We start from the raw sequence: 230,686 nt of genomic DNA on the forward strand, positions 1-230,686 counted from the left end.
CCCCCACCCAGCAACAACAGCTGCCGAACCAAAGCCAGCGGAAGGGGATGGACTAAGAGCAGGAAAGCTTGCCGAGATCACTGTAAAGGGAGGACATGGGACACCTCCGCAGTGTTACTAGAAATTAAAGTAAGCATCAGTAACATCACCTACTGTAAATTATTTATACCTAAAATTATAGTACCATCTACTGCTTGATCAAGAAAAGGCTTTACTATAGCTAGATTAAGGCTTGACTCTTGGTACATTTAGTTTATTCTTCAAAAGTTCTTTCTAAACCTTATTATTCACTTGATGTGTGAAGTTTGCTACGTGCTCATTATAATTTTCTACATCATCTATTATAAACTCTGAATTTCTAATTTGGTATGTCCCATATCTAACTTATTGCTTTGGATTCTAGAGCTATTTTATTTCGAACTATAGATCATATCCACCTAGCCCCATTTTCACCTTAGCTTTAAGCTATAGATGCTTTTAAAATCTACTTTTTTGTATGCCTTTTAGCGCGCTATAGTTTGTAGGATGTTCTGACACATTTATAGCAGGTAACATCATTTTTGGATGAGTGTGCGTAATAGGTTGAATACTTTGCCGTTGTTTATTTGGCTATTCCTTTCTAACTTGTTGTATGTCATTTCTGTACCCATCATTTTTGCTGGCGCTTCTGGCTACTGCTATACCTGTAATACTTCACCTTGTGCAGTTACGCAGAGCTAAAAGAGTACAGTTCAGTAATGTACGGTTTATACAAGCCTCTCAGGAAGTGACTGCAAGCCAACGGAAGTTAAAGCAACTGCTTATACTTTTGTGTCGTATTTTGTTTTTGATTTTTCTTGTGCTGGCTTTTGCTCAGCCTTTCATTCCTGGCAGTGTTACAAATCAGGCTTCAGATAATGAAGTAACTATAATTGTAGATAATTCCTATAGTATGCAAAATCTTCATGCCGATCAGGATTTGTCCTTGTTAGCTTATACTATAGATAAAGCCCGATCTGTTATAGGAATGTTCCCTCCGGCTACTGTTTACAATGTACTTGACAATAGCAGTTACACTAGTAATCGTTTTGCGTCGGCAGCAGACGCGGCAGATAATTTAAATCACCTTGATTTTAAGGCGAGTTCATCGGGAAGTCTTCGTGGTGCTGGAGCCGGTCATTTTTTCTGGTTTTCAGATTTTCAGAAAAATCAGTTCAACCCCTCCGATATTAATACGCTTCCTGAGAAAGCGCAGCTTCATCTTATACCAATAGCATCTGCAGGCACATCGAATATCTTTATAGATACTGTATACCTGGAGGATGCTTTTGTAAGGAGCGGTTCAGAGAGCGTCCTGCATGCCCAGATATACAATTCGGGCAGAGAAGTTGCTGAAGATGTACCGGTTAAATTACTGATCAATAGCCAGCAGGTTGCAGCCATGAGCCTTGACTTGCAACCACAGCAGGCTACCACAGCAACTATAAAGTTTAGAGTGGGGACAGGCGATCTTAATTTGGCAGCGTTAGTAGTAGAAGATTATCCTGTTGAGTTTGACAACACCTATTACTTTACACTTACTCCATCGCGTGGGGTAAGGATTGTAGAGATAGCGGACAAGGATGTTGTAGATTTAAAGGAACTGTATGAAAAAGAGCCCCTGTTCAAGTATACACGTTTCAATCCGGAGAATGTAGATTATGCATTAGTAGGTAATTCTGATGTGTTGTTATTGAATGGTTTGCGTGAGTTTAATTCAGGGCTGGCAACTACTGCAACAAATTTTGTAAAGGATGGCGGTACGGTTATAGTTGTACCTGCTCCCGGCACTGAGATGAATGGCTATGATATTTTCTTTAATCAGGTAACTATAGCCGCCCGAACAGTGAATCCTGCTGCCAGCAACAAAACAGAGCTGTTAGCTCCTGCTTCAGATAATCCTTTCTTTAGTGGCATTTTTGCAACATATGATAAAAAAATGCAGATGCCGTCAGCAGCCAGAACTTTACAGTGGGCTAGGGCATCTGATGATATTTTGAAGTATAGAGGTAATAGCCCTTTTTTATCCAGGTTCGAGCGCGGTAAAGGCCAGGTATATCTTATGGCCGCACCATTGCAGGAAGATTACACAACACTGGTTAATCATGCGCTTTTGTTACCCCTGATGTATAAAATGGCAATTACGGGTTATAGGCAGGAGCATCCGCTGGCGTACACGTTAACTACAGAAACGGTTCGGGTACCAGTAGCGCAAACCACAAAAGGAGAAGGAATTTATAAGCTGCAGAAAGACAGTGTAATTTATATTCCGGAGCAGCAGATCAGAGGCGGCAGCCTGTATTTCACGATTCCGCCTGATATGAGTGAAGCAGGTATCTATAGTTTAACCTTGCAGGAAAAACCTGTTAGCTCTATTGCGTTTAACTATGATAACCGAGAGTCGTACCTCGAACAATATACTCCCGAAGAGCTCAGAAGTATGATAGGGAATGACCTGCCAAATGTGCATGTGTACGACTATGGAGATGCCTTCTCGGTAAAGAATGAGTTCGAAAAAAAATATTTTGGAGTGAAGCTTTGGAAATATTGCCTAATATTGTGTCTGTTTTTCCTGATGGCCGAAATAGCCCTTATTAGATTTCTCTGACACATGAACGTTTTCCTGAGAGCCGCTACCATCTACCACCCAACATCTGAATATCATCTGCAGAAGCAGAACATCCTAATTGAGGAAGGCAGAATTTCATACATAGGTACTGATGAAAAAGAAGCCGACACAACTATAGAAGCCGACGATTTGTGGGTTTCAGCAGGTTGGCTCGATCTATTTGCTCTTGGTGGCGAGCCAGGCCTGGAGCACAAAGAAGATCTGCAAAGCTTAGCAGCCGCAGCCGCAGCAGGTGGATTCACTGAAATCGTTTGCCTGCCAAATTTAGATCCTGTAGTTCAAACAAAAAGTGCTGTAAACTATATCAGGAGCAGATCGCAACAACTCCCGGTAACCATACATCCTGCCGGGGCTATTACTACCGACACGGAAGGTAAGGAGCTGACCGAGATGATTGACCTGGAACATGCTGGTGCCGTTGCGTTTACCGATGGAATTCATCCGGTTCAGGGAGCGGAAGTGATGGTAAAAGCATTACAATACCTGCAATTGTTCGACGGGTTGTTGATGAACCGGGCTGAAAATACAAGGCTTACCGCTTTCGGGCAGATGCATGAAGGCATAGCCAGCACTATGTTGGGCATGAAGGGAATACCTGCCTTAGCTGAAGAAACTATAGTTGCCCGTGATCTGCAGCTGCTTGCTTATACAGGCGGCAAACTGCATTTCTCGCTGGTTTCTACAAAAGCTGCCATCGAAAGCATACGCAAAGCTAAAGCCGATGGCCTGCAGGTAACCTGCGATGTTGCCAGTTACCAGGCCGCTTTCACTGACGAAACGATTGCTCCTTTCGATACCAACTATAAAGTTAACCCACCTTTCCGCAGTGCTGCCGATGCCGATGCCATAAAGCAGGGCTTAGCTGATGGAACGATAGATGCGATCGTGTCCGGACATCAGCCGCACGACACCGAATCTAAGAAACTGGAATTTGACCTGGCCGAGTTTGGCATCATTAACCTGGAAACAGCATTTGCAGTAGCCAACCAGACGCTTACAGATGTGGTGCCATTAGAGACTCTTCTCGAAAAGCTAACTATAGCCCCGCGCAGAATTCTGCAATTGCCACAACCAGAGCTAACTATAGGCAAGGAAGCCAACCTTACTATTTTTGATCCGAAGCAAACCTGGATATATGAGGAGAGCACTTCGCGCTCTAAAGGTGTGAACAGTCCGTTCTTTGGGAAAGAGCTAACCGGCAAAGTGATCGGAATAATTCACAAGGGACAGCTAGTGTTACATCAATCAATTTCATAAATTTATACCTATATTCAATTTCAGAATAGCTCAGATAAATAACGAGCTATCGTACATCCATTATTCATGTTTAATCAGGCAATTACAAGAGTGGGCATACGCTACGGCGTAACAGGCGGGTTAGTATGCTTTGCTATTATGTTGCTGCTATACCTGTTGGGGCTAAACCCCTTCGGAGACTATGGCCGCTATAGTTTCATTCCTATTCCTTTTGCTATCTTCTGGGGCATCAGGTACTATAAAAAGTTTATCGATACCGAGCTTGGCTTTGCACGCGGTATGCGCGTAGGCTTATCGGTTACATTCTATACAGCGCTATCGGCCTCTATGCTGGTGTTTATATTGGCCTATTTTGCTGGCCCGGAACTGATTCAGCAACATGTGAATGAAATGAAGGCACTTCTGGAGCAAACCCGTGAGGAGCAGATAAAGATTTTAGGTGAGCGCATGTATGAGCAGGGCTACGAAGCATTGGATTCTATAACGCCATCGATGCTGGCAGCAGATGATTTTGTGAAGCGGTTTTTTGGAGGGTTAATATTTGCGCTGGTGGCAGCCGTATTTTATCGTAAGTAACACAAACCTTAACAACTATAACCATGACCGAAACACAACCTTCCGTTACATCATCCGCAATAAAGTATGGCCTGATCTCAGCCCTGATCGGTATAGTTTATATGCTAATACTTTATGTAACAGATAAAGGTGATAACATTGCCCTGAGCTCTGTCATTTATATAATCATCATTCTGGGCATTTACCTGGGCATGAAGGAATACAAGAGTATAAACAATGGCTACATGTCGTATGGGCAGGGCTTAGGAATCGGATCTATAGTTTCAGTTGTATTTGGCTTGCTGTTAGGAGCCGCTACCTGGGTTTATACCACCTTTATTGATTCAGGCTATACGCAGCGTGTATTAGAAAGACAGCGTGAGAAGTTTCTGGACAGTGGCATGACAGATGAGCAGATAGACCGTATTATGGCCTCGGCTGAAGCTGCCCAAGGACCATTAATGGCAATTTTAGGATCTGCATTACTCTATTTAATAGTAGGTTTTCTATTATCTTTGATCATCTCTGCCATAGTAAAGAATAACAGGCCGGAGTTTGAATAAAAGATGCAATACCCATATGATATTTCGGTAGTAGTTCCGCTCTTTAACGAGGAAGAATCGCTGCCAGAACTCGTGCGCTGGATCCGACGTGTGATGCATGCGCACGAGTTTTCTTATGAAATTATACTTGTTGATGACGGCAGCACAGACCGCTCCTGGGAAGTGATTCAGGATTTGAGCGCTGAAGACAACACCATTAAAGGCATCAGCTTTAACCGCAACTATGGCAAGTCGGCAGCGCTGCACATGGGCTTTCAGCGTTGCGCCGGCGAAGTGGTTATCACCATGGATGCCGACCTGCAGGACAGCCCGGATGAAATTCCAGCCCTGTACGACATGATCAAACACCAGAAATACGACCTTGTGAGCGGCTGGAAGCAAAAGCGCTTTGACCCGCTGAGCAAAACCATTCCTACCAAGCTTTTTAATGCAGCCACGCGCAAATTGTCGGGCATCAAGCTTCACGATTTTAACTGTGGTCTGAAAGCCTACCGTCAGCTGGTAGTGAAGACCATTGAAGTGCACGGCGAAATGCACCGCTATATACCTGTTATTGCTAAATGGAACGGCTTTACCCGAATTGGTGAGAAAGTAGTTAAGCACCAGGAGCGGAAGTATGGCACCACCAAATTTGGCCTGGAGCGCTTTGTATACGGTTTCCTGGATCTGCTTTCGATTACCTTTGTAAGCCGCTTTAAAAAGCGCCCGATGCACTTTTTTGGTACCCTGGGTACTTTAATGTTTACGGCGGGTTTAGGCATCACTATCTGGCTGATTGTGCAAAAGCTGTTCAGGTTATATTCTGATGGCCGTGTACGCGATATTGTAGACCAACCCTTATTCTTCCTCGCACTGGTAACTGTTATATTGGGTGTGCAGCTTTTTCTGGCGGGTTTCCTGGCCGAAATGATCTCCATGACATCCAGTAGAAAGAATGAGTACCTGGTGCGCGACCATATAGGAGCGGTTAAAGCGTAATGTCGCGCCGTGTAGTTATAGTTGGCCCGGCACATCCGCTGCGCGGAGGAGGCATGGCTACGTTTAATGAGCGGCTGGCACAGGCATTTCAGGAGAACGGCGATGATGTGGAGATCGTAACGTTCAGTTTGCAGTATCCATCATTCCTTTTTCCGGGCAAAAGCCAGTATTCTGATGAACCGGCTCCAGAGGGCCTCCGCATCAAAGTACTGATCAACTCTATCAACCCAATCAGCTGGCTAAGAGCCGGCAACTATATCCGCAGGCAAAAACCGGATCTGGTTATTTTCAGGTACTGGCTTCCGTTTATGGGGCCTGCCTTAGGAACTATAGCCCGCATTATCCGGAAAAACAACTATAGCCGCATACTGGCTATAACCGATAATGTGGTGCCGCACGAGAAGCGCCCCGGCGATGTGCCCTTTACAAAATACTTTCTGCGCGCCTGCCACGGTTTTATTACCATGTCCCGGTCAGTGCAGCAGGATTTGCAACACTTTGAGCCGGACAAGCCCAATCTGTACTTACCGCATCCGCTTTACGACAACTTCGGAACTATAGAATCCAAAGCGGAAGCCTGTGCAGCCCTGGGACTCGATCCAGACTATAACTACCTGCTGTTTTTCGGCTTCATCAGGGCATATAAAGGGTTGGATTTGCTCCTGCAGGCGATGGCTGATGCGCGGATAAAATCTGAAAGAAACTTAAAGCTTATAGTTGCCGGCGAGTTTTACGAAGATGCTGCGCCATACCAAAAACTGATACAGGAACTGCAGCTGCAGGAGCAGTTAATTCTCCGTACCGATTTTATACCTAATGCTGCAGTACGCCACTACTTCTGCGCTGCCGACCTTATTGTGCAGCCCTATAAGCACGCCACACAAAGCGGCGTAACACAGGTTGCTTATCATTTTAACAAGCCGATGGTGGTAACAAATGTAGGTGGTCTGGCTGAGCTGGTGCCCGACGGAGAGGTGGGTTTTGTAGTTCCTCCTCAACCTCAAACTATAGTTGATGCCATTGTTAACTTTTATAGTATGGGTAAAGCACCACAGTTTGAACAAAATATTCAGGAGTATAAAAAGCGCTTTAGTTGGTCTGGTTTTACAGAACAGATCTATAATTTGGCAGAAAAGAAGTAATATTTTTTTCTGTCAGTACATCTTTCTAAGTTAAGAGGCTGTTTTTCTAATGCTGAAGTGTAGGTAGATGTAAATTTTATACTACAATGAGTTGATATAATACTCAAAAAGCCTATATTTATACTTTATAATATTAATGCCACCTTTTAGCCATTTATGTTAAAGTATTCCCTGCCTATTGGTGCTATAGTAGTATTAAGTTTTCTGCCAACTATACTTAAAGCCCAATCAAAACAAACTGATGTAGATTTTCTACAACAATCAACCGCCAGTGCTATAAAGTCTTACCACGATCTGGTGAGTGTGCAGAAGCATTTATACACAGGTACAGAGTATGCTGTAGTTAAAAAGAACTACGTAAAAGGTCACCAATTCTTCCTGGACGAATTACCCCAACAAGGCAGTATTCTGTACGATGGTGCATGGTTTGAGAATGTGCCCCTGCAATTTGATTTAGCGATGGACGAAGTAGTTGCTATACAGGGCGGGAATATGTACAAAGTAAAGCTGGTTAAGCAGAAGATAAAGGCATTTAATATAGGAGGGTACGCTTTTACACATATCAAGCACGACAGCACAGGCACTATAGCACCTGGCTTTTATAATGTGCTGTTTGATGGAAAAGCCAGTTTCCTGGCCAAACGCGCCAAAGTGCTTCAGGAGAAAGCCACTACTACAGGAATGGAAGGCGAATACCGGTTTATTGATAAATATTATATCTACAAAGACGGCGCTTATCACCAGGTAAAGAGTAAGGGATCTGTACTTCGGGTTTTCCGCGAAGATAAAAAGCAGTTGAGCAAATTCCTGCGCGATAACAACATCAAATTCAGTGGAAACCGCGAGGATGCCATCCTAAGTATTGTGCAGCACTACGAGTCGCTCTAATACTAATCCTACATTAATCCCTCATCGCTTTTTTCATAAACAGTTGCCAGAGTAACCCATGCAGCACATTTATAAAAGAACCTTATTCCTTCTCCTGTTTCTAACCGGTGTTTTAACATCAGGTTTTGCTCAACAGAGCAGTGAGCCACGCATCACAGGAAACTACACTAATACAAATTTTCAGAGCTTCATTAAAAGCCTGGAATCCCAGACAAACTATAGATTTTACTTCGACCCTGCAGCGGTAGATACCCTGCTGGTGAACATGCAGGTGAACAACCAGCCACTTGGCGATGTACTGAAGCAGGCTTTGGAGGGAACCAAACTGCACGCTGCTATCAGCACACAGCAGCAGGTATTCATTACCAGCGAAAGACCAATCCTTACCAGCCTGCCGGATGCTTACTTTAATAACGAAAACACCGCAGTAGTAAAACAAACAGAGCAGCTGGCAGAAATTTACATGCCAAGCCAGGAGGAACGTAAGCCTTCGCGCTCTGAGCTTAAACTGCACGAAATTGGAGTGCCGGGCAATAACAAAACAGGTAAAGCAAACCTGGCTGGAACCATACGCGATGCCAGAACAGGAGAAGTCATTATTGGAGCCTTTGTTTACATTGAGTCGCCTTCTATCGGAACTGCCTCTGACCAGTATGGATATTATTCCTTAACGCTGCCTGCAGGGCGCCACGAACTTAAAGTGAAGGGGATAGGCCTGAAGAACGGGCGCCGCCAGATTATGCTGCACAGTGACGGACGTCTGGATATAGAGATGGAGGAAGAGGTTCGTACGCTGAAAGAAGTGGTAGTAGAGGCCGAGAAAGATCGCAATGTTTCGGGCCTGCAAATGGGTATGGAGCGCCTTGATATAAGAACGATAAGACAAGTGCCTACCCCCTTTGGTGAAACCGATATTTTACGTGTAGTACTTACTTTGCCAGGCGTTAAATCGGTAGGTGAGGGTAGCACAGGTATGAACGTACGTGGGGGCTCCACAGACCAGAACCTGATCCTTTTGAACGATGCAGTGGTATATAACCCGTCGCACTTATTTGGTTTCTTCTCAGCGTTTAACCCGGATGCCCTTAAGTCGGTGGAACTATATAAAAGTGCCGTTCCTGCCAAATATGGCGGACGCTTGTCGTCGGTGCTGGAAGTAACAACCCGCGAAGGAAACAAAAAACAGCTTGCAGGCTCAGGGGGTATCGGTCTTTTAACCAGCCGTTTTACACTGGAAGGACCAATTATTAAGGACAAAAGCTCCTTCCTAGTTGGCGGACGTACTACCTACTCCGACTGGATCCTTAAAAAGCTGCCAAGCAAATCGTTTAAAAAGAGTGAGGCGTCGTTCTATGATGTAAACGCGCATATCAGCCACGAAATCGATAGTAAAAACAACCTTTACTTTACAGGTTACCTGAGCAAAGACCGGTTTAAGTTAGCTGGCGATACGCTTTACCGTTATAACAATCAGAATGCAAGTATTAAATGGAAGCATAACTTCCATAACAAACTATACAGTGTTGTTACAGGTACTTACAGCCACTATAGTTATGATATCTCGAATGAGGAAAACGAGGTAAACGCTGCAACTATGAAGTTCGGCCTGAACCAGGCGAGCGCGCAGCTAGACTTTAACTACTTCCCTAACTCCAATCATACCCTCGACTTTGGAGTTAGCTCGATCATGTACGAGGTTAACCCAGGAACGCTTACTGGTAACAGCACCGAATCGCTTATCAAAGAAGATAAGTTACAAACAGAAAAAGCAGTAGAAACAGCATTCTTTATATCTGATAAAATAGATGTAAGCCAGCGGCTTTCGCTATCTGTGGGTCTGCGCTATTCTATATTTAATGCATTAGGGCCAAGAGAAGTATTTTCTTACACGCCAGGTGTTCCTAAAACTATAAATACCATCACCGATACACTGACACATGGCTCAGGCCCAATTGCGACGTATCATGGCCCTGAGTTCAGGTTCTCTGCAAGGTTCGGGCTAACAGATAATTCGTCGGTGAAGGCGAGCTATAACAGGCTTCGCCAGTACGTGCACATGCTGTCTAATACGGCATCTATGTCTCCAACCGATACCTGGAAACTGAGTGATGAAAACGTGAAGCCGCAGGTAGGAGACCAGGTAGCACTAGGCTATTACAGAAACCTGAGAGCCAACACTATCGAGTTTTCTGCAGAAGGTTATTATAAGTGGATGAAGGACTTCCTGGACTATAGAAGTGGGGCTTCCATCATTATGAACCACCATATTGAAACAGATGTGGCTAATGCAGAAGGAAAGGCATATGGTGTCGAACTGATGTTGAAGAAGGCATCGGGTAAACTGAATGGCTGGGTTAGTTATACCTATTCGCGGACCCTGGTACGTGTAGATGACGAAACTACATCCGAGATCATCAATAACGGCAACTGGTATCCGAGCAACTTCGATAAGCCACATGACTTTACCCTGATCGGTAACTATAGATTTAGCCAGCGCTTCAGTACATCGCTTAACTTTACTTATAACACGGGCAGGCCGATTACACTACCACTGGCGAAGTATCACGACGGCAACTCATACCGCATTATTTATTCTGACCGAAACGAATACCGCATTCCGGATTACTACCGTGTAGATATGGCCCTGAACATTGAAGGAAACCATAAAGTGAGAAAACTAGCACACAGTTCCTGGACAGTGTCCGTGTATAACCTTACCGGTAGAAAGAATCCTTACTCAGTTTATTTCAAATCAGAGAATGGTAAAATCAGAGGCTATAAGATGTCGATCTTTGGTCAGCCAATTCCAACAGTAACCTACAATTTTAAGTTCTAAGCTAATGAAACCTATCAACTGGAAAAACATACTTGGTTTCCTGATTATGCTGCTTGCCACCGGATGTGTTGAACCATATGCACCGGAAGTAATACAGTCGCCAAATAGCTATTTAGTAGTAAATGGTTTTATTAATGCTAATGGTACTACAACTATAAAACTGCAGCGCACCCAGAATCTGGATGACAATACGCCACCGCCACCAGAAAATGGTGCGATAATGATGGTAGAATCTGAAGATGGCGAAAAGTTTGGGATGGTGCAGCCGGAAAGTGGAGTTTATGTAACTGCCCCGCTTACATTAGACCCTCAGAAAAAGTATCGCCTGTTTATACGCACAAGGACAGGCAAAGAATATGCATCCGAGTTTGTAGAGGTAAAGGAGACACCTGAGATTGATGAAGTTACCTGGAAGCCAGTGGATGATGAACTACGCATCTATGTTTCATCGCACGACCCGAATAACAATACCTGGTACTACCGCTGGGAGTTCGAAAATACATGGCAGTTCCGCTCAGCTTTCTTTACAGCGGTAAAATATGAAAATAACGATGTTGTTTATCGCGAAGAGGGCGACCCGCAGATCTATATTTGCTGGAAGTCTGAGAAATCCACAACTATAGAAGTAGCAACTTCCAAGCAGCTTACGTCAGATGTGATGAGCAATTATAATGTGTATACAATCCCATATAATTCTGAGAAAATCTCTCATCGGTACAGTATACTTGTAAAACAGTTTGCTATTACCCGCGAAGCGTATGATTACCTGCAGTTACTAAAGAAAAACTCTGAAAATATAGGGACGCTTTTTGATCCGCTACCATCTCAGCTTACTGGTAACATTAAATCCCTATCTGATCCGAACGAGCCGGTTATCGGCTATATAGGAGCAACTACAGAACAAACGAAGCGCATCTTTATCGATATCAGAGAGTTGCCTAGGGAGTGGAAGCTCTTTAACGCAAGCTGCGATTTAGATACACTCTTTTTGGCAACACGAAATATCAAAGAAGCATTTGGTTCGGGAAAATTAGTGCCGGTAGACCCGCTTTATAAAGGAAGCCCTAATCCTTACGCATATACTTTCGCCCCAATACACTGCGTGGATTGCCGCGAAACAGGTACAAACGTGAAACCTGACTTTTGGAAATAGATGCTTAACCTTAACAATAGAAAAAAGGTGTTGAAGAACAAGTATATAGCTACAAAGCCTATAGTTAAAGCAGGTATCAGAATTGCTTTTGGACTTTTATTTACTGTAGGAATGGCTGAACAGGCAACCGCCCAAACCAGCTATTTCAGTAATATAAACCGCGATTTAGACCAGTACCGAAGCAAAGCTTTGCAGGAGAAAGTATTCCTGCACCTGGATCGCCCTTCTTATGCCTGTGGTGAAACAATGTGGTTTAAAGTCTACGACGTAGATGGCAGCCTGCACCGCCCGCTGTCCATGAGCAAAGTAGCGTATGTTGAGGTGTTGGATGCAGCCCGCAAACCAGTGTTACAAGCAAAAGTAGCACTGCAGAATGGGAGTGGTAATGGTTCTTTCAGCCTGCCGCTTGAGCTGAAATCAGGTACTTACACGGTGCGGGCTTATACCAACTGGATGAAGAACTATAGCCCGGACTTTTATTTTGAACAGTCTGTAACTATACTTAACACATTCCAGCAACTGCAGCCGCAGGAGGCACAGCAGCCTAAAGGTTATGCCATCCAGTTTTTTCCGGAAGGTGGTAACCTGGTAGCAGGCGTACCAAATAAAGTGGCCTTTAAAGCGATAAGCGAGCAAAATGGTAAGGGCATAACTTTTACAGCGGAACTACACGATAACCGTGGAAATAAAGTAGCAGATTTTGCTCCGCATAAGTTTGGTATGGGGCATTTTACATTTACTCCGGAGCCGGGCAATAAATATGTAGCTGTAGTAAAACTGAACGACAACCGTAGTTTCTCCACACCATTGCCTGATACAGAAGAGCAGGGATATTCATTACTGCTTGAGGATCTGGATGAGCAAAAACTGACTATTACAGTTCATCAGAAGAACTTACCTGGCGACCAGGTATATCTGTTAGGACACTCCCGCCAGATGATCACTTTTTCAGAGTCCACCTTTTTATTGCAGGGGACGGCCAAGTTTGTGATCGATAAAAAAAAACTGGCAGATGGTATTACGCATTTTACGCTATTCAGCTCCCAGCAACAACCTGTTAGCCAGCGCCTCTACTTTAAGTCGCCCGAAAACGTACTTGATCTAAAGCTTGTTACCAATCAGCATCAGTACAACACCCGCGACAAGGTAACGCTTGATATACTGGCCCAGGCTCCCGGCAACGAAGCAATGGCTAATCTGTCTATGGCAGTATACAAACTAGACTCTTTGCAGGCAGCCCCAACTATAAGTATAAACAGTTATATGTGGCTAACCTCTGACCTGAAAGGAACTATAGAAGAACCTGCGTACTATTTTTCTGCAGTTGGTGCATCAGATAAACAGGCCATGGATAACCTGATGCTAACGCATGGCTGGAGCCGCTTTACATGGAAAGACATTTTAGGTAAAGAACCTGCTCCATTAGCCTATGTACCGGAGTATAATGGGCACCTGCTTACAGGTAAAGTAACCTATAAGTCAACCGGTGAAGCTGCTCCGGGCGTACTTACCTACCTTGCTTCGCCAGGCAGTAATGTGCGTTTCTATAGTTCTACAAGTGCCGCTGATGGCTCGATCTTTTTTGAGTTAAAAGACTTTGCAGGGCCTAAAGATGTTTACGTTCAATCCGATTTTTCGAAGGACAGCGTGTATCATTTTCAGCTGTTTAATACGTTCTCCGAAAAATATTCTGACAGAAAGTTGCCGGAGTTTAACATCTTACCATCTGCCAGCCAGGATCTGACGCAACGCCATATACAATTACAGGCCCGTCACGCTTATTTTGGCAACATAATTAACAAGGTAACAGCGGTTGGCATAGATAGTATTCCTTTTTACGGGCAGGCACCAGAACAGTATAAATTAGACGATTACAAGCGTTTTCAGGTGATGGAGGAAGTGTTACGCGAATACGTGACCGGCGTACTGGTACGTAAGCGCAGAGGCAAGTTCCACTTCATGGTATTAGATCGTCCGAACAGAAGCACATTCCAGAATAACCCTATGGTGTTGCTGGATGGAGTGCCCGTATTCGACCTGGACAAGATGATGGCATTTGATCCGCTGAAAATTAAAAAAGTAGATGCATTTACCACAAAGTTCTATACCGGAGCACAGATGTATGAAGGTCTGGTAAGCTTTACAACCTATTCTGGGGATATGGCAGGCTTTGAGGTAGATCCACGTGCGTTGCTACAGTCTTACGAAGGGCTGCAATTATACCGTGAGTTTTATGCCCCAACCTACGAAACAGCAGAGCAGAAAAGCAGTACGCTCGCTGATTTTCGCAACCTGCTCCATTGGGCACCAGAACTTAAAGTACAAACAGGTAACAGATCAGAGGCCAGCTTTTACACCTCTGATGAGGCCGGCACTTACCTGGTAGTTTTACAGGGAGTAACTGAAAACGGAGCCGCTGGAAGTAAAACATATACTTTTAAGGTAACTCCACAATTGCCATAGTTACCGGGTTCGTAAGTTCAGACTTATAGAAAAGGCAGCAATAACTGCACTTTTAATGCAGCAGGTCCAACACCTGCTGCATTCCTTTTTTAATACCTGGTAGGTTTGGAAGTACGGCTTTGCTCGTTTCTATAGTTGCCTATAGTCTTTGGTATAAATGGAGGCTTTACCAGCAACCAATCTGAAGAAGTCTGTACAATTTTAGGGTTGGTGCAAACTATAGTTGCTATAATTAATAGGGATGATAGGTACTTCGCTTTTTAACACCGTGTAATGTAAACTTGTAGATGGGGCAGCAGGCCAGTAAAAGCGCTGCTGCAAGAACTACAAACAAACTATAGTTCAGAGGGATTTTGGGTCCTTGGGATAGAAGCATCAGTGCAGCAGTTACAAAGGTGTATGCCGCTGTACCTATCGCAGCCCATCTCACTTTCAGGCCGAACAAAAGCATCAGCGCCAGCATTAATTCAATCAACGTAGATACTGTCCCGGCTTTCTCAGCCAAACCCCCGGACAGATATGGTAGTAGTTTTGCAACGTAATCAATGTATGCGTCCCAATCACCCCACAATACACCTGCAGTGCCAGGTTCACCCCAATACCCCAACTTATCTGCAACAGCAGCCAGCATAGTAAATGCTAAGCTGATACGTAAAAGCAGGACTGCGTAAGGTAAATACTTTTCCATAGGCTGCACAAGAAGGAGCCGAACTATACCTGATTTATCTATTAAACGATAAACGGTTTATTTAATATAAAATCGATGCTTGATTTTGAGCTTTCCCCGGCAGGATAGCCCTCTGAAATTAAAGCGGAATTACGGTCGTTATAGTAACATTGTTGTGATTTAATATAGTAATAATATAATATAAATAAGGGCTGGGCGTTGTAGGTTTAATCTAAAATCTAAAACCAAAAAGTTATGAAAACAAAACTTTTAACCGCCACTGTGTTTGCTTTGTGTAGCATGTTCGCTTTTAGTAGCTGCGACTCAGAAGATGATGTTGATCTTGTATTAACTGACGGGAGGTTGTATTTCGAGGCTGAGATGAACGGCAAAATGTTGCTGCTGCCGGAAGGAAAAGATGGCTACGTAAGCAAAGCATTTGTGCAAACAGAAGCTACTACTGCAGGCTGCGCAGAGATACAGCAAGTGCAGCTTGCCAGGAATAATGAGGTCAGGAAATCGATACAAATAGCATTTATAGAACAGCGCACTTCCTGCAAGACAAACTGCGATAAAAGCAAAGCCATGCTGCATACAGGCAACTATAGTTTTGGCCGCCTGAAAACCTACGCTGATGTTCCAATGGCAGATGGTGTTGTGATCAGGTACACAGATATAGATGGCAAAGTATGGAGTACGGATTATGGCACCGCTGACCAGAACAACAGCAGTTTCATGGTAACGGATGTAAACGTAAATACTGCTGATAAGAAATCCCTGATGTTGGTGACTGCCGAGTTTAACTGTACACTGTACGACGAAGCAGGCAGCCAAATACAGATAACCAATGGCAAAGTTGTTAGCCGCAGTATAGTTTGCGAATAGCGTAAACTATAAAAAAGAAAGCCCCTGCAATTACAAGTGCAGGGGCTTTCTTTTTTATAGTTGCTTACTCCTTGTTATACCAGATCTACGCCGGTATACGAGTAAGGAGTAATCTGTTTCAGCTCTGCTTTTATAGTTTCGCTCACCTGCAGGCTATCTATAAAAGTGCCTATAGTTTGTGCCGTGATTTTCTCGTTCTTGCGGGTCAGTGCTTTCAGCGCTTCGTAAGGTTGCGGATAGCCTTCGCGGCGCAGCACGGTTTGTATGCCTTCGGCAACTACAGCCCAGTTCTCTTCCAGGTGGTGCGTAAGGGCCTGCTCGTTCAGTTCCAGTTTACCAATGCCACGCTCCAGCGATTTTAACGCAATAACAATATGCGCCAGTGGCACGCCTACATTGCGCAGTACGGTAGAGTCGGTGAGGTCGCGCTGCAGGCGGGAAATAGGCAGCTTAGCCGAAAGATGTTCTAAAATAGCGTTTGCTATGCCCAGGTTGCCTTCTGCATTCTCAAAGTCGATTGGGTTGACTTTATGCGGCATGGCAGACGAACCTACTTCACCAGCTTTGATCTTCTGTTTGAAATAACCCATCGATACGTATTGCCATACATCGCGTGCAAAATCGATCAGGATGGTATTCAGGCGTTTCAGGCCATCAAAGTAAGCAGCCAGGTTATCGTAGTGTTCTATCTGGGTTGTGTACTGGCTACGGCTTAGGCCAAGACTCTCCTGTACAAACTTATTTCCGAACGCAGGCCAGTCTATAGTTGGGTAAGCTACGTGGTGGGCGTTAAAGTTACCGGTGGCTCCGCCAAATTTAGCAGAGAATGGTACCTGGCGCAGCAACTCTAGCTGTCGTTCAAGGCGCTCAGCAAATACCATAATCTCTTTGCCCAGGCGTGTAGGCGATGCCGGCTGGCCATGCGTGTGAGCCAGCATCGGGATAGCTTTCCACTGTTGTGCCAGTTCCACTAAAGTATTATGCAGGTGCTGGTACATAGGTTGTAACACCAATTCATCAGCTTCTCGCATTGATAATGGGATAGCTGTGTTGTTTACATCCTGCGAAGTGAGCCCGAAATGGATAAACTCTTTATATTCACTTAAGCCCAGTACATCAAACTTATCTTTTATAAAATATTCTACCGCCTTAACATCGTGGTTAGTGGTTTTTTCAGTCTCTTTTATAGTTAGAGCGTCCTGCTCCGTAAACTGCTCGTACATGGCGCGCAGCTGCGGGAACAGGGCTTTATCTACCTGCTGCAGCTGCGGCAGTGGCAGTTCGCACAAGGCTATAAAATATTCTACTTCTACCAGTACGCGGTACCGGATCAAGCCAAATTCCGAAAAGAAACCAGCTAACTCAGCTGTGTTGCGGCGGTAACGGCCATCTACCGGCGATAGGGCAGTAAGCGATGTCAGGTTCATGGGTAGGTACAGTTTTTGTTCAAAGATAATCAGGAAAGGCGTAGCACGCCACTTGCAACACAATTAAAACCGACACTTTCTAGTTTATTAAAATGGGACTATAGAAGTATAAGGCTATAACTATATCTAAAAAAGTGCACGGCCGTATGTGTGGTTAAAACATAAACTACACAAAAAACCGTATCGTTAAGGGTAGCAGAATATCTGTGTACTTATTTTAGATACTGAATCTTATTAGCGTAATTCGCAGCGAATATTTTGGATCAGCGATTGAAGAAAAAGATACTAATTGGGGCCGGCATTTTTGTGTCGTTGCTGCTTGTGCTACTGGTGTTGCTGGTAATTTTCAGGAGCCAGCTGCTTGAAATGACGATCAGTAAAATAGAGGAAAGGATCGAACGACGTTATCCCGTAGATTTTAAGATAGAAGAAGCACGGTTTACAGACCTAAACACGGTTGTGCTGCGCGGCATATCACTGGTTCCGCTGGAGCGTGACACTTTGTTCGTAACCGATAGCGTACACGCCACGGTCAGCCTTAAGTCCATTCTTAAAGGGCGTATCGTATTTAATAAGCTCGAAGTTTCTGACGGCTATCTTACAGCCAAAAAAGACGGAGAGGTGAACAACTTCTCGTTTTTATTCAGATCAGGTGATGCAACCCCTGCAGATACTACCGGAAACAAAGGCCGCAACTATGGCGAGCTGCTGAACAGGGTACTCAAGACTGCTTTCGACAACGTGCCCGACAAAGTGGATTTCCGCAACTTAAACATGTCGTACACCTCACCACACCGCATAGTTGATGTTAAGCTGCCTTTTCTGAAGATGGATGATGGCAGAATAGAGACGCAGCTGACAGTGCAGATGGATAGCATCGAGAATAACATGCTGGTACGCGGAACTATAAACCCTGGCGACTACAACATTTCAGCCAGTATTTTTGCTACCGATACCTCTGGCATACAGGTGCCTTACCTGAAAGAAAAGTTTGGCGGAACTGCCCGGTTTGATACCCTGTACCTGAGCTTGGAAGATAAGACTTACCGTCGCGATCGCCTGACAATAAAAGGGAAGGGGCGAATGAAGAACCTGGTGGTGAACCACCCGAGAATTGCCACCGAAGATGTATATGTAAATGAAGGTGCTGTTGAATATGTGGTAACGCTTGGGCAGAACTATTTCTCGATAGATGAAGGCACGCGGGTTCGGGTAAACAAAGCCATCGCCAATGTTACAGCCAGCTACCAGCCTAAGCCATCCAAGATCATTGACCTGAAAATTGAAACAGAATCGGTACCAGCAAATGATTTCTTCGAGTCACTGCCGCCGGGACTGTTTGAGAACCTGGAAGGCATAAAAGCGCAGGGCGAACTACAGTACAAAATGAGCTTTCATGTAAATTTTGACCAACTGGATAGCCTGAAGTTCAACTCCGACCTGGATGCATCAAAAGACTTTAAGATCCTGCAGTGGGGCAAGACCAATATCGAAAAGATAAAGGGATCATTTGTGCATACAGTATACGAGTATGGCAAGCCGGTACGTACGTTCACTGTTGGGCCGTCTAACCCGTTCTTCGCACCTATCAACCAGATTTCGCCTTATCTGCGCAATGCTATTCTTACTGCCGAAGATGCAGGTTTCTATAGTCATAAAGGTTTTCATGAAGAAGCATTCCGGCAGGCAATTATCAAAAACCTGAAAGAAGGAGAATTTGTGCGTGGGGGAAGTACCATATCGATGCAGTTGGTAAAGAACGTTTTCCTGACGCGCCATAAAACAATAACCCGTAAGGTAGAAGAAGCCATTATTGTCTGGCTGATCGAGAACCTGAATCTGGTTTCGAAGAACCGGATGTTTGAAGTGTACCTCAATATAATTGAGTGGGGACCAAATGTATACGGTGCCAAGGATGCGTCACGCTTCTATTTTGGCAAGCAACCTGATGAACTGAACCTGGCCGAAGCCATCTTCCTGACAAGCATTATCCCAAGCCCGAAACGTTATCGCTCATCTTTCGATAGTTATGGAAACCTGCGCAGCCATAAAGGCTATTATTACAGGCTTATTGGTGGTATTATGCGCCGGCGCGGCCTGATAACGGAAGCAGAATACGAAAACCTGTACCCGAATGTAAAACTATACGGCCGGGCACGCGACCTGATTGTAACAGCCCCGGATACCACTCAGCTGGAAGACGATACTTCGAAGTTTGAACTGGAAACGATAGACCTGCTCGATTTTTAAAAGCAACTATAGCAAACTATAACGGCCCGCAAAACCAGCAGGGCCGTTATAGTTTGCGGCCACACCTGCTTATACTTGCACCATGAAATCACCTGAGAAAAATAACGGCACCACAGATAACGTAATGGGCCTGATACCGCGTGCCAATAAGCTGGCTAACCGCATTGGTCTCGACTGGTTTCTGCTGGCGCTGGTGCTGATGATTGTACTGGCTTACCTGTGGCCTCAGGTAGGGTTAAAGGATGGTCCGCTGGCGCTTGGTACTATTACCGATGTGGGCGTTACGATTATCTTCCTGTTTTATGGTTTGCGCCTGAGTCCCGAAAAACTGAAAGCTGGCCTGAGCAACTGGCGACTGCATACGCTTGTGCAGCTAAGCACGTTTGTGTTGTTCCCGGTGCTTATATTGCTGGTTATGCAGCTGGTTAATGCCGATAGTTCAAATCTGATCTGGTTGGGTGTGTTTTACCTGGCGGCTTTGCCTTCAACGGTTTCATCGTCAGTGGTCATGGTTTCGGTGGCGGGTGGCAACATACCGGCAGCTATTTTTAATGCCAGTATTTCGAGCCTGGTTGGGGTGTTTCTTACGCCGCTCTGGATGGGGGTGTTTTTAACAACAGGCTCGGCAACTATAGACATGCAGGATGTGATGCTGAAACTGGTGCTTCAGGTGCTGGTGCCGGTTATAGTTGGCATTGTGTTACATAAGCGCTTTGGCAGCTGGGCAGAACGTCACAAGGCCCGCGTCCGCTTTTTTGACCAGAGCATTATTCTGCTTATAGTTTACTCTTCGTTCTGCGAGTCGTATGCCCGCGATTTGTTTGGCGGTTTGAGCATGGTGAACTTGCTTGGCCTGGGAGGGGGAATGTTGGTACTGTTCTTTGCAGTATACGGCATCATTACAGGCATAGGTAAACTGCTGCACCTCAACCGCGAAGATAACATTACGGCAGTTTTCTGCGGTTCTAAAAAATCGCTGGTGCATGGCACGGTTATGAGCCAGGTACTCTTTCCGGATGCGAATGTGGTCGGGATAATTCTGTTGCCAATCATGCTTTATCATGCGCTGCAGTTGGTTGTGGCCAGCATTATTGCGCAGGCGTCGGCACGCAAGGCCACAGCGGAAAAACAGCCATCATAGCAGGTAACTTCTACACTTTAACATTTCTTTAACTATACTTTAACAAACCTTAACTATACGGTGTGCAGGTAGCTTCTATTTTTACATAAAAAAGAAGCTATGAATAAGATATTTACAATTGTAGTGGCCTGCCTGTTCTGGTCTGGCACAGTAGCACAGCAACAAGAGAGTGTCATTACCTACGAGGTAAAGCAAAACATGCACCGTGGCCTGTCAGCCGATCAGGAGAACATGAAAAATATGCTTCCTGAGTTCCGCACCTCTAAAATGCAGCTGCTCTTTAACAACCAGGAGTCACTTTACGCACCGGTGCAGGATGAGGAAGATGATATGGAAGCGGGTAGCGGTGGCGTACGCATCATGGTTCGCACACCTTACAGCGAAACTTACACCAACAGCAGCACCCAGAAAGTAGTAAGTTACCGCGAGTTCTTGGGCAAGAATTACCTCATCCAGGATTCTATCCGAATCAATCCATGGAAATTCAGCTCCGAAACCAAAACCATTCAGGGATATATCTGCAAAAAAGCCTACTATACAAACGATAACCAGCAGCTGGTTACAGCTTGGTATACCGAACAGTTGAGACCATACCTGGGGCCGGATGCTTACAACAACCTGCCTGGCACGGTTTTGCAGGTAGATGTAAACGAAGGTGAGCGTATCTTAACAGCCATTAGGGTAGAGACAAGGCCTTTAAAGAAAAATGAGCTGAAAGAACCGGTTAAGGGGCAGGCAGTAACAGCAGCAGAGTTTCGCAAGCAGGTAGAGGAGCAGCGGGAGCGCATGAATCGTGAAGGCGGCAGAACAATACGATTCAACAACTAAAGCTAACAGAACAAAACTATGAAAAAGATACTGTTGCTTCTGGTGCTACTTACCAGCCAGCTAACCTATGCGCAGAAATTTACTGTTAAAGGCCGTGTGCTCGATCAAGCTTCGGGTGCCTTGCCATCTGCCACTGTGCTGCTATTGCAACCCACCGATTCAGCACTGGTTAGCTTCGGCGCTACCAATGCCGATGGACATTTTGAAATGAAGGGCGTGAACAGGGCAAACTACCTGCTCAAGATCACCTTTATGGGCTTTGCACCTTATTTTAAACAAATTTCACCGCCTGCCGATGGCACCTTGCTGGACCTGGGAACTATAGCCCTCGAGCCAAAGTCGAATGAACTGAGCGAGGTGCTGGTAAAAGGAGAGCAGAGCCCTGTAACGATAAAGAAGGATACGATTGAGTATAACGCAAGCTCTTTTAAAACGCAACCTAACGCTGTAGTGCAGGACCTGCTGAAGCAACTGCCAGGAGTGCAGGTAGAAAGCGACGGCTCTATTAGTGTGCAGGGCGAGAAAGTACAGCGCGTAACAGTAGACGGCAAAGAGTTTTTTGGCAAAGACCCAAAGCTTGCCACCCAAAATCTTCCGGCCGATGCAGTTAAGAAAGTACAGGTGTTCGATAAAAAATCAGACCAGGCAGAATTTACGGGTATAGACGACGGCAAGCGTGAGAAAACGATAAACCTGGCATTGAAGGAGGATCGTCGTAACAGCACATTTGGTAAAATAATGGGCGGGGCCGGCACAGATGAGCGTTACGAGAGCAAGGCAAGCCTGAACCGGTTTAGCAAAGGAAACCAGTTGTCTTTCTTGGGAATGGCTAATAATGTGGGGCAGCAGGGCTTTGGTTTCCAGGACTACATGGGCTTTACAGGTGGTGGCATGCAGGGCGGCGGAGGAGCACGCCGCATCGTGATCAATTCTGATAACATGGATGGCGTACCGTTAAACTTTGGCGGCCGCTCCAACGGATTGGTAGATACGTATGCCGGTGGGCTTAATTTCAATAATCAGCTTGGCAAAAACACCGAAGCCAACGGCAGCTATTTCCTGAACCACGTTGCACAGGACATGCGTCGTAACCTGGAGCGGAACAGCATCTGGACAGACCGGGAGAATTTCCAGCTAAACGAGAACACCCTGCAGCAAAGTAGCAGAACCAATCATAGGGGCAACTTCAGCATCGATCATAAACTTGATTCTGCAAATTCTGTTAAACTAAACGGCTACCTTGCCTATAACAAAAGCTTTCAGGATGACCGCCGTACCAGCAGAACTATAGCTGCCGGCTCGGAGCAACTCCTGAACCAGGGATATAGTAATTCCATTGCCGATAACAGTGGCTATAGTTTCAATACCAACCTGTTGCTTCGCCACCGCTTTGCAAAAAAAGGCAGAACGATCTCGCTTAACACAAACTTTGCCGGCGGCGATAACGAATCGCTTGAAGACCTGGATTATAAGTTAACCTTCAGTAACGGCACAGAGGAAACCACGCGCCAGCAGAGCGAGCAGCAAAGCGATAACAACACATTAGATGCAAACCTGTCTTACACGGAGCCACTGGGTAATCGGAAGTACCTGGAAGCAACCTATAACTATAAACTGAACCTGAACAGTGTTGACCGTAAAGTATTTGACCTGCTGGATGATGCCGGACGGGAAGCAAATACAGAGCTGACCAACAAGTACAGCAGCAATTACCAGTATCATAAAGCTGGCCTTAACTTTAAGCTGAACCGCAGGGAATATAATTTAACTTTCGGTTCTGCATTACAGTACTCGGATCTGGCAGGGGAACTGCATAGCCTGAAAAGAAGGGTTGGCAAAGACTACTATAATGTGCTGCCAACGGCGCAGTTCAACTATAACTTTACTTCCAGTAAGAGCCTGAGTCTGAACTACGATACATTTGTGCAGGAGCCAACTATACAGCAGTTGCAACCTATACAGGATAACCGGAACCCGCTCAGCATTTACATCGGTAACCCGGCGCTGCAACCGGCCTACTCGCATCAGTGGCGCGCCGACTTCAACACCTTTGACCCTGTTAGGTTCATCAACTTCTTTTTGATGGCGAATGCGACGTACACAAAAGATGCCATCATAACTGCTCAATCTTTTTCAGAGCAGGGCGTGAGCACCTTGCAGCCGGTAAACGTTGATGATAACCTTTCCATGAACCTGTTTGCCAATTTTGGCTTCCCGATAAAGAAATGGAAAAGCCGTTTCAATTTCAGCACCAACCTGAACGAGCAGCAGATGATCAGCATGTTTAACGAGCAGGAGGCAGATGTTACGATCCGGTCTTTAGGTGGGAATGTGCGTTACGAGTACAGGTTGGATGATAAATTTGACCTGAGCCTGAGAACCAACTGGACATTCCAGAGCACAGTGTCGGAGCTGGGAGATGCACAGAGCCAGCGTTTCTTTAACAAAACCTATAGTGCTGAGACGAATATTTACCTGCCCAAAAGCTTTAACCTGAGCGGTAACTATAGTTATTATATCTACGACAACGAAAGACAGGACTTCCGCCAAACTATACCCTTGCTGGAAGTTGCGCTGGCCAAGCAGTTCCTGAAGAACAAAAGCGGCGAACTAAAACTATCAGCGCAAAACCTGCTGGATAAAGATACCGGCGTAACACAGACAGCTAATCTTAACTTTGTGGAGCGGGCAACTATGAACTCACTGGGGAGGTATTTTATGCTGAGCTTTACCTATTCACTTAACAAGCACATGAACCCAATGAACGGCCGTAACGGTGTCAGAATAATCAGCAACTAAGAAACCAAACTATAAAAAAAGCGCCTGCTATCTTTAACATAGCAGGCGCTTTTTTTATAGTTTAAAAGTAAAGCTTAAGCAAGTTGCTTTTCGCGTTTCTGTGCCAGTTTGGCTGCTTCTTCTTGCTTCAGCTTTTTATCCAGGTAAAATGTACCGAATGGCACCAGCGAAAGTATAAAGGCAACTATAGCTTTCAGGATTGACCATTTTTCAGTAAAAAATACCTGCGCCAGTAAAGCTACATACGCCACAAACAGCACACCGTGTGCCCAGCCTACATACTTAACCATTTCCGGAATTCCGAAGATATACTTCAGCGGCATCGCTATAAAAAGCAGTATCAGGTAAGAATAACCTTCGTAAATGGCTACTGCGCGGAAACGTGAAAGTGGAGTACTCATATCTTTTTTCTTGTTTTTCGGATGATGTTGCAACTTAACACACAACCTCCGGAAAACGTGCATTTTAGCTTATAATTAATACTTCTTCCGAGTTTAGGTAAACTATAGCTTAGGCCACCGCACTGCTATGCTCGTTACCACCCAGCCCTTGCAATGTTTTTATAGTTGGCTGCAGGAGCCCTGCCAGTTGCTCGTGCTTTTTACCCAGCAAGGTGGCCGCAGGTGCACTACCCAATCCAAAGCTGCTCATCTGGTTGGTAACTGCGGTGCGGTGCAACATCAGTTCTGCAAGCTGCTTATCCAGTGTCTCCACTTCACGGCGCATGGCATCCAGGTGCTCTACTAGTTCGGTTGTCTCGCTCAGCTTTACGCGGGTTTTCAGAGCATTTAGCAATACATCCAGTTCCTGCGGCATTAGCTGCTGTTGCTGGCTGCTTAGTGCAGTAGCCGGGCTTATGTGCGACTCTAGCAACAGGCCATCTACACCCAGGTCGAGGGCGCGCTGCCCAACCGGGTATAGCAGGCTGCGTTTGCCGGCAATATGGCTGATATCGCATAGGATAGGTAGCTCCGGCAGTTCTTTGCGCAGTTGCATCATTGTCTCCCATTCAGGCTGGTTGCGGTACAGCAGTTCTTTGTTCTTTCCTGAGAAGCCACGGTGCACCGCTCCCAGGTCGGTTAAACCAGCCTGTGCCAGCCTTTCGAAAGCGCCAACCCAAAGGGCAAGGTCCGGGTAAACCGGGTTAGTTACCAGCAAAGGTGTTGCAGTTCCGCGCAGCACTTCGGCAATTTCCTGTACTGCAAATGGGTTCACCGTTACCCGGCCGTTCAGGCAAAGGATGTCGATGCCGTGTTTCAGCGCTTCCTCTGCCTGCTGAGCATTGGCTACATCTACGGCAAGGCGCATGTTTGTCTGTTCTTTTGCTTTCTGCAGCCATGGCAAGCCAGCAGCTCCCACACCCTCAAAGCTGTTCGGGCGTGTGCGCGATTTCCAGATACCGGCCTTAAAAATCGTGACGTTCTGCAGATTTTGCAGTTGTTTGGCGGTTTCAAGGATCTGGGCTTCGCTTTCGGCGCTGCATGGGCCAGCAATCAGCACGGGCAGTCCGCTTGCATTCCTGAAGCTGGACTGCGGTGCTGCGCTGATGGTTGTTTTACTTGCTCTCATGACTGTACATAAAATAATTTAACTGTTATAAATCGGCTTGTTAGCCTTGTTTTTAATTGGTTTGCAAATGGGTATAAAACAAAAAAGCCCCGCTGCTTAGCGGGGCTCCTAATGGTCCAAATACGGTATAAGTATACTATACACAATGGTCTACCACCAGAGCCCCGCGAAGCTGGACCTTGGAAATATTGGTAAACAGATATGTACAGAATAGTGTCATTTGTTATGAATTACGCTGCAATTAAAACTATAAATCTCTTCAAAAGCAATTTTACAGGCTGATTTATTTTTTTTCGTCTTCCTTTTTCTCTTCAAAATCCTGTGGTAAAGGCACCGGTGCCTCCTTTTTAGGGAACATCAGCGAAGCAATAATAGAGATAGCCAGAATACCGCCAACCACGCCCAAGGCAATACGCATATCGATGTGGTAAATGTCGCTTAGAATTAATTTAAAGCCGATAAATGCCAGGATTACCGACAGGCCATAGTGCAGGTAATGGAACAGCTGCATGATACCTGCCAGTGCAAAATACAGGGCTCTTAAACCTAAAAGGGCAAATACGTTGGAAGTATAAACTATAAATGGATCTTTAGAGATGGCGAGAATAGCTGGAATAGAATCAGCAGCAAAAACAATGTCGGTTGTCTCTACCATGATCAATACCAGGAACAGCGGTGTAGCGTATAGTTTGCCATCAATTCTGGTAAAGAATTTACCGCCCACCGAGGTTTTGGTAAAAGGTAGCTTCTGGCTGATCCAGACTATAAACGGGTTTTGCTCAGGGTGCAGCTCGTTATCTCCTTTAGAGAAAGCCATTTTTATACCCGTAAATACCAGGAAGGCACCCAGGATATAAATAATGAAGTGGAATTTAGCGATCAGCGTGACCCCAACCAGGATGAAAATGGCACGGAAGATCAATGCCCCTAATATACCCCAGAACAGAATTTTATGCTGAAACTTGGCAGGAACCTTAAAGTAATTGAATATGAGGATAAAGACGAACAGGTTGTCTACGCTCAGCGATTTCTCGATCAGGTAGCCGGTTAAGAACTCCAGCGCAGGTCCAGAACCTTCCAAGTAGTAGATCAGTGCGTTAAAGGCCATTGCCAGTCCGATCCAGAAGGCGCTCCACCCGAGGGCTTCCTTTATTTTAACTTCGTGTGCTTTACGATGGAATACCAGCAGGTCCAAACCAAGCATGATCAGCACAAAAACGTTAAAAATGATCCAGAAATATATATTATCCATAAGTAAGTGGTCTGCACAACAATACGCAAAAGCTACCTTAGTTATAATTAACTGGCAGCTAATGATCAGGTAAAGATACTTTTTTTGCTATTAGATATAGTAGGGTAAAGCTATTTTCTGCCGAAATGCAGCCGGATACTTAATAACGGTCGAAGTGACGGAAAAAGCTGTTCACTTTCATTTTAAGAACGCCCAGCACTGCTTCTTTAAAAATGCCCGACGACATTTTAGACTGTCCCTTTGTGCGGTCAGTAAAGATGATAGGCACTTCCTTTATTTTAAAACCATACTTGTAGGTCAGGAATTTCATCTCGATCTGGAAAGCGTAGCCTACGAAGCGGATCTTATTGAGCTGTATAGTTTTGAGGACCTTGCGGCGGTAACATTTAAATCCGGCTGTGGTGTCGGCGATGGGCATGCCTGTGATCAAACGCACATACCAGCTCGCAAACCACGACATGAGCACCCGGTTCATTGGCCAGTTTACCACGTTCACACCCTGTATGTAGCGGCTGCCTATGGCCATGTCGTAACCATCTACGGCGCAGGCCTCATAAAGCCGGATCAGGTCGTCGGGGTTATGCGAAAAGTCGGCATCCATCTCAAAAATGTACTCATAACCGTTGCGCAACGCATACTTAAAACCGTGGATGTAAGCTGTGCCCAGCCCTAATTTGCCTTTGCGGGTTTCGAGGTATAAGCGGTCCGGGTATTCTGGCTGCAGTTCGCGTACGATATTGGCAGTACCGTCAGGAGAGCCATCGTCAATGATCAGGAGATGAAAGGGGTGCTCGAGCGACATCACTTTACGGATTATTGCTTCAATGTTCTCCCGTTCGTTGTAAGTAGGGACGATCACCAACGATTCTTTCATACCGCAAATATAGCTATTCAGCTATTGAAGGTGCGGGCCTTTTCAAATTAATTTTATGCGCGAGTTCTTTGGCGTGTCTGATACAACTGTGAACCGATACCCCTGCCTGCCAGTTAGCTGCAATAAATAAGCCGTCCTGTTCCAGTTGTGCTGCCATGTGGTGGGCATCTTCAATATAAAGGTCGTACTGCGGTATAGAATGCTCCATCTGGTGCACCGACTGGAACACAGGCTTATCTGTTGTTATGCCGTGGGTTAAAGCTAATTCTTTGTGCACGCATTCCAGTAGTTTATCCTTGTCGGTCAGTGCGTTAGATTCGTATTGCGCGCCCCCAACAAAACTTGTGAACAGGACTTCGTGCGGGTGGCAGCGGCCATCAAACAACGAGCTCGACCAGATAGAGCCTGCCGCAAACGGACATTCTGCAGAGGGGTGAAGCGTACCATATCCGTCCAGTTTGTGGCTGACATCGCTGCGATTGTAAACAGAGTGCACTATTGCCATGGGCGGGTAATGGATGTTCTGTAAAGCTGCCGACATGCCCGGGAAAGTAAAGTGAAGCAATTCGGCAGCAGGCAGCGCAGGCAGCGCCAGCACCAGCATATCATATTCTTCGGTGTCGTAGTCGCCGGTGGTGGCACAACTGATAATGTACTTGCCCTGGTTACGTGTGATCATCTCTACATGCAGGCCGGTATGCAACGAGATCAGTTTCTCAGCGATAGCGTTAGGCAGTGTTTGCATGCCGCTTACAAACGATATGTTGGCATAAGAAAATGGGGAGTCCTGTTGTTTCATTAACCCCTTTAGTACAGAGCCATACTGAGCTTCCATTTTCTTGAGCAGCGGAAATGCCTTGTGTACCAATAGTTTGGAAGGGTCGCCGCCGTAAATGCCTGTTACAAACGGATGCACGACATACTCGAGTACCCCGGGACCGAAGCGGCGCTCAAAAAACTGGGTTATAGTTTCGTAGTCGATGTCGGCGGGTGGTATATCCCGCTCTTGCAAAATACGCAGCCTGGTTTTCCAGGAGAACACAGAATTTGAGAGCAGGGCAAAAGGGGAGGTAGGAAGTTTCTCATAGCTGCCGTTACGCAGCACATACCTGTGGTGCCCTGCCCGGGCAGTTGGAATCACCTGCTGCTCCAGCTTCAGTTCTCTGACCAGCATCTGAAGTTCGGGGGTATATTGAAGCGAGTTGGGGCCCAGTTCCAGCAGGTAACCACTTTCCTTTATAGTCCGGATGTTACCGCCCACTTCCTCGTTTGCCTCGAAAAGATCATAAGGGATACCCAGCTTCTGAAGATAATATGCCAGCGCCAAACCCGAAATTCCCGCTCCTATAATCGCCACTCTCATACGTGCGCCTCTGTAACTCTAATAACTCCTACTGTAAATCCGGTTTTTATACTTTCTGCGGGGCCTATACTGTATTTTACGACTGGCAGGCAGAAACTATACTCCCAACCAACGCTTTATTTTCTATTTTAGCATTTAAAATCAGCTATAGTTTTATGCCACATCAGAAATGCGTGTTCCTGGACCGGGACGGCGTGCTAAACCGCGAGCGGGGTGATTATACGTTCAGACTAGAAGATTTTGAAGTGCTGCCGCGCGTGCCGGAAGCGTTGGCATTGCTGAAACAGCATGGGTACTTGCTTATAGTTGTTACCAACCAAGGCGGTATTGCCAAAGGCCTTTTTACCAAAAATGATGTAATGGCCTGCCATCAGAAACTACAACAAAGCTGCAATAACCTGATTGATGCTATCTACTACGCCCCATCGCACCCAAACTATAGCGAGTCCTTATCGCGCAAACCTGATAGCCTGATGCTGGAGCGTGCAATGGCCAGCTATTACATTGAACCAACGCAAAGCTGGATGGTCGGCGACTCGATGCGCGACCTGGAAGCTGCCGAGAAAGTAGGCGTGAAGGCAATCTTGGTAGGAGATAAGTATGCTCCGGAAACTTACCCGCTGCAGGTAAAGGATCTGTGGGAAGCAGCGCAGGTTATAGTTGGGCGAGAATAGTAGACTGGCTTACACTACTGGATATTAAGTAATAAATAGATATATTTGAATCTATATGTAACAAACTTAATATCTATAGTTGTGAAAAAACATTTACTTTCCCTTTTTGTATTGATCACGTTTTTTTCCTGTAAAGATTCTGTAAAAGAAGACCCTGCACCTAAACCACCTACACCCATAGCAGACCCAACCAGACTATTCTTGGACGCCGTTTCCGGTATACTTGATAACTCTGTCATTGTTGTTGGCAAAGCACTGGATGTGGATGAAGGTACTAAAGACTATGGCTTTGTTTATTCCAAAAAGGAAGAGTTTGATATTAACAACGGCACTAAGGTTTCTTTTGGTACAACAGTTCCGGGAATACTCTCATCAAGAGTTGAGGGCTTTGAGCCTGATACAGAGTACAACGGTAAATTTTACCTGATTAAAAAAGATAATGAGGTTGTGTATTCGGCTGCAAAGCAGTTCAAAACATTAGCCCAAGGTACCTGGGCTAGCCTAGCATCCATGCCTGTACAAGCTGACTTCAGTTCAGTATTTATCGTTGATGACCTTGTATACATTGTACCAGGTATGGTTGCCCCAAGCGACAAGAAACTATATGTTTATGATTTGAAATCTGATAAATGGAGTAGTAAAGGTGATCTGCCTTTTTCAACCAGATACCATAGTAATGCATTTTCATATAAGGGGAAGGGCTATGTTATGCTTGGCACTGATGGAGACAATCTGTACAGTGATGTATGGGAGTATAACCCTGCGGATGACAAATGGACCAAGAAGGCAAACTGCCCTGTGAAAATGAGCAGGGCTTCGGGCTTCCTGATTGATGGTACATATTACGTTCTGCGTGAGGGAAATAATGATTATCATACCTATGCATATGACATTGAGAGCGATACCTGGACGAAGAAGAATTCTATTTATAATGAATGGAGTGTAAGAGGATTCGGGAACAGCTTTGTTTACAATGGTATTGGATACATTTTTAATAGCGACGATAAGCATAAAGCTTATGAGCAGTTTGCAGCATATGATCCTAAAGCTGATTCCTGGAGTTATACCCGTTCACCAGTGCCTGGCTATGTACCCCCAAGTAACGTAACCAGTGGCAGGGCGGAAACGGTTATGATAAAAGACAAAGTGTATATTTCAGTAAATAGTACCAGCATTTTAAGCGAGGGTCAGGGTATGTACACTTATGATATGAAAACATTAACCTGGGAGAAAATTGGTACTTTCCCTAAGTATTCTTCTATTGGAAATGGTGCTGTGCTAACAAACTATAATGATAGGATTTTCCTGAACTATAGGAATTCAACATACCTTTACATTCCGGTACAGCAATAACCTTCATACATAAAATAATTTCATGAATATGATATAATTGCAGTATTACAGATAGAGTAAGAGGCAACTCGAGCGTGAAGAAATGTATTAGAGTCTTTTAACAGATAATAAAAGAGCCAGCTTATGACCGGCTCTTTTTTTATGTAATAGTTAATTTATAATTGTGTAACCTTCTACTTATAAAACTGCATTTCTATAGTTTTAAGCTCGCCAATTATTTGCTCAATCCGATTTTGCTCCCGTTCTAAAACGCGTTTGCCCAAAAAGAAATAAGCAAAGATCATCCAGCCGGTATATACCACTCCAAAAACAAGCATAAAAGTAGCGGAAGCCATAGCCATTACTTCAATAAAGTAAATTCCTAGAGCAAGGTTTAGCAATACAAAGTATAATGGACCATTCCACTTCAGCAGTTTTTTCCTGTAACTATAGTAGGTTTCCCACTGGCTGAGGTGCTGCTTCGGATTGGCTGTTTCGTCTATCCGCTTTATTTTGAGGTGGGTGTAAAACATAGAAGAGGCCTGTAACAAACAGATAACACAAACTAGGGCCATAGCGCCATAGGTGTACCAGTGCTCGAAACCAAATCCGCCCCAAATGGCTAAACCGGCAATAAAACATGCTGTAAGTACAAGGCAAATGGCGCCTTTGAGCTGTTCGTTCTGTAGTTTCTTTTTCGTCTGGCCGGAAGCTTTGCTTACGTCAGGAATAGCAGAAGAAGGTTGATCTGCAGAACCCTGTTGCCATAAATCTTTCAATTCATCAAACTCTTGCATAGCTGTTAAACATTTCTGTGAGTTGTTTCTTTATCCTGTGAATTTTTACACGTAGGTTATTTTCTGAAATACCGGCAATAGCGGCAATGTCTTCGTAGGGCAGGTCTTCCAGCACCATCGAAATGATAAGTCTCTCGGCTTCGGGTAACCTGCTGATGCATTTGTACAAGAGCAGTACCTCACTTTCGCAATCGGTCTCTTCTGCTGCAAAATTGTGTAAGAGGTCCAGGTCGGTTTTCTGTGGCGTGGTTTTCTCTTTCCGGAGGTAAAGCAGGCAGGTATTTACAGCAATGCGGTAGACCCAGGTGCTATAGTTGGCTTCGCCCCTGAACTTGTGCAGGTTGTTCCATACAGCCATAAATGTTTCCTGCAAAAGGTCATCGGCCTGAGCTGATGAACCGGTATACCCCAGGCACAGCTTGCGGATGCCCGGCGCATAATGTTTGTACAGGTGCGTAAAGGTTTCTTGCTGCGTCATACTCACTTCAAAAAAGCAACTATTTCAGCATAAAACCACTGTGGCTGGTCGTACATAATAAAATGTTTGCTGTCAGCTACGCGTATGGTTTTATTTCTGACCTTGCTGTACTGCTCATTTAATATGCGCTGGCTGTTTTCCTTGGTGTTATAAATGCTGCCCAGCACCAGCACCGGCTGTTTTATAGTTGCAATCTGTTCCCGCAGGTCTGTTGTTGAGATCTCTACCAGGCTAAGGCCAAGCGTTCTGCGGTCGCTGTTAAACTGCCATGTGGCTATCTGGCGAGCACGCAGGCTGTCTTCTACCTGGGCTTTCATAGCGAGTGCTGTCCGGTCTATAAATCCTTCGGCAGGTAAGCTTTCAAAATTTTTAACAACCTGTTTCGGGTTCATATACGGGCTGCTTTTCATGCTCTCTGCTGTTATTTTAGGGTCAGCCATTGCCGATATGAAAGGCACTCCATCCACGCATATCACTTTCCCGAAAAGGTCGGGTGCCTCACTACTCACCCAAAGGCTCATAAAGGCTCCCAAACTATGGCCTATCAGTTCAGGCTTCTTCAGCTTTTTCTGTTTTACATAACGGATTATTTCGTCTTTTACTGTTTGCAGTATGGGTGCATCTATGGCAGGAGCCCCGGCAAATCCGGCTATAGTTAGTACATGGCATTCGTACCTGTCCTTTAGCTGGTCAACCGTTTCTGCCCATACTTCGCCGCTGCAACTATAGCCCGGGATAAGCAGGATGGGTTTGCCTTTCCCAATTACCTGCACCTGAAATGCCTTCTGCTGCGCAAGGGCTGTCGTTGTTATCGCGAAAAATAAAAGCAAGAGTGTAAAAACCTTTTTCATGGGAGATGTAGTTTAGAAGTTTTATCTATTGGATACACCGGTAACCTGTTTATTACACATGCATGAAATATTTATTTTACTTATAGTTTATAGTCGTAATTCAGGAAGAAGGGAGGGGCTATTTTGTAATGATGGATATGAATCAGGTTCTTATCTGCTGCAGGTAAATTATCTATAAGAATTAGCGCAGGCTATAGTTGAGCAGCCCGAGTAAAAAGCCGGATGTGTAATTCCGCTTAAGAAGGGAAAGTTTCTTACTTCGGTATAAGGTGTTTAATATGCTAAACTATAGTTTACAAAATAAAAAAACCGGCCATAAGCCGGTTTTATATTTTTAAGGGTGGTAAGTGGCCGTATTAGCCGTTTACACGCTGAGTCGCAGTGGTAGTTTCGTTAGATGCCGATACGCTAACTTTTTCCTTAACGGTAGGATTTTCCACATTACCCAGGTTATAGTTGTAAGCCGGGCAATAGGTTTTGCAGGAAGCCAGGCCCATAACAAGGCAAAGCGTACCGAATACTAAAAACTTTTTCATGACGGTGAATATTTAACGATGGTCGATCAAAAATAAAGGAAATACAATTAAAGCAAAAACTACTCACTAAAAAAAGTAAAAATAGCGATTTGCTTATACTTCATACCCCAAGATACGTAACATTGCCTCACTTGTTTGCTCCGGCGCAAATTGCCAGGTCTTAAGTTCACCGTTTTCGTCTCTGTCTACCAGAATATGCTGTGGCGACGGAATCAGGCAGTGCTTAATGCCACCGTAGCCACTTAGTTGTTCCTGGTAAGCGCCTGTATGGAAGAAGCCAATATAAAGTGGCTGTTCCTTAGGCATTTTAGGTAAAAATACCTGGAACGAGTGCATTTCCGAGTTATAGTAGTCCTGGCTGTCGCAGGTCATGCCGCCCAATTGTATCCTGCGGTATTCCTTGTCCCAGTGGTTAATGGCAAGCAGTGGCCAGCGCTGGTTCAGGGCCCATGCGTCCGGCAGGTTCGTGATAAACGAGCCATCGATCATGTACCAAAGCTCCTTGTCGTTCTGCAGCTTTTCATCCAGTATAGAGTAGATGTTGGCAGCACTTTCGCCTACTGTAAAAATACCAAATTCGGTAAAGATGTTTGGCTCCGGCACACCTTCTTCCGTACAAATTCGCTTAATGGTACGCAGAATCTCTTCGGTCATGTAACGGTAGTCGTACTCTACCTGAATAGACGTCTTGATCGGGAAGCCACCACCAATATCAATGGTATCCAGCTCCGGGCATACTTTCTTCAGTTCGCAGTACTTGCGCACAAAACGGCTAAGCTCCGACCAGTAGTAAGAAGTATCTTTTATACCGGTGTTTATAAAGTAGTGCAGCATCTTCAGCTCAAACTTGTCGTCCGGCTTTATCTGTTGCTCATACAGGTCTATCACATCGTTGTAGCGCACACCCAAACGCGAGGTATAGAACTCGAACTTCGGTTCCTCGTCTGAGGCCAGGCGTATGCCTACTTTGGTTTTCACTTTCACGTGCTCCTTGTAGTAGTCTATCTCGCCCAGGTGGTCCAGTATCGGCATGCAATTCACGAAGCCTTCGTTAATCAGCTCCGAGATCCAGTGGCGGTAGCGCTCACGTTTAAAACCATTGCATACAATATACGTGTTCTTATTTATCTTGCCTTTGTTGTACAGCGCACGTACAATCTGCATATCATACCCCGACGACGTTTCGATGTGGATGTCGTTTTTCAGGGCTTCTTCCAGCACAAAAGAGAAGTGCGAAGCTTTGGTGCAGTAGCAATAAGTATAGGTGCCGTTATAGTCCAGTTTTTCGATACTTTCGTTAAACAGCCTCTTGGCCTTTTGTATCTGCGAACTTATCTTTGGCAGGTATGTTAATTTAAGTGGGGTGCCGTACTGTTTGATGATATCCATTAGTGGGATACCATTAAAAAGTAACTCATTGTTCTCCACCTGAAACTCGTCTGTCGGGAAGTCGAAGGTCTGGTGGATGAGGTCGGTATATTTATCCATTATAGAATGTGGTAGTATAAGAAAATATGCAATATTGATCGTTATTTACCATCTTTGCAATAAGTTTGTTCAAAAACTATGAAAAAAGTGAAACTGATAGAGGTGAGGTCGGAGTTGGGAGCCGGTACACGTGGCGCCAGCATGGGAATTGATGCGCTTCGGGTGGCCGGCTGGGACAAAGGATCTGACTACTTCAGACGTTTCAATTCAGTTTCTGTTCCGGACCTGAACTATACACTTTTCGACAAAGACCTGTTCCCGAATGCGCACCACATCGACAGCATTCTTGCCGTTCATAAAAACGTAGCAAACACAGTAGAACAAACTATAGCCATGGATATGTTTCCGTTGGTGCTCTCCGGAGATCACTCCAACGCCCACGGAACTATAGCCGGTATAAAAGCGGCTTACCCCGATAAAACCCTGGGTGTGATCTGGATCGATGCCCATGCCGATATCCATTCGCCGTACACCTCGCCATCAGGTAACGTGCACGGTATGCCAGTGGCTGCCGCGCTGAATATCGATAACCTGGAGCGCCAGATAAACGACCCTGCTCCGGAAACGATCTTTTTCTGGAATTCACTGAAAAAACTGGGAATTGATGGTCCGAAACTGGAGCCAAAGCACCTGGTGTACATTGTAGTACGCGATACCGAAGAGCCGGAAGATTATTTGCTGGCCAAACATGGCATCCGGAATTTTACCTATGCCGAGTTAAATGAAAGGGGCGTAGCGCAGATAGTAGCAGATGCCCTGGAACTCCTGCAGGACTGCGATATTATTTATGTGTCGTTTGATGTAGACAGCTTGGATTCTAAATTTTCGAAAGGAACAGGCACGCCGGTAGAAGTTGGTTTAACTGTAGAACAGGCCAAAGAGCTGAACTACCTTTTGCTGCAGGACCCGCGTATAGTGTGCTACGAAATGACCGAGATCAACCCAACCTTAGACACCGAAAACACCATGGCCGAGAATGCTTTCGATATTCTGGAAGCTGCAACCGAAGCCATCTTACACCGAGAATCTAAAAGTACAGCCATATATTAATGCAACTCCAAGCTACTATTGCCCAAAGCATAAGTCAGGCGCTTCAGGCGCTTTTTAACATTTCAGCAGACGCCAACCAAATTGCCCTGCAGCCAACCCGTAAGGAATTTGCCGGCTCTTTTACCTTCGTAACTTTCCCCTACACCAAGCAGGCTGGCAAAGGCCCTGAGCAGATAGGCCAGGCACTAGGCGAGTACCTGAAAGAGCATGCTGCGGAGATAAAAGGTTTTAACGTAGTGAAAGGCTTCCTGAACCTGGAAGTTGAGCAAACAGAGTGGCTGCGTCTGTTCCGCGACCTGATGCAGAACGGCAAATATGGTTATGGCGACAACAGTGGCAAGAAAGTGATGGTAGAGTATTCGTCGCCAAACACAAACAAGCCGCTGCACCTGGGCCACTTGCGCAATAACTTTTTAGGATACGCGGTAGCCGAGATCCTGAAAGCCAATGGCCACGAGGTAATGAAAACCAACCTGGTGAACGACCGTGGCATCCACATCTGTAAATCGATGCTGGCCTACCAGAAATTTGGTAACGGCGAAACACCGCAGAGCAGTAACATAAAAGGCGACCACCTGGCCGGTAAATATTACGTGCAGTTCGATAAAGCTTACAAAGAGCAGATCGACGAGCTGGTAGCCGGTGGCATGGACAAAGAAGAAGCTAAAAAGAAAGCTCCTTTGATGCTGGAAGCCCAGGAAATGCTGCGCAAGTGGGAGGAAGGAGACACAACAGTAGTAGACCTGTGGAAGCAGATGAACGGCTGGGTGTACGAGGGCTTTGATGCTACTTACAAGAATATCGGCGTTAATTTTGATAAATTCTACTACGAGTCGGAAACCTACATGCTGGGCAAAGAACGTGTGGAAGAAGGCCTGGAGAAAGGCGTGTTCTTTAAAAAACCAGATGGCTCTGTGTGGGTTGACCTGACAGACGAAGGCCTGGATGAGAAACTGCTTTTGAGAGCTGACGGAACATCAGTTTACATTACCCAGGACATGGGCACTGCTGAGCTGAAGTACAACGATTTCCCATACGACCAGTCTATTTACGTAGTAGCTGACGAGCAGAATTACCACTTCCAGGTACTGAAAGCAGTGCTGAAGAAGCTGGGTAAACCATACGCTGAAGGCATTTATCACTTGTCCTACGGTATGGTGGACCTGCCTTCCGGTAAAATGAAATCAAGAGAAGGTACAGTCGTGGATGCCGACGAACTGGTGCAGGAAATGATCGACACCGCACGTCAGCAAACAGAAGAGCTTGGTAAGATAGAAGGCTTTACACCAGAGCAGGCAAAAGAACTATACCATACACTTGCTATGGGTGCGCTGAAGTACTTCCTGCTGAAAGTTGACCCTAAAAAACGTATGCTGTTCAACCCGCAGGAGTCTATTGACTTCCGTGGTAATACAGGCCCGTTTATCCAGTACACGCATGCCCGTATCGCGGCTATACTTCGCAAAGCTTCTGAAATGGGGTTGAACGTGGATGTAACTGCATTTGATAACGTGACCACCATGCACGAAGCGGAGCAGGAAGTGATCACGCAGCTGGTAAACTATAGTTCTGTGGTTGAAGAGGCAGGGAGATTGTACGCGCCATCTGTTATCGCGAATTATGCCTATGAGCTGGCCAAAGCCTACAACCGTTTCTACCAGGAGATTTCGATCTTCAACGAAACCGATGAGCAAGCTCGTAATTTCCGTATCGCGTTGTCAGCCATGGTAGCCCGTTTCGTGCGCGAGAGCATGGGTCTATTAGGTATTGCCGTGCCGGAGCGTATGTAGGTTGTCTGAATCAGGATTTTAGGATTGACAGGATTGTGTTTGTTGGAATTGTCTGCCATAGTTTGCAACTATAGAACTATAGTTCAACTATAGCTATAGCTAGAAAGTCCCCCTTTGAAGGGGGACTTCTTTGCTGAAGTAATTAAAAAATATCTTTAGGTACTGATCAAACAAATAATATTAACTGCAGGTTATCAACTGGATTTGAACTTCAACTATAAAACTATATGAAAAAGCTTGTTAAACTTTTGGCGCTGGTGCCGGTATTAAGTATGATGTTGTCCTGTTCAGGAAACAGCAATACAGCTACTGCTAACAACTCAACCGATAAAACTATGGCATCAGAAACACAGACACAACAAGGCTTCTACGACTTTAAACTAAAGTCCCTGGATGGTAAGGATGTAAATCTTGCGGATTATAAAGGCAAAAAAGTGCTGCTGGTAAACACAGCATCAGAGTGTGGTTATACGCCGCAATACGCCGACCTGGAGCAGCTACACGATAAGCACGGCGACAAAGTAGTAATACTTGGTTTCCCGGCGAATAACTTTGGCGGACAGGAGCCAGGCTCTAACGAAGAGATCGCACAATTTTGCCAGAAAAACTATGGCGTAAGCTTCCAGATGATGGAGAAAATCTCAGTAAAAGGCGATGATCAGCATCCGTTATACACCTGGCTGGCGCAAAACGCGCCTAACAACGAAGAACCAAGCTGGAATTTCTGCAAATACCTTATAAACGAGCAGGGCGAAGTGGTGGCGTTTTTCCCGTCTAAAGTAAAACCGATGGGCGAGGAGATCATTACAGCGATTAATCAGTAAAGTAACTATAGTTGCGACGGTAACTAATACATTAATTTGAATACAACAGAACATACTTCCCGAAATCCAGGCCTGGTAAAGGTCTGGATTTCTGCTTTTAGGCCACGTACCTTGCCACTAGCGCTCAGCTGCATTGGTATGGGCGGTTTTATGGCCGCTGCTAATGGTGTTTTTAACGGAGCTATAGTTGCGCTTTGCGTCCTTACCACACTCTTCCTACAAATACTATCCAACCTGGCCAACGACTACGGCGACTCCAAACACGGGGCAGATAGTGTTCACCGCGAAGGGCCGTCAAGAGCAGTGCAGGCAGGACATATTACGGCGGAGCATATGAAGAAAGGAATGATCGTGTTCAGTCTGCTGTCGCTGGTATCGGGATTGGCGCTGCTTTGGGTGGCTTTTGGAAGTGAAGGGATGCTGCTGGCACTGTTGTTTTTAGGTTTAGGTCTGGCGTCTATCTGGGCCGCAATTAACTATACAGCTGGCTCTAACCCGTATGGTTATGCTGGCCTGGGCGATGTGTTTGTATTCATCTTTTTCGGGTTGGTAGGTGTGCTGGGCACGTATTTTTTGCAGGCGCAAACTATGGAAACTATCGTTATCCTTCCGGCTATAGTTTGTGGCTTCTTTGCTACGGCAGTACTCAACGTGAACAACATCCGCGATATTAACTCTGATGTGCTGGCAGGCAAATATTCTATTCCGGTCAGGCTAGGACCAAAGCGGGCACGCGTTTACCATGTGTTCTTGCTGACGGCTGGCCCACTCAGCGCATTTGCCTATGTGGCGCTTAACTTCTATAGTTGGTGGCAGTTGCTGTTTATAGTGGCGCTGCCGCTTGTTATAGTGAATGGTGTAAACGTGTGGCGCAAGCAGACATCCAAAGAACTCGACCCTTATTTAAAGCAGATGGCGATTACTACGTTGCTGTTTGTGCTGCTTTTCGGGATAGGGCAGGTGTTGTAGAAAATATAGTTGAAGAAAGAAAAAGCCCCTGTAACATTGTAGTTGCAGGGGCTTTTATAGTTAATGTGGCCGATGTTGCAGTAGCTTATTCAAAGAATTCCTTCGGATATTCAACCGTTCCGGTTACTCCATTCAACGCATTTTCAGCTAGCGGAAGAATCATGCAGTTCTCTTTCGGAGCATCAAAAGGCAGATTAATGTTATATCTCCCTGTCAGCTCGTAGCCAAATCTGGGATAATAGTTTTCGTGGCCTAACAGCACGATAGAACTATAGCTTAGCGCTTTTGCAATGCTGTGAGCTTCCCGGATCAGTTGCGAACCAATTCCTTTCCCCTGAAATTCTGGTTTTACAGAAACCGGTGCCAGCGCCAACGACGGAAACCTGTTCTCTCCGTTTACAATCGAAATCCGGGTCAGTAAAATATGACCAACGATAGCATCATCAACTACTGCAACAAGTGACAGTTCAGGTATAAAAGCATCAGATTTTCTCAGGCGTTCAACCAGAAGGTGTTCCCGGTGATCAGAATATTCTTCGTCTCTGAATGCTTCTTCAATTACCTCAGAAACGGCTGTGTAATCTTTAGGCTCTTCCTGCCTGATCGTGATTTTCATAGTTGATTAATTGCGCAGCGCACTGTTGAATAACTCTGGGTAGTTGTACGGAATTATTTGCCCAATTCTATAAACTCAATCGCTCTTTCCAGAATCTCGTCTTTGCCGTCCCGGATGCCTGCTATAGTTGGTTTCACTTCTATATCCGGTACTATGCCAATACGTTGGGTTTCGCGGCCATCGGGGTAGTACACACCCAAACCCGACATGCTGGCCCGGAATCCGCCGGGGAAGTAAATATAGGTAACGTTGCCATCGGCGCCGGCGGTCTGGCTTCCGATAACAGTCGCATTAGGTGCTAATTGAAAGATCATTGTTCCGAACTCGCCCGCGCTCATGGTGCCCTCATTAATTAGAATTATAACTTTGCCTTTGTAATGATTTTTGTTGTTGCGTTTGCCGTAATGCTGGATTGAAGTCCGGAAAACGCCCGGATATTTCAGGTCAGGGTAAGGCATCACAGCACTGGCATTTACATCTGCTAAAAGCTGTTTCGATAATGCGCTTAGCGTCGGTTTCGGATATTCGCGCATGTCCACGATCAGGGCTTTCGTGTTTTTCAGGTCCTTCATCGCGGGCTTAACTTCCTTTCTCTCGAGCTTGCCCATCTGCAGGTAGCCAATTCCGGGAGTCAGCATTTTCCAGTTGGGGCCAGCTATAGTTTCGGACTGTGGGCCAAACCTGCTGAAGGCGTATCTTCGGATCTGCCGGTCGTGCTCTTTCCCATTTTTTTCTATAGTTATAATTACCGTTGGCTCATCGCCATTCAGCAAATAATAACTGGCCCTGCTTGCCTTATAGTTATAGTTGGAGCCACTTATGTAAGGCAGCTTTTCTTCCAGCACTTCACTTACCGGTCGGCCATTTATTTTCGTGATCACATCGCCAATGTTCATGCTGTCTGCCTTTGCAAAGCCTTCGTTGTAAAAGCCTGATACCACCACTATACCGTCGATGATCTTATACTTAAAAGGTGCAAAGAAACTGCCGAAATACTGGCGGGTATAGTCTGTAGTAAAGAAGTTGTGGCCGTCGTTGATGCTATTGCTGAGCTCTAACATAGCCAGGTGATATTCCAGTGGGTTTGCTGCCTCCCGGAACTTCGGAAGCATAATGGTCAGCACACCGTCCCACGGCACATCAGTAGCATATTTGTAAGGAAAGAAATAGTTGATGATGTTCCAGTGGCGGAAGAGCCCTAGCAAACGATATTCTTCTGATGGAAGCGCTTCCAGGTGTTCGTACTTCTGCTCGGTAAATTCTGCCTGGGTTTTGAATATCTTGTAAGGATACCGCACGTAGGCATTCTTGCCCTGGTTGCGGTTTTCTCTAATGTAGTGAAGGCGCTCACTCAGCTCCAGAGAAAGAGTTGTAGAATCGTAAATCCAGTCCAGTGTGAGGTTACGGGTATAGCTTTCCGGTATATCGTTCTTACAGCTTTTGCAGGCTTTTACAGGGCCCAGTTTATCCAGCCAGTTCAGGTATAATTGGTTTAGCTCCTGTTGGTTTTTAGTAGCTTTCACTTCCGCAATTTTCTGCATCAGTTCCGTATCCCAGTCCAGTTTTCCTTTTGCTACTTCGGGGTGGTAATACTTCAGAAATCCCCACACTTTGGCCAGGCTTTCCAGTTTCTGGTTTTCGGTGAGCGAAGGAGTAGTAGCAGCGCTTGTGTAAAACGCACAAAAGAGCAGCAGAGTGAGAAAGACTGATTGTTTCATAGCAAGTAAAGGCTGTTGTATATCAGACAAAACGTAATATAGCGTTTGTTTAATATAAGCTTGCCTGAATTTATATAAAAACAAAACCCCGGATACTTTCTGAAGTGGCCGGGGTTTATAGTTTATGCTTTTGCAATAGTTTACTTACAGAACTTCTTCAAATACTGGTCGGCTTCTCTTACACCCAGTTGTTTGGCTTTGGTCCAGTCGGCGCAGGCACCGGCTTTGTCGTTGAGGTTGTATTTGGGTGCGCCGCGGTTGTAATAAGCTTCTTCGTAGCGTGTGTGCAGGGTCAGTGCTTTGTCGTAGTCGGTAATGGCGCCACTATAGTCTTTCAGGGCGTAACGTACCAACCCGCGGTTGTTGTAGGCTTTGGCATCTTTCGGATCAAGCTCAATGCCTTTGTTATAGTCCAGCAGGGCGCTGCGGTAATCTTTCAGGTTATATTTAGATAGGCCACGGCTCAGGTAAGCATCCGTATACTTCGGATTGAGAGTTATGGCCTGTGTAAAATCTTCTATGGCACCACGGTAATCCTGCAGGCGGTCTTTGGCTACGCCACGGTTCGCGAAAGTTACGGCATGTTTGGGCTCCAGCTTCAGTACTTCGTTATAGTCCTTTATGGCATCGGCGTACTTGCCGGCTTTAAATTTCTCGTTGCCGCTTATAAAGTAATCTTTCGCCGATTTCTGAGCGAGGGCAGTAAACGAGATGAGGACAGTAAGTATAAAAGGTAAAATTATTCTCATGCAATAGGGCAATAGGTTAAAAAATCAGCACAAAGAACAGCAGTAATAGCTTCTTTTAAAAGTAAATAGCCGTTTTTGTGCGTGTTTGCCGGCATCGTACAACGTGGTTCGGGCTAATGTGCCAAACTACACCCGTATAGTGGTTTTGCTAAGTAAGTATTTCCGATTAATTTTGCTCATCATTTAATAAAGAGAAACTATGGCATCAAAATACGATTTAGTAGTGCTTGGCAGTGGCCCGGGCGGTTATGTAGCAGCTATCCGTGCATCGCAACTGGGTATGAAGGTAGGCGTGATCGAGCGCGAGTCGCTGGGTGGTATCTGCCTTAACTGGGGTTGTATTCCAACAAAAGCCCTGCTAAAGAGCGCAAACGTTTTTGAATATATCAACCATGCCGCTGATTATGGTATCAACATCGGCGAAGCATCTGTAGATTTTAATGCAGTTGTAAAGCGCAGCCGCGGTGTTGCCGATGGCATGAGCAAAGGCATCCAGTTCCTGTTCCGCAAAAACAAGATCGATGCGATAATGGGTAACGGTAAAATTGTAGCCAAAGGCAAAGTAGAGGTTACTGACGCTGAAGGCAAAACATCTACTGTAGAAGCTGATAACATCATCATCGCTACAGGTGCCCGTTCACGCGAGCTGCCTAACCTGCCGATCGATGGTAAAAAGATCATCGGTTACCGCCAGGCAATGGCTCTGGATAAGAAGCCAGAGAGCATGGTAGTAGTTGGTTCCGGTGCTATCGGGGTGGAGTTTGCTTACTTCTACAACGCAATGGGTACGAAAGTAACTATCGTAGAGTACATGCCGAACATCGTTCCTGTTGAGGACGAAGAGGTATCACGTCAGCTGTCGAAATCTTTCCGCAAGTCAGGCATCAACATCATGACTGATTCTTCTGTGGAACATGTAGATACAAACGGCGATCTGTGCAAGGTAACGGTTAAAACAGCTAAAGGCGAAGAAATCCTGGAAGCAGAAGTAGTGCTTTCAGCAGTTGGTATCCAGACAAACCTGGAGAACATCGGCCTGGAAGAGCTGGGCATTAAAGTTGACCGCGGCAGAGTGATTGTGGATGAGTACTACAAAACTAACGTAGACGGTATCTACGCGATCGGTGACATAGTTCCTGGCCCGGCGCTGGCGCACGTGGCATCTGCTGAAGGTATTATCTGCGTGGAGAAAATTGCAGGTCATAACCCTGAGCCACTGAACTATGGCAACATACCAGGCTGTACGTACTGCTCTCCTGAGATCGCTTCGGTTGGTCTGACTGAGAAAGCAGCACGCGAGCAGGGCATCGAGATAAAAGTAGGTAAATTCCCGTTCTCGGCATCTGGTAAGGCAAGCGCTGCCGGCGCGAAAGATGGCTTTGTAAAAGTTATCTTCGATGCCAAGTACGGCGAGTTCCTGGGCGCGCACATTATCGGTGCTAACGTTACTGAGATGATCGCTGAAGTTGTAGTTGCCCGCAAACTGGAAACTACCGGCCACGAGATCATCAAGTCGGTACACCCGCACCCAACCATGAGCGAAGCCATTATGGAAGCTGCCGCTGCCGCATACGACGAAGTAATTCACCTGTAAGTATACATCTAGCGATATTTAAAAAGGGTTGGTCGAGTTTTCGGCCAGCCCTTTTTTATTGCTTTTATACTTGCTTACTTTGCAAACTATAGTTTAAACATCGAACTATAGTTTACACTTTCCAACCCTATAACTATGAAGAAATTACTATTATTGATGCTTTGCGGCATCATGTTCACCTCTGCGTATGCCCAGACCGACACCGTGCGGGTAACCGGCAAACACATCAACACCAAACACCTGAAGCCGGGCATACGCCAGTACCTGGTAACTATAAGCAACCCCAGAAACCCGAAGGTGCTGACCAAGAGTCTGTGGAACCGGGATATCCGTTTTGAGCAGGTACAGGGCAAAGAGCGCCTGGTGATCCGGCAGAACTGGATCGGGACCGATACGCTGAGCAACCGAACGATTGAGTCTGTGTTGGAAAAGGATTTCAGCCCGGTTTACCATACCAGCACTTCGGCAAGAGGCACGGCCGCCTTTAACTTTTACCCGGACAAAATTACGGCTGCCGATACTGCCAGAACCAACCCGTGGCGCAACTTTGCAATGCCTTTACCAGAGCCAACCTATAACTGGGAGCTGGATCTGGAATTTTTCGAGAGCCTACCGCTCAAGCCCAATACTGTTTTCCTGATTAATTTTTACCACCCGGGAAGCAAAACGGCACCGCAGTACTATGCCTATAAAGTGACCGGCTCCGAGAAACTATCAACTATAAACAACCAAACTATAGATTGCTGGCTGCTCCGGATAGATTATAGTCCTGAGAACTATGGCATATTCTGGATCACCAAAAAATCGCATGAAGTGCTGAAGATGGAGGAAAAGTTTAATGGAATTACCCGCTACAAAGTAAAGCTCGGAACTATAGCCGGAAAGTACATTTAAGCTAAAAAGGCTGGTCAGAAAATCCGATCAGCCTTTTCACTTTTAAAGCGGAGTATAAACTATAGTTTATCGCTGGTCGCTTTTCTCCTTGTCGCGGTACTGTTCGTAGCGCTTGCGGTCTTTCTTTTTGTCTTTTTTACGGCCAATGGCACCACCGGCTACCGTACCAGCAGCAGCTCCAACTACGGCTCCTTCTGTACCGCCAACTACGGCACCTGCAGCAGCACCTGTGGCACCACCTACAGCAGCACCTTTTGCTTTGCGGCTCCAGCCTTCACCAGTACAACTACCTAGTAGCAATACAGTGATCAATAATGGTATGAATCTGTGAAATAGTCTCATAGCTTTATAAATTTACTGTACCATTTTACGATGGTTGAGTTTGCTGGTTTTGTTTGCTATCGTTTATTAGTCAGTGTTTTGTAGTGAGGATTATAGATATGGTATTTGGATTACAGTACAATTATGAAGTTCAGGTTATAGTATAAACTATAGTTTGCCTTTATACTTGCAGCAAAGTGCCGTACTTTTGCTATAGTTGATGTATAGTTCTATTGTTTCTGAATGCATTTGTCTGAATCAGGATTTACAGGATTGATTTAGATTTTCGGGATTCCGGTTTTTGCTATAGTTAAGTCAAAGTTCTATAGTTAATGTTAATCATCCTCCTGCCCCCTTCAAAGGGGGACATTCTGCGGTTGCAAATGAACAGCTATAGTTCTATAGTTTACCATATTGAGCGGACAGGTCGCGACCTGTCCCTACGGAACTTCAGGCACGAGAAAGGTCGAAGCTTATCGATTCAAACTATAGACAAACAGTAGCTATCGAGTGATCACAGTCTTTGGGTTGAGCGCCTTTGACTTGTTGCGGTGCCGCAGCCAATCCGACGCAGGAGGAGAGCAAGAAGGCAGCAGCGCGATGCCCGAAGACGAGGCCTCGAGGCCGTGAGCGCACCAAAGCAAGAGATGAAACGATAGGCTGGTAGAGCTCCCAGGATAAAAGGCAACTATAGCACAAACTGCTTAGTACAGGTTGAAACTATAGTTGGCTATAGAACTAAGGCTACTTGTAGAACTATAGCCAAAGCAATTGGTATACCTGTCCTTTCAGGCCAGTTGAGTCAGAAGACTCAACCCCATAGTTAGACACGAGCGAGGACGCTCGCCAGCAAAAGTAACTATAGCCAACTATAAGATGTCTCGGCTAACGCTCGACATGACAATTAAGATACTATAAAACATATAAATACCTTCTTATGCCAACCGTCTCCATTGTACCAATAACCGTTGCCAACCTACATACCCTACAAGACATTGCCCTCAATGCTTACGGCGACCATTACCTGCATTTATGGAACGACGGCGGCGCCTGGTATATAGAGCGCTGCTTCAGCGATGCCGCACTTAAAGCGGAACTGGAAGATGCCAATGCCGCTTTTTTCCTGATTTATGCCAAGGAAGAACTGGTAGGTTTCCTGAAGCTGAACATCGACAAAGCGCTGGATAACTATAGTTCGGAAGAGGCACTGGAGCTGGAACGTATTTACCTGACCAAAGTCGCATCAGGCAAAGGAGTAGGAAAACAGGTCATGCGCTTTACCGAGCAGTTTGCAAAAGAACGAAACAAGCGTGTGATCTGGCTGAAGGCTATGGACAGCAGCCACGAGGCCATTCGGTTTTATGAGCAGAACGGCTATAACCTTTGCGGTACTTACAGGTTAGATTTTGAAGCCATGAAACCCGAATACCACGGCATGGTAGTCATGAGAAAGGAACTGAAGTAAACTATAGCTGCCCATTCCGTAAGCAGAACCATGCAACCTGAGCGCACAAAACCACGAGCACCTGAGCTACCCGAAGCCGATTTCCAGATCTGGCACCGGGAAGTGCCGGCCACCGAAGAGCCACAGGATCGGCGCGCACACCGGCATGCGTTTCAGGAGATCATTTTTATAGAGCAAGGCAGCGCCAGACATACCATCGATACGGAGCACGACGAACTACAAGGGCCGTTTGTTGCGCTTATTGCGCAGGGCAAAGTGCATCGCTTCATTCCCAAGCCCTGGACCAAACTATACGTGCTGCGCTTTACAAATGAGTTTCTGCCACGCCCCGTTGAAGGGCTTTTTAGTCAGGTAGTAGACTTTACATCGTTGGCGGTCTATACGCCGGAGCTGCACTATAAGATCAAAAGCCTGTTCGACCTGATGCACCAGGAGTACCAGCTTGCCGAACCGAACAAAGTTTACATTCGCCATCTGCTTTCTGCCTTGCTCTCTGTGCTGCGCGAAGAACAGCAGAAACGAACTTCCGGAGACACGACAGCAGGCGATACCAACTATAGCACGTTCAGCAAGTTTCTGGCTTTGTTAGATACTGAGTTTACCCGCCACCGCTCCGTAGAATATTACGCCGACCAACTTAACATCACCACCAAAAAACTAGGCGAGCTCAGCAAAGCTATCACCGGCGATACGCCATCCCGCATCATCGAAAAACGCGTGATATTGGCCGCAAAACGTTTCCTGATCTATACTACTGATTCAGTTCAGGAAATTGCCTATACCTTAGGGTACACCGATCACTCACATTTTACACGCGCTTTCAGAAGAATGGAAGGGATTACCCCGACCACTTTCCGGGCCCAGTACCGATTAGCATAAAGCGACCAGCCAAAGTCGGAAAATGGCCACCACGCTGGACCGTTACTTGCGTATCTTTGTAACGTGATCAGTTGTATACTTAAGGTAGCAACTATAAATTCAAGAACTATGAAAATAGCCATAATTGGAGCCAGCGGCAATGTTGGCAGCCGCATTACCCACGAAGCCCTGAGTCGTGGACATGAAGTGACCGCCATTGTACGCGACCCATCTAAGCTTACCTTAGAGAACGAAAGCCTGGTGGTGACGAAAGGCAATGCGCTGGATACTGATGACCTGGCTGCTAAAATAGAAGGCCATGATGCGGTGGTGGTATCTTATAGTTCGGGCTGGGGACCTGGAGTAGATTACTCGCTCCATAACAGCGTGGCAGAATCGGTGATAAAAGCTGCTAAAAAGGCCGGCGTAAAACGCGTGTTGAACGTTGGCGGTGCCGGCAGTTTGTATGTTGCCCCTGGCGTGCAGGCTGTTGATACGTCCGAGTTCCCGGCTGACTGGAAAGAGGGTGCATCGGCGCAGCGCGACTCGCTAAAGATTTACCAACAGGAAAAAGAACTGGAGTGGACTTTCTTCAGCCCGGCATTTATGATCGGGCCGGGCGAGCGCACCGGTAAGTTTCGCCTGGGCACCGACAACCCGGTAATGAACGAAAAAGGCGAAAGCAACATTTCTTACGAAGATTATGCCGTGGCTGCGATCGACGAACTCGAAAAGCCGCAGTTTATTCGTCAGCGCTTTACCATCGGGTACTAACCCATTTAAATATTTCTGAAAGCGCAGGCCTGGCCATAGTTTGCCTGGTTTGCGCTTTCCTTTATTTCCGGCTTCGGCCGTTTTATTTTTTTACATGGATAAGAAACAATACAGAAAGATTATTTTGGTACTAGGTGCTTTATCAGCACTGGGTCCGTTTGCGATAGATATGTATCTGCCGGGCTTTCCGGCCATTGCCAAAGACCTGAACACCGACATTGCCCACGTAGGTTTATCACTTACAAGTTACTTTATAGGTATAGCGGCCGGTCAGCTGATTTATGGTCCGTTGGTAGATAGATTTGGGCGTAAAAAGCCGTTGATCATTGGCCTGAGCCTGTTTGTGCTTGCTGCGTTGGGTTGTGCCTTGGTACCAACCGTAGAATGGCTGATCGGCTTACGTTTGCTACTGGCGTTGGGTGGTTGTGTGGGTATGGTAGCGAGCCGTGCCATGGTGCGCGACCTGTTTCCGCTGAAAGATATTCCGAACGTGTTTTCAACCCTGATGCTGGTTATGGGCGTGGCGCCGATCATTGCGCCAACTATAGGTGGTTACGTAACAGCGCACCTGGGCTGGCAATTCATATTTGTGGTGCTGGCGGCTATTGCGGCATCCGTGCTGTTGGCTGTAGTTAAACTATTACCCGAAAGTAAAGGACCGGATACCTCTATCTCGCTGAAGCCACAATTTATACTCCGTGATTTTGCCAACGTGCTGAAGGAGCCTACCTTCCTGACCTATGCCATTTCTGGTAGTTTGGCAGCGGCGGGTATGTTTGCCTATATTTCGGGATCGCCGTTTGTGTTTATGGAGCACTTTGGCCTGACTGACACGCAATACGGTATTGCCTTTGCTATGAACGCCGCCGGTTACATTATCGGTAGCCAGTTTAACAGATTGCTGCTTCGCCGCAATACCAGTAAGCAGATTACGCTTAAAGTTGGCTTTATACAGTTTGCGGCGGCTATGGCGCTGGTGTTCGGTGCCTACACAGGCACGTTAACCGCTTTCAGTACTTTGGCCTTGCTGTTCACGTTTATGTTCAGCTTAGGTATCATCAATCCAAATGCTTCGGCTTTGGCGCTGATGCCATTTACAAAAAATGCGGGTAGCGCTTCGGCTATCTTAGGTAGTTTGCAGATGGGTACGGGTGCATTGGCTTCGGCATTGGTAAGCTTTTTCCATAACCGCTCCATGCTGCCCATGACAGGCGTAATGGCTACACTAACTACACTTAGTTTGCTGATTCTTATAGTTGCCAGGCGCAACAAGCGCAAAGCTTTGGCTGCCGAATTATGTGAAGTAAAAGTGCGTTAACTATAGTATAAAACCCAGTGCCCGCCAAAAGGGTGCTGAACTATAAAAGGTGAGATCAGGTTATAAATCTGTAGTCAATTTGCGCTACAGTCACCGGATCTCACCTTTTATAGTTATCTTGTTGGCTATATCAGATAGTAGACTTTTCAAAATACCTACTATTCTGCTATTTTAGAGAGTACTTATATATTGTTACTCCGCAATTCACCCCTTGAGTTTCTGATTCGTTGTGTGAGTTTCGAATTCACACCCTAACAGATTACATGAAGTTAAAAGGCAAAGTAAAATTCGTAAATAAAGACAAGAACCTGTTTTTCCCGACGCTCCGCAAACGTGTAGATGCGTACTTCTCCGAAAAGAACATTCCGACTACTGCCAACACAACCATGAAAGTGAAAAGTGTGGTGATGCTGCTGCTTTATTTCTTGCCGTTCGTGGTGCTGCTCGTTTTTCAGCCGACCTACCCGCTTAGTTTACTGCTATGGTTTATGATGGGCTTGGGTATAGCGGGTATAGGCATGAGCGTGATGCACGATGCCAACCATGGGGCTTTTTCCAAAAGCAGGCGTGTAAACGACCTGATGGGCTATACCTTAAATTTTGTGGGTGGCTCCGCTTTTAACTGGAAACTACAGCACAACATTCTGCACCATACTTATACCAATGTAGTAGAGCTCGACGAAGATATACAGGACAGGCTGGTGCTGCGTTTCAACCCTCATTCCAAAGTAAAGGTCTTTCATAAAATACAGTGGGTTTACGCTTTTGTGTTTTATGGTTTACTTACACTTTACTGGGTAGTAGCAAAAGACTTTGTGCAATACGCGCTCTTCAAAAAGACCAGGGTAAACACCAATACACCTGCCGAGAATAGAACATGGTTTGCCAAACTGGTAGCTATGAAAGTGCTGTATTTTTTTATCATTCTCGGGGTGCCAACACTGTTCTTCGGGATTCCGTTTTTACAGGTGCTGCTTGGCTTTTTGCTAATGCACTTTGTAGCGGGTATCGTCCTGACAGTTGTGTTCCAGTTGGCGCACACCGTAGAAGGTACAAGCCACCCGAGGCCGGACGAGCATGGTATTATTGATAACGACTGGGCCATTCATCAAATGAACACGACGGTTAACTTCTCCCGCAACAACAAGATTTTGTCGTGGTATGTGGGTGGCCTGAACTTCCAGATTGAACACCACCTTTTTCCGCGCGTGTGCCATGTGCACTATCCGGCCATTGCTGATATTGTGAAAGAAACGGCAACCGAATTTGGAATACCTTACCTGGAAAATGAAACATTTGGACAAGCGGTGCGCTCGCATATTGCCACACTGCACCGCTTCGGAAGGTTGCCGGGTTTGAACGAGGCAATCGGCTAAAATATCAAATAAATCCTGAAAGCTTATAGTGTCCCGTTTCCACACTATATTTGCATCCCGATCGCGTAAATCTGTGCTTATAGTATCATCCGGAAGTTTCTGTTAAGAGAAGAAGTTAGGTGTATAACCAGTTTTAGCTAAGCTGTTGTAAACACGGTTACATGCTAAGTCGTAAAAACAGCTTTTTGGAGTGCGCGTAATTTTTAGATTATCAAGTAGATTAAATGAAGCTTAAAGGCAAAGTAAAATTCGTTAACAAAGACAAAAGTCTGTTTTTCCCGACGCTCCGCAAACGTGTGGACGCTTATTTTTCAGAGAATAAATTGCCTAAATACGGTAACTCCAGCATCCTGGTAAAGAGCATAATATTGCTCCTGATCTATGTGGTGCCTTTTGTGGTCCTGCTCACCTTTACGCCGCATGTGGCCATCAGCCTGGTGCTGTGGGCGGTGATGGGTTTCGGTGCGGCCGGCGTAGCCATGAGTGTGATGCATGATGCCAATCACGGTGCTTTTTCGAAGAGCAAAACCATAAACTACCTGATGGCGCACTCCGTGAATTTGTTAGGAGCTTCTGCTTTCAACTGGAGACTGCAACATAACATCCTGCACCATACTTATACCAATGTGGTGGAGATGGACGAAGATATCGACGATATGGTCGTGCTACGTTTTTCTCCTCATACAAAAGTGAAATTCATCCATAAACTACAGTGGGCCTACGCTTTGTTTTTCTACGGCTTGCTCACACTTTACTGGGTGATTCTAAAAGATTTTATACAGTTCTTTAAGTACATCAAGAGTGGGGTAAACGCCAGCTCCAAATCAGAAAATACGGTTGCCTTTGTTAAGATTGTAGCCTTTAAAGTGCTTTATTTCTTCTCGATTCTGGTAGCTCCAACGCTTATTTTCGGTATACCTTTCTGGGAGGTGTTGCTCGGCTTTTTAATGTTGCACTTCGTAGCAGGCATGATCCTGTCCACAGTGTTCCAGTTAGCGCACACCGTGGAAGGCACTACCTTTCCGTTGCCGAATGAGACGGGCATTATTGAGAATGACTGGGCAATCCATCAACTGAGCACTACCGCTAACTTTGCCCGCAAGAGCAAGTTGTTATCATGGTACGTAGGCGGGCTGAATTTCCAGATCGAGCACCATTTATTCCCGCGCATTAGTCACGTGCATTACCCGGCTCTGGCTGAGATTGTGAAGCAAACGGCTGCAGAATTTAACCTCACGTATATCGAAAGCAAAACCTTCCTACAGGCAGTGCGCTCGCATTTGAACACGCTGCACCGCTTTGGTAGATTACAACTACCAAACCTGAATGAAGTAATGGCTTAAAAATCTGAAACTATAGTTTGAAAAAACGCCCAATCTGGTAAAGCAGGTTGGGCGTTTTTTGTCCGAATCAGGATCAACTGTAGACCTCGTAGTGTGCGCAGCTCATACGAGCGTCTTTGCTACGAAGCAGCCAGACACTCACAGGTTTTGAAAACATTGTGAGGTCTTAATGTCCTTTGATTATAGTTCAGACGATTTCGAACAAATCACGAAATTTATAGTTTAGGCAGCACATACACTCCATCATCCGGAATCGTATAGTTTATATCACAACTTCATCACAAATGAGAAAAGCTACCTTACTTTTACTTGCTCTGTTATTGCTACAACTACCAACTATAGCCCAGCAACAGAATCTTAAAAACCTGGACATCAACCTGGAGAACTATAAATACCCGTACCCTGTGCAGTACCTCCCGCTGACCATACAAAAGCAGCAACTGCGGATGGCTTACATGGATGTGAAACCAACGAAGGCGAACGGTAAAACTGTTATGCTGCTGCATGGCAAAAACTTTAACGGGGCTTACTGGAAACAAACCGCTGACGCACTTTCTAAAGCGGGTTACCGTGTTATTATCCCTGATCAGATCGGATTTGGCAAGAGCTCGAAACCGGAGCATTTGCAGTATACTTTCCAGTTGCTGGCCCAGAACACAAAGGCTATATTGGATACACTCAACATTAAAAAAGTAGCAGTTCTGGGGCACTCGATGGGTGGTATGGTGGCTACGCGTTTCGCACTGATGTACCCGGACATGACGGAGAAACTGATACTGGCTAACCCGATTGGCCTGGAAGACTGGAAGCGAAAAGCACCTTACCAGAGCGTAGACCAGGCGTACAAAGGCGAACTGCAACAGACCTACGACAAGATTAAAAAGTACCAGTTGGAAAACTATTATGGCGGCAACTGGAAACCTGAGTACGACGAGTGGGCTGAACTGCTGGCCGGTTGGACCATAAATGAAAACTACCCGATTATTGCCTGGAATGCAGCGCTTACATTCGACATGATCTTTACGCAGCCGGTGCTATATGAATTCGACCAACTGAAAATGCCAACCTTGCTTATCATCGGACAGCGCGACCGTACAGCATTAGGCAAAAACCTGGCTCCGAAAGAAGTAGCTGCAACGATGGGTAATTACCCGCAACTAGGCAAAGACACCGCTAAAAAGATAAAGAACAGCACCCTGGTTGAGCTGGAGGGAGTAGGGCATATGCCGCACATCGAGGCTTTTGATAGGTTTATAAATCCGTTGTTGTCATTCCTTAAAAAATAGGCCTATGAAAAAAGCAAAAGATAATTTCTCAACCCAGGCAGGTCTGTATGCGAAGTTCCGGCCTGTGTACCCCGATGCCTTATATGATTTTATCTTTAGCCTGAAGCCACATTATGCCAATGCCTGGGATTGCGGAACCGGCAACGGTCAGGTGGCAGCCAAACTGTCTGAGCGCTGCCACCTGGTCTATGCTACAGATATCAGTCAGCAGCAACTTGACAACGCCGTAAAAAAAGGCAACATCCATTACCTGCAAACCCGCGCCGAAGCCACCAATCTGCCGGATAGCAGCATCGACCTGGTAACAGTGGCTCAGGCCATTCATTGGTTCGATTTTGATGCCTTTTACCGCGAAGTGTACCGCATTACCAAACCTAGTGCAGTGGTAGTTGTGTGGTGCTATAACCTGCCACGCATTGCTCCGGAAATAGATGCTATCCTGGATGATTTTTACAACAATACCCTTGACGGCTATTGGGATATTGAACGCAACTACATCGACGAAAACTATAGCACTATACCGTTCCCTTTTGAAGAAATAGAAAACAAGCCGGAGTTTACCATAGATACTACCTGGGCGCTGGAGCAACTGATCGGTTATCTGAATTCTTGGTCTGCAGTGCAGCATTTTATAGAGAAGAACGGTAACTCGCCGGTACCGCAATTAGCCGAAAAATTCAGGAGGGTATGGCCGGAGAATGCGACGCTTAAAGTGCAGTTCCCGATAGCTATGCGTATTGGTACCACTTAAGTTGCAACTATAGTTAGCTGTCTGCGTTCAATCACGCCAATAGGAACCTACCTGATTTAGCCGTACCTTTGCAACCTTCGTCTTTAAACCAGGCAAGAAGAACTATACTTGCGGTTTAAAGGTTAATAAAAATATGCCGGGATTGATCGCAAATGCAATGTATTCCCGGGACTGCTGAGACAGTGCGCATGGCATTGTACAGCCCAATTAAACCAAATACATGACATTTAACGAATTAAACCTGATAGAGCCTATCCTTGCCGCTCTTAAAACTGAAGGATATACCAACCCCACTCCGATACAGCAAAAAGCAATCCCTTACATACTTCAGAAACGCGACCTGCTAGGTTGTGCGCAAACCGGTACCGGTAAAACGGCTGCCTTTGCCATTCCGATTCTGCAGTTGCTGAGCGCTTTGCCACAAGATCGTAACAAGCGAACTATAAAATCGCTGATACTGACACCTACCCGTGAACTGGCTTTGCAAATTAGCGAAAGCTTTGGCGCTTATGGCCGCAACACCGGCTTAAAGCACACGGTGATTTTTGGTGGCGTATCGCAGCACCCGCAAACCGAAGCCCTGAAAAGAGGAGTGGATATACTTGTAGCAACCCCAGGCCGTTTGCTGGACCTCATGGCGCAGAAGTTTATCGACCTTAGAGATCTGCAGATATTTGTGTTGGACGAAGCAGACCGCATGCTGGACATGGGCTTTGTGCACGACGTACGCAAAGTGCTGAACGTGATTCCAGAGAAACGCCAGTCGTTGTTCTTCTCGGCTACTATGGCTCCGGAGATCATGAAGCTGGCCGATAATATACTTGTTGAACCTGCGAAAGTAGAAGTAACGCCTGTTTCGAGCACAGCGCATACTATACAGCAGAAGGTATACTATGTAAAGAAGTCGGATAAAAAGAACCTGCTGATACACCTGCTGAAAGGCGAGGAGATTGACCGCGTACTGGTATTTACCAGAACCAAGCATGGTGCCGACCGCGTTGCCCGCGACGTAACAAAAGCCGGTATTCAGGCTGAAGCCATTCACGGCAATAAGTCTCAGAATGCTCGTGTACGTGCCCTTGATAATTTTAAGAGCAGCAAAACACGCGTGCTGGTAGCCACTGATATTGCCGCCCGCGGTATTGACGTAGACGACCTGAACCACGTGATCAACTTCGAGCTGCCGAACGAACCGGAAACCTATGTGCACCGCATTGGCCGTACAGGTCGTGCCGGCGCAAGTGGTACAGCGCTTTCGTTCTGCGATGCTGAAGAAACATCGTACCTGGTAAGCATCCAGAAACTGATCTCGAAGAACGTGCCAGTAGTAGATAACCACCCGTATCCGATGACAGCCAAGGATTTTGCTGAAGCAGCCACAACGCTGAAAGAACAGAAGAAAAAGGGTAGCAACGGTGGCAGAAGCCGCTGGGGTAATAAACCTTCCGGTAACAGTGGTGGCCAGAGCCGCAGCCATAACACTGGCGGTGGGTCAGGCCAGCGTAGTGGTGGTAACAGAAACTGGGGGAATAAGCCCAGAACTGCCAGCGCATAATTTGGCTTACCTATAAAGTATAAAAACTCCTGCTGAAGTTAATTTGGCAGGAGTTTTTAGTTTATTGAATTTTAGTTATCCTGTTTTGTCATGTCGAGCGTTAGCGAGACATCTCATTTGTTCCATAGTTCCTCCTTTGTCATTTCGAACATCGTGAGAAATCTATCGCAGTCTATAGTTGAAGTTATCGATATATATCTAACTTTAATTACTACTCGACACAAACTGTTCATGTTATAGTTTCCTTTTATCCTTGGAGCTTTACCAGCCTATCGTTTCAATCCAGCTTTGGTGCGCTCACGGCCGCGGGGCCCCGTCTTCGGGCATCGCGCGGTGTACCTTTCTTTTGTTCGTTCCTCACAATGGCTACGGCACCAGAAATCTACAAGGCGCTCAACCCAAAGACTGAAATCTTTCGATAGCTAATTTATAGTTTGTTGAATGGCTATAGTTCTATCGCCTTTCCGTGGTGGTAGTTTCTTGAGGCCAGGTAAACCTGCCCAGCTCGTGGACTGTAACTATAGAACTATAGTTGAAACTATAGCTATAGCCAAAATTCCCCTCTCGGGAGGGGTAGGGGTGGGTTAAAATGCCAACTATAGAACTAAAGCTACTCAACTAAAGCAAAAGCCGGAAAGCTCCCCGCCTTAGACAAGGAGGGGGTAGGGGTGGTTGGACCAACAGCAACTATAAAACTACAGCATAATCTCATAATCCCTCAGGTCCTATATCTTAGTTCAGATAACTACTCCGCAACAGCCTGCCTTGTACGGCTCACCAGGTAAACTCCCGCAAAAATCAGCAAGGCATAAATTCCTTTTTGTAAGGTAAATACGTCCTTACCAAAACCAATAGCGATAACTATAGCCATAAGCGGCTGTAGGTAAATATAAGCACCAACCAGTGAAGGGTTTGCATAGCGAAGCGCCCAGGTATTAAACAAATAGGCAACTATTGTTACAGCCAGCACCATGAAGACAATCGCCCACCAGATCTCTGCTGGAAACAAACTATAGTTCGGGGCCATTACCTGATTAAACCCAAATGGTACTACAATAACGGCACCCACAGCAAAAATGCGACTAACGATGGTAAAGGCATTGTACTTCTGCATCAGGGGCTTTACCAGTACCAGGTATAATCCGTAACTCGCTGCGTTTAGGATGATCAGCAAATCGCCCCACAGGTTACCAGGTGTGCCTTCGCCTCGCGAACTATAGATCAACAGAAAAGCGCCGGAGCAGGCCAGCGCAATACCACCTACTTTACGCGCGCTTACCCGCTCCCGCAGCAGGATCGCCGAAAATAAAAGCACGATAATAGGCACAATCACCATCAGCAAAGCTGCATTAATGGGCGAAGTCAGGTTAAGGCCGCCGAAGAAACAAAGCTGGTTAATGGCAATGCCTGTAATGCCACAAAGTACAGACCGCATGTTATCTGCCCAGCCTACAATCTTTTCTTTCACTACCAGGCGCGAAAATATTCCGAAAAAGATAGCTGCCGACACCACGCGTATCACGATCAGCCCGTACGGACCAACGTAAAATGGCATCACTTCTTTGGCTATGCTATAGTTGCTTCCGTAAATGAGGGCAACCAGGAAAAGCGCACCATGCACCTGTACTTGTTTACTCATGCCGCAAAGGTACGCGCTTATTCATTTTAAACCGTATAAAGACGATTAACACGACCTGCAAACTATACCGAAACTATGGACGGGATCAATAAAATGCCTGTATCCGCCCGGAGGGCACTGGAGATAATGGGCCTTTTCTTTCTGGGGTGGACAATTGTACTGGCAAAAGGATTGCTGGCGCCGTTGCTGATGGCTTTTTTTATGAGCATTATGCTCTTGCCGGTATTTCAGTTCTTCAAGCGGCGCCGTTTCCCCGATGTGCTGGCTATAGTTATAAGTCTGTTGTTGCTGGCCGTTGTGTTTGGCGGGATCATCTGGTTTTTTGCCATGCAGATAGGCGACCTGATCACTGATTTCCCAACGATACAAAAGAACGTTACCAAACATCTGGGCTCCCTTAGTGCTTGGTTAGAAGGCATAACGCCGTTCTCGACAGCAGAACAACTGAAATTTATAAACGAACAAAGCACCAAACTACTAGATTATGCTGGCTCTTTGCTGGGTGGCGCTGCCGGCTCGGTAACATCATTAGTGGTTTTCCTTGGTTTGCTGCCGATCTATATTTTTCTGGTGCTGTTCTACAAAAACCTGTTGCTCCGTTTTATATTTCTTTGGTTTCCGGAGGAGAGGCACGAGAAAGTAGAAGAAACCCTGCGCGAAGTAAAGGTGATCATAAAAAGCTACCTGTTTGGGTTGCTGATACAAGTGACGTATATGACCGTTTTGCTGGGCGGTATCCTGCTGCTTGTCGGCATCAAGCATGCTTTACTGATCGGGCTGATCTTTGCTTTTCTGAACCTGATACCTTACGTAGGTGCCCTGCTGGGCAATATTATCGGGGTGCTGCTCACATTGGCATCTTCTTCAGAACTATGGCCTATCCTTACAGTACTGGGAGTTATTGCCGGGGTGCAGTTCCTGGATAATAACATCCTGATGCCGCGTATAGTTGGTTCCAAAGTAAAGATTAATGCCCTGGCAACTATAGTTGGTGTGGTAGTTGGCGGAGAGTTAGCAGGTATTGCCGGTATGTTTTTGTCGCTGCCCATTATTGCGGTACTGAAAGTGGTGTTCGACCGTACTGACAGCTTTAAACAATGGGGCGTATTGTTTGGCGATGAGAAACCCGAACACAGCCCCATGCAGGACCCCGAAATGCGAGATGACAGCGAGGAAACCCGTGAGCGCCTGGAGCGTGAGAACGAAGTGGAACCGCCGCGGGAAGATTAACCGGCTTACCAGTTTGCGCTCAAATACGTACCTTTGTATTTGCCCTTTGGCAGGTAACTTACTTAGCTCATGATTCACCCGAATATACCTCTGGCCGAACGCATGCGGCCGCATAACTTAGATCAGTATTACGGACAAAAACACCTTGTAGGCCCGGACGGAATACTACGCCGTTACATAGAAGGTGGTGTAATTCCCAGCATGATTTTGTGGGGGCCTCCGGGCGTTGGCAAAACCACGCTGGCCAATATTATTGCCAACCAGATGAAGGTGCCTTTTGTAGCTTTGAGTGCGATAAACTCCGGCGTAAAAGACATCCGCGATGTAATTGACCAGGCCAAAAAACGGCAGGGCACAGTATTGTTTATTGATGAAATTCACCGGTTTAACAAGTCGCAGCAGGATGCCTTGCTGGGTGCTGTAGAGAAAGGCATAGTTACCCTGGTGGGCGCTACTACCGAGAACCCATCTTTTGAAGTGATATCTGCCTTGCTGTCGCGTTGCCAGGTTTATATACTGAAGCACCTGAGCAAAGATGAGCTGATAGAGCTGGTAGACAAGGCACTGGAACAGGACGAGTGGATGCGCCACCGAAACGTGAAAGTACAGGAATACGAAGCCTTGCTGACCATATCAGGTGGCGATGCGCGAAAGCTGTTAAACTTGCTGGAAATTGTAGCCGAAGGCGTGCAGAACGTGGACGAAGTTATAGTTACCAACGAGCTGGTAAAGCAGGTAGCGCAGCAGAACATCGTGATGTATGACAAGTCCGGGGAGATGCATTACGACCTGGTTTCAGCCATGATCAAATCCATCCGCGGTTCTGATCCTAACGCTGCCGTATACTGGCTGGCCCGTATGATCGAAGGCGGGGAAGATCCTAAATTTATTGCCCGAAGGTTACTCATAGCTGCTTCTGAGGATATTGGTCTGGCTAACTCAAATGCACTGCTGATGGCAACATCCTGCTTCCAGGCGGTGCAGATGATTGGCTACCCCGAAGCACAGATCATTCTTTCGCAGTGCACGGTTTATCTGGCAACCTCGCCTAAGAGTAATGCGACTTACATGGCCATTAAAAATGCGCGGCAAATGGTGCAGCAGACAGGTAATCTGCCTGTGCCTTTACACATCCGCAACGCGCCAACCAAGCTGATGAAAGAGATAGGCTACGGCAACAACTATAAATACGCCCACGATTATGAAGGCAACTTTGTACAGCAGGAGTTTATGCCCGACGGCCTGAACAACACCATGTTTTACGAGCCCGGCAACAACGCCCGCGAAAACGACATGCGCAAACAACTACAAGCCCAGTGGGGGAAGAAATATAGGTATTAGCAGTTTAAGAGTTAGAGAGTTTAGGAGTTTAAGAATTAAAATCACAATGTAATATAGGGACACAATATTTTGCATTTCGTCAGAGAAGAAGCGAAACTATAGTTGAAAAGCAGAATTTTATAACCCCTAAACTCTTTAACTCCCAAACTCCTAAACTATAATCGTTTGTCTATACAATACCCAGGTTGGTCGAGAAGGGGATGATTACTTGAACTATACGCACTAAATTTGTTTATTGTAGTGTGGGGCTGCGTATAGTAGCTACATGAATCAACTATATAAATACATAACCTAAACTATGTTACAATTCCTGAAATATGTGCTGGCAACTATAGTAGGCCTGCTCTTATTCTCCTTCCTGAGCATACTCATCCTGATCGGGATTGCTGCCAGTGCCGCTTCTAACGACGAAGTACGCATAGTAAAAAACTCTGTGCTGGAGCTGAAATTCGACAGACCGATAGCAGAGCGTGAGCCAAGTAACCCGTGGCAGGAGCTGGGCTTCTCATTTGGCGGCTTCTCCAGCACCGATGGTCTGGATCAGATAAAAGCAACTATTCGCAAAGCTAAAACCGACGATAATATCAAAGGTATTTTCCTGAATATGCGCTTTGTGGATGCCGGTATGGGTAAAATGGAGGAGATCCGTAACGAGCTGATCGACTTTAAAGAATCTGGCAAGTTTATAGTTTCTTATACCGATCTGTCGCAGGAGAAAGCTTATTACCTGGCTTCAGTTGCTGATAAGATCTACATGAACCCGCTGGCTACGGTAGAGTTTAACGGCATGAGCTCTGAGGTTTACTTCTTTAAAGGCACACTTGAGAAACTGGACATTAAACCACAGATATTTAAAGTAGGTGAGTTCAAGAGCGCTGTAGAGCCTTTCTTCCTGGATAAGATGAGCGACCCGGCACGTCTGCAGATGCAGTCTTTCCTGAATTCGATCAATGATTTCCAGATGCGCAACATCGCAAAATCGCGCAACAAGACTTTTGAAGAGCTGAAGAATATTTCAGATAATTTGCTGGTGCGTAACGCCGAAGATGCCAAAAAGTACGGCTTGATCACCGATGTTGGTTACTACGATGAGGCCATCACTTACCTGAAAGAGCAGGCTGGCGTTGAGGCAAAAGATAAACTGGAGCTGGTAGCTTACAGCAAATACAAGAAAGCTGAAGGGAATAAAGAGTCTAACTCATCTAAAAACCGCATTGCCGTTATTTATGCGGAAGGCGACATTGTTGATGGCAAAGGCGATGACGACAACATTGGCAGCGACCGTTACGCCGAAGCGATCCGCAAGGCCCGCCTGGATGACAGAGTGAAAGCTGTTGTACTGCGTATTAGTTCGCCGGGCGGTAGCGCACTGGCATCAGACGTAATGTGGCGCGAAATTCAGCTTACCCGTAAGGTGAAGCCTGTTATTGCATCTATGTCCGATATGGCGGCGTCAGGTGGCTACTATCTGGCCATGGGTTGCGATACCATTGTAGCACACCCGAACACTATTACCGGTAGCATCGGTGTGTTTGGTATTATCCCGAACATCCAGGGCTTTATGAACAACAAGCTGGGCATAACTATAGATAATGTAAAGACTGGCAAGTACTCTGATATTCCTACGCTAACTCGCCCGATGACAGCTTTTGAGCAGCAAATTGTGCAGCAGCAGATTGACCAGATCTACGACGTGTTTACCAAGAAAGCAGCACAAGGCCGTGGCATGACGCAGGATAAACTGAAAGAGTATGCATCGGGCCGTGTTTGGTCTGGTGCCGAAGCCAAAGAGCGTAACCTGGTAGACGTATTTGGCGGCCTTGATAAAGCAATTGAGATTGCGGCAGCTAAAGCCAATATCACGGACGACTACCGTTTAACAGAGCTTCCGGCGCGTAAGTCGTTCCTGGAAGAGCTGGTAGGCGACACTGGCAAGCAGGTAAAAGAAAGCTACGTAAAAGCAGAACTGGGCGAACTATACCCGCTTTACAACATGTATAAAAAAGTAGAGCACCTGCAGGGCATCCAAACCCGCATGCCTTACAACCTGAGCGTGGAATAATTTTGAATGAGTGAATGAGCGATTGTGCTCTACACTATCTATACTTTAAAACCGCCGTGGCTATAGTTAGCCACGGCGGTTTTGTTTTTGAGGGAGATTTAATTTTAGAAGACCACTGTAAACTATAGTTTTGATGTTCTGTAATTTACGGCTATAGTTTCAAACCTGTGATGAAAGTCATTTATTCAGAACTATAAAATCGGCTACCTTTGCACCACTTAATTCAGTAATTTACTTCAGTCACTTAATCATACTTAAATTGCCATGATGCAGCAACTACACGAAGCCAAAGCCTATATACAGCAGCACACAGAAAACTTTGCTCCGGAATTCGGGATTATTCTGGGAACCGGCTTGGGCGCTCTTGTAAACGAGATAGAAGTACAGTACAGCCTTTCATATGCTGATATTCCACATTTTCCGGTATCAACAGTAGAGAGCCACTCTGGCAAACTGATTCTGGGTACGCTGGGTGGGCGTCGTGTGATCGTGATGCAGGGCCGCTTCCATTACTACGAAGGCTATGACATGCACCAGGTGGTGTTTCCGGTAAGGGTAATGAAATTGCTGGGCATCCGCAAGCTGTTTGTGTCTAACGCATCAGGCGGTTTAAATCCGGAGTTTAACGTAAGCGACCTGATGATCCAGACCGACCACATTAACCTGCAGCCATCTAACCCGCTTATCGGCCCGAACCTGGATGAACTCGGACCACGCTTCCCGGATATGAGCGAAGCTTATGACCGCATAATGGTACAGCAGGCATTAGAGATTGCCGCAAAAGAAGGTTTTACCGCGCGAACTGGTGTGTATGCTAGTGTGCCAGGCCCGATACTGGAAACCCTAGCCGAGTACAGCTATATCCGAACTATAGGTGCAGATGCGGTTGGCATGTCAACGGTGCCGGAAGTAATTGCTGCCCGCCACATGGGCCTTCCGGTGTTTGCAGTTTCGGTTATTACCGATATGGGTACGCCGGACAGAATCAAGAAAGTGATCCTGAGCGATATTCTGGAAGCTGCAGCTATAGCCGAACCGCGCATGACCAAGCTTATCCGTGAGCTGATTGCTGTACAGTAATAGCAGTAACTATAAAAGAAAGCGTCCCGGCTAAACTATAGCCGGGGCGCTTTCTTTTATAGTTTTAATTATCCTCTTTAATAATAACAGTCTTGCGGTCGTAAACCAGGTTTGTGAAGATGCCAATGCCGCCCTGTACAGATGATTTTATTTTAGTAGGCTGTGAGAACGGGTTGCCGTTGGCGTTTCGGGCATCGCTTACAGAGCGCAGAAAGTCATAGTATTGCTTCTCGATGTTGAACAGCGACAGAATCAATGTATCACCTACTTCATAATCGTAAGCCGAACCGTAGGTAGTTACTTTCCCGTTGGTGAGGTTATCGTCTGTAACAAAATCGCGCCGCGCATTCTTTTTCATGCTGCCTACATGGGTCATGTAGCGGTAATAATTGGTCATATCCGGGTCGTCCTGGAAAGTAGTTAAGAGCAGCGCCTTGTCTTTGTCGTTAAACTTCCACTCCAGTTCCGAGATCGGTACTTTCGGTAAAATAGTGGTGAAGCCGGTCACCACCCGGTCTTTCGTACCTATTACTTCTATACGATATGTTTCGCCGGGCTTGGCGTTCATGCGTGTGGAAGATTTATGCGTGTAGTAGCGGTTTGTACGGTTGTTGTAGCCCGGGTTATAGTTTAGCTGCACGCGCTTGTCCCGGTACATAATGTAAACTTCGGTGCTGGGTATAGCAGGTGCAGTAGGCGGATCAAAGTAAGACGAAGACTCGAGTACAGTAGCTTCGAAAGTATAACCGTTCTCTAGATAGCACTCCACAACCAGTTGCGGCTCATGTGGCGGCAACACTACTTCTATCTCTTTCTCCATATCGCAGCTCAGTAAAAACACGAGCGGCAGCAGGTATAAAATGCGTTTCATCAGAACTTAAAATTATAGGTAACCGAAGGAATAACCGGGAACAGCGAAACCTGTTTGGCCCGGAAGCCAATGGTCTGATCTTCGTCGTCGCGCATCTGCTCAAAGTACACAAAGTAAGGATTCCGGCGGTTATAAGCGTTGTAGGCACTAAAGGTAAGATCAGCTTCGCCTCGCTTAGGTTTCAGCTTCCAGACTGCGCCCAGGTCCAGGCGGTGCGATGCCTGCAGCCGGAAGCTGTTCCGGTCAGAATAGATTGGTACAATGCCTGGCTCTTTCCCCTGCACATCCTGCAACGGAAAACGGGCCACAGGCAGCGAAAAAGCATTGCCGGTGCCATACACAAAAGCGCCTGTAAGGTGGAGCCGTTTGTTTAGTTTATGCAGTAATACAAGGCTGATGTCGTGGCGGCGGTCGTATCGGGTTGGGAAGCGCCGGCCGTCATTAATCTCATCAAACTGGCGGTAAGTCCACGACAGGGTGTAGCCCAACCAGCCGGTGGTGCGTCCTTTTATTTTTTCAAGGTAAATTTCGTTTCCGTAGCTTTCTCCTTTGCCAAACAGGAATTCATTCTCCAGGCTGTCGTTCACAAAAACATTGGCCCCATCGCGGAAGTCTATCTGGCGGTGCATCCACTTATAGTATAGCTCATTTGTGATCAGGTACTTTCCGTCGCCGAATAAGTGGCTTACGCCCAAGGCTAGCTGCTGCGAGCGCTGCGGCTTTACGCGTGGTGTAGACGGAAACCAGATATCAGTAGGCAAGGAAGCGCCTGAATTAGCTACCAGGTGAATGTACTGCATCATGCTGGCGTAGCTGGCTTTTAGCGAGGTGTTGGTGCTTAAACTATAGCGGGCAGCAGCGCGTGGTTCCAAGGCAGTATAGGTCTTGCCCTGGCTGTTGAAGCCCGAAAAGCGCAGGCCATAGTTCAGCGATAGCTGTGCATTCAGCTGGAAATCATCAGAAAGATAAGCCCCGAACTCTGTTGCCTGGTAGGTATTGCCAGCACTAAAGTTCTGCAGATCATCGTCGCTGTCGAAGTTAAGGCGGCCTACCGTAAAGCCGTGTTTTATGCCTGCAGCGCCAAATTTTATAGTATGTTTCTCAGCAGGGCGCCACTCAAAATCAGTTTTAAGCGTCACATCCTGCACATCCGAACGCAGGTTAAAGCTGAATACATCTATTTTATTGTTTATGTTGTACTCGTACCCCGTGGCGGAAAGCGATGTATTCACAAACAGGCGCGGATTAAAGGTATGGCGCCAGTTAAGTGCACCCATAGTATTGCCCCAGTTAAACGAAAAGCTGAAGCCAGCATCGTTAAAAGTAAAGAAGTCGCGTCCGAAGTACCCACTCAGCGAGATCTCGTCGTAGGGGGTTGGCTTATAGTCCAGGCGGGCATTAAAGTCATAAAAATAGTAGTCGGGGATGGGGCTGTAGTCTTTTTTATCTTTGTTTACTTTGTTGATCAGGCGCGTAAAAGTATCTACGTAGGTGCGTCTGCCCGAAATCAGGAACGTAGCCTTATCCTTTTTGATCGGACCATCAATCGTAAGCCTGGATGAGATCAGGCCAATGCCGCCGTTTACGCCAATCTTCTCGTTATTGCCACGGTTCATGCGCACATCCAACACCGACGACAGCCTGCCGCCAAACTGAGCCGGAAAACCGCCTTTGTAAAGCTCCACATTCCGGATAGCATCGGGGTTAAACACACTGAAGAAACCGAACAGGTGCGAAGGGTTATAGATAACGGCATCATCAAGCAGTACCAGGTTCTGGTCGGGACCGCCACCGCGCACATACAGCCCTGAAGAACCCTCGCCACCAGACTGCACGCCCGGCTTTAACTGCAGCGTTTTAATCAGGTCCACTTCCCCGAAAAGGGCAGGCAACAGCTTTGCCTCGCGCGAGCTGAGCTGCTCTACACTCATGCGGTTGTCATTTAGTTTCTGTTCCAGGCTGTTTGTTTCTACTATTACTTCCTGTAGTTTATTTTCGGTGGGCTGCAGGGCAATGGCTATAGTTTGAGCTGAGGAATTAACCGTTATAGTTTGGCTGTAAGGTTGGTAGCCAATGTACGTAACTTGCAGCTGATAACTACCAGCAGGCAACGATAAGGTATAAAATCCGCGTGTGTCGGTGGATGCACCTGTTTTAAGTTCGGGCACAGCTACCGTAGCGCCAATCAGGGGTTGGCTATCGGTGGCAGAGCGAACAATACCACTTACAGTATAACGCTGGGCAAATCCGGCACTGGAGAGTAAAATAAAGCAAATAAAAAGTAAGTACCGGGTTAAAGGCATGTTGTAAACGGTTATTAATCAGTGCAAAACTATACAATTTATAGCCAGCAGCCGAAATTTTATTTTAGCCATAGAAACACAACATGCCAGAAATCTGATTGTTTGATGTAAATAAATTGAATCTAAACTATAGGAATGCCAATTTCTGCAAACGCTATAGTTTAGATTCTTTGCGTATTGGTTGAGAATAAAACGGATGTGTTTCACAAAGCGCTTCAAACGCCTTAGCAGCTATAGTTAAATACAGTTACTGAGCGCCTTTTCCGAGCCAGGCAGCACGAAGAGCCAGTTGCCCTGGTGTAGCATTCGGGGCGGGCTCCAGGTAATGGGGAACCATGCGCTCCTGTTGGCGCACCTTACCCTTCAGGGTTAACTCCTGCATTACGCCTGCTTTGTTCTTCCGGCCAACGGTTACAGTTATTTCCTGCCCAGGCTTCATTTCCTGTAATTCTTCTCCTATAAGTTGGCGCACATTTGCCGGCGAGATTTCAGTGCCGTTCCATTTCAACAGCTGGTCGCCGGCCTGCAGGCCTAGTTCACGACCAAAAGGGTCCAGGTTATCCGCTGATTCTACAATCAGTTTACCGGTTTCTTCATCGTAGCCGGACATAAAGCCGCCGTAAGAATTTACCAGCTGTTTCGACAGGGGCTCGTACAGGATGCCTACCTTTTTAAAGGTTTCTTCCAGTGGCAGTGGCTCGTTACCTTCTACATAACGGGTAAAAAACTGCCGTATTTCCGGGTAAGTCAGTTCTGTGATCTTATCAAACAGTTCATCGTCTTTAAAGGCTTTGTCTTTGCCATAGGTTTTGCCCAGGTCCTGCATCAGGTCGCGCAGGCCGCGTTTGCCACCCGAAAGCTCCCGCAGCCGCACATCCAGCACCATGCCTATCAGCGCTCCTTTCTGGTATACGTTTCCATATTCCTTCTCATATTTATCCAGCACAAACTTGCTCATTTCTGTAAACGGAAGGGTATCGTTATAGTATGCTTTGGATGTGGCAATGTACTCCTGCAGTTTACCTAAAAACTCTTCCATCCCGATCAGGCCTTCATACACCTGCACATGCGAGGCAAAATATTCGGTTACGCCTTCGTACATCCACAAATGCTTCGACATATCCGGGTTAATAAAATCGAAATTGCCGATCTGCTCAGAGTGTATCGTCAGCGGTGTTACAATATGGAAAAACTCGTGTGCAGCCACATCGCGCATGGTACTTGTAAACTGCTCTTCCGGCATCTCGGGCAGGAAGTAAACCGAGGAATTGGAGTGTTCCAGGGCGCCATAAGAGCCGGTCTTGCCTACGCGCTCCGGCACATAGATCAGAAAAGCATATTTATCTACAGGCAGTTTTCCGCCCAGGTAACTGCGCTGCGCTTCCAGTATATCGTTAATATTTGCTGCAATGGGTTTGGATGTGATACGGCCGCTTGGCGAGTAAACCGATACCAGCACACTGGCACTGCCTATAGTCAGTACAGTAGTGTCAGGGACATTATACATCAGCGGCGAGTCGGCCAGCGTTACGTAATCGTCAACCAGGTAGGTGTCTGTTGTGGCTGTAGATGCAGTGGCAATAAGCGGAGTAGAGCCGTAAAAGCCCTGTGGTTTGGTAATATTCAGCTCATAAGGTGCCTGTTTCAGGCCATCCAGATAACCAATAAATCCGAAAGGGTTTATCAGGAAATTTTTACCTGCTTCGATGTTTGTGCCGCCCGGTTCAAATACTGTATCGGTTTTCTTGATGGCATCAAAAGTATCGTCTACCCAGTAGGTTATTTTCTCCAGGTCTTTTGCGTTGCCGATTTTCCACCGGTTTGTGTCGAGCTGCTGTACCGGCAGCTTTGCGCCTTTTTTATCGAGTGCTGTAAACTCCGATACAAACTTCCCGAAATCAGAAACAGAGTAAGTGCCCGGCACAATTTTAGGCATGTTATAGATCACCTCATCCTGTTTAATTTCAGGAGGCATTATAGTGACCATTACCTTGTCACTTTTCACTTGGTTCAGGTCCAGGGCAACTATGTAGCGGTCAGTTGCTGGTTTGTATGCAGTGGTTTGCCCAGGCCGTGCCGACGAGCAGCCAGGTAGCGTAATGGTGCAGAGCAGGATAAAGTATCTGTTAAGGTTCATGCGTTTTTATGGTTTCAGTTTGCCGGTGTTGTGTAAACGTGTACAGGCTGTTTTTAGATGTATAACTTTTAGGCCTTAGAACTAAACTATAGCAACACTGCTTTAAGCTAAACTATAGCTATAGTTGGCAGTCGCGAAAGAGGACAGCAGTAAAGTTGAAAGGATGCATTGCCGGTATTCCAGCGCTGCATCCCTTCTAAAACAAACAACAAACAACTTCTATATATTTTACTGTGTCCGGATGGCTTTAACCGGGTCCAGCATGGCCGCTTTCAAAGCCTGGAAACTGACAGTTAGTAGCGCAATGGTCATAGCAGCTAGGCCTGCAACTGCAAAAATCCACCAGCTAAGTTCTGTTCTGTAAGCAAAGTCCTGCAGCCATTTATCCATGCTGTACCAGGCAATAGGTATGGCCAGAACTATAGCAATCAGTACCAGCAAGGCAAAATCGCGGGAGAGGAGCAGTACGATGCTGGTGGTTGAAGAACCCAGCACTTTGCGGATGCCTATTTCTTTAGTGCGCTGTTCGGCGGTAAACGATGCCAGCCCAAACAACCCAAGGCAGGCAATAAAAATGGTTAGCCCGGCAAAGTAACCAAACACGGTCAGCATCTTTTCTTCGGTACGGTACTGCTTATCAAAATGCTCGTCCATAAAAAAGTACTCCATCGGGTGTTCTGTATCGAAAGCCTGCCATTTTTCCTGGATGTAGCTTATAGTTGCCGGCATGTCCTGCGGTTTCATTTTCATTAAAAGAAAACCAGGAGATTCAGGTACAAGCGCCAGTATCATGGGCTCTACTTTGCTGTGCAACGATTTTATATGGAAATCCTTTACTACGCCAATTACTTTTGCATCCCAGTCATCCATCTGAATGCGTTTACCGATCGGATTCTTCCACAGCATTTTTTTTACAGCCGCTTCATTTACGATCAGTCCACCTTTCAGGTCTGTTTTAAACTCTCTGGAGTAGTTGCGGCCTTCTTTCAGTTCAATGCCCATTACACCCACAAAGTCATAATCCACAAACATTACGTCCATCGCATTTTGCAGGGTTTTACCGTCTTTTTCAGCAAATACAAGGATGGTGCTTGTTTCGTCTGCCGGAATACTCACCGAATTGGATACCTTCTCGATGTTGGGGTTGCGCAGTAATTCCTGTTTTATACTTGGCAGTTGTTTTACCAGCGTAGAGTCGCCGGTCGGGATATCAATGATAAGGACCTGCTCTTTGTTAAACCCAAGTTGGCGGTTCTTTAAAAACTGCATCTGGCTGAAAACTACCAGCGTACCAATGATCAGGATAAGCGAAATGGTAAACTGGATAACGACCAGCGATCTGCGTAAGGTAGCGTTTCCGCCTCTGGGTGCTTTGTCTGCTTTCAGTACATCAACAGGTTTAAACTGGGATAGGAAGATGGCAGGATAACTGCCGGCTACTGCCCCGATAAACACAATGATGGCAAATAGCGCAATAATAACTTCCTTCTGTAAAAAGAAATTAGATTCGAGGTGCTTATCTGTAAGTGAGTTGAAAGTAGGAATAAGGATCTGCGCCAACGCTAGTGCCAGAATGACTGCCAGTATGGTTATCAGAAGCGATTCGCCTATAAACTGGCCAATGATCTGGGATCGGTACGCGCCAACTACCTTTCGTAAGCCTACTTCCTTAGCTCTTTTGGCAGAGCGCGCTGTAGCCAGGTTCATGTAATTTATACTAGCAATCAGTAGCAGAAAAACTGCGACAACCGAGAAGATGTAGATGTAGCTAATGTTGCCCGGAGCGGATATATCTTCTACATATTCGGTATCGAAGTGAATGCTGCGCAATGGCTGCAACACAAATTTCATCGAAGCCTGCAGATCGTTCTCTTTAAGCCAGGGAGTAACATGAGTGGCTGCAAATGTCTTCAGCTTTTCCTGGAAAGGAGCGATCTGGGCTTCATCCTGCAGCAGCACATACGTATATCGGCTCATATGGAACCAGTGGTTATTATCCGTTAATACATCCTGCCGTTGCGTGTCGAAAGTGCTACGGGCCAGAAAAGCATTGGCGTGTATATGAGAGTTGCCTTCGTTTGCAAAAACACCTGTAACATGGTACGAGTTACGACTGAATTTAAGCACTTCGCCAATGGCTTTTTCTGCGCTTCCGAAATACTTCTGCGCCATTTGCTCGCTTACAACTATAGTTCGGGGCTCGGCTAAAGCTGTAGCGGGGTTGCCGGCCAGAAACTTATAGTCAAAGATTTCGAAGAAGGCGCTGTCAGCAAATAGCAGTTTGTCTTCGTTAAAGCTGCGGCCTTTGTACCAGATGGTTTGCTTATTGGCAGGCAGCAGTTGGGTGACATGTTCCAGCTCGGGGTAATCTTTCAGCAGGAAAGGGGCAAGCGTAGGCGCAGACAAGGCAAATTTGTTTGTCTGGCCGTCGTGCTCTATTTCGCCGGCAACGCGCACAATGCGGTCTGCCTTGCTGAACTGGTTTTCATAGCTTAGTTCGTCCTGCACATACAGAAAGATAAGGATACACGAAGCCACCCCCAGCGCTAGCCCGGCGATGTTAATAGCGGAGTATACCTTGTTGCGGTACAGGTTGCGGAGGGCGACAAGCAGGTAGTTACGAAACATAAGCTTATACAGGCTTCTATAGTTTTAATTCTCTTTTATTCAGCGCGCAAGGCTTTAACAGGATCTGTTGTGGCTGCCTTCAGGGCCTGGTAACTGACCGTCAGCAACGCAATAGCTAAAGCTCCCATACCTGCTGCTACAAACTGCCACCAGCTCAGCTCGGTACGGTAAGCAAAGTTCTGTAGCCACGTATCCATGGCATACCAGGCAACAGGCACGGCCAGCACAATGGCAATTACCACCAGTGTTGCAAAGTTTCCGGTAAGCAGGACAACAATATCTGTAACACTACCACCCAGTACCTTCCGGATACCGATTTCTTTAGTGCGCTGCTCAGCCATATAAGATGCCAGACCGAACAGACCCATACAGGCAATCACTATAGTTAGCAGCGCGAAAAAAGTAAAAATGGTCAACATCTTTTCTTCGGCCTGGTATTGCTGGTGAAAGCTCTCGTCTAGGAAACTATAGTCCATAGGGTAGCCTGGGAAGTACTTTCGCCAGATATCTTCCATATCAGAAAGTGTTGCAGCAAGAGGTGTATTGGCTTCAAGCCGCACGACGAGCTTACCAAAATGCGGGTCCAGCTGAATAACCAATGGCTCTATTTTGCTGTGCAGCGAAGTGTAGTTGAAATCTTTTACAACACCTATCACAGTACCATTGGCAGTATCAGCCCAGGTAGGTTTAATGCGTTTGTCAATGGCATCTGACCATCCTAACTCTTTTACTGCCGCTTCGTTCAGGATGTACCTGAACTGTTCGTCTGTGCGGATATCCTTTGAATAATTTCGCCCGGCACTAAGTTTCATGCCCATCAGGTCGAGGTATTCATAACCTACACTAATGGTATTGATGCTTTTCTTTACCAGTCTATTGTTCTGTTCAAGCAGGTAATCTCCTTTAACGGCGCCTTCGCCGGGCAACTGCTGTGCATTTGTGGTTAAAACAACCTGTGGCAGCCTACGGAACTCCTGTTTAATGGCGGCCAGGTTCTCCTTTTGTTTTACCCAGCCAATAGACGGAATACTGATTGCTACCACCTGCTCCTTATCGAAACCAAGATCGGTATTCCGGACGTGCATCATCTGGTCGTACACAACTATAGTTCCGGTAATAAGGACGAGTGAGATGGTAAACTGAGCAACCACCAGGCCTTTACGTAGCAGTGCATTTCCGCTTTTTGGGGTCTGGTTTGATTTAAGGACCTCTGCGGAGCTAAACCTTGAGAGGAAAAAAGCCGGATAACTGCCTGCAACTATACCAATAAACAGCACAATAACGAGCAACGCCATTCCTAGTTCAGAACTAAGGATAAGCACGCTGTCTATCGTTTTACCGGTAACGGTGTTAAAGAGCGGCAAAGTGAGCTCAACCAACATAAGCGCCAGCAACGAGGCAACTATAGCCAGCAGCACAGATTCAAGTAAAAACTGTTGAATTACCTGCGCGCGACTTGCCCCGATAGCTTTTCGCATGCCTACTTCCTTTGCCCGTTTTGCGGAGCGGGCTGTAGCCAGATTGATATAGTTAATAGATGCAATCAGCAGTAGAAAACCCGCTATTACGCCAAAGATGTAGATGTACGTAATGTTTCCTACTTCCCCTACAGGAGCTTCCTTTTCCTTATCAAGGTACGCATCTGTGATATTCTGAAGCTGGAAGGTAGCGCCTGTAATGCCTGCTAGTGATTGGCCTGGAGTTGCTTTTCTGTCATAAAGGTCCGCTATCTTTTCCTGGAGTGGGGCAGCGTGTTCTTTTTTATGCAGCTTCAGGTAAGTATAACCCCCGATTCCGTTCCAATCAGTTACATAATATTCTGTCTGGGCATCGAAGTGCAGCGGAAGAATAGCCCCGGGATTAATGTGAGATGGAGCAGTCTGGTCGATTACACCTGTAACTAAAAAAGTACTAGCAATATACTTTACCGGTTTACCAAGAGCAGCTTCCAGTGAGCCGAATAGTTTGCCAGCCAGCTCAGATGTAAGCACGATAGATGCAGGGGCTTTAAGAGCAGTGGATGGATTGCCAACTATAAACGGAAAATCCAGCACTGAGAAAATATTACTGTCGGCGTAAATGATGTTGTCGGTGTAGAAGGCTTGCTCGTCGGTGCGGATAGCGTTTTGTCCCATGTTTATCAGCACGGTTGCGCTCTCCACTTCCGGGTATTCCTGGGGCAGAAGCTGAGCCAGCGGGCCAATTGCTGCTGCTGTTTCTATAGTTTGATCACCTTTCTGTACGGTACTCGTTACCCTGTAAATTCTGTCAGCATCCTTAAAGCTCTCATCATAACTTAGTTCATGCTGCAAAAACAGGAAGATCAGCAGACAGGATGCTATGCCAACAGCTAACCCTACAAGGTTTATGGCTGTGTATACTTTGTTACGAAGCAGGTTGCGAAGTGTAATAACAAGGTAGTTTTTTAACATAGCTCAGAAAGGGATATAGTTTGAGAAGGGCAAAACAAGGATAAGTGGCGCATCCGGTAAGATGCGCCACTTATAAACTACTCATGATGTTTTTTATAACAGCTCCGCAGCATGCTTGCGCACGTTCAGGTTCTCTGTCACGATCTGGCCGTCGAACAGGTTCACAATGCGGTGTGCGTATTCGGCGTCAGAAGGAGAGTGCGTTACCATTACTACCGTAGTGCCGGCTTCATTCAGTTCAGTTAGCAAAGCCATTACTTCACGGCCATGTACAGAGTCCAGGTTACCGGTTGGTTCGTCGGCAAGTATCAGGCTTGGGCTGGAAACGGTGGCGCGGGCAATGGCGGCACGTTGCTGCTGACCACCCGATAACTGCTGCGGGAAGTGGTTGCGGCGGTGTGCAATACCCATACGTTCCATGGCTTCTGTTACGCGTTTTTCGGTTTCTGCTTTGCTAACGCCCAGGTAAGCCAGCGGCAAGCCAATATTTTCTTCCACGGTCAGCTCATCGATCAGGTTAAAGCTTTGGAACACGAAGCCCAGATTCTGCTTGCGTATTTTGGCACGCTGACGCTCACTGGCATGGGTAATATCCTGGCCCAGAAATTTAAAGCTGCCAGCAGATGGGCTATCCAGCAAACCAAGGATGTTAAGCAGGGTAGATTTTCCGCAGCCAGATGGTCCCATAATAGCTACAAATTCGCCTTTCGCGATCTGCAGATCTACACCGGCAAGGGCAGTAGTTTCAACAGTATCAGTTACATATTTCTTTTGCAGCTGCTTTGTTTCGATGAGTAGTTCCTTGTTCATGTTGTTTATTTCGTTATCCGTTGATGGTTGTCCGTTATTTGTTTCTCAATTCAGTTTTATTTTGTACTAAGGGCGCGATGTTTCTTAATTGTTATATTGTTGATGGTTAAATTGTTGACTCGTGGTGTGTTAACAATTTAACAATTCAGCCATTCAACCATTTACTTCAGTTCCAACCGGTCTATGTTGCCGTAGCTGTCGTAAGACGAAACGATAACTTTTTCGCCTGGCTGCAATCCTTCAATTACTTCATAATGATTCGGGTTCTGGCGGCCTAGTTTTATAGTTCGTTTTTCGGCGAACGTGCCCGATTTATCAACTACAAATATCCAGTTTCCGCCTGTGCTCTGGTAAAAGCCGCCGCGTGGTAGCAGTACCGCCTTGCCACCATCGTTCAGGTTCAGCTTTAGCTGCAGCGTCTGGCCACGACGAATGCCTTCCGGAGTGCCATTAGCAAACTCCATATCCACCTGAAAAGTGTTGTTTTGCACTTCAGGGAATACCTTGCTTACTTTAACCTGGTAAGTATTTCCGTTAAATTCGAAATTGCCGGTAAGGCCCGGGTAAATTCTTGATATGTAGTGCTCGTCTATGTTGGCTTTTACTTTATAGCCGTTCAGGTCATCAACCTGGCCAATGTTTTCGCCGGCTGCTTTGCTTTCGCCAACTTCTGCTTTTAGGGTAGATAACTGGCCGGTAAATGGTGCTACTACATACAGGTTATTCAGCGTATTGCGGGCCATATCAATGTTAGCTTTCATGCGGTAGATCGACTCATCCAGCTGGCGTAAACGGTCCTGCATTAGTTGGGCATCCTGCTTTACAGAGCGCTCTCCCAGTTCTTTCCGGCGCTTCAGGTATTGGTAATTGTCTTTCGATGTTTCGTACTCTTCTCTCGAGATGGCGCCTTCGGCAATCAGCATTTTGTTGCGGTTGTAAGTGCGTTCTGCTGTGGTCAGATTATATTCGATTTCAGCCAGTTCGTTCATTTTGCGGATCTGGTCCTGCTTCATCAGAATTTCAGAGTTCTGGCGCTCGTTCATCAGATCGTACAGTTGCGTTTCGCGGGTCATAAAGTCGATCTGCAGTGTGGTGTTCGAAAGCTTCAGAATAGTGTCGCCTTTCTCCACCATACGGCCATCATCGGTATAGATTCTTTCTACGCGGCCGCCTTCTGTAATATCCAGGAAAAACGTTTTAAGCGGGTCTACAGAGCCATCTACAGCTATAAATTCCTGGAACTTGCCTTCCTGCACGGTGCCCATTGTTACACGCTGTGCTTCCACATTAAGCTTAGAAGTATGCTCGGCAAAAAGCAGGTTATAAATAACCACCACCAGTACCAATGCCACTGCAGCTACGATGGCTATCTTTTTAGGTGTATACTTTTTTTTCTCGATAATGCGATCCATAGTCTGGTAAGCTTGTGTTCTGTGTATAGCCCAATGTCAATACTTGTGCCATAATTATTAATGCATTGATTATTAGTATTTTACGGTTGAATTTAGCGCTAAATGATGCTTAGGGTGTCCGCAAACGTACACTTCACTGTCTGCAACCGGACACTCGATGCGGGAGCGCATGGGGAAACTACAGAAACTTAGAGCGGAACACTGTTGCGACATAGCAAATAGATTGGGTAATTGCACAAAAAACACTTACATTAGTATTTACAAGAGCACCTTTTATACTATAAACATGAGTAAAACTGCCTGCCAGATTCTGATTGTAGACGATGAAGATGACATACTTACAGCCGGCAGGCTCCTGCTGAAACAGCATTTTACATCGGTTATAACCACCTCAGATCCTTACCAGATACCAGCTATACTTACTGAGCAGCCTATAGATGTAGTGTTGCTGGATATGAACTATAGCGCCGGCGCTACCAGCAGCAAAGAAGGGTTTTACTGGCTGAAACAGGTAAAGCAAACCAACCCCAACGTAACTGTAATCCTGATGACAGCTTACGGTGACATAGAACTTGCTGTAAGGGCGCTGAAAGAAGGAGCATCGGATTTTGTACTGAAACCCTGGAAAAACGACAAGCTGGTAGCTATTTTAAAGTCAGCTTGCCAGCAGCGGCAACAAGGTGCGTCTCCAACTATAGGGCAGACAAATCAAGGAAATACTTTTCATTACGGGGAGTTTATTGGCGTTTCGCCGGCTATGCAGCGGGTGTATCAGACAATAGAAAAAGTTGGGGCTACAGATGCCAATGTGCTTATCCTGGGAGAGAATGGAACAGGTAAAGAAGTGGCAGCACGGGCCTTGCACCAACGCTCGCACAGAGCTGGAAATGCCTTCGAGAAAGTTGATCTGGGAGCCGTAAGCGAGACACTTTTTGAAAGCGAACTTTTCGGGCATGCGAAAGGTGCCTTTACAGATGCTAAGGAAGAGCGTATAGGCCGTATGGAAGCTGCTAATGGAGGCACCCTTTTCCTGGATGAGATTGGAAATCTGTCGCTGGCATTGCAGGCCAAATTGCTTACGGTGCTGCAGAGCCGGCAGGTGGTACGTTTAGGAACCAACAAGCCACGCCCTATCGATATCCGGCTCATCTGTGCTACCAACATGCCACTATACGACATGGTACGGCAAGGTACATTCCGGCAGGACCTGCTTTACAGGATAAATACAGTAGAAATAAAATTGCCGCCCCTGCGCGAGCGCAAAGAAGATGTAAGATTGCTGGCAAACCATTTTCTTAAAGCTTATAGCCAGAAATACAACCGCCCGGATCTGGGGATGAATCCTCAGACAATGCACCGGTTAACAGAATATCATTGGCCGGGCAACGTGCGCGAGCTGGATCATGCCATGGAACGTGCCGTCATACTTTGCGATGGCAACGAGCTGCATGCCGATGACTTTTACCTGGCACCTAATCAGAGTACTGCTAACTATAGAGAGGAGGCAGCCCCGGTTCCTACAGAGGGCGACTATACCCTGGAAGCGCTGGAAAAGATGATGGTGCAGAAGGTGCTTATAAAACATGCTGGCAACATAACACACGCCGCCAAAGAACTTGGTATAACCCGAACTGCACTCTACCGCCGAATCGAGAAACATGGGCTATAGTTACTTCCGGGGCCGGTTGCTGCTACAGGTTGCCCTGGCCATGCTGAGTATGCTGGCACTGGTTGTAGTGCTGTTCCGCACTGACTGGTATGTGACCGCATTTTGCATTGCGGCATTGCTGGCCCTGCAACTATATGGGCTGGTTTATTTTGTAGAACGCACTAACCGCGACATCACCAGCTTTCTTGAGTCTATCCGCCATTCTGATTTTACGCAGCGTTTCCCGGCGCATGCCCACAATTCTACTTTTGGTCATCTGTACAAATCCTTTAACGAAATATCGGATGCGTTTCTGAAGATTAAAGCTGAGAAACAGGCGCATTACCTGTACCTGCAGGCTATAGTTGAACACATCGGCATTGGTATCCTGTCTTTTGATGATGATGGAAATGTGATCTTGGAAAATCACGTAGCCAAGCAATTACTGCATGTGCCCTACCTTACCAACATCCGGTCGCTTGAGCGGGTAAGCGAACAACTCGTGGAAGTGTTGCAAACTATAGGTAACAATGAAAAAGCACTCGTAACCCTGCAGCATCACCACGAACAATTGTTGCTCTCGGTTCATGCCACAGCGCTGGTGTCGCAGGGGAAGAACATCAAAATTGTGAGCCTGCATAACATACAGGCCGAGCTGGAAGAGCAGGAAGTACAGACCTGGCAGAAAATGATACGCGTTCTTACGCATGAGATCATGAACTCGGTAACGCCGGTTATCTCCCTGACCTCTACCGTAACGGCTATTCTGGAAGAAGAGATTACAGCCCGACAGGATGGAGAACCAATTAGCGAAGAAGCCCTGGAAGACATACAGGTTGGCCTGAAAACGATTGAGCGGCGTGCTACCGGCATGCTACACTTTGTAAAGAATTACCGCCGCCTAATGCGCCTGCCGCTGCCCGAACTACAGCCGGTAAGTGTGGCAGATTTGCTGCGCGAAGTGCACACCCTACTGAAATCTGATTTCGACAGGGAAGGAGTGGAGCTGGCAACCTACATACCCAAACCCGACATAACCTTAGAAGCAGACCCCGAACAGATGGAGCAGGTACTTATCAACCTGCTTAAAAATGCGATGGAAGCCTGCCGTTTCACCGAAAATCCACGCGTGGAAGTGATAGGCGGGAACGACGAGCAGTACAAGTATAAAGTCCGGATAGAGGTGCGCGACAATGGGCCTGGCATTCCCGATGATGTGCTGGACAGGCTGTTTATTCCCTTTTACACAACTAAAAAACAGGGCTCCGGCATTGGCCTGAGTTTATCCAAGCAGATTATGCGGCAACATGGCGGTAGTATCCGGGTAAACAGCAAACCTGGCGGACCAACTGTTTTTACGCTTCAGTTATAACTATAGGGAAGGGGCTATAGTTAGCGCTTTTCTGCCTACCGTCCCATAATATAGTATAACTTAACTTACCAATGCAACGACAGATTTTAGAACTATAGCTTATGATACAGGTACAGGATCTGAAACTGGAAGAGGATGTGCTTCCCTTTTTCAACTTCACGAACAATGTTTATGCGGAAGATAAGCTGTTGTACCTGCTACAAACTGTGCCCGCGTCAGAAATGGAAGTAACCGCACGCACAGGTATTATAAAAGGGATGATCAGCAACTGGGCTATAGTCGGGGAGCTTACTTACCGCAGGCTCGATCTGCTGGAAGTGTATGCCTTAACAGAAAACCTGGCGGGAACTGGCCTGGGTGCGCCGGAAAGCAAACTGAAAAGGTGGCTGCGGCTATGGTTTTATGAATCGGAGCGCAGCCAGGTGCAGGCAAAGCTGGTGCAGCTGATTCTACTACTGAACGGTTTGCAGCAACAGTACCTGAACCGCCTGAACAGTGCTTTTTATCCCGAGCCTTTTAAAACGGAGCTGACTAACGCCGTTGCTTTTCTGAATAAGCTTAACCTGGCATCGCGTACTAATCTTGTGCATGAGCATCGTTTCGGGATATCAGATATAGTTGATTTCTGGGATCAGCTTGCAACTATAGATTCGCAGGAAATGCGATCTTTCTGGAGCTTTTTATTCTCTTTTGAAGCGTACTGGTCAGTTGCCAAAGCTGTGCAGACACACGAATTTGCCTTTGCAACTTTTGAGGATGATACCTTTGCCATAACAGATTTTTACCACCCTATAGTTAAAAAGCCGGTAAAGAACTCTATCGCTTTAGATGACAGGCAAAATGTATTGCTGCTTACAGGGCCTAACATGTCGGGCAAATCTACTTTGCTTAAAGCGGTGAGTTTGTGTGTTTACCTTGCTAGAGTTGGTTTCCCGGTTCCGGCTGCTGCTTGTACGGTTCCTTTTTTCGGGGCAGTTGCAGTTGCTATAAACCTGAATGATAACCTGCGCGATGGTTACAGCCATTTTATGGCAGAAATAAATAACCTGAAAGCTGTGCTGCAGGCAACACAGAACGGAACCAGATGCTTTGCCGTGTTCGATGAAATTTTCAGGGGCACAAACGTAGACGATGCGCTCGAAATAACACAGGCAACTATAAACGGGCTGGCAACTATAGCAGGCTCCTATTTTCTGGTATCAACGCACTTGCTGCAACTGGAAGAGCAGCTAAACCCCGAAAACAGCGCCAGTATACAAAAGTGTTGTGTAGAATGCCATTTAGTGAACGGGCTGCCCACCTTTACCTATAAACTACACCAGGGCTGGTCGCAGCTTAAGATCGGTAAGATCCTGTTCGAGAAAGAAGGCTTAGCTGCATTACTGGAGAATAAAGTGCTGGCTTAAACTATAAAACAAAAGCTGACACATCACCTGCATCAGCTTTATTCAGTTATTCAAAATTTATATCAGCTTACATACTGGCTGATTACCTGCTTCAGTTGGTTACCTGGCAACGCACCAGACTGGCGCCATACCTGCTGGCCCTTATGGAAAAGAATAAAGGTAGGAACACCCTGCACCCGGTACTGTGATGCGGCAGCCTGGTTATTATCAACATTCACTTTTATCACCTTCAGCTTACCCGAAAACTCCGATGCTACCTGCTGTATGACCGGGTTCATGGTTTTGCAGGGGCCACACCAGTCGGCGTAAAAGTCTACCAATACCGGCATGCCCGGGCTGCTGATCAGTTCATTAAAAGATTTCTTGGCCATAGTTTATCAGGTTAATTGCATTTATAGTACGCAGTGCTACTACAAAAGTATAAGCCAAAAACGGCAGTTGCTACTCTTGTACCAGATGCTTTGTTTGTCCGTACTTAATAGGTATAGAAGGGTTATACTATAGTTTTTGATAAATATTATAACCTTTTAATATTTAATAGAAACTTTTAAAAGTAAATAAAGTATAATGACTATATAATGTTAAAATAATATTGTTTTAATGGGCCTGCTATAGTTCTATGTATTTGAAAACGGCTTTCTGTATCGTGTTACTGTTGTTGTTTACTGCGCTGGCAGGTAACAGCACTTTTGCACAGACCAAACAGAAAGGTACCCAGCCACCCAAAGAACAAACCACACAGGATACCATCAGCTACGAAGATAAAAAACAGCCCCTGGAGCGTTTTGTGAGATCCTCTGAACTGGAAGTAGATGGGTTGATAGTAGACGAAACCACCACCAAAGTTGGCCGCGATTTTTACGACATCTTTCACCGGCAGTGGGAAGCTCCGGCAGGTGCCCACAATTTCACCATCCTGATCGAAGAAAAACCTACCCGCAGCAATGGCGCTTATGTGGTGGTAAGTGTAAACGACGAACCTGTATTTGAATACAACCTGCAGCCCCGCTACGATGTGATCGAAGAAATGGCAAACTATACGGTGGCAATGGTTTACGAATACTTAGTTAATGATCAGCTGAACAAGCAGTTGGAAGCAGAGGGAAGGAAAGCACGTGAAGTTTTTTAAGACCTGTTAAGAACCAAAAACTATACAATACCTCACCCTATGAAGAAGCTTTTTTACACTTTTCTGTTTTTCGTGCTGGCCTATGCCGCAAATGTAACTACTGCATCAGCGCAGGATCTTGTGTACACTCCTAAAAACCCGGCCTTTGGCGGCGACACCTTTAACTACCAGTGGCTGCAGAACTCTGCCCAGTCTCAGGACAAGCTGAAAGACCCGACCGCAAACAGTTTGCTGGAACGCAATGCCCTGCAGGATTTTAAAGAGAGCCTGAACCGGCAGATCCTTAGCCAGTTGTCGCGGCAGTTTGTTGTGTCTCAGTTTGGCGAAGATGGATTGAAACCCGGCAGCTACTCTATTGGCGATTACCAGATTGAAGTAACCGAAGGCGGCAGTGGCATTAACATCCAGATCACAGACGTAAATACCGGAGACCGTACTACCGTAACAGTGCCCTATTATTAGAGGGTTCTTTCTTGCCTTTAGTCCGTACGCTACTATCTATCTAAAATCACGCATAAAGCACCCTTATCTATGCTGAAATATTTTACAGAAGGCAGTAAAGCCTTGTGGCTGGTCTTGTTTGTGTTTTTTCTGCCGGCCTGTTCCCCTTATTTTAACCAGCCTACCACAACATCGCGGGCTATGCTGGGCGTAGCTGCTCCCGGTAACGAAGACCTGGTAAACCTGCCGCCACCGCAGCAAAAAGTTGTAGCGGCTGTTTACAAGTTCCGCGACCAGACCGGCCAGTATAAGCCATCGGTAAACGGTGCCAACTGGTCTACGGCCGTAACACAGGGCACTACCACTATTCTTTTAAAGTCTTTGGAAGAGTCAGGTTGGTTTTCGCCAATAGAGCGCGAGAACCTGGGCAACCTGCTGAACGAGCGTAAAATTATCCGCTCTACCCGTGCCGAAGCAGAGGCCATGACAGGTAAGAAAGAACCGAATCTGCCAGGCCTGTTGTTTGCTGGTATTATACTGGAAGGCGGCATTATTTCTTACGATGCCAATGTGATAACTGGTGGAGCAGGGTTACGCTACTTTAGTGCAGGCGGCTCCAGCCAGTACCGCGAAGATAAGGTAACCGTTTACCTGCGTGCCATCTCTACCAGCACCGGCGAAATCCTGAAAACGGTTTATACTTCTAAAACTATCCTGTCGCAATCTGTTGATATTGGCGTGTTCCGCTATGTAAAGTTCAAGCGCCTGCTGGAGGCTGAAACCGGCTTTACCTACAACGAGCCTTCAGAAATGGCTGTGAAAGAAGCTATTGATAAAGCAGTACAGAGTCTGATTATAGAAGGCATACAGGCAGGCTACTGGAAACTTAAAAACAAAGAAGACTTTAGCTCAGAGGCAATTCAGGGTTATTTTAAAGAGAAAGATGAAATCCAGAATTCTGATATTCATGGGCAGCTTATGGCGAACCGCCGTGGCTTGATAGGTGCCAGCGTGGCTGGTGGCGTGATCTATTACAAAGGAGACTATAGCAAATCGGATTTTAAACCTGTTGGGGAAGCCGGTCTGCGGATAAGCACTCCCAATAACCTGGCTTTTGATCTACGCCTGGGCAGGGGAGAACTGGCTGCCACCGAAAACTTTGGTGTAACAGTAAACTATGCCGAAGCTAACCTGAACTACTTCTTCTTCCCGAAACTGCGCTATACTCCTTATCTGCAGCTTGGCGGAGGCGCGCTTACTACCGGGCGCAGCATCAGCGACTTCTTTAATAACTCTACTGCCGATGCTGTTACGCCTTTTGTAAAAGCAGGCTTAGGCATGGAATACCTTGTAACGCCGAGAATTGGCCTGGACGTAAGTGCTACCAGTACCTATATGCTCAACGACAGGCTGGACGGAGTAGAGCGCGGTCGCTTTAACGACTACTTCTGGACAGGTAAGGTTGGCTTGAATTTCTACTTCGGTTTATTTAAGTAATAACTATAGTTAAAACCCCGCTACCAACTAACCCTTTTAACCCCAATTACCCAGGAAGCCCGGCCCAACCGGGTTTTCTTGTTTCTACCAACTATAGTTGCACCACACTATAACATACCTCTCGTTATAGTTCGCAACAGCACAAGTCGTTTCTCAGGTAAAACCAAAGTCAGATTCAGTTTATAGTCCTAACTATAGCTGTAGAACTAAGTAGCCAGTTAGCATAGCGCAAAGTCATCCGGCAAGCAAGTTGCCCGATTTTAATACTCCTGCGTTACAAGCTTAGTCCGCTTAGGTGCATGTAACTATATTTTATAGTTGAGAATAGTAACCCCGTCACCATTGGAATTTTAGATTCTGACAACTGGTTCCACGGCCGGTGTATTCTGTTAAATCAAACTATAAGATTGGAGCTTTCTCGCTCAGACGAACTATAGTTTGCTAAGCTGGCCTGATTGGTTTCCAAATCTGATGTAGCAGTAAGGTATGAATCACTGATTTATGTCATCAAAGAAGCAAATGAAATGCCTCTTTCCCAGATCCAGCTCTTTCAGATAGCTGCTTATAGTTTCATCAGATCTAAACTCCCTTTCTAATCCATTTATACTCTCCTGCGCATCTGCATAGAGGATGCTATAATCTTCCTGTTAGGCTAAGATATTTGTTAAGTACTATTTATATGCAGCCTGAACTTGTTTTGCAATAGTTTTTGAAGGATTGTAAGAGAGTTTTCCGGCTGTCCTGCTTGAACTATCCGCAATCTTTAGAGCTTGTGTTGCCCGGTTGTAATGGTTATGTATAAATATGTATACTCATTTATAGGTATTTATAGTGTTTTTATTGTAAAAGTATAATTACTTAGAAAAGTAAAATCACCTCTTGGTTTTAAATAATATCAAGTGGATTTATAAATTTTCATAGTGATAATTACACTATAAAAAGTGGATTTAGGCTGTTTAAACAACGATTTAATGATTATAGTTATATGACCTAACAAAAAAGTTTAATTTTTTTATCTGAATATGCAACTATTTGTATTTATCCATGTATAAGGATAATATAAAAAATAATTTGAAAAATTTAATCATTGTTAAAACCCTAAACCATTAAAACCATTATGAAAAAATCATTTATTTACTCAGGAACTCTTGCTCTGCTTTTAGTTGGCAGCACAGCATTCGCGCAAAGCGGCCGTGGTAACACAGCAGTTACTACTCAAACTGGTTACAAGCAGGAAGCTAGAACCTTACAGATGGGCGGCAGAGCCAACGTAGCTGTTGTTGATCAGTCTGGTGCTAAAAACGAAGCATTAGTTGAGCAAATGGGTGGAAGAAGAAACGAAGCTACTGTTGTACAGGAAGACTACATGAACGATGCCCGTATCAGACAAGAGCGTGGCAGAGGCAACGAGGCTACAGTAGAGCAGGAAGGTCGTTATAACGATGCTTACATTCTGCAGGAAGGTGGCAGAGGTAACGAAGCCGAAGTTGAGCAGGAAGGTGCAGCCAACGAAGCGCTGATCTACCAGCTTGGTGGTGAAGACAACGATGCCCGTATCGACCAGGAAGATGCGCACAACGATGCTTCAATTGATCAGTTGTTTGGCGAAGACAACGATGCTGACATCGACCAGGAAGGCGATTACAACGACGCTTACATCCTGCAGCTTGGCGGCGAAGATAACGATGCTGACATCGATCAGGATGGTGACGACAACACTGCCTACATCTACCAGCTGGGTGGTGAAGACAATGATGCTGAAATTGAGCAGGACGGTGATGACAACATGGCTATCATTGTACAGCCTTACGGCGAAGATAACGATGCTGACATTGAGCAGGATGGCGATTATAACATGGCCGGAATTCTGCAGATGGGCGAAGATAACGATGCAGAGATCGATCAGGATGGCGACTATAACATTGCAGGTATAGCACAGCTTGGCGAAGACAACGAAGCAGAAATCGAGCAGGATGGTGATGGTAACATCGCACTGATTGGTCAGATGGGCGAAGACAACGACGCTACTATCGATCAGGATGGTGATGGCCACGTAGCTGCAGTGCTGCAGGTTGGCGAAGGCAACGAAGCCTCAATCGAGCAGGATGGCAGATCAAACAGCGCGCTTGTAGTACAGATGGGCCGCGGTAACGAAGCCAGCATCGAGCAGTGGGGTCGTAACGGCGAAGCCATGATCCTGCAGGAAGGTCATAGAAACGAAGCACACATCAACCAGGGTGGCTACCGTAACACAGCAGCCATCATGCAGTCTGGTGCACATCACAGAGCGGTGATCAACCAACTGTGGTAATATATTAAAAATCCACCCTGGCCGTATACAATATGGCCGGGGTGGATTTTTTTATTTTACAGTATGTGGTGTTAAACTATAAGCGCTATGAAAAAACTACTGATCATTATTTTTGTGCAGCTGCTGATTCAGGCTACGCTTTTTGCCCAGACCACCAACGAAGACCGCATCCTGATCGAAACGCTCGGTCCGGAAAGATTTTCGGAACTGGTAAGCCAGCGCTCGCTGCAATCCAAAGCGCTGATACACCAGGCAGGCAACTCACAAGAAGCTACTATAAACCAGGCTACAGGCAGTTCCAGACCTAATGTGGCAATTATCAGCCAGGTTGGAGCCATAAATCAGGCTACACTTACGCAACAGGGGCAGGGCAACAAAACTACTGTAGCGCAGCAGGGAACCAACAACACCTATAACGGCTTTATCAGTGGCTATAACAATACTACCGGCATCGTTCAGGATGGCTCAGGTAACAAAATCAATCAGGTGATAATAGGCTCGGACCTAGAGCACACCCTCGTGCAGCAAGGGCACAACAACACCATCAACCAGATCGAAAGTACGTTTAACTCCCGGTCTTACAAGGTGGTGCAGGAGGGCAACAACATGAACATTACCATTGAGCAAAGCAACTGGGGTGTTCCGGTAACCATAAGTGCTACCAAAAAATAAGATACCCAAACTTTAAGCCCTGTTTTACCATGAACTTATTACTCCTAATGTCATTTCTATCTATGTTACTGATCCATCAGCAGGAAACCGGAGTGCAGCAGGAAAAATACGATGCCCGCATCGAAACAACCATGCAGGATGGCAAACTGAAGATCAGCAACGTGTTCGAAAACAACAGCCCGGAAGAAGTGAGCTTTACATACAAGTTCCAGTGCAAGCGCAAAGGGCGTTCAGGCACATCGGTAAGTTCGCAATCCGGAAAGTTTACAGCGGCACCCGGGCAAACTGTTACCTTGTCACGCTCAGCAGTTTCTGTTTCGCCATCTGATAACTATAGTTTGACGCTGGATGTATTTGAAAACGGAAAACCTGTAGCTACGGCCAACTATAGCGCAGGGGAGGAGTAACTACAATAAGGCAGTAAGTACGACTACATAAGCCACCAACGCTCTTAAAAGGGGCGGGGGTGGCTTTGTTTTTTTATTGCCCCTCAACAACTATAGCATCTCTTCATCTCCTAACCCAGGCATTAAAATATTTTACTAAAAAGTATAACTAAGCCTATGAATATACGTATATAACTATATTTGAATCATATGGCAATTTTCGAAGTGTTGTTACGGGCTTCGCTGCTGCATTCCAGGTTAAGATTTTATTCCGATTACAAACTATAAACCCATACCTCCAAACCGCTAACCTATGTTTAAAACAACATCCACCCTTAAACTATTATTGTTGTTAGCTTTATTTATCGGGTTTGCATCGTGCAACGAAGATAATACCATTGAACCTACAGGAGAAGGCACTATAAACGGGATCGTATTAAATGCTGAAACCAGCCAGCCCATGGTAGGTGTAGCTGTAAGTACAAGCCCAGCTTCTTCTGCTGTTATTACCGACGACGAAGGCCGTTTCCGGCTGATGGAAATTGCAGGTGGTAATTACACGGTAACAGCCAAAAAAGCCGGCTTTAAGAATGAGAACATTTCGGTAGCTGTAAAAAACGAAAAGCAGACCGATGTGGTGATCACGATGACAGCTGATAACACTGCCGGTAGCGGTGTGCCTGGCTTGCCACGTAACCCTAACCCTGCTGAAAATGCTACAAACCAAGGCAATGTAGATACACTGAGATGGCAACGACCAACCTTTTCTAAAGTGGAAGATTCGGTGTTTACGTATGATGTGTACCTCTACGAATCCAGCTCAATTTACAAGCAGCTAATAAAGGAGAATACGCCTGATACTTTTGCCATTGTGAGCAACCTGAAATATAACACAACTTATTTCTGGCAGGTAATTGTGAAGAACAGCGCAGGCAAGACAACGAATGGCCCTGTCTGGAGCTTTGCTACACGGCCAATACCCGTAACCCGCTATGTATTTGCAGTCGAAGTAAATGGCAACTGGGATGTCTATGGCTCCGACGGAAACGACGGAACACGCATCCGCCTGACCGATTCCTTCAGCCGCGAATGGTGGCCGGTTATCAGCCCGAACCGCGATAAAATTGCCTATTCGTCTAACATGGGCATAGAACCGCACATTTACACCATGAACCGCGATGGCAGCGAAAAGCGGCAGCTCACAACCTTACCGATTGTGGGGTATCATAATCAGGGCATCGGGTTTGCATGGTCTCCGGATGGCGGGCAGGTGATATATGCCAACTATGACAACCTTTATCGCGTCGATCGAAACGGCACTGGCCTGCGCCTGATTGCCAAAGCACCAGCAGGCCGTCATTTCCGGATGCTGGACTGGACGGCAAGCGGAGATAAGATTGTAGCGCAAACTATAGGTTCCAACATCAACGATTCGGAGATCTACATCATGAACTCCGATGGCAGCAACATGACATTGTTGGTAGGAAACCTGCCAGGCCGTGTTGAGAGCCCATCGCTGTCAATAAACGGACAACAGTTACTTTATTCCAGAGATGTGGATGGTTTTGAGAATGCAGAAGGCCGCCAGCTCAACGCCCGTATCTTTTCGCGTAACATTGCTACCGGCGAAGAAGTGGACCTCTCTTCGGGTAAGCCGGCTGGTACCAACGACCTGTTCCCGCGCTTTTCGCCGGATGGTGCCAAAGTGATCTTCGTGAATGCTCCGAACGATAACCAGGGACCGAACACGATCTGGGTAATGGATGCCGCAGACGGCAATAACCGGCAGCAGCTTTTCAGCAACGCCACCATGCCAGACTGGAAGTAGTTATAGTTTTACTAGGTTTGATTATTAAGCTAAAAGCCACGCACACTGCGTGGCTTTTACATTTTATAGCCAGGCATAAACTATAGTTACCCAACTGCTTTCAGGTAGCGCACTACCCACACTGCAACTAAGGTCACCACGCAGGCCAGTAAACCATCCAGGTTAAAATGTTCCAGTTTTCCGCTTGCCGTTTCCTGTACAATCAACCCCGATACAAAAGCTGCCACACCCGCGCTCAATTGCTGTACTGATGAATTGATACTCATAAAACTGCCACGAAGCTTGGGCTCTACGCTGGATGTAATAAGCGCCATGGCCGGTACAAAGCGGGCACCAAATAGAATGAAAAAGATGGTAGTAACTATAAGCGCTATATAATGCTGCACCGGCGGCAGGTTTGTGATCAGCAGGATAGGCACCAGCGAGAAAACGGCTGATAAAATGAACACCCGGTGTTTGCCATGTTTGTCAGCCAGCCGCCCTGCCCACTGCGAAGTAAAGACCGTGGCAATGCCACCAAAAAGGTAAATGTAACTCAGCTCAGTTTCGCTGAAGCCTACATTGGCAACCATATACGGACTAATGAACGGCACTACCAGAAACCCCGACATTGTTAATGTTACCATCAATGCCATAGCCCATTGCAGGTTTCGCTTCTGAAGAATCTCTTTCAGCACCATAAACGGGTTTTGCGGGACAGCATTAGTAAGGTGCCCGCGCATGGTTGGCAGTAACCAGAAAGAGGCAATAAGAACCAGGAAGCTAAGGCCAGCCAGCAGGTAAAAAGGGGCATGCCAGCTGGTAACGCTGGCCAGGTACAAACCTACTGGTACGCCAGCTATAGATGCTACTGAGAAAGCAGCCATTACTTTGCCGGTTGCTGCGCCCCGCCTATGTTCAGGTATCGCATCGCCGATGACAGCAAGTATAAGTGCCCCCAGCACACCACCAAAAGCCCCTGCAACCACACGTGCAGCTAACAGCAAACTATAGGTGGGGGCCAGTGCGCAGGCCAGCGTTCCTATCGTAAAACCAAAGTATAAGCCCAGCATAGCATGTTTCCTGTCGAAGCGGTCGATGAACAGTGCACTCAGGAACCCTGCAACAGCAGCACTGAACGTGTATGCCGACACCAGGAACCCAAACTCACCGGGGGAAATATTGAAGACGCGCATCAGCTGTGGTCCAAGCGGCATCATGATCACGAAGTCCATCATGTGTGTGAACTGGATGGCTGCCAGTGTAAAAATCAGGAGACCTTCCCTGATTTCTTTTTTAGGCACCAGTTCACCTGTTGCAGCTGTATGTAAATGTGGGTTATTCTGCATTTTCATAGTTATAGTTGAGGCAAAGTGGCGGCAAATGTACAGCTATTTCATACGGATTTGGCTCCATACCAACCTTATTAATTTTACCGGGCCATATAAAACCTGCAGCTAGGGTAACTTGTTTAAACCCAGTATGGGAGCTAAAAAAGAAGAACTGCATTGCGAGCTGTGCGGACGTGAGGTGCAGCAGGTTTCTAGGCACCATTTGGTGCCGCGCGAAGAAGGTGGCCGCTATGGTGCCACTGCTGATTTGTGCCAGCCCTGCCATAGTACCCTGCACCTGACTTTTACCAACCGCGAACTTGCCGTACTTTACAACTCCATACCAGCATTGCAGCATGCCGAGCCACTGCAGAAATACCTGAAATGGGTAAAAGGAAAACGTGTGGAGCGTATCACCAACCGGCGGGGCCGCAACAAGAAGGGATAATAACCCTACCTTTGCATCTGAACCACTTGTTTCGCACCTTTATAGTATGATCAAAAAGCAGTTTATCCCTTTCTCGGAGCTAAAAAATAAAAGAGCTATAGTTGTAGACAGTACACACCCCAATGGATTTACCCTGTCGCACTGGCGCGGCGCTCCAACGCCTGATGAGATCCGGGACGATACCAGCGCCGGCATTGTGCTGCATGCGCTGCGCACTAAGCTGCTTGATATGGAACTGCCTTATGTAACTGCCAACCATTTTGATATTGATGGTTTTGTAGGTGTCTGGAGCCTGCTTAACCCCGAACTGGCTTTGGAGAACGAGGAACTGTTACGCCAAATGGCCCTTATCGGCGATTTCCGAGAACTGGATCTGAACCACCCGCTAGCTGGCGAAGCGCTAAAACTGGTTTGCTGGATAAATGCCCGTGAGCGGGAAATCTTCTATAAACCTTTCGGAGCCGACGAGATGGAGGAGAAGGAAGTAGTGCAGTGCGTTAAGAAGTTCGAATATTTTCTGCCCCGCTTTAAGCAGGTGCTTAAAGATCCGGACTGGGAACGTGGCGCCTGGGAAGATGAAGTAGGAGATGTATTGCTGGGCTACCGCACACTGTATCATCCCAACACGAAACTGACCCGGCACCCTGAAATCGGTTTGATCATTATTGAAACACCGGAGCCGGTGCATTATTATGCGCTCTTTAGTCGCACAGTTGGCTTTGATATAGTGCTAACCTGTTACAGCAACAACCGCTATGAGCTGGAGTACAAGTATACCACCTGGGTTGACATTGCATCGAGGCCTACGTTGCCCCGCCTGCCGATGGAGCCGCTTGTTACTAAACTAAATGCACTGGAGCAAAGTAACCGCACCTGGACCTACGACTCTGTAACCGAGACCGGGCCACTACTGCGCCTGCAGGGCGATGGACTTAAACGGGAGGATGCCTATGATAATCCGACAGAGCGGGAGATATATCCATCGAGCATTCCGGTAGATGTACTCAAACAAACTATAGTGCAGCATTACACAGAAGCCTACCAGGGGATTCAGCCAAAGTTTAACTGGACCTGGAAAGAGGTGAAAGCGTTAGGGCAGTAACTATAGCAATGGTACGGTTGTGGTGGCAAATTAGAGGCGGATGATGATTGTTATCATTTTCAGGTTTTTTCCGTTCATATGATTTGGTAGCCTGCTTATAGATAGCAATATTGACATATAATTGATCCTCAAGCACAATCGGAACTCATGAAAAAAATACTCTGCCCTACTGACTTCTCCCAGACAGCCAGCAAAGCATTAGACTATGCCATTTATATTGCCAAACAAGCCGGTGGTCATCTCTCGGTGCTTCACGTGGTACATCTGCCTATTGTTGATACATCAGAAACCGCCCTGGTGGCCAGCGAGCTGCTTGGCGAACAGATACGCGATGCAGGTGAGCGGCTGAAAGCCATGGTGATGCAGATAGAAGAAAAGCACGGAGCTAACCGCGGTGGCGGATTTACCTGCGACTATATCATAAAAGAGGCGCTTCTTACCGACCTGGTAGAGCACTTGTCTAAAAAAGAAGGCTATGACATGGTGGTGATGGGTACCACCGGAGGCGGAAATGCATTGGAAGAACTGCTTATCGGTAGTAATACCGAAGCTGTGCTGGAAGAAGTTAAATGTACGTTACTGGCAGTGCCGGCAAAAGCTGCTGACCCAGCCTTCCATAAAATAATTTATGCTACAGACTACTGTCCGGAGGATGTAGAAGCCATGCGAGAAGTAGTAGCATTTGGCAGCCTTTTCAATGCCCGTATCGATATGGTGCACGTTGCAAAAGAAGCAGGTACCGAAGAAGACCGTAAGGCCAACGAATGCTTAACCCAGATTAAAAGTAGTTTCCCGGATGTGCCTTTGGAGATGCATCAGGTAGTAAACAAACGCCGTGACGAAGGTCTGAAAGCATACTATAAGCAATCTGGCGCCAATGTAATGGCAATTTTGCGCAGGCACAAAGGCTTTTTTGCCGAACTCTTTTCCCAGAGCCTGGCCGACCGAATGACCTACCAGGCAGAAGTACCGCTACTGGTTTTACACGACAGAAAATAGCAAAGCCCCGAAAGGGGCTTTATTTATTTAGATTAAAAATCATAACGCACTTTATTTATATCAAACACATCTGCAAAACGCTGGCTACACTTGTCGCAGTTGTAGCGGCCATAATCTTCTATGGCACGTTGTAAGGATACATTCTTGAAAACGCCTGTACAGTTTAGCAGCAACTCACATTTATTATCCACATGGAAGATGTCTGAACGGTTGTCGTCGCATACCCAAACGCGCGTTCGCTCGGTGCCGGGGGCTATTACATAAAACTTCGGCGCAGGGCGGCGTTGTACAGTGTCGGGCTCCTGTATAGTTTGCTCCATGCCTATGGTTGGGGTTTCCTGCTGTTGTTCGGTAGGCTGGCAACCAAACAACAAAGCAGCGACTATAGCCAAACCAAAGGCTTTGTGCTTAATGGCAAATCTGTTTTTCATTTAATAAAAGGGTGCAGGTTAAATATAGATATAGTTTTAGTTAGCGCAGGTTTTATCGGCGCGGCGGCCGTACTCGCGTATCGCCACAGCCTCTGTTATAGTCAGTGTCTCAGTCTTGCAGCGCTTTAGTACTGAGCAGTTTTTAGAAAAGTGATATACGCCTGAGCCTGTGCTGTTGCAGATGTATACTTTTCGGGTGGTGGCTCCGGCAGGCAGCGCTGCATTGTGTGTTGCCGCTTCTTTTTTTGCTTTTTTGGCGGCAGCAGTTTCGCGTTCGGTTTTTCTGAAGTCCCAGGGGGCAACCGGATTTGGGGCCTCCCAAAGCCCGCGCTTGTATCTGCGTGCATCAGCTTCCATGTTGGCCAGGTTTTTATCTTTAGAGTAAGCCTTGTAGTGCCATGCAAATCCGTTCTTAACTAATTCTTCGTTCAGGCTGCGGCCATCTGGTAAAATAATGGTGCCCACTACACGGCCATAGCGGTCTTTGTTGTGTTCTATCAGGCGCACTGTTTTACCAAAGGCTAAATCAGAAGTGAACTGACGTGCCCGTTGTCCAAAATCCTGATTTTTCTCAGGGCTATCTACCCCATACAACCTCACTTTTATAGTTTCGCCATTGCGGAGCAGTTCTATTGTGTCGCCGTCTTTAACAGCTACTACCTTATCGCCGGTTGTTGTTGGTTTTGTTGCGGTTGCTGCCGGAACATCTGCATTAGTTGCGGCAGGGGCAGGTTGAGTTGGCTGGGTTTGTGTAGGCGTAGCGCCCTGGTTAGCTGTCTGTTGCCGTTGCCTGAACTGCTCCTGTACTTCCTGCTTATCGGTTTGTTTGCAGGCAAGCAGGCAGCATAAAGCAACATAAATGAACAGGTGGCGAAACATATGCGAGGGTTTTAAAAGTTATACTTTATTTGGCAGCGAGTAGTTTTATAGAATGGCAGCGGTAGTCTGTAGTTCTGGTGTTTCGGAGTTTTGGCGCGTACTGATAGGTAAGGTAAATTTAAAGATACAGCCTTCGCCGGGAGCGCTTTCAACCCAGATACGTCCGCCATTGCTTTCAATAAAGTCTTTGCAGAGCGCAAGGCCAAGGCCGCTGCCTTTTTCGCGGGCGGTGCCCAGTGTTGTATAAGTGCGTAGGCCAAAAAGCCGCGCCTGGTTCTCGGCACTGATGCCAATACCGGTATCGCGTACTGCTATCTGCAGTTGTTTATTTTCGAGTAATTCAGTCGCTATAGTTATAGTATCTGCCTTGCTACAGAACTTTATTGCATTAGATACCAGGTTCCGAAGCACCAGTTTTATCATTTCGGCATCAGCATAGGCAAGTGCTTTGGGGTGTACTTCATTATAGAGAGCTATTCCTTTACGTTGTGCCTGAGGTGTCAGCAACTTAATATTTTCTTCGACCAGGGCATGTATGCTTACGTGTTGCAGTTTCAGTGTTGCGCCCTGCATCTGCGACCTTGTCCAGAGCAACAGGTTATCAACCAGCCAGAGCGTGTTCTGCTGTTCACCTTCCAATACTTTGGCGAAGTAGTGGAATTTCTCTTCCGGAATCTTACCCATCGACAGCATTTGCAGTAATGATTTAAGCGACAACAAGGGGCCGCGTAAGTCGTGCGCTACCACCGAGAAAAGTTTGTCTTTCTGATAATTCAAACGCTCCAGTTCTTCTTTTTGGTTGTGTAGTGCATGTGCCTGCTCTGCCAGTTCGTTCTTTTGCTGCTTTATATTTTCGCTGTAGCGGCTCACTTTCTTGTTTTTGCGCGATAGCAGCTTATTCAGCCTTTTCATGCGGCGGTTGCCCCTGTAGGTTATAACTATAAGCGCGAGGGCCATTATCAGCAGCACAATAGTGGCATACTGAATAAACGTTTTGTTTTTCAGCTCATGTTCATGCCGCTCATGTTCTGCCAGTAACAGCAGGTTTTCTTTTTCTTTCTGTGCCGTTTCATACTTTACCTGAAAGCTGGTGGTTTGTCGGGTAATTTCTTCGGAGTTGGTACTGTCCGTATAGATCGTATACAATCGCAGATACTCGTAGGCCTCCTTATAGTTTCCTATCTCGTTATAGATCTGGTGGAGGGTTTCAGCAGAAGTTTTTATCTCGCTCTTTGAGTGCGTTTGTTGTGCCAGTTCAAGGCTTTGGTGCCCGTACAGTGTCGCTTTCTCATAGTCCTTTAGGCCCCAGTAAGTTTCAGCCATGCCGCGGTAGGCGTAAATACGGTCGTGCAGGTTATTGCTCCGGAAAGTTAGTGCCAGACCACGTTGCAGATAATGTAAAGCATTTGGGTACTTCCCCTGTTTCTGATAAGTGAACCCGATGTTTACGAGGCTGATGACCACGCCCCGCTGATCGTTTATTTTCTCTTTCAGGGGTAACGAGCGCAGGTAATACTTCAGAGCCAGATTATAGTCTTTCTTGCGCTGGTATGCATTGCCCATATTGGTCAACGCCCTTGCTATGGATATGGTATCGCGGGCTGCGTTACCGTAAGTGAGTGCCTTCTGATAATAAGCTATAGCCTTGCCATAGTTGTTCTGTCTGTTATAAATATTGGCAATGTTGTTGTAACTGGCGCTCAGGCCAATTGTATCTGCTATCTGCTCACGTAGCTTTATAGCCTCGTAATAATGCTCTGTAGCTGTGTTATAATCGCCGAGGTTAAAATAGCCAACTCCGGTATTGTTATATGCCTTTGCGAGCAGCTTTTTATCTTCGATCTTGGCGGCAGCTTCAATAGCTTCTTTACCAAAGGCTACCGCTTTTTTAGGATCGGAGTACCAGTACGATTTACTAAGGTCGCAGAGTTCTTCTGTTCGGTGGTGCAATGCTGATTTGTCCTGTTCTGTACTGCTATTAGCTGTATTGCCTTTGAATGGCGGTACAATCAAAGCAAAAATAAATTGGAGCAGCAGGACAGCAGTCATCAGTAGTGGGGTGTAAGCGTTAGTTTGTTTTGTAGGGTATCAGGAGGCATATACAATACAAATATACTATATATTAATTTATAAAAAACATACCTGTCGTGTTGTTTTATTGTGCTTTAGCCGGTGGGCAAATAACCTGTTAAGCTATAGTTCATAAAAAAGCCCTTCACCAGGGTGAAGGGCTTTTGGGAATATAAAAAGTAAGTTGTTATTGTTGAATACCTGGCACGCCAACCGGCATTGCACTGTGCCAGTTAAACTCAGCTGCTTTGCGGGCAGTAGGAGCCAGTTCATCCATCGTATCAGCATTGTACAGGCGACCATTACGCATCACATACTTAATGGTATTTGTGTTGCGGATGTTCTCCAGCGGATTGCTATCCATAATTACAAGGTCAGCCAGCTTGCCGTTTTCGATTGATCCGATATCACCTTCAAGGCCAAGCGACTTAGCTCCCAGTATAGTAGCTACTTTCAGCGCGTCGTGGTTGCTCATGCCACCAGACTGCACCGACCATAACTCCCAGTGGTAACCCAGGCCCTGCAACTGACCGTGCGAACCGATACCTGCCAGGCCACCTTTTTTAACAAGGTTGTTCACAAACTCGGCGTGGCGCTCGAAAATGTGCTCTTCTTTTGCAAACCAACCTGGTCTGCGGCGCGCTTTTGAGTCCAGCTCTGCTTTAGGAGTAAAGTAGTTCAGCTTTTTGTCGCCAACTACATCTTCTGTTGCATAGTAGTAGTTTTCTGCCCAAGGGCCACCATACGATACAAGCAGGGTAGGAGTGTAGGCCATTTTTGTTTCGGCTACAAAATCAATTACATCCTTGTACAGCGGGTAGATCGGGAAAGAGTGCTCATGGCCAGGATAACCATCTATCGCCTGGGTCATGTTCAGTTTAAAGTCGAGTCCACCTTCTGTAGTTGGCAACAGACCCTGCTCTTTGGCAGCCATAATGATCCACTGGCGGTGCTGACGGTTACCAACCAGGTACATTTTTATAGTTTTGGTATTGTAGTACTCAGAGTACTGGCGCAATATGCTCTTTGCCTGATCAAGGCTCTTCAGGTTATAAGACCAGAAACCAACACCAGGGCCGGTTGAGTAAACACGCGGTCCAACCATTTTACCGGCATCTACCATGTCAGCATAAGTTAGTACGTCGGTTGTACCAGTTTGCGGGTCGCGGGTTGTAGTTACACCGTAAGCCAAGTTAGCGGCATACATCCATACCTGATTAGTGTGTACACCCCAGCGCGGCCACATGTGTGCGTGCGTGTCAATAAAGCCAGGCGTAATGGTCTTGCCCTTTACATCAATCACCTTAGCGCCCTGCGGCACTGTGAGCGAGCCTGATTTACCAACTGCTTTAATGCGGTTGTTCTCTACCAGAATGTCGCCGTTTTCAATCACTTCGTTGCCATTCATAGTAATAATGCGTGCGCCTTGCAGCAACACAATGCCCTGCGGTATATCACGCTCCACCTGAATGGCAATTTTTGTTTCCTTAGGCTTGTAACCTTCAATAACGATAGCTTCTTTCTCAGTTTTAACACTATCAGTTTTTGCTTCGGCTACGCTTTTTTCAGCTTCTTTCTTTCGCTCGGCTTCACGGTCCATTTCTTCTTTCTTCGCTCTGGCTTCATCCAGGTTATAAGCAAAGAAACCATGACCGATTGTCCAGTAAACGGTTTTGCCATCGGCAGACCAGCTCGGGAACTGACCACCAATTTCGGTTAATTTCCAGCTCGGGAATTGCGAAGAAGCAACATCAGCTACAGAAATAGTTGGTGTTTCGCCACCTACTATCGGTATAGTTACCACGTAGATCTCGTTATTGATCAGGGCAAGGGCTCTGTCGCCAACTGGTGCTTTGATTAAAGTAGTAGCGTTCGACGCTTGTTGCTGCGGTTCGCGCTCGTTCTGGTGCAGCATGTGGCACATTTCTTCCTGAACGCCATCGCCGTTTACAGTACCAAATGTTGTAATACCTTTCACCTTCAGGTATGATTTCTTATCTGTACCATCCCAACGGATAGAGATCAGACCATCGGCATTGCTGTACAGGTAAATGCGGTCTTCGCCTTTAACAAAGTGTGGGTTAGCGCCCTGGTTGGCATTGGTTACAAAGGTGCTCTTGCCGCCTTTAGCCGGAATCCAGTTTATAGTTTGTCGCGCTGCAAATGCACCCGGACCTGGTTCTTCTTTATAAGCCTGTGCAGATCCTTTAGTGAAAACGATGCGCTCTCCATTCGGAGTCCAAACCGGCTCCTGGAACACGGCATTTTCCTGCGTTAACTTTACAGGTTTGCCTTTGCCATTCGCATTGGTTTTGTAAATAGCGCCACCGGTTTTCTCATCCCAGGTTACGTAAGCTATAGTTTTACCATCCGGCGACCAGGCAGGCTGGGCCTGTGTAAACTCCTGATCAGCCAGGCGTTTTGGTTTACCATTCGGGTAGTCCATTACATATAACCTGTCCAGCGCAGTAAAGGCTACTTGCTTGCCATCCGGAGACACGGTTGCATCGCGCAGCTGCGTAACCGTCATCATTTTATCGTCTTTGATCGGGTATTTGAAGTCCAGCATAGGACCAACCGCAATCTGGGTTTTTACCTCGAAAGGAATTTCTTTGGCTGCACCGCCGGCTACCGGTATACTATAAATTTTACCGCCATAAGATGCTACCAGGTTTTTGCTGTCTGGCGTAAACGACATGGCAGGTAATACACCCATTGGTGCTATCGATTCCTGCTCGTCGCGCTGCACAGGGTAGGCCAGCCATTTTTCTTCGCCGGTCTGCAGGTTCTGGGCAATTAAGCCGGTTTGGTTGTTGTGGCGCGTACCATAAACTAGCCAGTTGCCATCCGGCGACAAGGTTGGTGTGAAGGCCGAACCGTAACGAGCTGTTCTGCCGGAAATTTCACCGGTCTGACGATCGAAAGTTGCCAGTTGGTACTGTGGCAATTGGGCGTTATAGTTCCAGGAACCATTGCGTTGCGAGAACCAGATATAACGGCTGTCTTTACCAAAAGCAGGCTCTACTGTTTTAAGTGTTTCCGGCTTGTTGATCAACTGTACACCAGCACCGCCCTCTTTGTGGTACAGGTGCAGTTTAAGGTTACGACGTCCTTTTGAGGCTACCAGGTACTCACCATCCGGAGTCCATTCGGCAGAGAAAAAGTTTTCGTTTTTGCTCTTGCTGATCTGTTTGGTCTTCTTGGTCGCCAGGTCCATTGTCCAGACGTTATCCGAGCCATCTCTATCTGAAATGAATACAATGGATTTACCGTCCGGGCTGAAGCGGGCTTGCGTATCAAACGCCATGCCTTCGGTTAGCTGCGTTGCTTTACCACCTGTTATGGGCATCAGATACAGATCGCCCAGCATATCGAAAATGATCTGCTTTCCATCCGGGCTCACATCCAGCGAAAGCCAGGAGCCTTCGGTGGTGTTGATGTCTATTTTACGAGCCCCTTCTAACGGAAGATCCTTTTTCTCTTCCTTCTTGGGGTCGTCTTTTTTGGGTTTTGCTGCATCCTGTGCCATTGTTGGTTCCAGGAACAGACCCAGCGAGCAGAGCAGGAGCAAATTTCGCTTCCAGCCGCCTTTAAGTGGGTAAACTGTCTTTTTCATTAAGCTTAGTGTAAAGCAAGTGTATGATTAGTCAAAGTGAATATAATTCAGGAAAACTTCTTTTGAAAGCACTTTATACAAATTGGCTGCAAATGTCTGCAGAAGAGCCTTTTTGATAGCTAAAACCTAGAGAATAAAGATTGAAATTCCTGATTTACTCTAAACAGAGAAGAGGGAAATATCATTATAAGTGGGTATTGTTACTATATTTTAAAAGGGAGTTATTTGTTGGATTTTTCAAATTGAAAATTGACATTTAATAAACTTTTAGCCCATTCCTCATGAAGAAAATTTTGCTCTATCTGGTAACACTGGTTATAGTTGCAGCCTGCAGTTCAACAGATGATCCTGCACCTGTAACTGTCGGGACCATTGATCTGATCACAAAAAATGCTACTCCGGGAGATATCGTGGTAGCTAAGGCAGCCACTAAACCTGCAATTACTTCTTCTTCATCTATTAAAGTTGGGGAGTTAAATGTGCAGGTATTTGCTGGAGATTCAAATCAGGTGCTTTTTATTATGCCTGTAGTTGCTTCCGGTAAAGTAACAGTTGATTACAGTGGTATTGGTATTAATAAGCAGCTTGAATTTACGGTTAGTGCTTACACACCTATTACAAATCCTATAGCTGTAGCTAATACTTTTACAACTGAATTAGATGCTGTTGCTACTAAACTGGAAGCATATGTAAGTGACCCTGTTATAAAGTTGAACCCGGCATATATTGAAGTATTGAACGAGCATAATAAAGCTGTTAAAGAAAACTTCTCTAAGCTGACAGCCGAAGAGCAGTTAAAAATGGCCTATATGTTACGCAGTGTAATGCTCGATAATAAGGATTTTGCATTGGATGCGCCAAATCCCGGACATTTTAGAACGAGCAGCGCTGATGATGTAAGTGATGAAATGTATAAACTTGGTTTGAGTTTTGTAAAAAGTATGATTGTGGGTGCAGTAACCCTGGGCCTAGGTTCTCAATTAGCAACTCTTCCATCTCCTTTATTATACGATAAGGTTGCTGCCGGAGCTTTAAGTGCGGTTAGTATTGGTTTTTTTGTAAAAGCACATACCGAAGCACAAAGGATAGGTGGTATGAAGGGGATAGCCGAAAATATTCTGGCATCATTTTCAGACAATCGTGAAGGTGCCATATCAACGGAGTCGACTGGTGCAGCAGGCGATATTGAGTTTAATAAAGGTAAAGTAAAAACAGTAACGCTTTCAGGAGATTTCAGAACCCTAAATCAAACAGATTACAGCTCTTCAGTCGGGTTCATTAACAATACCCTTAAATACATATCAAAGCTACAGGATTCTTATAACAGCCTGGTTAGTATTGCTAATAAAATCAAAAGCTGGTTTTTCGGAATAGGCCCGGAACTTCCTTTATATGCCAATCCTGTAAAGGCTCAATCTGCTAAAAAAGAACTTCCTTTGCCGGCATCAGATAAGGTTGGTATTAAGAGTATCTCTGATGCAAGTATACAGCTGAAGATGACACCTAAAACTGCAGGCAAATTTGATATTGTTGCAACAAGTACCAGTACCAGTTTGCAGGACAAGCCCTTTAGTTTTGATATAGTTTATACGGATAAAAATTTAAGCATTGTCCAGACAAAGAAGATCACTGCAACTTATAAGCCAATACAACCTAATGCTGTATCAATTGCAGACGGTAACAACCAGACAGTTGAAGCTGGCAAAGCTTTACCAAAACCACTGAAAGTGAAAGTAGTGGATGCAGATGGGCAGATAATGAAGGACATAGAAGTTTTATGGTCAATAAAATCAGGCAACGGCACGCTGAGTGCAGCTAAATCTGTTAGTGATGCCCAGGGTATTGCCCAGGTAACCTGGACCATGAACCAGAACCCTTCAGGAGATCAAAAGGTGGAAGCTATAGTTAAGAAGGGAGATGGCACTTTAGTTTCCGGAGCGCCTATAGAGTTTTCAGCGGTGGGAAGTATACAAGGGATTTGGGTGGCTACCAAAATAAATGGCGTAGCCATGGGCAATTGGGGAAGTGATGGCTATAGGAATAATAGCTTTAAATTAACATTAGAAAGTCAAAAGGGAAGTTGGGTGGCTAATTATTCTTACAGGAATGATGATGGCAGCATAGGCACTGGTAATGCAACACGCCAGATCACGTCTTATCAGCAAGTAGGGCAAATGCTTCATATGACTGATTCTTATGGGCAAAGTGCGACATACCTGATTTCCAACAGAACGGCTACAACTATGAAGCTGACACTTTCCAGCGGAGATGTGGATGTTATGGAAGATGAAGTGTTTGAGTTCGTAAAGCAATAGTTTGAAGGCTTACAGTTTAGCTTTAGTTGATACATATTAAACCAAAAGAGCGAATCAAATGATTCGCTCTTTTGGTTTAATATGTATCAAATTAGATTTACCACCCAACAACCTCAACCTTACTAACCCCACCAGCCAGTTTCTGCACTTTTATCTGCGTGCTGATGCGTTCTTTCAGGGCTTCGACGTGCGAGATGATACCGATCATTTTGCCGCTGGCCTGTAGGTTTTCTAAAGTAGAAATAGCAGCATCTAATGTATCAGCATCCAATGTACCGAAGCCTTCGTCGATGAACAGGGAATTGATCTGCGTGCGGCGGCCGGCTAGGTCTGATAAACCTAATGCTAACGCCAAACTAACCAGGAAGCTTTCGCCCCCGGATAGTGTATTCATTGGGCGCTCGGCTTCGGCCTGATAAGTGTCAACTATAGTTAGCTCCAGGTCTTCGCCCTCTGTTTTCTGGATGCGGTAGCGGTCGTTGAGTTTTTGCAGGTGACGGTTGGCCAGCTCCACTAATCGGGCTAAAGTAAGGCCCTGCGCAAATCGACTGAACTTGTTACCATCAGCAGAACCGATCAGGTCGGCAAGCTGGCCCCAGCGGTGGCATTCTTGTAGTTGCATTTGAAGTTTTGCAGCCAGTTCCTGGTTTTTATCGCGCTGTTGTTTGTCCTGCTCCAGTAACTGCTCCAGTTTAGCTCGCTGTGCGATGAGCTCGCGGAGTTCAGTTGTTTTGGCAGCCAGTTGTTGTTGCAGCACTTCTATTGTTTCTGAAGTCAGGTTTTGAGCTTCAGCCTGTGCAAGGTCGTGCTGCACATCACTCAGCGATTTTCGGGTTTCGGTGAGTTGCTTTTCTGCCAGCACTTTTTGGTTCGCCAAACGGTCTGCTTCGTCGCGGTTCAGCAGCATCAGGCTAAGTGCTTCTATTGTTTCAATGCCCTTTTGTTTCAGCACGTGCAGCAAGCCATCGCGCAAAGTATCCAGCTCCGATTTTTTATTCAGATGGGTGGTGGTGTATTCCTGCTTGCGCTGGCGTTGTTCCTGTAGCTCCAGCTGCTTTTTCTGGTGGGCAGCCCGTGCAGTTTCGGCAGCTTTAGCCAATCGGGCAAGTTCAGTTGCAGCTTGCTGACGTTCCTGCTCAGGTTTTTTATCGCCGAACAGCTGCGTACGCTCATCTTTATAAAGCGTCAGTTTTTGATGTATCTGCTCCAGTATATTCTTCTTGTCCTGCAGGGTTTGTTCTTTTTCGGCAACTCTTTCCTTCAGGGTTTTTACCTGCTCCTGTAATTGTACATATGGTTCGCGCAGGTCTTCATAAACATCACATTGCTGCTGATAATGATTGGTCTTTGCTTCCAGTTGCTGCAAAAGCTCGTGGCGCTGCTGCGCTACAAATTCGAAACTATAGCTCGCAGCAAACGATTGCGCTGTTTGCGTAAATACTTGTTGCTGCTCCTGCAGGTCCTGTAGTTGTGCGTTATAACGTTGCAGTTGCGCTTTCAGCATATCTTCAGATTGCTGTAGTTTGCTTGCCTGCGCCTGTGCCTGTAGTTGCTCTTCGCGGTATTTCTGCAGTTGCTGGTTTATCGTTTCAATGTCGCGGGTATAGGAGCGGGCAGTAGCCAGGGTTTGTGTAAGCATGCCGACAGCTTCGCGTTGCTTTTCGAGTTGCTGCTGCAAGGCTATAGTTTCGGAGATGGCTATAGTTGTACTGCCACGCTGTTGCCGGAAAACTTCCTGCAAGCGCGCCAGTTCTGTTTCTGTCTCAAGTTTAGCTTTAGCAGCCGTTTCGTGCTGGTTTTGCAGGGTGTTTAGGCTTAGTTGCAGCTGTTTTATAGTTGCATCCAGCTCCTTTACCAGTGCCAGTTGGGCATCGCGGCGTTGCTCTTCTTCCGAGAGCGTGCCGGTATAGTTGCCTTCTACAAACGGGTGCTGTTCCGACCCACAAAGCGGGCAGGGCTGATCAGGCTGAAGGGCATGACGGTGCTGCTCCAACTCTTGTATGCGCTGTTGCAGAGCTACCAGTTTCTGAAGGTCTTCCAGCTTTTCGGTTGCCGTTTTATAGTTGGTTTCAGTGGTGGTGAGCTCAGCTTTTTTAGCAACTATAGTTTGATCCAGCACAGTTACCTGCTCGGTTAACTGCTTTGCTTTTTGCTCCTGCAAACTATAGTTCTGCGACAGCTCTAACAAACGCTCGTAGCGGGCCAGCAAAAGCGGCTGCTCCTGCGCCAGTTGCTCCAGCTCATCAATGGTTTTAGTTGCCAGAATGATCTGCAGTTGTGCCAGTTTTTCCTGCTTCTGCGCATCCAGCTCGGTCTGCTTTTGCTGTAGTTCTTTTTGTGATGCTGCTATAGTTTGAAGTTGTGATGCATCGGTCTGTAGCTGCTTTTCTATGGTATGCTGCTCTTTTTTAGTGGCAGCTATAGTTCGCTCTGCTTCCGAAAGGTCTTTTATCGTTTGCCTGAACTCGTGCAGGTTTTCACGCAGGTCTTTCAGTTTGGCATTCTCGTTTAACCATTTTTTTAACGCTGTTGCCTGCTGGGTTATAGTTGCAAGTCTTGCATCCTCCTGCTCCAGCGAAGTTTTCTCTTGCTTCAGCACATTCTCTACCTGCAGATAATGCTCTTTCTCCGTTCTGAACTGCTCTCGTATCGTTTCCAGCTGATGGTCGAGTTGCTGCACCTGAGCTAGGAGTGGTTCCAGTTTTTGTATGGTTTCTTCCTGCTGCTGATGTGCTTTGGTAGCTTCTATAGCCAGTTGCCCGGCCTGCTCCAGTTCCGCTTCTAGCATAGGAAGTTGCTTTTCGAGCGATACCAGTTGGGCCTGCACTTCCGACAGTTGCCCATTGGCAGCTTTAATCTGGGTGAATTCGCCTACAAACTGGTTTGCCTGCTCGTGCTGGTGCAGTTTTACAAAGTCCGGTTGCAGGCTGGCCAGTTTTTCTTCGTGCTGCTGTAGTTCCAGTTTACATTTTTGAGCGCGCTCACGAAGCTGCTGCAACTGTTTCAGCCAGTTAATTTTCTCCTGTAGCTGTGTGGTATCGGAGGTAAGTATAGTTTCGGTTTGTGTGAGCTCTGCTATAGTTGCTTCATATGCCTGGCGCTGCTCTTCGGGCAATAGTTTGCTGTCCTGCAGCCGGCGCTCCAGTTCATCTTTTATCAGGCGTTCGGTTTTCGCCTTTTCGTATGCAAACTTCGATATCTCGGAATAAATACCTGTGTCTGTAATTTTCTCCAATAAGCTGCTACGTTCGTTCTGGTTGGCCTTCAAAAAGCGCGCAAAATCACCCTGCGACAACATCACCGACCGCAGAAACTGACTATAGTCCAGCCCGCAGATCTCGGCCACTTTATCCGGCACCTGACTTGGCTTCAGGTCAAAGGGTTTGTCATCTTCCAGATCGCAGAGCTCCATGTGTACGGCCTGTATCTTGCCATCCAATTTGCCCCGGCTGCGGCGGATCTGCCATTTGCTGCGATAGCGTCTGCCATTGGCTTCAAACTCTACTTCCGATGTGCTCTCCGATGTATGGCGCGTCATCAGGTCCAGCGGTTTGTCGTTGTTGTGGCGGTGCACCATGCCGTAAAGCCCAACGGTTATCGCATCCAGAATGGTGGTTTTTCCAGCGCCTGTCGGTCCGGTAATCGCAAACAAACCGGCATCAACCAAAGGGCTCTGGTCGAAACGGATCACGTGCTCACCTTTCAGCGAGTTCAGGTTCTGGAAACGGACGGACAGGATTTTCATGGGGTAATCGTTAATGGGTAATAGGGCGGTTGTAATTAATATTGTGCTTTATGTATTTTTCAAAAGTACCTATTCGCTCTTTCGGCTTAAAATTATAGTTGAATTTACCATAGTAGAATGAGTTGATGTTTTTCTCTTCTTCACCATGAATAATGTAATACTCTCCATTAAACTCTGCACCGAAGAGCTCAATGTTAAAATCTACCTGAGCAAAATCGGTGTAGGCATGTACTATATTGCCATCCATTACCATCATGGTGTAGGCGTAAAATTTTTCAGGGTTACCGGTAACAGCTTTCAGTATACCGAATATCAAGCCATCGTCTGTTTTGTAGAGCTTATAGTTTAACTCTGTATAATCTTTCTCTAAAATAGCACGATACTTTTTACTTGGAGCTCTTTTTATAAAACACGCAATATCAAGCTTAGCCATCTCCCGGAGCTTTCCTAAAGCAGCTGAATCTGTATAAGCCTGAACAGAGAAGTCCTTAGCAGTTAAGAATGTTTCGTCTTTAAAAGTGAAGGCATTACCTTTAAAACCACGAGGGAGTTCATTAGTAAGGTAGTTTGTATACCTGGCACATGGGTTACCCTTTTTGTATTTTTGAGCACTTACCGCGAGGGGTAGCAGGAGAAAAAGAAATAGTAGTTTCTTCATGGATATCCTTTTTGTATTTCATAATTGGCAAGCCGAGTGTAGGAGTTTCGCACGCTGCGATGTCTGCTATAGTTTAAGACGCAACGTATTGCGTCTCTACAATCTCAAACTCCTAAACTCTCTAACTCTTAAACTATAGTTAGCTTTCTTGTTCCTGGCGCATCAGTTCTAAAAGTTCGTTAAAGCTGGCTACCAGTTCGGTGTGGTCAGAGTCCGGAAACTGGCTATGGCAGCGTTTCAGGAACACTTCTTTTTCCTGCAGCGTGTGCAGATCGGCTTCTTCCAGTACCTGTTGCTCTAAGGTCTGGCGTTCTTTTTTGATGATCGGCGGGCGGTGGATGAGCAGGTGCAGTTCGTCTTTTTTGAGCTGCAGTGCTTCTTCCAGTTGCTGGTTCAGGTCGGGTAGGGGAGCGTCGAGTTCCAGTTGAATCTCGGCCCAGGCTGGCAAATTATAGTTGCTGTTGTCGTAGGTTATGATCTGCTGTTTTACCTTCTCCAGGTCGCCTTTAAAGCGTACCAGTTTGCGGCAGACCGGAATGTCTAGTTCGCGAAGCTCAGCTAACTTACCAGCTTCAAAATCAAGTATAAAAACCACTTTGTTATCGGTCACTTCGCTAAAGCTTAGCGGAATTGGCGAGCCGGAATAACGAATATGGTGCGTGTTGTTAACTTTCTGTGGGCGGTGCAAGTGGCCTAGCGCCACATAATCAAACTCCTTCGGAAACTGGTCTGCGCCGATCTGCCCCAGGTTGCCTACATGTATCTCTTTTTCGCTCTCAGATGCGGTGCCGCCGGCTGCAAACAAATGGCCCATGGCTACAACAGGAACCTGCTGTGCTTTGTAAGGCTGCACGTGTGGCACAAACTGAACGTAATGGTCGGCAATACCTTGTTTTAAACGGGCTTCGCGCTCTTCGTAGGTTTCGCCGGGAACAGATAAACGGATGTCGCGGTCACGCAGGAACGGAACAGCGCAAACGATAAGTTCTGGTTTGTCGGCAGCATTTTTCAGAATGATGAGTTCATCCAGTGGGTCAGGAGTGGCGCCACCTACAACCTGTATGTTCATACTGGCCAGCAGGTCTTTGGGGGCATTTAGTGTCGAAACCGAATCATGGTTTCCGCCTATAAACACGATGTGCCTACAACAGGTAGCGGTTACCTTGCGCAGGAAGTCGTAGTATAGTTTAAGGGCAGTGTTGGATGGAGCACCCGAGTCGAATACGTCGCCGGCCATCAGCAGCACATCTACCTGCTCTTGCTCAATGGTTTGCAACAGCCAGTCCAGGAAGTGCTGGTGTTCTTCGGTACGTTCGAGGGTAACTAGGCGCTGGCCCAGGTGCCAGTCTGATGTGTGTAATACGCGCATAATCATTCATCTCCAAATCCGGAACAAGATACATCGGAATATATAAATATTGCAAATTGGAAGAAAAGAATATTATGCACATGGTCCGGCAGTGGACAATGCGATAGGCATTAATTCTGTAACTATAGTTTTAAGCTAGCAGCCATTTCATAGCCACCTCAAGATCGGAAAAGCTTTTTACTTCGAAACGGGTTTTGCCCTGTGCTTCGGCACGCGAAATAACAGATTCTAAAGACAGCTTATGAAATACGCTATCGGGCAGTACTCTTGCCAGTTTTTTAAGGTTGGTTTGCGAGAGCAGTTCATAAAATTCGTTTGCCATCCAGTCTTTCGCCTTAGGCCCCAGAGCGCCTAAAATTTTACCATTGGCAATGGCCCGTTCTACTTTGTAGTCGCGGAGGGCTTCGTATAGTTTGGTGCCGCCAGTAATCAGTTCGTCGTCAGTTACATGGCGCAGCCACTCCGAGTGCATTAAGTTGCCTTTCAGATCGACTTCGATCCTGTAGAAATCAGAAGCATAATAGGTAATGAAAGGCATAAACTGTATTAAAGTATAGTTGCTGTAGTAAACCTGGGCAATCTAATAGTCAAAAGTATGTAAAAAATTACATCCTGCACGTTATCGTATCTTATTTATTTTGATCGTGCACTATAGGCTGAAACTGTAAGTGAAAATTGCACTTAATTTTAATACAATTAAAAAAAATCCCGCCTGATGGGGCGGGATTTCTATAGTTAGGCATTCACCTTTTGGAAGCTGTTAATGGCATCGCTCAGGTCGTAAACCGGAACGCTGAATTCTTCTTCCAGTATGCTTTGTCCGGCAGCAGAGCGGTAACCAGCGGCGCAGTGTACCATAATTGGTTTGTCCTGCGGAATCTCGTTTTTACGCTCACGTAGCTCCGGTAACGGAATGGTAATGGCACTCTCGAAGATCTTGCCTGCTTTTACTTCGCCGTTGTTGCGGATGTCAACTATGGTATAGTTATCCGGGTTCTGGCGGAAGTCATTCAGGTCGGTTTCTACGCTGGTTTGTGGTAGCTCCGCTGGTGTTAGCAGTGCACCTTTTATGTTGCCTTCGTAGCCGATCTTCGCTGCTTTCCGGATCACAGAGTTCAGCACTTCTTCTGTTTCAGCGATCAGGTAGAACTGCTCATTCGGGCCAACTATAGAACCAAGCCAAGTCTCGAATTTACCGCCTTCCTGTATGTTAATGCTGTTAGGTTTGTGGCCTTTTTTGAAAGTTGCCTGCGGACGTGTATCTACTAACAATAAACCTGCTTCTAATGTAGCGTCCTGCGCTAAACGTGGCACGGCAGCGATACTTTCTTCAAAGCTACGGGCACCGGCCTTGTTCATGGTCACGTCGTGGCCAAAATATTTTGGAATGAAAGGCTGGTCTTCGAGCAGGGTTTTAATGAATTCATCTTCGCTCATGTCCTGCAGCGCGTAGTTCGTTTTTTTCTCACGACCTATCGTTGAGAATGTATCGGAGCTCAGGTTTTTACCACAAAGCGAGCCGGCGCCGTGCGCAGGATACACCAGCACTTCCTCGTTCAGTTTTTTGAAAACGTTGTTAGTGGTGTGGTACATTTGGCGGGCCAGTTCTTCGCGCTTGGCCGTCATGTTACCTACATTCTCGCGCAGGTCCGGGCGTCCTACATCGCCTACAAACAGGGCATCGCCGGTAAAGGCTGCATGCTGCTTGCCGTTCTCATCCAGTAAAAGTATCGTTACACTATCCGGTGAGTGGCCTGGCGTGTTGAGTGCTTTCAGAGTTAGCTTGCCCAATTTTACTTCGTCGCCATCATCAAACGACTGGTGTTCATAATCAGCACCGAGTAACTTGCTTACATAAATGGTGGCACCGGTTTTCTGGGCTATTTCCAGGTGCGAGCTTACAAAGTCGGCGTGCGGGTGCGTTTCAAAAATGGCTACAATGTCGGCATTGTTGGCTTTGGCAAAGTCGAAGTATGGCTGCGGGTCGCGGGCCGGGTCTACAAGGGCCATCCGGCCTTCGCTTATAATGGCATAACTGGCGTGTGCCAGGCCTTTATCATAAAACTGCTCTATCTTCATAGTATGTAATTATACTTGTAAAATCGTAATGGTTGGGCTATTCTTCGGTTGGTAATCCGGCACTTTTCAGCTCGTCGTAGCCACCAATGTTATATACATTTTTAAAGCCTGCATCCTGCATCAGTTTGGCTGCTTTGCTGCTTCGGTTGCCGCTTTTGCAGTACAGGTAGTACGTCTTGTCTTTATCTAAATTTCCTAAACTTTTGGCAAAATCACCGTTCAGGAAATCGGAGTTAGAAGCTTGCTGCAAATGACCGGCATCAAACTCTTCCTGGGTGCGCACATCTATCAGCATACCTTGCTGTTTGGTGACTTGCTTTTTGTATTCGGTAGGGGTAAGTTGTTTAACGTTAGTGGCATCCTGCTGCGGTTGGGAGCAGCTAAGGAGAGCGGCAACTATAGTTAGTCGGATCAGCTTCATGGGCTTGCGCTGTTAGTTTGAACAGTTAAAGGTATGAATTTAAGGTAAAAACTGCCAGCAGCGGTATTTGTTTTCTGAGTGAATGAGGTTAAATAAAAAGCCACTGCTACCTTACATAACAGTGGCCTGAACTATAGTTGCGTGCTAAAGTCCTAAAATATGCGGCAGGTGTTTATCGAATCGATGATGCTGGTAATGGAGCTGTCTGTGAGAGAGTAAAATACGTTTTTGCCTTCGCGCTTGGTGTTTACCACACCTTTGTCGCGCATGTTGGTCAGGTGGTGCGACAACAGCGATTGCTCTATCTGTAAAATTTCCTGCAGTTCGCTTACCGTGAGGCGCTCCTTTTGCTGCAGCAGGTCGATGATGCTAATACGAACCGGGTGTGCCACGCTTTTAAGTACGTACGCCGCACGCTCCAACTTTTTCTTATCTAACCGTACCTTCAAACTGCTCATAGTGTGTTGTATTAGTATTTTGCAATACATGAACATCTGTTCATGTTTACTAAAACAGTACAATTTTAAAGCTTGTGTGGTTCCGATGTAATCAAAAAAAGCAGCACAAGCCGAAGCCCGCGCTGCTTTTAACTATAAAAAAACAGGAGATTTGATTGATTCTCTCAAAAGTACTTAACCCACCCCTACCCTCTCCGAGGAGGGGAATTTCTGCTCAATTAATTTATTTAATATAACGCGTGCGTCTTCGCTCGTGTCGAACTATAGTCTTGGTCTTCGGTCCAGTCGGATTGCAAATCCAACTTTACAAGTAAGTCACGGATCGTAGATTCGCGCCAGTAAAAGAGAATGAAACTACCTTACTCCAAGTACGAATTTTAAACGGTTTCTAATTCCCCTCCTCGGAGGGGTAGGGGTGGGTTAAAGCACCTGAGTAACTATAGTTGCAAACTAAAATTAATTAGGATGCACCATACCCGTCGCGTGCTGGGTTACATCAACGCCTAACCCTTGCGCTACACCCAGGCCTAAGCTGATATCGGCACGGAAGAAATGGCACAGCTGACGGTTGATGATCAGGTCGCGTTTTTCGCCGCTGATGCCGCGCATAGAGCCTACTATATTGCTGATCGTATTAGCCTTATCTTCCGGTGTCATTAAACGGAACAGGTCGCCGGCCTGTGTATAGTGGTCGTTCTCGTTTTCGCCGTTGCGGTCAAACCAATCCGCATACACATCGCGCTGCAGTGGCTCGGCTGGCTGCTTATAGTTTTCATCTGCAAAAGTATCGTCGAAGCTATTGGGGAAGTAGTTTGGCTTGCTGCCGCCGTTGCCATCTATGCGCATCGCGCCGTCGCGCTGGTAGTTGTTGGCAGCAAACGGGCAACGGTTAACCGGAATCTGCTCATAATTGGCACCCAGTCGGTAACGCTGTGCATCCGGGTACCCTAAAATACGGCCCTGCAGCATTTTGTCCGGCGAGAACGAGATGCCATCTACCACGTGCGCCGGTGCAAAAGCGGCCTGCTCTACGTGTGCAAAGTAGTTGTCGGGGTTTTCGTTCAGTTCCAGCACGCCCACATCTATCAGCGGGAATTCTTTCTGCGACCAAACTTTGGTTACATCAAACGGGTTGAATTTGTAGTTGGACGCTTGCTCTTCGGTCATGATCTGTACTTTGAGATCCCAACGCGGGAAATCCCCTTTATCAATCGCTTCTACCAGGTCGCGTTGTGCGTGGTCTGCATCTACGCCGCGCATTTTAGCAGCCTCTGCATTGGTAAAGTTCTTAATGCCCTGCTGCGTTTTAAAGTGAAATTTTACAAAGTAGCGCTCATTTTCTTTGTTGATGAACGAGAAGGTATGGCTGCCAAACCCGTGCATGTGGCGGTACGAGAATGGCGTGCCGCGGTCGCTCATCAGGATCATCACCTGGTGCAAACTTTCTGGGTTAAGGCTCCAGAAATCCCATACCATGGTTGCGCTTTTGCAGTTGGTATAAGGGTCGCGTTTTTGGGTGTGGATGAAGTCCGGGAATTTCTTGGCGTCTTTAATAAAGAATACCGGTGTGTTGTTGCCCACCAGGTCCCAGTTGCCATCTTCGGTGTAAAATTTAAGGGCAAAACCACGCGGGTCGCGCTCGCTGTCGGCACTACCTTTTTCGCCACCTACTGTAGAAAAGCGCAGGAAAACACGCGTCTGCTTGCCAATTTCGCTGAACAGTTTAGCCCGGGTGTATTTGGTGATGTCATGGGTAACAGTGAAGGTACCGTAAGCACCGGAGCCTTTGGCATGTACGACGCGCTCAGGTATGCGCTCGCGGTTAAAGTGGGCCAGCTTCTCGTGTAAAAAGTAATCCTGCAGCAATACTGGACCGCGCGGACCAGCAGTTTGAGAATCTTCGTAATTATAAACTGGTATACCGGATGAGGTGGTGATTTTGTGGTTTTTCTCTTTCTCGCTCATTGTTGGTTTCTTTTAGAGTAGTGTTCCGTAAGGATGCTCCAAAAGTACCGGGAGTGGTTTCATAAATCAAATTGATTGATTTTATGGGATGATAGCTTTTGTTTATAACTATAGTTTTCCAAGGTGTAGAGAGAAAAAAACTGGGCTTTTTGTCATCCTGAAAGGATCTTGTGGGCTTGTAGCAAAAGCTTAACCTACCTTCCACCAGGTTTCTTTACAGAATGACAGAGTATTTTTTGCTGAACTATAGTTTAAAAGAAAATAACGGCAAACAGTGAACCTGATGCGACCAATACCCAAAGTATAGCTCCCTGCAAAAACGGACGGGCACTGATACTTTTTATCGTTTTCAGGTTAAGGTTGATGCCGATGAAGAACAGGCTAAGCAGCAGGAATTTTTTAGCAACTATAACTATAGCCGGCGCTGCAGTAGCAACTATAGGTACAAACGTGTAGAGCACCGATGCCAGCAAAAACAGCGGAATAAAAAGCGGCAGGTTGAGTTTTGTTTCTTTGCTTTTGAACAGGAACGCCGATACTAACACCGTCGGGATGATCCAGAGTGCGCGGGTAAGTTTTAGCGTAGTGGCAATCTCCAGCGCCTTAGCCCCATACTTACTGGCCGCCCCCACCACCGAACTTGTATCGTGAATGGCTATGGCTGCCCATACACCAAACTGGCTTTGCGTCAGGTTAAACCAATCGCCAACTATAGGAAACACGAAAAGCGCCAGCGCATTCAAAATAAAAACAATAGCCAGCGAAACCGATATCTCAGCAGGTTCGGCTTTTATAGTTGGCGCCACTGCCGCAATCGCGCTGCCCCCGCAAATGGCCGTGCCCACCCCAATTAAATGTGACAGCTTTGCCTGTATGTTAAAGACCTTACCCAGTATGTAAGCCAGTCCCAACGTTATAGTTAAAGAGATAGCCGTATAGATGATGCCTGATAAACCGGTAGCGCTTACCTGGTGCAGGTCGATGCCAAAGCCCAAACCAACTACAGCGATTTGCAAAGCGTATTTAGATGCAACGGATGTATGTTTTTGCCACGGGTTACCAACTATAAGCCCCATTACCAAACCTAGAAACAAAGCAAGGGGCGCAGAAATGTAAGCTGTGGAAACTATAGCTAGCACTAAACCAGCTATCAGTATTTTCTGGAGTAAGGGATAGTTGTTGAGTAAGGGTAGGGGCATTGTAATTTGTCAGGTTGCGTGTAGCAAAGTTATGCTTTACGCACAAAACCTAAAACGACTCGCCCAGCACTACAAAAAAGTTTATGCCTTCGTGGCCATAACCGGCATCCAGACGCACATTAATTTTCTCTTTCGGGTTCAGAGCAAAGCGCAGTCCGGAGCCTATGGTATATTTCAGCCGGTCAAAAGCCAGGTCTTCGGTTTTATCAAACACATCGCCCACGCCTGTAAATGCCACCAGGCCAAACCTACCCTTTACCGGGAAGCGGTACTCCAGTTGCGTGGCCACCACGTTCCGGGCCAGGAAACGGCTGCGGGCATAGCCGCGCAGCAAACGGTCGCCGCCTATGGTTGCCATACGCATAAAAGGTACTTCGTCGGTGTTTATAGTCAGCACCGTGTTGCTGGCCAGTACATGGTTTGGCTTTAGCATAAAGAACTTACTGAAGTTCAGGTTATAGTTGCTATAGTTAAAGTCGCCGCCCAACATACTGCCAAACCGGTAGCCCGACAGCTCCAATAACATCCCGCTGCTGGCAAACGACACATTATCCCTACTATCAAACAGTAACACAAGTCCCACGCCATTGTTAATACCGCCCTTGTAACCGCTTATTTGCTGGGTTTCCAGTTGGCTGGGCTGGTCTTCTGAGATCGGGTTTGTTTCGGAGTTGTAATACTTGGTTAGTTGCACATCCGGGCCTACAAAAATACCATTGCCAACCTGTTTCAAGGCTGCCAGTTTTGTGCCGACCAGGTCATACTCGTAACGCTCTTCGTTATCCTGTGAGCTGTTGTTGCCGGTGCCGTAAAAGCGGTCGGTGTACACGCGGTGTCGCACTTCGCCGCGCAGCAGGTATTTTTCTTCGCGGGTAAAGACATTCCACTCCAGCCACTGGTCCATTTGTTTGTTCAATGTGTAATCTGCAATCAGGCGCGCTGTAGACAGGCGGGTATAGGTGCTGTCGGTTTTGCTCTGTAGTTTAAAAAAGCCGATAAGCGCTACGCCAAAGCCCAGTTTGGTATCGGGAGTGTAATACAATACCGGCACCGGTATCAACCCTTTTGTTTTTTCTTTGGTAACTATAGTTGAGTCGGGAGTTTGGGCTCCTACTTTAAAAACTATAGTTAGCAGGAGCAGGGAGAGCAGGAGCGGGTGGCGGTAGTTCATAAAACTATAGTTTAAAATCTGGCTGCTCTTAGGTAAGCCGGGTTACATAAAAGGCTTAACTCACAGTAAGATATAATATTTTGACAATATAGTCCATAGTTGAGTGAGCCGCTCATAATTTTTAGTTGCTGTATAAATGTTTTAACAACAGTATCCTTATATTTGATTACACTAAACTAACCTTAACTATTTCTCACTTTTACGCTAACTCATGAAGAAAATCTTAACCATTGCAGCCTGCCTTGCATTTGGAGCCGGCAGCGCGATGGCGCAGGAGACTTTTCCGCGCAATGGGGTGTACGATGAGCGGCCGGGCCTGGTAGCCCTGACCAACGCCACCATCCACACCGACTATAAAACCACACTCAACAACGCTACGCTGCTTATACGGAACGGTAAAGTAGAAGCTGTAGGCACCAACGTAAAAGTGCCTGCTGGTGCTGTTGTAGTTGATGCCAAAGGCAAGCACATTTACCCTGCTTTCGTGGATATGTTCTCTACTTACGGATTACCGGAAGTAAAGCGCGAGTCACGTGGCTGGGGTGCTGCTCCGCAGATGGAGTCTAAAAAAGAAGGTGCCTACAACTGGAACCAGGCCATCCGCCCGGAAACCAACGCGGTAGAGCTTTTCAAGGCAAACAGCAAGCAGGCCGATGAACTGCGCAAGCAGGGTTTTGGTACGGTGCTAGCCATCCACCGCGATGGTATTGCACGTGGTACAGCTGCCCTGGTAACACTGGCTGACAAGCGCGAAAATGAAGTGATCGTGCTGGATAAAGCCGCCGGTGCGCTGTCATTCGATAAAGGTTCTTCTACCCAGGATTACCCGGCTTCACTGATGGGCTCTATTGCTTTGCTGCGCCAGACCTACCTGGATGCACAGTGGAATAACCAGAACCCGGGCCGCGAGCAGAACATCTCTCTGAAAGCCTTTACAGATGCCAACCGTTTCCCACAGATTTTTGAAGCAAACAGCAAACTGGATGTGCTGCGTGCTGATAAAGTAGGTGATGAATTCAGAACGCAATACATCATTAAAACCAACGGCGACGAGTACCAGATGCTGAACGAAATCAAAGCGACCAACGCGCCGCTGATCGTTTCGGTTAACTACCCGGATGCCTATAACGTGGAAGACCCATATGATGCGCGCCGTGTGTCATTAGATGCCATGAAGCACTGGGAAATGGCACCTGCCAACGCTGCCATGCTGCAGAAAGCCGGTATTACATTTGCCTTTACGGCATCGGACCTGAAAGATAAAAAGGACTTTTTACCGAACGTTCGCAAAGCTGTGAAGTATGGTCTGCCGGAAGAAGAAGCTCTGAAAGCGCTTACCGTTACGCCAGCCAAATTGCTTAAAGCAGAAAACGTAGTAGGTAGCCTTGATGCTGGTAAACTGGCTAACTTCATCGTAACATCCGGTAACTTGTTCGCAGACGATAACCTGATTCTGGAAAACTGGGTGCAGGGCGACCGCTACAAGATCACCGAAGTGCCGTCAGATTATAGAGGCGTTTATACCTTAAAGATTGGCAACAACACCTCTAAAAAACTGAAAATCGCCGGTACTCCTGATAAGCCGGAGCTTTCTGTAATTGGGGCCGATACGGTAAAAGGTAAGATCTCTTTCAATGGTAACCTGGTTACGCTATCATTTACAGATAGCAAAAAGAGCAACGAAACGATAAGACTAAGCGGCTGGCTGGCTGATAAAAACCTGCAGGGCGAAGGCCAGTTGCCGGATGCCAGTACTGTAAAATGGTCGGCTACGTTCTCTGAAGCCATGACGCAGCAGGATAAAAAAGACGCTGCCAAGAAAGCCGAAGAAGTAGAATTGGGCAAAATGATTTATCCGTTCCGGGCCTATGGCCAAACCGAGTTGCCAAAGCAGGAGACTGTACTTATCAAAAATGCCACCGTTTGGACGAACGAAAAAGAAGGCAAACTGGAGAATACGGATGTCCTGATCAAGAATGGCAAGATTGCGAAAGTTGGCAAAAACCTGAGCGAATCGGGAGCTAAAGTAATTGACGGTACAGGTAAGCACGTAACGCCGGGCATCATTGACGAGCACTCACACATTGCTCTGAACGGCGTGAACGAAGGTACCCAGGCGGTTACCGCCGAAGTGCGCATGGCTGACGTTGTAAACTCTGATGACGTGAACATTTACCGCCAATTGGCTGGTGGGGTAACTACATCGCAGTTGCTGCACGGTTCGGCTAACCCAGTTGGTGGTCAGTCGGCTATTATTAAGCTGCGCTGGGGCAAGAGCCCGCAGGATCTAATGGTAGAAGGCGCTGATGGCTTCATTAAGTTTGCACTTGGCGAAAACGTGAAGCAATCAAACTGGGGTAATACGCAAACTATACGCTTCCCGCAATCCAGAATGGGTGTGGAGCAGGTGTATGTTGATGCCTTTACCCGAGCTAAAGAATACGAGCAGGCCTGGAAAAACTACAACAAGCTCTCTAAAAAGCAGCAGGCCAAAACCGCAGCCCCACGCCGCGACCTGGAACTGGAAACGCTGGTAGAGATCCTGAACGGCAAGCGCCACATTACCTGCCACTCTTATGTGCAGTCTGAGATCAACATGATGATGAAAGTAGCCGATGAAATGGGCTTCAAAATCAACACCTTTACGCACATCCTGGAAGGTTATAAAGTTGCTGATAAGATGAAAGAGCATGGTGTTGGCGGATCTACATTCTCTGACTGGTGGGCTTACAAAATGGAAGTGAAAGATGCTATCCCTCAGAACGCAGGTATCATGCACAACCTGGGTGTGGTTACAGCCATCAACTCGGATGATGCTGAAATGGCCCGCCGTCTGAACCAGGAAGCTGCCAAGAGTGTGAAGTATGCTGGTGTAAGCGAAGAAGACGCCCTGAAAATGGTAACCCTGAACCCTGCCAAACTCCTGCACCTGGACGACAGAATGGGTAGCCTGAAAGCCGGTAAAGATGCCGACGTGGTACTATGGAACGAGCATCCGCTGTCGATCTACGCCCGCCCTGAGAAGACCTTTGTGGATGGTATCGCTTACTTTGATGTGGAGCGCGACGCGAAAATGCAGCAGGAAATGGAGCAGGAGCGCATGCGCCTTATCCAGAAAATGCTGAATGCCAAAGCCGGTGGTGCCAGAACGCAGAACCCAACTATAAAGAAGGCAAGCGTACTGCACTGCGAAGATGTACACCATCACGAAGAAGAAAGCTACCTGGCTTATTAAGTGTTAAATTGTTAAATGGCTAAATTGCTGAAGGTTAAATAGTTGAATCTATAGTTTGAGGAATAACAATTTAACAATACAGCAATCTAACAATCAAATAAGATGAAGATCCATAAAAGATATATATCCGCTTTTGCAGCTGTATTGCTGAGCACGGCTGCCTTTGCGCAGGTGCCCGCGCCGGCTGCCAAGCAAAGCAAACCTGTGTTGCTGAAAGGCGCTACGCTGCACGTTGGCAATGGCACGGTGGTAGAAAATGCTGCTGTAGGTTTTGATAACGGTAAAATTACCTATGCTGGTCCGCAGGCAGGTGCTAACAGCCTGAGCGGCTACGAAGTGGTGGACGTAACCGGCCAGCACATTTACCCGGGCCTGATACAGCCAAACTCCAGCCTCGGCCTGAACGAAGTAGAAAGTGTGCGCGCAACAATAGACTGGCGCGAGATAGGTGACTTTAACCCGAACGTGCGTTCGGTAGTAGCCTATAACACCGATTCTGACATCATCCCAACCGTGCGTGCCAATGGCGTACTGATGACGCAGCTGACGCCGATTGGCGGAACTATAGCTGGTTCGTCGTCGGTGGTGCAACTGGATGCCTGGAACTGGGAAGATGCTATAGTTAAAGCGGATGAAGGTATACACCTTAACTGGCCTGCTATGCTGATACCAACCGGCGACAAAGAGCGCGACGAGCGCCTGAACCGCATGAAGGAAAACCGTGAGAAGACCTTGCGCGATCTGAGCCAGTTGCTGAGCGATGCCGCCGTATTTAAAGCCGCCAAAGCTGACAAAGAGAACCTGAAGCTGAGCTCGATGGCTGGTTTGTTTGATAGTTCTAAAAAACTATACATTCACGCCAACTATGGCAAAGAGATCATCGAATCGGTGAATTTTGCGAAGCAGCATGGCGTGAAAAACATGGTTATAGTTGGAGCAGGCGATGCCCTGGCTGTAGCTGATTTCCTGAAAGCCAACAACATTCCGGTTATCTACTCAGGTGTGCATGCCTTGCCATCGCGCGCTGAAGAAGATGTGTGGCAGCCTTACAAAACACCATACCTGCTGCACAAAGCCGGCATCCAGTTCGCCCTGGACTACGACCTGAGCATCCACGGCACGCGTAACCTGCCTTTTATAGCCGGTACAGCTGCCGCGTTTGGTCTTGATAAAGAACAGGCACTGGCTTCGGTTACGCTGAACGCTGCCAAAATCTTAGGTATTGATAAGCAGGCTGGTTCTGTAGAAGTGGGCAAAGATGCAACCATCGTAGTATCATCTGGCGACTTGCTGGATATGCGTACCAACAATGTTACTTACGCGTTCATCCAGGGCCGTAAAGTAAACCTGGACGACAAGCAGCAGTACCTTTACAAGAAGTTTGATAATAAGTATAAAGAGCAGAAGAAAGCACCGGCTGGTGCTACTACTTCGGCTGGTAAGTAGTTTATACTTGAACTATAGTTCTTAACGAGCTGGCAGTTTTCTGCCAGCTCGTTTTGTTTTATAGCTTTATAATGTGTCACGTCGAGCGCAGTCGAGACATCTTAAGTGTCCTACAGTTTCTCATTTGTCATTTCGAGCCTAAGCGAGAAATCTATCTCAGACTATAGTTAAGTCTATCGATCTATAGCTAACTATAGTTGCCACTTGCCACAAGCTGCTTCTTTCATTGTTACTTCTAATCCTGGGAGCTCTACCAGCCTATCGTTTCATTTCCAGCTTTGGTGCGCTCACGGCCGCGGGGCCCCGTCTTCGGGCATCGCGCTGCTGCCTTCTTGCTACCCTCGCTGCGCTCGTGTTGCCTTACGGCACCGCAACAAGTCAAAGGCGCTCAACCCAAAGACTGAAATCATTTCGATAGCTGCTTTTCTTATAGTTTGATAGGCTATAGTTGCATGGCTTTTCCGTGGTAGTAGTTCCGTGGGAACAGGTAAACCTGCCCTATTCGTGGTCTGTAACTATAGAATGAGAGTTGAAACTATAGCAAAGGTCAATAGTTCCCCTTTGAAGGGGGTAGGGGGATGACAGGCAGCAACTATAGAACTTGGCTGTAACTATGGGGAAGAACAGTAACAGAAAATTCCCCTCCTGGGAGGGGTAAGGGTGAGTTCAAAAGCTAACCATAGAACTATAGCCAAGTTTATTACCCTGTTCTGGGGTTAGGAGCTCTCTTTAAAAGGGGAAGGTTGGAAAGGGTTAAAACAAAAAAGGCAGTTGCTATCACAACTGCCTTCGACTATTGTATAATGGAACGCTACCTTAATAAGCCTCTAACAGGAAAGTAATATCATCGGTAGGAGCGAACTCCATTGGTTTCTGGCCTTGCAGGAAAATGCGGGCTGTAAGTGGGCCTAACAACCGGATTTTGTCGCCTTCTACTCGCAGCATGCTGCCTTCACGCAGGCCAACAACCGGTTGTCTGTTGTGCCCATGGAATTCCAGAATGCGGGTTTCGCGGGTTTCGCCCATGTGGGTTGAGTCCGGGATCGGGTCCAGGTAATGCGGATTGATGTTGAATGGTACCAGTTGCAGTGCATCGAACGTTTTAGGCTGCACAATTGGCATATCGTTAGTAGTACCGATGGTTTTACCAGCCACATTTGTTCCGGCGCTGGTGCCCATGTAAGGCATACCTTTGTTGGCGCGCTCACGCAGTGGTTCAACCAGTTTGTTTGCGTATAGTTGTTTTAAAAGCAGGAACGTGTTACCACCACCTATAAATACGGCTTCGGCTTCGTTAACTGCTTTTACCGGGTTGTCATATTCGTGCGCACCAGTTACGCTGATACCCCATTTCTCGAAAGCTTCGCGGGCTTTGGCTGTATAGTCATTGTGCGAGATGCCGTTAGGGCGTGCATAAGGAATAAACAAAATGCTGCTTTTTCCTTTCAGTAAATCTTTTATGGCTTCCTCGGCATGCTCCAGGTAACCTGTGCCGTGTGTGGTTGACGTGCTGATCAACAATAAATTTCTGCTCATACCCCAAAAATAGGGAATTTGACTGAATTCTATAGTTGATGGTTAAATTGTTAGTTGCTGATTGTTTATTGCTGAATGGCTGAATTGTTAAAGGTTGAATGGTTAAGCTATAGTTTAAGACGCAACGTATTGCGTCTTTACAGCCCTACTTTTCTAACTCTTAAACTCCCAAACTCCTCAACTCTTAAACTCCACTTATTCTTTCTCCTTATTGATGGACAGCTTCAGCCTGATGGTGTCGGCGTAGGGGTCCAGGGAGTGATAGTTGGTGAGCGCCCGCACCAGGCCAACGCTCTTCAGGTCGTACAAGAACCAGATCTCTACATAGAAATCATATAGCCAGTATAGGTCTATTTTACACCAGCCACGAATACGATGATGCAGGTAATGACCTTGTGATAATGCCAGTTCTGCCTGTTGGTGAGGAGGCAGGTTGTTGAAGTCTTCAGGGCTGATCATAATTATATTCGGGTACGCACAATCCAACGGTAATTAAAAAAGGCTGCCCGTGGCAGCCTTTCTCATTAACGTAAATAGTCACTGAAAGATTTTAATTCAGGTACAAAGTATATAACTCAAACCGATGAGAAGCAAAGCTCCAGTGCGAAGATGAAGGGTGAATTTCAACACCATCCTCATCCATCAGTGTAATGGCAAAACCATCTCCCTGGTTCATAGGTTCAGTAAAATGCTTAACCGGGTAAACTCTACCTTCTTCTACCCATTCGTCTGGTTCAAATGCAGGTAACGAGGCATCTATGCATTTGGCATAAACTGCCATATAGCTCGGAGGTACAAATAAATTAACCATATCAATTCAACTTCAAAGTCAGTTAAATAATTCCGCTGCTGTAGCATCCGTTTAAAATCGGAAGGCAGCTGTTAAAGGATGTGCAAATATTATGCCTCAACAAAAGAGCGTCTATTTACCTGAATGAAACGGCTCTCCTGACTGCAATCGGGCAATTAGTAGTGTAATATAGGACATAGAATTTTACGAAGCAAGAGCACCCCTGAAAAGCTCGGTGGCAATAGTAATTTGTTTTAAACCAATCTGTTAAGTATTTTCATATGTTAATGCTTAACCAAATGAGAGCCAGCTTAATCCAATTCACTTCTCAAACAACAAAATTAAAGGCAGCCATTTTGGCCGGTAGTGCGTAGTTAAAAAGTCCTGTAGTTTAAGATCATAAGCAATTCAGCCATTCTCTATGGAAACAACAGCAAATCATAACCGCGACGGCAGAAAACATACATTTCCGGTAGCTCCGGGGGTGTGGGGCCTCAAAACTATATTCGTGAACCTTTACTTTGTGGCCGAGCCTGATGGTTCCTGGGTTTTGGTTGATACAGGAGTTTACGGAGCCGCCGCTAAAATCAGGGAGGCTGCTGCTGAGTTATTTGGACCACAAACCAGACCCCGCGCAATTCTGCTTACGCATGGCCACTTTGACCACATCGGGGCTGTAAAAGAGCTGGCGACAGAGTGGGATGTACCGGTTTATGCGCATCCGCTGGAACTGCCATACCTGACGGGTCGCTCCAGTTATCCGCCACCAGACCCAAGCGTGGGCGGTGGTGGTATGGCGTATATGTCGTTTCTGTACCCAAAAAAACCGATTAACATAACCAGCCATGTAGAATTGTTGCCAGAGGATGGCTCTGTACCCGGACTGCCGGACTGGCATTGGCTGCATACTCCGGGGCATACTGCAGGGCATGTTTCCTTTTTTAGGGAAAGTGACCGCGTGCTGCTGGCCGGAGATGCCTTTATTACCCGCCACGGCGAATCTGTGATGGCTGTCATGACCCAGAAAAAGCACGTGTACGGCCCGCCAAAATATTACACAACCGATTGGGCAGAAGCTTTTAGATCGGTAGAAAAACTAACAGACCTGCGTCCGGCGGTGGCCGCAACTGGGCACGGAATGCCAATGCGTGGGCCAAATATGCTGTTTCAGTTAGAAGATCTGGTCCGTAATTTCTGGACGGTAGCCGTGCCGGAGCATGGCCGCTACGTGCAGGCGCCCGCCATAACCGACGAAGCAGGAGTGGTATCGGTGCCACCAGCGGTAAGCAATCCTGTGCCTAAAGTACTGCTGGCCGCAGGAGTAGTGGCACTGGCAGGCGCTGCTGTACTTGCCATGCGCAACAAGAACGACAAAAGAAGTACTGAAAGGACACAAGGGGCTGGAAGACCGTTTTCACACAACAGGCCACTGAGTGATAACCCGCCAACTACAGATACCAACCAGGACGAAATGCAGGAGGTAACCAATAATTACCCATAACTATAAAAGAAAAGACCAGCTGTGAGGCTGGTCTTTTCTTTTATAGTTAAATGTTATAGTTACTTGGATGATTTTCTGCCGGAGCCGCTTTTTTTACCACCGCCATCTTGTTTGTTAACAGTAGCCCAGGCTCTTTTCTCTGCTTCGTTGTGGCTTACACCGCGTTTTTCATAACTGTCTTCTATGTGTTCAGCCTGACGCTTCTGCTTATCGGTGTAGGCTGATTTATCTCCTTGTGCCATAGTTTCCTTGTTTATAGTTTGTAAGATACTACTTACTTATACGGCTGCTATGGTTAAAAGGGGAGAAGGGGGTATTGCTAAAACCTGAAGAAGATGTTAAAAGTGGTGCCTTTGTCAACTTCGCTCTCTACCTCTATGCGGTCGCCGTTGTTTTCCAGTATCCGTTTTACAATGTACAGACCAAGTCCTGAACCCTCTACGTGTGTGTGCATGCGCTTATACATCGTAAATATCTTGCTTTTCTGGGTTGCGGTAAGCCCAAGTCCGTTGTCGGCAATAGATAGCTTTAGTAAACCCGGTTCTGCCATACCGGCAGTTATTTTAATTTCAGGCCTTCTGTCTGGTGCTGCATACTTCAGGGCATTAGACATGAGGTTGTAAAGTACACTGCGCAGGTTTTTTCGTGAATAATGCTCCAGCGTATATTCATCCAGATCAACCGATATCTGGGCATTACTTTTCTGTATCTGCTCCGAAAGGTTCTCTAAGATCTCATCTATCAGCTCGTGAATAATAACCGGTTCTCTTCCTGTCACACCACTCTGCAGCCGGACAATGTCAGACAGGTCATCGATTACACTTTTAAGCCTTGTTATAGAGTTTGAAATACGGTCCAGTACTGCTATATGCTGGTTTGGCCCCAGGTCATCTTTCAGCACCTCCACAAGTCCTTCCAGGTTTATAACAGGCGACTTCAGGTCATGTGATGCGGTGTAGATAAAATTATCCAGGTCGGTGTTTATGCGTTGCAGCTCCCTGTTCTTAAACATGAGCTCTTCGTTCTTGCGGCGCTCTGAAAGGTCTCTGGTAACTTTTGCAAAACCAATGTGGTGCCCTGAGCGGTCGTACACAGCCGTGATCACGACATTTGCCCAGATGCGGGTACCATCTTTACGTACACGCCAGCCTTCATCCTCAAAGCGCCCTTTTAATTTGGCCTGGGTAAGTTCATATTGCGGGAAATCACTATCCAGTGCATCCTGTGTGTAAAATGTAGAGAAGTGCTTGCCGATAATCTCATCAGCTTTATACCCTTTTATACGCTCGGCACCCAGGTTCCAGGTAACAATATTACCCTGCGTATCGAGCATAAAAATTGCATAGTCCTTTATACCTTCAATAATCAGTCTGTAGAGTTCCTGGCTCTGAAACATCTTGTTTTTAGTGGCGGAAGGTTTTATAGTTCCGTCGTTATTAAGGTTGTTAGTCTTGGTCATTTTCAGAGGCGAACCGGGGAAAGCGGCTTACGAAAAATTATAGTGTTTTAAATAAGCTGTAAGAACGAATTTATAGTTTATATCATCGAATTACAAACCATATATAGTCTCTGCTATACTTAAGTAAGCCCGCTAAGGTTTAACATTCCTATGAAAATTGTACCGTTTATAGTTTGCCGGCACAATTCCGTAACTTTGCGGTATGGTTACATTAAGGCAATTATTTTTAAAACACCAGGCCCAGACATCTGATTTTCCGCTGATGATTGAAGTGGAACGCGCTGAAGGGGTGTATATGTACGGCGTTGAGGGCGAGCGCTATTTAGATTTAATTTCGGGCATAGGAGTAAGTAATGTAGGGCATCGCCACCCGAAAGTAGTAAAGGCAATACACAACCAGCTTGATAAATACATGCACCTGATGGTGTATGGCGAATTTGTGCAGGCACCGCAGGCCAAACTGGCCGAAGCATTGTACACTACACTGCCACCGCGCCTGGATAACATGTATTTCTTAAACTCTGGTGCCGAGGCAGTAGAAGGTGCTCTGAAACTTGCAAAGCGCTATACGGGCCGCACCGAGCTTGTTTCTTGCCGCAATGCCTACCATGGTTCTACACAGGGAGCACTGTCTGTAAACGGAAGCGAAAGTTTTAAGAATGCTTTCCGTCCGTTGCTACCCGATGTGCGCCACATACACTACAATAACTTGCCTGACCTGCAGGATATTACAGAGCGGACAGCTGCTGTTATAGTTGAGACTGTGCAAGGAGAGGCTGGCGTAAGAGTGCCCGAAAACGATTACTTAATGCATCTGCGTGCACGTTGCACTGAAGTTGGCGCGCTACTGATACTGGATGAGATACAGTGCGGATTTGGTCGCACCGGCACTTTTTGGGCATTTGAGCAGTTTGGCATAGAGCCGGATATTTTGCTTTGTGCTAAGGGTATGGGTGGCGGTATGCCGATAGGCGCATTCATAGCGCCGCAGGAAATTATGGCATCGTTTAAAACCGACCCTATACTGGGGCACTGCACCACCTTTGGCGGGCACCCTGTAAGTTGTGCGGCCTCGTTGGCTACCCTGCAAACTATAAAGGAAGACAACCTGCTGGCCGGAGTAGCTGAAAAAGCTGAACTGTTTAAGAAGCTGCTGGTGCACCCGCGCATTAAAGAGATCCGCCATTGTGGTTTGATGATGGCTGCCGAGTTCGAGAGTTTTGATGTGCTGAAAGCCGTGATCGATAAGGCTATAGTTAATGGTGTACTAACGGACTGGTTCCTGTTCTGCGACAACTCCATGCGCATCGCCCCGCCGCTAACTATAACCGAAGACCAGATCCACGAAGCCTGCGAAATTATACTTAAATCAATAGAAGAAACAGTAGGGAAGTAAGGGATAAAGAGCTAACAGCGAAGTCCTGAAAAATAGCTAATTTTGCAGCACTGTGAGAAATACGAAGAAGAAAAAGACATTCGAGATACTCGAAAATATTAGGATAGAAGAGATGGTGGCCGAAGGCAAATGCCTGGCGCGCCATAACAACATGGTAATTTTTGTGGGCGGCGTCGCTCCCGGCGACGTAGTAGACCTGCGCGTTACCAAAAAGAAGAAAAGCTTTATGGAAGCCGTGCCGGTGCAGTTCAGGGAATACTCTGAGTTGCGCGTACAGCCTTTCTGTGAGCATTTTGGTATCTGCGGTGGTTGCAAATGGCAGCACATCGGCTACGATACCCAACTATACTATAAAGAGAAACAGGTACGCGATAACCTGGAGCGTATCGGTAAGGTTGCGTTGCCAGTGTTTGACCCGATACTTGGCTCAGCTAAAGACAAGTTCTACCGCAACAAACTGGAGTTTACCTTCTCTAGCTTCGGTTGGCTTACCAACGAGCAGATACAGTCTGGTCTGGATTACGACCGTAATGCGCTGGGTTTCCATATGCCGGGCCGCTTCGATAAGATTTTGGACATACAGCATTGTTATCTGCAACCGGATCCGTCTAACGCCATACGACTGGCGGTGCGCGATTATACCCGTGCACAAGGGCTGGTGTATTACGATGCCGTAAAGCAGACCGGTTTCCTGCGCAACCTCATAGTTCGTACAGCCAACACCGGCGATCTGATGGTGATCCTGTTGGTAAAGTATAACGATGAGCCTGCCATTTTCGGTATTCTGGATGACCTGTATGCGAAGTTCCCTGAGATCACCTCGCTGCAGTATGTGGTGAACACCAAAATGAATGATACCTTCCACGATCAGGAAGTGATCTGCTACAAAGGGCAACCGTACATTTATGAGCAGATGGAGGATATTCGTTTCCAGGTGGGGCCAAAGTCGTTTTACCAGACCAACGCCGACCAGGCTTACGAGCTGTACCGCCTGACACGCGAGTTTGCAGGCTTAACCGGAAACGAACTGGTGTACGACCTTTACACCGGCGCCGGAACTATAGCCAACTTTGTAGCCCGCCAGGCCCGCGAAGTAATTGGTATTGAGTATGTGCCAAGTGCTATTGAAGATGCCAAGATCAATTCCGAGCTCAACAACATCACCAATACTACTTTTTACGCCGGTGATATGAAGGACATTTTATCGGATGAGCTGATTGCCCAGCATGGTCGACCGGATGTGGTGATTACGGACCCGCCGCGCGCCGGCATGCACCCCGATGTAGTAGAGAAACTGCTGCAGGTACACGCGGATCGTATAGTTTACGTAAGCTGTAACCCGGCCACACAAGCCCGCGACCTGGAGCTGTTATCAGAGAAATATGATGTAACACGTGTGCAGCCCGTGGACATGTTCCCGCAGACGCACCACGTAGAAAATATAGTTTTACTAACTGCAAAATAAGAACTCATGGAAAACGATCCGGAACTGAACGGTAAATACCTGGGCACCATTTCGAAGGATTTTGTAGTGGTAGCCGAAACTTTAAGAGAAGCATCGTACCAGGTGCGCAAACGTAATATTTCCAAGTACCCGATCTTCGTGTTCAGCCGCACGCAGGTGCCGGTTGGTTCTAATTTTTTAGCTAAAGAAGAACTGGCACTGGAGTGGAACATCAACGCATCGTACCTGGAAGATTTTATGCAGCGCCAGTTGGTGTTGGAAGACCGTGCCGAAGATTTTAAAGCCGCCTATAAAGACCCGGACGAATTCTGCTGCCTGTTTGTCGTAGACGGCGAGTTCCAGAATTTCGTGTTCATTCCTTACCCGGAAGATTAGGGTTATAGACAAAGGAACTTTTGATAATAGAGAAAGGAGAGACTTTGGTGGTTTCTCCTTTTTGTTTTATAGTTAAGGCTGTCCAACCATTCCTACCCCTCAGAGCTACGCTTGCTATCTTCGAAATTGCTTCTTGGTAGTCTAAGGTGGAGAGTTTTCTCTGTTACTGCTATAGTTATAGTTTGAGCTATCGTTCTATAGTTGGCGTGAGTCATCCCCCTACCCCCTTCAAAGGGGGACTTTCTGCCATTGCTATAGTTGAGCTGTAGTGCTATAATTCCAGATCACAACCAGGCAGGCGCAGCCTGGCACAAGGAACTACTATCAAGAAAAGGCGATGCAACAATAGCCATTCAACAAACTATAGTTAGAGCTATCGAAAGATATCAGTCTTTGGGTTGAGCGCCTTTGACTTGTTGCGGTGGCGCAGCCAGCACGAGCGCAGCGAGGGTAGCAAGAAGGCAGCAGCGCGATGCCCGAAGACGGGGCCCCGCGGCCGTGAGCGCACCAAAGCAACTATGGCAACAATTGGCCGGTAAAGCTCCCAGGATAAAAGTTAACTATAACATGAACTGCTTGTGGCAAGTAGTAACTATAGTTGACTATAGGACATATAAGATCCTTCGACTTTGCTCAGGATGACATAGAAGCAATTATAGTCTGAGATAGATTTCTCACTTTGTTCGAAATGACAATACTGTAATAGACATAGAAGAGATCTCGACTTCGCTCGAAATGACAGGCTAGAAAGCAAAAAGGAGAAGCTAGTACAGCTTCTCCTTTTCTCAAATCAGTTTATTAGGTCCTAAAAATGCGTCCAGCCCTGAGCCTTCAGTGGGAAAGCCTGGCCGTGCTTGTTGGCTAAGTTAACTCCTTCACTGGCCTCTGTAATTTTACCGATCAGGCTTACATCCGGCAGGTTCTTGATCTTTTCGTAATCTTCCAGCGGAATGGTGAACAGCAGTTCGTAGTCTTCGCCACCGTTCAGCATACACATCACCGGGTCCAAGTTAAATTCCATGGCAGCTTCCAGCATCTGGTTATCAGCAGGCAGGTTTTCGCGGTAAATAGTTGCGCCTACACCCGACTGCGAGCAAATGTGCATCAGCTCCGAAGCCAACCCATCTGACACATCGATCATAGCCGTAGGTTTAATGCCAAATTCTTTCAGTTCGTAGATCACATCCATGCGGGCTTCCGGTTTCAATTGGCGACCAACTATATATTCATACTTATCCAGCTGTGGTTGCATTTCCGGGTCGGCCATAAACGCCTGTTTCTCCCGCTCAAGTACCTGTAAGCCCATGTAGGCTGATCCGATGTCTCCGGTCAGGCAGATCAGGTCGTTTACTTTGGCACCGCTGCGCATGGCGGCTTCGCCTTTTGCTACTTCGCCTATCGCTGTTATACTGATAACTAATCCGGTTCTGGATGACGTGGTGTCGCCTCCAACTAAGTCAACCTTATAGTTCTCGCAGGCTAAACGGATGCCTTCGTATAGTTCGTCTATGGCTTCTACCGTGTAGCGTGCGCCCACGGCAATGTTTACTGTTATCTGCGTTGGCTTGGCGTTCATGGCCGCAATATCCGACACGTTTACCGCCACAGCTTTATAACCCAAGTGCTTTAGCGGGCAGAAGGTCAGGTCGAAGTGGATACCTTCCAGTAGCATGTCGCTGGTAACAACCAGTTGCTTTTCTTCCGGCTCCAGTACGGCCGCATCGTCGCCGATGCCCTTTATAGTGGATGGGTGCTGTAACACCACTTTCTCTTTTATGCGTCTGATAAGTCCAAACTCGCCTACTTCGCTTAGTGGAGTTAGTTCGCTCATAGTTCTATCTTAAATTGAATGGCTGCAAAATTACGAAATATAACTATAGGAATTGTCCCCTTGAGGGGACCATAGAGGTGTTTTTACTTTACCAGACTGATGCTTGATAAAAGGAATTGCTGTTTTTGACTGTACCTTGACACCCCTGTAGTCCCCTCAAGGGGACAATCTGGTTGCAATGTATAGCAACTATAAATAGAAAAAGCGCAACCCGGGCTGCGCTCTTTTCTGCTGTTTCACTATAGATAGGGTTATGCTCCTTTTACTGGTTCCTGTTTACCCGAGGCCAGTAGTTCCTGCTGTTTGCCGGTATAGTTGATGGCCTGCATCTGGGTAATAGTTGTTTCCTTTACTTCCTCAAAAGCAGTTAAATGCTGTTTGCCTACCGGGTCAGCTGCCGGTAGTTTAACTTTCAGGGCGTCTACCTGTCTGCCATTTTTCCAGAAGCGGTAGCAAAGATGTGGACCTGTTGCTAAGCCGGTGCTGCCTACATAGCCAATTGTCTGTCCCTGCTTTACACGCTTGCCGGCTTTGATGCCCTTCGCAAATTTAGACATGTGCAGGTACTGGGTTGTGTAGGTTTTGTTATGCTTGATCTTTACATAGTAGCCATTGCCACTGGTATATTTTGCCTCCAGTACCACGCCATCGCCAACTGTGCGGATCGGTGTGCCGGTGCGGGCAGCAAAGTCGGTGCCCAGATGTGGTTTGTAGCGCTTTTGTACCGGGTGGAAACGGTTTTTAGAGAAACGGGAGCTTACGCGGCTGTACTCCAGTGGCTCACGCAAAAACGCTCTTTTCAGGCTTTTGCCGTTCTGGTCATAGTAACCGACACCTTTGCCCTGATCATAACCGATTGCGTAGATCTCTTCACCTTCGTGCTCAAAGTAAGCTGACTTTACCTGGCCATAACCAATGGTTTTGCCATTTACAATGTGCTCTTCATAGATCATTTTAAACTTATCGCCGGGCTGTATGCGGTTCAGGTCCAGGCGCCAGGCATAAATATCTGCGAAGTGGTTTACAAGCTGCGCTGAGCCGCCGGCCTCAACTAACGAAGTGAAAAGTGAACTCTGGATAATGCCTGCAATGGCGCGCTCTACGGTATCTACTTTGCGCTTTTCGAGTGTAATGTTTAGCTCTTTGCGCAGGTCGTAAATGACATATTCGGTTTCGCTGGGTTCGTAAATAAAATATTGTGCTGTTTTGCCGGAGTCGGGCAGGTGCAGGATGGTATAGTTGTGGTTGGCATTGATACGACGCACGTTAAATACATCTCTTGATTTTTTTGCCAGCTCTGTAACCGTTGCCATCGAGATGTTATAGTTGCTCAGGATTTCGGAGAGGTTCTGGCCGCGTGCAACAGTTGCCTCAACAATCCCCAGCGAGTCGGTTGGAATGCCGTACACAATGGGGGCAGGGGCTTTTTTTGCTGGTTCGGGTGCTGGTTTTAAAGCGGTGGAAGGGCTACTTTGTGCATTTGCTTTATCAAGGCTTGAATTCTTGGCTGCTATAAAAACAAACAGAACAATAGCTATCAGGGTGGCTAGTCCGATACTACGTTTAAACATTACTAGGTGGCTAAAAATTAAAAAATCGTTACGAAAATATGCTGAAAGCAATAGAAATAAAAATGCTTTCTAACACAATAAGCAGATTATAAATATGTTGCAATCCTTTTCACTGATATCAATATATAACTCTTATCTACTGCTCATTTTGTAAGGTTTGATTGCTGTAATGACGGATGGTTTAATTGCTGCATGGTGTTATTTCGAATTTATTTAATAAACTGGTTGCAGGTTGTTAATTATTTGTTGGTTTAATAGGTTGAAAATTAATACTTTAAAGCTATAGTATGCGTGAGGGATAGAGCGAGCCGCGAGAGCCCGACGGCTGAGCAGGCACGCCCAGAGCCTCTTACTTTGACAAAGGAAATTTTTGATGAAGGATAAAAGACCTGTAGTTTCTCCTTTATAGTTTCTGAACTATAGCCTGAACTCGTTTGACCTGACACTATTATTTACAACTATAATTTGTGCTTGCTGTAGCTTCTATTCTCCATCTCATCTCACAACTATAGTTTAACCTAAAACCTGCCTGCATTATTGCATTAAAAAATCTTTTATAACTTTGGTGCTTATGAAAGCATTAGAAGGAAAAGTAGCTCTGGTAACCGGGGCATCAAAAGGAATAGGCCGTGCCATTGCACAAAAGTTTGTGGAACAGGGCGCGCAGGTAGCATTTACCTACCTATCAAGTGTTGAAAAAGGACAGGCCCTGGAGCAGGAGCTGAGCGCTGACGGTGGCAAAGCAAAAGGCTACCGCTCTGATGCATCGGACCTGGCGCAGGCGGATAAGCTGGTAGAAGACGTGATCGCTGACTTCGGAAAGATCGATATTCTGGTAAACAACGCCGGTATTACCCGCGACGGACTGCTGATGCGCATGAGCGAAGAGCAGTGGGATGCCGTGATCAACACCAACCTGAAATCGCTGTTTAACCTGACCAAAGGCGCTACCAAACACATGATGCGTGCCAAGTCTGGTTCTATCATCAACATTACATCGGTGGTAGGTATTAAAGGAAACGCAGGCCAGGCAAACTATGCAGCTTCTAAGGCTGGTAGCATTGGCTTTACCAAGTCGGTGGCGCTGGAGCTGGGTTCGCGTAACATCCGTTGCAACGCTATTGCCCCAGGCTTTATCGAAACTGAAATGACCGGCGAGCTGGACCAGAAGGTGGTAGACGAATGGAGAAAGGCGATTCCGCTGAAGCGTGGCGGTACCCCGGAAGATGTGGCGAACTGCGCTGTGTTCCTGGCTTCAGACCAATCGGCTTACATAACCGGCCAGGTGCTGCAGGTTGATGGCGGCATGCTGACTTAAGAATTATGAATGATGAATTACGAATTATGAATTGATTTCAGGTTCGTGATAACTATAGAAAGACCAATGTTGCGGCGATTGCGTTAGCGGCATTGGTCTTTTTGTTTTATATTGAGTTGGAACTATGTTATCATTTCAACAATACTATACCAATACATGAAGACCCAGACTTATACGCACGAACCCGAATTCAGCATGTTCCTTAGATTTTTTGGTTTCATGTTCGGAGCGATGCTGCTTATTGTAACAGTGATGTACCTTATTTTTGAATTCGGAACACCTGTGTTGGATTACCTGAGATCGGTTGGATTTATGTTCATTCTTTATCCTGTTGTTAGCTCCATTATAGGTGCTTATGGTGCCAGAAAACATACGCTTACTATTTCAGAAATAAATGACCCGGCGCGGGTAGCTGATTGGGCTGTTGAGCTACTGGAAAAGAATGAAATGATAGTTGTAGTTAAGCAGCAAAGCCAAACAGTTTTGCAGCCAACAGGAGGCTTTTATAAATGGTATGCCCGCATGTTCAAAACAGCGCCAGCTACGGTAAGCTATAACATGCAGGCTGTAACTATAACCGGGCTTTCTAAACACGTTGATATTATTGATACAAAAATCAAGTTCGGACGCGTTGAATTTAAAGAACAGCCGTACAAGCACTCATAATTCATAACTATAAACTTGACAGGTTTCCGACTAATAACGACTTATTCGCCGTGGCTGATGCTGGCCTGCCTGGTTGTGGGGGCGCTGTATGCATGGCTGCTTTACAGCAAACGTGCGCCGTGGCCCAAACCTATAAACTATAGTCTGGCAGCACTACGATTTGTGGTGGTGAGCTTTCTTTGCTTCCTGCTGCTGGGGCCAATGGTGCGCTATATCACAAACGAGACTATAAAGCCAGCTATAGTTTTTGCGATGGATAATTCGCAGTCGGTAAAGTTGTTTTCGGATTCGGTGCAGCTAAATCAGGCGCAGCAGGGCCTGCAAACTATACTTGCCAAACTAAAAGATGCTGGCTTCGAAACCGAAATACGCACCCTCAGCGATACCACTAAACCTGAATCTTTAGATAAACTACAGTTTGCAGCGCCAGCCACTAACCTGAGCCAGCTTTTACAGACCGTCCGCGATGATTACCGCGATCGCAACCTGGCAGGGGTAGTGCTGCTTTCGGATGGCATCGTGAACCAGGGCATATCGCCAACTTATGCCAACTATAACTATAACATTTACCCGGTGGCTGTAGGCGATACGGTGGCTAAGAAAGATATTGTGCTGGCGTCGTTGCGGTACAATAAAGTAACCTATAGTGGCAACCGTTTTCCGCTGGAAGCAGAGCTGGAGCAACAGGGTTTTGATGGCAGAACAGTAGCCGTAACCTTAAAAGAAAATGGCAAACCGATAGACCGTAAAACTATAGTTTTAAAACAAGGACAGGCAGTGCAACAAGTGCCGTTTCAGGTGATGGCTGGCGGTTTGGGCAAGCGCCATTACGAAGTGGAAGTAGTTCCGCAGCAAGGCGAGTTTACCGCCATAAATAACACCAAGCACGCTTATATTGATGTGGTAAAAGGTAAGATCAAAATTCTGGTCGCAGCCGCCGCGCCACACCCTGATATAAACGCCCTGCGCGCTGCCATTGAGACCAACGAGAACTACGAAACAGAACTCTTTATACCTGGCCTGACGCAACTGAAACAGCAGGATTATGATGTGGCCATCTTACACCAACTGCCGGGCAGAACAGCCGGCGGCGATGCAGCGCTTAATTTGGTGCGTCAGAAAAACATCCCAAGCCTGTTCATACTCGGTCCGCAAAGCGACATACAGAACTTTAATCGTTTAAACGCGGGCGTGCGCGTTAATACTACCGGTCAGGCCGATGAAGTAACGACGGCCATCAACCCCAACTTTAGCACGTTTAAAGTGGCTGACGAAGCCAACGAGCGTCTGCAGCAATACCCACCGGCCACAGTGCCTTTCGGCGATTACCAGGTAGCGCCCAACACTGAAACTGTACTTTACCAACAGGTAGGCCGTGTGCGCACCAACAAGCCTTTGCTAACAGTACAGACGGCAGGCAACATCCGAAATGCCACCTTGCTGGCATCTGGCACATGGCAGTGGCGCATTGCCGAGGCGGCCAACAACCAGAACCCGGTAGTGTACGATAAGCTCATCACCAACCTGGTGCAGCTCCTGAGCGCCCCCCGCAACAAGAAACGCCTGAACGTTTACCCCGTCCAAAACGATTACACCAGCAACGATGAAATTACTTTTGAAGCCGAAGCCTACAACGAAGCTTTAGAGCCGATCTATGGTCAGAACATCACACTAAAATTGAGCGATGAAGATGGGCAGACCAAGTCCTTTACCTTTGCCAACGGTGAAAACCAATCTGGTGTAAACATTGGCACATTGCCCGGCGGTCGCTATACCTACAGCGCTACAGCCCGTATCAACGGTTCACTGCAGCAGGACAAGGGTGAGTTTATAGTTGAGGAACTTCAGTTAGAAGCACTGCATGCTGTAGCGGATCATAACCTGCTTTATCAACTTGCCAGCAACACCGGCTCTAACTTATATTTCCCAAATACCTTAGAGCAACTGGAACAGGACATCCTAAAAGCCAACTATAAACCCATCATCGACAGCTCTGAAGATATTCGGGACATTGTTGATCTGAAGTGGTTGTTCTTTGTGTTGTTGTTTTTGATAACTGCAGAGTGGTTTGTAAGGAAGTATAATGGGAGTTATTGACAAGGCTATTGTTTGTCGTCTATAGTCATGTCGAGCGTTAGCCGAGACATCTTATATGTCCATTACATTATTGTCATTTCGAGTGTAACGAGAAATCTATCTCAGCCTGAAGTTGCTTCTGTGTCATCCTGAGCGAAGTCGAAGGATCTTATATGTTCTTTAGCTGACTATAGTTGCTACTTTCCACAAGCAGTTCGTGCTATAGTTACTTCATATCCTGAGAGCTTTACCAGCCTACTGTTGTCATTGTTGCTTTGGTGCGCTCACGGCCGCGGGGCCCCGTCTTCGGGCATCGCGCTGCTGCCTTCTTGCTCTCCTCGTCCCTCGGATTGGCTTACGCCACCGCAACAAGTCAAAGGCGCTCAACCCAAAGACTGAGATCACTTCGATAGCTACAGCTATAGTTACTTGTGTGGCTATAGTTGCATGGCCTTTCCGTGATGGTAATTCCTTGGGGCAGGCTGCGCCTGCCTGCTTGTTGTCTGTAACTATAAGACTATAGGCTCAACTATAGCATCAGCAGAGTTCCTCTCCTTGGACTACTAAGAACGAGAGTTCAAAGGTAGCGAGAGCAGCTCTGAGGGGCAGGGGTGGTTTGAAAAAGTAACTATAGAACTATAAATCAAACTATAGCAAAGGCAGAAAGTCCCCCTTTGAAAGGTTACGGGGATGACTACCACCAACTATAGAACTATAGCGCAAACTATAGTCATAGCAGAAAATTCCCCGCCTTAGACAAGGAGGGGTTAGGGGTGGTTGGATTACCCAACTATAGAACCATAGCTCTAACTATAGCAATAACAGAATTCCCCTCTTGAGAGGGGCAGGGGTGTGTTTGCTAACTATAATAACTATAGCGCAAATCCTAGTCCATTAATCCTGAAAATCCTTGGGGTAGAGGCCCTATTTAAAGATTCAGGCAAAAACAAAAAAAGCCGCTCAGTTACGAGTGGCTTTTTATCTTGTGATCCCGCTGGGATTCGAACCCAGGACCCATACATTAAAAGTGTATTGCTCTACCAGCTGAGCTACGGAATCGGTACTGCTTGTTACCCTGAAAGGGAGTGCAAAAGTAGAAGCTTTGTTTTAAAAATCAAACTTAATTTTCAGCTTTTATTTTTACTGCTACCGTTGCAGGTGTTAGAAACAAAAAGCCTTCTCTTTCGGAAAAGGCTCTCGCTCTTAAAAGTGATCCCGCTGGGATTCGAACCCAGGACCCATACATTAAAAGTGTATTGCTCTACCAGCTGAGCTACGGAATCTTTTAGTAACTTGCAGTGCTAAGGGCGTTTCCCTTAATTGCGATGCAAAAGTAACAGCAATCTGATTAAATGCAAAATCTTTGGTTCAAAATATCTGTCTTTTCAGCTGTTTTTTTGTTCCTGTTTTTTAAACCAGCTTATAGTCAGGAACATAAATCTGCGTACGCCAAAGCAGATTCTTTGTTCTCACAGCAACATTATACCGAAGCCCTTACCCTTTATGAGCAGATTTTAACGGAAGAGGAGCAATATTCTCCGCGCATGCTGCTTAAAATGGCTTATATTAAAGAGGGCCTTCGCGATTATACCGGTGCCATGTATTACCTGCACCTGTTCTATACCAAACAGCCCAGCCGCTCTGTATTAAAGAAAATGGAAGAGCTGGCACAAACGCACCGGCTAAGCGGCTATGAATACAACGACCTGCAGTTCTTTAAAACACAGTTCAGTAAATATTACATGCGTATTCTGGAGCTGATGCTGCTGGCAGCCGTGGTTACAACTACCGTAATGGTGGTGAGCTGGCGGAAGGGACATAAGTTTACAAATCAGTTTAAAACTGGTTTTGTGCTGTATTTGCTGTTTATCCTCTACTACATCAACTTCCTGAACCTGGGGCGTGGCGGCATTATCAAGAATGATCAGGTGGCTATCATGTCGGCGCCATCAGCGGGTGCAAACTGGCTGGCTACCGTGTCGCAGGGGCACAAAGTACCCATTACCGGCGAGCAGGATATCTGGTACGAAATAAAGTGGAAAGGCGAGAAGGCTTACATCCGCAAAAATAACCTGCTGCAGTTACCTTAGGTTTTTTTGCATCGGACTAAATGGCAAAGGACAAAAGACTTCATATAGTTGAATTCCTTTGTCCTTTGTCAAATTGTCTTTTATCTGAAATCTACTTAAGCGGCGAATCCTTTTCTTTGGCCATTACATTGTAAACCAGTTTGTCGGTCAGGCCGGGTAGCCACTTGTTCAGGAACACAGTGAGCTTACCCTGGAAGGTCATGACCAGGTCGCGTTTGCGTTTTATAGTTGCTTTCAGGATCTGGTCTGCTACTTCTTCGGCGGTCATCATGTTGCCTTCGTCGCGCGGTGATTCGCTCTGCTGCTGGCCGTTGGCTGCCAGTGCCGTGTTGCGGATATTAGATGCTGTAAAACCCGGACAGGCTACCAATACATGCACGCCTTTGTGCAGCATCTCAGTGCGGAGCGTTTCCAGGAAGCCATGCATGGCAAATTTGGATGCCGAGTAACCGGTACGAGCCGGCAAACCACGATAACCCGCGATAGAAGAAATACCGATGATAGAACCTTTGGCAGCCATGATATGAGGTAGCGCGAATTTGGTAGTATACACGGTGCCCCAGAAGTTAATGTCCATCACCTTGCGAATCACGTCCAACTCCAGGTCCTGGAACAGGGCGCGCATCGAAATACCGGCATTATTGATCAGTACATCCAGCCTCCCAAAGTGATCTACAGTTTCCTGTACCATGCGTTGACAATCAGCTTCAATGCTAACATCGGCATTAATGGCTACATTCTGGATGCCAGCTGCTCTTAGTTCCTGACTGGTTTGGTCCAGGTTCTGCTGGTTACGGCCCGATACAGCTACTTTTGCACCAGCTTTACCGAATGCAAAAGCACAGGCCTTGCCTATTCCTGATGTGCCACCCGTGATCAATACTACCTTGTCTTTCATCTGTTTTGCTCTAAACTATAGCTGCAAAGATAGGATTTATCTTTCGTTTCAGGTAGCACGTGTCAAGTATCACGGCTCTCTTGAAAAACTTAAAAAATAAAAGGGGAGTCCTTGAGCATTCCCAGAATTTGAAGTTGTATGTCGTGCTTCGAATTAAGCATCAGCTTTAAAAAGTTTGCCGAACATCTCGTGCTTGTATTTTCTGTTTTCCTTAAGTACAGCTACCATAGCAAATAGGGTTACGCCAATCACTACAGGGTAAATCAGGAACAGAATGTTGTGCAGTAGCGGTAAAAGCAACAAGCCCACCAGTAGCAGCGAAAGCATGTTGTACAGGTAAGAGGTTTTGGCACTGAAGCTCATAATGCTGCCTTTCACCACCTTCGGGCTTATAAAGGAAGCAACTATACCCAGCGGTGTAAGTACCATCACGGAGGCCGCATACATCACCAAAATAAACAGGGCATCCTGGTGATTGAAGAATGCTACATAAACGGCCAGTATGGCTGCATCTATCAGTAATGGGACACGCAACGGTATCAGGCTTGAGCGCAGGAAATCCTTTATGCTACCTCCTGTGCGTTCTACTGTAAGCCACAGGTTTTTATAAAAGCCCCAGATGTTGTTGAAGACATAACTATAAACTATAGCAGGGCCAAAGAATATCCAGATTGTGAGGTTCTTTTCGTAAATGTGAATACCCTTGGCTGTATAAAGTGCGGCATCTGCACCGAGTATAATCAGTTTCAGGGCAAAAGCAAAAAGCAATAACTGACGTGCTTGCTTTGAGTTTTTAAATAAACGCCAACTTAAACTGCGGTGCTTGTTCTGGCTATAGTTTACTACCTTACGCTTCGGTTCAAAAGCAGCCAGTTCTAAGAAATAATTCGCACCTAAAAACAGTCCCAGCGAGACAATATGTACCACCAGTTCCAGCCAGCTTGCTGCAGGGTTAAACATGGGCAAGCGTGCCTGTAATGCAACAAACCCGCCAGCCAACACAGCCGCAGAAATAAAGTTTAGGCCAATCCACTGCATTTTACGCTCGACCATTACCTGCAGCGAACGCTTAGTAACATGCGCCGTGAGCAATACCATAATGCTTTGAAGCAGGTGCAGCAACGTATAGGCAGGTGCAAGAATAAACAGCAGGAAAAGGAAGTTGACCAGTATGAAATTGAAAGGTGAAAACAGCTCCACGGGCAGCTCCACCCAAAAGCGCCTGACAGGTTTTACCGGATACAGGCGTGGAATAAGATCGAGTTTAGGAACGTAAGTCGGGAAAAAGCCACGGATTATAGTTACACCCAGCACAAAAAGGTTGATGTATTGGATAACTTCAGTTACCGTTGTAACGCCACCGTTCTGCGCCTGCTCCAGCATATACGAAAACAGCCAGCCATAAAACCCGGACAGCACAATGCCTCCGCCTAGCAGCAATACGCGCTGTAGTTTATTCTGCCTGAAAAATCCGTCGAGTCTGGCTTTAAGCGCAAACAGTACTAAATCCATTATTTATAGTTTAAGATTTTGGGAGTTAGAGAGTTATAGAGTTATAGAGTTATCCGTTAATCTTAAACTCTATAATTCTTTAACTCTTAAACTTAATTAAGCATCCACTCGAAGTCGGCTTCGGCGGTTTGATGGTGTGGGGTAAGCAGCTGGAATAGTGCCTGATCTATCAGGTTTTCGCCGTTCATGGTAAACTCCTGTAGCGAGCCATTGTACATCAGCTGGCCGTCGTTCAGTACGCCAATGTGTGTGGCAATACGCTCTACATAGTTCAGGTCATGCGACGAGATCAGTACCACGCGGTTTGGCGTAGTATAGCTGCGGATAAGTTTAACCAGCAACTGCGCTGCAATGGGGTCCAAGCCGGTAAAGGGCTCGTCCAGGATCAGCACCTGTGGTTTGTGAAGAATGGCTGCTGCAATGCCGATCTTTTTTTTCATGCCGGTGGAGTAACCGGCAATGTTCTTGTGCAGCGACTCCTGATCGGTAAAGAAATAGTTTGTGAGACTTTTGATGCGCTCCGCTGCTTCAGTGGTTGGCAGGTGGTATAGTTTGGCTACAAAGTTCAGATACTCCAGACCGGTAAACTCCTCTATCAGCGGATTATCCTCGCACAAAGCGCCCAGGTTCTGCTTTACATCAAGCGGGCTGCTAGTATAGTCCTTACCAAAAAGGGAAACAGAGCCAGCATCGGGTTTTATCAGATCGAGTATAGCGTTCAGGAAAGTACTTTTACCAACGCCGTTTTTCCCTAACAAACAGTAGCACTGGCCAGCTTCAATGTTCAGGTTCAGTTCCTGCAGCACTTGCTTATTGCCAAATGCTTTCGTTAATCCGTTTATAGCTATACTCATATCTCGTTTTGTACTTTTACCTTTGTGCTAACGGGCAGCCTTACAACTTGCGGCTTCGTGTTAAAGTTACGCACCAACTCTGATAAGTCCTAACATAACTTTCTGAATCCTGATCTTCGCACAGTGTAATAACCACAGGAATAAAAGGCTGTCGGATTTGCAACATCAGCAGCAAATAAAATAGTTCTACAAAATTTATATACTTTCTTTTCCCACTGTATGCTCCTGTTTCAGATGCAGTTTAAAATCAATAATTGTATTTATTAAACAAGTAGTCTATAGTTGCTTTAACCCATTCAGCAACGATTTAAATATATAGCCGTTTATTATTTAGGGTAATCTAAAAATATATTTAAGTTTGTGTGATTGTTGAATGATGTTAAGCTATGATTAAACTGTTTACTACTCTCTTTATAGTTACTATTTCTGCAGCAGCCTTTGCGCAAAACGGAAACGTGAAAGGAACCATCAGAAGTGGGGCAGAAGCAGTCGGTTTTGCAAGCATAGGCTTGGAAGGGACAACTTTAGGTGCAACAGCAGACGTAGATGGCAAGTTTGAGCTGAAACAGGTGCCTGCCGGAAACTATACGATAGTAGTGTCGGCGGTAGGGTTCAGGAAGTTTAAGCAAACTATAGTTATAGAATCGGGTGAGGAAACTCAGCTGCAAGTGCCGTTAGAGAAAAGTGATGCAAGGCTACAGGAAGTAGTGGTTACAGGCACCATGCGCGAAACCTATTTGTCGGAATCTCCGGTACCGGTTGAGATTTATACCCCAGCCTATTTCCGGAAGAACCCGACACCAGCTTTGTTTGAAGCGTTGGAAATAGTGAACGGCGTGCAGCCGCAAATAAACTGCAACGTGTGTGGCACCGGCGATATCCATATAAACGGCATGGAAGGCGCTTATACCATGGTTTTGATAGACGGTATGCCCATTATGAGTGCACTTTCAACGGTATATGGGTTGAGTGGAATTCCGAATAGCCTGGTTGAGCGCATTGAAGTTGTAAAAGGACCGGCTTCTACACTATATGGTTCAGAAGCGGTGGCTGGCCTGATCAACGTGATCACGAAGAGTCCGGCAAAGGCACCTACCCTTACAGCCGACGTGTTCTATAGTTCGCATAAAGAGCTGAATGCGGATGTAGGCGTAAGTAAGAAGTTTGGTGCAGCATCAACTATAGTTAGTACTAATTATTTCCGGTTCGGAGACAGGCGCGATGTGAACAACGATAACTTTACGGATGTACCGCTGCAGCACCGGGTTTCGGTTTTCAATAAATGGAGCTTGGCCCGCCAGAGCAGTAAAATTGCCGATGTGGCCCTGCGCTATTACTACGAGGATCGCTTTGGCGGCGAAATGCAATGGATACCGGCTTTCAGGGCACGCGATAGTATTTACGGCGAATCAGTATACACAAGGCGCTATGAGGTATTGGGCGCTTACCAGCTGCCTGTACCGGAGCAGGTAACGTTCAGCTATTCTTACAACGACCACCTTCAAAACTCGGCTTACGGCAACACACTCTATAAAGGCCACCAACGTGTTTTATTTGGCCAGTTGGTCTGGAACAGGCAACTGAACGAAAAGCATAACCTGCTGGCCGGCGCGGCCTACCGCTATACCTATTACGACGATAACACGCCCGCTACAGGAACACCCGATGAAACCGAACCTGCAAACACTTACCTGCCTGGCGCTTTTATGCAGAGCGAATACAGGTTTTCGCCAACTATAACGCTATTAACCGGACTGCGCTACGACTATAACTCCGAGCACGGCAGCATTCTTACGCCACGCCTGAACCTGAAATGGAGCCCTGATGATGACAACACATTGCGACTGAGCCTGGGGAATGGCTATCGGGTAGTAAATCTTTTTACCGAAGACCATGCCGCGCTAACCGGTGCCCGAACTATAGTTATCAGAAACGAACTGAAGCCGGAACGATCATATAATGTTAACCTGAACTATAACCGCTATATAAACCTGACCGGAGGTTATGTAGAGCTGGAGGGATCTGCCTTTTATACTTACTTCACCAACAAAATTGTAGCTGATTTTATGTCGGATAACGACCTGATCATTTACGATAACCTGAGCGGGCATGCAGTGTCGAAAGGAGCTGCATTGGATGTGGAAGCAGCATTTTCCTTTCCGCTGAAACTGAATGCTGGTATTACGCTGATGAAGGTTTACCAGGTTAATAAAACCGGGGATGGGAGAGAGGAGCGGGTACCACAACTGCATGCCCCAAACTTTTCCGCAACGTTTGCGGCCTCGTATATCTTCAGAAACGCTGGACTAACTATAGACTATACCGGAAGTGTGAAGGGGCCGATGCACCTGCCTGTTCAGGAACACGATTTCAGGCCAGATAAGTCGCCCTGGTTTACCTTGCAGAACGTGCAGCTTAGCAAAGCGCTGGGTAACCAGCTGGAACTATACGCTGGCGTGAAAAACATTTTCAACTTCATGCCAAAGCACCCCCTCATGCGCCCTTTCGACCCGTTTGACAAGCACATAACTATAGATAATCCGCATAACTATACGTTTGATACCGAATACAACTATGCGCCGCTGCAGGGCCGAAGAACCTACGTTGGGTTACGATTTACCTTGCCTCAAACTATAAAACTATAGTACAGAATCAGTTGCTTTATTTTTTGTAGTACACCTGAGCTGGGATTTGGATATGTGCACACCGCTCTTTACTTTTGCATCCTACTTTTACCTGCGCACGTGGTGAAACTGGTAGACACGCCATCTTGAGGGGGTGGTGCCCTACGGGTGTGGGAGTTCGAATCTCCCCGCGCGCACTTTCTGATAGCCGTAGCTTTAACGAGTTACGGCTATTTTCTTTTCTCGAAAGGGTTTTCGGGCTTAACAAGCAACACTTTCTCGCGCTCTACAACTACAGCACCGGCAGGCGCACCCTTTGGCTTACGCACCCATTTTTTAGGCGTATAAATAACCGGGCAAAGGGAATCCTGCTTGCGTTTAGAGTAATAGGCAGCCAGCTGTGCCGCTTTTTCCAGCACCGTTACAGGTATTGTTTTTCCAGCCTGGTGCTTGATTACCACATGCGAGCCTGATACATCTTTGGCGTGCAGCCACATATCATCCTTATAAGTATGGCGTTGGGTCAGTTCGTCGTTGTTCTGCGAGCTTTTGCCTACCAGAATTTTAAAGCCTTCGGTTTCAAATACCCGGAACGGCGACTGTTGCTGCGCCTGCTGTTTTGATGAAAGCAGATGGGCGTGCTCACGCAGGTAAACCTTCAGCTCCTTATAGTTCTTTACTTCGGCCAAGGCATTTAAGGCATCTTCCAGCAAAATGATCTCTTCCATTTTGCGTTCGGCCTTTTCTTCCAGTTGCTGAATTTCGAGGTGCTGGTTTTTGGCTTTGCGGTATAGTTTCTCGGCCTGCTTCTGTGGTGTTTCGTTACGCTTTAGCTTAAAGGTGCGGTTCTGGTCGTTATAAAAATCGTAGAGCTCTACTTCTTCGGCCTGCGGCGGAATGTTGGTTAGGTTGGCCATTAAAATGTCGGCGGTCTGGGAGTAAGAACGGTTGCCGCGCATTTCCTGTAGTTGCTGCGTGGCCTGTTCCAGAACAGTTTTAGAGCCATTCAGCCGTTTGGTAAGCTGCTGCTTAGCCTGCTCATACTGCTGCGTAAAACCGGTTTCTGATAAGTACAGGCGCGTATAGTTGTTCAAGGCTTCCAGCGGGTCTGGGTAACTATAGACTACCTCGCCCAATTGCAGCAACGATAGACGCAGCTTGCCTTTGTACCTTATTATGTAATACGCATCCGGATTATCTAACTGCTCCAGCATTTCCTGCACCAGTTCCCATTTCTCTTCCAGCGTGGCCGAACTATAGTTTCGTTCTTCTAGGTACTCGGCAGGTAGTTCACCAAAAGTAGGGTATAGTTTGCGCAGGTTACCATCAGCATTTTCAAAAGCGCTATAGTTCTGTGGCAAAGTCCGGTGCATTTCCAGCGGGTTCAGTTCAGCATCGGCAGCAAACTTTTTATGGAACAGGTGCAGTGGCTCGCCATGCTGGTACAGCACAATGTTAGAGCGGTTACCAAACAACTTAAACAGCAACAGCATGTCGTCGGTCAGTTGGAGGTAAAAGCTACGCTCGTTACGATGCTGCACCACATCCTGTACTGTCTGCCCGATCATCTGCTTAAACAGGTTCACACTATTGGCCCGCGCCCGCTTAAAATCATCCGGAAACGAAAGCGCCGAAAAGTGTGCTGTTAAGCCGGCACGTATGTAGAACTCCTTTTCTCCATCAGCAAAACCAATCACCAGCTCATCCTTATTCTGGCTGAAGCAGGTAACGATCTCCAAGCCCACCAACTCCTGCTTAAGCCGCGCTGAAAGATGTTGTAAAAAATGGTAGTTCTGGTGCATATACTTATGACAAAGGAAATTTAGACAAAAGACAAAGGACAGAATTTTATTGATTGAATTACTTGCTCTACGCGTCTTTTGTCCCTTGTCAAAAATCAAATAGTCTAAAATTAAACTATAGCTCAATCTGCAGGCCGTCGTAGCCGAGGCGTATGAAATCTGGTAGTTCCTGTTCTACTTCGCGATGCAGACCCATCAGGTGGCTGATGTGTGTCAGGTAGGCTTTTTCGGGTTTTAGTTCGGTTAGTACGTCTATCGCTTCCTGCAGCGAGAAGTGGGAGATATGGGGTTCTTTACGCAAGGCACCGAGAACTATAACTTTTGAGCCACGCACCTTGTCCATCTCTTCTTCCGAGATAAAATTAGCATCGGTGATGTAAGTGAAGTCGCCTACTCTGAAGCCGAGCACCGGTAGCTTGTAGTGCTTTACCCGGATAGGTATGAACTTTACACCTTCAACTTCAAAGGGCTCTTCGGAAATAGGATTGAGCTGTACCCTTGGAATGCCCGGGTACTGAATTCCTGAAAAGATGTAGGCAAACTCGCGTTTCAGTTGTTCCAGCACGCGCTCTTCGCCATATAGCGGCATGTCTTTGTGCTGGCTGAAATTATAGGCACGGATATCGTCCAGTCCGGCAGTGTGGTCTTTGTGTTCGTGAGTAAATAGGATAGCATCTAAGGTGCGGATACGCTCACGCAGGGCCTGCTGCCTGAAGTCAGGACCAGAATCAATTATGAAGCTTTTGTCGCCTATCTGCAGGTGCACAGAAACGCGCAGGCGTTTATCCCGGTAGTCCACAGAACGGCAAACCTCGCAGTTGCACCCGATCACAGGCACACCCTGCGAGGTTCCCGTACCTAACAGTGTTACTTTCAATTACTTTGCTTCCTGGTTTCGGATATCGTGGTATAGCTGCCGGTTTTTTTCGCTCAGGCGGCTCTCATCTATAGAAATTGAGCGAAGGATGTCATAGAGGCAGTTTACTTTGCCTTCCAGGCTATAGTATTTATTTACCACCGCCACTTTCATATCCTTCAGCACGCAGTAGCCGGCTTTAAAATTGCCTTTCTCGTAACGCAGCACAAAATCCGACTCTGCAAAAATATCCTCCAGCTTATTTAAAAAAGGCCGCGTGTACTTCAGCTCCATTTACCTGTTAGTGTACTCCTTTACGGTTTGTACCAGCATATCGAAATCAAGCGGTTTAGGCAGGTATGCGTTTATTCCGGCTTCCTTAAAGTCTTCCATGCTATAGTTGTTAGCATTACCTGTAACAGCAATGATCGGAATATTGGCGATGTCTTTATTCTTGCTCGCGCGGATTTCACGGGTGCAGTCCATACCGTTCTTGATCGGAATGTTAAGGTCCATCAGAATCGCGTCGATCTTGTTGTTCTCTACGGATTTGATCACCTCGCCACCGTTCTTAGCGGTCAGGATCTTGTAGTTTTGCAGTTCCAGTATCTTTTTTGTCAGGTTCAGAATAACAGAGCTATCCTCTGCTATCAAGATTGTTTTGGTCTCTGCCATAGGTGTGGGTTAGATGATAATTTCCTTATATACTTTTCGATAGTTCTCGTAATGTTCGAGCAGTTTAGCGAAGTTTTCGTGCACGCGCTCAAACTTGTCTTGTTTAATGTCGTGTTCCAGCTGTTTGGCAAGCTCGGCAAGCTGGTTAATGCCCAACGTAAAGCCGGTTCCTTTTAGCTGATGCAATGTACTTAAAATACTCTTGTAATGTTGTGTCTGGAGGTCTTTTTTGGCTTCCTCTAGCAATTCTGCGGCTTCCTGCTCAAACTCTTCATACAATTGCTTGGTAAAATCCTCGCCACCGATCTGCTTCAGCTGCTCCACCACCTCCTCGTTTATAATATCCTGGTGTACTGTTTCGGCCCCTTCGGTTTCAATGGCTTTTATGGCACTGGTCTCAGGTAGTTCTTCATGCCCATACCATTCCGGTTTCTCCCATTTACTGATCACGCCCAGTAGGTCTTTGCTTTTCACCGGCTTCGATACGTAATCATCCAGGCCCTGCCCCATAAACTTGTCCGCATCATCTTTCATCGAATAGGCCGTCATGGCCACGATAGGAGGGCAGACATCGCCAAGTTTTTCTTTTATGTGTTTCGTCGCTGTAACACCATCCATTTCCGGCATTTGTATATCCATAAAGATGATGTTATAGTTGTTGGTAGTAGCCAGGTCGATGGCTTCAAAGCCATTCGAGGCAATGTCGGTACGGCAGTTCAGGCGCTCCAGTTGTTTTTGGGCTACTTTCTGGTTTATCTGGTTGTCGTCTACCAGCAGTACATACGGGCTATTTTCCAGCACTTCCACTTCGGCGTTCATTTCCAGTATGCGCAACTGCTGTTCTTTTACAGCGGCCTCTCCGGCTTTACGCACCTTTATTTTAAACCAGAAGGTACTGCCATCACCTTCCTTAGATTCCACCCCGATTTCACCACCCATAATATGGGTAAGCTGCCTCGAAATAGCCAACCCAAGCCCTGTGCCGCCAAACGTTTTGGTAGAGGAGTTATCGAGCTGGGTGAAGTCCGTGAACAGGAGCAACTGGTCTTCAGGACTGATGCCAATACCAGAGTCTTTAACCCGCACATGCAGCATGTATTCCTCTTTTTTCTGGTTGAGCAGGTTGCTGGTTACACTAATGCTTACCTCGCCGGCATTGGTAAATTTGATCGCGTTTGATGTAAGGTTCGATAACACCTGCAACAGCCTGGTTTCGTCTGTGAGCACATAACGCGGCGTGTCTTCTGAAATGTTATAGGTAAACGTAAGGTCTTTCTGCTGTGCCCGGTTGGCAAACAGGGAGTATATTTTACCTAACGTATCGTGCAGGTCTACGCTACTCTCGTGCAGCACTAGTTTGCCTGCCTGTATCTTGCTCAGGTCAAGTATATCGTTCAGTATAGCCAACAGCGCATCCGACGACTTACGCAGGGTGTCGATGTATTCCTCCTGTTCCGGGTCTGTGTTGATATGGCTTAGCAGGTCGATCATGCCTATAATACCATTCATTGGTGTGCGTAGCTCGTGGCTCATGTTAGCCAAGAATTGTGTTTTGGCTTTTAACAGGTGCTCTGCTTCCTCTTTAGCTTCCAGTAACTCAATCTGCGTACGCTTCAGCTCTGTTACATCACGAATAACGCCTTCTAATGCTTCCGGCTTTCCTTTTTTGTCATAGATCACGCGGGCATCGGCCATTACAGTTATCTGGGCACCATCTTTACGGTACATCTGGATCTCGTAGTTCCGGATAACCTTTTGGTCCACCACATACTGCTGCATCCTGATTCTTTCTTCAGGATGAACATACAGGAAGGTGATGTCCTTACCCAGCACTTCTTCTTCCGCATAACCTAATACCTGTTTAACCGAAGGGCTCACCAGTTCCAGCGGTCCCTTTAAAGAAGTTCTGTAATACACATCCTGGAAAGACTCGAAGATGTTTCGGAACTTCTCTTCATTCTGTGCAAGAGCTATCTGAGACCTCTTCTTATCTGTGATATCCAGTGCAATACCTGATACTTCTTCAAAAGTGCCATCTTCTAAATAGATCGGGTTCAGGAAAACCTCGCGCCAGCTTTCAGGCTCATGCAGGTAAACTTCAAAGTGCTGTGGATTTCCTTTAAAAGCTTCTTCGTATTTCTGTCTCCAGAAGTCGAATGTAAACTCATGATTGTCTATCAGGTGGGTTTCTGTTAGCTTATTAAACAGCTCCAGCGATTTACCCGTGCGATGCTCGAAAGTACTGGAGAAGTTGCGGTTAAACGAAGTAAGCTCAAAATTCCGGTTAAGTGACCACATGTGGTGGGTACCACTCTCAAAGATCGCGTTCAGTTTTGCGTTTTGATTGTTGATCTGCTCTTCGTTGCTCTTACGCTCGATGGCAAGCGCCACCTGGTTCGAGATAAAGTGCAGTATCTCGATGTCAGTATGCACATAAGCATCCGGGTTCTGGTAATCCTGCAACGTGATCACCCCAATGATGCGGTCGCCGATAGCCAGCGGAGAACATAGAATTACTTCCGGAATAGTGCCCCGTACAGTTAGTTTTTCGCGCTCAGCAAGGGCCAATAACTCCTGCTTTTGCATGTAAAGCGGCTTACCGGTTTCAATAATGTATTCCGACAAGCCTCTTGTGAATGGCCGGCGCGCCTGTGTTTGTGTTGTTTTATCTATGTACTGGTCTACCAGGTATGCAAAGTGCAGGTAAGTATGCTTATGGTCGCAGAGGGCAATGTAGATGTTGCGCGTCTCAATGATCTTGCTCAGCTCACGGTGTATGGCACTGTAAAGTGAGTTAAGGTCTTTGCTGCTGATGGCCAGGTTGGCGATACTATAGTATACTTTCTGCAGGCGCTCCGCCTTAATGCGGTCCGTAATATCGTGCAGAATGGCACGTGTGGCCACAGGCCGGTTGTCCTGCCAGCTACAGGTAATACTTCCTATAAGGTGAACCGGTTTTCCTGCCTTGGTCAGAAACACGGTTTCGATCTTGTTCACATTCTCGCCCTTGTACAGGTTGCGCAGCTGGTATATCAGCTTGGCCTTATAGTAAGGGTGTACAATGTCGTTCAGGGTAAGCGATTCAATGTCTTCGTCGGTATAGCCCAGTCGGTCTTTCCAGGCTTTGTTTACGAAGATGAATTTGTTGTCGACCGAGATGTTCTGGATCAGGTCGTGTGCGTTATCGAAGATGTCCTGCAGGCGTATCTTGTTGTCCTTCAGGGCCTCCATCGCGATACGCTTGTCGGTCATGTCTTTACCAACGCTGGTAACGCCTATAATCTCCCCATCCGGACCAATTTCCAACATGCTGTTCCAGCGTATTGTCTTCAGCTGTCCTGACTTGGAGATAATGTTTCGCTCGTAATATGTATTGAGCTGGCGGGTATTGATCGAGTTTATGTATTCCTGTAAGCGTTGTTCACGCTCGTGCTCAGGTACAAGTACTTCGTAAAAGCTTTTGCCGATCAGCTCATCGATCTCATATTCTGCATACTTCAGGAAATAGTCGTTCGCGTATCGCAGGTTACCGTTCACATCCAGACTATAGTAAATCAGGTTTACTTTATCCAGAAAGTTGCGGAACTGCGTCATCGACTCTTTCGCTACTTCTTCGCGGCGCCTTGCATTTTGTATTTGTTTGCGCTGTGTGATATCGCGCTTAAAAGCCTGCACGTAATATTCGCCGTCTATCTGCAGGCGGTTCAGGTTAATCTCTGAGTCTATATAAGTGCCATCTTTGCGGATGTTCAGCCACTCTAAAGTAATTGGTACACCGTTCGACAGGATCTGCTCCATGTACTGCTTCATTTTCTCGCTCGAGCGGGTACCGTCGGGCTGGAACTCGGGCGAGAACTCAAGCGGAGTAGCACTTACCAGATCTTCGCGCTTGCAACGGAAATACTGCAGGGCCTTTTCGTTACAATCAATGACTTTATAGTCTTTGAAAAGCAGAATAGCATCGTACGAGGCATCAAACAGCAGCTTATACTTGTCCTCGGAGTGCGAGAGCTGCAGCATAAGTTCGTGCCGGGCAATATAGTTGCCAATGGCTGTGCCAACAAAATCGAGGAGCGATGTGAACGAAGGTGTCATGTGGGTGCTGCCACCTGGCCAAACCAACAGCACAGCCAGTAACTTCTCATCAGAAGTAACCGGCATAACCGTAAGCTCCCGCTTAAATGTATTGGAAAGCAGTTGGGTAAGGTTTGTGAGCGCGAGGCGTTTCTCCTGGCCGGTTAGTTGCTGGGCAAGTGCAGGATCTATATCAAGTATTGCCGGATGCGGGACATTATCGGTTTCACCGGCAGTATATGCCAGCTCTGCCTTGCCTATACTATGCGTGTAAGTATATACACACCCGCATGTAATGTCACTTTTCTCCAGCAGTTCGTCCAGCGTATATTTCAGTACTTCCTGCTGGCTGCCCACCGCCGATAAGTTTGTGATCAGGTTGTTCACAAATTCCAGTTGGTGATTACGGAAACGGACATCCTGCTCTGTGCCCACAACTTCGTAAAGGTTCTTAGCCGAGCCAAAGATCATCTCGTGGCCTTTAAAGCTGCCTTTTCGTAGCGAAATCTCAATAGGTAAAAGCTCCGACGTTTTGTCCTGTATCCACCACTCAAACTTTTGCGGCTCGCCGGCCATTACCATTTGCAATTGGCCTTTAAGGGCAACTCGCTCAAACAGGTTGAGGTTAAAGCTGCGGTAAACTGTCTGGCCCACCAAAGCGGCTTTCTTTTTGCCTATAATGCTCAGTGCCTTTTTGTTCAAGTCAACAAAAATGCCTTCCCCATCCAAAATAAAGAGCGGCTCGGTGCTATTCTCGAATACATTATGGTAGCTGTCGTCGTCTATTTCAATGCGGCTGCTATCGGAGACTTGTGATGCCAGGATAACATACAAAAAGGATACATCCTCGTACTTTACCGTTTTTATACTATAGGTGTATTTTTCGTGGCCGCAAGTAGCATAACCCTGCACATCGGAGGTAAGTGCCTCCGGAGAAATACCTAATAAATGCACCAGCGAGGTGCCCTTTATAGGCTTATCAGGTGTAGCAAGCTTAGCAACAGCCGGGCTGACAGCCAGTACCTCCCCGGCCTGCGATGCGATCAGCAACGGAGTTTCAGGGGTGTGGAGTTGCACAAGTACCTGCAGCAGCGCTTTGGCTTGTAGTGGTAAATAGTCGGAGTTTTGCCTGTTAGGTATGAATGGCATTAGTATAATTTGCTAAAGTACGGGAGCAAGAACTTGCAATGGAAACCCACTCCTTTACAAATATTACGATTTTAGAGATAATTTTACAAAACAAACAACAATTTACTGTCTTCCGTTCTGCCGGCAAAGCCTGAGCGGCAGCAAAATTATAGTAGTCACCAGCATGCAGCAACAGCCAGAAAATATACGTACAAAAAACCTGATTGTAGTGGTAGGGCCTACAGCTGTAGGTAAAACTGATCTTTGTGTGAACCTGGCCACCCATTACAAAACAGAAATAATATCAGCAGACTCCAGGCAGTTTTACCGGGAGATGAGCATCGGAACTGCAAAACCAACGCAGGAGGAACAACAGGGAATACCGCACCATTTTGTAGACTCGCATAGTATTACCGAAGAGTATAACGCCGGCGCATTTGAGCAGGAGGCCCTGCAACTGCTGGAACAGCTTTACCAAAAACATGATGTAGCTATAGTTACGGGCGGTTCCGGATTGTATGTGCGGGCGCTGTGCGAAGGCATGGACGAAATGCCGGAAACAGAGCCAACTATACGCGAACAACTAACTCACATTCTACAGACAGAAGGACTTGAGGCACTTCTCCAAAAGCTGAAGGAGGTAGATCCAGTATACTATAGCCAGGTTGATAAGGCAAACCAGCAGCGGGTGATTCGTGCACTGGAAGTATCGTTATCCTCTGGTCAGCCTTACTCATCTTTCAGGAAAAGCGAGCGGGTCGAACGGCCTTTTCGCATCATTAAAATAGGCCTTACCCGTGACAGGCAGGAACTCTATAACCGCATAGACCAGCGCATGGATCTGATGTTGGAGCAGGGGTTGCTGGAGGAGGCAAAAGCCCTTTACCCGTACCGGCAGCATAATGCGCTGCAGACAGTAGGCTATAAAGAGATTTTCGATTACCTGGAAGGAAAGTACGACTGGGATGAAGCCGTGCGGCTGCTAAAACGAAACAGCCGCCGCTATGCAAAACGCCAGCTAACCTGGTTTACCAAGCACCCCGACGAATACACATGGTTCCACCCACAGCAATTACCCGATATCATCCGGTTTATTGACGAAACTATAGTCTAGGAGCCTAGGAGTTAGAGAGTTTAAGACTTAGATGTAGGAGATGATCTTAAAAACCAGGAAGAAAAACAACTTTCTAACTTTCTAACTTCCCAACTTCTAAACTCCCCAACTCTCAAACTCCAAAACTCTTAAACTGAGAGTATGCTGATCATTTGGCTGAAGCTGGGGTTGATGGCTTTTTCTTTGGTGATTGTGTCGATGAAAGGCGTATAAACGAGTTGGGAATTTACGATGCCGGCCATTTCGCAGGCGCGCCCCTGCAGCAAACCATCTACACAGGCAATACCCAGTTGGCTGGCCAACATGCGGTCAGCGGCTGAAGGTGAACCACCACGTTGTACGTGGCCCAATATGGTAACACGTGCATCCATCCGCGGAATTTCTTTCTGAACTTTAGCCGCAATCTCTACAGCGGTTCCTTCTTCGTCGCCTTCGGCAATTACTACTACAAACGATGTTTTGGAGCGGCTCCAGCCTGTTTGCAGCGTTTCTACCACATTCTTTATACTGGTTTTGGTCTCGGGGATCATTACAATCTCGGCGCCACCGCCTACGGCACATGGTATGGCAATATAACCTGAGTCGCGCCCCATTACTTCTATAAAAAACACGCGTTCGTGGCTGTCTGCCGTGTCCCGTATCTTATCAATGGCATTTATGGCGGTGTTTACAGCCGTATCGTAGCCAATGGTATAGTCGGTGCCATACAGGTCGTTGTCTATAGTTCCGGGTGCGCCTATAGTTGGTACGCCAAATTCCTGGTAAAAAATATTGGCACCTGTAAAGGTACCATCGCCCCCTATAGCTACCAGGCCGTCTATATTATGTGCTTTAAGGTTGTCGTATGCTTTTTGGCGACCTTCTTTGGTGGTAAACTCTTTAGAGCGCGCTGATTTAAGTATAGTGCCACCACGCTGAATGATATTACTTACTGAGGAAGATTCCATTCTGAAAATATCGCCGTTTATCATTCCGTTAAAGCCACGCCGTATGCCGTATACTTCTATGCCATTATAAATTGCTGATCGTACTACTGCGCGTATGCAGGCGTTCATACCAGGAGAGTCGCCGCCGGATGTAAAAACTGCTATTTTATTCATGTAATTTTTGGGCTTATCTTTTTTGCTTAATATAACTTATACCTGAAATTTAACAAGATGTATCGCTAAACCGGCAGAATTAAAAAATTATACAAAAGAATATCTCTTAAATATAGAAAACCGTATGTATTAGCGACAAGCTTTACTGCCATCTATAGCAGCGAATGGCCCGTAACATAACATAAGGTAAATCTGTATTGAGCTTTGTGTTTAAGACTAAATGAATTTCAATATAAAGTAAGGTAACCAATGTTTGGTTTATTTGAGAGCGAAGAAACAAAAAGGTTAAAAAGCCACCTGACAAACCTTGGCGCACTTGCCAAAATAGACGGGCACCTGGATCCTGCTGAGATTAATTTCATTATCTCGATCGGCACCCGGCACGGCATGCGTGCCAGCGAAGTAAAGGACCTGCTGGCCGGCACGGACCGTGTAAAACCACAGCTGCCCAGCAACGACTCAGAGCGTTTTGACCAACTATACGACTTGGTGGAAATGATGCTGGCCGACGGTATAGTTGATGAAAATGAAATGGACTTCTGTATGCACATGGCCGAGCGGCTCGGGTTTAAGAAGTCGGTGGTAGGTGTGCTGGTACGGAAAATAACGCTGGGCGTAAAAGATGGCCTTACCCGAGAGGATATTAAGCAGGAGACACAGGCCTTTCTGAATTAACGATTCGTCTAAATAGTCTCAGGGCATACTATCGGCTTGTAGCAGGGCCGGAGAGTCTGCTACTTCATCGGTAAGTACTCCGTCTTTGCGGGCATCAGTTACAGAGTCCAGTACTTCGGATTGAGGTGCGGTTTCGATCTGCTCTGTCGTTACCTCTTCGTTTTTAGGGCCGCAGCCAACCATCACAAGCACAAACATAACAGGCAGGCATATTTTTATCATGGCGCAAACTATAGTTACAGCTATTGGTACTGTATTGCGCCCTCTGCTGTTACATTGGCCAGAAAACCGGCACCAGCATAAGAATAACGATAATGAGGATGGCTGTTAGCGGTGAGCCTATTTTAATGAAGTCGCTGAAACGGTATTTACCCGGGCTATAAACCAGAATACAGGCCGGCTCGAAAGGCGTAACCAACGACACCGACGCAGCCAGCATAATGGCAATAGCAAAAGACCTGGGGTCGGCGCCCATTTCTGTTGCTGCCCGCAGCGCCACCGGCACAATTACAAGCGCCGCCGCTGCATTAGACATAGGTTGGGTTAACAGCACCGTAAGTACTACAAAGCCAGCCAGCACCGCCAGTTTTCCCATCGGCCCCATCATATCAATTATACCTTTCGCCAGGAAATCGGCTGCGCCGGAGTTTTCCATGGCTGTACCAAATGCTGTCATGCCGCCTATCAGTATAAGCAGTCGCCAGTCTATGGCACTGTAAGCACGCTCCGAACTGATGCAACGGAACAGGATACAGACCATAGCTGCTAGCAGAAACGCAATAGAAAGTGGCAGAACGTTGGTTGTACCTGCCAGTATAGCCAGCAGGAAACTGACTATTACGACAGTGCCTTTCCTTTTCTTAAACAACAGTGGTTCAAACTCATCCAGCAGGGCCACATTTCCCGACGATCGCAACTGGTTTAGCCGTTGTGCTGCTCCCTGTACCAGCAATACATCGCCCAGTTGCAGGTTTATGCTTCCTATTTTGGTGCGCAGCGTTTCGCCATGCCGTGAAATGGCTATTACTACCAGCCCGAAGCGTTGCAGAAAGTTTACTTCTTTTACCGTTTTGTTGATCAGGTTGGATTGCCGCGGAATCATAAGCTCGGCCAGACGAATGTCTTCTGTCTGCAGGTCTTTTTCCAGAATCACATCGGCCATAATCTCGATACCCTTGGTTTCCTTCACCTTCATCAGGTTATCCATGTCACCTTCTACCAGTAGCACGTCGTTTTCCTCTATGCGGGTCCGGAAATCAGGCAGGAAGTTTTCTTTGCCGCGGATAACATTCAGTATCCGGAAGTGCAGGGCCGTGAGATCAGATGCAAAAACCAGCTGACCGATCAGGGGCGAATCGGGCATTACGATGATCTCAGTCAGGTATTTCTGCAGTTTATATTCTTCTGTCAGTTCCTGGTCTGTATTGTTGGGGAGCATGCGTTGCCCTATGGTCATCATATAAAGGATCCCGACCAGGAAAATAACGAGGCCAATAGGGGTTATTTCGAAAAGACTGATTGGCTCTAAGCCTTGTTTCGCTACATACCCGCTTACAGCTACGTTTGTAGACGTTCCGATCAGGGTGCAGGTGCCGCCCAGTATAGCTGCATAAGCCAGCGGCATTAGTAACTTGGATGCCGAAATATTGATGCGTTTTGTAAGGCTGACCACAGGCGTAATGAACATGGCCGTAACGGTTGTATTGTTCATAAAACCCGAAACGATACCAGTAGTGAACATTACCACAAAAAGCAGCAGCGATTTGCTTTTTTTAGCCAGCTCCGCCATTCGTACTACTGCAAAGTCCAGTATGCCGGTTTCTTCCAGAGCCGCACTGATAATGAAGATGGAGGCTATGATGATAATGAAATCGCTGCTGAACCCGGCAAATGCTTCTTCCGGCGAAATGATGCGCACACTTGCCAGTACGATCAGGATAAGTAAGGTAACAATTTCAATGGATACCTTTTCCGTAGCGAACATAACTATAGCTATTACCAGAAGTGAGAGCACAAGGGCAATTTCCATAGTTTTGCGTAAGGTTAAAGGATTTTTAAGTCAGCAGTTTCGGCTTTTACGTTGCAAATCTCAAGCAGGTGGTGATTGGGATGAAAAAAACCTGCCAATGAAGTTATAAATTTCGCTGTTATAAATACAAGCTTTTGCAGGGATGTATTTGTGTTTTATAGTTGAAGGGTTGTTTCCTTTTGAGCGTTAGTAGGATGATCTTGTATGCGCTTTAGTTACCTACATTGTCATTTCGAGCCTAAGCGAGAAATCTATCGCAAACTATAATTGAAGTCATCGTTCTATAGTTAACTATAGTCACTACTTGACACAAGCAGTTCGTTTCATAGCAACTACTGGTCCTGGGAGCTCTATTCACCAATCGTTTCAATTTTGCTTTGGTGCGCTCACGGCCGCGAGGCCTCGTCTTCGGGCATCGCGCTGCTGCCTTCTTGGTACCCTCGTGCCTCGGGTTGCCTAGCGGCACCGCAACAAGTCAAAGGCGCTCAACCCAAAGACTGCAATCACTCGATAGCTATAGTTTGTTCATAGCTTGATGAGCTATAGTTCTTGGCTATTCCGTGGTAGTAGTTCCTTAGGGCAGGCTGCGCCTGCCTGTTGGTGGTCTAGAACTATAACACTATAGTCTCAACTATAGCAAAGGCAGGATTCCCCTCTTGGGAGGGGTAGGGGTGGGTTAATTGCCAACTATAGAACTATAACTCTAACTATAGAGCAACAGCTTAAAGTCCCCTTTGAAGGGAGAAGGGGGATGACCGGCTACAACTATAAAACTATAACTCTAACTATAGCACCATCAAAGCTCCCTTTTCTGTTCTTAGGAGAGGGCTGGGGTGAGGTAAAAAACAAGGCAGGGGCGGTTGGATTACAGTAGTTAGATTACAGTAACTATAGAACTATAGCTAAGCTCCTTTCCCTGTTTTGGGGTAGGGACCCTCGACAAAAAGGGGAATATTGGGGAGGGGTGAAACTCCAACTATAGCAAACAACCCAATCCCAAAAATCCATCAAATCCTCCTTAATCTGCGGTTCAGACAAAAAATAAAAGCTCCTGATTACGGGTGTAACAGGAGCTTCGTTTGGTCAAACAAACAATCTATAAGTTTTTCATCCAGGCTTCGCGGAGGGCAAGTTGCTGTGGAGTGGCTTGCTCGTTCACTTCAAACATATGCTTCTTTACCTCATCCTGGCTTAGTATTTTGCAGAAGATATCTTTTTGCTCGCTATTGCGCTTTATAGTAAAAGTATATGAGTCGCCAATTTGCAGGGTGCCTAACTTAGGAAGTACCTGGTTTGCATTGCCCAACGATACTGGGGTGCCATCCAAAGCGATGATCTCATCACCGGCCTGCAAACCGGCTTTCTGCATTTCAACGTCTACCTGTGTAAAAGAAAGCACACCGCCCGGCGCACCAATAGCATAGCCCAGGCTTTTCACTTTATTACCTGTACTGATGGCAGCTTGGTAGTTAATGCCCAGTTTTCCGAAGTAAGAAGCAACTGGTAAAGGTTCTGCATTCTTAATGTAACTGTTCATGAAATCAGCTATTTCAGGGTAGGTTCTAGCCGAGAAGATGTCGAAGAATTCGTTTTCCGGGAAAGCCTTATCAGGGCCATATTCTTTGGAAAGTTCATTGATCACTTCGCGCAGGCCTCTTTTGCCACCCGATAATTCCAGTAAGCGGATGTCCAGTAGGGTAGCTACCAACGCGCCACGGTTGTAGATGTTGAAGTATTGCTTGTGGCCTTCGGGTGTGTAAGAAGTAAGTGCCAGTTTCTGCAAACTATAGCTCTTGTCCAGTTGGTCATCAATCAGCAGTTTCTGCCTGATGTCAGCTAAATAAGTCGGTAAGGGTTTCTGGCCGCTGCGCAGTTGCATAATATGCGACGCCCACTCGGTAGTTCCTTCATAAAGCCACAGGTGCTGCGATGGCGTTGGTTTCTCGAAGTTGAACTGGCTTATAATTTCGCTGTGGATGTTTAGCGGCGTGATGATGTGGAAGAACTCGTGCGCGGCAATATCGGTTAGCTGCTTGGCATACTGCGGTGTCAGGTCTTTTTCCTGCATTACGTAACCTGAACTATAAGAGTGCTCCCATGCGCCCCAGTCTTGGTCTTCAAAATGGTACAGAAACGTATAGCGGTCTACCGGGAAATCAACCACAAACTTATGCGCCGACTCCAGCATGGTTGTCATGTTCGCCATCAGGTCCTGCGACTTTATTTTACCCGTTTTAGAGTAAGTATAGATATCGATGGTGGTGCCGTTATAGTTGGTGCTGGCTTTGGTAAGTTCACCGGCCATAATAGGGGAGTCTACTACATGGTCGTAGCTTTTGGCCGTGTAATATCCTTTTTTGTCGGTGTTTAAAGCAGTGCCAACCTGCCATTGTTGCGGGTACTCTAATTTAATGCGCATAGGGGCAGCCTGCAAGCCTTTCAGGTAACCAAATACAGCCTGGCCATTTATAAGCGCGTGGTCCTGCTCCAGCGAAGTGCCGCACATAGCGTATATCTGGTCTTTATCAACCGGGGTATCAAAAGTTTCGGCTATGCTGTAGGTTATCCGGCGCACTTTTTCAGGGTTGCTAAGCTGCCACTGGTTTGTGCTGATCTGAGTAGCTTCTATTTCACGACCCTTTTTATCGTAAGCTTTGAAATTTTCTACAAAACGGCCTATGTCCATCGTTTGGTAGGTGCCGGGCGCAGTGGCTGCAAACTGAAACACGTTATTATCCGACTTTAACCCTTTTACATGCAGGGTAACTTTAAAACGGTCGTCGGCGCGGTCGTGCAGGTTGACGGTATAGGTTAGTTCTGGTGTTTTGGCAGCTTCGGCCAGTGGCGCAATGGCCAGAAGACATAGTAGGGCTACCGAGGTGATTAGTTTTTTCATAGTTGTTCCGAAAGATTTCTATGAAAGTATAGCATCGTTTTTACTTCTGCCAACAAAATAGATGAACCCACCTATCTTGTCGACTAAGTGATGAACAAAGTGACGAAACCTGAAAGTTGATAGCGTTTCAGTATTTTACAACTATAGTTTGCAGCTCAAGCGGAGTAAATCAACTGCCTATAGTCTCATAATTTCTTGTTTGGATTAACACTGGCGGCTGTAGTTCGTTTATAAAGAATGTGTAACCAATTATATAGAAGCTATGGAAAGAAACGAGCATTATTACGACCGAAATTACAACAATCAGTTCGACAATTACGGAGCGAGCAACCAGGATAGGTACAGCGAACGTTACGGCAATCGTGGCCACTACTATGGCATGCAAGATATGGATGCTTACAGAAACGTAAACATGCAGCAGCGTGCCGATTTTAACGACTTCAGCAATGGACCTTCAAGCGGCTACGGAGCGGGCAACTATAACGATATACACCGCAACCGCGACGACCATTACCGCTATGGCGATGATAGTCATTTTATGCAAAGCCACGGCTATACCGGTCAGTACGACCATAGCACAAACGACTACCGCGGCGATGATAACTATAGCCGCAGCCAGCCTTTTAGCAGCAACTACGATGTTGCAGGCAACCGCCGTTATGCACGCCAGGAAAACAGCTATCAGAATACAGGCCACGGCAGACGCTACTCCGACTATGGCCGCGACGAAGGCTACAAATATGGTCATGAGTTAACAGACATCCATCACGACCGCGGCGATTCTGACCGGGACGCGGAAGCAAATAACTACAGACGCAACTATAACCCCCGCAACGACTGGGATTTTGATGATAACCGGGAAGATTACCGCTATAGCGGACGAATTGAGGATAGCAGGCCACACCGCGACAGTTATGCAACCGGACTTTATTCATCTAACAGAGCGTATGTGAGCGACCATTCCGACCGCGATGGCAACCGCTATAGCAGCCGTGAGCGCCGCAGCAGCCGTTCAGGACCTAATTATTCCGCCTCGTCTCCGATCGGGGGGTATGGGCAACAAACTTTCGGGTTATAAATCGTAATTTTAGAGCGCCTGTAATAAAATGGGCGCTCTAAAATTATTCAAGCAAAATACTTTTAACGATGAAAAGAATTTACCTCTGGGCTGTAATTGGCCTGCTTGGTTTACTGGGAGTAGTTGCAGGTTGTAAGACCGCAGCCCCTACTGAGCCTGCCACCGAAGACGATACTATAGTTGATATTTACTGGATGTTGCTTTCTTTGGAAGGGGAGAGCCCGCAGGCGCCTAATGATACTGATGCTGCCTTTATCAGACTACAGGAAAATGAGCGGGACCTGAAAGGCAATGCAGGTTGCAATACGATCTTTGGCAAGTACGAATTAAACGGCAGCTCTCTCCGCTTCAGTAACGTAGGCTCAACCCGCATGATGTGCCAGAACATGGAACAGGAAACCAAGTTTCTGCGCATGCTGGAGCGTGTAGATTCTTTTCGTATTTCAGGCCGTATTCTTACGCTTTATGCCGGCTCCGAGGCAGTTGCTACTTTCAGATCAGGCAACCCGGAAGACCTTGAGCGGATAGAGCGTTAAAACCTATCGCGTTACTTCAGAAAAGGCAAACAGCATTTCTCGGCCAATCTGCAGGGCTCTTTCTTTGTATATCTGTAACTGGTGTGCAGTATTGTCCGAAAGCTTTGGGTCGGTGTAGGTGAGGGCAATTCGCTGTTCCGCTCCCGGCACGAAGGGGCAATTCTGATCAGCATCGGAGCAGGTCATAATAGCTGCAAAATCAGCAGTTGGGTTGGCAGCATCGTCAAACCTTTTTGACCATACTGTTATGCCATCTGCATCATCGGCAAACTTTACCATGTACCTTGGGTTGGCCTCAGCAGCTTCTTTTTTTATTTCGAAACCCAGTTCCTGCATGGCCTCAACCGCAGCCGGGTAAAAGGCTGTTGCTTCTGTGCCGCCAGAAAAAGTATGAACATGCCGGATGTTATAGTAAGCGGCGGCAGCCTGTGCCCATAGTTGCGCCATGTGGCTGCGCCGCGAGTTATGGGTGCAGATAAAAACCAAGTTTATAGTTTGGCTGGCTGCCCTTTTTTGACTGATATAGTTGCTAAGGCGATGCAGCTGTTGTTTTCTTTCAGCAGGGATTTCTGCAAAAGTAGTTTCAAGGGCTTTTGCGGTTCGGGCGAGTTCGGGAAGTAAGCTCATGCTGCTTTTTTGGTGAGTTTGTTGGTGTATAGTTTGCGACGCAGCCAAAAGGATACATTAACTAAAGCGATCAGGGCAGGTACTTCTACCAGCGGCCCCACCACACCGGCAAAAGCTTCGCCTGAGTTAAGGCCAAACACGGCAATAGCCACCGCAATGGCTAGTTCAAAGTTATTGCCCGCGGCCGTAAACGCCACCGAAGCATTCTGACGATAATCGGCGCCTGCGGCCTTACCAACTATAAAACTGACCAGAAACATAATTGCAAAGTATAGTACCAGTGGCACCGCAATGCGCAACACATCAAACGGTATCGTTACAATCAGCTCACCTTTTAAACTGAACATTACCAGAATGGTAAACAGCAATGAGATGAGTGTAAGAGGGGAAATGGCCGGTAAAAATTTATCCTGATACCACTCCTGACCTTTCAGAGGTACAAGTACAACGCGGCTTAAAATGCCCAACAGAAACGGGATGCCTAGATAAATAGCGACGCTCTCGGCTATAGTTGCAATGGAAATATCAACTATAGCTCCGCTGAAACCAAACAAGGGCGGCAGTTTGGTAATGAACAACCAGGCATAGAAACTATAGAGGAACACCTGAAAAATGCTGCTCAGAGCTACCAGGCCAGCTGCATATTCGCGGCTGCCGTCAGCCAGGTCGTTCCAGACAAGCACCATGGCAATACAGCGCGCCAACCCGATCAGGATAAGGCCGGTCATGTACTCGGGGTGGTCGTGCAGAAACGTGATAGCCAGCACAAACATCAGCAGTGGACCGATCACCCAGTTTAGCAAAAGCGATAACCCGATCACTTTTACATTTTGGAACACTTTAGGCAACAACCTATAGTTTACTTTAGCTAGCGGCGGGTACATCATCAGAATCAGGCCAATGGCAATGGGGATATTGGTCGTGCCACTGGAAAGGGAATTAATGTAACCGGAACTATCTGGTATAAAATAGCCTAAGCCTACTCCAATAAGCATGGCTAGGAAAATCCATAAGGTAAGGTAACGGTCCAGAAAGCTCAGCCTTTTACGGTTATAAGCGGGTGCGCAGTGTTGCATGTTAGGTGAGTAGTGTGGTATGAAAAGTGTTTTTTTGTAGGCGCGAGCTTGTGCTCGCGCCTACAAAAAAACTTAATCTTGATAGGAACACGAGCTACAAGCTCGCGCCAGCAAAAGTTGAGGAAAGCCTAACAACAACCTGAGCCGGGAGTGCAGCAGTTAGCCGCTTCTTCTGGCTTATCGCCATAAACAGTAATGCTGTAAATGCCGATGTTGCTTTCGCGGAACTGCATAATGCCATCGGTGTCCAGGTAATCTTGCAGGATCTCGTCGGGTACCTGTATGGCCTTTTCTTTCTGTATTGTCACGTTCACAAAGCCCGCCTCCCGGATAATGTTCAGGTATTCCTCTTTCTGAATGGCACCCGAAACACAACCGGCATACATTTCGGCAGCATTTACCAGGTCGGCAGGCAGTTCCCCGATCAGCACCACATCCGATATGCTGAAATGACCGCCCGGCTTCAACACGCGGTACGTTTCGGCAAAAGCTTTTTTCTTATCCGGTACCAGGTTCAATACGCAGTTACTTATCACCACATCCACACGGTTGGCAGCCAGGGGAAGCGCTTCTATTTCGCCTTGTCTGAACTCCACATTGTTAAAATTCAACTTGTCGGCATTCTCACGAGCTTTTGAAATCATAGCCTCAGTCATGTCCACGCCAATAACCTTGCCGCCTTCGCCTACCAGGGCGCGTGCCACAAAGCAGTCGTTGCCAGCACCGGAGCCAAGGTCCAGCACGGTATCGCCTTTCCTGATCTGTGCAAACTCAGTTGGTACGCCACAGCCCAGTCCCAGGTCAGCATCGGGGTTGTAACCTTCCAGTTCGCTATAGTTGTCAGCAAAAATGGCGTAGTCTACGGTGCTACAGCCGGTGGCGCCGCAGCACGAGGCTTCATTCTGTTCCTTGCTCTGCAGCGCAATCTCGCTGTATTTATCTTTTACAAGATTTTTTAACTCTTCTGCATTTTTCATATGATGTAAGCTTAAGATTATCGGTATTTTACGATTGGTTAAGTCAAATTTTTTAACAGCAACTAGTGTTACAGGTGGTATAGCTGGCAAACAGTTGCTGCATCAGGAGTTGTGCATGTTTCCAGGCTTTCTCATCAATACAGTAGCATACCTTTTTGCCATCAATATCGCCTTTTATCAGGCCGGCTTCTTTCAGCTCTTTTAAATGCTGCGAAACCGTTGACTGCGACAGCGGCAGCTCGTCCACTATATCGCCGCAGATACAGGCTTTGCGCTCCAGTAAAATGCGCAGTATTGCCACACGGGCAGGGTGCCCCAGGGCTTTGGCATAGGTTGCAAGGATAATCTCAGTTTCAGTAAATTCTTTTGTTTTAGTTGCTCCCATAGTTGGTTCATATTCATCGTAATTTTACGATCATAAATTAAAAAAGTAAAGCGCCGGTAAATATTTTTTTTGCCAATGGCCAGAAGTAAACTTAGGAGCCTAACTGCGTAGACAGGGTAACATGCAGCACGAAACTATAGTTGGCGTAGATATTGGCACTACCAGCACCAAAGCAGTAGCATTCAGCACGGCCGGGAGGCTGCTTTTCCAGACATCGGTGGAGTACCCGATCTATAGTAAGCAACCCGGTTTTGCAGAGCAGGACCCTGACCTAGTTTACAAGGCAGTGCTGCAGACCTTACGAACTATAGTTCAGAAGTTGCAGCAGGCAAACTATAGTTTGATCGGGGTAAGTTTCAGCAGTGCCATGCATAGTTTAATTGTGCTTGATGCCAATTATAACCTGTTAACTAACTGCATTATCTGGGCCGATACGCGCAGCAAAAAACAGGCAGAGCAGCTGAAGCAGAGCACGACCGGGCACAGCATTTACCTGCACACTGGTACACCGCAGCACCCGATGTCTGTTTTGCCGAAGCTGATCTGGTTGCGGGAGCAGCAACCGGAGTTGTTTGCAAAAGCCGCGATGTTTATCGGCATAAAAGAATATGTGTGGTATAAGCTATTCGGCGAGTTTGTGGTGGATCATTCGGTGGCCTCGGCAACGGGGCTGTTCAATATCTTCGATCTGGACTGGCATAATGATTCGCTCGACCTGGCAAGTATTACTCCAGCTCAACTTTCCAGGCCCGTTCCGGCAACTTACAGCAATTATAAGCCAGAAGCTACTGTAGCCAGCCAACTCAACCTGCCAGAAAACACGCCTTTTATAGTTGGCGCAAACGATGGCTGCCTGGCTAATCTGGGGGCCAATGCGCTGGCCGACGGGCACGTTGCCGTAACAATTGGTACGAGCGGCGCCGTGCGGGTAATGGCCCGGAAACCGGTAACCGACCTGCAGCAGCGTCTCTTCAGTTATGTGTTATTGCCTGATTATTATGTGCTGGGCGGAGCTGTAAATAACGGAGGTGTGGTGTTGCAATGGTTCCGCGATACGTTCTATAGTTCCGAAGCGGTGGCTGCCAAAATGGAGCAGGCAGATCTGTATGAGCTGTTATGCCAGCAAGCTTCCACTGTGCCTGCGGGAGCTGATGGCCTGCTATTTCTGCCTTATCTGCTGGGGGAGCGGGCACCGGTATGGGATGCAGGCGCACGTGCCTGTTTTATAGGCATGCAACTAAACCATAGTCGGGCGCATTTTATACGGGCCGTGCTGGAAGGCATTACTTATAACCTCTATAGTGTGGCCAATGCGCTGGAGCAGGTGACTGGTCCGATCAGCAAAGTTTATGCAAATGGTGGTTTTGCGCGCTCGCCGTTCTGGGTGCAGTTGCTGGCAGATGTTTTTAACAAAGAAGTTCACCTTGCCGAAACCTATGACGGGTCAGCCTTTGGGGCCGCAATACTTGGCTTGTTTGCGCTGGGCAGAATAGAGAAACTGGAAGATGCCGCCAGCCTGGTTACCGTTGCCAGAACCTACGCACCACATCCCGACAACCACAACCGTTACCAGCAGCAATACCGCATTTTCGAAGCGCTGTACCCGAAGCTGCAAAGCACATTTCAGGAACTGGGTAACACCGAAGAGGAACCATAGCACACAATTGGCAGTAAGCATGAGGAGTCGTTTTGGCCTGGAAACTATAGTTTAATTTAAATTGAAGGAAGTATGCAGATAGGACTGATTGGATTAGGGAAAATGGGCTATAACCTGGCCCTGAACCTGCGCGACCACCAGCATGAAGTAGTAGCCTACGACATTAATCCGGAAACACTAGACCAGGCTGCAACGGAAGGAATTAAAACAGCCTATACCATACCTCAGGTAGCAGAAAAGTTAACCGGGCGCAAAGTTATCTGGATCATGGTGCCAGCCGGCGACCCAGTAGATGCCGTGATCAAACAACTGCTTCCTAATCTGGCTCCAAACGACATAATCATAGACGGTGGCAACTCAAACTATAAGGATTCTATAGTTAGAGCAGAAAACCTCAAGGTCAAGCAACTTTACTTTCTGGATTGCGGCACAAGCGGCGGGTTAAGCGGCGCCCGCAATGGTGCCTGTACCATGGTTGGCGGCGACCCCGCTGCCTTTGCTTATTGCGAACAGATTTTCAAAGATATTTCGGTGGAGAACGGTTACCTGTACACCGGCAAGCCTGGCAGCGGACACTTTGTAAAGATGGTGCACAACGGGGTGGAATACGGCATGATGCAGGCCATAGCAGAAGGGTTCGAAGTACTGCACAAAAGTGATTTTGGTCTTGATTACAAAGAAGTGGCCCGTGTCTGGAACCATGGCTCGGTAGTGCGAAGCTGGCTGATGGAACTGGTAGAAAACGCTTTCAATAAAGACCCGGATTTGTCAACTATAAAAGGTATCATGCATTCGTCTGGCGAAGGAAAATGGACCTTGGAAACCGCTTTGGATATGCAGGTGCCTACACCGGTAATTGCGCTCTCTGTGCTGATGCGTTACCGCTCTTATGAAGCTGATACGTTCTCGGGTAAAGTAGTGGCAGCCTTACGAAACGAGTTTGGCGGGCACTCGGTAGAGAAAGCAGATTAGAAAGCATAAGCCAGGAACATTGACGCATTGATTGTGGCCATGCTTTGTTTGTAAGTTGCGTTGCTTCCCTGCACTTCAAATACCGGTCTGGTAGCGAATACTCCTGTCTCTAGGCCAATGCTAAACCTGCTATAGTTTTGCTGAAAACCGGCGTGCAACCCGTAAGCTGGCGCTACACCGTGATCTGGTGCCCGGTATATCGTACCGAACGAGGTATCTACCGTTACAGATGCCCGCCTGCTGAAAGCCACTCCCAAAGAACCTCTCAGATATAAAGTGTTTAAGCCGGCCTGGTGCTGGTAATACAGGTCAGCCAAGGTAAACACCGATTGCCATGGTTCGCTATCCGTATGGAGCACCAGTTCATCTCCTTTCGGAGCAAACTTATCTAAATTAAACGGATTACGTCTTAAAGCAAAAGTGCCGCCGACTGCCCAGTTATCCTTTATAGTTCGGGCATAGTTCACCTGTAGCAGAGGACCTGAGATGGCAAAAGGCGGATATTCCTCGTCAAAGCTTTTGCTCTTAAAACTACCTGTAGGGATGGCGCCACCAAACTGTACACGAATGGTAGAACTATAGTTCTGCTCGTCTTGTCCGAACGCTGTAAAACACAACACTAGCAGCAAAGTAGTACTGATCAATTTTCTCATAGCCATTTTTTAGAAGGAAAGCTGATGATGCAGGTTCTGTCCCGGAGTTAACCTTACTACCTCATTGGTAGTCGTTTCAACACCATTTTTCCGACGAACAGTGCGGATAATGACATCTTGGTTAGCGGCTACTAAAATGGCTGCTTCCGTGTTGCGGATATCCATGGAAACGGTCGGGATGCAATTGGGGGCCGGACCCGCTTCGCCATAATCAAATATTGCACTTACCAGCATAGCATCTCCTGTGCTCATGGCGCTGGTGTTTAGTGCTTGTAAGTAAAGAGATGCTCTGTGTGGCAGATTATAGTTTACAATAATGGTTGTATCGCGGGATAGTTTGTCGTAGGTCAGCAGGTGCTCGTAAAATCTGCAACCCAGGTATTTGCTCTGGTCTATCTGGGCATTAACAACAAAAACACCGTTGTTATAGTCTCTTACGAGTTCGTCCTCCCGCAACAGAAACCGCAGCTCGAAATTACCATTGGCATCGGTGGTGGTAATGGCTTTGCGGCGCAACAAACTCGAAAATATATCTCTGGTTACCCAATTTACTTCCAGTTTTACGCCTGCCAGCGGTGTGCTTCTGTCGTCGGTGGTAAGTTTGCCTTTAATTACGGTGCAGGAGCCCGGGCAGTGTTTGCTTATAAAATCATCGGTTTGGGTGTGGCAGCTGCTGAGCAAAAGCAGCAGGAGGGGAAGGAGCAGGAATAGCTTGTTTTTCATATTTATCCAGTGGGAAAGAACAACTCTGGTTAAATATAATAAATATCAGGAGATTGTAATACTTACTTTAACAGATCCTGATGCTGCGGGTTATTTTTGATATACTTAGCTACGGCTGGGCAGGAGGCAATTACAAGATAGCCGTTATCCCGGGCAAAGCACAGGCCATGTTCAATTAACTTCTGCGCAATGCCTTTACCGCGCGCCGATTCGGGTACGAAAGTGTGGGTAAAATCTATTTCCTGCTCGGTAGGGCGGGAGTAGGCCAGTTCGGCTTCTTCGTCGGCGCCTAACACAACTGTAAACTGCTGGTATTTTTCTTCGTGCTTTACCTGTATCTCCATCCGAAAAATAAACTATAGTTTATAGTTATAAAACAGGCAAACCAGAACAAAAGTTATGCGCCGGGCAGCAGCATTTTTATGTGGTCAATGCCATCTTCGTCGTATACATCGCTGCACCGTACAAATCCGAACTGTTCATAAAACTTTTCGGCGTATAGTTGAGCCCCGATCTTAATGGGCCCGCTTCCGAAAAGCCTGCGACACTCTGCTATCGAATAAGCTACCAGTTCTTTTCCTGCGCCCGTACCGCGTACTTTCATGCTGGTTACAATCCGGCCGATAGACATTTCAGGATAACTCAGGCCCGTTGGCACCAGACGGGAACAGGCAACTATAGTTTGCCCCTCGTAATACAACACATGGTGGCATTGCTGGTCTTTGTCATCCTGGTCCAGGAAAACACAGTTCTGCTCTACTACAAATACTTCGCTGCGTAGCCGCAGCATGTCGTAAAGTTCGGTGTTGGTAAGGTCATTAAAATGCTTGCAGATTCTGGTAAATGCCATCTATAGTTGCTCTTTCTTAAATCAGGTGTAAAGATAGGGCTTATGCACTAATTTATGCTTGCCAAATTGAAAGCGATGCTTCTACAGGCTGATCAATAAGGTCAGCAGTTCGTTTGGGTTTGTTTACTAAGTTCCATAGTTGCTATAGCATAACTATTTATAGTTTATGATAGCTTCATATAGAATTCTACATCAACTATAAGCATTTATAACTATGGAAAACAAACAGAAAAATGCAGTGGCAAAGCTGGTGCTTTTGTTGCTGCTTTGCTTGCCGGCCTTAGCTTTTGCCCAATCAGGAAACACGCTACAACGAAAAACAGCTGCCGAAGGCGATACCATTTGGGTAGTAGTTAACCACAAAAACCCGACAAGCGGGCACAGTTCGAGAAGTTTATTTACGAGACTTTCTGGCCAGGCTCCGGTAAGTTAACCTCCAATGCGCAGCGCGCCTTTACGCATACCCGCGTACTGAACCCGGCAGGCCCCGAAGAAGATGGCACTTATACTTACATTTTTCTGATGGACCCCGTATTAGAAGGAGAGGACTATGTGATTGAGAGCCTGTTGCGGAAAATGTACCCGCGTGCACAGGCCGATGCATATTACAAAACTTACCTAGAGTCGCTGGCAAGAGATGGAACGCACTATAAAATGCTGCAATCAAAATTCTGGGGTACGCCAAAATGAAATAAAATTGTACATTTACAAAGACTACTATTACACACATGTGGTATGGAACACCTATTCGATACGAAAGTGATGCCTGAACTTGTACTGGAAAACGAGTTTGTCAGCATTACTTTCTTTGAAGCCGAATCTCTTATCTTATTAAAATGGAAAAGACAGATTGATTTCGGGGAGAGAAAGGAAATATTTCTGTGGGCTTATCAGTTTTCGAAAGACAGAAAGGTGAAAAACTGGCTGATCGATGATGAGGAAATTTACATTATTACCACAGAGGAAAGAAGCTGGGTAGAAAACGAGTGGACAGAAATAGTAGCAGACTCCGGCATAGAAAAGATTGCAGTTTATGTGCCCGAAGAAGCCTATAGTGTGATCAACACAAATACGGACTTCACTAAAAATGCACAGCATAACTATAAGCAGCACGGCATAACAGAGCATGAAGTGTTTACAGATTATGGTGTTGCTCTAATGTGGCTCCGGTCGTGAGGAACATATAATTAAAAACAAAAAGCCCTGCAGCTATCACACTGCAGGGCTTTTTTATTCAGGTAACTATAGTTGTTACTTTTTAGAGCTACTGGTCGGTACCGGGAAACCGCGGTCACGCATCAGCGCGTCTATTTTGGCATCGCGGCCACGGAATTTGCGGTAAGCATCTGCTGGATCCATGGCGTTGCGCGGAGCAAACAGGTATTTCACCAGCTTATCAGCTACTTGCTTGTCGTAGAATCCGCCTGGTGCTTCTGCAAAAGCTTCGGCAGCATCCGAAGTCAGTACATCAGCCCACAGGTAACCGTAGTAACCGGTAGCATAACCCTCGCCAGAGAACACGTGCGTAAAGTGTGGTGTGCGGTGACGCATCACGATTTCCTTCGGCATGTTCAGTTTGGTCAGTGTCTCGCGCTCAAACTTGTCCGGGTCCAGGTTGGTCGGGTCGGCCAGGTGCAGGTGCATGTCCATTAGCGCAGATGCCAGGAACTCGGTCGTAGCAAAGCCCTGGTTAAACGTAGCAGCCTTTTCAATTTTGGCTACCAGTTCTTTCGGCATTGGTTCGCCGGTCTTGTAGTGCTTCAGGAATTGGTTGATCACACGGTCAGTCGACAACCAGCGCTCCAGCAACTGCGACTGGAATTCAGTATAGTCACGCACGCCGCTGTTTAGTGTCGGGTACTTCACGTTAGATGCCAGGAAGTGCAGCGCGTGGCCGAACTCATGGAAGAACGTCTCTGCATCATCCCATGATACCAGCACAGGCTCGCCTGGAGCAGGTTTTACAAAGTTGGAGTTGTTAGAAGAAAGAACAGTCTTCTTGCCATCAAAAGTGGTGTGGGCACGGTAAGTAGTAGCCCATGCGCCGGAGCGCTTACCCTGGCGTGCAAACGGATCAAGATACCACAGACCAATGTGTGCGCCTGTTGTCTTGTCTGTCACTTCCCAAACTTTCACATCCTCATGGAAAACCGGCACAGAACCTTCCGGAACCGGCGTGAACTTGAAGTTGAACAACTCACCGGCAGTATAGAAAATAGCCTGCGTCAGGTTGCCCAGCTCCAGGTACTGCTTTACCTCATCAGAGTTCAGGTCGTATTTGGCCTGGCGTACTTTCTCGGCATAGTAGCGGTAATCCCACGGCTCAATCGTTATTTTAGCTTTGCTTGTTTTGTTAGCAATTGCCTGCATGTCGGCTACTTCCTCTTTCGCTCTGGCAATAGCAGATGGCCAAACAGCCAGCATCAGGTCCATAGCAGCCTGAGGTGTTTTAGCCATGCGGTTTTGCAGGCGCCACTCGGCAAAGTTATCGTAACCCATCAACTGCACGCGCTCACGGCGCAGTTGCAGGATTTTGGTAATGTTGGTGTTGTTATCACTCGCATCGCCGTTGTCGCCTCTTGAGTAATAGTTTTTCCATACTTTCTCACGCAAGGCACGCTCGTCTGAGTAGGTCAGGAACTGGTCCATGCTGGAGCGGGTGTTGGTGATGGCATATTTGCCTTCCTGGCCGTTATCAGCAGCAGCTTTGGCAGCGGCTTTCACAAACGACTCTGGCAGGCCGCCCAACTGGTCTTTGGTAATGTAAACGATATACTTTTCTTCGTCGGCCAGTACGTTGTTCGAGAAGGCAGTATAAAGTGACGAAAGCTCTTTGTTGATCTCAGCGTAACGCTGCTTTTTCTCAGGGCTCAGGTCAGCGCCTTCCATAGCAAAGTTCTCGTACACGAGTTGCACCACGCGCTGCTGGTCTGCCGGAAGCGGGTTTTTCTGTGCGTTTTCGTATACGGTTTTAATGCGCTGGAAAAGCTTTTCGTTCTGCGAGATCTTCGAGTTAAATTCAGAGATCTTAGGCGCTAATTCAGCCTGAATTTTTCTGAACTCTGGAGTAGATACGTTGCTGCCCCAGATGCCATAATAAGTGAACACGCGGCCAAGTTCTTCGCCTGCTCTTTCCATTTCCTCGATGGTGTTTGCAAAGGTGGCAGGCTGCGGGTTATTGGCAATGGCTTCAATTTCGGCCAGGTTCATCGCCATTGCTTTTTCCATGGCAGGTTTCAGGTCGGCCAGGTTCATTTTATCGAAGGCTGGTACGCCGCCGTAAGGTCCGGTCCATTCTTTCAGGAGCGGGTTGGTTTCGGTCTGTGCCTGTTCCATGGTAGTCTGCTGCGATTGCTGTGTAGGTGCGGTGCTGCAACCGGCAAGCGCAAGCATGGCTGCTAACCCCGTCGCTTTCCCGGTTCTGGATATTTTGTTGATCATATTTAGTATGTTGTTGGTATGGCCATGCACAATAGGCACATGACTTAAAGCAGCACAAGATACAAAAAACGTGCTGAAATGCCGCAGTTATCAGCAATTGCCTTTGGTTTGCCTGTTGCTGCAAACTATAGTTTTACTGGTGCAGCAACTATAGGAACAATGATTTACATCATAGGTGCTAAACTATAGTTTCCGGAAATTGGGCTGTTTTTAACAAGAGCAAATGCAACAACATACATACAACAAAGCCATGGTGTGGTGGCTGGCAAGCGGTATAGTGCTGATACTGGCCATGGTGGTAGTAGGAGGCATAACCAGGCTGACAGGTTCGGGCTTGTCTATAGTTGAATGGAACCTGCTGTCGGGCACGTTGCCGCCACTTACCGAAGCAGCCTGGGCGGTTGCTTTTGAGAAGTACAAGCAGTTCCCGGAATACCAGAAACTTAACTATAGCATGACGCTAGAGGGGTTTAAGCAGATCTTTTGGTGGGAGTACCTTCACCGGCTACTGGGTCGGGTAATAGGCGTTGTGTTCATCGTTCCGTTCCTGTATTTCTGGGCAAGTAAGCAGCTAACAGGCAGGTTACTGAAAAGGTTACTGTTTATCCTTCTACTGGGCATGACACAGGGCCTGATGGGCTGGGTGATGGTAAAGAGTGGCCTGGTAGATAACCCGCATGTGAGTCACTACCGCCTGGCAGCGCACCTGTTACTGGCTGTTGCGCTCATCAGTACAATCCTCTGGACTATAGCTGACCTTGTTACCGTGCAGACTTCTGAGAGCAACTATAGCAGCGGCCTGAAACGCTTATCTGTGCTGGTTGTGTCCGTGCTTTTGGTGCAACTTGTACTGGGTGCTTTTGTAGCTGGCCTGAAAGCAGGCTTTTCCTATAATACCTATCCGCTGATGAACGGTGAATTGCTGCCTTTTTTTCTCCGCGACCATCTCACATGGGCCAATTTCCTGGAAAACGGTGTGTTTGTGCAGTTTCTGCATCGCTGGTTTGCTATGGTAGTAGTTGTGGTAGTATTGGCAATCTGGTTCAAAGTGCGCAGGGTTCAGCTCTCATCAGCTACCAAAACTATAGCTATATTGTTGGTTTTTATAACGTTTCTGCAGGTAGGGTCAGGTATAGTTACATTGCTGTTTGCTGTGCCGGTTAGCCTTGGCGTGCTGCACCAGGTAATGGCTATAGTACTTTTTGGGCTGGGAATACTGCTACTGCACCAGTTACAGAGTCGCAGCACCAGGTTTGTATAATAAGAAGATAACTGCTAATGCCGGAAATGCTGCTTGGTGCCAGCACTATAGTTGTCAGGTATTGCCACAGTAATGCCTTTAAGTGGTAAATATTAACACAGGGTGTTTAGTGGTATACCTGGGAAAAGAGAACTATAGTTTAAGGGCAGAACACAACTATAGAATAGGTAGCTTGTATTATACCGGGAAGGGTTAAAAACGCATATACTTATAGCAGTTGTTTTATGTTCCCTCTCGTATAGTAGGTATATGGACCTAACCCTGTTCAATACATATTCTATTGCAGCACGATTCGAAATAGTCTGGGAGTTGGGGACTTTTGTAGCTTACCATGGGCGCAGAGGTTACCGCATCGAACTCTACGACTTAGGCAACTTTCAGGCTGAGTTGTGGTATAACCCCGAAACCAATGTGCTGGCACTGGCACGCGGGTACATAAGTAAAAAAGCCCTGGATCCCTATCTCGACCAGATCAACCTACACGAACTTTTTAATTAAACTGCTGCATGCAAAGGCTGTTCTTTTATACCGCGCCCCACAGCGGCACCTGTCTTGTTTTATAGGATAACTTAACTACAGAACATTAAACTAAAGCGATACTTGTGCAGCATACATGCCTGTAATTTGCATAGCTTTTTATAATTTGCAGATTAAACAAATTTGCTGCCCTCTATCAAACTATGCTGAACTTAATAAACAACCTTAAAATACGCGACAAGCTCCTTTTACTGCTTTCGCTGCTACTGATACCCTTACTTTATTTTGCGGTAACTACCGTGCAGGATGAACTGGAAGCCAACGAAGCGTTACAGCTTGAAGTGGTGCAGCTCGAAGAATCACGTCTGATTTCGGAGCTGCTGCACATGCTGCAGAAAGAGCGTGCACGAATTCTGATGGCTGCCTCTGGTGACACTGCCGTACTGGCCGAAACCCGCGCTTTACGCTCCGGCACCGATAAGGCCGAACGCGACCTGAAAGAGTTCCTGAACGCCAACAACAGGCAGTTCATGGAATTGAGCCAGTTAGATACCTTTAAAGACTATCGCTACGATGTAGATAACCAGGAGCTGGATGTTGCTGAATTTCGCAAAGTTTCCACCAGAATCATCTTTCTCTTCCTGGACCGTCTGGATGAAAACGCTATAGGTACCAGCAATATTAATATAAACCGCCAGCTACAGAGCCTGCGCTCGCTTGCTGAGGCTAAAATTCAATTAGGCCGGATGCGAAGCCTTCTGATGAAAGTGTTTCAGGACGACGAAATATCGCAGGCAGATTACGGGCAGTTTATCTCACAATTGGATTCCTACGGCAGAGCACTTGATAACTTTAGCCGTGTGGCAGATTCGGAGGTTATAAATGCACTGCGGGACATACATGCATCCGATAACTATAAAAAAGTGTCGGCTACCCTGAATGCTGTTAACGCAGATACGAAGGGCAGCATCAGCCGATTTAACGATTCGGAGACCTTTTACCTGTTCACCCAGAGCATAGAAGATTACCGCAAAGCCGAACAGGAACTGCTTGGGCGCATACGTTCACAAGTGCTGGCTGAGATTGATGCTAAGCAGCAGAACATGATGTTCATGATCGTAGCTATAGTTGGCATCCTAGTGCTTGCCTTCATGCTTTCGGTTTATATCATCAACGTTATTTCTTCGTCGCTGGCAACACTTAAAGTAGCTGCCGACCGCATTAAACTGGGTGCCTCAGATGTAGCAGTGGATCTATACAGTAACGATGAGATCGGAAGTGTGGCCTCGTCTTTCAGGGGCGTAATAAACCGTACTGTGGTCTTGTCGGAGGTGGCACAGGCTATTGGAGAAGGACGCTATGATGTGGAAGTGCCGGTACAAAGCGAAGCCGATACATTAAGCTACGCCATCCGCGACATGAAAGAGAACCTGCGCACCTTTACTGCTGAAAATGCGAACCGTAACTGGGTGTTGACGGGAGTATCGGAACTGAACAGCTTACTGAGCGGAGCAACAACACTGGAGCAGGTGGCTGAAAAAGCAGTTAGTTTCCTCAGCAACTATACATCAGCTGATACGGGCATCCTTTACCTGCATGACAACAGCGGCAAGCTGACGCCGGCTGCCAGCTATGGCGTATCTGTGGGATTAGAAGAGCTTCCGGTTTTCGGAGTTGGAACCGGTAAGGTAGGGCAGGCCATAAAAGACCGGCAGCTGCTTGTGCTGGAAAATATTTCAGATGATTATCTCAACATCAAATCCGGATTAACAGAAGTTACCCCTGCAACAGTAGTAATTATTCCGCTATACTTTGAGCACGATATGATCGGTGCCCTGGAGTTGGGTTCGCGCCATCCGCATACGCCATTGCAGCAGCGCCTGCTGGAAACTGTTGGTGAGCGTTTATCAGTTGTGATCCATACCCTGAAAGCGCATATTCAGACGCAGGAATTACTATACGAAACACAGAACCAGGCCGAGGAACTGGAGGCACAACAGGAAGAGCTACGCCAGCTGAATGCCGAACTGAAAGCTTCGGAAGAAGAGCTGCGTGTGAACCAGGAAGAGCTGCAGGAGAAAAATTCGGAGCTGGAAGAAAAAGCCCAGTTGCTGGAAGAGCAATACGAAGCGCTTGGTTCCAAAAACAAGGCCTTGGAAGATGCCCGCGAAGCCATCGAGTTAAAGATGCAGCAGGTAGAACAGGTTAGCAAATACAAGAGCGACTTCCTGGCCAACATGAGCCACGAGTTGCGCACACCGCTCAACAGTATTCTGATACTCTCCAGGCTGCTGGCCGATAACGTAGAGAATACGCTGTCCACCAAACAGATCGACCACGCCCAGATCATCCACAGATCCGGTAACGACCTGTTGCGCCTGATAAACGAGATACTGGACCTGAGCAAAATTGAGTCTGGTATGGTGAAGCTGGAAACGGAAGAAATAAAGCTCACCTCTATCAAAATGGAGCCTTTCTTTAAAGAGGTAGCTGCTAAGAAGAAGATTCGCTACACTGAGCTGGTAGAGAAGGGATCTTTTGAAACGATGGAAACGGACCGCTTCCGTCTGGAGCAGATCCTGAAGAACTTTATCGGGAATGCCATTAAGTTTACTGATGAGGGTGGCGAAGTAGAGCTGAAAGTTTACCAGGTGAAAGAACGTCCAAACTTCAGGTCAGAGCTGTTGCGTGAGCAGCAGGATGTAGTTGCGTTTGCAGTCCGTGATACTGGTATTGGTATTCCGGCTGATAAACTGGAAGTGGTATTCGAAGCGTTCCAGCAGGCCGATACATCTACCACGCGCAAATACGGCGGCACAGGGCTTGGCCTAACTATAAGTAAAGAACTGGCAACGCTGCTAGGCGGCGAAGTAAGAGTGGAAAGCGAGCCGGGTAAAGGCAGCACCTTCACACTATACCTTCCGCGTGTACCGCAAACCATGAGCACACCTAAAAAAGAGCCGGTAAAAGCCACCAACGGTGCCACTTACAACCGCTCTATGTCGGTAAGCAAGGTGCTGGACGATATGAAGACCAAAGCTGAGAGCCAGCTGCAGGACATATCGCTGCTGATTGTGGAAGACGATAAAGGATTCAGCGATATTCTGGCCGACTTTGCCAGATCTAGGAACTTTAAGGTGCACCAGGCCTATACGGGTACCGAAGGGTTGAACCAGGCCCGCCAGCAAAAACCGGATGCCATGCTGCTCGATATTCAGCTACCGGATATGTCGGGGTGGGATGTGCTGAAGCAGATACGGCAAGATAAGGCGCTGCGCCAGACCAATGTGCACGTAATGTCGGCTTATGACAAAGAGGTGATAGGCGAACACGAAGGGCACGAAGAGTATTTGCCTAAACCGGTTACACTTGAGATGCTGAACAAAGCATTCAGCACTATTTCAAACACATCAGGCAACTCTATCGAAAACATCCTGATTGTAGAGGATAATGAGGTAGAGAACAAGGCTGTGGCCGAACTACTGCTGGCGCATGGACTGAAATCGACCTCAGCGTTTACCGCTGAAGAAGCGGAGCAGGTACTGGCAAAACAGAGTGTTGACTGCATTATTCTGGACCTGAACCTACCGGGCATGAAAGGCTACGACTGGATGAAGAAAGTAAAATCCAATCCGGGCCTGTCTGATATTCCGATCATCATTTACTCGGGCAAAGACCTGAGCGAAGAAGAAGAGAACGCCCTGAAAGAGTTTGCCAACACGATCATTATCAAAAACGAATACTCTTATCTGCGCCTGCTGGATGAGGTACAGCTGTTCCTGCACAAGGTAAACCAGAAGCTGCCTTCCGGGCCGGGCTTTAAAATGAAGCTGCATGTGCCGGAAGAAGTGCTGCGTGGTAAGAAAGTGCTGGTTGTGGATGATGATGTGCGCAATATATACTCGCTGAGCAGCCTGCTGGAAATGCATGGCATGGAAGTGCAGGTCGCTTATGATGGCGTGGAAGCGCTGCAGAAGCTACAGCAGGAAGAGGAAGTGGATATGGTGCTGATGGATGTGATGATGCCGGAGATGGATGGCATTGAAGCCACAAAACGAATTCGGGCTATTTCTCGTTTTAAGCAGCTTCCGATAATAGCGCTTACCGCAAAAGCTATGAAAGAAGACAAAGAGAAATGCCTGGCAGCAGGGGCATCAGATTATATTCCGAAACCGGTTGATACCGATAAGTTACTGACCTTAATGCGGGTTTGGTTATATGAAGCTTAGCAGCGATGTCCTGTTTGAGCAGGACGTAGAGGTGTTGATTAAAGAAATAAAGGAGCAATACGGGTACGATTTCAGCGGGTATGCGCGTGCATCGGTGTACAGGCGCATTAAACGCTTTATGGGGCAGAAAAACCTGCAGACCCTGGACGAACTGCGGGAGCCATTGTTTTCTGACAGCTTCTTTTTCGAAAATTTTCTGCAGGAAGTCACCGTAAACGTGACCGAAATGTTCCGTGATCCGTCGTTCTTCCTGTCGTTGCGCCAGAATGTGCTGCCTATTTTGTCAACTTACCCATACATCAAGATCTGGGATGCAGGTTGTTCTACCGGCGAGGAGCTGTTTTCGCTGGCCATATTGCTGCACGAGGAAGGTTTGCTGAACCGGACCAAAATTTATGCGACAGATATAAACCAGAAAGTGCTGAAGCAGGCAAGAGAAGGGATATTTCCGGCAAAAAACATACCGGCTTCTACCAAAGCGTATTATGCAGCAGGCGGAAAAAGGGAGTTTTCGAGCTACTATACCAGCAACTATGGCAGTGTGAAATTTAATTCGGAGCTGGTACAGAATGTGGTTTTCTATCCGCATAATCTGGCTACCGATTCCTCCTTTAATGAGTTTCACCTGATCCTGTGCCGTAACGTGCTCATTTACTTCAGCAGAAACCTGCAAGAGCGAGTGCTTACGCTGTTCGACGAGAGCCTGGTGAGCCTGGGTTACCTGGGGTTGGGTAAAAAGGAAACGCTGGTGATGTCTGGTATCAGTGCCAACTATAACCCTGTGGACAAGGTTAACAGAATTTACCGGAAACTGAACTAATGCACGTGCAGCCTAAAATAGTGGTAATTGGTGGCTCATGGGGAGGCGTAAAGGCATCGTTGCAGCTGTTGGAAGATCTGCCTGCCAACTATAGCCTGCCGGTTGTGCTGGTGCTGCACCGGTTGCGCAACCAGGAAGGCCAGCTACAAGAGCTGTTTGATTTAAAGCTGCGGCTAAAGGCGGTAGAAATTGAAGATAAAGATATACTGCAGAGTGGGTATTTGTACCTGGCGCCGCCCAACTACCACGTATTGCTTGAAAACGACCAGAGCTTTGCCCTGGACGACTCTGAACTGGAAAATTACTCGCGTCCGGCCATTGATGTTACCTTTAAAAGTGCCGCCGATGTGTATGGCGATCAGGTAATTGGTATTGTGCTAAGTGGGGCAAGCGAGGATGGAAGTTCAGGATTAAATTATATCTTTGGCAAAGGTGGCACTGTTATAGTGCAGGAACCCCGTGAAGCAGAAATAGAAACTATGCCGCTGGCCGCAATTAAGGCAACGCCTGGTTGTCGTGTTATGCGCTTAACCGAGATTAAAGCTTTTTTACAATCACTACATGTTAACTGAACACCATTTGATTCCCCCGGCTATCTCTACAGAAAAGCAACAGGTTAAAATCATGCTTGTTGATGACAAGGCAGAAAACCTGGTGAGCCTGGAAAGTATGCTCTCTAACGGAGGTGATGATACGATCAGTTATCTGTTTGCCACATCCGGGGAGGAAGCGCTTAAAATAGCGCTGCAGGAAGAACTGGCCCTGATTATGCTGGATGTTCAGATGCCTGGCATGAATGGTTATGAAGTTGCCCGCTACCTGCGCGATATCTCCAAGACCCGCCATATCCCGATCATTTTCGTGACTGCCATAAACGAGCAGGAAGTGCATGTGATAGAAGGATTTGAGGCTGGTGCCGTTGATTTTCTGTTCAAGCCGCTGCACCCTTATATAACAAGGGCTAAAGTGGCCAACTTTGTAAGCTTTTTTCTGCAGAAGAAAGAGCTGGAGCGTGCCAATAAAATAACGCAGGAGATAAACCAGCAATTGGAGGAGCGGGTAAAGGAGCGCACCAAAGAGCTGACCAAAGCAAATAAGGATCTCGACAATTTTGTATACACCGCCTCGCACGACCTGAAGGCGCCAATCAATAATATTGAAGGGCTGATTAAGGTGCTTTATGAAACCCTGCACGAAAAAGGCGTGGAGCTGGACGGTGTTGACCACATCATACAGATGATAAGCGGTTCTATAAACCGCTTCAAAAACACGCTGCTGGACCTGACCGAGATTGCCAAAGTAAATTACGAAGACAGCGCAGCGCTGGAGTATGTTACGTTTCAGGATATAATGGATGATGTAAAGCTGAGTGTGAAAGACCTCATCCTGAAAAACGACGCAACTATAGTAGAAGACTATATTGAGGCACCTGGCATACATTTTTCCCGTAAAAACCTGCGCAGTGTGTTGTATAACCTGTTGTCTAATTCCCTGAAATATAGTTCGCCTGACCGTAAGCCTGAGATAAAAATTACCACTGCTGTAGCGGGAGAATACACCTTGCTTACAGTGCAGGACAATGGCCTGGGCGTACGAAAAGCAGATCAGGAAAAGGTGTTTGATATGTTCAGAAGGCTGCATGGTCACGTGGAAGGTACGGGCGTAGGCCTGGCGATAGTAAAGCGTATTGTGGAGAATTGCGAGGGCCGCATTGAAATAGACAGCGACGTGGACTGTGGTTGCACCTTTAAAATCTACCTGAAATAAGACCTGCCTATAGTTTAGCGTAGCAGCTTTTTGCTCCGGGCCCTGTTTTATGAATGCTGTAACCTTAAGGCATAATTACCGGCTTTATGCGTTTGCCGGTTACCAGAGCATGCGCGATGCCATCCCTTATCTGCAGCGTGTGGTACTTGCAAAAGCCCTGGCCGATGTGGCAGAAAAGGAAGTAAGACCTTACCTGCAGCAGGTTCCTGGCTTCGGCTATAAAAATTACCTCGATCCGCTGAGCGCCCATCAGCAATATTTTGGAGCGGGTCGTTCGTTTATATCGGCGCTGCAGCTGCTTTACAAACAAAATGGCTATAGTGCCCGCTATGTGGTTATAACCCGTGGCTGATGCTGAAACTATAGTTCCGCTTACCGGTTTATTTACCAAACTATACTTTTACCCCAACCATGGAAGAACGCCACATCCGAGATAAAAAAGCGATACAGCAACTATACAATGATATACTTCCGCAGCTGGCTCAGGTGGTTCACCAGAACCTGCAGCCGGTTTTAGCGCTCTTCGAGAACTTTACGCTGGAACGCCTGCTCGATACCCGCACCAAAGACCCTGCTGACCCGGAAAAGGAAGTGAGCGTGGAGCAAGGCAATGTACAATTGCTGGAGCTGAAACTGAAGCTGGAAGGTTTTAACAAACCCGGCACCGAACCGTTTGACCTGACCAAGGACCTGCTATTTAAACTACATTATAACTACTATAGCGTAGGCCCCGATAAAAACACCGACTGGCTCGAAAAAGATTACCTGCAACGCTGGCAAAATGACGAGCTGCAAACTATAGCCGGCCAGTTTTGTGATGCCGTAATAGATACCCTGACCGAGAAGCTGAACAAGTAAAGCCTACAACTATAGTACTATAGTTTAAATGCGGAGAAAACTATAGTTTACGCTGGTGAGAGCTTGCAGCTCGTACTACCATCGCTCTAAAAGTAGTTCTTCTGTACTTTTTTTCTTAGCTAATGTAGCTGCCTGGAAGAATATTGGTACGAGCTGCAAGCTCGCGCCAGCTGAGAGTAAATACTACACAAAGCAGCAGTAGCTATAGCTTGTAACTTCAATTATAGTTCGGGAATAAAAACAAAAAGGTCACTCCTGGTGCAGGGGCGACCTTTTATAGTTTTGGAAAAGTATAGTTTAATGCACAGCTTTTTTTGCTGGCTTCTTAAATAAACCGCTTACCAACCCTACCACCTTCGCAATTATAAAACCTAATACCACACCGCCTAAGGCAAGAATAATCACCTTAACCAGCCAGGCAAGCGCCGGAACACCCGAAAGGGCATGCTCTAAGCTTTCCAACGGGTGATGCAGAAACGGAAGGCCGTGCGCAATAATCTCAGCACCAACCCACAGCATGGCAGCTGTACCCACATAGCCCAGTATAGTTAAGAATTTAGGCATCGACCGTACAATGCTGCGCCCGATTTTGCGGGTAGTAGGGTGGAATTTCTCCTGGGCCATGTGCATGCCAATGTCGTCGGCTTTTACAATGAGGCCCACAAAACCATACACGGCTATCGTTATGAAAACAGCTACCGTTAAAAGCACCACGATCTGAGTAACCAATGGGCTTCCGGCTACAGTGGCGTAGGCAATCGCCATAATCTCAGCGGAAAGGATAAAGTCTGTGCGTACAGCACTGCCCACGCGCTCTTTCTCCAGTTCCTCCGGTGTAATCACTTCCATTTCTTCAGTAGGCTCATCGTGCGGCTCGTGTTTGCTTTTACTGAACATGGAGTGTACTTTCTCATAACCTTCGAAGCACAGAAAAGCACCGCCCACCATCAGCACATAAGGGATTACAGCTGGCGCAAAATAGCCAAGCAGCAACGCAGCCGGACCTAAAAAAATGGCCTTATTTACAAGCGACTTTTTAGCGATCTGGAAAATGATGGAGAGCTCACGCTTCGGATCCAGCCCCACCACATATTTTGGTGTTACAGCCGTGTCATCAATCACGATACCGGAAACTTTGCTGGTTGTTTTTGCCACCTGCGTCGGAACATCATCCAGGCTGGCCGCACTTACCTTCACCAGCGCCGACACATCATCCAAAAGAGCGAGTAAACCTGTCGCCATAAGTTGTTTATTAGGGTTTAGTTATAGTTTCTACTGCCGGCCATTTTCAGGCCAACTATAGTTCGTGTGTTTTTGCGATCCTAAATATAAGTTTAAGATGTTGAATCGCAATTAAAGGTTTTATAGTACGTGAGAAAAGATTAGAGTGGTAAGTTTATGCTGATGTAAATAATTACTGAGTTTCAAAATTGCCACTACTTTTTTAGTGTCAGGATGGTTTAGGTAGCTATTAAACCGCAGAAGGGAAATCAATGCGATTCGGATGCAACTTGCTCTTTGAAAGTACTGTTTAGCTTATCCCGACGTTGTCTCTTTGACTGGTCTGTAATTTTTACTAATTTAAGAAGAGCGTTTTAACGGGTATTCTGAAGAGAGAAGGAGGAAGCTATGACACAAAAGAACTGGAAATACATTGCCATTACACTGCTTATAGTGGTTGGACTGCAACTATTTAGTCAGCAACAGCTAATTACAGCAGGTAGCATTAAGCTTGCTTCAGCAGAAGAAAATAACACAACTGTTATCAGGTCTCCGGTTGTGCCTGCTACGCTCAGTTTTGCCGGCGAACCGGTGCCACTGCATGTGCCTGATGTAGCAGAGCGCCTGGACCGTGAGCTTCTGGTGAACTCTTACCTGCACGCCACTACCTTACTCGGCCTGAAACGCATGCAGCGCTACGAGCCTGAGATTAAAGCACTCCTGAAAGAAAACGACATCCCCGAAGACTTTATTTACCTGGCGCTTGCCGAGAGCCTGTTCGGGCAGGTTACTTCACCGGCTGGGGCAGCGGGTTTCTGGCAACTGATGCCTGATACAGCCCGCGGCTATGGCCTTATAGTTAACAGCGAAGTAGACGAGCGTTTCCATGTGCGTAAAGCCACGCTGGCAGCCGTAAAATACCTGAAAAGCGCCAAGAACCGCTTCGGCTCCTGGACCAACGCTGCGGCCTCTTATAACCGAGGTATGGGCGGCCTGGACCGCGCCCTTAAGCAGCAGCAAGTAGATAACTACTATGACCTTTACCTAAACGACGAGACCTCACGCTACATGTTCCGGATTCTGGCCTTGAAAGAGGTGTTGGGCAACCCGCAGAAGTATCGGTTTGAGTTACCGGCAGGAGAGGGCTACCAGCCACTGCCAACCCGCACGGTTAAAGTTACAAACACTATAACAGACCTACCTGCTTACGCACTGCAGCAAGGCACCAACTATAAAACCCTGCGCCTCTACAACCCCTGGATTAAAGACTATAGCCTGACTGTAGTACAAGGTAAGGAGTTTGAATTGGAGTTACCTGCGAAGGCGAATTAGGGAGAATTGTTAGGATGGGTTTATAGTTGTATAAACTGAAATTGCCAGAGTGGTGAATTTTCTTCTGATGAACTATCAGATAAAGAACAGATACATTGGAAAGAGACAGGGATGTTAGAATTAATTGAATACTTTCTATACAGTCCTAATTGTGATGAATGGTCTGCAATGTTCAAAATGAATAAACTCTAAGTAGTAAATGCCCAGATTATTTCTGGGCATTTACTACTTACTTAATTGAAAGAAGCTTCAAGCTTAATCAAAAATTGTTCAAGCTCCTGTGGTAGGATTTCTTGACCTGAATAAAATTTGGTTACTTCATCAGCCAATTCATTCTTAGTCTTTGTTATGCCATTAATGGTGATTCTGTCCCCAGTTAAATCTAAATTTTCTACACTAGCAGGTTGGCAGCCAAATATTTTGCAAAGTGTCTGAACTGGATATACATATTCGATTCCATTTCTACTCCATTGAATAATATTCTCCTCAAGGATACCTTGCTTTATTAACTCAGCTTTAAGTCCGGGGTTAACAACTTTATCTAAAACTACAAACACCCTTGTTTTGTAGGGGCTTTTTTCTAGATCTCCGATCACTTCTTTAAGTGAGTGTACCTTCTTCTTAGGATCTCCATTACTTCCAATAATTGTAATCTTATTATCAGGAAATTTTAAGCTAATTACTCTCTCTAAGTAGTTATAATCTGTCTTTCCTTCTACTATAACGAAGGCCGATGGAAAGAACATCGATTCTAATGTGTTACCCAGTAGGTTGTATTGTAGTTTATGGAAGTCATTTACTGTCTTTATTTGTTGGCACGAAACATTATTGCCATTTTTTGAGACAATAAAATTTGAAGTGAAATCCTTCCTGTTTAAAAATATATGTGAATGGGTTGCAATGTAAATAGCCTGAAGATGTGGAAAGTATTCATTTCTTCGGGTATCGTTCTGAAAAAAATCTGATACTGCAGACTGTACACGAGGACTCAATCCTAATTCTGGTTCATCAATTATTATGTGTGTAAAAGACTCATCAAAGCAAATTCCAAGAAGAGTCATTAACAAGCGTGTTCCTGTGCTCGAAACATTTAGGTTATATCCATCCATGTCAACATAGGATTGGCTGAAATCATTATTTGGATCAACCTTTTTGATTGTAAAAGTATTTCCAATTAACTCAGAGCATAATTCAAGGAGGAGCTTTCTTTTGTTATTACTAAGTGTCGTAATTGTGGTGTTTAAGTCAATAAAATTTTGCTCATGGTTCTGCTCCTGATTTAAATAAGTTTGATGAAACTGCTGATCATAATTTGTTAGTCTATTAGGATCTTTAGGAACGCTCGATAGATGATATACATGGTAGAATCTAACTGGGCTTAAATAATAACAAGTAGGCCCTAATTGTAGCTTAAGAAATTTTAATAGCAAAGATTTTCCAGAATTATTTGAGCCGGAGAAAACATAAAGATTTGGCCTTCTTGTATTTTGAACAATCTCGGATAGGTCAGGATTAAAATTGATTTCCTGCGGTGTATCTGTTGTAAATGGAGGGACCATTTAAATATAAGTTTGTATAGTTACTAATATCTTTAGACTACAATAATACAAATATAAAAAGGTTTAATTGGTATTAATTCCGTCCCCTGAAAACAAAAAAGCCTTGCAAATCAATGATTTACAAGGCTTTCCATGTGTTAAAAGTACCCAGAGCCGGGGTCGAACCGGCACAACCGTGAAGTTATTGGTGTTTGAGACCAACGCGTCTACCAATTCCGCCATCTGGGCATGTTTCTCTATCAGGAACGGGTTGCAAACTTAGATAAAGTTTCCTGAATACGCAACAAGTATTTTTTCTTCAGGTAGTAGGTTTTTACTTCGGCCAGGGCCTCTTCTTTTGTAATGCCGTGTAGCTCAGGGTAGCGCTGCAAAACCGGCAGAATATCGTTATCGAGCTGGGCAGTCAGGCCAATGGTTTTTTCACTGATCTCGTGAAACTTGTCGGCATCAAAATCGAACTCCAGTTCCATCAGCTCCTCGTTTATCTCCATCATCTCCATCAGGAAATCGCCGGGTAGTTCGTTTTTACCGCCTTCCTCAAGCAAGCCATGCTGCTTTAAAATGTACTGCATGCGCAGGTCCGCATCCGAAAGTGTGCGGTAGGCATTGGTATTCTGTGTGCTCAGCTGTAAAATTTCCTGCTGCTTCTCCTCCGGCTCGTTCGCATGAAAATCAGGGTGATACTCGCGGCTGAGTTTATAGTAGGTATTCTTCAGCACTTTTTCGTCGAGCAGAAAACTCTCGGAGATATTATAAAATTGGAAGTAATCCATAGTTTCAGTGTTCAGTTATCAGTAACCATTAAACAGGTAGCAGTTACCACTACAAAAGTACAGTAAAAGCTACAGTATTGTTTACAACTATAGTTGATTACTGATCATAGATAATTGGATACAGATAACTTTTAATTGCTAACTGTTTACTGTTCAGATGTTAACTGAGACGTTTGACCAGGCTTGTGGTTTATCGGCAAACAGCGCTTTGGTCGCTTTCCATACCTGCCCAAAAAGCTCGGAGTCGCGGTAGTTGTTCAGGTGTTCTTCGGAGTCCCACAAACTATAAGTACTGTACACGTTCGGGTGGTTCAGGTCCTGGAGCAGCTCTACGTGGTTGCAGCCTTCAAAAGCACGGATCTTATCTTTCGAGTTGCGAAATATTTCCAGAAAATCCTCCGTTCTATCCGCCTGAAACGTCATCCGGACAATGCGAATTAGCATAAATTAATTGTTAGATTGTTGCTTGTTAAATTGTTGTTAATCTTTGATGAAAGTTAACAGCTTAGTGGCAAAATTAAGAATTACTGCAAGCCCCGCCAATTTTAGAAATCAGCAATCTAACAATTTAACAAGCAACAATTAATTTCCCGGATAAAAGCGCACGTCTACCTGCGAGTCGAAGCCAAGGCCCAGGAGTTCGGCAGCGTGGCCTTTGTTAATGCCAATGCAAAGCTGGTCCTGAGAATTGAAAATGCAGCAGCAGTCGCCGTCGTCTACCTGCGCATAGTTTGGGTTGATGCGGCCTATAGTTTCGCGGCCAAAATGTATCGTAAAGGTTCTGCCATGGGCAATGGTATCTACGCTGTCGCGGGTTATATTTGTGATCAGGTTGCCGTAACGGTCCACGTGTATTACATGACCTGTTATGGAGTGGTCGTTCAGGCGCAGCTGACGGTTCAGCAACTGGCGTATCTCATAGGTCCGGTCGCCCAGCACTTCTATGTCGCCGCCGTTGGCCAGGTACACCGCAGCAGGGGCCAGTACATCTTTTACCGGAAACGGTAAGCAGGTATTTTCCACATTCAGCGCTACCACCAGTTCCGGCTGCCCGTCGGTAAGTAACGATAGCAGCCCGTTATCAGGGAGCAGGAAATAATGACCTTTGTGCCTTGCCGCATGAAAACGACCGCTTCTGTTTCCATGTGTATCCACACCAATCAGGTGCACGGTGCCCAGCGGAAAGTCCTGGTATACTGCTCCCAATACGTATGCAGCGTGCGCAATATTAAAAGGATCTATGGCATGAGAAATGTCAACAATCTTACAGTCAGGATCTTGTGCAAGCAGTTTTGCTTTTACTGCAGCCACATAATGATCAGTATATCCAAAATCAGATATAAACGTAATTACAGCCATCTTTAGAACTATAATTTCAATAGATTTGTAATTATATAAAACTAAATTTCTTTTAAATTAAATAAATATTACCAACATTCTATATAAGAGCTAAACATTTGGTAGAGAAAGTAATAACACTCGAGAATATTTCCCTGATCGACTTCCTGGGAACCGAGAATCAGAATATAAAGCAATTGGCTGCAGCTTTTCCGAGCAGCAAAATCATATCCAGAGGCAACGAAATCAAAATACAGGGACAGACTCCTGAAATCACAAAAATCCACGAAATTCTCTCTTCGCTGATAGATCATTATCATAAGTTCGGGAAGATTACGCATAACAGTGTAAATAGATACCTTTCTTCTGATTCTTTTACTGAAGAAGAAGTAATTATTACATCTCCGGACGTGATTGTGTATGGCTCTAAAGGTGGTGTGATAAAGGCCAAAACGCCAAACCAGCAAAAACTGGTTGATGCCATAGAAAAAAATGACCTTGTGTTTGCGCTGGGGCCAGCCGGTACCGGTAAAACGTATGTGTCGGTAGCAATGGCGGTGCGCGCCCTTAAAAACAAGGAAGTGAAGAAGATCATCATCTCCAGACCAGTGGTAGAAGCAGGTGAGAGTCTTGGTTTCCTGCCCGGCGACATGAAGGAGAAGGTGGATCCGTATCTGCGCCCGATCTATGATGCTTTGGAAGACATGATTCCGGTAGAAAAGCTGAAGTATTACCAGGAGAACAAGATCATAGAAATAGCGCCGTTGGCCTATATGCGTGGTCGTACCCTGAACAATGCGTTTGTGCTACTGGACGAAGCTCAGAACACCACACCAGCTCAGATGAAAATGTTCCTGACCCGTATGGGTCCGAACGCCAAGCTGATGGTAAACGGTGACTGGTCGCAGATAGATTTGCCGCGTAACCAGCGGTCCGGTTTAATGGAAGCCCTGACGATTCTGCGCGGTGTAAAAGGCATTGGCGTAGTTGAGATGACCGCAGACGACGTAGTGCGCCACAGACTGGTAAAAGACATTGTAAATGCCTATACCAAGCTGGAGGAGGAACGTCGTGCCAAGCGTGACGCCGAGGCTGAAGAATCCGAAAAACAAGGTGTAAATAACAAGCGCGTAAAACAGAGCGCCTAAGTACAGAACTGTTTTATGATTGAAGTGATAAGAGCAACGCAGGAGCAGGAGCTGAAACAGGCATTCCGGATTCGGGAACAGGTGTTTGTGGAAGAGCAGAAGGTGCCCCGCGATGCTGAGTACGATGCTTTTGAAACTACAGCCAACCATTACCTGGCAACTATAGATGGCGAGCCGTGTGGCGCCGCCCGCTGGAGAACCACAGAGCATGGCGTTAAACTGGAACGCTTTGCCGTGCTATCAGACTATAGAAACAGGAAGGTTGGTGCCGAGGTGTTAAAAGCGGTGCTTGATGACGTAAAAGCCGAGCAAAACGGTAAGAAGATTTACCTGCATGCGCAGCTTCCGGCTGTAAATTTTTACAAGCGCAATGGCTTTGTAACAGAAGGCGAGATGTTTACGGAATGCGATATACAGCACTATAAAATGTTCTTTGCCGGCTGATGCTACAGTGGGCGCCATACCCCTTTCTGCGTATAGCGCTGAGTTTTGTAGCGGGTATTATAGTGTATACAACTATAGGTGAAGGTTTCAGGTTTGCCCCTGAGGTCTTCACCTTTTTTGTTGCCCTGTTTGTAGCGCTTTACCTGTATGCACGCAACTATAGATCAGCAGAAGCAAACAGCTGGGTGGGGATAGTCGGTTTGCTGTGTTTTGCTGCCGCCGGCTTCTGGATAACAGAGCTCCGAACACCACATCTGCAATCAGATCATCTTACAAAACTTGAGGAACAGCCCACTTACTATACCGGTGTAGTAAACGATTTTGTAGTGCAAAAGCCGGGCTATCAGCGCACGGTTCTCGCCGTTAATAAGGTGCTTGTGAACGGGAAGTGGAAGCAAGCAACAGGCCAGGTGCAGGTAACCGTACCACACGACACACCCGACGATTACACCTTTACCTATGGCGATAAGCTGCTGATAAAAGGTGCACCTCAGCTGGTTGCCCCACCGCTTAACCCTGCCCAGTTTAACTATAAAAAATACCTGCAACAGAAAGGTATTTACCACCGCCAGAACCTACAGGTCAATCAGTTCAAACAGATCGGTAACGAACCACCAAATCTGCTTTTGTATGCCAGTATAAAAGTGCGCCGCTTTTTCGAAGACGTTATCAGGGAAAATGTAATAGTAAAAAGAGAGCAAAGCATAGCGACGGCCCTGCTATTGGGGTTAAAAGACGACATGGATAACGAAGTGCGGGACGCTTATGCGGCCACCGGAACAATGCACGTGCTGGCCGTTTCGGGGATGCATGTGGGCCTGGTGTTCGGCGTATTTCTGCTTCTGTTCAAACAAGTAAATTTAAACAGGACCCAGCGTTTGCTGATGGCGTTACTGGTGCTGGGCCTTTTGTGGCTGTATGGTTTCATGACGGGGCTTTCGCCCTCTGTATTAAGAGCGGTGCTGATGTTTAGCTTAGTATTGGTGGCGCAGGTGCTGAGCAGGCGGCACAACATTTACAATACACTGGCTATAGCTGCTTTTGTGCTGCTGTGCTACGACCCATACATGCTCTTCGATGTGGGTTTCCAGCTGTCGTTCCTGGCTGTGATCGGAATTGTGGCGCTGCATCCAGGCATCTATAGTTTGCTTACCGTAAATAACTGGCTTCTGGATAAGATCTGGGAGCTCTTTTCAATTGCTGTAGCGGCGCAACTGATTACACTGCCATTGGGCATTTATTACTTCCATCAGTTTCCTGTTTACTTCTGGCTGGCGAATATTGTAGTGGTAACAGCCTCCACGTTTGCGCTCTACTTCGGAATGGTCGGGCTGTTGCTGCACTGGGTGCCTTACCTGTCAGACCTGCTTTTTTCTATTCATTTCGGTCTGATATGGATCATGAACGAGTTCAACCAGCTGCTCATGAACCTGCCGGGCTCCCTGATTAATGGGTTGGATATTACGGTGCTGCAGTCTTGGTTAATGTACGTTGTGTTAGCACTGCTGGTGCTTTTCCTCTTGCAAAAGCAGCTACGCTATCTGGTTTTTGCTACGGCTATAGTTGCTATAGTTTCGGTGCAGCAAATTTTAGAAGCTCACGAACAACAAAACCAGAAAACGCTGGCCATCTATAGTTTGCGCGGCAGCACGGCCATAGGCTTCATCCAAAGCAAACAGGCCGTACTTGTAACTGATAGCACGCTGCTGGTCGATCCTCAGAACTATAGTTTTAACGTACAGGCGCACCTATGGCAGCGAGGCATATCTGCCCCAGCATTTCAGTTGCTCGGCGATGTACAACCCGGGGATACCTTTGTGCTCAGAAGTTTTTTGCCAGATGGAAATGAATTGCTGGTATGGCAAGGACAGAAGTTGCTGCTGGTAAGAAAGCCACTAGCTATACAACCTGCATCAGAACTGGAGCTGGATTATATTTTGCTAACCCAGAATGCGAAGGTAAAGCCGGAGGTCTTGCAAAGCTTTAAGGTAAAAGCTATCGTGCTGGATGGAAGTAACCGCCCCTGGTACATCAGTCGTCTTAAAGCTGAATTAATGAAGTTAGATTTGCTAGTATATGATGTAACAACGGAAGGCGCTTTAATGCTGGAGTTCTAGTTTGACACTAGCTATAGTTCTATAGTTGATTCCGTTATCTCGATCCAACTTGAAGGATCTTATATGTTCTATAGCTAACTATAGTTGCCACTGGACATAAGCAGTTCCTTTCATATTTACCTCAAATCCAGGGAGCTCTACCAGCCTACGGTTTTATAGTTGCCTTCGTGCGCTCACGGCCGCGAGGCCTCGTCTTTTGGCATCGCGCTGCTGCCTTCTTGCTATCCTCCTACGTCGGATTGCCTATCGGCACCGCAACAAGTCAAAGGCGCTCAACCCAAAGACTGCGATCACTCGATAGCTATAGTTCCTATAGTTTGTTGAATGACTATAGTTGCATCGCTTTTCCGTGGTAGTAGTTCCGAGGGCCAGGCTATGCCTGCCTATTCGTGGTCTGTAACTATAGATGTATAGCTTTTGATTTGGCAGTAGCAACAATTCCCCTCCTAGGAGGGGTAGGGGTGGGTTAGAATGCTAACTATAGAACTATAGCTCAAACTATAGCGATGGCAGAAACTGTTCCCCTTTGAAGAGGGCTGGGGTGAGGTCATAATGTAACCACAAAAAAAGAGACGCAGTATACTGCGTCTCTACATATTATCTCAATCTATCTGACTCTAATTGAGTCAGGTGAATGCCATTGCAGGTAGATTTCTCGATTAGCTTTCTGTTGGCGCTGCTTGAGGTGCTGTATTACCTGCCGGGCCACGCTTATTACGGTTGCGGTTGTTACGGCGTTTTTTCTTTGGCTTATTTTCTTCGCCACCTGGTTGTGCTACTGGTTGTGTGTTTGTATCGGTTGCAGCAGCTTGCTCAGGACGGGGGCCTTTGGGTTTATTTCGGTGGCGATTTTTGCTTCCGGAGCGCGGCTTATTGCCATGCGCTGGCTTATGTGCTTCGCGGTGGCGTACGTGGCCTTTTTTATTTGGGTCATATATTGGTCCGGGACCGAAATCTTCTGGCAACGGCAGCTTTGGTATCTCGCGCTCTATTAGCTGCTCCACGCGGCGAACGCGGTACATGTCATTGTCGTTCACAAAAGTAATGGCCATACCCGTTGATGCTGCACGTGCCGTACGGCCTACACGGTGCACATAATCTTCCGCATCCTGCGGCATGTCAAAGTTAAGCACGTGGCTCAGGTTGTCGATGTCAATGCCGCGCGACAGGATATCGGTACCAACCAGGATCTGGTATTTGCGGTTCTTGAAATCACGCAGCGCGGCTTCGCGCTCATCCTGCGTCATGTCAGACTGTATGCCTTCCGCTTCAAAGCCCATCTTGCGCAGCGAACGTACAATCTGGTTTACATTGGATTTACGTGAAGTGAAGATGATCATGTTCTGCACGTCCATCTCACGCAGCAGGTGCTCCAGTAAAGGCAGCTTCTGGTTGTCGTAAGTCAGGTACATACGCTGGTCAATGCCTTCAGCTGGTTTCGAAACAGCCAGGTTTATCTCTTCCGGGTTTTGCAGGATTTGCTGTGACAGGTCTCGGATCTTTTTAGGCATGGTAGCCGAGAACAGCAATGTCTGGCGGTTGGTTGGCAACTGGCGTACAATCTTCAGGATGTCGTCCATAAAGCCCATGTCTAGCATCTTGTCTGCTTCGTCCAGTACCAGGTAATTTAGTTGGTCCAGTTTCACGTAGCCAAGTGCCATGTGCGACATCAAACGGCCAGGCGTAGCAATAATAATGTCAGCTCCGCTAGTAAGAGCACGCTTCTGCTGGTCCCATTCGTCGCCTTTGTTGCCACCATAAATGGCAATAGAGCTGACAGGGGCAAAGTAACCAAGGCCTTCTACCTGCTCATCTATTTGTTTTGCGAGTTCGCGGGTAGGCACCAGAATAAGTGTGCTGGTGTGCGAAATATCGGCGCGTGAGATCTTGTCAATCAGTGGAAGAAGATATGCTGCGGTTTTTCCTGTTCCGGTCTGTGCGCATGCAATCAGGTCTTTTTGCTCCAGAATAAGCGGTATGGCCTGCTGTTGTATCGGCGTAGGAGTATTGTAACCCATTGACTGAATGCCGGTTACAACGTCTTCGCGTAAATTGAATGAATGAAAATCCAAAGTTATAATAATTTAGTTCGAACTATTGGTAGCTCTAATGAGCAGGGCGCCCAATTAGGTAAAGTTAAAACATTTTAATTGTTTTTAAGCAAATGCAGCCTGATGTTGTAAACTATAGTTTGTTTTAAATATTTATTAAATAATATTTTATTGAACTGTATTTTGTAAAGTACAATAGTGGTTTTGTAGTTGTTATTGCATTTGTGTGGTTTAAATGATAGAAAATCAAATCAAAAATTGATGTATTTTATAATATATATTATTATATAGATATTTAATTATAGGGTTTGTTATATGAAAAGTTATATTGTTGTGTAACATTTGATATAGGCGGGCGTAAGATGTGAAGGTCAGGCAACTGATATATTTAACACCTTACTTACTATTTATATGAAAAAGGCTATACAGGAATCACCTAACTTCTATCTTCTTTTAGGAGTTAATATTATAAACATCATTTTCTTCTTGCTACAGTAATAATTAGGCGAGCGGATATACTTATGCTGCACCAGCTGCATAAAGGCTTGCCTGTACTACTGTATTGCTCAGGAGCGGCTGCTCAGCCATTCTATAGTCCCTGATCCCAATTAACCAGAGTAAATTTACTGTGATGCACCTGTGTTGTGCTGTTATAAGGCTGTGTTTTATAACTTGCAGCAAGAGCAGCTGCGTGCCGTTACCGGCTGCCGAAAACGCAGAACTTTAAATTATGATCCCATCCGATATGCTGGTGCTGGAACTTGCAAGCGTGCTGGCTGGCCCCAGCGTGGGGCAGTTTTTTGCTGAACTTGGTGCACGTGTAATCAAAATAGAAAATGCCGGCACGAAGGGGGATGTAACTCGCAGCTGGAAACTACATTCCGAATCTCCGGAAACCGATACGCCTGCCTACTTTTGCGCAGCCAACTGGGGAAAGGAATCGCTGGTGCTAAACTTGAACGATGCACAGGACCTAGAGCAGTTTTATAGTTTGGCCGCACAGGCCGATGTGGTGATTGCCAGCTATAAACCCGGTGATGCCGAGAAGCTGAAAGTAGATTATAGTACGCTGCAACAACTTAACCCGAAACTGATTTATGGGCATATAACAGGATATGGCCCCGACGATGCGCGGGCTGGCTACGATGCCGTGGTGCAAGCCGAAACCGGTTTTATGTACCTGAACGGAGAGCCGGAAGGTAAACCCACTAAAATGCCGGTTGCGTTGATGGATGTACTGGCAGCACACCAGCTGAAAGAAGGCCTACTATTGGCACTATGGAAACGTGAGCGCACCGGGAAGGGGAGTTATGTGCATGTAAGCCTGGTGCAGGCTGCCATTGCAGGGTTGGCAAACCAGGGCACTAATTGGCTGGTAGCAGGCCATAATCCGCAACGCATGGGTTCCGAGCATCCGAGCATAGCGCCCTATGGCAGTGTTTATACCACCAAAGATAACAAAGAATTGGTTTTAGCCATTGGTGACGACCGCCAGTTTGCGCGTTTGTGCCAGGTGTTGTGTTCACCTGAAACCGCAGAAGACAGTAAGTTTATGACCAACTATAGCCGTGTTCAGAACCGGACTGAGCTAAATAGCATACTGCAGGGATTGATTGTCAGGTTTAACCGGGAGGAGTTACTGCAAAAGTTGCATGCGCAACATGTGCCGGCAGGAGCCGTGCAGCAGGTGGCCGAAGTATTTGAAATGCCACAGGCGAAAGAGATGTTGTTGCAATACCCGAGAGCAAAGTCGGGCATCCGGCAGGTGGCTTTCAATCTTGAGCAGCAGGCACCGCGGCAGCTTACGCCACCCCCGCCCTATACCCGTAGATAAGCATATTTTATAACTCTTTACAGCGATATACTGTAAAATCAAATCAAACGACGAGCACCTGGTATGGCAACAAAAAGCAAAAAGGCAAAAGACGACAGATTAGATGATATTATAAATGGCTTGCATCAGAAATCGGTTACCAAACAGGTAATTTACCGGAATACCAAAGCCACCTTCGATAGGATGAAGGAAATTGCCCAGGATATTGTAGAAGAATTAACGGAGCGGGTAACCAAGCACGATGCCGATGTTGTAATCGAGTACACCAACATTAGCGAGTTCGAGTTTCATGTGAAATTCTCCGGTGACCTGCTCATGTTCATTATGCATACCAACATCATTACGTTCCCCGAAGATTATGAGCTGATGCGTAATGAGTACATAGAAGAAGATTTCCGGCGTCGCTTTTTCGGGCATATAATGGCCTATAACTTTATGGCAGATACTATTAAGTACAACCGTATAGATGACCCTGGTTACCTGGTAGGCCGCATGCTGATAAACATAGACCGCCACTTTGTGATAGAGGGTGTAAAGCAAATGGAGCTGCCCTACGACCGCATTGCGCAAAACGTGATCAACAACAAAACGCTGCGCCTGATTATAGAAAGCGCGATGGTGGCTGCCGTAAACAACGACCTGATGGGGCAGGATGTAAGCGACATCGAGCGCATCACCCTGAAACAGAAACACGAAAACATGATCTCGCAGCCGCGCAAGGTTGGCTTTCGGGTAAGTTCTACACTAACGCAGTAACTACAAATAACGATAGTTGTACTTAATATTGGTGCCCGGCTACTATAGCCGGGCATGTTTGTAACAGCTAGATTTACGGCACGTTAAAACTTAAATTATAGCAATTTCGTTTTTTTATATAACTGACTTTCAGATGGTTGTATTAATAGTAGTTGTCTTTGCTCTAATTTTGACCTCTACTCAGAATTCCTACTCCGGATGAGTACCTGCCATTGATCTGCATTTTCTTGTCGACGTCTTATCTGTCTAAGCTGTTGCCATAAATCGTAGACCTATGCCTCATGATAGATAAGCCTGTCGCTGCCTGGTTTTAAGTCCATTCGTTATGAAAAAGAGCTATATCCTCCTGTTATGTATCTTTTCAATTACACTTCTCGGATGCGATAAAGATGATGACAACCTTACCGGACCAATTCCTTTTCCTTCTCCATCCCCTTCTCCTGGCCCTACACCCGTTGTAGATGTTACTGCCCCTCAGATTCAAGTGTATGATCCAACTGCAGATGACACATTTCTGTCGATAGGGGCATTGTCGGTATATGTGTATGCTATAGATAATGTCGCAATAAAGGATCCTAAAGTGTTTCTGATAGATCCTACCGGAGCACGCACCCCTATATCAAGCTTATACTTGAATACTTTTGAATCTTCAAAAGAGCGAAGCTTGACCGGCGTTATAAAAGTAGGGGGCAACTTGTCGGGCTTGTATACCATCCTAGTTGAGGCTGAGGATTTAAGCCAGAATAAAAGCCAGGTTACAGTGCCTGTTAACATAATTGCCGAAGACCTGGCATCGCTTGATTTTAAAACAGCTTTTATGGCCAGTGGCTGGTTTGAACAATCAGATTGGAATACTGGCTATCTTGATCTTGAGAGGTTTAACATTGCATTTTACTGGATACTGAATCAGAACGCGTGGGATTATAACATACACCCTGAATATGTGGATAAATTCGGGGAGGATTTTGGGCAGCATAAGCAACTATGGTCTAAGTGGGATGTAAATAAAAATGGTTATCTGGAAAATAGTGAGCTTAATAATGGAATGGCAGACTTAAAGTTTTTTGAACTATGGGATGTGAACCAGGATAAAATGATAACAGAAGAAGAGCTTGCTGATGGGGTGGCTATACTTTGGGATGTAAACAAAGATAATATAGTAGATGCCAAGGAGTTTGTTGATAAGCTTACAGAATATTTTCTTCTGTTATAAGCTTGATCAAAGCGATAGATGCCCAGCCTTGTTAGTAGCTGGGCATTTATCGTTATATGGCAACCTGCTCTTCTCTGAGTTTATGCAAAGCGCTTTCTAAAGCCGGCAACGCATCCATCAGCTCCTTAAAATCGGATATCAGGAAGTACTGGCTCTGGAAAGTCTCTTTAATATAAGGCGTGCTCAGAATGTGGTCTACATCAAACTTAAATTTTACACTTTCATCGGAAACAGACTGGTTACTTTCTCCAACCGATGATAAAATACCGGCTCCGTAGATCTGGGCTTTACCATTTTGGTTAAACAAACCAAATTCTATCGTGTACCAGTAAATGCGCGTAAGCAGGTCAATCACATCTGGCCTGTCAGTGAACTGGAGAGCCAGTTGAGATAGCTTTGCCAGAAACTCGCAGTATACCGGTATAGTTAGCAACGGCACATGGCCAAATACATCGTGAAACATGTCAGGCTCTTCCAGGTAATCTAACTGGTCCATAGTTCTAATCCAGATCGTTGCCGGGAATTTATGGTCGGCAATCAGTTTAAAGAAAAGGAAATCATCCACAATGCCTGGCGCAGGCACAACTTCGAAACCGGTTAAGGGTTTCAGGCGTTTGTTCACTTCATCAAAGTCCGGGATGTAGTTGCGTTCGAAGCCTACTTTCTCCAGGCCTTCAAAAAACTCGGGTATGGCTTTGCCTTGCAGGTTCTGGTACTGGCGCTCAAATAATATCGCCCAAACGTTATGGTCTTCTGCTGTGTAGCTGCTGTAGTTCTGTGTCAGGTTCATTTTGGTGAAAATTAAAAGTTTACAAAGGGGTATAAATGAAAAAAGCAGAGCTTTCGCTCTGCTTTCAGTATCACTTGAGGGAAACCTTTCGGTTCCCGTTCTTACAAATCGTAATAGGAGTGATTGCCAAAGAGAGCGCAGCAGGTACAGCGATAATAATAGCGGTAATAGCTATAGATGCTCTGGCAATAAGTACAAACAGTATGCAGCAGCTCCTGGCCAACAGAAGCTGGCAGAGAAAGTGTAATTGCTATGGGAGCTGGTTGATGCATGTGGTTAACTGTACTACAAATATGGGCTTTTGTTCCGGAATTGCAAATGCTGAGTTAAATTTTAGCAGAACCGGGCATAAAAAAACGCTGCTCTTAGAGATTTAGAGCAGCGTTTTTATAGTTAACTATAGTTTAGAGTTACATGATCTCGGCCAGCTCCAGCCAGCGGAATTCCTTTTTCTCGATCTGCTCGTTTATAGTTTCGAGCTCGGTGGCCCAGGCCGTAAGTTGTTCGTGGTCGGTAGTGGTGCCGGCGTTCATCAGCTCTATAACCTCTGCCTTACGAGTTTCCAGCTTCGCTATTTCCTTTTCCAGCTGCTCGTATTCTTTTTTCTCGTTATAGGTAGCCTTGCGTTTGTTTTGAGCAGGTTCGGCTTTCTGGACCGGCGCAGGTGCCGCAACTATAGTTTTGGTTTCAGCTTCCTGTTTTTCCTGTTCTTTCTGCCACTCGCGGTAGTCGGTATAGTTACCCGGGAAGTTTCGGATCTTGCCTTCGCCTTCGAACACAAACAGGTGCTCTACCAGGCGGTCCATAAAGTAACGGTCGTGGCTAACTATAAGCAGGCAACCTCCAAAATTAAGGAGGAAGTCTTCCAAAATGTTGAGCGTAATAATGTCCAGGTCGTTGGTTGGCTCATCCAGTATCAGGAAGTTCGGATTTTTGATGAGCACACGAAGCAACTGCAAACGGCGCTTTTCGCCACCGCTCAGCTTATTAACCATGGTATATTGCTGTGCCGGCGCAAACTGAAAATGCTGCAGAAACTGGCTGGCTGTTATCACTTCGCCGTTTGCCATTTCTACCACTTCGGCAATTTCTTTTGCAATGTCTATAACACGCTGCCCTTCTTTAAACGCAAGCTCTTCCTGGGTATAATAACCAAAAACAGTTGTCTGGCCTGCATCAATCGTTCCGCTGTCGGGTTGTAGTTTGCCAACCAGCATGTTCAGGAAAGTGGATTTGCCGGCACCGTTCGGGCCAACTATACCAATGCGGTCTTTCTTCTTAAATACATAACTAAAGTCATCCACAATCTTTTTGGCGCCAAACGACTTCGAGATATGGTCTACTTCTATAATCTTACCGCCCTGGCGTGTAGTTTTAACCGATAGTTCCAGCTGCGGACCGCTCACTTTTTTTGCTGCTTTCTCCTTCAGTTCCTCAAAAGCATCCACCCGGTACTTGGCTTTGGTACCACGCGCTTTCGGCTGTCTACGAATCCAGTCGAGTTCTTTGCGCATCAGGTTACGGGCTTTCTCGGTTTCGGCGGCGGCCATTTCTTCACGGCTAGCTTTTTTCTCTACAAAATAACTATAGTTGCCTTTGTATGTGTAAATCCCGCCGTTATCCAGCTCAGCGATTTCGTTGGCTACTTTATCCAGGAAATAGCGGTCGTGCGTTACCATCAGCAGGGTTGTGTTCTGGGTCGAGAGCAGGTTCTCGAGCCACTCAATGGTATCCAGGTCCAGATGGTTGGTTGGCTCATCCAGTATCAGCATGGTCGGCTCTTCTATCAGCACACGTGCCATGGCCACACGCTTGCGCTGCCCGCCAGACAGGTGACTGATCTTGTTCTCGAGGTTATGGATGCCTAGTTTTGACAGGATCTGTTTTACTTTCAGTTCAAAGTCCCAGGCCTGCAGTTCATCCATCCGCTCCATAATGTGCTGCATCTTTTCGGGGCTGATGTTGGGGTTCTCCAACGCGACCTCATATTCCCGGATCACATCCAGCACTTCGCTCTGCCCAGAAAATATAGTTTGTTGTACGGTCAGGTTCTCGTCAAACTCAGGGTTCTGTCCCAGAAAGCCGATGCTCACCTCTTTGCGTACGCTTACGCTGCCTTCGTCTGGTGGAATTTTGCCGGCCAGTACGTTTAGCAAGGTTGTTTTGCCCGAGCCGTTTACACCAACCAATGCCACACGCTGTCCTTGGCTAATACCAAAGTTCAGGTTCTTAAACAGCCAACGGTCGCCGTAGCTCTTTGCTATATTTTCTGCAGATAAATAATTCATAGAGCAAATTTAGCTATTTATTATGGATGGGTTTAAATAAAACAGGCCAACCGATGCGGCTGGCCTGTTTTATTTAAACGAATGCAGCTTTTGTATTACATATTCCGGATATGATCGGGACTGGTATGCTCTGCCTTATAGCTGTGGCTTGGTACGCGGTGCGTGGTAAGCGAAGCCAGGATAGAGAAAACACCCAGGATCAGGTGTGGTAAATACACCCGCTCGTCGAAATTAAGCAGCCATGGCGAAATTGCCAGCAGCACACCTAGCCCAAAATCTACCATCAGGTGGCTCTGCATTGGTATACGCCTTACCAGGCCAACCTCAAAATCAGTAAACACAGTCTGTAATAACACAGCAATACCGGCAATTACTAACGTCCAGGTGGCGGCAGTGTTATCCGAAAAATCAAGCACCCAAGGGGCGATGATCATAATAATACCAACTATATAGTCCAATATTCCGTGGAAACGGGTTGGGATAAATCGCATAGTAGTCCTCCTTTCTTATTGATACTCAGGTATACATATACGGGCACCCTGAAAGGAAGGGATAGAAATTTGTACAATTTTGGTGAACGTCTTTAGTCAGACACAACCACAGTGCGTGCAAAATAATCATGGAACATCTGGCTGCGGCGTGTAGTAAGGATCAGCAGAAAGCCCAACCCGACAGGAAGCAGTGAAAGTAATTTGCTGAGATGGCGCAAGTTGGCCTGCCACAGGTTTATGCGTTTGCCACGCAGGTCGGTTACCCGCAGCCCCAATGTAAACTTACCTATAGTTGCCTGTTTTGGCGACGACTCCAGCAAGGTATAATACAGCCAGTACACTACCGGGAAGTAAGGGTTGAAGAACAAGGTTTTGGCAATCAGGAGCAGTTCTGAAAAGTTGATGCCATGCGAGTGCATTGTTTTGTCCCATGAGCTAAAGTGCTCTGAGTTGCTGCCGGCAGAGTAAAAAATGATGGTATAGAAAAACACCAGCAACGTGGTATCAACCAGAAATGCTACAAACCGGGCGGTAAGGCTGCCATAGAGTGAGGATCGCTTTACGGTAGGTGCTGGTATGGATAGGGTTGTTTGCATATAGGGTTTTTGCTAACTATTTGAGTACTTGGTAACTACTATAGTTTAACTGCTGCGCACGTAATAATAAATGCAATATGTTCACCTTTGGCAGGCTGGCGGCTCGGCATCAAGCCCCAGTTGTGGTCTCATAATTCCCTTTAAATATAATTTATTGTCTGAAAATGACAAAATATTTAACTAAAATTATATTATGATTTTTAATTTGTAATATACCTGTTGTAAATTTAACTAAGTTGAGTTTTATATAATTCAAAAAGGTTGCGCTAATTGGTGAACAAACATATTTTAAGGGTAAACAGCATGCTATTCAGTTTTTAAGTAATTTCGCATACGATGGAGAGCGAAAAAAGACATAAGCCTATAGGGATTTTTGATAGCGGTATAGGCGGACTAACTGTGGCTCAAGCAATTACGAAAGTGCTGCCAAACGAAAGGTTGATTTATTTTGGCGATACAGCGCATCTGCCCTATGGCGATAAGTCTACTGCTGCCATCCAGGCTTACGCTGTTAAGATCTGCGACCTGTTGCTGAAGCAGCAATGCAAAGTAATCCTGATTGCCTGTAATTCGGCATCGGCTGCTGCCTATGAACTGGTGAAGGAATATGTCGGAAGTAAAGCCAAAGTATTAAATGTGATCGACCCGATTGTGGCTTATATTGGTAAAACATACCCGGGCAAACCGCTTGGCCTGATAGGTACCAAACAAACCGTAAACTCAAATGTATACCGCAAAAAAGTAGATGCACTGGGATTGGGTATTGATTTGAAATCGCATGCTACGCCGCTTTTGGCAGCCATGATCGAGGAAGGTTTTTTCAATGACACCATCTCAGAGAGTGTAATTCATACCTACCTCTCTGACCCGAATTTACAGGGTATTGAAGGATTGATTTTAGGTTGCACACATTATCCGCTCATTAAAAAGCAGATTGAGAATTTTTACCAGGGTAAAGTAGATGTGCTGGATGCCAGCCAGATTGTAGCGCTGCATGTTAAAGCGTTTCTGGAGCAGCATGGACTGGCATCAGATAAGCTGGTCGGCGACCACCATTTCTACGTTTCTGATTATACACACTCTTTCGAGGAAAGCACCCGTCTCTTTTTTAAACGCAAAGTGCATTTAGAGCATTATCCGTTGTGGGAGTAATTCTGAGTTAGAAAGTTAAAAAGTTGAAAAGTTGATTGATGTTATCCTGAGCGCAACCGAGGAAGCTTATTATGTCTATAGTTTCTCATTGTCATGTCGAGCGCATTCGAGACATCTTATATGTCTTATAGTTTCAACTCCTGTCATTTCGAGCAAAGCGAGAAATCTATCTCAGACTATCGTTTTATAGTTAACTATAGTTGCAACTTGAAACAAGCAGCTTCTTCTATAGTTGCCTTTTATCCTGGGAGCTTTACTGGCCTATAGTGCTATAGTTACTTTGGTGCGCTCCCGGCCGCGGGGCCGCGTCTTCGGGCATCGCGCGGTGTACCTTTCTTTTGCTCGTCCCTCGCCATGCCTGACGGCACCGGAACCTCTCGAGGCGCTCAACCCAAAGACTGAAATCCTTCGATAGCAAATTTATAGTTTGATTTATACTGCTATAGTTCTGTCGCCTTTTCGTGATTTTAATTCCGTGGGGCAGGCTGCGCCAGCCTGCTCGTGATGTGTAACTATAGAATGCGAGCTGCAACTATAGCAACAGCAGAAATTCCCCTCTCGGGAGGGGCAGGGGTGGGTTAATTGCCAACTATAGAACTATAGCCAAACTATAGCAATAGCAGAAAGTCCCCCTTTGAAGGGGGGAGGGGGATGACAAGTGCCAACTATAAAACTCTAGCTCCAACTATAGCAGTAGCAGCAAAAGCTCCCCTCCTTGCCTAAGGAGGGGTAGGGGTGGTTGGCCCCCGACAACTATAGAACTACAAAGCCAACTATAGCATACAACCAAATCCATCAAATCCCCTTAATCCCAATTCAAACAAGTATCATAAAAATCAGCTAAATCCCTACAATCACTGGTCCGGACAAGCAGCAGATTATCAAAATTCCTCAGAAAACCGTACCTTTAACTACACTTGCTTTAAATCACATGAAAAAACGATACCTGCGAATCGGAGATCTGAAACGAAATGCTTTTATAGTTGCTGCAGCTGCCTGTATGGGACTTACCAGTTGTGGACCCGACAGCAATAGCAACAATGTGGGTGCCAGCGAAGAAGTGAAAGTGCCGGACGGCATCATAACCGAACTGACAGAAGAAGCTCCGGACCAATGGAAAATAACTGATGAGCGCACTACCGTTCCGGGAGCAAGCATGGCTATTCTGAAGTATAACGACGGTCGTATTGATACCCTAAAAGGGCTGGATCTGGAAAATAAAATGAAAGACCTGGCCGCGAATGAGCAGCAATACAGGCAAGGTGGTTTTGGACTGGGCAGTGTGCTGTGGTGGAGTGGCATGGGCTACATGGCTGGCCGTATGATGGCACCGAGAGCAGGTTATTATGCTAACCCTGGTGTAATGAACAATACTGCAGCCTGGCGCCAGAATGTACAAACTTACCGTCAGCAGGCAACAGCGCCTACATCTGGCCGAAGCGGGTTCTTTAAAGGACGCAGCAGCGGCACCGGAACCGGAGGTTAATTCATTTCAATAAGATTACATGCTGAATAAGGATAGAATTGCTGTTCGCCTGGAGCCACACTCCGGCGACGTAGAAACCGCTGTGCGCGGGCTTGGCTGGGATTGGTGCGTGGAAGACGGTTGTGCCAACTATGTGCCCGGTGAAGCAGTGATTATAAATGAACAGGACGCTGATGCACTTCTGGAAGCAGCCGACACACTGTATGACATGATGCTGCAATCGGTGCCGGATGAACTGCCGGATGCTTTCCTGAATGTGCTAGGTATACCGCAGAACCTCTGGCAACTGGTACGCCATTCGTGGAACGACGACCGCCATTGGCACCTGTACGGCCGTTTTGACCTGGCCCAAACCCCCGAAGGCCCGAAGCTGCTTGAATTTAATGCTGATACAGCCACATCTATACCCGAAACGGCCGTGGTTCAATGGGCAAGCCTGGCAGCAGCCGGTAAAAACGATGCCAACCAATATTCTGGCTTATACGAGGCCTTGGTAGAGCAATTTAAAACCTGGCGCATGATGAACAATGATCTTGCCCCGGCTCTGCTATTAACTTATATCGGTGGAAGCGCCGAAGACGAAACCAACTGCGCTGTACTGGCACAAGCTGCCACAGAAGCCGGTTTCGACACGCACCTATGCCCGATTGAGGAAGTAAATATTTCGACGCAGGGTGCAGAACGTGGCGTTTGGGCGCAGATAGGGCAGGAGCAATGGCAGCAGTTTCCGTTTCTGTTTAAGTTACTGCCATGGGAGCAGATTGCCTGGGAAGAACCTGAACTTTGCGAAAGCCTTACCCAACTGGTGCGCAGCCGGAATGTAGTGATTGCGAACCCGGCATATACCTTATTATTTCAAAGCAAAGGCATGCTGGCCTGGCTCTGGAAAGCGTACCCATACCACCCGCTACTATTAGAAGCTGATCTAGCGCCTTTAAGAGATAAGTACATCCGTAAACCATATTTCGGAAGAGAAGGCCAAAGTATAGAGGTAGTGGATAAAGTGCCCGTAACTAAAATGGAAGGCGAATACGACCAGCAACAGCAGGTGTACCAACGCTGGTGCGACTTACCACAAGATAACAAAGGCTATACCTACCAGGCAGGTGTTTTCTGGGCGGGAGAAGGCTGTGCTATTGGGTTTAGAAGAGAGAAAGGCATCATCACCAACCTGTCGCAGTTCGTGCCGCATTTGGTAGAATAAGCAGATTTGGGGATGAGTAGATTTCTTAAATATAGCTTACTGCTATGCCTGTTTAGTTTACTGCTATGCCTGTTTGCTTTTGCTTGTAGCCAGACGAAACAGGAAGAGAAGCCTGTTGTTATTCCTTTCACACAAGACGACCTGACGCAAATCTATAGTTTGGCTTTTGATTCTTTGCTTGGACCTACTGAAAGGTGGATAGATGAAGAGTCATCTATTGTTAACGATACAGCTATAGTTCAATATTACTATAGGCTTGAAACGAACGACTTGTTTGATGATCGGATTCTCTCAGAAAAAAGGTATTACGGTAAAGGGAGAAAACTACTTGAAAAGTATGAAGGGTTTGATCAGGAGCAATTTAAAGCTATTGTTGCTGATAGTGCTTGGAAAGCTTACTCCTACCAAAAACCTACTAAGCTTAAATCTAAGTATAAATATAAGTTGATTCCAGCAGATATAAGTTCTTTAAAAGAGTCTTACCACCCGGGAGCCACGTTAGCTGCAGTAAGATTAAATAAGGTTGCTTTCAACAATACTGCTGATAATGCTATTATAACTATAAGCTTACATATTGCACCAGATTGGGGAACTGAAAAGGCATATTTCTTAAGGAAAAAGAATGGTGCATGGTCTATAGTAGGACAAAATCGATTATTGATTTGGTAGATCTTTAAAATTTAATCCTGCCAATCCTTTAATCCTGTAAATCCTGATTCTGACAAAATCTTCACATCCTCAAATTTCCAAATTTAAACTTACCTTTGCCAGCTAATAAACTATAACCGCCTATGCTCGCTTTTGTGCTGACACTTGTGCTATTACTATCTATAGTGATTGTGCTGGCGTATGCAGAGCGGAAGGTAGCGGCTTTTATGCAGGATCGTATGGGCCCAACCGAGGCTGGTCCATATGGCTCACTTCAATCGGTGCTGGATGTACTGAAGCTCTTGCAGAAAGAAGACATTGTGCCCGCCGCTGCCGATAAAAAGCTGTTCAAACTGGCCCCGATTTTAATTTTTGCTGCCGTCTTTGCTGGTTTTGCTGTTATTCCTTTCACTCCAGACCTGGTGCCTGCAGGCATTGGTATTGGTGTGTTTTACCTGCTGGCCATTATCTCGCTGGATGTAGTTGGTTTGCTGATGGCAGGCTGGGGATCGAATAACAAGTATGCCATGCTGGGTGCCATGCGCTCGGTTGCGCAGATCGTGTCATATGAGATTCCGGCAGGGTTGGCTATACTTGCCGCCGTTATGGTTTGCCAGTCGCTGGACTTTCAGGAGATCAGTTACCAGCAAGGCGCTATCATGAACCAGTTTCCGGGCTTGGAGTATGAAATGAACTGGTTGTTTGGCATTGAGGCGTTAGGCATAAACACCACAACTATAGGTGGTATTACTACCTGGAATATTTTCCGGGCGCCAATTCTTCTGGTGGCTTTTGTGATCTACTTCATCGCATCGCTGGCCGAAAGTAACCGCGCACCATTCGATATTCCGGAAGCGGAGTCGGAGCTGGTGGCAGGTTTCCACGTAGAATACTCAGGGTTCAGGTTTGCCATCTTGTTTCTGGCCGAGTATAGTATGATGGTGTTGGTAAGCCTGGTAGCAGTAATTCTGTTCCTGGGCAGTTGGAATACGCCATTGCCGAATATCGGCCCGCTAAGCCTGGCTTACTGGACTACCGGCACTGTAGGAGAACTATCGGGTATACTATGGGGTGGCTTCTGGTTATTGAGCAAAACGTTTGTGCTGCTGTTTCTGCAGTTACAGATCCGTTGGACATACCCGCGTCTGCGCGTAGATCAGCTCATGCACTTGTGCTGGAAAGTGCTTACGCCCATTGCTTTAGCTGTAGTGTTAGTTGCAGGTATCTGGCGACTATTGATGATTTAAAACTAATGTCATTTCGAGCTGGGGGTAGGAGCCCTCGATAAGGGAGAAATCTATCTGGAATTCTAAATAGATCCCTCATTACATACGAGATGACAGAATAATAAGGATAATTCCCCTCCCTGGAGGGGTTAGGGGTGGGTTAACACGCCACATAAAATTATGGAGCAAAAAGCCATAAGACATAAACTAAGTATCTGGAATGCCGTGAAGTCGCTGGTGAGTGGTTTGCAGCTGACGTGGAGGCATTTTAAGAATGCCAAAAACCGCCGTACGCCAGAGTATGTGACCGATAAGAACTATTTTAACCAACCCGACGGACTGGTTACACTCACATATCCCTACGAAGCCATTCCTGTACCAGACAACGGCCGCTACCGCCTGCACAATGAGATCGACGATTGTATAGTTTGCGACCTGTGCGCCAAGATTTGCCCGGTAAACTGCATCACGATTGAGTCTGTAAAAGCGACGGAAGACATTGGCACAACATCAGATGGCACTAAGAAACGCCTGTACGCACCGGTATTCGATATTGATATGGCTAAATGCTGTTACTGCGGTCTGTGTACTACGGTCTGCCCAACCGATTGCCTGACCATGACACCAGTTTATGATTTTGCTGAAGTAGATATCAAGAACATGATCTACCATTTCACTGATCTGAGTCCGGAGCAGGCTGAAGAAAAGAAACAGCTCCTGGCAAAACAGCAGGAAGAAATGGCCGCCGCCAAAGCGGCTGCACTTGCAGCTAGGAAACAACAGGGGTAAGCCTGACCTCACAGCGTCTACCAGACCTGTGAGTGTCTTACTACGAAGCAAAGCCTATGGCAACAGACGCTCACAGGAACTGCGCACACTGTGAGGTCTTTTTAAGAAACTGATAACTGATTACTGTTAACTGATAACTGAAAAAATGCTTTTCTACATCTTTGCCGCACTGGCTATAGTTTCGGGGGCTTACATGGTGCTAACGCGTAACCTGTTGTATGCAGGCTTTTCGCTACTGATAACTTTGCTGAGTGTAGCCGGAATTTACGTGCTGCTTTTCGCTGATTTTATAGCTGTAACCCAGCTCATGGTGTACGTGGGTGGCGTGCTGGTGCTTATTCTTTTCGGTATCATGCTCAGTAGCCGCGTGCAGGATAAATCGGTGCTTTCGGAGAACGTGAATACGGTTTGGGGCGCGTTGGTGGCCGGGCTTATAGTTGTAGGGTTGAGCTATAGTATTTTAAAAGCAAATATCAGCAGCTTACCGTGGTTGCAAACGACTGAGATCGATGTGCTCGGAGATCAGAAAAGTACGGTGCAGATGATCGGTATTAAACTGATGACGGATTTTGTGTTGCCCTTCGAGATTGCCTCGTTGCTGCTGCTGGTCGCCCTCATGGGAGCCGCTTACATTGCCACCGACAGACAGAAAGTATAGCTATGCATATTCCCATAGAACACATCCTGCTGCTGAGTGCTGTGCTTTTTAGTATCGGTGTGCTGGCAGTTATTACCAAACGCCACGCGGTGGTGGTGCTGATGGGGATCGAACTCATCTTTAATGCAGCCAACCTGAATCTGGTTGCCTTCAGTCGCCACGACCCGCAGTTATTGCAGGGGCAACTTTTCTCGCTGTTTGTTATAGTTGTGGCTGCTGCAGAAGCTGCTGTTGCACTGGCTATAGTTTTACGCGTGTACCAGCATTTCAAAACCGCCAACCTGAACGAGATATCGACTACCGAAAAGTAGGTCCTCTTAGACTAGGAACAGCTTAATCAAAGCGCAAACAAAGCTTACTATATTAGATCAATATACTTAACTTTGGCGGCTTAAAGTCTAAAAACTGAAACCATAAACCTAAACTTGGAGCTGACCGAACTTTTAAAGCCATTGGCTGGTACACCACAAACCACTACTGCCCTGGTAGTGTTGTTGCTGCCGCTGCTGGCTTTTTTTGTGCTCTTTTTTGCAGGTAAGCGTTTGCCGCGCCGTGGCGATTGGCTGGCGATTGGTATTTCAACTATAGCTTTTGCGCTCTCGGTTTACCTTTTTACCCAGACCTGGAATACGGCCACCTTCCATGCCCGCACCACCTGGTTTAGTTTGCCATCAACTGTAGTTTCCGATTTTACGGCTGGTATATTGTTAGATAACCTGACAGTTCTGATGCTGGTAATCGTGACCTTTATTTCCACGCTGGTGCAGCTGTTCTCGGTGGGGTACATGCAAGGCGATACGGGTTATCATCGCTATTTTGCTTACCTAGGGCTGTTTACGTTCAGTATGTTGGGTATCGTGCTGGTAGATAATCTGTTACTGTTGTTCATGTTCTGGGAGCTCGTGGGCTTTTCATCATACCTGCTCATCGGGTTCTGGTACCATAAGCCGGCAGCAGTGGCTGCAAACAAAAAAGCCTTCTTGGTAAACAGGGTAGGAGATATCGGCTTGCTGCTCGGTTTATTCGCTTTCTACACCTACTTCCGCACCTTCGACCTGGAAGCACTCCGGTCTCTTATCAGCGCCGGCGATTGGCTGAACAGCAGTTTTATAGTTAACTATAGTTTACATGGTGAGCCGTGGCTGCTGGAGCTTTCACCGTTGTTGCTGACCCTGGCCGGTTTGGGTTTGTTTATGGGTTGCGTGGGTAAGTCGGCGCAGTTTCCGTTGCAGATCTGGTTGCCCGATGCCATGCAGGGGCCAACGCCTGTTTCGTCGCTGATACATGCGGCTACCATGGTGGCGGCCGGCGTTTACCTGCTGGCGCGTTGCTATGCTTTCTTTACACCGGATGCCCTCACGGTTATTGCTATAGTTGGTGCTATAACTGCACTGGCTGGTGCGTTGGCTGCACTCAGGCAATACGATATTAAAGCAGTGCTAGCCTTTTCCACCATCTCGCAGCTGGGCTACATGGTAATGGGAATGGGAACAGGCGCATACGATGCATCGCTTTTCCACCTCACTACGCACGCTTTTTTTAAAGCAGCCCTGTTTCTGAATGCCGGGATCATCATACACGCCATGCACCGCGGACTACACCACGCGCATTTAGATCATATGGATGCACAGGACATACGAAACATGGGCGGGCTGCGCAAAACAATGCCGTTTACATTCTATAGTTACCTGTTAGCTGCTGCTGCACTGGCCGGTATTCCGCTTACTTCAGGCTTCCTGTCCAAAGATGCCATTCTCTCGGTGAGTTGGGCCTGGGCGCAAACCATGAGTGCGAATTGTAACCTGCTCTATTTTATAGTTCCGGCAACAGGTTTTGCAGTAGTGGTGCTTACGGCATATTACATGACACGTCACATGTGGTTCATGTTTTTCGGGAGCTTCCGGGCACCGTTTGATGTGCAGCAGATCAGGCACTCACTTAAACTGGAAACAGAGCGCGTGATGCTGGTGCCGGTTGTACTACTGGCTGTGCTTTCACTGGGGATTTTCTTCTCCCTTAACCCGCTAAGTTTTAGCAGCAGTTGGGTAGTGGAGGGTATCAGTCTGAAAAACCTATCGCTAAACATGCTGGCTGGAAACCTGGTGCAGGCGGTCACGATGCAGGACGATGCGAACCATTTGCCACACATACTGATAGGCATTTTTTCGGCATTGCTGGCAGCAGCCGGAATTATAGTTGCCCTGATCCAATATAATCGCAAAACCAGCGAGCAGCTGTTACTTGAGCAGCCAGCTACCACCTTCCAGCGCTTAACTTATAACCATTTTTACCTCGATAGCTTCTTCAGAACAGGCTTTGTTAAACCGGCGCACTGGACAGCTACCACCTTGTACCGCGTGGATAAATGGGTGATAGATTTTATTCTGAACTATAGCAGTAAATGGCTGGTGGTTATCTCCAAAATTGTAGGCTGGTTCGATAGGCTGGTAGTAGATGGACTGGTGTTACTGGTAGGAGCCATTTCGAAACTGTTTGGTATGTTAGGCCGGAATCTGCAAAACGGTAAGGTGCAGAGTTATTACGCCTATTCGCTATTCGGATTTATTCTGATAATGCTATATATCATGCTGTTTTGATAGTAACTTTGGAACTTAGATTTTTAAGAATTAAGAGATTATAAGATTTTGCTGGAAGTTGTGTTAAATCAACAATCAGCAATTAACAATCAACAATAAGTAGCTTGAACGATTTTATACTCAGTAGCCTGATTTTTACACCTTTGCTGGCCGCACTTATCGTGCTGCTGCTACCTATGCGCTTCCAAAACACGATTAAGGCAGTTGCTTTAGGTGGCGCGTTGGTGCAAATGGTGCTGGCTATTCTTTTGTATTTCCGATTTGATGGCACAGCTGCAGCCAACGGGCAAAGTGGCTACCAGTTCGTAAATAAACTGGACTGGATCGGTTTTTCGCTGGGCAGCCTGGGGCGTTTCCAGATCGAGTATTTTGTGGGTGTGGATGGCATCAGCATCAGCATGGTGTTGCTTACGGGTATAGTTGGCGTCATAGGTGTTATTTCATCCTGGACGATCAAAAAGAACATTAAGGGCTATTTCCTGCTTTACCTGTTGCTCCTCACAAGTGTGATGGGCTGCTTCCTGGCACTGGATTTCTTCCTGTTCTACCTGTTCTTCGAGTTCATGCTCCTGCCTATGTATTTCCTGATCGGCATCTGGGGCGGGCCGAAACGGGAATACGCAGCTATCAAATTCTTTATCTACACACTGGTTGGCTCGCTTTTCATCCTGATCGTGATGATCGGGCTCTATACTTCTGTCATTGACCCGGAAGCTACAGCAGCACAACTTGGTATGTTACAGGATGGGGTTGCCAACTCTGATGTAATCCTGCAGGTGCAGCAGTTATTGCAGCAGAATGTAATTGAAGGCGCCAACATTGTCAGAACATTCAGCATTCCAGCCATGATGGATCCGGCTAACTTCATACCGGGTAGTTTGCTGCATGTATTGTCGGGGACGGTGCTATGGGACCTGCCAATCAGGTTTATTGCTTTTCTGCTACTGTTTGTTGGTTTTGCGATTAAAGTGCCTTCGGTGCCAGTGCATACCTGGTTGCCTGATGCGCACGTAGAGGCGCCTACGCCCATCTCGGTGCTGCTGGCGGCTATACTTTTAAAGGTAGGTGGTTATGGGCTGATCCGTATTGTTTACCCGATCTTCCCGGATGGCGGTGCTTATTTTTCTGTGCTGGTCGGTGGACTGGGGGTGTTGTCCATCATTTATGGTGCACTCTGCGCACTGGCCATGAACGACCTGAAAAAACTCATCGCCTACTCATCGGTATCGCATATGGGTTTTGTGCTGCTGGGGCTGGCGTCGCTTACTTCGGAAGGGGTGAATGGTGCCATTTATATGATGTTCAGCCACGGTATCATTTCGGCTATGCTCTTCCTGGTGGTAGGTGTTATTTACGACCGTGCCCACGACCGCATGATTCTGAATTTCCGGGGACTGGCAAAGCGCATGCCGGCTTACACCACGTTTGTAGTAATTGCTTTCTTTGCCTCATTGGGCCTGCCAGGTTTCTCAGGTTTTATTGCCGAACTGCTGGTACTGGTAGGCGGATTCAGCGCTCCGGATATTACAGGTATGTTGCCGCGCTGGCTAACTATAGTTGCGGTTTTTGGTCTGTTGCTGGCAGCGGCTTATTACCTGTGGGCACTGCAGCGTATGTTCTTCGGCAAGTACTGGATCTTCCCGGAACTGCGCGAAAAGGCTAAACTCTCTGACCTGAATGCCCGCGAATACCTGATGCTGGTTCCTCTGGCGATACTGGCCCTGGTGTTCGGTATTTTCCCGCACCTGCTCCTCAATAAAATTGGTGTAGCTGCACAGGGCTTTACAGAACTGGTATTGCGCAACGGGCAGGAGCAGCTGCAAATGGTTCTATCAACTATAGTTAGGTAAGTGAAGGAGCAGGCAGCATACTTATCTCAAACCATTGATGCCATTATAGCCGGGCTCGGCTCCCTGATGCCTGAGCTACTGCTGGCCTCCTTTTTTCTGTTGCTTGTTACGCTCGACCTATTCAAATCCAGCACTATAAAACAACTGTTACCCTGGCTGGCGCTTACCGGGCTTTTTGCGGCATTTGTACTACAGCTGTTAGGTGGCTATACTTCGGGTGGTGTGCAGTTCCTGAGTTTGCTGCGCTCCGATAGCCTGGCCCGTTTCAGCGGAGTGCTGTTTAGTGCGGCAGGTATTTTTACCATTCTGCTGTCGCTGCAAAGTAAAGTGCTGGAAAAGCTGAAAGAGGGCAGGGGAGAATACTATGCGCTAATCCTGGTGCTGGTGTTGGGCCTGAACCTGATGGCAAAGTCTGTTAACCTGCTGATGGTATTTCTGGCTATCGAGCTTGTTTCCATTGCCTCTTACATTCTTACGCTTACTTTAAAACAGGAAAAACGTGCTGTAGAAGCCGGCCTGAAATATGTACTATACGGTACCCTGTCAGCAGGAGTAATGCTGTATGGCATGTCGTTTTTCTATGGTTTTACCGGCTCGCTCAACTATACCGAAGGCACGTTCTGGCAGGCGCTGCTGCAGGCCGATACATTGCTGGTAACGATAGCTGCTATTCTGGTTTTTGCTGGGTTCTTCTTTAAAATATCGGCTGCGCCATTTCACTTCTGGGTTCCGGATGTGTACCAGGGGGCACCTATGCCTATCGTTGCGCTCTTCTCTACTGGGCCTAAAATGGCAGGCGTAATTGTCATTCTCCGTTTTGTTGCCGCTTTCTCTGATCCGGCTGTAGCAAGTTATTTCGATGATGTGCTCCTGTTCCTGGGCATAGCAGCATTGCTAACCTTAGCGGTAGGTAACTTTACAGCCCTATTGCAGAAAACACCACGCCGGTTAATGGCTTATTCGTCGGTATCGCATGCAGGCTTTCTGCTGATGGCGCTGCTGGCATTTGGCACAAACTATACGGTAAGTGTACTTTTCTACCTGACGGTACTTCTGTTCATGAACTATGGCACTTTCCTGTTTCTGCAGATAACAGAAGAGAAATTTGGGACACATAAACTGGAACATTTTACCGGTTTAGGCTATAAGTTGCCTTTTATGGGTGTAATGGCAGTGCTGTTTTTGCTTTCGCTTACGGGCTTACCGCCCCTGGGTGGTTTTATGGGCAAATTGCTTATTTTCAGCAATGTTTGGGAAGCCTATAGTGCCTCAGGCCAGGTGCTGCTGCTGGTACTTTTAGTAGCCGGAGCCTTGCTAACAGGGGTAGCGCTTTTTTATTATATCCGGATTCCATACTACCTTTTCCTGAAAAGGAATTTAACTGAAGAAAAATTAGTTATTTCACTGTCGAATAAGCTGCTGCTGGCGTTTTTTGCAGTGCCGCTGCTGGTCCTGTTCTTTAAACCCGACCTGCTGCTTAACTGGATAGAAAAATTGCTGGCACAAACTCTTTAACAGCAAACATGAGCGATTCAATAAAACACGAATGCGGTATTGCCCTTATCAGGCTCCGAAAACCAATTGAGTATTACGTTGAGAAATATGGCACGCCCATGTACGGCGTTAATAAGCTGTTTCTGCTTATGCAGAAGCAGCACAACCGCGGCCAGGACGGGGCAGGCGTAGCGAGCATCAAAATAGACTCTATGCCCGGCATGGAGTACATCAGCCGCTTCCGTTCGGTAAAGACCCGCGCCATCGACAGTATTTTTGGCAAGATCGGCAAGGAGTATAAGAAACTGAAAGAAGATTCCCCTGACAAGGCGCAGGATATAAACTGGGTGTGGGAGAATATGCCTTTCCTGGGTGATGTGTATCTGGGCCATCTGCGCTACGGCACACATGGCGTAAACAGCGTTGATAACTGCCACCCGATGGTGCGCGAAAACAACTGGCGCAGCCGCAGCCTGGCAGTGGCTGGTAACTTTAACATGACCAACGTGGATGAGCAGTTCCAGAAACTGATCGAACTGGGCCAGCATCCGAAACATAAGTCTGATACTATTACGGTTTTAGAGAAGATCGGCCACTTCCTGGACGAAGAGAACCAGCAGCTGTTCGATTCTTATAAGAATGACTTCACTAACAAGGAAATCACTACCCTGATTGAAGATAACCTTAACCTGGAGCGTGTTTTAAAACGTGCCGGTAAGGATTTTGACGGTGGGTATGCCATGGCCGGCTTAACAGGTTACGGTGCTTCATTTGTAGTGCGCGATCCGAATGGCATTCGTCCGGCTTACTATTATATTGATGATGAAGTGGTGGTAGTGGCTTCTGAAAAGCCAGCTATTAAAACAGCATTTGATGTAGACTATAGCGCCATTAAAGAGGTACCACCGGGCCATGCGCTTATAGTTGATAAAGAAGGCAATCCATCGCTGAAAGAGATTCTGGAGCCCCGCCAGAAATTATCGTGCAGTTTTGAGCGTATCTACTTCTCCAGAGGTAACGACCCGGAGATTTATGAAGAGCGCAAGAACATGGGCAAGCTGCTATGCCGCCAGATTCTGGAAGCAGTAAACTATGACCTGAAACATACGGTTTTCTCCTATATCCCGAACACAGCCGAAACTTCGTGGTTGGGCATGATGAAAGGGATTGAAGATTATCTGCGCATGTACCGCAAGCAAGCCATCCTTAACCAGGAATTAACCGAAGAGCAACTCGACGACATTCTGCAGTTTAAGCCGCGTGCCGAGAAACTGGTGATTAAAGACGTGAAGCTTCGCACTTTTATTACCGACGACTCAAACCGCGATGACCTGGTGACGCACGTGTATGATACGACCTACGAGGTGGTAGAAAAAGGTGTGGATACACTGGTGGTGCTGGATGATTCTATCGTTCGGGGCACGACGCTGGAGAAGTCTATCATAAAAATGCTGGACAAACTGGAGCCCAAAAAGATCATTATCGTTTCATGTGCGCCACAGATCCGTTACCCGGATTGCTATGGTATTGATATGAGCCGTGTGAAAGAGTTCGTTGCTTTCAGGGCGATGCTGGAGTTGCTGAAAGACCGTGATCTGTACTATAAAGTAGACGAGGTTTACGACAAATGCCTGGCCGCTGAAGGTACAGATGCCTTTATGGAAACTAACTTCATGAAGGAACTATACGACTTGTTTACCCACGACGAGATAGCAGCCAAAGTTTCTGAAATAGTGAAGGCACCGAACGTGAACGCTGAAGTACAAGTGATTTACCAAACAATAGAAGAGCTTCACCAGGCCTGCCCGAACCACAAAGGCGACTGGTATTTTACAGGCAACTACCCAACGCCGGGTGGTACACGCGTGGTAAACCGTGCCTTTATGAACTTTGTAGAGAAAAAAGCAGTACGAGCGTACTAAACCAAACTATAGTTTTAAAAACGCAGGAGCCTGTAGCATTTTACTACAGGCTCCTGCGTTTTTGTTATATGACGTATTTACCGAAAGCCCACCAATTATAGTTTTAAACTAACATGAAAGCTATAGTTGGGCGAAGGACATTTGAACTGTTATTTAACTTCTGCCAGCTTTTCTTCCACTACTTCGCCGTTGCGGTAAACTATAGTTTTTAACAGTTTACCTTCTTCGTTGTAGTACTTCCAGGTATTCACCTGCTTGTTGTTTCCGTACCTGCCGGTAATCTCTTCTTTACCGTTTTCGAAGAACTGTTTAAACGGACCAAGCTTTCTGCCATCTTTATAGGTGGTCTCAGACTTCACTTTTCCGCTTGGGTAATACTCGTAGCTCAGGCCAACAACTTTATCGTTCTGGTAAGTGTCTTTGGTTTTCACCTGGCCGTTTTCGTGGTAGGTCAGGCGGTCGCCGTGCAGTTTGTTTTTAACATAGGTAGCGCTGGTTTCTACCTTTTTGCCGGGCGCATCAAAGTAGGTCTTCCAGATGCCTTCGCGTAGTTTAGCCTTGTACAGTTCTTCAGCTTTCAGGTTTCCGCTTGGGTAGTAAGTGGCTATTTTTCTGTCGGCGCCGTTGCTGCTATAGTTGCCCGACTCACGCAGCGTGCCGTCTTCGTAAAAGTGCTGGGTAGTACCGTTTGGTTCGCCGTTCTTATAGTTTATCTGGCTGCGCAGTTGCCCGCTCGGGTAATACGATTTGCTTATGCCGTTCATTTTGCCCGCAGCAAATCCGCCTTCGGTGCTAAGCTTGCCATCCGGGTAGTAACTTTTAAAGGTGCCGTGTTTCTGGCCGGCCACATTTATCACTTCAGTTTCCAGTTGGCCGTTCTCGTAGTAGGTTTTGTAAGAGCCTTCCAGCATGCCGGCTCTATAGTTTGCATCCGTTTCCAGCTGTCCGTTCGGGTAGTAGGTTTTAGCTGGTCCGCTTTGCTTCCGGTCCTTGTAGTACAGTTCAGATTTTACTTTTCCATCCGGGTAGTATTCCTTCATCAGCCCTTCCGGGTAGCCGTTAGCAAAGGTGGTTTCCTTGCGCAGTTTGCCATCGTCGTAAAAGGTCTTGAAAACCTGGCTTTGCTGGTCGTTCTTGTACTGGCCTTCCTGCATTAGCCTGCCATCGGGGTGATAAGCCAGGAATGGGCCCTGCTTGACGTCCATTACATAGGTTACTTTAATACGGGGTGTGCCATTCTTATAGTATTCGGTAAACACGCTGTCCTTTTTGCCTTCCACGAACTTGGCAAATGCTTCGCGCTCGCCGGTAGGGTAGTAGCGGTTATAATAGCCAACTATAATCGAGTCCGGCTTCATGTAGTATACTTCCTTTACCGTATTGCGGTCATCGTTATAGTAGGTAACAACTTTTTGGGTTTGCCCCGCAGCAAAGGAGCCTGTAAGTAAAACAGTAGCTAAGAGTGAAAGCAACTTTGGCATAAGTGTTTTAATATAGTTCTGAAAGCTTACACTTTCTGTTTAATGATCTCTTTTGATACAAGTTTTAGAAACGGGTCCGAATCCTTCAGGAAAGTTTTTGCGAACTCGACTGCTTTGGTATAGTTAACATGGGCCAGGCTCATCAGCGCCCTTCTCACTACATACTTGTCATTATCCCGGGTAATCAAGTTAACCAGCATTTTTTCACGGTCCTCCACTTCCGTGCGCCCAAGCAGCTCGGCTGCCTGCCATCTGGCCTGCGGCAGATCAGAGTTGATGACCTTTTTCACAAACCGAAGCTTCGATTCCAGCTTTTCTTCTGCTTTCTGAAGTATAGTTCCGGATTCGTTATCAACGGCCAGTGCATAAACCAGTAACTGAGCCAGGTCGTGGTTAAATTCCTTATTCAGTAGTTCCAGCACTTCGGTTGCGGCACGGTATAGTTCATCCCAGCCAGGGTATTCGATCTCCCATTCGCCCAAACCCCTGTTTTCGGAATAGGTATCGGGAGACATGCCTGCCCAATCCCAGAACTTTGCTAATTCAGTTTCTAACGACATTGCTCTTCAATATATCTGAACATCAAAACTATAGAAAACAGTTTAAAGTGCAGGCAAGGTATAAAAAAGAAAGCCTTACGCGCTTAACGTAAGGCTTCCTGCAAATTGTATGCCTTGCGGCAGTATTATAGTTTTTCGATAACCAGGGCAGAAGCGCCACCACCACCGTTGCAGATGCCGGTTACACCAATTTTACCGCCTTTTTTATCCAGCACGTTGCAAAGTGTGGTTACAATACGCGCACCAGAAGCACCAAGTGGGTGACCCAGCGATACAGCACCACCAAACACGTTTACGTTATCGCCTTCCAGGCCAAGTTTCTGGTTGTTAGCGATAGATACTACTGAGAATGCTTCGTTAATCTCATAGAAGTCTACTTCTTCAGGAGTAACGCCTGCATTTTTCAGTGCCTTCGGGATAGCCAGAGATGGAGTAGTTGTAAACCAGATCGGATCCTGCTCCGCATCAGCAAACCCACGGATCTTAGCGATCGGTTTCACGCCAAGTTCTTCCGCTTTCTCACGGCTCATCAGTAGTACAGCAGCAGCGCCATCGTTCAGCGTAGACGCGTTGGCAGCAGTCACAGTACCTTCTTTATCAAACACAGGGCGCAGTCCAGGAATCTTATCGAAGCTTACTTTTCTATACTCTTCGTCTTCCGACACAACTATAGGATCTTTGCCACGCTGCGGAATTTCAACCGGGATGATCTCGTCTTTCATCATGCCAGCTTCAGCGGCTGCAGCAGACTTTTTGTAAGAACTGATTGCATATTCGTCCTGCATTTCGCGCGTAATTTTCATTTCGCGGGCAGTGTTCTCAGCAGCATTACCCATATGGAAGTCGTTATAAACATCCCACAGACCATCTCTGATCAAACCATCAGCCATTTGAGTATGGCCCATTTTAGCGCCCCAACGTGCTTTTTCTACATAGTAAGGCACATTGCTCATGCTCTCCATACCACCAGCCACGATCACATCTTTATGACCCAGCATAATGGCCTGCGCCGCATACATAATAGCCTTTGTGCCTGAAGCACACACTTTATTTATAGTTGTACACTCTACATTATAGCCAAGGCCAGCCTTAACAGCAGCCTGACGTGCAGGTGCCTGGCCTACGTTAGCAGAAAGTACGTTGCCCATAATTACTTCCTGTACCAGTTCTTTGTCGATGCCGGCTCTTTCTACAGCGCCTTTAATGGCAGCTGCACCAAGGTCGGTAGCAGAAAGGCTGGCAAGGGCGCCGCCAAAGCTGCCGATCGGGGTACGAACAGCCGAGATAATATATACTTCTTTGATCTGCATGATTTTGTAAGGATTGATTTTATAGTGTGAAATTATCAGGATTTATGGTGAAAACCAAACGAACGTTAGGCTTGCAAGTTCAGGAGTTAGAGAATTAAAGCGATATATGTTATTGTAGTAACTCTAGCTTTCCTTTCCAGGTCTTTAACTTCCGAACTTTTTAAGTCTATAACTCATAAACACTAAAACTCTCAAACTGATTTTATATTTTACAAACTAAAACTATAAACAAAATATGGAAATGAAAGTTGCAGAGCGCAGATTTTAAACCTTTTAGGGTTTTACTTATCTTTAAGTACTGACAAACTGATCAACTATAAATTAACCAACCTATTTCACCCGGGATGAAAAAACTTTTATACCTGGCTGTGTTCTGTAGTGCAGGCTTTTACCAGGCCAATGCGCAGCAGCAGACAGCAAAAAAACCACTCACCCACGACGTTTACGACAGTTGGAAAGGTGTGGATGGCGAATCCATTAGCAACAATGGTAAGTTCGTGCTGTTCAACGTAAACCCGCAGGAAGGCGATGGCGAATTGCTGATGCGCAACCTGGTTACGAACAATACAACGACCTTTGCGCGGGGCACCAAAGCCAGCTTTACCAACGACAGCCGCTACGCCGTTTTCCAGATAAAGCCGGAGTACCAGAAAGTGCGCCAGCTGAAACTGAAAAAGAAGAAAGCCGACGACCTGCCTAAAGACTCGCTGGCTATAGTTATGCTGGAAAATATGAATGTGGTGAAAATGCCGCGTGTAAAATCATATCAGCTGCCGAAGGAAGGAAATAACTGGGTGGCTTACCACCTTGAGAAAGAACTTCCGGCTAAAAAAGAAGATAAGAAAGCAGAGGGCGAAGAGAAAAAGGCCGAAGCCAAAAAGCCACTGCCTAAAAACAAAAAATACAATGGTACACAACTGGTACTGCGCAACCTGCAAACAGGGCAGGAGCAGCGTTACGACCGCGTAATTGACTATACTTTCTCGGAGAAGGGCAACATGCTTTACTTTGTGAAAGACGAGCTGGACTCGCTGCACAAAGCCGGCGTTTATGCCGTAAACACCGCCGACCTGAAAGTAATGCCGATTGATACGGGTAAGGTTACTTACAAAGGTTTAACACCGGATAAGGCAGGTGAGCAACTGGCTTTTGTGGCTACCAACGATACCCTGGAAGCCGAGATCCGTTATTTTGCGCTTCACCACTGGACCAAAAAGGACAACCGCAAAACTGTGCTTGCAGATACGGCCAGCGCCGGAATGCCGAAAGCCTGGATGGTGAGTGAGCATGGCAGGCTGAACTTCTCTGAGGATGGCAGACGCCTGTTCTTCGGCACTTTCCCGCGCCCAACACGCTACGAAAAAGATACCACGCAACTGGAAGAAGATAAAGTAAACCTGGATATCTGGACTTACAAAGATCCGCTTATCCAGCCAATGCAGCTAAAGAACAGGGACCGCGAGATGAAGCGATCGTTCCTGGCTATGTATGACCTGCGTGGCAAACGCATGCAGCAACTGGCAACGCTCGAAATGCCGGATGTTTACTTGGATGCTTACGGACAGGGAGATGTGGCGCTAGGCGTTAGCGATGAGAAATATAAAATTACGATAGGCTACGACACCCCAACTCGAAAGGACGCATACCTGCTGGATCTGAAAAAGGGAACGCGCAAACAGGTACTGAACGAAACACGTGGCTTCCCGCGCCTGTCGCCGCAGGGCAACTATGTGTACTGGTACGAGCCAACCGATAGCAGCTGGCATACGCTGGCAACCAAAAATGGCAAAGACCTGAACCTGACCAAGCGTATTGGCCTGCCATTCTACGACGAAACCAATGATGTGCCTGCGCTGCCTGGCTCTTACGGGCTTGCTGGCTGGGTAGAAAATGATAGCTACCTGCTTGTATACGATAAGTTTGACATCTGGAAACTGGACCCGACAGGCAAAAAAGCACCGGTTAACCTGACCGACAAATATGGTCGTCAGAACAAGCTGACATTCCGCTACGAGCAGCTGGATAATGAGCAGAAGTTTATTCCTGCAAATGCCACCCTGTACCTGAGCGCGTTCAATAACACGGATAAGTCGAATGGTTACTTCCTGGATTATGTAAGTAGAGAGGCACAACCACAGAAACTGGTTATGTCTGCAAACAGCTACTCCCGTTTAACTAAAGCGAAAGACGATAACCGCTTTACATTCCGCAGAGGCTCGTTCCAGGAGTTCCCTGACCTTTATATAGCCGCTACTGCTTTTGATAAGCCGACACAGTTAAGCAATGCCAATCCGCAGATGAAAGACTACCTGTGGGGCACAGTAGAACTGGTGAACTGGAAGTCGACGGATGGAATTCCGCTGGAAGGATTACTGTATAAGCCAGAGAACTTTGATGCATCTAAAAAATACCCGATGATCGTGTATTTCTATGAGCGTTCTTCGGATGGATTGTACAGCCACAAAACGCCGGCACCAAGCGCTTCTACGGTAAACATCTCTTATTTTGTGAGCAATGGCTACCTGGTGTTTGTGCCGGATATTGTTTACCAGAACGGTTACCCAGGCGAGAGTGCTATGGACTGCATTATACCAGGCGTACAGAAACTAGTAATGCAGGGCTTTGTTGACGAAAAGAACATGGCACTGCAGGGGCAAAGCTGGGGTGGTTATCAGATTGCCTATATGGTTACTAAAACCAACCTGTTTAAAGCAGCGATGGCCGGTGCGCCGGTATCTAACATGACGAGTGCTTACGGTGGTATTCGTTGGGGTACAGGTTTGAGCCGCCAGTTCCAGTACGAGAAAACGCAAAGCCGTATTGGTGGTACGCTCTGGGAAAAACCGATGCAGTTTATCGAGAACTCGCCGCTGTTCTTTGCCGATCGCGTAGAAACACCGCTGTTAATCATGCATAACGACCAGGACGGAGCTGTGCCGTGGTACCAGGGTATTGAGTATTTTATGGCGCTTCGCAGGCTAAACAAACCGGTTTGGATGCTGGTGTACAACGGCGAAGACCATAACCTGATGCAACGCAAAAACCGTAAAGACCTGTCAGTGCGTATGTCGCAGTTCTTTGATTACTACCTGAAAGGTGCACCGATGCCTGTCTGGATGAAACAAGGAGTGCCGTCTGTACTAAAGGGCAAAGACTACGGATTTGAGTTGATAGAGCCAGAGCCGCAGCCCGAAGTTGCCGGCGAAGCAACAGAGTAATTTATAGTTGAACTATAGCAAAGGAGCAGGTGAAAACCTGCTCCTTTTTTGTTTGTTAAGGTAAGAGATACTATAGTTTAAACTATAGCCACCTGCTTTTATATCACCCGCTTTTTTAGATTTGCAATCCGAAACATTTATAGGATATAGATTCAGGTTATGCCTTTGGAAAGGCGGATTACAAATCCGCAATTAATGTACTTTCGGATTGCAAATCCGAAAGAGCCTTGAGGATACTCTCAAACTCCTAAACTCCCTAGCTTTCACTATATCCTGTCAGGCTATTTAAGGGTTGGGTTGTTTTCATGAACTGGCCGGTGCCGAAGGCTATCTCTTTGCCTTTATCGTTGTAAAGGGTGCTTTGGGCTACAAAAAGGTTTTTGCCTATCGTTCTTACTTTGCCAATCGCCTTTATAGTTCCGCTGGTAACAGGGCGCACCAGGTTTATCTGGAAAGAGGAAGTAACTATGAAAACATCCTGCACTACCGAGGCTACAGCAAAATAAGCGGCATCATCCAGCAGCTTAAAGTAAAGCGCCCCATGCATGGCATTGGCACCATGATGATATACAGGCAACACAGGCAAAGTAATTTCGGCTGTCTGGTGCTTAACTGTCAGGTGGCTGCCGGCAATAAACTCCTGAATGGCTGCGCTGTGGTATAGTTTCTCCAGACGTTGGTAATGTGCTTCCATATTTAGGGGTAAATTGCTTTAACTACAGTTTCGGAGGGTAATCTACTGCAAATCGCTGTACTTTTCTTAATTTTCAGGCAGAACTATACACTGGTAACTATGCAGTACCCGTACGGACCCGGCATTAACCACATCGAGTTTTGGGTGAAAGACCTGGAACAGTCACTGGCTTTTTATAGTAGGCTTTTCCCGCTGATCGGGTGGTACGAGCTTACGCGCACATCCTATAGTTGCGGCCATCATGAAATATACTTCAAAGAGATGCCGGTAGCGTTTCATGACAGCCTGGGCGTGCGCCATATCTGTTTCCATGCTACCAGTCGTGAGGTGGTGGATAGTGTAGGGGAGTGGCTGCAACGTATTGGTGCTGCTATTATCCGGGGGCCGATCGAGATGCCGCACTACGATGCCACTTACTATACAGTAGACTTCCGTGACCCCAATGGTTTTGTGCTGGAAGTTGCCCACACTCCGGACATCAAACTATAAAAACAGAAAAGCGCCGGTATTGCTACCTGCGCCCGCTGTAATCAACCATTTATGTTGTTTGCTTAGTTAAGCCATTTCATTTGATGAGGCAATACGTGCCAGCACTTGCGTGGTGGATATTCCGGCAGCTTCCATTTTCTGTGCTCCCTGCTCCTGAATCAGGTCCTTCAGCTGGTCCAGACAGGAATCAAAGGCCGTGTGGTCTCCCATTTTAAATACGTTTTCCTGTTCCACCTCCAGCCAGGTTTTTATATCGGCGTGGTTGTGCTGCAGGCGTACTTCCAGTTTATCGAGCGCAAAAGCCACGCGTGCTTCGTACGTTTCTCGGGCTTCAAACTCCTGCCAAAGTTCGTACACATGCTGGCCAATGCCGTTACCCAGTTTCTCACGCAGGGTTTCGATTGCCTTCAGCTCTTTCTGCTGCTTTTCGATTCTGGCTTCCACGGTGTTTAGCGTAAAAGCAGGGCAGTCACCGGCTTCTATTTCCACCAGGTCATGCACCAGAATCATCTTCAGCAAACGGGCTGTGTCTACTTCTTCATCCAGGTAAGGCTCCAGCAAAACAGCCATCAGGGCCATGCGCCAGGTATGCTCGGCTACACTTTCCTGGCGACCATCAGAAAGCCAGCTGTGGCGAAGTTCTGATTTCAGGCGCTCGGCAAGCGTAAGCACTTCCAGTATGTTCTTAAGTTCTTGCTTCATAAAAAGACTGACCCGGAAACTATAGCAGTTGTTAAAAGTACTTGTTCCCGTTTAAGTTGGTAATAAATTGATGTTCTGTATCTATGAGAGTCTTAAACTGGATAAATGGTTGCAAACCCGACAGAATATTTCTACGCTGCTTCAGCCTATAGTTGTGCTTCTGCTGTGGCTACCTGTTGCTGCCTGAGCTCTTTTACCCGTTCTTCAAACATCATCGGATCTCTGCCTTCGCCAACTATAGCTGCTTTCCCGAACAGCTCCATCAGGTGGTCTTCGTGCTTTGCTTTTTTACCCAGCTTTACATCAACGTAGCTGAAACGCATCCAGGCCACCGATTTTATAGTTTGGGTCTTCTTATCCAGCATCAGCGCCTCCATCATAATGTCGCTTTCAGTAAACCAACGCAGACAGGTCCGGATAATTACTTTTTCCATCAGCTTTGCTTCGCGCAGGTAAGCCATCTGGTTGGTAGCTACTACCCATGCTTTGCCGGCAGCATGCATATGGCGGTAAATGTCCAGGTTGTAGTTGTCACGAAGCTGGTCTTCGCGGGCATTCAGAAAATAGTCGGTATAGCGGCCATTGTTCAGGTGCCCGAAAGGGTCGCAGTCTTCGAACCGGATCAGCGCTTCGCTCTCCGGGTACTTTGGGAATGTTGTTTCGTTCATAGTCGTAAAATTTTAAAAAAGACCGATTGGTTTATTTTTAGACAAAAAAATTATAGTTTCATTTCCTGTATCATCTGGTGTAACTGGCGCAGCACGGTATGGAGGTAATGTGGTTTTCCATACGCTTTCGAAACCATCACACCGCCTTCGATCATACTTACAAAAAGGATAGCAAACTGCTCCGGATTAGTGGTTGGTTTAAACTCCCCATGCTGTATGCCCTGCTGCACGATGTGCTCCAGGGAACGGTGCATTTTATTCAGCACTTTTACCACACTGGCCCGCAGCAGGGGGTTGGTGTCATCGGCTTCTACGGAGGTATTAAGCACAGGGCAACCACCTGTAACCGGGGGAGAAATGATGTATTTTTTATAAAACTCCAGCAGTGCTTCCAGCTTAGCAGATGAGGTAGCATGCGGGCCTATAGTTTGTGAAAGCAGTTGCAGAATAATTCCGGAAGCATAATCAAAAGCCGCGATCGCAATTTCTTCTTTGCTCTCGAAGTGTCCGTATATACCGCCTTTGGTTAAGCCTGTAGCCGCCATGATATCCTGCAGCGATGTACCGGCATAACCTTTCTGGTTAAACAGGTGGGCTGCCTGTTCAATAATATACTGGCGTGTGCGTTCGGCTTTTCCGGTGGTTACTTCCATTGTACTGTTGTATACTGTAAAATAAACCGATCGGTTTTTAATTTCCAAATAAATCTTTTTTGTAGAAAGCCAATCTATCCGTGGTCGCCATTCCAATACTCGTACAACATAATCTGTAGTTGCTTTAGATTGCTATAATAGTAGACTATGCTTTTTATAGTTTATAGCTATAGCAAAGGACGCTTTGCTAAGTAATGGTATCAAAACGTGGATCACTATACGTTGCTGATGTCTTTACCAGTCGGGCTTGGTTTTGTCGGGTTTGCTTTTGGGCTTTTTAGGCAGTTGCTGCAGGTATTGCATTTCGGCATCGCGCATGGCGTTCAGCAGCATTCTCGCTTTTTCAGGACTGATGATGACCTGCTGCTGTGTTGCTTCAGTACGGGCACGCTCATCACCAGAGGCTGTATTTTCGCTGCTTCCACGGTCGTTCTGCTGTGGTGCTTCCTGCTTGTCGTCAAACTTCTGGCCTTCCGTCTCGCCTGGGTCGTTGCCAGTTGCCTGTTCTTTTTGCCTGTTTTGTGGCTGCCCGCCGTTCCCGTTCTGATTCGGTTGCTCGCCTGCCGGGTCTGGATGTGGGGTTTCTGTTTCTCCCTCTCTGTCGCCATTGGCATCAGGGTTCTGTTTCGGCTGTGTCTGTGAGTCGTCGAATGCCGGAGGCAGTAACTGGTCATCTTCCGGTTGAGGTTCCGGCTTATCCTCGTTGGCTTTTTCAGGATATAATGCCAGGTATTTTTTCAGTAGTTCGTAATTATAGCGGGCAATGTCATTCTCTGGTTCTGCCAGAAGCGCATTGCGGTACAAGGCAAGCGCCTGAGGATACTTTTTATTGGCAGCAGCAATATTACCAAGTTGCAGATGCACCTGCGCCCGGATAAAAGCCGAACTATGGTCAGCTAGGTAGCGATACTGGTCACGGGCCTCGTTCAGCAGCCCGGCTTTATAATATGCGTGGGCCAGGTTCAGGCGTATCTGGTCGTCTTCCACGTTCAGGTCTGTCAGCAGGTATTCGTAAGCAGTTATGGCTTCGGCATACTTTTCCTGTTTGTAGGCTTTGGCAGCACGATCTGCATAGCTGTTTATCTTGGAAATGGTTTTAATGCCAGCGCCCGGTATGCTTAACAACAAGAAAATCGCGATCCAGACTTTCATATCCGAACAATCTTTATAGTTAACAAAGCATCCAACAGAATAAGGATAAGTGCCAGTACCAGCGGGTAAATATACTTGTTAGCGGTTACATCTATTGTTTTGCTTTCTCTCAGTTCGCCTTCTATGTTGTTGATGGCATTCACAAGCCGGCTTACTTCGCTTACGCGATCGTTTACTTCATAGTACTGTCCGTTTGTGAGTTCAGCCAGTTTAATCAGGGGTTCTGACTGCAGTTTAGTAATGACAACTTCGCCTTCCTGGTTGCGCTTGTACCTGTTGCCAACCGGAATGCGGCTGCCTTCAGTAGTGCCAATACCCAGCGTAAAGACTTGTACCTGTTGTTCGTTCAGGCGGTCGGCCAGCCGCTCTACATTCTCGCCGAAATTTTCCCCGTCGCTTACCAGTACCAGAATCTTTGCCTTTTGCTCTGCGGAAGGACTGCTGCCCAACTGCCCAAACTTATCTAGGGCAAGTTGCAATACAGATGCATAGTTGGTACCTGAATTGGGAAGCAGGCTGGTATGCAGTGTGCGGGTGTATAGTTGCAATGCATTCTGATCGTAGGTGAGCGGGCTCTGGATATAAGCATCGTTGCCGTAGATCATCAGCCCGATACGGTCGGAGTTGAAGCGGGATATAAGCCGCTGTATTTCCTGTTTGGCCTTTTCGAGTCGTGAGGGCTGCACATCTGTTGCATTCATAGATGCCGAAAGGTCTACAGCGATGTAAACTTCCTTGCCTATCGTTTTAATCTCCTTCTTCATGGCGCCGAAGCTTGGGCCAAGTATCGCAACTATAAGCAGTATCAGGTACACATGGCGCAATATAAATTTCACCCAGATGCCATGTGGCCGCTGCCCGAAAAAATTAGCCACCCGCCTTACACGCCACAAATAGCCGATGTAGAGCCCCAGAAAGAGCACACCGAATAAAATTTCGAGCAGGGTGATGGTCTGGTACCAGGTCATGATTGTTTAAAATAGCGGCCCGTATTTTATAGTTTGAAGTAAACTATAGCTACGCCGGTTACAAAGATAAGAATTAACTGCGGCCTGTTACTATGCACTATTCGCCCCAGAAACGCACTTTTAAAAGTTTTTTATACTTGAGCTAAAAAATATTTTGGCAGTAGGATAATGGCAAGCTGATTTAGTATCAATTACTTAAGTTGGCAGGAGAAGCGAAGGTCGGTTTAATTGACCGAAAAAGGCTATTAAAATTTGGGAGAGACTATTGCGCGATCGTAAAGTTTTTGTAAGTTTGCATACTCTTTAGCAGAAAGAGCCTCGGAGGGGTGGGTGAGTGGCTGAAACCAGCAGTTTGCTAAACTGCCGTACTGGTAACGGTACCGGGGGTTCGAATCCCCCCTCCTCCGCAAGAGAAAATTTTTAAAATTTGTTTTGACTGTTTAAAAACTTCTCTTACTTTTGCACCGCGTTCAACAATAACAACACGCAAGTGTTCACCGGAGTTGAAAGCATAGTTCGGGGTGTAGCGTAGCCCGGTATCGCGCCACATTTGGGATGTGGAGGTCGTAGGTTCGAATCCTGCCACCCCGACTTAAAAATTTCGGAAGCAATTCCGAAATT

Annotated in this window: 188 protein-coding genes and 6 tRNA genes; 104 read left to right on the forward strand and 90 right to left on the reverse strand. The window is 46.6% G+C overall.

Annotated features, from left to right (window positions below; all coding sequences use genetic code 11):
* Window positions 1-631 precede the first annotated feature (631 nt).
* From GXP69_RS04715 to GXP69_RS04760, 10 genes are all read left to right on the forward strand, one after another.
* Complete coding sequence (locus GXP69_RS04715) at window positions 632-2,626, forward strand: BatA domain-containing protein (protein WP_163912979.1); 1,995 nt, start codon at window positions 632-634, stop codon at window positions 2,624-2,626.
* 3 nt (window positions 2,627-2,629) lie between these two features.
* Window positions 2,630-3,904, forward strand: coding sequence for a dihydroorotase (locus tag GXP69_RS04720; RefSeq protein ID WP_163912981.1), 1,275 nt, complete (start codon window positions 2,630-2,632; stop codon window positions 3,902-3,904).
* 66 nt (window positions 3,905-3,970) lie between these two features.
* Window positions 3,971-4,480, forward strand: coding sequence for a DUF4199 domain-containing protein (locus tag GXP69_RS04725; RefSeq protein WP_163912982.1), 510 nt, complete (start codon window positions 3,971-3,973; stop codon window positions 4,478-4,480).
* A 23-nt stretch (window positions 4,481-4,503) separates the two neighbouring features.
* Complete coding sequence (locus GXP69_RS04730) at window positions 4,504-5,022, forward strand: DUF4199 domain-containing protein (RefSeq protein ID WP_163912984.1); 519 nt, start codon at window positions 4,504-4,506, stop codon at window positions 5,020-5,022.
* A gap of 3 nt (window positions 5,023-5,025) precedes the next feature.
* Window positions 5,026-6,000, forward strand: coding sequence for a glycosyltransferase family 2 protein (locus GXP69_RS04735; protein WP_163912986.1), 975 nt, complete (start codon window positions 5,026-5,028; stop codon window positions 5,998-6,000).
* The gene (locus GXP69_RS04740) at window positions 6,000-7,142 is read left to right on the forward strand and encodes a glycosyltransferase (protein ID WP_163912988.1); all 1,143 of its coding nucleotides are present in this window, start codon (window positions 6,000-6,002) and stop codon (window positions 7,140-7,142) included. Before GXP69_RS04735 ends, GXP69_RS04740 begins: the two co-directional genes overlap by 1 nt.
* Window positions 7,143-7,298: 156 nt before the next feature.
* Window positions 7,299-8,030, forward strand: a complete 732-nt coding sequence (locus tag GXP69_RS04745) for a hypothetical protein (protein ID WP_163912990.1) — start codon at window positions 7,299-7,301, stop codon at window positions 8,028-8,030.
* A 58-nt stretch (window positions 8,031-8,088) separates the two neighbouring features.
* On the forward strand, window positions 8,089-10,866 hold the full coding sequence (locus tag GXP69_RS04750) for a TonB-dependent receptor (RefSeq protein ID WP_163912992.1): 2,778 nt from the start codon (window positions 8,089-8,091) through the stop codon (window positions 10,864-10,866).
* Window positions 10,867-10,870: 4 nt separating this feature from the next.
* Entirely contained in the window at window positions 10,871-12,019 is a 1,149-nt protein-coding gene (locus GXP69_RS04755; protein WP_163912994.1) for a DUF4249 domain-containing protein, read from the forward strand.
* Window positions 12,020-12,049: 30 nt separating this feature from the next.
* A complete protein-coding gene (locus GXP69_RS04760; RefSeq protein WP_163912996.1) occupies window positions 12,050-14,482 on the forward strand; it encodes a hypothetical protein in 2,433 nt (810 codons plus the stop codon).
* Between the two features lie 232 nt (window positions 14,483-14,714).
* On the opposite strand, the gene GXP69_RS04765 is transcribed toward GXP69_RS04760, so the two are convergent.
* The gene (locus GXP69_RS04765; RefSeq protein WP_163912998.1) at window positions 14,715-15,170 is read right to left on the reverse strand and encodes a DoxX family protein; all 456 of its coding nucleotides are present in this window, start codon (window positions 15,168-15,170) and stop codon (window positions 14,715-14,717) included.
* 234 nt (window positions 15,171-15,404) lie between these two features.
* Here GXP69_RS04765 and GXP69_RS04770 point away from each other — a divergent pair, with 234 nt between their 5' ends.
* Window positions 15,405-16,034, forward strand: coding sequence for a hypothetical protein (locus GXP69_RS04770; RefSeq protein WP_163913000.1), 630 nt, complete (start codon window positions 15,405-15,407; stop codon window positions 16,032-16,034).
* Window positions 16,035-16,108: 74 nt separating this feature from the next.
* On the opposite strand, the gene purB is transcribed toward GXP69_RS04770, so the two are convergent.
* Window positions 16,109-17,461 (reverse strand): adenylosuccinate lyase, encoded by a 1,353-nt coding sequence (gene purB, locus GXP69_RS04775; RefSeq protein WP_163913002.1) that lies wholly within the window; start codon window positions 17,459-17,461, stop codon window positions 16,109-16,111.
* A 270-nt stretch (window positions 17,462-17,731) separates the two neighbouring features.
* Between purB and GXP69_RS04780 the strand changes: the two genes are divergently transcribed.
* The 4 genes from GXP69_RS04780 (at window position 17,732) to GXP69_RS04795 (ending at window position 24,479) form a co-directional block, all read left to right on the forward strand.
* Entirely contained in the window at window positions 17,732-19,711 is a 1,980-nt protein-coding gene (locus tag GXP69_RS04780) for a biosynthetic peptidoglycan transglycosylase (RefSeq protein WP_204281927.1), read from the forward strand.
* 82 nt (window positions 19,712-19,793) lie between these two features.
* Complete coding sequence (locus tag GXP69_RS04785) at window positions 19,794-20,852, forward strand: bile acid:sodium symporter family protein (RefSeq protein ID WP_394367351.1); 1,059 nt, start codon at window positions 19,794-19,796, stop codon at window positions 20,850-20,852.
* Window positions 20,853-20,951: 99 nt separating this feature from the next.
* Window positions 20,952-21,680 (forward strand): GLPGLI family protein, encoded by a 729-nt coding sequence (locus GXP69_RS04790; protein WP_163913003.1) that lies wholly within the window; start codon window positions 20,952-20,954, stop codon window positions 21,678-21,680.
* Window positions 21,681-21,698: 18 nt separating this feature from the next.
* Window positions 21,699-24,479, forward strand: a complete 2,781-nt coding sequence (locus tag GXP69_RS04795) for an outer membrane beta-barrel family protein (RefSeq protein WP_163913005.1) — start codon at window positions 21,699-21,701, stop codon at window positions 24,477-24,479.
* 74 nt (window positions 24,480-24,553) lie between these two features.
* Here GXP69_RS04795 and GXP69_RS04800 read toward each other — a convergent pair whose 3' ends face one another.
* From GXP69_RS04800 to hemG, 5 genes are all read right to left on the reverse strand, one after another.
* Window positions 24,554-24,880, reverse strand: a complete 327-nt coding sequence (locus tag GXP69_RS04800; protein ID WP_163913007.1) for a DUF3817 domain-containing protein — start codon at window positions 24,878-24,880, stop codon at window positions 24,554-24,556.
* Window positions 24,881-24,989: 109 nt separating this feature from the next.
* Window positions 24,990-26,048 carry a 3-deoxy-7-phosphoheptulonate synthase gene (locus GXP69_RS04805; RefSeq protein ID WP_163913009.1) on the reverse strand — a complete coding sequence of 353 codons (1,059 nt, stop codon included), beginning with the start codon at window positions 26,046-26,048 and terminating at the stop codon, window positions 24,990-24,992.
* Window positions 26,049-26,331: 283 nt separating this feature from the next.
* Window positions 26,332-27,300, reverse strand: a complete 969-nt coding sequence (locus GXP69_RS04810; protein ID WP_163913011.1) for a TerC family protein — start codon at window positions 27,298-27,300, stop codon at window positions 26,332-26,334.
* Between the two features lie 139 nt (window positions 27,301-27,439).
* Complete coding sequence (locus tag GXP69_RS04815) at window positions 27,440-28,174, reverse strand: polyprenol monophosphomannose synthase (RefSeq protein ID WP_163913013.1); 735 nt, start codon at window positions 28,172-28,174, stop codon at window positions 27,440-27,442.
* 13 nt (window positions 28,175-28,187) lie between these two features.
* Window positions 28,188-29,537, reverse strand: a complete 1,350-nt coding sequence (gene hemG / locus GXP69_RS04820) for a protoporphyrinogen oxidase (RefSeq protein WP_163913015.1) — start codon at window positions 29,535-29,537, stop codon at window positions 28,188-28,190.
* 155 nt (window positions 29,538-29,692) lie between these two features.
* Here hemG and GXP69_RS04825 point away from each other — a divergent pair, with 155 nt between their 5' ends.
* Together GXP69_RS04825 and GXP69_RS04830 are read left to right on the forward strand one after the other, a co-directional pair.
* On the forward strand, window positions 29,693-30,211 hold the full coding sequence (locus GXP69_RS04825) for a D-glycero-alpha-D-manno-heptose-1,7-bisphosphate 7-phosphatase (RefSeq protein WP_163913017.1): 519 nt from the start codon (window positions 29,693-29,695) through the stop codon (window positions 30,209-30,211).
* Between the two features lie 81 nt (window positions 30,212-30,292).
* A complete protein-coding gene (locus GXP69_RS04830; protein WP_163913019.1) occupies window positions 30,293-31,564 on the forward strand; it encodes a Kelch repeat-containing protein in 1,272 nt (423 codons plus the stop codon).
* A 173-nt stretch (window positions 31,565-31,737) separates the two neighbouring features.
* Here the strand turns inward: GXP69_RS04830 and GXP69_RS04835 are convergent, their stop codons facing one another.
* From GXP69_RS04835 to GXP69_RS04855, 5 genes are all read right to left on the reverse strand, one after another.
* Window positions 31,738-32,340 carry a hypothetical protein gene (locus GXP69_RS04835; protein WP_163913021.1) on the reverse strand — a complete coding sequence of 201 codons (603 nt, stop codon included), beginning with the start codon at window positions 32,338-32,340 and terminating at the stop codon, window positions 31,738-31,740.
* Window positions 32,327-32,818 (reverse strand): RNA polymerase sigma factor, encoded by a 492-nt coding sequence (locus tag GXP69_RS04840; RefSeq protein WP_163913023.1) that lies wholly within the window; start codon window positions 32,816-32,818, stop codon window positions 32,327-32,329. The genes GXP69_RS04835 and GXP69_RS04840 overlap by 14 nt, the downstream gene beginning before the upstream one ends.
* Before the next feature lie 2 nt (window positions 32,819-32,820).
* On the reverse strand, window positions 32,821-33,669 hold the full coding sequence (locus tag GXP69_RS04845; protein ID WP_163913025.1) for an alpha/beta fold hydrolase: 849 nt from the start codon (window positions 33,667-33,669) through the stop codon (window positions 32,821-32,823).
* 356 nt (window positions 33,670-34,025) lie between these two features.
* Window positions 34,026-34,205 (reverse strand): hypothetical protein, encoded by a 180-nt coding sequence (locus GXP69_RS04850; protein ID WP_163913027.1) that lies wholly within the window; start codon window positions 34,203-34,205, stop codon window positions 34,026-34,028.
* Between the two features lie 93 nt (window positions 34,206-34,298).
* Window positions 34,299-35,693, reverse strand: coding sequence for a type III PLP-dependent enzyme domain-containing protein (locus GXP69_RS04855; RefSeq protein WP_163913029.1), 1,395 nt, complete (start codon window positions 35,691-35,693; stop codon window positions 34,299-34,301).
* A gap of 78 nt (window positions 35,694-35,771) precedes the next feature.
* Here GXP69_RS04855 and rocF point away from each other — a divergent pair, with 78 nt between their 5' ends.
* From rocF to GXP69_RS04875, 4 genes are all read left to right on the forward strand, one after another.
* A complete protein-coding gene (gene rocF / locus GXP69_RS04860) occupies window positions 35,772-36,743 on the forward strand; it encodes an arginase (protein ID WP_163913031.1) in 972 nt (323 codons plus the stop codon).
* Entirely contained in the window at window positions 36,743-38,533 is a 1,791-nt protein-coding gene (gene argS, locus GXP69_RS04865; protein WP_163913033.1) for an arginine--tRNA ligase, read from the forward strand. The genes rocF and argS overlap by 1 nt, the downstream gene beginning before the upstream one ends.
* Window positions 38,534-38,760: 227 nt before the next feature.
* Window positions 38,761-39,357 (forward strand): glutathione peroxidase, encoded by a 597-nt coding sequence (locus GXP69_RS04870; protein WP_163913035.1) that lies wholly within the window; start codon window positions 38,761-38,763, stop codon window positions 39,355-39,357.
* 36 nt (window positions 39,358-39,393) lie between these two features.
* Window positions 39,394-40,326, forward strand: coding sequence for a 1,4-dihydroxy-2-naphthoate polyprenyltransferase (locus GXP69_RS04875; protein ID WP_163913037.1), 933 nt, complete (start codon window positions 39,394-39,396; stop codon window positions 40,324-40,326).
* A gap of 85 nt (window positions 40,327-40,411) precedes the next feature.
* On the opposite strand, the gene GXP69_RS04880 is transcribed toward GXP69_RS04875, so the two are convergent.
* The 3 genes from GXP69_RS04880 to GXP69_RS04890 form a co-directional block, all read right to left on the reverse strand.
* Window positions 40,412-40,942 (reverse strand): GNAT family N-acetyltransferase, encoded by a 531-nt coding sequence (locus GXP69_RS04880; protein WP_204281928.1) that lies wholly within the window; start codon window positions 40,940-40,942, stop codon window positions 40,412-40,414.
* 53 nt (window positions 40,943-40,995) lie between these two features.
* Complete coding sequence (locus GXP69_RS04885) at window positions 40,996-42,660, reverse strand: S41 family peptidase (RefSeq protein ID WP_163913039.1); 1,665 nt, start codon at window positions 42,658-42,660, stop codon at window positions 40,996-40,998.
* Window positions 42,661-42,800: 140 nt separating this feature from the next.
* Complete coding sequence (locus GXP69_RS04890; protein ID WP_163913041.1) at window positions 42,801-43,409, reverse strand: tetratricopeptide repeat protein; 609 nt, start codon at window positions 43,407-43,409, stop codon at window positions 42,801-42,803.
* A gap of 199 nt (window positions 43,410-43,608) precedes the next feature.
* Here GXP69_RS04890 and lpdA point away from each other — a divergent pair, with 199 nt between their 5' ends.
* Entirely contained in the window at window positions 43,609-45,003 is a 1,395-nt protein-coding gene (lpdA, locus tag GXP69_RS04895; RefSeq protein ID WP_163913042.1) for a dihydrolipoyl dehydrogenase, read from the forward strand.
* 135 nt (window positions 45,004-45,138) lie between these two features.
* Window positions 45,139-45,897 carry a DUF3108 domain-containing protein gene (locus GXP69_RS04900; protein WP_163913044.1) on the forward strand — a complete coding sequence of 253 codons (759 nt, stop codon included), beginning with the start codon at window positions 45,139-45,141 and terminating at the stop codon, window positions 45,895-45,897.
* Window positions 45,898-45,963: 66 nt separating this feature from the next.
* Here the strand turns inward: GXP69_RS04900 and GXP69_RS04905 are convergent, their stop codons facing one another.
* Window positions 45,964-46,239, reverse strand: coding sequence for a glycine zipper domain-containing protein (locus GXP69_RS04905; RefSeq protein WP_163913046.1), 276 nt, complete (start codon window positions 46,237-46,239; stop codon window positions 45,964-45,966).
* 916 nt (window positions 46,240-47,155) lie between these two features.
* Between GXP69_RS04905 and GXP69_RS04910 the strand changes: the two genes are divergently transcribed.
* The 10 genes from GXP69_RS04910 to GXP69_RS04955 all read left to right on the forward strand — a co-directional run bounded on the left by GXP69_RS04910 (window position 47,156) and on the right by GXP69_RS04955 (window position 57,532).
* Window positions 47,156-47,683 (forward strand): GNAT family N-acetyltransferase, encoded by a 528-nt coding sequence (locus GXP69_RS04910; RefSeq protein WP_163913048.1) that lies wholly within the window; start codon window positions 47,156-47,158, stop codon window positions 47,681-47,683.
* A 30-nt stretch (window positions 47,684-47,713) separates the two neighbouring features.
* Window positions 47,714-48,562: an AraC family transcriptional regulator gene (locus GXP69_RS04915; protein ID WP_163913050.1), complete on the forward strand. Its 849-nt coding sequence runs from the start codon at window positions 47,714-47,716 to the stop codon at window positions 48,560-48,562.
* A 108-nt stretch (window positions 48,563-48,670) separates the two neighbouring features.
* A complete protein-coding gene (locus GXP69_RS04920; protein ID WP_163913052.1) occupies window positions 48,671-49,315 on the forward strand; it encodes an NAD(P)-dependent oxidoreductase in 645 nt (214 codons plus the stop codon).
* Window positions 49,316-49,409: 94 nt separating this feature from the next.
* A complete protein-coding gene (locus tag GXP69_RS04925; protein WP_163913053.1) occupies window positions 49,410-50,633 on the forward strand; it encodes a multidrug effflux MFS transporter in 1,224 nt (407 codons plus the stop codon).
* Between the two features lie 263 nt (window positions 50,634-50,896).
* Entirely contained in the window at window positions 50,897-52,009 is a 1,113-nt protein-coding gene (locus GXP69_RS04930) for a fatty acid desaturase family protein (RefSeq protein ID WP_163913055.1), read from the forward strand.
* A 224-nt stretch (window positions 52,010-52,233) separates the two neighbouring features.
* Complete coding sequence (locus GXP69_RS04935; RefSeq protein ID WP_163913057.1) at window positions 52,234-53,352, forward strand: fatty acid desaturase family protein; 1,119 nt, start codon at window positions 52,234-52,236, stop codon at window positions 53,350-53,352.
* Window positions 53,353-53,636: 284 nt separating this feature from the next.
* Complete coding sequence (locus GXP69_RS04940; RefSeq protein ID WP_163913059.1) at window positions 53,637-54,638, forward strand: alpha/beta fold hydrolase; 1,002 nt, start codon at window positions 53,637-53,639, stop codon at window positions 54,636-54,638.
* A 4-nt stretch (window positions 54,639-54,642) separates the two neighbouring features.
* Window positions 54,643-55,389, forward strand: a complete 747-nt coding sequence (locus tag GXP69_RS04945; protein ID WP_163913061.1) for a class I SAM-dependent methyltransferase — start codon at window positions 54,643-54,645, stop codon at window positions 55,387-55,389.
* A 220-nt stretch (window positions 55,390-55,609) separates the two neighbouring features.
* Window positions 55,610-56,944, forward strand: coding sequence for a DEAD/DEAH box helicase (locus tag GXP69_RS04950; RefSeq protein ID WP_163913063.1), 1,335 nt, complete (start codon window positions 55,610-55,612; stop codon window positions 56,942-56,944).
* Window positions 56,945-57,385: 441 nt separating this feature from the next.
* Window positions 57,386-57,532, forward strand: coding sequence for a hypothetical protein (locus GXP69_RS04955; protein ID WP_163913065.1), 147 nt, complete (start codon window positions 57,386-57,388; stop codon window positions 57,530-57,532).
* A 157-nt stretch (window positions 57,533-57,689) separates the two neighbouring features.
* Here GXP69_RS04955 and GXP69_RS04960 read toward each other — a convergent pair whose 3' ends face one another.
* The gene (locus tag GXP69_RS04960) at window positions 57,690-58,583 is read right to left on the reverse strand and encodes a DMT family transporter (RefSeq protein WP_163913067.1); all 894 of its coding nucleotides are present in this window, start codon (window positions 58,581-58,583) and stop codon (window positions 57,690-57,692) included.
* A 75-nt stretch (window positions 58,584-58,658) separates the two neighbouring features.
* On the opposite strand from GXP69_RS04960, the gene GXP69_RS04965 reads away from it, so the two are divergent.
* From GXP69_RS04965 to GXP69_RS04980, 4 genes are all read left to right on the forward strand, one after another.
* On the forward strand, window positions 58,659-59,813 hold the full coding sequence (locus GXP69_RS04965) for an AI-2E family transporter (protein WP_235925566.1): 1,155 nt from the start codon (window positions 58,659-58,661) through the stop codon (window positions 59,811-59,813).
* 69 nt (window positions 59,814-59,882) lie between these two features.
* On the forward strand, window positions 59,883-61,154 hold the full coding sequence (locus GXP69_RS04970; RefSeq protein WP_163913069.1) for a replication-associated recombination protein A: 1,272 nt from the start codon (window positions 59,883-59,885) through the stop codon (window positions 61,152-61,154).
* 298 nt (window positions 61,155-61,452) lie between these two features.
* On the forward strand, window positions 61,453-63,216 hold the full coding sequence (gene sppA, locus GXP69_RS04975; protein ID WP_163913072.1) for a signal peptide peptidase SppA: 1,764 nt from the start codon (window positions 61,453-61,455) through the stop codon (window positions 63,214-63,216).
* Between the two features lie 264 nt (window positions 63,217-63,480).
* Window positions 63,481-64,296 carry a purine-nucleoside phosphorylase gene (locus GXP69_RS04980; RefSeq protein WP_163913074.1) on the forward strand — a complete coding sequence of 272 codons (816 nt, stop codon included), beginning with the start codon at window positions 63,481-63,483 and terminating at the stop codon, window positions 64,294-64,296.
* Window positions 64,297-64,360: 64 nt separating this feature from the next.
* On the opposite strand, the gene GXP69_RS04985 is transcribed toward GXP69_RS04980, so the two are convergent.
* The 7 genes from GXP69_RS04985 to GXP69_RS05015 all read right to left on the reverse strand — a co-directional run bounded on the left by GXP69_RS04985 (window position 64,361) and on the right by GXP69_RS05015 (window position 76,889).
* Window positions 64,361-65,167, reverse strand: a complete 807-nt coding sequence (locus GXP69_RS04985) for a DUF4249 domain-containing protein (RefSeq protein ID WP_163913076.1) — start codon at window positions 65,165-65,167, stop codon at window positions 64,361-64,363.
* A complete protein-coding gene (locus GXP69_RS04990; RefSeq protein WP_163913078.1) occupies window positions 65,167-67,470 on the reverse strand; it encodes a TonB-dependent receptor in 2,304 nt (767 codons plus the stop codon). The genes GXP69_RS04985 and GXP69_RS04990 overlap by 1 nt, the downstream gene beginning before the upstream one ends.
* Before the next feature lie 247 nt (window positions 67,471-67,717).
* Window positions 67,718-69,607 carry a M61 family metallopeptidase gene (locus GXP69_RS04995; protein WP_163913079.1) on the reverse strand — a complete coding sequence of 630 codons (1,890 nt, stop codon included), beginning with the start codon at window positions 69,605-69,607 and terminating at the stop codon, window positions 67,718-67,720.
* A gap of 228 nt (window positions 69,608-69,835) precedes the next feature.
* Window positions 69,836-72,235: an ABC transporter permease gene (locus GXP69_RS05000; RefSeq protein ID WP_163913082.1), complete on the reverse strand. Its 2,400-nt coding sequence runs from the start codon at window positions 72,233-72,235 to the stop codon at window positions 69,836-69,838.
* 35 nt (window positions 72,236-72,270) lie between these two features.
* Window positions 72,271-74,667 carry an ABC transporter permease gene (locus GXP69_RS05005; protein ID WP_163913084.1) on the reverse strand — a complete coding sequence of 799 codons (2,397 nt, stop codon included), beginning with the start codon at window positions 74,665-74,667 and terminating at the stop codon, window positions 72,271-72,273.
* Window positions 74,668-74,760: 93 nt separating this feature from the next.
* Window positions 74,761-75,477, reverse strand: coding sequence for an ABC transporter ATP-binding protein (locus GXP69_RS05010; RefSeq protein ID WP_163913085.1), 717 nt, complete (start codon window positions 75,475-75,477; stop codon window positions 74,761-74,763).
* A gap of 161 nt (window positions 75,478-75,638) precedes the next feature.
* Window positions 75,639-76,889: an efflux RND transporter periplasmic adaptor subunit gene (locus GXP69_RS05015; RefSeq protein ID WP_163913087.1), complete on the reverse strand. Its 1,251-nt coding sequence runs from the start codon at window positions 76,887-76,889 to the stop codon at window positions 75,639-75,641.
* Window positions 76,890-77,175: 286 nt separating this feature from the next.
* Here GXP69_RS05015 and GXP69_RS05020 point away from each other — a divergent pair, with 286 nt between their 5' ends.
* The 3 genes from GXP69_RS05020 (at window position 77,176) to GXP69_RS05030 (ending at window position 81,315) form a co-directional block, all read left to right on the forward strand.
* Window positions 77,176-78,558, forward strand: coding sequence for a sigma-54-dependent transcriptional regulator (locus GXP69_RS05020; protein WP_163913089.1), 1,383 nt, complete (start codon window positions 77,176-77,178; stop codon window positions 78,556-78,558).
* Window positions 78,548-79,909, forward strand: coding sequence for a sensor histidine kinase (locus GXP69_RS05025; protein ID WP_235925567.1), 1,362 nt, complete (start codon window positions 78,548-78,550; stop codon window positions 79,907-79,909). Before GXP69_RS05020 ends, GXP69_RS05025 begins: the two co-directional genes overlap by 11 nt.
* Window positions 79,910-80,010: 101 nt before the next feature.
* Window positions 80,011-81,315 (forward strand): MutS-related protein, encoded by a 1,305-nt coding sequence (locus GXP69_RS05030; protein ID WP_163913091.1) that lies wholly within the window; start codon window positions 80,011-80,013, stop codon window positions 81,313-81,315.
* Between the two features lie 62 nt (window positions 81,316-81,377).
* Here the strand turns inward: GXP69_RS05030 and trxA are convergent, their stop codons facing one another.
* Window positions 81,378-81,686, reverse strand: a complete 309-nt coding sequence (trxA, locus tag GXP69_RS05035; RefSeq protein ID WP_163913093.1) for a thioredoxin — start codon at window positions 81,684-81,686, stop codon at window positions 81,378-81,380.
* Window positions 81,687-81,934: 248 nt separating this feature from the next.
* On the opposite strand from trxA, the gene GXP69_RS05040 reads away from it, so the two are divergent.
* The 7 genes from GXP69_RS05040 to GXP69_RS05070 all read left to right on the forward strand — a co-directional run bounded on the left by GXP69_RS05040 (window position 81,935) and on the right by GXP69_RS05070 (window position 89,579).
* Entirely contained in the window at window positions 81,935-82,444 is a 510-nt protein-coding gene (locus GXP69_RS05040) for a CsgE family curli-type amyloid fiber assembly protein (RefSeq protein ID WP_163913095.1), read from the forward strand.
* 39 nt (window positions 82,445-82,483) lie between these two features.
* Entirely contained in the window at window positions 82,484-82,906 is a 423-nt protein-coding gene (locus tag GXP69_RS05045) for a curli production assembly/transport component CsgF (RefSeq protein WP_163913097.1), read from the forward strand.
* Window positions 82,907-82,975: 69 nt separating this feature from the next.
* The gene (locus GXP69_RS05050) at window positions 82,976-84,382 is read left to right on the forward strand and encodes a CsgG/HfaB family protein (RefSeq protein WP_163913099.1); all 1,407 of its coding nucleotides are present in this window, start codon (window positions 82,976-82,978) and stop codon (window positions 84,380-84,382) included.
* Between the two features lie 1,117 nt (window positions 84,383-85,499).
* Window positions 85,500-86,693, forward strand: a complete 1,194-nt coding sequence (locus GXP69_RS05055) for a hypothetical protein (RefSeq protein ID WP_163913101.1) — start codon at window positions 85,500-85,502, stop codon at window positions 86,691-86,693.
* Between the two features lie 87 nt (window positions 86,694-86,780).
* A complete protein-coding gene (locus GXP69_RS05060) occupies window positions 86,781-87,365 on the forward strand; it encodes a hypothetical protein (protein WP_163913103.1) in 585 nt (194 codons plus the stop codon).
* Between the two features lie 29 nt (window positions 87,366-87,394).
* Window positions 87,395-87,772 (forward strand): curli-like amyloid fiber formation chaperone CsgH, encoded by a 378-nt coding sequence (csgH, locus tag GXP69_RS05065; protein WP_163913105.1) that lies wholly within the window; start codon window positions 87,395-87,397, stop codon window positions 87,770-87,772.
* Window positions 87,773-88,064: 292 nt separating this feature from the next.
* Complete coding sequence (locus tag GXP69_RS05070) at window positions 88,065-89,579, forward strand: carboxypeptidase regulatory-like domain-containing protein (protein WP_163913107.1); 1,515 nt, start codon at window positions 88,065-88,067, stop codon at window positions 89,577-89,579.
* Between the two features lie 86 nt (window positions 89,580-89,665).
* Here GXP69_RS05070 and GXP69_RS05075 read toward each other — a convergent pair whose 3' ends face one another.
* Window positions 89,666-90,913 carry an MFS transporter gene (locus tag GXP69_RS05075; RefSeq protein ID WP_163913109.1) on the reverse strand — a complete coding sequence of 416 codons (1,248 nt, stop codon included), beginning with the start codon at window positions 90,911-90,913 and terminating at the stop codon, window positions 89,666-89,668.
* A 127-nt stretch (window positions 90,914-91,040) separates the two neighbouring features.
* Here GXP69_RS05075 and GXP69_RS05080 point away from each other — a divergent pair, with 127 nt between their 5' ends.
* From GXP69_RS05080 to GXP69_RS05090, 3 genes are all read left to right on the forward strand, one after another.
* Window positions 91,041-91,337 carry an HNH endonuclease gene (locus tag GXP69_RS05080; RefSeq protein WP_163913111.1) on the forward strand — a complete coding sequence of 99 codons (297 nt, stop codon included), beginning with the start codon at window positions 91,041-91,043 and terminating at the stop codon, window positions 91,335-91,337.
* Between the two features lie 46 nt (window positions 91,338-91,383).
* Window positions 91,384-92,439, forward strand: coding sequence for a DUF6687 family protein (locus tag GXP69_RS05085; protein ID WP_163913113.1), 1,056 nt, complete (start codon window positions 91,384-91,386; stop codon window positions 92,437-92,439).
* 147 nt (window positions 92,440-92,586) lie between these two features.
* Complete coding sequence (locus GXP69_RS05090; RefSeq protein WP_163913115.1) at window positions 92,587-93,438, forward strand: universal stress protein; 852 nt, start codon at window positions 92,587-92,589, stop codon at window positions 93,436-93,438.
* Window positions 93,439-93,470: 32 nt separating this feature from the next.
* Here the strand turns inward: GXP69_RS05090 and GXP69_RS05095 are convergent, their stop codons facing one another.
* From GXP69_RS05095 to GXP69_RS05110, 4 genes are all read right to left on the reverse strand, one after another.
* Window positions 93,471-93,869, reverse strand: a complete 399-nt coding sequence (locus tag GXP69_RS05095; RefSeq protein ID WP_163913116.1) for a hypothetical protein — start codon at window positions 93,867-93,869, stop codon at window positions 93,471-93,473.
* A 36-nt stretch (window positions 93,870-93,905) separates the two neighbouring features.
* The gene (locus GXP69_RS05100) at window positions 93,906-94,748 is read right to left on the reverse strand and encodes a thermonuclease family protein (RefSeq protein ID WP_163913118.1); all 843 of its coding nucleotides are present in this window, start codon (window positions 94,746-94,748) and stop codon (window positions 93,906-93,908) included.
* A 45-nt stretch (window positions 94,749-94,793) separates the two neighbouring features.
* Window positions 94,794-96,797 carry a tetratricopeptide repeat-containing sensor histidine kinase gene (locus tag GXP69_RS05105; protein WP_163913120.1) on the reverse strand — a complete coding sequence of 668 codons (2,004 nt, stop codon included), beginning with the start codon at window positions 96,795-96,797 and terminating at the stop codon, window positions 94,794-94,796.
* Between the two features lie 208 nt (window positions 96,798-97,005).
* Window positions 97,006-100,434 carry an amidohydrolase family protein gene (locus tag GXP69_RS05110; protein ID WP_235925568.1) on the reverse strand — a complete coding sequence of 1,143 codons (3,429 nt, stop codon included), beginning with the start codon at window positions 100,432-100,434 and terminating at the stop codon, window positions 97,006-97,008.
* 281 nt (window positions 100,435-100,715) lie between these two features.
* Here GXP69_RS05110 and GXP69_RS05115 point away from each other — a divergent pair, with 281 nt between their 5' ends.
* The gene (locus GXP69_RS05115; protein ID WP_163913122.1) at window positions 100,716-102,749 is read left to right on the forward strand and encodes an Ig-like domain-containing protein; all 2,034 of its coding nucleotides are present in this window, start codon (window positions 100,716-100,718) and stop codon (window positions 102,747-102,749) included.
* Window positions 102,750-102,846: 97 nt separating this feature from the next.
* Here the strand turns inward: GXP69_RS05115 and GXP69_RS05120 are convergent, their stop codons facing one another.
* From GXP69_RS05120 to GXP69_RS05165, 10 genes are all read right to left on the reverse strand, one after another.
* A complete protein-coding gene (locus tag GXP69_RS05120; protein ID WP_163913123.1) occupies window positions 102,847-106,494 on the reverse strand; it encodes an AAA family ATPase in 3,648 nt (1,215 codons plus the stop codon).
* Window positions 106,495-106,504: 10 nt separating this feature from the next.
* Window positions 106,505-107,152 carry a hypothetical protein gene (locus GXP69_RS05125; protein ID WP_163913125.1) on the reverse strand — a complete coding sequence of 216 codons (648 nt, stop codon included), beginning with the start codon at window positions 107,150-107,152 and terminating at the stop codon, window positions 106,505-106,507.
* 139 nt (window positions 107,153-107,291) lie between these two features.
* Window positions 107,292-108,521, reverse strand: a complete 1,230-nt coding sequence (locus GXP69_RS05130) for an exonuclease SbcCD subunit D C-terminal domain-containing protein (RefSeq protein ID WP_163913127.1) — start codon at window positions 108,519-108,521, stop codon at window positions 107,292-107,294.
* A 130-nt stretch (window positions 108,522-108,651) separates the two neighbouring features.
* Window positions 108,652-109,059, reverse strand: a complete 408-nt coding sequence (locus GXP69_RS05135; RefSeq protein WP_163913129.1) for a hypothetical protein — start codon at window positions 109,057-109,059, stop codon at window positions 108,652-108,654.
* Between the two features lie 197 nt (window positions 109,060-109,256).
* Entirely contained in the window at window positions 109,257-110,600 is a 1,344-nt protein-coding gene (locus GXP69_RS05140; protein WP_163913131.1) for an MBL fold metallo-hydrolase, read from the reverse strand.
* A 37-nt stretch (window positions 110,601-110,637) separates the two neighbouring features.
* Window positions 110,638-111,021: a rhodanese-like domain-containing protein gene (locus tag GXP69_RS05145; RefSeq protein ID WP_163913133.1), complete on the reverse strand. Its 384-nt coding sequence runs from the start codon at window positions 111,019-111,021 to the stop codon at window positions 110,638-110,640.
* A gap of 152 nt (window positions 111,022-111,173) precedes the next feature.
* A complete protein-coding gene (locus GXP69_RS05150; RefSeq protein WP_163913135.1) occupies window positions 111,174-111,479 on the reverse strand; it encodes an ArsR/SmtB family transcription factor in 306 nt (101 codons plus the stop codon).
* A 456-nt stretch (window positions 111,480-111,935) separates the two neighbouring features.
* Window positions 111,936-113,444 (reverse strand): catalase, encoded by a 1,509-nt coding sequence (locus tag GXP69_RS05155; protein ID WP_163913138.1) that lies wholly within the window; start codon window positions 113,442-113,444, stop codon window positions 111,936-111,938.
* A 251-nt stretch (window positions 113,445-113,695) separates the two neighbouring features.
* Window positions 113,696-114,643 carry a YeiH family protein gene (locus tag GXP69_RS05160; RefSeq protein ID WP_163913140.1) on the reverse strand — a complete coding sequence of 316 codons (948 nt, stop codon included), beginning with the start codon at window positions 114,641-114,643 and terminating at the stop codon, window positions 113,696-113,698.
* Between the two features lie 49 nt (window positions 114,644-114,692).
* Window positions 114,693-115,814, reverse strand: a complete 1,122-nt coding sequence (locus GXP69_RS05165) for a BamA/TamA family outer membrane protein (protein ID WP_163913142.1) — start codon at window positions 115,812-115,814, stop codon at window positions 114,693-114,695.
* A 211-nt stretch (window positions 115,815-116,025) separates the two neighbouring features.
* On the opposite strand from GXP69_RS05165, the gene GXP69_RS05170 reads away from it, so the two are divergent.
* Window positions 116,026-119,049, forward strand: a complete 3,024-nt coding sequence (locus GXP69_RS05170) for an amidohydrolase family protein (RefSeq protein WP_163913144.1) — start codon at window positions 116,026-116,028, stop codon at window positions 119,047-119,049.
* 102 nt (window positions 119,050-119,151) lie between these two features.
* Window positions 119,152-120,495: an amidohydrolase family protein gene (locus GXP69_RS05175; protein ID WP_163913146.1), complete on the forward strand. Its 1,344-nt coding sequence runs from the start codon at window positions 119,152-119,154 to the stop codon at window positions 120,493-120,495.
* Between the two features lie 816 nt (window positions 120,496-121,311).
* On the opposite strand, the gene pepE is transcribed toward GXP69_RS05175, so the two are convergent.
* From pepE to GXP69_RS05190, 3 genes are all read right to left on the reverse strand, one after another.
* Window positions 121,312-122,031 carry a dipeptidase PepE gene (gene pepE, locus GXP69_RS05180; RefSeq protein ID WP_163913148.1) on the reverse strand — a complete coding sequence of 240 codons (720 nt, stop codon included), beginning with the start codon at window positions 122,029-122,031 and terminating at the stop codon, window positions 121,312-121,314.
* Window positions 122,032-122,226: 195 nt separating this feature from the next.
* On the reverse strand, window positions 122,227-122,490 hold the full coding sequence (locus GXP69_RS05185; protein WP_163913150.1) for a hypothetical protein: 264 nt from the start codon (window positions 122,488-122,490) through the stop codon (window positions 122,227-122,229).
* 91 nt (window positions 122,491-122,581) lie between these two features.
* Complete coding sequence (locus GXP69_RS05190; RefSeq protein ID WP_163913152.1) at window positions 122,582-122,842, reverse strand: hypothetical protein; 261 nt, start codon at window positions 122,840-122,842, stop codon at window positions 122,582-122,584.
* 400 nt (window positions 122,843-123,242) lie between these two features.
* Here GXP69_RS05190 and GXP69_RS05195 point away from each other — a divergent pair, with 400 nt between their 5' ends.
* Window positions 123,243-124,322 (forward strand): MBL fold metallo-hydrolase, encoded by a 1,080-nt coding sequence (locus tag GXP69_RS05195; RefSeq protein ID WP_163913154.1) that lies wholly within the window; start codon window positions 123,243-123,245, stop codon window positions 124,320-124,322.
* 59 nt (window positions 124,323-124,381) lie between these two features.
* Here GXP69_RS05195 and GXP69_RS05200 read toward each other — a convergent pair whose 3' ends face one another.
* On the reverse strand, window positions 124,382-124,564 hold the full coding sequence (locus tag GXP69_RS05200) for a hypothetical protein (RefSeq protein WP_163913156.1): 183 nt from the start codon (window positions 124,562-124,564) through the stop codon (window positions 124,382-124,384).
* A 77-nt stretch (window positions 124,565-124,641) separates the two neighbouring features.
* On the reverse strand, window positions 124,642-125,781 hold the full coding sequence (locus tag GXP69_RS05205; protein ID WP_163913158.1) for a sensor histidine kinase: 1,140 nt from the start codon (window positions 125,779-125,781) through the stop codon (window positions 124,642-124,644).
* Window positions 125,782-125,983: 202 nt separating this feature from the next.
* Between GXP69_RS05205 and GXP69_RS05210 the strand changes: the two genes are divergently transcribed.
* From GXP69_RS05210 to GXP69_RS05220, 3 genes are read left to right on the forward strand one after another with little or no spacing between them, the layout of a single operon-like run.
* Window positions 125,984-127,177, forward strand: coding sequence for an aspartate aminotransferase family protein (locus GXP69_RS05210; protein ID WP_163913160.1), 1,194 nt, complete (start codon window positions 125,984-125,986; stop codon window positions 127,175-127,177).
* 52 nt (window positions 127,178-127,229) lie between these two features.
* Window positions 127,230-128,642, forward strand: a complete 1,413-nt coding sequence (gene rlmD, locus GXP69_RS05215) for a 23S rRNA (uracil(1939)-C(5))-methyltransferase RlmD (RefSeq protein ID WP_163913162.1) — start codon at window positions 127,230-127,232, stop codon at window positions 128,640-128,642.
* A 6-nt stretch (window positions 128,643-128,648) separates the two neighbouring features.
* The gene (locus GXP69_RS05220; RefSeq protein ID WP_163913164.1) at window positions 128,649-129,017 is read left to right on the forward strand and encodes a hypothetical protein; all 369 of its coding nucleotides are present in this window, start codon (window positions 128,649-128,651) and stop codon (window positions 129,015-129,017) included.
* A gap of 805 nt (window positions 129,018-129,822) precedes the next feature.
* Here the strand turns inward: GXP69_RS05220 and thiL are convergent.
* Both thiL and GXP69_RS05230 read right to left on the reverse strand, forming a co-directional pair.
* Entirely contained in the window at window positions 129,823-130,848 is a 1,026-nt protein-coding gene (gene thiL, locus GXP69_RS05225) for a thiamine-phosphate kinase (protein ID WP_163913166.1), read from the reverse strand.
* 251 nt (window positions 130,849-131,099) lie between these two features.
* A complete protein-coding gene (locus GXP69_RS05230) occupies window positions 131,100-132,419 on the reverse strand; it encodes a peptidoglycan DD-metalloendopeptidase family protein (protein WP_163913168.1) in 1,320 nt (439 codons plus the stop codon).
* Between the two features lie 571 nt (window positions 132,420-132,990).
* Here GXP69_RS05230 and fabG point away from each other — a divergent pair.
* The 3 genes from fabG (at window position 132,991) to GXP69_RS05245 (ending at window position 136,500) form a co-directional block, all read left to right on the forward strand.
* A complete protein-coding gene (gene fabG / locus GXP69_RS05235) occupies window positions 132,991-133,737 on the forward strand; it encodes a 3-oxoacyl-[acyl-carrier-protein] reductase (RefSeq protein ID WP_163913170.1) in 747 nt (248 codons plus the stop codon).
* 156 nt (window positions 133,738-133,893) lie between these two features.
* Window positions 133,894-134,403, forward strand: coding sequence for a hypothetical protein (locus GXP69_RS05240; RefSeq protein WP_163913172.1), 510 nt, complete (start codon window positions 133,894-133,896; stop codon window positions 134,401-134,403).
* A gap of 15 nt (window positions 134,404-134,418) precedes the next feature.
* On the forward strand, window positions 134,419-136,500 hold the full coding sequence (locus GXP69_RS05245) for a vWA domain-containing protein (RefSeq protein ID WP_163913174.1): 2,082 nt from the start codon (window positions 134,419-134,421) through the stop codon (window positions 136,498-136,500).
* Between the two features lie 965 nt (window positions 136,501-137,465).
* Here GXP69_RS05245 and GXP69_RS05250 read toward each other — a convergent pair.
* Both GXP69_RS05250 and GXP69_RS05255 read right to left on the reverse strand, forming a co-directional pair.
* Window positions 137,466-137,538, reverse strand: a tRNA-Lys gene (locus GXP69_RS05250).
* A gap of 151 nt (window positions 137,539-137,689) precedes the next feature.
* Window positions 137,690-137,762, reverse strand: a tRNA-Lys gene (locus GXP69_RS05255).
* A 114-nt stretch (window positions 137,763-137,876) separates the two neighbouring features.
* On the opposite strand from GXP69_RS05255, the gene GXP69_RS05260 reads away from it, so the two are divergent.
* On the forward strand, window positions 137,877-138,569 hold the full coding sequence (locus GXP69_RS05260) for an SH3 domain-containing protein (protein ID WP_235925569.1): 693 nt from the start codon (window positions 137,877-137,879) through the stop codon (window positions 138,567-138,569).
* 91 nt (window positions 138,570-138,660) lie between these two features.
* On the opposite strand, the gene GXP69_RS05265 is transcribed toward GXP69_RS05260, so the two are convergent.
* From GXP69_RS05265 to GXP69_RS05275, 3 genes are all read right to left on the reverse strand, one after another.
* Window positions 138,661-139,467, reverse strand: coding sequence for an SDR family oxidoreductase (locus GXP69_RS05265; protein ID WP_163913178.1), 807 nt, complete (start codon window positions 139,465-139,467; stop codon window positions 138,661-138,663).
* Between the two features lie 153 nt (window positions 139,468-139,620).
* Window positions 139,621-140,979 carry a hypothetical protein gene (locus GXP69_RS05270; RefSeq protein ID WP_163913180.1) on the reverse strand — a complete coding sequence of 453 codons (1,359 nt, stop codon included), beginning with the start codon at window positions 140,977-140,979 and terminating at the stop codon, window positions 139,621-139,623.
* 92 nt (window positions 140,980-141,071) lie between these two features.
* Window positions 141,072-141,833: an ABC transporter ATP-binding protein gene (locus tag GXP69_RS05275; protein ID WP_163913182.1), complete on the reverse strand. Its 762-nt coding sequence runs from the start codon at window positions 141,831-141,833 to the stop codon at window positions 141,072-141,074.
* A 386-nt stretch (window positions 141,834-142,219) separates the two neighbouring features.
* Here GXP69_RS05275 and GXP69_RS05280 point away from each other — a divergent pair, with 386 nt between their 5' ends.
* Entirely contained in the window at window positions 142,220-144,478 is a 2,259-nt protein-coding gene (locus GXP69_RS05280) for a TonB-dependent receptor (protein WP_163913183.1), read from the forward strand.
* Window positions 144,479-144,571: 93 nt separating this feature from the next.
* Window positions 144,572-144,654 (forward strand) — tRNA-Leu (locus tag GXP69_RS05285).
* Between the two features lie 33 nt (window positions 144,655-144,687).
* Here GXP69_RS05285 and GXP69_RS05290 read toward each other — a convergent pair.
* From GXP69_RS05290 to GXP69_RS05310, 5 genes are all read right to left on the reverse strand, one after another.
* Window positions 144,688-146,259, reverse strand: coding sequence for an NFACT RNA binding domain-containing protein (locus tag GXP69_RS05290; protein WP_163913185.1), 1,572 nt, complete (start codon window positions 146,257-146,259; stop codon window positions 144,688-144,690).
* A gap of 115 nt (window positions 146,260-146,374) precedes the next feature.
* Complete coding sequence (locus GXP69_RS05295; protein WP_163913187.1) at window positions 146,375-147,136, reverse strand: MBL fold metallo-hydrolase; 762 nt, start codon at window positions 147,134-147,136, stop codon at window positions 146,375-146,377.
* Window positions 147,137-147,409: a hypothetical protein gene (locus tag GXP69_RS05300; protein WP_163913190.1), complete on the reverse strand. Its 273-nt coding sequence runs from the start codon at window positions 147,407-147,409 to the stop codon at window positions 147,137-147,139.
* Window positions 147,410-147,790 carry a response regulator gene (locus GXP69_RS05305; RefSeq protein WP_163913192.1) on the reverse strand — a complete coding sequence of 127 codons (381 nt, stop codon included), beginning with the start codon at window positions 147,788-147,790 and terminating at the stop codon, window positions 147,410-147,412.
* 9 nt (window positions 147,791-147,799) lie between these two features.
* Window positions 147,800-153,013 (reverse strand): PAS domain S-box protein, encoded by a 5,214-nt coding sequence (locus GXP69_RS05310; RefSeq protein WP_163913195.1) that lies wholly within the window; start codon window positions 153,011-153,013, stop codon window positions 147,800-147,802.
* A gap of 163 nt (window positions 153,014-153,176) precedes the next feature.
* Between GXP69_RS05310 and miaA the strand changes: the two genes are divergently transcribed.
* Window positions 153,177-154,106: a tRNA (adenosine(37)-N6)-dimethylallyltransferase MiaA gene (miaA, locus tag GXP69_RS05315; RefSeq protein WP_163913197.1), complete on the forward strand. Its 930-nt coding sequence runs from the start codon at window positions 153,177-153,179 to the stop codon at window positions 154,104-154,106.
* Window positions 154,107-154,234: 128 nt separating this feature from the next.
* On the opposite strand, the gene pfkA is transcribed toward miaA, so the two are convergent.
* Window positions 154,235-155,206, reverse strand: a complete 972-nt coding sequence (pfkA, locus tag GXP69_RS05320) for a 6-phosphofructokinase (RefSeq protein WP_163913199.1) — start codon at window positions 155,204-155,206, stop codon at window positions 154,235-154,237.
* 249 nt (window positions 155,207-155,455) lie between these two features.
* On the opposite strand from pfkA, the gene GXP69_RS05325 reads away from it, so the two are divergent.
* Window positions 155,456-155,881: a tellurite resistance TerB family protein gene (locus GXP69_RS05325; protein WP_163913201.1), complete on the forward strand. Its 426-nt coding sequence runs from the start codon at window positions 155,456-155,458 to the stop codon at window positions 155,879-155,881.
* 18 nt (window positions 155,882-155,899) lie between these two features.
* On the opposite strand, the gene GXP69_RS05330 is transcribed toward GXP69_RS05325, so the two are convergent.
* From GXP69_RS05330 to GXP69_RS05340, 3 genes are all read right to left on the reverse strand, one after another.
* Window positions 155,900-156,103, reverse strand: coding sequence for a hypothetical protein (locus GXP69_RS05330; RefSeq protein WP_163913203.1), 204 nt, complete (start codon window positions 156,101-156,103; stop codon window positions 155,900-155,902).
* Between the two features lie 49 nt (window positions 156,104-156,152).
* On the reverse strand, window positions 156,153-157,910 hold the full coding sequence (locus GXP69_RS05335; protein WP_163913205.1) for an SLC13 family permease: 1,758 nt from the start codon (window positions 157,908-157,910) through the stop codon (window positions 156,153-156,155).
* Between the two features lie 1,096 nt (window positions 157,911-159,006).
* Complete coding sequence (locus GXP69_RS05340; protein ID WP_163913207.1) at window positions 159,007-160,806, reverse strand: M61 family metallopeptidase; 1,800 nt, start codon at window positions 160,804-160,806, stop codon at window positions 159,007-159,009.
* A 262-nt stretch (window positions 160,807-161,068) separates the two neighbouring features.
* Between GXP69_RS05340 and GXP69_RS05345 the strand changes: the two genes are divergently transcribed.
* Complete coding sequence (locus GXP69_RS05345; protein ID WP_163913209.1) at window positions 161,069-161,884, forward strand: hypothetical protein; 816 nt, start codon at window positions 161,069-161,071, stop codon at window positions 161,882-161,884.
* Window positions 161,885-161,952: 68 nt separating this feature from the next.
* The gene (locus tag GXP69_RS05350; RefSeq protein WP_163913211.1) at window positions 161,953-162,420 is read left to right on the forward strand and encodes an META domain-containing protein; all 468 of its coding nucleotides are present in this window, start codon (window positions 161,953-161,955) and stop codon (window positions 162,418-162,420) included.
* Window positions 162,421-162,423: 3 nt separating this feature from the next.
* Here GXP69_RS05350 and GXP69_RS05355 read toward each other — a convergent pair whose 3' ends face one another.
* The 4 genes from GXP69_RS05355 to GXP69_RS05370 form a co-directional block, all read right to left on the reverse strand.
* Entirely contained in the window at window positions 162,424-163,047 is a 624-nt protein-coding gene (locus tag GXP69_RS05355) for a low molecular weight phosphatase family protein (protein WP_163913214.1), read from the reverse strand.
* Window positions 163,044-164,123, reverse strand: coding sequence for an ACR3 family arsenite efflux transporter (arsB, locus tag GXP69_RS05360; RefSeq protein WP_163913216.1), 1,080 nt, complete (start codon window positions 164,121-164,123; stop codon window positions 163,044-163,046). The genes GXP69_RS05355 and arsB overlap by 4 nt, the downstream gene beginning before the upstream one ends.
* Window positions 164,124-164,251: 128 nt before the next feature.
* Window positions 164,252-165,100, reverse strand: coding sequence for an arsenite methyltransferase (locus GXP69_RS05365; RefSeq protein ID WP_163913218.1), 849 nt, complete (start codon window positions 165,098-165,100; stop codon window positions 164,252-164,254).
* Between the two features lie 52 nt (window positions 165,101-165,152).
* The gene (locus GXP69_RS05370; RefSeq protein WP_163913220.1) at window positions 165,153-165,485 is read right to left on the reverse strand and encodes an ArsR/SmtB family transcription factor; all 333 of its coding nucleotides are present in this window, start codon (window positions 165,483-165,485) and stop codon (window positions 165,153-165,155) included.
* Window positions 165,486-165,606: 121 nt separating this feature from the next.
* Between GXP69_RS05370 and GXP69_RS05375 the strand changes: the two genes are divergently transcribed.
* Complete coding sequence (locus GXP69_RS05375; protein ID WP_163913222.1) at window positions 165,607-167,142, forward strand: gluconokinase; 1,536 nt, start codon at window positions 165,607-165,609, stop codon at window positions 167,140-167,142.
* A 72-nt stretch (window positions 167,143-167,214) separates the two neighbouring features.
* The gene (gene gnd / locus GXP69_RS05380; protein WP_163913224.1) at window positions 167,215-168,114 is read left to right on the forward strand and encodes a phosphogluconate dehydrogenase (NAD(+)-dependent, decarboxylating); all 900 of its coding nucleotides are present in this window, start codon (window positions 167,215-167,217) and stop codon (window positions 168,112-168,114) included.
* Here the strand turns inward: gnd and GXP69_RS05385 are convergent.
* The 4 genes from GXP69_RS05385 to GXP69_RS05400 form a co-directional block, all read right to left on the reverse strand.
* Window positions 168,111-168,767, reverse strand: coding sequence for a hypothetical protein (locus GXP69_RS05385; protein WP_163913225.1), 657 nt, complete (start codon window positions 168,765-168,767; stop codon window positions 168,111-168,113). The two genes, gnd and GXP69_RS05385, sit on opposite strands and share 4 nt — an antisense overlap.
* Before the next feature lie 9 nt (window positions 168,768-168,776).
* Window positions 168,777-169,490: a hypothetical protein gene (locus GXP69_RS05390; RefSeq protein ID WP_163913227.1), complete on the reverse strand. Its 714-nt coding sequence runs from the start codon at window positions 169,488-169,490 to the stop codon at window positions 168,777-168,779.
* A gap of 62 nt (window positions 169,491-169,552) precedes the next feature.
* Window positions 169,553-169,834 (reverse strand): GNAT family N-acetyltransferase, encoded by a 282-nt coding sequence (locus GXP69_RS05395; RefSeq protein ID WP_163913229.1) that lies wholly within the window; start codon window positions 169,832-169,834, stop codon window positions 169,553-169,555.
* A gap of 53 nt (window positions 169,835-169,887) precedes the next feature.
* Window positions 169,888-170,340 (reverse strand): GNAT family N-acetyltransferase, encoded by a 453-nt coding sequence (locus GXP69_RS05400; RefSeq protein WP_163913231.1) that lies wholly within the window; start codon window positions 170,338-170,340, stop codon window positions 169,888-169,890.
* A gap of 214 nt (window positions 170,341-170,554) precedes the next feature.
* Here GXP69_RS05400 and GXP69_RS05405 point away from each other — a divergent pair, with 214 nt between their 5' ends.
* The 3 genes from GXP69_RS05405 to GXP69_RS05415 all read left to right on the forward strand — a co-directional run bounded on the left by GXP69_RS05405 (window position 170,555) and on the right by GXP69_RS05415 (window position 171,516).
* Window positions 170,555-170,773: a hypothetical protein gene (locus GXP69_RS05405; protein WP_163913233.1), complete on the forward strand. Its 219-nt coding sequence runs from the start codon at window positions 170,555-170,557 to the stop codon at window positions 170,771-170,773.
* An 89-nt stretch (window positions 170,774-170,862) separates the two neighbouring features.
* Window positions 170,863-171,030 carry a hypothetical protein gene (locus GXP69_RS05410; protein WP_163913235.1) on the forward strand — a complete coding sequence of 56 codons (168 nt, stop codon included), beginning with the start codon at window positions 170,863-170,865 and terminating at the stop codon, window positions 171,028-171,030.
* 45 nt (window positions 171,031-171,075) lie between these two features.
* The gene (locus GXP69_RS05415; RefSeq protein ID WP_163913237.1) at window positions 171,076-171,516 is read left to right on the forward strand and encodes a hypothetical protein; all 441 of its coding nucleotides are present in this window, start codon (window positions 171,076-171,078) and stop codon (window positions 171,514-171,516) included.
* 75 nt (window positions 171,517-171,591) lie between these two features.
* Here GXP69_RS05415 and GXP69_RS05420 read toward each other — a convergent pair whose 3' ends face one another.
* Entirely contained in the window at window positions 171,592-173,781 is a 2,190-nt protein-coding gene (locus GXP69_RS05420; protein ID WP_163913239.1) for a M3 family metallopeptidase, read from the reverse strand.
* 223 nt (window positions 173,782-174,004) lie between these two features.
* Between GXP69_RS05420 and GXP69_RS05425 the strand changes: the two genes are divergently transcribed.
* The 8 genes from GXP69_RS05425 to GXP69_RS05460 all read left to right on the forward strand — a co-directional run bounded on the left by GXP69_RS05425 (window position 174,005) and on the right by GXP69_RS05460 (window position 183,193).
* On the forward strand, window positions 174,005-175,042 hold the full coding sequence (locus GXP69_RS05425) for a COX15/CtaA family protein (RefSeq protein WP_163913241.1): 1,038 nt from the start codon (window positions 174,005-174,007) through the stop codon (window positions 175,040-175,042).
* 249 nt (window positions 175,043-175,291) lie between these two features.
* Entirely contained in the window at window positions 175,292-175,540 is a 249-nt protein-coding gene (locus GXP69_RS05430) for a hypothetical protein (protein WP_163913243.1), read from the forward strand.
* A gap of 182 nt (window positions 175,541-175,722) precedes the next feature.
* Complete coding sequence (locus tag GXP69_RS05435) at window positions 175,723-179,748, forward strand: response regulator (protein ID WP_163913246.1); 4,026 nt, start codon at window positions 175,723-175,725, stop codon at window positions 179,746-179,748.
* The gene (locus tag GXP69_RS05440; protein WP_163913248.1) at window positions 179,738-180,568 is read left to right on the forward strand and encodes a CheR family methyltransferase; all 831 of its coding nucleotides are present in this window, start codon (window positions 179,738-179,740) and stop codon (window positions 180,566-180,568) included. Before GXP69_RS05435 ends, GXP69_RS05440 begins: the two co-directional genes overlap by 11 nt.
* Window positions 180,568-181,140, forward strand: a complete 573-nt coding sequence (locus tag GXP69_RS05445; protein ID WP_163913249.1) for a chemotaxis protein CheB — start codon at window positions 180,568-180,570, stop codon at window positions 181,138-181,140. Before GXP69_RS05440 ends, GXP69_RS05445 begins: the two co-directional genes overlap by 1 nt.
* Window positions 181,130-182,335, forward strand: a complete 1,206-nt coding sequence (locus GXP69_RS05450) for a sensor histidine kinase (RefSeq protein WP_163913251.1) — start codon at window positions 181,130-181,132, stop codon at window positions 182,333-182,335. Before GXP69_RS05445 ends, GXP69_RS05450 begins: the two co-directional genes overlap by 11 nt.
* 49 nt (window positions 182,336-182,384) lie before the next feature.
* The gene (locus GXP69_RS05455; protein WP_163913253.1) at window positions 182,385-182,687 is read left to right on the forward strand and encodes a hypothetical protein; all 303 of its coding nucleotides are present in this window, start codon (window positions 182,385-182,387) and stop codon (window positions 182,685-182,687) included.
* Between the two features lie 59 nt (window positions 182,688-182,746).
* The gene (locus GXP69_RS05460; RefSeq protein WP_163913255.1) at window positions 182,747-183,193 is read left to right on the forward strand and encodes a hypothetical protein; all 447 of its coding nucleotides are present in this window, start codon (window positions 182,747-182,749) and stop codon (window positions 183,191-183,193) included.
* Between the two features lie 297 nt (window positions 183,194-183,490).
* Here GXP69_RS05460 and GXP69_RS05465 read toward each other — a convergent pair whose 3' ends face one another.
* Window positions 183,491-184,435 carry a DUF808 domain-containing protein gene (locus GXP69_RS05465; RefSeq protein WP_163913257.1) on the reverse strand — a complete coding sequence of 315 codons (945 nt, stop codon included), beginning with the start codon at window positions 184,433-184,435 and terminating at the stop codon, window positions 183,491-183,493.
* 387 nt (window positions 184,436-184,822) lie between these two features.
* Between GXP69_RS05465 and GXP69_RS05470 the strand changes: the two genes are divergently transcribed.
* A complete protein-coding gene (locus GXP69_RS05470) occupies window positions 184,823-185,746 on the forward strand; it encodes a lytic transglycosylase domain-containing protein (RefSeq protein WP_163913259.1) in 924 nt (307 codons plus the stop codon).
* 233 nt (window positions 185,747-185,979) lie between these two features.
* Here GXP69_RS05470 and GXP69_RS05475 read toward each other — a convergent pair whose 3' ends face one another.
* The 5 genes from GXP69_RS05475 to GXP69_RS05495 form a co-directional block, all read right to left on the reverse strand.
* Window positions 185,980-187,305, reverse strand: coding sequence for an ATP-dependent nuclease (locus GXP69_RS05475; protein WP_163913261.1), 1,326 nt, complete (start codon window positions 187,303-187,305; stop codon window positions 185,980-185,982).
* 144 nt (window positions 187,306-187,449) lie between these two features.
* Window positions 187,450-187,533 (reverse strand) — tRNA-Leu (locus GXP69_RS05480).
* Window positions 187,534-187,544: 11 nt separating this feature from the next.
* Complete coding sequence (gene hscB, locus GXP69_RS05485) at window positions 187,545-188,078, reverse strand: Fe-S protein assembly co-chaperone HscB (protein ID WP_163913263.1); 534 nt, start codon at window positions 188,076-188,078, stop codon at window positions 187,545-187,547.
* Window positions 188,079-188,231: 153 nt separating this feature from the next.
* Window positions 188,232-188,522 carry a putative quinol monooxygenase gene (locus GXP69_RS05490; protein WP_163913265.1) on the reverse strand — a complete coding sequence of 97 codons (291 nt, stop codon included), beginning with the start codon at window positions 188,520-188,522 and terminating at the stop codon, window positions 188,232-188,234.
* Between the two features lie 138 nt (window positions 188,523-188,660).
* On the reverse strand, window positions 188,661-189,437 hold the full coding sequence (locus tag GXP69_RS05495) for an SAM hydrolase/SAM-dependent halogenase family protein (RefSeq protein WP_163913266.1): 777 nt from the start codon (window positions 189,435-189,437) through the stop codon (window positions 188,661-188,663).
* A 98-nt stretch (window positions 189,438-189,535) separates the two neighbouring features.
* Here GXP69_RS05495 and GXP69_RS05500 point away from each other — a divergent pair, with 98 nt between their 5' ends.
* From GXP69_RS05500 to GXP69_RS05510, 3 genes are read left to right on the forward strand one after another with little or no spacing between them, the layout of a single operon-like run.
* Window positions 189,536-190,564 carry a PhoH family protein gene (locus GXP69_RS05500; RefSeq protein WP_163913268.1) on the forward strand — a complete coding sequence of 343 codons (1,029 nt, stop codon included), beginning with the start codon at window positions 189,536-189,538 and terminating at the stop codon, window positions 190,562-190,564.
* A gap of 15 nt (window positions 190,565-190,579) precedes the next feature.
* Entirely contained in the window at window positions 190,580-191,008 is a 429-nt protein-coding gene (locus GXP69_RS05505; RefSeq protein WP_163913270.1) for a GNAT family N-acetyltransferase, read from the forward strand.
* The gene (locus GXP69_RS05510; protein ID WP_163913272.1) at window positions 191,008-193,125 is read left to right on the forward strand and encodes a ComEC/Rec2 family competence protein; all 2,118 of its coding nucleotides are present in this window, start codon (window positions 191,008-191,010) and stop codon (window positions 193,123-193,125) included. Before GXP69_RS05505 ends, GXP69_RS05510 begins: the two co-directional genes overlap by 1 nt.
* A 659-nt stretch (window positions 193,126-193,784) precedes the next feature.
* Here the strand turns inward: GXP69_RS05510 and GXP69_RS05515 are convergent.
* On the reverse strand, window positions 193,785-195,197 hold the full coding sequence (locus tag GXP69_RS05515) for a DEAD/DEAH box helicase (RefSeq protein WP_394367355.1): 1,413 nt from the start codon (window positions 195,195-195,197) through the stop codon (window positions 193,785-193,787).
* 709 nt (window positions 195,198-195,906) lie between these two features.
* Here GXP69_RS05515 and GXP69_RS05520 point away from each other — a divergent pair.
* From GXP69_RS05520 to GXP69_RS05530, 3 genes are all read left to right on the forward strand, one after another.
* Entirely contained in the window at window positions 195,907-197,010 is a 1,104-nt protein-coding gene (locus GXP69_RS05520) for a CaiB/BaiF CoA transferase family protein (RefSeq protein WP_163913274.1), read from the forward strand.
* A gap of 63 nt (window positions 197,011-197,073) precedes the next feature.
* Window positions 197,074-197,766 carry a hypothetical protein gene (locus tag GXP69_RS05525; protein ID WP_163913276.1) on the forward strand — a complete coding sequence of 231 codons (693 nt, stop codon included), beginning with the start codon at window positions 197,074-197,076 and terminating at the stop codon, window positions 197,764-197,766.
* 325 nt (window positions 197,767-198,091) lie between these two features.
* Window positions 198,092-198,979 (forward strand): EF-hand domain-containing protein, encoded by an 888-nt coding sequence (locus GXP69_RS05530; RefSeq protein ID WP_163913278.1) that lies wholly within the window; start codon window positions 198,092-198,094, stop codon window positions 198,977-198,979.
* Between the two features lie 52 nt (window positions 198,980-199,031).
* On the opposite strand, the gene GXP69_RS05535 is transcribed toward GXP69_RS05530, so the two are convergent.
* Entirely contained in the window at window positions 199,032-199,769 is a 738-nt protein-coding gene (locus tag GXP69_RS05535; RefSeq protein ID WP_163913280.1) for a phenylalanine 4-monooxygenase, read from the reverse strand.
* A 35-nt stretch (window positions 199,770-199,804) separates the two neighbouring features.
* On the opposite strand from GXP69_RS05535, the gene GXP69_RS05540 reads away from it, so the two are divergent.
* Entirely contained in the window at window positions 199,805-200,146 is a 342-nt protein-coding gene (locus GXP69_RS05540) for a hypothetical protein (RefSeq protein WP_163913282.1), read from the forward strand.
* 33 nt (window positions 200,147-200,179) lie between these two features.
* Here GXP69_RS05540 and GXP69_RS05545 read toward each other — a convergent pair whose 3' ends face one another.
* The 3 genes from GXP69_RS05545 to GXP69_RS05555 all read right to left on the reverse strand — a co-directional run bounded on the left by GXP69_RS05545 (window position 200,180) and on the right by GXP69_RS05555 (window position 203,144).
* Window positions 200,180-202,057 (reverse strand): ABC-F family ATP-binding cassette domain-containing protein, encoded by a 1,878-nt coding sequence (locus tag GXP69_RS05545; RefSeq protein ID WP_163913284.1) that lies wholly within the window; start codon window positions 202,055-202,057, stop codon window positions 200,180-200,182.
* A gap of 95 nt (window positions 202,058-202,152) precedes the next feature.
* Window positions 202,153-202,548, reverse strand: a complete 396-nt coding sequence (locus tag GXP69_RS05550) for an SPW repeat protein (protein ID WP_163913286.1) — start codon at window positions 202,546-202,548, stop codon at window positions 202,153-202,155.
* A gap of 92 nt (window positions 202,549-202,640) precedes the next feature.
* Window positions 202,641-203,144, reverse strand: coding sequence for an RDD family protein (locus GXP69_RS05555; RefSeq protein ID WP_204281929.1), 504 nt, complete (start codon window positions 203,142-203,144; stop codon window positions 202,641-202,643).
* Window positions 203,145-203,480: 336 nt separating this feature from the next.
* Between GXP69_RS05555 and murI the strand changes: the two genes are divergently transcribed.
* The 12 genes from murI to GXP69_RS05615 all read left to right on the forward strand — a co-directional run bounded on the left by murI (window position 203,481) and on the right by GXP69_RS05615 (window position 218,170).
* The gene (gene murI, locus GXP69_RS05560; protein ID WP_163913288.1) at window positions 203,481-204,296 is read left to right on the forward strand and encodes a glutamate racemase; all 816 of its coding nucleotides are present in this window, start codon (window positions 203,481-203,483) and stop codon (window positions 204,294-204,296) included.
* Between the two features lie 931 nt (window positions 204,297-205,227).
* Window positions 205,228-205,782 (forward strand): hypothetical protein, encoded by a 555-nt coding sequence (locus GXP69_RS05565; protein ID WP_163913290.1) that lies wholly within the window; start codon window positions 205,228-205,230, stop codon window positions 205,780-205,782.
* Between the two features lie 19 nt (window positions 205,783-205,801).
* On the forward strand, window positions 205,802-206,986 hold the full coding sequence (locus GXP69_RS05570) for a glutathionylspermidine synthase family protein (RefSeq protein ID WP_163913292.1): 1,185 nt from the start codon (window positions 205,802-205,804) through the stop codon (window positions 206,984-206,986).
* A 12-nt stretch (window positions 206,987-206,998) separates the two neighbouring features.
* On the forward strand, window positions 206,999-207,655 hold the full coding sequence (locus tag GXP69_RS05575; RefSeq protein WP_163913294.1) for a hypothetical protein: 657 nt from the start codon (window positions 206,999-207,001) through the stop codon (window positions 207,653-207,655).
* Window positions 207,656-207,777: 122 nt separating this feature from the next.
* Window positions 207,778-208,881 (forward strand): complex I subunit 1/NuoH family protein, encoded by a 1,104-nt coding sequence (locus tag GXP69_RS05580; protein ID WP_163913296.1) that lies wholly within the window; start codon window positions 207,778-207,780, stop codon window positions 208,879-208,881.
* 159 nt (window positions 208,882-209,040) lie between these two features.
* Window positions 209,041-209,649, forward strand: a complete 609-nt coding sequence (locus GXP69_RS05585) for a NuoI/complex I 23 kDa subunit family protein (protein ID WP_163913298.1) — start codon at window positions 209,041-209,043, stop codon at window positions 209,647-209,649.
* 145 nt (window positions 209,650-209,794) lie between these two features.
* Window positions 209,795-210,307, forward strand: coding sequence for an NADH-quinone oxidoreductase subunit J family protein (locus GXP69_RS05590; protein WP_163913300.1), 513 nt, complete (start codon window positions 209,795-209,797; stop codon window positions 210,305-210,307).
* Between the two features lie 2 nt (window positions 210,308-210,309).
* Window positions 210,310-210,618 (forward strand): NADH-quinone oxidoreductase subunit NuoK, encoded by a 309-nt coding sequence (nuoK, locus tag GXP69_RS05595; protein WP_163913302.1) that lies wholly within the window; start codon window positions 210,310-210,312, stop codon window positions 210,616-210,618.
* 114 nt (window positions 210,619-210,732) lie between these two features.
* Window positions 210,733-212,904, forward strand: coding sequence for an NADH-quinone oxidoreductase subunit L (gene nuoL, locus GXP69_RS05600; protein ID WP_235925570.1), 2,172 nt, complete (start codon window positions 210,733-210,735; stop codon window positions 212,902-212,904).
* A 104-nt stretch (window positions 212,905-213,008) separates the two neighbouring features.
* Window positions 213,009-214,754: a complex I subunit 4 family protein gene (locus GXP69_RS05605; protein ID WP_163913304.1), complete on the forward strand. Its 1,746-nt coding sequence runs from the start codon at window positions 213,009-213,011 to the stop codon at window positions 214,752-214,754.
* The gene (locus GXP69_RS05610; RefSeq protein WP_163913306.1) at window positions 214,755-216,269 is read left to right on the forward strand and encodes an NADH-quinone oxidoreductase subunit N; all 1,515 of its coding nucleotides are present in this window, start codon (window positions 214,755-214,757) and stop codon (window positions 216,267-216,269) included.
* Window positions 216,270-216,277: 8 nt separating this feature from the next.
* Window positions 216,278-218,170, forward strand: a complete 1,893-nt coding sequence (locus tag GXP69_RS05615; RefSeq protein ID WP_163913307.1) for an amidophosphoribosyltransferase — start codon at window positions 216,278-216,280, stop codon at window positions 218,168-218,170.
* A 149-nt stretch (window positions 218,171-218,319) separates the two neighbouring features.
* On the opposite strand, the gene GXP69_RS05620 is transcribed toward GXP69_RS05615, so the two are convergent.
* From GXP69_RS05620 to GXP69_RS05630, 3 genes are all read right to left on the reverse strand, one after another.
* Window positions 218,320-219,651: a toxin-antitoxin system YwqK family antitoxin gene (locus tag GXP69_RS05620; protein WP_163913309.1), complete on the reverse strand. Its 1,332-nt coding sequence runs from the start codon at window positions 219,649-219,651 to the stop codon at window positions 218,320-218,322.
* A 26-nt stretch (window positions 219,652-219,677) separates the two neighbouring features.
* Window positions 219,678-220,211, reverse strand: coding sequence for a HEAT repeat domain-containing protein (locus GXP69_RS05625; RefSeq protein WP_163913311.1), 534 nt, complete (start codon window positions 220,209-220,211; stop codon window positions 219,678-219,680).
* 125 nt (window positions 220,212-220,336) lie between these two features.
* On the reverse strand, window positions 220,337-221,521 hold the full coding sequence (locus GXP69_RS05630) for an acetyl-CoA C-acyltransferase (protein ID WP_163913313.1): 1,185 nt from the start codon (window positions 221,519-221,521) through the stop codon (window positions 220,337-220,339).
* A 344-nt stretch (window positions 221,522-221,865) separates the two neighbouring features.
* Between GXP69_RS05630 and GXP69_RS05635 the strand changes: the two genes are divergently transcribed.
* On the forward strand, window positions 221,866-224,739 hold the full coding sequence (locus GXP69_RS05635; RefSeq protein ID WP_163913315.1) for an alpha/beta hydrolase family protein: 2,874 nt from the start codon (window positions 221,866-221,868) through the stop codon (window positions 224,737-224,739).
* A 256-nt stretch (window positions 224,740-224,995) separates the two neighbouring features.
* Here GXP69_RS05635 and GXP69_RS05640 read toward each other — a convergent pair whose 3' ends face one another.
* Entirely contained in the window at window positions 224,996-225,433 is a 438-nt protein-coding gene (locus GXP69_RS05640; protein WP_163913317.1) for a PaaI family thioesterase, read from the reverse strand.
* 99 nt (window positions 225,434-225,532) lie between these two features.
* On the opposite strand from GXP69_RS05640, the gene GXP69_RS05645 reads away from it, so the two are divergent.
* Window positions 225,533-225,922 (forward strand): VOC family protein, encoded by a 390-nt coding sequence (locus GXP69_RS05645; RefSeq protein ID WP_163913319.1) that lies wholly within the window; start codon window positions 225,533-225,535, stop codon window positions 225,920-225,922.
* 66 nt (window positions 225,923-225,988) lie between these two features.
* On the opposite strand, the gene GXP69_RS05650 is transcribed toward GXP69_RS05645, so the two are convergent.
* From GXP69_RS05650 to GXP69_RS05670, 5 genes are all read right to left on the reverse strand, one after another.
* On the reverse strand, window positions 225,989-226,624 hold the full coding sequence (locus GXP69_RS05650; protein WP_163913321.1) for an HD domain-containing protein: 636 nt from the start codon (window positions 226,622-226,624) through the stop codon (window positions 225,989-225,991).
* Window positions 226,625-226,770: 146 nt separating this feature from the next.
* The gene (locus tag GXP69_RS05655; RefSeq protein ID WP_163913322.1) at window positions 226,771-227,292 is read right to left on the reverse strand and encodes an acyl-CoA thioesterase; all 522 of its coding nucleotides are present in this window, start codon (window positions 227,290-227,292) and stop codon (window positions 226,771-226,773) included.
* A gap of 50 nt (window positions 227,293-227,342) precedes the next feature.
* Entirely contained in the window at window positions 227,343-227,945 is a 603-nt protein-coding gene (locus tag GXP69_RS05660) for a TetR/AcrR family transcriptional regulator (protein WP_163913324.1), read from the reverse strand.
* Between the two features lie 234 nt (window positions 227,946-228,179).
* Window positions 228,180-229,097 carry a tetratricopeptide repeat protein gene (locus GXP69_RS05665; protein WP_163913326.1) on the reverse strand — a complete coding sequence of 306 codons (918 nt, stop codon included), beginning with the start codon at window positions 229,095-229,097 and terminating at the stop codon, window positions 228,180-228,182.
* On the reverse strand, window positions 229,094-230,065 hold the full coding sequence (locus tag GXP69_RS05670; protein WP_163913328.1) for a VWA domain-containing protein: 972 nt from the start codon (window positions 230,063-230,065) through the stop codon (window positions 229,094-229,096). Before GXP69_RS05670 ends, GXP69_RS05665 begins: the two co-directional genes overlap by 4 nt.
* A gap of 320 nt (window positions 230,066-230,385) precedes the next feature.
* Here GXP69_RS05670 and GXP69_RS05675 point away from each other — a divergent pair.
* Window positions 230,386-230,472, forward strand: a tRNA-Ser gene (locus GXP69_RS05675).
* 110 nt (window positions 230,473-230,582) lie between these two features.
* Window positions 230,583-230,656: transfer RNA gene (locus GXP69_RS05680), tRNA-Pro, on the forward strand.
* The last annotated feature ends 30 nt before the right edge of the window (window positions 230,657-230,686 follow it).

The organism is Pontibacter burrus (assembly GCF_010686685.1).
Classification (GTDB): Bacteria; Bacteroidota; Bacteroidia; order Cytophagales; family Hymenobacteraceae; genus Pontibacter; species Pontibacter burrus.

Bases quoted from the DNA above. Each gene is read 5' to 3' on its own strand.
- GXP69_RS05450 (WP_163913251.1), top strand. From the start codon at position 181,130: ATGTTAACTGAACACCATTTGATTCCCCCGGCTATCTCTACAGAAAAG.
- GXP69_RS04955 (WP_163913065.1), top strand. From the start codon at position 57,386: ATGGCTATAGTTCTATCGCCTTTCCGTGGTGGTAGTTTCTTGAGGCCA.
- GXP69_RS05000 (WP_163913082.1), bottom strand. From the start codon at position 72,235: ATGTTTCGTAACTACCTGCTTGTCGCCCTCCGCAACCTGTACCGCAAC.
- GXP69_RS04885 (WP_163913039.1), bottom strand. From the start codon at position 42,660: ATGAAACAATCAGTCTTTCTCACTCTGCTGCTCTTTTGTGCGTTTTAC.
- GXP69_RS04725 (WP_163912982.1), top strand. From the start codon at position 3,971: ATGTTTAATCAGGCAATTACAAGAGTGGGCATACGCTACGGCGTAACA.
- GXP69_RS04815 (WP_163913013.1), bottom strand. From the start codon at position 28,174: ATGAAAGAATCGTTGGTGATCGTCCCTACTTACAACGAACGGGAGAAC.
- GXP69_RS05420 (WP_163913239.1), bottom strand. From the start codon at position 173,781: ATGATCAACAAAATATCCAGAACCGGGAAAGCGACGGGGTTAGCAGCC.
- GXP69_RS05030 (WP_163913091.1), top strand. From the start codon at position 80,011: ATGATACAGGTACAGGATCTGAAACTGGAAGAGGATGTGCTTCCCTTT.
- GXP69_RS05460 (WP_163913255.1), top strand. From the start codon at position 182,747: ATGGAAGAACGCCACATCCGAGATAAAAAAGCGATACAGCAACTATAC.
- GXP69_RS05550 (WP_163913286.1), bottom strand. From the start codon at position 202,548: ATGCGATTTATCCCAACCCGTTTCCACGGAATATTGGACTATATAGTT.
- GXP69_RS05155 (WP_163913138.1), bottom strand. From the start codon at position 113,444: ATGAGCGAGAAAGAGAAAAACCACAAAATCACCACCTCATCCGGTATA.
- GXP69_RS04810 (WP_163913011.1), bottom strand. From the start codon at position 27,300: ATGGATAATATATATTTCTGGATCATTTTTAACGTTTTTGTGCTGATC.
- GXP69_RS05580 (WP_163913296.1), top strand. From the start codon at position 207,778: ATGCTCGCTTTTGTGCTGACACTTGTGCTATTACTATCTATAGTGATT.
- GXP69_RS05495 (WP_163913266.1), bottom strand. From the start codon at position 189,437: ATGGCTGTAATTACGTTTATATCTGATTTTGGATATACTGATCATTAT.
- GXP69_RS05045 (WP_163913097.1), top strand. From the start codon at position 82,484: ATGAAGAAGCTTTTTTACACTTTTCTGTTTTTCGTGCTGGCCTATGCC.
- GXP69_RS05305 (WP_163913192.1), bottom strand. From the start codon at position 147,790: ATGGCAGAGACCAAAACAATCTTGATAGCAGAGGATAGCTCTGTTATT.
- GXP69_RS05440 (WP_163913248.1), top strand. From the start codon at position 179,738: ATGAAGCTTAGCAGCGATGTCCTGTTTGAGCAGGACGTAGAGGTGTTG.
- GXP69_RS05010 (WP_163913085.1), bottom strand. From the start codon at position 75,477: ATGAACAAGGAACTACTCATCGAAACAAAGCAGCTGCAAAAGAAATAT.
- GXP69_RS04835 (WP_163913021.1), bottom strand. From the start codon at position 32,340: ATGCAAGAGTTTGATGAATTGAAAGATTTATGGCAACAGGGTTCTGCA.
- GXP69_RS05125 (WP_163913125.1), bottom strand. From the start codon at position 107,152: ATGAAGAAACTACTATTTCTTTTTCTCCTGCTACCCCTCGCGGTAAGT.
- GXP69_RS05160 (WP_163913140.1), bottom strand. From the start codon at position 114,643: ATGCCCCTACCCTTACTCAACAACTATCCCTTACTCCAGAAAATACTG.
- trxA (WP_163913093.1), bottom strand. From the start codon at position 81,686: ATGGCCAAGAAATCTTTTAATGAACTGATCAGCAGCCCGGGCATGCCG.
- GXP69_RS05055 (WP_163913101.1), top strand. From the start codon at position 85,500: ATGAAAAAATCATTTATTTACTCAGGAACTCTTGCTCTGCTTTTAGTT.
- GXP69_RS05270 (WP_163913180.1), bottom strand. From the start codon at position 140,979: ATGGATTTAGTACTGTTTGCGCTTAAAGCCAGACTCGACGGATTTTTC.
- GXP69_RS05435 (WP_163913246.1), top strand. From the start codon at position 175,723: ATGCTGAACTTAATAAACAACCTTAAAATACGCGACAAGCTCCTTTTA.
- GXP69_RS04795 (WP_163913005.1), top strand. From the start codon at position 21,699: ATGAAAAAGATACTGTTGCTTCTGGTGCTACTTACCAGCCAGCTAACC.
- GXP69_RS05085 (WP_163913113.1), top strand. From the start codon at position 91,384: ATGATCAAAAAGCAGTTTATCCCTTTCTCGGAGCTAAAAAATAAAAGA.
- GXP69_RS05635 (WP_163913315.1), top strand. From the start codon at position 221,866: ATGAAAAAACTTTTATACCTGGCTGTGTTCTGTAGTGCAGGCTTTTAC.
- GXP69_RS05265 (WP_163913178.1), bottom strand. From the start codon at position 139,467: ATGAAAGACAAGGTAGTATTGATCACGGGTGGCACATCAGGAATAGGC.
- GXP69_RS05400 (WP_163913231.1), bottom strand. From the start codon at position 170,340: ATGGCATTTACCAGAATCTGCAAGCATTTTAATGACCTTACCAACACC.
- GXP69_RS05165 (WP_163913142.1), bottom strand. From the start codon at position 115,814: ATGAACTACCGCCACCCGCTCCTGCTCTCCCTGCTCCTGCTAACTATA.
- GXP69_RS04720 (WP_163912981.1), top strand. From the start codon at position 2,630: ATGAACGTTTTCCTGAGAGCCGCTACCATCTACCACCCAACATCTGAA.
- GXP69_RS05200 (WP_163913156.1), bottom strand. From the start codon at position 124,564: ATGGCACAAGGAGATAAATCAGCCTACACCGATAAGCAGAAGCGTCAG.
- GXP69_RS05075 (WP_163913109.1), bottom strand. From the start codon at position 90,913: ATGAAAATGCAGAATAACCCACATTTACATACAGCTGCAACAGGTGAA.
- GXP69_RS05530 (WP_163913278.1), top strand. From the start codon at position 198,092: ATGAAAAAGAGCTATATCCTCCTGTTATGTATCTTTTCAATTACACTT.
- GXP69_RS05090 (WP_163913115.1), top strand. From the start codon at position 92,587: ATGAAAAAAATACTCTGCCCTACTGACTTCTCCCAGACAGCCAGCAAA.
- GXP69_RS05005 (WP_163913084.1), bottom strand. From the start codon at position 74,667: ATGTTAAAAAACTACCTTGTTATTACACTTCGCAACCTGCTTCGTAAC.
- GXP69_RS04880 (WP_204281928.1), bottom strand. From the start codon at position 40,942: ATGAAAATCACGATCAGGCAGGAAGAGCCTAAAGATTACACAGCCGTT.
- hscB (WP_163913263.1), bottom strand. From the start codon at position 188,078: ATGGATTACTTCCAATTTTATAATATCTCCGAGAGTTTTCTGCTCGAC.
- murI (WP_163913288.1), top strand. From the start codon at position 203,481: ATGGAGAGCGAAAAAAGACATAAGCCTATAGGGATTTTTGATAGCGGT.
- GXP69_RS04980 (WP_163913074.1), top strand. From the start codon at position 63,481: ATGATGCAGCAACTACACGAAGCCAAAGCCTATATACAGCAGCACACA.
- GXP69_RS04840 (WP_163913023.1), bottom strand. From the start codon at position 32,818: ATGACGCAGCAAGAAACCTTTACGCACCTGTACAAACATTATGCGCCG.
- GXP69_RS05430 (WP_163913243.1), top strand. From the start codon at position 175,292: ATGGACCTAACCCTGTTCAATACATATTCTATTGCAGCACGATTCGAA.
- GXP69_RS05280 (WP_163913183.1), top strand. From the start codon at position 142,220: ATGATTAAACTGTTTACTACTCTCTTTATAGTTACTATTTCTGCAGCA.
- gnd (WP_163913224.1), top strand. From the start codon at position 167,215: ATGCAGATAGGACTGATTGGATTAGGGAAAATGGGCTATAACCTGGCC.
- GXP69_RS05660 (WP_163913324.1), bottom strand. From the start codon at position 227,945: ATGGAAGTAACCACCGGAAAAGCCGAACGCACACGCCAGTATATTATT.
- GXP69_RS05490 (WP_163913265.1), bottom strand. From the start codon at position 188,522: ATGCTAATTCGCATTGTCCGGATGACGTTTCAGGCGGATAGAACGGAG.
- GXP69_RS05650 (WP_163913321.1), bottom strand. From the start codon at position 226,624: ATGAAGCAAGAACTTAAGAACATACTGGAAGTGCTTACGCTTGCCGAG.
- GXP69_RS05210 (WP_163913160.1), top strand. From the start codon at position 125,984: ATGGTTACATTAAGGCAATTATTTTTAAAACACCAGGCCCAGACATCT.
- arsB (WP_163913216.1), bottom strand. From the start codon at position 164,123: ATGCAACACTGCGCACCCGCTTATAACCGTAAAAGGCTGAGCTTTCTG.
- GXP69_RS05135 (WP_163913129.1), bottom strand. From the start codon at position 109,059: ATGCCTTTCATTACCTATTATGCTTCTGATTTCTACAGGATCGAAGTC.
- GXP69_RS05645 (WP_163913319.1), top strand. From the start codon at position 225,533: ATGCAGTACCCGTACGGACCCGGCATTAACCACATCGAGTTTTGGGTG.
- GXP69_RS05540 (WP_163913282.1), top strand. From the start codon at position 199,805: ATGAAAAAAGCAGAGCTTTCGCTCTGCTTTCAGTATCACTTGAGGGAA.
- GXP69_RS05310 (WP_163913195.1), bottom strand. From the start codon at position 153,013: ATGCCATTCATACCTAACAGGCAAAACTCCGACTATTTACCACTACAA.
- GXP69_RS05040 (WP_163913095.1), top strand. From the start codon at position 81,935: ATGTATTTGAAAACGGCTTTCTGTATCGTGTTACTGTTGTTGTTTACT.
- GXP69_RS05385 (WP_163913225.1), bottom strand. From the start codon at position 168,767: ATGAGAAAATTGATCAGTACTACTTTGCTGCTAGTGTTGTGTTTTACA.
- GXP69_RS05470 (WP_163913259.1), top strand. From the start codon at position 184,823: ATGACACAAAAGAACTGGAAATACATTGCCATTACACTGCTTATAGTG.
- GXP69_RS05625 (WP_163913311.1), bottom strand. From the start codon at position 220,211: ATGTCGTTAGAAACTGAATTAGCAAAGTTCTGGGATTGGGCAGGCATG.
- GXP69_RS05145 (WP_163913133.1), bottom strand. From the start codon at position 111,021: ATGAAGCTGATCCGACTAACTATAGTTGCCGCTCTCCTTAGCTGCTCC.
- GXP69_RS04850 (WP_163913027.1), bottom strand. From the start codon at position 34,205: ATGAAAAAGTTTTTAGTATTCGGTACGCTTTGCCTTGTTATGGGCCTG.
- GXP69_RS04845 (WP_163913025.1), bottom strand. From the start codon at position 33,669: ATGAAAAAGGTTTTTACACTCTTGCTTTTATTTTTCGCGATAACAACG.
- GXP69_RS05115 (WP_163913122.1), top strand. From the start codon at position 100,716: ATGAAGAAAATTTTGCTCTATCTGGTAACACTGGTTATAGTTGCAGCC.
- GXP69_RS04805 (WP_163913009.1), bottom strand. From the start codon at position 26,048: ATGAGAGCAAGTAAAACAACCATCAGCGCAGCACCGCAGTCCAGCTTC.
- GXP69_RS05185 (WP_163913150.1), bottom strand. From the start codon at position 122,490: ATGATCAGCCCTGAAGACTTCAACAACCTGCCTCCTCACCAACAGGCA.
- GXP69_RS05240 (WP_163913172.1), top strand. From the start codon at position 133,894: ATGAAGACCCAGACTTATACGCACGAACCCGAATTCAGCATGTTCCTT.
- GXP69_RS05545 (WP_163913284.1), bottom strand. From the start codon at position 202,057: ATGAATTATTTATCTGCAGAAAATATAGCAAAGAGCTACGGCGACCGT.
- GXP69_RS05355 (WP_163913214.1), bottom strand. From the start codon at position 163,047: ATGAGCTTACTTCCCGAACTCGCCCGAACCGCAAAAGCCCTTGAAACT.
- GXP69_RS04995 (WP_163913079.1), bottom strand. From the start codon at position 69,607: ATGAACCTTAACAGATACTTTATCCTGCTCTGCACCATTACGCTACCT.
- GXP69_RS04985 (WP_163913076.1), bottom strand. From the start codon at position 65,167: ATGAAACGCATTTTATACCTGCTGCCGCTCGTGTTTTTACTGAGCTGC.
- nuoK (WP_163913302.1), top strand. From the start codon at position 210,310: ATGCATATTCCCATAGAACACATCCTGCTGCTGAGTGCTGTGCTTTTT.
- GXP69_RS04935 (WP_163913057.1), top strand. From the start codon at position 52,234: ATGAAGCTTAAAGGCAAAGTAAAATTCGTTAACAAAGACAAAAGTCTG.
- GXP69_RS04960 (WP_163913067.1), bottom strand. From the start codon at position 58,583: ATGAGTAAACAAGTACAGGTGCATGGTGCGCTTTTCCTGGTTGCCCTC.
- GXP69_RS04915 (WP_163913050.1), top strand. From the start codon at position 47,714: ATGCAACCTGAGCGCACAAAACCACGAGCACCTGAGCTACCCGAAGCC.
- GXP69_RS04930 (WP_163913055.1), top strand. From the start codon at position 50,897: ATGAAGTTAAAAGGCAAAGTAAAATTCGTAAATAAAGACAAGAACCTG.
- GXP69_RS05230 (WP_163913168.1), bottom strand. From the start codon at position 132,419: ATGTTTAAACGTAGTATCGGACTAGCCACCCTGATAGCTATTGTTCTG.
- GXP69_RS04870 (WP_163913035.1), top strand. From the start codon at position 38,761: ATGAAAAAGCTTGTTAAACTTTTGGCGCTGGTGCCGGTATTAAGTATG.
- GXP69_RS05325 (WP_163913201.1), top strand. From the start codon at position 155,456: ATGTTTGGTTTATTTGAGAGCGAAGAAACAAAAAGGTTAAAAAGCCAC.
- GXP69_RS04730 (WP_163912984.1), top strand. From the start codon at position 4,504: ATGACCGAAACACAACCTTCCGTTACATCATCCGCAATAAAGTATGGC.
- GXP69_RS04785 (WP_394367351.1), top strand. From the start codon at position 19,794: ATGAAATCACCTGAGAAAAATAACGGCACCACAGATAACGTAATGGGC.
- GXP69_RS05570 (WP_163913292.1), top strand. From the start codon at position 205,802: ATGCTGAATAAGGATAGAATTGCTGTTCGCCTGGAGCCACACTCCGGC.
- GXP69_RS04825 (WP_163913017.1), top strand. From the start codon at position 29,693: ATGCCACATCAGAAATGCGTGTTCCTGGACCGGGACGGCGTGCTAAAC.
- GXP69_RS05395 (WP_163913229.1), bottom strand. From the start codon at position 169,834: ATGGAGATACAGGTAAAGCACGAAGAAAAATACCAGCAGTTTACAGTT.
- GXP69_RS05300 (WP_163913190.1), bottom strand. From the start codon at position 147,409: ATGGAGCTGAAGTACACGCGGCCTTTTTTAAATAAGCTGGAGGATATT.
- GXP69_RS04755 (WP_163912994.1), top strand. From the start codon at position 10,871: ATGAAACCTATCAACTGGAAAAACATACTTGGTTTCCTGATTATGCTG.
- GXP69_RS05340 (WP_163913207.1), bottom strand. From the start codon at position 160,806: ATGAAAAAACTAATCACCTCGGTAGCCCTACTATGTCTTCTGGCCATT.
- GXP69_RS05620 (WP_163913309.1), bottom strand. From the start codon at position 219,651: ATGCCAAAGTTGCTTTCACTCTTAGCTACTGTTTTACTTACAGGCTCC.
- GXP69_RS05615 (WP_163913307.1), top strand. From the start codon at position 216,278: ATGAGCGATTCAATAAAACACGAATGCGGTATTGCCCTTATCAGGCTC.
- GXP69_RS05205 (WP_163913158.1), bottom strand. From the start codon at position 125,781: ATGACCAAGACTAACAACCTTAATAACGACGGAACTATAAAACCTTCC.
- GXP69_RS05330 (WP_163913203.1), bottom strand. From the start codon at position 156,103: ATGATAAAAATATGCCTGCCTGTTATGTTTGTGCTTGTGATGGTTGGC.
- GXP69_RS04770 (WP_163913000.1), top strand. From the start codon at position 15,405: ATGAAAACAAAACTTTTAACCGCCACTGTGTTTGCTTTGTGTAGCATG.
- GXP69_RS05640 (WP_163913317.1), bottom strand. From the start codon at position 225,433: ATGGAAGCACATTACCAACGTCTGGAGAAACTATACCACAGCGCAGCC.
- GXP69_RS04750 (WP_163912992.1), top strand. From the start codon at position 8,089: ATGCAGCACATTTATAAAAGAACCTTATTCCTTCTCCTGTTTCTAACC.
- GXP69_RS05095 (WP_163913116.1), bottom strand. From the start codon at position 93,869: ATGAAAAACAGATTTGCCATTAAGCACAAAGCCTTTGGTTTGGCTATA.
- GXP69_RS05375 (WP_163913222.1), top strand. From the start codon at position 165,607: ATGCAGCACGAAACTATAGTTGGCGTAGATATTGGCACTACCAGCACC.
- GXP69_RS05190 (WP_163913152.1), bottom strand. From the start codon at position 122,842: ATGGTTAATTTATTTGTACCTCCGAGCTATATGGCAGTTTATGCCAAA.
- GXP69_RS05025 (WP_235925567.1), top strand. From the start codon at position 78,548: ATGGGCTATAGTTACTTCCGGGGCCGGTTGCTGCTACAGGTTGCCCTG.
- GXP69_RS05585 (WP_163913298.1), top strand. From the start codon at position 209,041: ATGGAGCAAAAAGCCATAAGACATAAACTAAGTATCTGGAATGCCGTG.
- GXP69_RS05105 (WP_163913120.1), bottom strand. From the start codon at position 96,797: ATGACTGCTGTCCTGCTGCTCCAATTTATTTTTGCTTTGATTGTACCG.
- GXP69_RS05425 (WP_163913241.1), top strand. From the start codon at position 174,005: ATGCAACAACATACATACAACAAAGCCATGGTGTGGTGGCTGGCAAGC.
- hemG (WP_163913015.1), bottom strand. From the start codon at position 29,537: ATGAGAGTGGCGATTATAGGAGCGGGAATTTCGGGTTTGGCGCTGGCA.
- GXP69_RS04715 (WP_163912979.1), top strand. From the start codon at position 632: ATGTCATTTCTGTACCCATCATTTTTGCTGGCGCTTCTGGCTACTGCT.
- GXP69_RS05290 (WP_163913185.1), bottom strand. From the start codon at position 146,259: ATGCACCAGAACTACCATTTTTTACAACATCTTTCAGCGCGGCTTAAG.
- miaA (WP_163913197.1), top strand. From the start codon at position 153,177: ATGCAGCAACAGCCAGAAAATATACGTACAAAAAACCTGATTGTAGTG.
- GXP69_RS05150 (WP_163913135.1), bottom strand. From the start codon at position 111,479: ATGAGCAGTTTGAAGGTACGGTTAGATAAGAAAAAGTTGGAGCGTGCG.
- pepE (WP_163913148.1), bottom strand. From the start codon at position 122,031: ATGAGCAGAAATTTATTGTTGATCAGCACGTCAACCACACACGGCACA.
- GXP69_RS05565 (WP_163913290.1), top strand. From the start codon at position 205,228: ATGAAAAAACGATACCTGCGAATCGGAGATCTGAAACGAAATGCTTTT.
- GXP69_RS05020 (WP_163913089.1), top strand. From the start codon at position 77,176: ATGAGTAAAACTGCCTGCCAGATTCTGATTGTAGACGATGAAGATGAC.
- csgH (WP_163913105.1), top strand. From the start codon at position 87,395: ATGAACTTATTACTCCTAATGTCATTTCTATCTATGTTACTGATCCAT.
- GXP69_RS05070 (WP_163913107.1), top strand. From the start codon at position 88,065: ATGTTTAAAACAACATCCACCCTTAAACTATTATTGTTGTTAGCTTTA.
- sppA (WP_163913072.1), top strand. From the start codon at position 61,453: ATGTTACAATTCCTGAAATATGTGCTGGCAACTATAGTAGGCCTGCTC.
- GXP69_RS04800 (WP_163913007.1), bottom strand. From the start codon at position 24,880: ATGAGTACTCCACTTTCACGTTTCCGCGCAGTAGCCATTTACGAAGGT.
- GXP69_RS04900 (WP_163913044.1), top strand. From the start codon at position 45,139: ATGAAGAAATTACTATTATTGATGCTTTGCGGCATCATGTTCACCTCT.
- purB (WP_163913002.1), bottom strand. From the start codon at position 17,461: ATGAACCTGACATCGCTTACTGCCCTATCGCCGGTAGATGGCCGTTAC.
- GXP69_RS04970 (WP_163913069.1), top strand. From the start codon at position 59,883: ATGATTCACCCGAATATACCTCTGGCCGAACGCATGCGGCCGCATAAC.
- GXP69_RS05370 (WP_163913220.1), bottom strand. From the start codon at position 165,485: ATGGGAGCAACTAAAACAAAAGAATTTACTGAAACTGAGATTATCCTT.
- GXP69_RS05120 (WP_163913123.1), bottom strand. From the start codon at position 106,494: ATGAAAATCCTGTCCGTCCGTTTCCAGAACCTGAACTCGCTGAAAGGT.
- GXP69_RS04890 (WP_163913041.1), bottom strand. From the start codon at position 43,409: ATGAGAATAATTTTACCTTTTATACTTACTGTCCTCATCTCGTTTACT.
- GXP69_RS05015 (WP_163913087.1), bottom strand. From the start codon at position 76,889: ATGGATCGCATTATCGAGAAAAAAAAGTATACACCTAAAAAGATAGCC.
- GXP69_RS04740 (WP_163912988.1), top strand. From the start codon at position 6,000: ATGTCGCGCCGTGTAGTTATAGTTGGCCCGGCACATCCGCTGCGCGGA.
- GXP69_RS05405 (WP_163913233.1), top strand. From the start codon at position 170,555: ATGGAAAACAAACAGAAAAATGCAGTGGCAAAGCTGGTGCTTTTGTTG.
- lpdA (WP_163913042.1), top strand. From the start codon at position 43,609: ATGGCATCAAAATACGATTTAGTAGTGCTTGGCAGTGGCCCGGGCGGT.
- GXP69_RS05410 (WP_163913235.1), top strand. From the start codon at position 170,863: ATGGACCCCGTATTAGAAGGAGAGGACTATGTGATTGAGAGCCTGTTG.
- GXP69_RS05350 (WP_163913211.1), top strand. From the start codon at position 161,953: ATGAAAAGAATTTACCTCTGGGCTGTAATTGGCCTGCTTGGTTTACTG.
- GXP69_RS05175 (WP_163913146.1), top strand. From the start codon at position 119,152: ATGAAGATCCATAAAAGATATATATCCGCTTTTGCAGCTGTATTGCTG.
- GXP69_RS05445 (WP_163913249.1), top strand. From the start codon at position 180,568: ATGCACGTGCAGCCTAAAATAGTGGTAATTGGTGGCTCATGGGGAGGC.
- GXP69_RS04940 (WP_163913059.1), top strand. From the start codon at position 53,637: ATGAGAAAAGCTACCTTACTTTTACTTGCTCTGTTATTGCTACAACTA.
- GXP69_RS04925 (WP_163913053.1), top strand. From the start codon at position 49,410: ATGGATAAGAAACAATACAGAAAGATTATTTTGGTACTAGGTGCTTTA.
- GXP69_RS05575 (WP_163913294.1), top strand. From the start codon at position 206,999: ATGAGTAGATTTCTTAAATATAGCTTACTGCTATGCCTGTTTAGTTTA.
- rocF (WP_163913031.1), top strand. From the start codon at position 35,772: ATGAAAAAAGTGAAACTGATAGAGGTGAGGTCGGAGTTGGGAGCCGGT.
- GXP69_RS05525 (WP_163913276.1), top strand. From the start codon at position 197,074: ATGGCAACAAAAAGCAAAAAGGCAAAAGACGACAGATTAGATGATATT.
- fabG (WP_163913170.1), top strand. From the start codon at position 132,991: ATGAAAGCATTAGAAGGAAAAGTAGCTCTGGTAACCGGGGCATCAAAA.
- GXP69_RS04855 (WP_163913029.1), bottom strand. From the start codon at position 35,693: ATGGATAAATATACCGACCTCATCCACCAGACCTTCGACTTCCCGACA.
- GXP69_RS05220 (WP_163913164.1), top strand. From the start codon at position 128,649: ATGGAAAACGATCCGGAACTGAACGGTAAATACCTGGGCACCATTTCG.
- GXP69_RS04790 (WP_163913003.1), top strand. From the start codon at position 20,952: ATGAATAAGATATTTACAATTGTAGTGGCCTGCCTGTTCTGGTCTGGC.
- GXP69_RS04965 (WP_235925566.1), top strand. From the start codon at position 58,659: ATGGACGGGATCAATAAAATGCCTGTATCCGCCCGGAGGGCACTGGAG.
- GXP69_RS04905 (WP_163913046.1), bottom strand. From the start codon at position 46,239: ATGAGACTATTTCACAGATTCATACCATTATTGATCACTGTATTGCTA.
- pfkA (WP_163913199.1), bottom strand. From the start codon at position 155,206: ATGAATAAAATAGCAGTTTTTACATCCGGCGGCGACTCTCCTGGTATG.
- GXP69_RS04910 (WP_163913048.1), top strand. From the start codon at position 47,156: ATGCCAACCGTCTCCATTGTACCAATAACCGTTGCCAACCTACATACC.
- GXP69_RS05465 (WP_163913257.1), bottom strand. From the start codon at position 184,435: ATGGCGACAGGTTTACTCGCTCTTTTGGATGATGTGTCGGCGCTGGTG.
- GXP69_RS05275 (WP_163913182.1), bottom strand. From the start codon at position 141,833: ATGAGTATAGCTATAAACGGATTAACGAAAGCATTTGGCAATAAGCAA.
- GXP69_RS05130 (WP_163913127.1), bottom strand. From the start codon at position 108,521: ATGCGCGTATTACACACATCAGACTGGCACCTGGGCCAGCGCCTAGTT.
- GXP69_RS05670 (WP_163913328.1), bottom strand. From the start codon at position 230,065: ATGACCTGGTACCAGACCATCACCCTGCTCGAAATTTTATTCGGTGTG.
- GXP69_RS05060 (WP_163913103.1), top strand. From the start codon at position 86,781: ATGAAAAAACTACTGATCATTATTTTTGTGCAGCTGCTGATTCAGGCT.
- GXP69_RS05170 (WP_163913144.1), top strand. From the start codon at position 116,026: ATGAAGAAAATCTTAACCATTGCAGCCTGCCTTGCATTTGGAGCCGGC.
- GXP69_RS04920 (WP_163913052.1), top strand. From the start codon at position 48,671: ATGAAAATAGCCATAATTGGAGCCAGCGGCAATGTTGGCAGCCGCATT.
- GXP69_RS04765 (WP_163912998.1), bottom strand. From the start codon at position 15,170: ATGGAAAAGTATTTACCTTACGCAGTCCTGCTTTTACGTATCAGCTTA.
- GXP69_RS05475 (WP_163913261.1), bottom strand. From the start codon at position 187,305: ATGGTCCCTCCATTTACAACAGATACACCGCAGGAAATCAATTTTAAT.
- GXP69_RS05345 (WP_163913209.1), top strand. From the start codon at position 161,069: ATGGAAAGAAACGAGCATTATTACGACCGAAATTACAACAATCAGTTC.
- thiL (WP_163913166.1), bottom strand. From the start codon at position 130,848: ATGAGCGAACTAACTCCACTAAGCGAAGTAGGCGAGTTTGGACTTATC.
- GXP69_RS05195 (WP_163913154.1), top strand. From the start codon at position 123,243: ATGGAAACAACAGCAAATCATAACCGCGACGGCAGAAAACATACATTT.
- GXP69_RS05520 (WP_163913274.1), top strand. From the start codon at position 195,907: ATGATCCCATCCGATATGCTGGTGCTGGAACTTGCAAGCGTGCTGGCT.
- GXP69_RS05140 (WP_163913131.1), bottom strand. From the start codon at position 110,600: ATGAAGATAGAGCAGTTTTATGATAAAGGCCTGGCACACGCCAGTTAT.
- GXP69_RS05335 (WP_163913205.1), bottom strand. From the start codon at position 157,910: ATGGAAATTGCCCTTGTGCTCTCACTTCTGGTAATAGCTATAGTTATG.
- GXP69_RS05050 (WP_163913099.1), top strand. From the start codon at position 82,976: ATGCTGAAATATTTTACAGAAGGCAGTAAAGCCTTGTGGCTGGTCTTG.
- GXP69_RS05365 (WP_163913218.1), bottom strand. From the start codon at position 165,100: ATGAAAAATGCAGAAGAGTTAAAAAATCTTGTAAAAGATAAATACAGC.
- argS (WP_163913033.1), top strand. From the start codon at position 36,743: ATGCAACTCCAAGCTACTATTGCCCAAAGCATAAGTCAGGCGCTTCAG.
- GXP69_RS04950 (WP_163913063.1), top strand. From the start codon at position 55,610: ATGACATTTAACGAATTAAACCTGATAGAGCCTATCCTTGCCGCTCTT.
- GXP69_RS05655 (WP_163913322.1), bottom strand. From the start codon at position 227,292: ATGAACGAAACAACATTCCCAAAGTACCCGGAGAGCGAAGCGCTGATC.
- GXP69_RS05505 (WP_163913270.1), top strand. From the start codon at position 190,580: ATGATTGAAGTGATAAGAGCAACGCAGGAGCAGGAGCTGAAACAGGCA.
- GXP69_RS04945 (WP_163913061.1), top strand. From the start codon at position 54,643: ATGAAAAAAGCAAAAGATAATTTCTCAACCCAGGCAGGTCTGTATGCG.
- GXP69_RS05590 (WP_163913300.1), top strand. From the start codon at position 209,795: ATGCTTTTCTACATCTTTGCCGCACTGGCTATAGTTTCGGGGGCTTAC.
- GXP69_RS05630 (WP_163913313.1), bottom strand. From the start codon at position 221,521: ATGCAGATCAAAGAAGTATATATTATCTCGGCTGTTCGTACCCCGATC.
- GXP69_RS05390 (WP_163913227.1), bottom strand. From the start codon at position 169,490: ATGAAAAACAAGCTATTCCTGCTCCTTCCCCTCCTGCTGCTTTTGCTC.
- GXP69_RS05555 (WP_204281929.1), bottom strand. From the start codon at position 203,144: ATGCAAACAACCCTATCCATACCAGCACCTACCGTAAAGCGATCCTCA.
- GXP69_RS05510 (WP_163913272.1), top strand. From the start codon at position 191,008: ATGCTACAGTGGGCGCCATACCCCTTTCTGCGTATAGCGCTGAGTTTT.
- GXP69_RS05535 (WP_163913280.1), bottom strand. From the start codon at position 199,769: ATGAACCTGACACAGAACTACAGCAGCTACACAGCAGAAGACCATAAC.
- GXP69_RS05455 (WP_163913253.1), top strand. From the start codon at position 182,385: ATGAATGCTGTAACCTTAAGGCATAATTACCGGCTTTATGCGTTTGCC.
- GXP69_RS04735 (WP_163912986.1), top strand. From the start codon at position 5,026: ATGCAATACCCATATGATATTTCGGTAGTAGTTCCGCTCTTTAACGAG.
- GXP69_RS05100 (WP_163913118.1), bottom strand. From the start codon at position 94,748: ATGTTTCGCCACCTGTTCATTTATGTTGCTTTATGCTGCCTGCTTGCC.
- GXP69_RS05415 (WP_163913237.1), top strand. From the start codon at position 171,076: ATGGAACACCTATTCGATACGAAAGTGATGCCTGAACTTGTACTGGAA.
- GXP69_RS05665 (WP_163913326.1), bottom strand. From the start codon at position 229,097: ATGAAAGTCTGGATCGCGATTTTCTTGTTGTTAAGCATACCGGGCGCT.
- GXP69_RS04745 (WP_163912990.1), top strand. From the start codon at position 7,299: ATGTTAAAGTATTCCCTGCCTATTGGTGCTATAGTAGTATTAAGTTTT.
- GXP69_RS05080 (WP_163913111.1), top strand. From the start codon at position 91,041: ATGGGAGCTAAAAAAGAAGAACTGCATTGCGAGCTGTGCGGACGTGAG.
- GXP69_RS05110 (WP_235925568.1), bottom strand. From the start codon at position 100,434: ATGAAAAAGACAGTTTACCCACTTAAAGGCGGCTGGAAGCGAAATTTG.
- GXP69_RS04990 (WP_163913078.1), bottom strand. From the start codon at position 67,470: ATGCCTTTAACCCGGTACTTACTTTTTATTTGCTTTATTTTACTCTCC.